Annotated in this window: 176 protein-coding genes, 3 pseudogenes and 1 riboswitch (2 of these 180 only partly in view); of the genes and pseudogenes, 35 read left to right on the forward strand and 144 right to left on the reverse strand. The window is 50.4% G+C overall.

Going from position 1 to position 230,686, the window contains the following annotated elements:
* The 6 genes from ACFOLF_RS07740 to ACFOLF_RS07765 all read right to left on the reverse strand — a co-directional run.
* A protein-coding gene (locus ACFOLF_RS07740; protein WP_210037870.1) for a beta-galactosidase crosses the window boundary here: on the reverse strand, positions 1–413 show its 5' portion. 1,564 nt of this gene lie to the left of the window's left edge; only the first 413 of its 1,977 coding nucleotides appear in the window; it begins with the start codon at positions 411–413; its stop codon lies beyond the left edge, outside the window.
* 114 nt (positions 414–527) lie between these two features.
* Positions 528–2,243 (reverse strand): extracellular solute-binding protein, encoded by a 1,716-nt coding sequence (locus ACFOLF_RS07745; RefSeq protein WP_210037871.1) that lies wholly within the window; start codon positions 2,241–2,243, stop codon positions 528–530.
* Between the two features lie 320 nt (positions 2,244–2,563).
* Complete coding sequence (locus ACFOLF_RS07750; protein ID WP_210037872.1) at positions 2,564–6,631, reverse strand: bifunctional 2',3'-cyclic-nucleotide 2'-phosphodiesterase/3'-nucleotidase; 4,068 nt, start codon at positions 6,629–6,631, stop codon at positions 2,564–2,566.
* A 282-nt stretch (positions 6,632–6,913) separates the two neighbouring features.
* Positions 6,914–8,608 carry a M3 family oligoendopeptidase gene (locus ACFOLF_RS07755; protein WP_210037873.1) on the reverse strand — a complete coding sequence of 565 codons (1,695 nt, stop codon included), beginning with the start codon at positions 8,606–8,608 and terminating at the stop codon, positions 6,914–6,916.
* 296 nt (positions 8,609–8,904) lie between these two features.
* Positions 8,905–10,125 carry a threonine synthase gene (locus tag ACFOLF_RS07760; protein WP_210037874.1) on the reverse strand — a complete coding sequence of 407 codons (1,221 nt, stop codon included), beginning with the start codon at positions 10,123–10,125 and terminating at the stop codon, positions 8,905–8,907.
* A 215-nt stretch (positions 10,126–10,340) separates the two neighbouring features.
* Entirely contained in the window at positions 10,341–11,939 is a 1,599-nt protein-coding gene (locus ACFOLF_RS07765) for an amidase family protein (RefSeq protein ID WP_210037875.1), read from the reverse strand.
* A 386-nt stretch (positions 11,940–12,325) separates the two neighbouring features.
* Here ACFOLF_RS07765 and ACFOLF_RS07770 point away from each other — a divergent pair, with 386 nt between their 5' ends.
* Together ACFOLF_RS07770 and ACFOLF_RS07775 are read left to right on the forward strand one after the other, a co-directional pair.
* A complete protein-coding gene (locus tag ACFOLF_RS07770) occupies positions 12,326–13,924 on the forward strand; it encodes an amidase family protein (RefSeq protein ID WP_210037876.1) in 1,599 nt (532 codons plus the stop codon).
* 71 nt (positions 13,925–13,995) lie between these two features.
* A complete protein-coding gene (locus tag ACFOLF_RS07775; protein ID WP_210037877.1) occupies positions 13,996–16,302 on the forward strand; it encodes a serine hydrolase in 2,307 nt (768 codons plus the stop codon).
* A gap of 228 nt (positions 16,303–16,530) precedes the next feature.
* Here the strand turns inward: ACFOLF_RS07775 and ACFOLF_RS07780 are convergent, their stop codons facing one another.
* The 7 genes and pseudogenes from ACFOLF_RS07780 to ACFOLF_RS07810 form a co-directional block, all read right to left on the reverse strand.
* Positions 16,531–19,971 carry a glycoside hydrolase family 2 TIM barrel-domain containing protein gene (locus tag ACFOLF_RS07780; RefSeq protein WP_210037878.1) on the reverse strand — a complete coding sequence of 1,147 codons (3,441 nt, stop codon included), beginning with the start codon at positions 19,969–19,971 and terminating at the stop codon, positions 16,531–16,533.
* Between the two features lie 31 nt (positions 19,972–20,002).
* Positions 20,003–20,869, reverse strand: coding sequence for a carbohydrate ABC transporter permease (locus tag ACFOLF_RS07785; RefSeq protein ID WP_379114028.1), 867 nt, complete (start codon positions 20,867–20,869; stop codon positions 20,003–20,005).
* Between the two features lie 66 nt (positions 20,870–20,935).
* A complete protein-coding gene (locus ACFOLF_RS07790; protein ID WP_210037879.1) occupies positions 20,936–21,805 on the reverse strand; it encodes a carbohydrate ABC transporter permease in 870 nt (289 codons plus the stop codon).
* Positions 21,806–21,893: 88 nt separating this feature from the next.
* On the reverse strand, positions 21,894–22,493 hold the full coding sequence (locus ACFOLF_RS07795; RefSeq protein ID WP_210037880.1) for an extracellular solute-binding protein: 600 nt from the start codon (positions 22,491–22,493) through the stop codon (positions 21,894–21,896).
* Positions 22,494–22,745: 252 nt separating this feature from the next.
* The gene (locus ACFOLF_RS07800; RefSeq protein WP_210037881.1) at positions 22,746–23,762 is read right to left on the reverse strand and encodes a response regulator transcription factor; all 1,017 of its coding nucleotides are present in this window, start codon (positions 23,760–23,762) and stop codon (positions 22,746–22,748) included.
* Positions 23,763–23,789: 27 nt separating this feature from the next.
* Positions 23,790–25,568: a sensor histidine kinase gene (locus ACFOLF_RS07805; RefSeq protein WP_210037882.1), complete on the reverse strand. Its 1,779-nt coding sequence runs from the start codon at positions 25,566–25,568 to the stop codon at positions 23,790–23,792.
* A gap of 537 nt (positions 25,569–26,105) precedes the next feature.
* Positions 26,106–28,022: pseudogene (locus tag ACFOLF_RS07810) on the reverse strand (rhamnogalacturonan lyase); the annotation flags it as partial.
* 235 nt (positions 28,023–28,257) lie between these two features.
* Between ACFOLF_RS07810 and ACFOLF_RS07815 the strand changes: the two are divergent.
* A complete protein-coding gene (locus ACFOLF_RS07815) occupies positions 28,258–28,680 on the forward strand; it encodes a DUF1801 domain-containing protein (RefSeq protein WP_210037884.1) in 423 nt (140 codons plus the stop codon).
* Between the two features lie 14 nt (positions 28,681–28,694).
* On the opposite strand, the gene ACFOLF_RS07820 is transcribed toward ACFOLF_RS07815, so the two are convergent.
* A complete protein-coding gene (locus tag ACFOLF_RS07820) occupies positions 28,695–28,994 on the reverse strand; it encodes a MazG-like family protein (RefSeq protein WP_210037885.1) in 300 nt (99 codons plus the stop codon).
* Positions 28,995–29,346: 352 nt separating this feature from the next.
* Here ACFOLF_RS07820 and ACFOLF_RS07825 point away from each other — a divergent pair, with 352 nt between their 5' ends.
* From ACFOLF_RS07825 to ACFOLF_RS07840, 4 genes are all read left to right on the forward strand, one after another.
* Positions 29,347–30,237 carry a helix-turn-helix domain-containing protein gene (locus ACFOLF_RS07825; protein ID WP_210037886.1) on the forward strand — a complete coding sequence of 297 codons (891 nt, stop codon included), beginning with the start codon at positions 29,347–29,349 and terminating at the stop codon, positions 30,235–30,237.
* 85 nt (positions 30,238–30,322) lie between these two features.
* Positions 30,323–31,246: an ABC transporter permease gene (locus tag ACFOLF_RS07830; protein WP_210037887.1), complete on the forward strand. Its 924-nt coding sequence runs from the start codon at positions 30,323–30,325 to the stop codon at positions 31,244–31,246.
* A gap of 21 nt (positions 31,247–31,267) precedes the next feature.
* A complete protein-coding gene (locus tag ACFOLF_RS07835) occupies positions 31,268–32,161 on the forward strand; it encodes a carbohydrate ABC transporter permease (protein ID WP_210037888.1) in 894 nt (297 codons plus the stop codon).
* A gap of 47 nt (positions 32,162–32,208) precedes the next feature.
* On the forward strand, positions 32,209–33,843 hold the full coding sequence (locus tag ACFOLF_RS07840) for an extracellular solute-binding protein (RefSeq protein ID WP_210037889.1): 1,635 nt from the start codon (positions 32,209–32,211) through the stop codon (positions 33,841–33,843).
* 115 nt (positions 33,844–33,958) lie between these two features.
* On the opposite strand, the gene ACFOLF_RS07845 is transcribed toward ACFOLF_RS07840, so the two are convergent.
* The 8 genes from ACFOLF_RS07845 to ACFOLF_RS07880 all read right to left on the reverse strand — a co-directional run bounded on the left by ACFOLF_RS07845 (position 33,959) and on the right by ACFOLF_RS07880 (position 45,189).
* Positions 33,959–34,825: a carbohydrate ABC transporter permease gene (locus ACFOLF_RS07845; RefSeq protein ID WP_210037890.1), complete on the reverse strand. Its 867-nt coding sequence runs from the start codon at positions 34,823–34,825 to the stop codon at positions 33,959–33,961.
* Positions 34,826–34,841: 16 nt separating this feature from the next.
* On the reverse strand, positions 34,842–35,726 hold the full coding sequence (locus ACFOLF_RS07850) for a carbohydrate ABC transporter permease (protein ID WP_210037891.1): 885 nt from the start codon (positions 35,724–35,726) through the stop codon (positions 34,842–34,844).
* Between the two features lie 23 nt (positions 35,727–35,749).
* Positions 35,750–37,072, reverse strand: a complete 1,323-nt coding sequence (locus ACFOLF_RS07855) for an ABC transporter substrate-binding protein (RefSeq protein ID WP_210037892.1) — start codon at positions 37,070–37,072, stop codon at positions 35,750–35,752.
* 158 nt (positions 37,073–37,230) lie between these two features.
* A complete protein-coding gene (locus ACFOLF_RS07860; RefSeq protein WP_210037893.1) occupies positions 37,231–38,433 on the reverse strand; it encodes a response regulator transcription factor in 1,203 nt (400 codons plus the stop codon).
* Entirely contained in the window at positions 38,391–40,100 is a 1,710-nt protein-coding gene (locus ACFOLF_RS07865) for a sensor histidine kinase (protein ID WP_210037894.1), read from the reverse strand. The genes ACFOLF_RS07860 and ACFOLF_RS07865 overlap by 43 nt, the downstream gene beginning before the upstream one ends.
* Before the next feature lie 133 nt (positions 40,101–40,233).
* A complete protein-coding gene (locus tag ACFOLF_RS07870; protein WP_210037895.1) occupies positions 40,234–43,248 on the reverse strand; it encodes a glycoside hydrolase family 2 TIM barrel-domain containing protein in 3,015 nt (1,004 codons plus the stop codon).
* A gap of 131 nt (positions 43,249–43,379) precedes the next feature.
* On the reverse strand, positions 43,380–44,531 hold the full coding sequence (dgoD, locus tag ACFOLF_RS07875; RefSeq protein WP_210037896.1) for a galactonate dehydratase: 1,152 nt from the start codon (positions 44,529–44,531) through the stop codon (positions 43,380–43,382).
* A gap of 13 nt (positions 44,532–44,544) precedes the next feature.
* The gene (locus tag ACFOLF_RS07880; RefSeq protein WP_210037897.1) at positions 44,545–45,189 is read right to left on the reverse strand and encodes a bifunctional 4-hydroxy-2-oxoglutarate aldolase/2-dehydro-3-deoxy-phosphogluconate aldolase; all 645 of its coding nucleotides are present in this window, start codon (positions 45,187–45,189) and stop codon (positions 44,545–44,547) included.
* A gap of 370 nt (positions 45,190–45,559) precedes the next feature.
* Between ACFOLF_RS07880 and ACFOLF_RS07885 the strand changes: the two genes are divergently transcribed.
* Positions 45,560–46,225, forward strand: coding sequence for a FadR/GntR family transcriptional regulator (locus ACFOLF_RS07885; protein WP_210037898.1), 666 nt, complete (start codon positions 45,560–45,562; stop codon positions 46,223–46,225).
* Between the two features lie 139 nt (positions 46,226–46,364).
* Here the strand turns inward: ACFOLF_RS07885 and ACFOLF_RS07890 are convergent, their stop codons facing one another.
* The 3 genes from ACFOLF_RS07890 to ACFOLF_RS07900 are packed head-to-tail and all read right to left on the reverse strand — an operon-like array spanning position 46,365 to position 52,770.
* Positions 46,365–50,228 (reverse strand): heparinase II/III domain-containing protein, encoded by a 3,864-nt coding sequence (locus ACFOLF_RS07890; protein WP_210037899.1) that lies wholly within the window; start codon positions 50,226–50,228, stop codon positions 46,365–46,367.
* 48 nt (positions 50,229–50,276) lie between these two features.
* The gene (locus tag ACFOLF_RS07895) at positions 50,277–51,572 is read right to left on the reverse strand and encodes a hypothetical protein (RefSeq protein WP_210037900.1); all 1,296 of its coding nucleotides are present in this window, start codon (positions 51,570–51,572) and stop codon (positions 50,277–50,279) included.
* On the reverse strand, positions 51,565–52,770 hold the full coding sequence (locus tag ACFOLF_RS07900) for a DegT/DnrJ/EryC1/StrS family aminotransferase (protein WP_210037901.1): 1,206 nt from the start codon (positions 52,768–52,770) through the stop codon (positions 51,565–51,567). Before ACFOLF_RS07900 ends, ACFOLF_RS07895 begins: the two co-directional genes overlap by 8 nt.
* Positions 52,771–52,995: 225 nt before the next feature.
* Between ACFOLF_RS07900 and ACFOLF_RS07905 the strand changes: the two genes are divergently transcribed.
* Positions 52,996–54,375, forward strand: coding sequence for an extracellular solute-binding protein (locus ACFOLF_RS07905; protein WP_210037902.1), 1,380 nt, complete (start codon positions 52,996–52,998; stop codon positions 54,373–54,375).
* A 59-nt stretch (positions 54,376–54,434) separates the two neighbouring features.
* Here the strand turns inward: ACFOLF_RS07905 and ACFOLF_RS07910 are convergent, their stop codons facing one another.
* The 22 genes from ACFOLF_RS07910 to ACFOLF_RS08015 form a co-directional block, all read right to left on the reverse strand.
* Positions 54,435–55,325: a carbohydrate ABC transporter permease gene (locus ACFOLF_RS07910; protein WP_210037903.1), complete on the reverse strand. Its 891-nt coding sequence runs from the start codon at positions 55,323–55,325 to the stop codon at positions 54,435–54,437.
* A gap of 12 nt (positions 55,326–55,337) precedes the next feature.
* Positions 55,338–56,294: an ABC transporter permease gene (locus ACFOLF_RS07915; RefSeq protein WP_210037904.1), complete on the reverse strand. Its 957-nt coding sequence runs from the start codon at positions 56,292–56,294 to the stop codon at positions 55,338–55,340.
* A gap of 30 nt (positions 56,295–56,324) precedes the next feature.
* Positions 56,325–57,944 carry a hypothetical protein gene (locus tag ACFOLF_RS07920; RefSeq protein ID WP_210037905.1) on the reverse strand — a complete coding sequence of 540 codons (1,620 nt, stop codon included), beginning with the start codon at positions 57,942–57,944 and terminating at the stop codon, positions 56,325–56,327.
* Between the two features lie 121 nt (positions 57,945–58,065).
* A complete protein-coding gene (locus ACFOLF_RS07925) occupies positions 58,066–59,301 on the reverse strand; it encodes a DegT/DnrJ/EryC1/StrS family aminotransferase (RefSeq protein ID WP_210037906.1) in 1,236 nt (411 codons plus the stop codon).
* Between the two features lie 12 nt (positions 59,302–59,313).
* Positions 59,314–61,026: a hypothetical protein gene (locus tag ACFOLF_RS07930; protein ID WP_210037907.1), complete on the reverse strand. Its 1,713-nt coding sequence runs from the start codon at positions 61,024–61,026 to the stop codon at positions 59,314–59,316.
* Positions 61,027–61,065: 39 nt separating this feature from the next.
* Entirely contained in the window at positions 61,066–61,980 is a 915-nt protein-coding gene (locus ACFOLF_RS07935) for a Gfo/Idh/MocA family oxidoreductase (RefSeq protein WP_379114026.1), read from the reverse strand.
* Positions 61,981–62,290: 310 nt separating this feature from the next.
* Positions 62,291–63,358: a tartrate dehydrogenase gene (locus ACFOLF_RS07940; protein ID WP_210037908.1), complete on the reverse strand. Its 1,068-nt coding sequence runs from the start codon at positions 63,356–63,358 to the stop codon at positions 62,291–62,293.
* 53 nt (positions 63,359–63,411) lie between these two features.
* Entirely contained in the window at positions 63,412–65,721 is a 2,310-nt protein-coding gene (locus ACFOLF_RS07945) for a helix-turn-helix domain-containing protein (RefSeq protein ID WP_210037909.1), read from the reverse strand.
* 198 nt (positions 65,722–65,919) lie between these two features.
* Positions 65,920–66,831, reverse strand: coding sequence for a hypothetical protein (locus ACFOLF_RS07950; protein ID WP_210037910.1), 912 nt, complete (start codon positions 66,829–66,831; stop codon positions 65,920–65,922).
* 91 nt (positions 66,832–66,922) lie between these two features.
* Entirely contained in the window at positions 66,923–68,119 is a 1,197-nt protein-coding gene (locus ACFOLF_RS07955; RefSeq protein WP_210037911.1) for a mandelate racemase/muconate lactonizing enzyme family protein, read from the reverse strand.
* Positions 68,120–68,179: 60 nt separating this feature from the next.
* Entirely contained in the window at positions 68,180–69,724 is a 1,545-nt protein-coding gene (locus ACFOLF_RS07960; protein WP_210037912.1) for an extracellular solute-binding protein, read from the reverse strand.
* A gap of 68 nt (positions 69,725–69,792) precedes the next feature.
* Positions 69,793–70,683 (reverse strand): hypothetical protein, encoded by an 891-nt coding sequence (locus ACFOLF_RS07965; RefSeq protein ID WP_210037913.1) that lies wholly within the window; start codon positions 70,681–70,683, stop codon positions 69,793–69,795.
* A 213-nt stretch (positions 70,684–70,896) separates the two neighbouring features.
* On the reverse strand, positions 70,897–71,775 hold the full coding sequence (locus ACFOLF_RS07970) for a carbohydrate ABC transporter permease (RefSeq protein WP_210037914.1): 879 nt from the start codon (positions 71,773–71,775) through the stop codon (positions 70,897–70,899).
* Between the two features lie 40 nt (positions 71,776–71,815).
* Positions 71,816–72,739 (reverse strand): ABC transporter permease, encoded by a 924-nt coding sequence (locus ACFOLF_RS07975; protein WP_210038082.1) that lies wholly within the window; start codon positions 72,737–72,739, stop codon positions 71,816–71,818.
* 222 nt (positions 72,740–72,961) lie between these two features.
* Positions 72,962–73,591: an SGNH/GDSL hydrolase family protein gene (locus tag ACFOLF_RS07980; protein WP_210037915.1), complete on the reverse strand. Its 630-nt coding sequence runs from the start codon at positions 73,589–73,591 to the stop codon at positions 72,962–72,964.
* Positions 73,592–73,612: 21 nt separating this feature from the next.
* Positions 73,613–74,167, reverse strand: a complete 555-nt coding sequence (locus ACFOLF_RS07985) for a FumA C-terminus/TtdB family hydratase beta subunit (protein WP_379114024.1) — start codon at positions 74,165–74,167, stop codon at positions 73,613–73,615.
* Positions 74,168–74,183: 16 nt separating this feature from the next.
* Complete coding sequence (locus ACFOLF_RS07990) at positions 74,184–75,029, reverse strand: fumarate hydratase (RefSeq protein WP_379114022.1); 846 nt, start codon at positions 75,027–75,029, stop codon at positions 74,184–74,186.
* Positions 75,030–75,687: 658 nt separating this feature from the next.
* Positions 75,688–76,014: a CdiA C-terminal domain-containing protein gene (locus ACFOLF_RS07995; RefSeq protein ID WP_210037917.1), complete on the reverse strand. Its 327-nt coding sequence runs from the start codon at positions 76,012–76,014 to the stop codon at positions 75,688–75,690.
* 392 nt (positions 76,015–76,406) lie between these two features.
* Positions 76,407–77,576, reverse strand: a complete 1,170-nt coding sequence (locus tag ACFOLF_RS08000; protein WP_210037918.1) for an RHS repeat-associated core domain-containing protein — start codon at positions 77,574–77,576, stop codon at positions 76,407–76,409.
* Positions 77,573–77,923, reverse strand: a complete 351-nt coding sequence (locus ACFOLF_RS08005; RefSeq protein WP_210037919.1) for a hypothetical protein — start codon at positions 77,921–77,923, stop codon at positions 77,573–77,575. Before ACFOLF_RS08005 ends, ACFOLF_RS08000 begins: the two co-directional genes overlap by 4 nt.
* A gap of 253 nt (positions 77,924–78,176) precedes the next feature.
* A complete protein-coding gene (locus ACFOLF_RS08010; RefSeq protein ID WP_210037920.1) occupies positions 78,177–78,458 on the reverse strand; it encodes a hypothetical protein in 282 nt (93 codons plus the stop codon).
* Positions 78,459–78,834: 376 nt separating this feature from the next.
* The gene (locus ACFOLF_RS08015) at positions 78,835–79,722 is read right to left on the reverse strand and encodes an AraC family transcriptional regulator (protein WP_210037921.1); all 888 of its coding nucleotides are present in this window, start codon (positions 79,720–79,722) and stop codon (positions 78,835–78,837) included.
* A gap of 217 nt (positions 79,723–79,939) precedes the next feature.
* On the opposite strand from ACFOLF_RS08015, the gene ACFOLF_RS08020 reads away from it, so the two are divergent.
* A complete protein-coding gene (locus tag ACFOLF_RS08020) occupies positions 79,940–80,695 on the forward strand; it encodes an SDR family NAD(P)-dependent oxidoreductase (protein ID WP_210037922.1) in 756 nt (251 codons plus the stop codon).
* A 479-nt stretch (positions 80,696–81,174) separates the two neighbouring features.
* Here ACFOLF_RS08020 and ACFOLF_RS08025 read toward each other — a convergent pair whose 3' ends face one another.
* Both ACFOLF_RS08025 and ACFOLF_RS08030 read right to left on the reverse strand, forming a co-directional pair.
* On the reverse strand, positions 81,175–81,309 hold the full coding sequence (locus ACFOLF_RS08025; protein ID WP_379114020.1) for a hypothetical protein: 135 nt from the start codon (positions 81,307–81,309) through the stop codon (positions 81,175–81,177).
* The gene (locus tag ACFOLF_RS08030) at positions 81,306–81,743 is read right to left on the reverse strand and encodes a reverse transcriptase domain-containing protein (protein ID WP_210037923.1); all 438 of its coding nucleotides are present in this window, start codon (positions 81,741–81,743) and stop codon (positions 81,306–81,308) included. Before ACFOLF_RS08030 ends, ACFOLF_RS08025 begins: the two co-directional genes overlap by 4 nt.
* 582 nt (positions 81,744–82,325) lie before the next feature.
* Between ACFOLF_RS08030 and ACFOLF_RS08035 the strand changes: the two are divergent.
* Positions 82,326–82,661, forward strand: a pseudogene (locus ACFOLF_RS08035) (transposase); the annotation flags it as partial.
* Positions 82,662–82,730: 69 nt separating this feature from the next.
* Here the strand turns inward: ACFOLF_RS08035 and ACFOLF_RS08040 are convergent.
* A complete protein-coding gene (locus ACFOLF_RS08040) occupies positions 82,731–83,087 on the reverse strand; it encodes a hypothetical protein (RefSeq protein WP_210037924.1) in 357 nt (118 codons plus the stop codon).
* A 607-nt stretch (positions 83,088–83,694) separates the two neighbouring features.
* Positions 83,695–85,182: an extracellular solute-binding protein gene (locus tag ACFOLF_RS08045; protein WP_379219434.1), complete on the reverse strand. Its 1,488-nt coding sequence runs from the start codon at positions 85,180–85,182 to the stop codon at positions 83,695–83,697.
* A 192-nt stretch (positions 85,183–85,374) separates the two neighbouring features.
* Between ACFOLF_RS08045 and ACFOLF_RS08050 the strand changes: the two genes are divergently transcribed.
* The gene (locus tag ACFOLF_RS08050) at positions 85,375–87,576 is read left to right on the forward strand and encodes a helix-turn-helix domain-containing protein (RefSeq protein ID WP_210037926.1); all 2,202 of its coding nucleotides are present in this window, start codon (positions 85,375–85,377) and stop codon (positions 87,574–87,576) included.
* 11 nt (positions 87,577–87,587) lie between these two features.
* Here ACFOLF_RS08050 and ACFOLF_RS08055 read toward each other — a convergent pair whose 3' ends face one another.
* The 8 genes from ACFOLF_RS08055 to ACFOLF_RS08090 form a co-directional block, all read right to left on the reverse strand.
* Positions 87,588–88,700, reverse strand: a complete 1,113-nt coding sequence (locus ACFOLF_RS08055) for a glycoside hydrolase family 88/105 protein (RefSeq protein WP_210037927.1) — start codon at positions 88,698–88,700, stop codon at positions 87,588–87,590.
* A 46-nt stretch (positions 88,701–88,746) separates the two neighbouring features.
* Positions 88,747–89,622: a carbohydrate ABC transporter permease gene (locus tag ACFOLF_RS08060; protein ID WP_210037928.1), complete on the reverse strand. Its 876-nt coding sequence runs from the start codon at positions 89,620–89,622 to the stop codon at positions 88,747–88,749.
* The gene (locus ACFOLF_RS08065; protein ID WP_210037929.1) at positions 89,622–90,578 is read right to left on the reverse strand and encodes an ABC transporter permease; all 957 of its coding nucleotides are present in this window, start codon (positions 90,576–90,578) and stop codon (positions 89,622–89,624) included. Before ACFOLF_RS08065 ends, ACFOLF_RS08060 begins: the two co-directional genes overlap by 1 nt.
* A 103-nt stretch (positions 90,579–90,681) precedes the next feature.
* A complete protein-coding gene (locus ACFOLF_RS08070) occupies positions 90,682–92,235 on the reverse strand; it encodes an extracellular solute-binding protein (protein ID WP_210037930.1) in 1,554 nt (517 codons plus the stop codon).
* Positions 92,236–92,535: 300 nt separating this feature from the next.
* The gene (locus ACFOLF_RS08075) at positions 92,536–96,471 is read right to left on the reverse strand and encodes a pectinesterase family protein (RefSeq protein ID WP_210037931.1); all 3,936 of its coding nucleotides are present in this window, start codon (positions 96,469–96,471) and stop codon (positions 92,536–92,538) included.
* Between the two features lie 409 nt (positions 96,472–96,880).
* A complete protein-coding gene (locus ACFOLF_RS08080) occupies positions 96,881–97,726 on the reverse strand; it encodes a polysaccharide deacetylase family protein (protein WP_210037932.1) in 846 nt (281 codons plus the stop codon).
* A 178-nt stretch (positions 97,727–97,904) separates the two neighbouring features.
* Complete coding sequence (locus tag ACFOLF_RS08085; protein WP_210037933.1) at positions 97,905–98,774, reverse strand: SDR family oxidoreductase; 870 nt, start codon at positions 98,772–98,774, stop codon at positions 97,905–97,907.
* 198 nt (positions 98,775–98,972) lie between these two features.
* Positions 98,973–99,389: an Rrf2 family transcriptional regulator gene (locus tag ACFOLF_RS08090; RefSeq protein WP_210038084.1), complete on the reverse strand. Its 417-nt coding sequence runs from the start codon at positions 99,387–99,389 to the stop codon at positions 98,973–98,975.
* Between the two features lie 130 nt (positions 99,390–99,519).
* Here ACFOLF_RS08090 and ACFOLF_RS08095 point away from each other — a divergent pair, with 130 nt between their 5' ends.
* Both ACFOLF_RS08095 and ACFOLF_RS08100 read left to right on the forward strand, forming a co-directional pair.
* Positions 99,520–100,098, forward strand: coding sequence for a TetR/AcrR family transcriptional regulator (locus ACFOLF_RS08095; protein ID WP_210037934.1), 579 nt, complete (start codon positions 99,520–99,522; stop codon positions 100,096–100,098).
* Positions 100,099–100,210: 112 nt separating this feature from the next.
* Positions 100,211–100,975, forward strand: coding sequence for an SDR family NAD(P)-dependent oxidoreductase (locus tag ACFOLF_RS08100; RefSeq protein WP_210037935.1), 765 nt, complete (start codon positions 100,211–100,213; stop codon positions 100,973–100,975).
* Positions 100,976–101,188: 213 nt separating this feature from the next.
* Here ACFOLF_RS08100 and ACFOLF_RS08105 read toward each other — a convergent pair whose 3' ends face one another.
* The 20 genes from ACFOLF_RS08105 to ACFOLF_RS08200 form a co-directional block, all read right to left on the reverse strand.
* Positions 101,189–102,214, reverse strand: a complete 1,026-nt coding sequence (locus tag ACFOLF_RS08105; RefSeq protein ID WP_210037936.1) for a hypothetical protein — start codon at positions 102,212–102,214, stop codon at positions 101,189–101,191.
* A 411-nt stretch (positions 102,215–102,625) separates the two neighbouring features.
* Complete coding sequence (locus ACFOLF_RS08110; protein ID WP_379219436.1) at positions 102,626–103,909, reverse strand: alpha-L-fucosidase; 1,284 nt, start codon at positions 103,907–103,909, stop codon at positions 102,626–102,628.
* Positions 103,910–103,978: 69 nt separating this feature from the next.
* Entirely contained in the window at positions 103,979–104,860 is an 882-nt protein-coding gene (locus ACFOLF_RS08115) for a phytanoyl-CoA dioxygenase family protein (protein WP_210037938.1), read from the reverse strand.
* A gap of 34 nt (positions 104,861–104,894) precedes the next feature.
* Positions 104,895–107,237 carry a helix-turn-helix domain-containing protein gene (locus tag ACFOLF_RS08120; protein ID WP_210037939.1) on the reverse strand — a complete coding sequence of 781 codons (2,343 nt, stop codon included), beginning with the start codon at positions 107,235–107,237 and terminating at the stop codon, positions 104,895–104,897.
* A gap of 116 nt (positions 107,238–107,353) precedes the next feature.
* Positions 107,354–109,024 carry an ABC transporter substrate-binding protein gene (locus tag ACFOLF_RS08125; protein WP_379114018.1) on the reverse strand — a complete coding sequence of 557 codons (1,671 nt, stop codon included), beginning with the start codon at positions 109,022–109,024 and terminating at the stop codon, positions 107,354–107,356.
* A 114-nt stretch (positions 109,025–109,138) separates the two neighbouring features.
* Positions 109,139–110,041, reverse strand: a complete 903-nt coding sequence (locus ACFOLF_RS08130) for a carbohydrate ABC transporter permease (RefSeq protein ID WP_210037940.1) — start codon at positions 110,039–110,041, stop codon at positions 109,139–109,141.
* Between the two features lie 38 nt (positions 110,042–110,079).
* Positions 110,080–111,009 (reverse strand): ABC transporter permease, encoded by a 930-nt coding sequence (locus ACFOLF_RS08135; protein WP_379114114.1) that lies wholly within the window; start codon positions 111,007–111,009, stop codon positions 110,080–110,082.
* Between the two features lie 346 nt (positions 111,010–111,355).
* On the reverse strand, positions 111,356–112,201 hold the full coding sequence (locus tag ACFOLF_RS08140) for a phosphogluconate dehydrogenase C-terminal domain-containing protein (RefSeq protein ID WP_379114016.1): 846 nt from the start codon (positions 112,199–112,201) through the stop codon (positions 111,356–111,358).
* Positions 112,202–112,275: 74 nt separating this feature from the next.
* Positions 112,276–113,679 (reverse strand): four-carbon acid sugar kinase family protein, encoded by a 1,404-nt coding sequence (locus tag ACFOLF_RS08145; RefSeq protein ID WP_210037941.1) that lies wholly within the window; start codon positions 113,677–113,679, stop codon positions 112,276–112,278.
* Between the two features lie 2 nt (positions 113,680–113,681).
* Positions 113,682–114,944 (reverse strand): ribulose-bisphosphate carboxylase large subunit family protein, encoded by a 1,263-nt coding sequence (locus tag ACFOLF_RS08150; protein ID WP_210037942.1) that lies wholly within the window; start codon positions 114,942–114,944, stop codon positions 113,682–113,684.
* On the reverse strand, positions 114,941–115,588 hold the full coding sequence (locus tag ACFOLF_RS08155; RefSeq protein ID WP_210037943.1) for an aspartate/glutamate racemase family protein: 648 nt from the start codon (positions 115,586–115,588) through the stop codon (positions 114,941–114,943). Before ACFOLF_RS08155 ends, ACFOLF_RS08150 begins: the two co-directional genes overlap by 4 nt.
* Before the next feature lie 207 nt (positions 115,589–115,795).
* Entirely contained in the window at positions 115,796–116,656 is an 861-nt protein-coding gene (locus ACFOLF_RS08160) for a phytanoyl-CoA dioxygenase family protein (RefSeq protein ID WP_210037944.1), read from the reverse strand.
* Between the two features lie 41 nt (positions 116,657–116,697).
* The gene (locus tag ACFOLF_RS08165; RefSeq protein ID WP_210037945.1) at positions 116,698–117,597 is read right to left on the reverse strand and encodes a phytanoyl-CoA dioxygenase family protein; all 900 of its coding nucleotides are present in this window, start codon (positions 117,595–117,597) and stop codon (positions 116,698–116,700) included.
* A 33-nt stretch (positions 117,598–117,630) separates the two neighbouring features.
* A complete protein-coding gene (locus ACFOLF_RS08170) occupies positions 117,631–118,488 on the reverse strand; it encodes a phytanoyl-CoA dioxygenase family protein (RefSeq protein WP_210037946.1) in 858 nt (285 codons plus the stop codon).
* Between the two features lie 93 nt (positions 118,489–118,581).
* Positions 118,582–120,165 carry an extracellular solute-binding protein gene (locus tag ACFOLF_RS08175; RefSeq protein ID WP_210037947.1) on the reverse strand — a complete coding sequence of 528 codons (1,584 nt, stop codon included), beginning with the start codon at positions 120,163–120,165 and terminating at the stop codon, positions 118,582–118,584.
* A gap of 64 nt (positions 120,166–120,229) precedes the next feature.
* Positions 120,230–121,117, reverse strand: a complete 888-nt coding sequence (locus ACFOLF_RS08180) for a carbohydrate ABC transporter permease (RefSeq protein WP_379114014.1) — start codon at positions 121,115–121,117, stop codon at positions 120,230–120,232.
* Between the two features lie 45 nt (positions 121,118–121,162).
* A complete protein-coding gene (locus tag ACFOLF_RS08185; RefSeq protein ID WP_210037948.1) occupies positions 121,163–122,143 on the reverse strand; it encodes an ABC transporter permease in 981 nt (326 codons plus the stop codon).
* 103 nt (positions 122,144–122,246) lie between these two features.
* Positions 122,247–123,017, reverse strand: a complete 771-nt coding sequence (locus ACFOLF_RS08190; protein WP_210037949.1) for a sugar phosphate isomerase/epimerase family protein — start codon at positions 123,015–123,017, stop codon at positions 122,247–122,249.
* A 31-nt stretch (positions 123,018–123,048) separates the two neighbouring features.
* Entirely contained in the window at positions 123,049–124,773 is a 1,725-nt protein-coding gene (locus ACFOLF_RS08195) for a hypothetical protein (protein WP_210037950.1), read from the reverse strand.
* 32 nt (positions 124,774–124,805) lie between these two features.
* Positions 124,806–125,834: a Gfo/Idh/MocA family protein gene (locus ACFOLF_RS08200; RefSeq protein WP_210037951.1), complete on the reverse strand. Its 1,029-nt coding sequence runs from the start codon at positions 125,832–125,834 to the stop codon at positions 124,806–124,808.
* A 266-nt stretch (positions 125,835–126,100) separates the two neighbouring features.
* On the opposite strand from ACFOLF_RS08200, the gene ACFOLF_RS08205 reads away from it, so the two are divergent.
* Positions 126,101–127,303 carry a benzoate/H(+) symporter BenE family transporter gene (locus tag ACFOLF_RS08205; protein ID WP_210037952.1) on the forward strand — a complete coding sequence of 401 codons (1,203 nt, stop codon included), beginning with the start codon at positions 126,101–126,103 and terminating at the stop codon, positions 127,301–127,303.
* Positions 127,304–127,388: 85 nt separating this feature from the next.
* A complete protein-coding gene (locus ACFOLF_RS08210; RefSeq protein ID WP_210037953.1) occupies positions 127,389–128,222 on the forward strand; it encodes an AraC family transcriptional regulator in 834 nt (277 codons plus the stop codon).
* A gap of 215 nt (positions 128,223–128,437) precedes the next feature.
* Here ACFOLF_RS08210 and fur read toward each other — a convergent pair whose 3' ends face one another.
* From fur to ACFOLF_RS08310, 20 genes and pseudogenes are all read right to left on the reverse strand, one after another.
* On the reverse strand, positions 128,438–128,914 hold the full coding sequence (gene fur / locus ACFOLF_RS08215) for a ferric iron uptake transcriptional regulator (RefSeq protein WP_210037954.1): 477 nt from the start codon (positions 128,912–128,914) through the stop codon (positions 128,438–128,440).
* Between the two features lie 502 nt (positions 128,915–129,416).
* Positions 129,417–131,882: a GH116 family glycosyl hydrolase gene (locus ACFOLF_RS08220; protein ID WP_210037955.1), complete on the reverse strand. Its 2,466-nt coding sequence runs from the start codon at positions 131,880–131,882 to the stop codon at positions 129,417–129,419.
* Positions 131,883–131,919: 37 nt separating this feature from the next.
* Positions 131,920–132,987, reverse strand: coding sequence for a response regulator (locus tag ACFOLF_RS08225; RefSeq protein ID WP_210037956.1), 1,068 nt, complete (start codon positions 132,985–132,987; stop codon positions 131,920–131,922).
* Positions 132,980–134,686, reverse strand: a complete 1,707-nt coding sequence (locus tag ACFOLF_RS08230; RefSeq protein ID WP_210037957.1) for a sensor histidine kinase — start codon at positions 134,684–134,686, stop codon at positions 132,980–132,982. The genes ACFOLF_RS08225 and ACFOLF_RS08230 overlap by 8 nt, the downstream gene beginning before the upstream one ends.
* 85 nt (positions 134,687–134,771) lie before the next feature.
* Positions 134,772–135,854, reverse strand: coding sequence for a Gfo/Idh/MocA family protein (locus tag ACFOLF_RS08235; protein ID WP_210037958.1), 1,083 nt, complete (start codon positions 135,852–135,854; stop codon positions 134,772–134,774).
* A 7-nt stretch (positions 135,855–135,861) separates the two neighbouring features.
* Positions 135,862–136,812, reverse strand: coding sequence for a nucleoside hydrolase (locus tag ACFOLF_RS08240; protein ID WP_379114012.1), 951 nt, complete (start codon positions 136,810–136,812; stop codon positions 135,862–135,864).
* A 42-nt stretch (positions 136,813–136,854) separates the two neighbouring features.
* Positions 136,855–137,691 carry a carbohydrate ABC transporter permease gene (locus ACFOLF_RS08245; RefSeq protein WP_210037959.1) on the reverse strand — a complete coding sequence of 279 codons (837 nt, stop codon included), beginning with the start codon at positions 137,689–137,691 and terminating at the stop codon, positions 136,855–136,857.
* Positions 137,688–138,581, reverse strand: a complete 894-nt coding sequence (locus tag ACFOLF_RS08250) for a carbohydrate ABC transporter permease (protein WP_210037960.1) — start codon at positions 138,579–138,581, stop codon at positions 137,688–137,690. The genes ACFOLF_RS08245 and ACFOLF_RS08250 overlap by 4 nt, the downstream gene beginning before the upstream one ends.
* A gap of 64 nt (positions 138,582–138,645) precedes the next feature.
* Positions 138,646–139,947: an ABC transporter substrate-binding protein gene (locus ACFOLF_RS08255; RefSeq protein WP_379114010.1), complete on the reverse strand. Its 1,302-nt coding sequence runs from the start codon at positions 139,945–139,947 to the stop codon at positions 138,646–138,648.
* 310 nt (positions 139,948–140,257) lie between these two features.
* Positions 140,258–141,199: an aldo/keto reductase gene (locus tag ACFOLF_RS08260; protein ID WP_210037961.1), complete on the reverse strand. Its 942-nt coding sequence runs from the start codon at positions 141,197–141,199 to the stop codon at positions 140,258–140,260.
* 401 nt (positions 141,200–141,600) lie between these two features.
* The gene (gene sigK / locus ACFOLF_RS08265; protein ID WP_210037962.1) at positions 141,601–142,302 is read right to left on the reverse strand and encodes an RNA polymerase sporulation sigma factor SigK; all 702 of its coding nucleotides are present in this window, start codon (positions 142,300–142,302) and stop codon (positions 141,601–141,603) included.
* A 420-nt stretch (positions 142,303–142,722) separates the two neighbouring features.
* The gene (locus ACFOLF_RS08270) at positions 142,723–143,724 is read right to left on the reverse strand and encodes an oxidoreductase (protein WP_210037963.1); all 1,002 of its coding nucleotides are present in this window, start codon (positions 143,722–143,724) and stop codon (positions 142,723–142,725) included.
* 30 nt (positions 143,725–143,754) lie between these two features.
* Positions 143,755–144,135 (reverse strand): MerR family transcriptional regulator, encoded by a 381-nt coding sequence (locus ACFOLF_RS08275; RefSeq protein ID WP_210037964.1) that lies wholly within the window; start codon positions 144,133–144,135, stop codon positions 143,755–143,757.
* A gap of 531 nt (positions 144,136–144,666) precedes the next feature.
* A complete protein-coding gene (locus ACFOLF_RS08280) occupies positions 144,667–145,497 on the reverse strand; it encodes a carbohydrate ABC transporter permease (protein WP_379114008.1) in 831 nt (276 codons plus the stop codon).
* 1 nt (position 145,498) lies between these two features.
* On the reverse strand, positions 145,499–146,392 hold the full coding sequence (locus tag ACFOLF_RS08285) for a carbohydrate ABC transporter permease (RefSeq protein ID WP_379114006.1): 894 nt from the start codon (positions 146,390–146,392) through the stop codon (positions 145,499–145,501).
* A 122-nt stretch (positions 146,393–146,514) separates the two neighbouring features.
* Positions 146,515–147,870, reverse strand: a complete 1,356-nt coding sequence (locus ACFOLF_RS08290; protein ID WP_210037965.1) for an ABC transporter substrate-binding protein — start codon at positions 147,868–147,870, stop codon at positions 146,515–146,517.
* A 323-nt stretch (positions 147,871–148,193) separates the two neighbouring features.
* Positions 148,194–149,762 carry a response regulator transcription factor gene (locus ACFOLF_RS08295; protein WP_210037966.1) on the reverse strand — a complete coding sequence of 523 codons (1,569 nt, stop codon included), beginning with the start codon at positions 149,760–149,762 and terminating at the stop codon, positions 148,194–148,196.
* Positions 149,740–151,542, reverse strand: coding sequence for a cache domain-containing sensor histidine kinase (locus ACFOLF_RS08300; protein ID WP_210037967.1), 1,803 nt, complete (start codon positions 151,540–151,542; stop codon positions 149,740–149,742). The genes ACFOLF_RS08295 and ACFOLF_RS08300 overlap by 23 nt, the downstream gene beginning before the upstream one ends.
* 325 nt (positions 151,543–151,867) lie before the next feature.
* Positions 151,868–152,542, reverse strand: a complete 675-nt coding sequence (locus ACFOLF_RS08305) for a vWA domain-containing protein (protein ID WP_379114112.1) — start codon at positions 152,540–152,542, stop codon at positions 151,868–151,870.
* 69 nt (positions 152,543–152,611) lie between these two features.
* A pseudogene (locus ACFOLF_RS08310) lies at positions 152,612–153,127 on the reverse strand (TerD family protein); the annotation flags it as partial.
* A gap of 230 nt (positions 153,128–153,357) precedes the next feature.
* On the opposite strand from ACFOLF_RS08310, the gene thrC reads away from it, so the two are divergent.
* Positions 153,358–154,755 carry a threonine synthase gene (gene thrC, locus ACFOLF_RS08315; RefSeq protein ID WP_210037969.1) on the forward strand — a complete coding sequence of 466 codons (1,398 nt, stop codon included), beginning with the start codon at positions 153,358–153,360 and terminating at the stop codon, positions 154,753–154,755.
* A gap of 138 nt (positions 154,756–154,893) precedes the next feature.
* On the opposite strand, the gene ACFOLF_RS08320 is transcribed toward thrC, so the two are convergent.
* Positions 154,894–155,781 carry a DMT family transporter gene (locus ACFOLF_RS08320; protein ID WP_210038093.1) on the reverse strand — a complete coding sequence of 296 codons (888 nt, stop codon included), beginning with the start codon at positions 155,779–155,781 and terminating at the stop codon, positions 154,894–154,896.
* 162 nt (positions 155,782–155,943) lie between these two features.
* On the reverse strand, positions 155,944–156,717 hold the full coding sequence (locus tag ACFOLF_RS08325) for a hypothetical protein (RefSeq protein ID WP_210037970.1): 774 nt from the start codon (positions 156,715–156,717) through the stop codon (positions 155,944–155,946).
* 195 nt (positions 156,718–156,912) lie between these two features.
* Here ACFOLF_RS08325 and ACFOLF_RS08330 point away from each other — a divergent pair, with 195 nt between their 5' ends.
* Genes ACFOLF_RS08330 through ACFOLF_RS08340 form a run of 3 tightly spaced genes read left to right on the forward strand, consistent with a single transcriptional unit; the run spans position 156,913 to position 158,798 of the window.
* Complete coding sequence (locus tag ACFOLF_RS08330; RefSeq protein ID WP_210037971.1) at positions 156,913–157,560, forward strand: bifunctional transcriptional activator/DNA repair enzyme AdaA; 648 nt, start codon at positions 156,913–156,915, stop codon at positions 157,558–157,560.
* Positions 157,544–158,092, forward strand: coding sequence for a methylated-DNA--[protein]-cysteine S-methyltransferase (locus tag ACFOLF_RS08335; RefSeq protein ID WP_210037972.1), 549 nt, complete (start codon positions 157,544–157,546; stop codon positions 158,090–158,092). Before ACFOLF_RS08330 ends, ACFOLF_RS08335 begins: the two co-directional genes overlap by 17 nt.
* On the forward strand, positions 158,085–158,798 hold the full coding sequence (locus tag ACFOLF_RS08340; RefSeq protein ID WP_210038094.1) for a 2OG-Fe(II) oxygenase: 714 nt from the start codon (positions 158,085–158,087) through the stop codon (positions 158,796–158,798). The genes ACFOLF_RS08335 and ACFOLF_RS08340 overlap by 8 nt, the downstream gene beginning before the upstream one ends.
* A gap of 195 nt (positions 158,799–158,993) precedes the next feature.
* Here ACFOLF_RS08340 and ACFOLF_RS08345 read toward each other — a convergent pair whose 3' ends face one another.
* The 8 genes from ACFOLF_RS08345 to ACFOLF_RS08380 all read right to left on the reverse strand — a co-directional run bounded on the left by ACFOLF_RS08345 (position 158,994) and on the right by ACFOLF_RS08380 (position 176,018).
* A complete protein-coding gene (locus ACFOLF_RS08345; protein ID WP_210037973.1) occupies positions 158,994–165,203 on the reverse strand; it encodes a DNRLRE domain-containing protein in 6,210 nt (2,069 codons plus the stop codon).
* Positions 165,204–165,231: 28 nt separating this feature from the next.
* Entirely contained in the window at positions 165,232–166,485 is a 1,254-nt protein-coding gene (locus ACFOLF_RS08350; RefSeq protein WP_210037974.1) for an extracellular solute-binding protein, read from the reverse strand.
* Between the two features lie 36 nt (positions 166,486–166,521).
* The gene (locus tag ACFOLF_RS08355; RefSeq protein WP_379114004.1) at positions 166,522–168,204 is read right to left on the reverse strand and encodes an ABC transporter permease; all 1,683 of its coding nucleotides are present in this window, start codon (positions 168,202–168,204) and stop codon (positions 166,522–166,524) included.
* Positions 168,197–169,288, reverse strand: coding sequence for an ABC transporter ATP-binding protein (locus tag ACFOLF_RS08360; protein WP_210037975.1), 1,092 nt, complete (start codon positions 169,286–169,288; stop codon positions 168,197–168,199). Before ACFOLF_RS08360 ends, ACFOLF_RS08355 begins: the two co-directional genes overlap by 8 nt.
* Positions 169,289–169,378: 90 nt before the next feature.
* Positions 169,379–170,539 carry an ABC transporter substrate-binding protein gene (locus ACFOLF_RS08365; protein ID WP_210037976.1) on the reverse strand — a complete coding sequence of 387 codons (1,161 nt, stop codon included), beginning with the start codon at positions 170,537–170,539 and terminating at the stop codon, positions 169,379–169,381.
* Between the two features lie 89 nt (positions 170,540–170,628).
* The gene (locus ACFOLF_RS08370; RefSeq protein ID WP_210037977.1) at positions 170,629–172,200 is read right to left on the reverse strand and encodes a response regulator transcription factor; all 1,572 of its coding nucleotides are present in this window, start codon (positions 172,198–172,200) and stop codon (positions 170,629–170,631) included.
* Positions 172,178–173,977: a cache domain-containing sensor histidine kinase gene (locus ACFOLF_RS08375; RefSeq protein WP_210037978.1), complete on the reverse strand. Its 1,800-nt coding sequence runs from the start codon at positions 173,975–173,977 to the stop codon at positions 172,178–172,180. Before ACFOLF_RS08375 ends, ACFOLF_RS08370 begins: the two co-directional genes overlap by 23 nt.
* A 442-nt stretch (positions 173,978–174,419) precedes the next feature.
* Entirely contained in the window at positions 174,420–176,018 is a 1,599-nt protein-coding gene (locus ACFOLF_RS08380; RefSeq protein WP_379114002.1) for an amidase, read from the reverse strand.
* Between the two features lie 709 nt (positions 176,019–176,727).
* On the opposite strand from ACFOLF_RS08380, the gene ACFOLF_RS08385 reads away from it, so the two are divergent.
* The 7 genes from ACFOLF_RS08385 (at position 176,728) to ACFOLF_RS08415 (ending at position 183,558) form a co-directional block, all read left to right on the forward strand.
* The gene (locus ACFOLF_RS08385; protein ID WP_210037979.1) at positions 176,728–178,665 is read left to right on the forward strand and encodes an asparagine synthase-related protein; all 1,938 of its coding nucleotides are present in this window, start codon (positions 176,728–176,730) and stop codon (positions 178,663–178,665) included.
* Between the two features lie 14 nt (positions 178,666–178,679).
* Positions 178,680–178,817, forward strand: a complete 138-nt coding sequence (locus tag ACFOLF_RS08390) for a paeninodin family lasso peptide (RefSeq protein WP_210037980.1) — start codon at positions 178,680–178,682, stop codon at positions 178,815–178,817.
* 121 nt (positions 178,818–178,938) lie between these two features.
* Positions 178,939–179,883, forward strand: coding sequence for an aldolase (locus ACFOLF_RS08395; RefSeq protein ID WP_210038097.1), 945 nt, complete (start codon positions 178,939–178,941; stop codon positions 179,881–179,883).
* Positions 179,880–180,194, forward strand: coding sequence for a lasso peptide biosynthesis PqqD family chaperone (locus ACFOLF_RS08400; RefSeq protein ID WP_210037981.1), 315 nt, complete (start codon positions 179,880–179,882; stop codon positions 180,192–180,194). Before ACFOLF_RS08395 ends, ACFOLF_RS08400 begins: the two co-directional genes overlap by 4 nt.
* 27 nt (positions 180,195–180,221) lie before the next feature.
* On the forward strand, positions 180,222–180,680 hold the full coding sequence (locus ACFOLF_RS08405) for a lasso peptide biosynthesis B2 protein (RefSeq protein ID WP_210037982.1): 459 nt from the start codon (positions 180,222–180,224) through the stop codon (positions 180,678–180,680).
* 452 nt (positions 180,681–181,132) lie between these two features.
* Complete coding sequence (locus tag ACFOLF_RS08410; protein WP_210037983.1) at positions 181,133–182,935, forward strand: ABC transporter ATP-binding protein; 1,803 nt, start codon at positions 181,133–181,135, stop codon at positions 182,933–182,935.
* A gap of 293 nt (positions 182,936–183,228) precedes the next feature.
* Positions 183,229–183,558: a helix-turn-helix domain-containing protein gene (locus ACFOLF_RS08415; RefSeq protein WP_210037984.1), complete on the forward strand. Its 330-nt coding sequence runs from the start codon at positions 183,229–183,231 to the stop codon at positions 183,556–183,558.
* A gap of 3 nt (positions 183,559–183,561) precedes the next feature.
* Here ACFOLF_RS08415 and ACFOLF_RS08420 read toward each other — a convergent pair whose 3' ends face one another.
* From ACFOLF_RS08420 to ACFOLF_RS08490, 15 genes are all read right to left on the reverse strand, one after another.
* Positions 183,562–183,768 (reverse strand): hypothetical protein, encoded by a 207-nt coding sequence (locus ACFOLF_RS08420; protein ID WP_210037985.1) that lies wholly within the window; start codon positions 183,766–183,768, stop codon positions 183,562–183,564.
* Positions 183,748–183,830: riboswitch (cyclic di-GMP riboswitch) on the reverse strand. Its footprint overlaps the gene before it by 21 nt.
* Before the next feature lie 102 nt (positions 183,831–183,932).
* Complete coding sequence (gene galE, locus ACFOLF_RS08425) at positions 183,933–184,982, reverse strand: UDP-glucose 4-epimerase GalE (RefSeq protein WP_210037986.1); 1,050 nt, start codon at positions 184,980–184,982, stop codon at positions 183,933–183,935.
* 5 nt (positions 184,983–184,987) lie between these two features.
* Positions 184,988–186,535: a lipopolysaccharide biosynthesis protein gene (locus ACFOLF_RS08430; RefSeq protein WP_210037987.1), complete on the reverse strand. Its 1,548-nt coding sequence runs from the start codon at positions 186,533–186,535 to the stop codon at positions 184,988–184,990.
* On the reverse strand, positions 186,532–187,719 hold the full coding sequence (locus ACFOLF_RS08435; protein WP_379114110.1) for a glycoside hydrolase family 88 protein: 1,188 nt from the start codon (positions 187,717–187,719) through the stop codon (positions 186,532–186,534). The genes ACFOLF_RS08430 and ACFOLF_RS08435 overlap by 4 nt, the downstream gene beginning before the upstream one ends.
* A 24-nt stretch (positions 187,720–187,743) precedes the next feature.
* Positions 187,744–188,925 (reverse strand): glycosyltransferase, encoded by a 1,182-nt coding sequence (locus ACFOLF_RS08440; RefSeq protein ID WP_210037989.1) that lies wholly within the window; start codon positions 188,923–188,925, stop codon positions 187,744–187,746.
* A 38-nt stretch (positions 188,926–188,963) separates the two neighbouring features.
* The gene (locus ACFOLF_RS08445; protein ID WP_210037990.1) at positions 188,964–190,121 is read right to left on the reverse strand and encodes a polysaccharide pyruvyl transferase family protein; all 1,158 of its coding nucleotides are present in this window, start codon (positions 190,119–190,121) and stop codon (positions 188,964–188,966) included.
* A gap of 23 nt (positions 190,122–190,144) precedes the next feature.
* Positions 190,145–191,188: a glycosyltransferase gene (locus ACFOLF_RS08450; RefSeq protein ID WP_379114000.1), complete on the reverse strand. Its 1,044-nt coding sequence runs from the start codon at positions 191,186–191,188 to the stop codon at positions 190,145–190,147.
* Entirely contained in the window at positions 191,185–192,390 is a 1,206-nt protein-coding gene (locus tag ACFOLF_RS08455; protein WP_210037991.1) for a glycosyltransferase, read from the reverse strand. Before ACFOLF_RS08455 ends, ACFOLF_RS08450 begins: the two co-directional genes overlap by 4 nt.
* Positions 192,391–192,398: 8 nt before the next feature.
* Entirely contained in the window at positions 192,399–193,610 is a 1,212-nt protein-coding gene (locus tag ACFOLF_RS08460; protein WP_210037992.1) for a glycosyltransferase, read from the reverse strand.
* Positions 193,582–194,787, reverse strand: a complete 1,206-nt coding sequence (locus ACFOLF_RS08465) for a nucleotidyltransferase domain-containing protein (RefSeq protein ID WP_210037993.1) — start codon at positions 194,785–194,787, stop codon at positions 193,582–193,584. The genes ACFOLF_RS08460 and ACFOLF_RS08465 overlap by 29 nt, the downstream gene beginning before the upstream one ends.
* Positions 194,788–195,252: 465 nt before the next feature.
* Positions 195,253–196,641, reverse strand: a complete 1,389-nt coding sequence (locus tag ACFOLF_RS08470; RefSeq protein ID WP_210037994.1) for an LLM class flavin-dependent oxidoreductase — start codon at positions 196,639–196,641, stop codon at positions 195,253–195,255.
* Between the two features lie 33 nt (positions 196,642–196,674).
* Entirely contained in the window at positions 196,675–197,340 is a 666-nt protein-coding gene (locus tag ACFOLF_RS08475; RefSeq protein WP_210037995.1) for a methionine ABC transporter permease, read from the reverse strand.
* Positions 197,333–198,103 carry a methionine ABC transporter ATP-binding protein gene (locus ACFOLF_RS08480; protein ID WP_210037996.1) on the reverse strand — a complete coding sequence of 257 codons (771 nt, stop codon included), beginning with the start codon at positions 198,101–198,103 and terminating at the stop codon, positions 197,333–197,335. Before ACFOLF_RS08480 ends, ACFOLF_RS08475 begins: the two co-directional genes overlap by 8 nt.
* A 32-nt stretch (positions 198,104–198,135) precedes the next feature.
* On the reverse strand, positions 198,136–199,023 hold the full coding sequence (locus ACFOLF_RS08485; protein ID WP_210037997.1) for a MetQ/NlpA family ABC transporter substrate-binding protein: 888 nt from the start codon (positions 199,021–199,023) through the stop codon (positions 198,136–198,138).
* Positions 199,024–199,116: 93 nt separating this feature from the next.
* Positions 199,117–200,424, reverse strand: coding sequence for a homocysteine synthase (locus ACFOLF_RS08490; protein WP_210037998.1), 1,308 nt, complete (start codon positions 200,422–200,424; stop codon positions 199,117–199,119).
* Between the two features lie 151 nt (positions 200,425–200,575).
* Between ACFOLF_RS08490 and ACFOLF_RS08495 the strand changes: the two genes are divergently transcribed.
* Entirely contained in the window at positions 200,576–201,064 is a 489-nt protein-coding gene (locus tag ACFOLF_RS08495) for a GAF domain-containing protein (RefSeq protein ID WP_210037999.1), read from the forward strand.
* On the opposite strand, the gene ACFOLF_RS08500 is transcribed toward ACFOLF_RS08495, so the two are convergent.
* The 3 genes from ACFOLF_RS08500 to ACFOLF_RS08510 form a co-directional block, all read right to left on the reverse strand.
* Positions 201,034–202,422 (reverse strand): LLM class flavin-dependent oxidoreductase, encoded by a 1,389-nt coding sequence (locus ACFOLF_RS08500; protein ID WP_379113998.1) that lies wholly within the window; start codon positions 202,420–202,422, stop codon positions 201,034–201,036. The genes ACFOLF_RS08495 and ACFOLF_RS08500 overlap by 31 nt on opposite strands.
* 93 nt (positions 202,423–202,515) lie before the next feature.
* Entirely contained in the window at positions 202,516–203,688 is a 1,173-nt protein-coding gene (gene ssuD / locus ACFOLF_RS08505; RefSeq protein ID WP_210038000.1) for an FMNH2-dependent alkanesulfonate monooxygenase, read from the reverse strand.
* A gap of 18 nt (positions 203,689–203,706) precedes the next feature.
* Positions 203,707–205,179 carry a 4-hydroxyphenylacetate 3-hydroxylase family protein gene (locus ACFOLF_RS08510; protein ID WP_210038001.1) on the reverse strand — a complete coding sequence of 491 codons (1,473 nt, stop codon included), beginning with the start codon at positions 205,177–205,179 and terminating at the stop codon, positions 203,707–203,709.
* A gap of 386 nt (positions 205,180–205,565) precedes the next feature.
* Between ACFOLF_RS08510 and ACFOLF_RS08515 the strand changes: the two genes are divergently transcribed.
* Complete coding sequence (locus ACFOLF_RS08515; protein ID WP_210038002.1) at positions 205,566–206,177, forward strand: TetR/AcrR family transcriptional regulator; 612 nt, start codon at positions 205,566–205,568, stop codon at positions 206,175–206,177.
* A 64-nt stretch (positions 206,178–206,241) separates the two neighbouring features.
* Positions 206,242–206,742 (forward strand): GNAT family N-acetyltransferase, encoded by a 501-nt coding sequence (locus tag ACFOLF_RS08520; RefSeq protein ID WP_210038003.1) that lies wholly within the window; start codon positions 206,242–206,244, stop codon positions 206,740–206,742.
* 179 nt (positions 206,743–206,921) lie between these two features.
* Here ACFOLF_RS08520 and ACFOLF_RS08525 read toward each other — a convergent pair whose 3' ends face one another.
* Positions 206,922–208,562: a response regulator transcription factor gene (locus ACFOLF_RS08525; RefSeq protein WP_210038004.1), complete on the reverse strand. Its 1,641-nt coding sequence runs from the start codon at positions 208,560–208,562 to the stop codon at positions 206,922–206,924.
* Complete coding sequence (locus ACFOLF_RS08530) at positions 208,537–210,318, reverse strand: sensor histidine kinase (RefSeq protein WP_210038005.1); 1,782 nt, start codon at positions 210,316–210,318, stop codon at positions 208,537–208,539. Before ACFOLF_RS08530 ends, ACFOLF_RS08525 begins: the two co-directional genes overlap by 26 nt.
* Positions 210,319–210,521: 203 nt before the next feature.
* Here ACFOLF_RS08530 and ACFOLF_RS08535 point away from each other — a divergent pair, with 203 nt between their 5' ends.
* From ACFOLF_RS08535 to ACFOLF_RS08550, 4 genes are all read left to right on the forward strand, one after another.
* Entirely contained in the window at positions 210,522–211,946 is a 1,425-nt protein-coding gene (locus ACFOLF_RS08535; protein ID WP_379114107.1) for an ABC transporter substrate-binding protein, read from the forward strand.
* A gap of 72 nt (positions 211,947–212,018) precedes the next feature.
* Entirely contained in the window at positions 212,019–212,963 is a 945-nt protein-coding gene (locus tag ACFOLF_RS08540; RefSeq protein ID WP_210038007.1) for a carbohydrate ABC transporter permease, read from the forward strand.
* A 12-nt stretch (positions 212,964–212,975) separates the two neighbouring features.
* The gene (locus ACFOLF_RS08545) at positions 212,976–213,818 is read left to right on the forward strand and encodes a carbohydrate ABC transporter permease (RefSeq protein ID WP_210038008.1); all 843 of its coding nucleotides are present in this window, start codon (positions 212,976–212,978) and stop codon (positions 213,816–213,818) included.
* Positions 213,819–213,878: 60 nt separating this feature from the next.
* Entirely contained in the window at positions 213,879–214,820 is a 942-nt protein-coding gene (locus ACFOLF_RS08550; protein WP_210038009.1) for a dihydrodipicolinate synthase family protein, read from the forward strand.
* 155 nt (positions 214,821–214,975) lie between these two features.
* Here the strand turns inward: ACFOLF_RS08550 and ACFOLF_RS08555 are convergent, their stop codons facing one another.
* The 14 genes from ACFOLF_RS08555 to ACFOLF_RS08620 all read right to left on the reverse strand — a co-directional run bounded on the left by ACFOLF_RS08555 (position 214,976) and on the right by ACFOLF_RS08620 (position 228,807).
* The gene (locus ACFOLF_RS08555) at positions 214,976–216,163 is read right to left on the reverse strand and encodes an aminotransferase class I/II-fold pyridoxal phosphate-dependent enzyme (RefSeq protein WP_210038010.1); all 1,188 of its coding nucleotides are present in this window, start codon (positions 216,161–216,163) and stop codon (positions 214,976–214,978) included.
* Positions 216,156–216,869, reverse strand: coding sequence for an HAD family hydrolase (locus ACFOLF_RS08560; RefSeq protein ID WP_210038011.1), 714 nt, complete (start codon positions 216,867–216,869; stop codon positions 216,156–216,158). The genes ACFOLF_RS08555 and ACFOLF_RS08560 overlap by 8 nt, the downstream gene beginning before the upstream one ends.
* The gene (locus ACFOLF_RS08565; protein WP_210038012.1) at positions 216,859–217,851 is read right to left on the reverse strand and encodes an ATP-grasp domain-containing protein; all 993 of its coding nucleotides are present in this window, start codon (positions 217,849–217,851) and stop codon (positions 216,859–216,861) included. Before ACFOLF_RS08565 ends, ACFOLF_RS08560 begins: the two co-directional genes overlap by 11 nt.
* Positions 217,841–218,446 carry a sugar transferase gene (locus tag ACFOLF_RS08570; protein ID WP_379113996.1) on the reverse strand — a complete coding sequence of 202 codons (606 nt, stop codon included), beginning with the start codon at positions 218,444–218,446 and terminating at the stop codon, positions 217,841–217,843. Before ACFOLF_RS08570 ends, ACFOLF_RS08565 begins: the two co-directional genes overlap by 11 nt.
* Positions 218,443–219,171, reverse strand: a complete 729-nt coding sequence (locus ACFOLF_RS08575) for a glycosyltransferase family 32 protein (protein ID WP_210038013.1) — start codon at positions 219,169–219,171, stop codon at positions 218,443–218,445. The genes ACFOLF_RS08570 and ACFOLF_RS08575 overlap by 4 nt, the downstream gene beginning before the upstream one ends.
* A 285-nt stretch (positions 219,172–219,456) precedes the next feature.
* Positions 219,457–220,530, reverse strand: a complete 1,074-nt coding sequence (locus ACFOLF_RS08580; RefSeq protein WP_210038014.1) for an EpsG family protein — start codon at positions 220,528–220,530, stop codon at positions 219,457–219,459.
* A gap of 49 nt (positions 220,531–220,579) precedes the next feature.
* A complete protein-coding gene (locus tag ACFOLF_RS08585) occupies positions 220,580–221,476 on the reverse strand; it encodes a glycosyltransferase family A protein (protein WP_210038101.1) in 897 nt (298 codons plus the stop codon).
* Positions 221,477–221,481: 5 nt separating this feature from the next.
* On the reverse strand, positions 221,482–222,582 hold the full coding sequence (locus ACFOLF_RS08590) for a glycosyltransferase family 1 protein (protein ID WP_379113994.1): 1,101 nt from the start codon (positions 222,580–222,582) through the stop codon (positions 221,482–221,484).
* A complete protein-coding gene (locus ACFOLF_RS08595) occupies positions 222,521–223,696 on the reverse strand; it encodes a glycosyltransferase (protein WP_210038015.1) in 1,176 nt (391 codons plus the stop codon). Before ACFOLF_RS08595 ends, ACFOLF_RS08590 begins: the two co-directional genes overlap by 62 nt.
* Positions 223,659–224,825, reverse strand: coding sequence for a glycosyltransferase family 4 protein (locus tag ACFOLF_RS08600; RefSeq protein ID WP_210038016.1), 1,167 nt, complete (start codon positions 224,823–224,825; stop codon positions 223,659–223,661). Before ACFOLF_RS08600 ends, ACFOLF_RS08595 begins: the two co-directional genes overlap by 38 nt.
* A 25-nt stretch (positions 224,826–224,850) precedes the next feature.
* Positions 224,851–226,677 (reverse strand): polysaccharide biosynthesis protein, encoded by a 1,827-nt coding sequence (locus tag ACFOLF_RS08605; RefSeq protein ID WP_210038017.1) that lies wholly within the window; start codon positions 226,675–226,677, stop codon positions 224,851–224,853.
* A gap of 227 nt (positions 226,678–226,904) precedes the next feature.
* Positions 226,905–227,564 (reverse strand): CpsD/CapB family tyrosine-protein kinase, encoded by a 660-nt coding sequence (locus ACFOLF_RS08610; protein WP_210038018.1) that lies wholly within the window; start codon positions 227,562–227,564, stop codon positions 226,905–226,907.
* Positions 227,554–228,297 carry a YveK family protein gene (locus tag ACFOLF_RS08615; protein ID WP_210038019.1) on the reverse strand — a complete coding sequence of 248 codons (744 nt, stop codon included), beginning with the start codon at positions 228,295–228,297 and terminating at the stop codon, positions 227,554–227,556. The genes ACFOLF_RS08610 and ACFOLF_RS08615 overlap by 11 nt, the downstream gene beginning before the upstream one ends.
* 96 nt (positions 228,298–228,393) lie before the next feature.
* Positions 228,394–228,807, reverse strand: coding sequence for a helix-turn-helix domain-containing protein (locus tag ACFOLF_RS08620; RefSeq protein ID WP_210038020.1), 414 nt, complete (start codon positions 228,805–228,807; stop codon positions 228,394–228,396).
* Between the two features lie 181 nt (positions 228,808–228,988).
* On the opposite strand from ACFOLF_RS08620, the gene ACFOLF_RS08625 reads away from it, so the two are divergent.
* Positions 228,989–229,870 carry a metallophosphoesterase gene (locus ACFOLF_RS08625; protein ID WP_210038021.1) on the forward strand — a complete coding sequence of 294 codons (882 nt, stop codon included), beginning with the start codon at positions 228,989–228,991 and terminating at the stop codon, positions 229,868–229,870.
* Positions 229,871–229,902: 32 nt separating this feature from the next.
* Here ACFOLF_RS08625 and ACFOLF_RS08630 read toward each other — a convergent pair whose 3' ends face one another.
* Positions 229,903–230,686, reverse strand: partial view of a right-handed parallel beta-helix repeat-containing protein gene (locus ACFOLF_RS08630; RefSeq protein WP_210038022.1) — the 3' end only. 1,343 nt of this gene lie beyond the right edge of the window; only the last 784 of its 2,127 coding nucleotides appear in the window; its start codon lies off the right edge, out of view; its stop codon occupies positions 229,903–229,905.

Consider the following 230,686-nt stretch of genomic DNA (forward strand, 5'->3'; position numbering starts at 1 on the left):
GACACGTTAAACGTCCAGCCCTTGACGGAAGCGAGCGTGCCGATTGCAAACGCTGCGACCTCAGAGCGCTTCAAGCCTTCACCCGAGACAAGCGTCTTCAGCTTGCCCGGCGTCCGCGGCAGGAACACGGCTTGAGAATCGAGCGCGTCCAGCGGGAATGCGATGCGCGTCAGCACACCCGGCAGCACGCCCGTGAAAGATTGCAGCGACGGCTCCCCGTCTATGCGTTTATAAAATTCAAGCCCGAGCCCAAGCACTTCATCCTGCTCGTGATACACATCCATAACAAGATAATGCGCCGTCTCCCAAAGCTTGCGGCCGCTGTGCGCGACGGAGAATAGTTTCCGCCCGCCTGCGGGGCCGATTGTAAATTTCTGGTCGCCTGCAAGCAGGCCATTTTCTCTGCTGCCCATTTCGCTTTCGCCTCCCGCGTTTATGAATTTCACATATACCGCAATTGCAGCCTTTGGTACCATAAAGACCCGGCCATTGGAATGACCGGGCTTGCTGTCCGCCGCATTTGCTGGTTACTTGCCGCCTACGGCTTTATACCACTCGTTGGCTTCGGTGTATATTTTGTCGCCGCCGTTCTTGTTGTAGTCCTCAACGAACTTATCGAACGCATCGATGCCAAGCTCCCCGTAGACGATCTTGCTGAAGATTTCCTTCTCAAGCTTCTCCAGGAATTCGCGTTTATCCTTCATCGTAGGCGTCGCGGAACCCGTAAACATATTCTTCATGGCGATATCCTTCTGGTCGACGACGATCTTGGCTGCCTCGAGGACAGCTTCCGGCGCCATTTCCTTCTGCAGCTTCTCGAACGTCGTTGAAGGCTCTTCGCCCGAGGCGATCTTCGCCAGCGCGTTCATGGAGAGCGAAGGAATCCGCGCTCCGTCGAACGTAAGCGTATATTTATTGGTTGCGAAGCCGTTTTCCCCTTCCTTCAGAACCACTTTCTTGCCGTCTTTCTCATCCCAGTCATAGCCCTTCGACAAGCCGTATTCGAACTCGCTGCCTTCTTTCGGATTAGCGTAGTTGTCGAACAGATAGTTCTGGTATGTGAAGAACACTTCCGGATTCTTCATATCCTTGTTGATCAACACCACGCCGTTGTTGTTTGGCGTACCGTGGCGTCCGGCTTTGCCATCCGGTCCGGCCGGGATCGCATACGCCTTATATTCCGCACCTTTTACATTCTTCTTCACATCTTCAAGCGGCCACGAAGGCATCCAGTGCGGACCTGCTACAATACCTGCTTTGCCGGCAGTGAACGCTTCGGTCGACTTCGTTTCGTCCCATAGTCCGGCTTCCTTCGGAATGTAGCCCTTCTTCATCCAGTCGCTTAATTTCGTCAGACCGTCCTTCATGGCAGGATTGATCGAGCCGTACGAGATACCGCCCTGACCGTCGGAGTTCCACTGGTTCGGCATTGTGCCGTAAGCGCCGAAAACCCAGCCCGCATCGCCCATCCATGTATTCAACCAATTCTTGAAGCCGATCGTCAGGCCGAAGGTATCCTTCTTGCCGTTGCCGTCCGGATCATTGTTCGTGAAAGCTTCCAGGATCTGTTCAAGGTCCTCAATCGTCTTCGGTGCCTGCAGATTCAGCTTTTTCATCCAGTCCTCACGGATCCAGAGCACCGGGTCGCCGTTGTATGCATAGTCCAGGATCGGAAGGCCCACCCGCTTGCCATCGCGCATATACGGGTACCATACAGTAGGATCCTCGTTCATAGCGTCCTTCCAGGTCTGGGAGGCATACTTGTCAAACAGCTCGCCCGCATCCTGGAAACGGCCGGAATCTATGAGGTCGTCGACCACGTCTGCCGTAGTGCGCAGCGGCAAAATATCCGGGAACTCCTGGTTGGCGGACAGCGCCAGACGGAGCTTTGTCTTGAACGCATCGTTCGTATCCACTACAGTCCACAGATACTTCAGCTCGATGCCGAGCTTCTCTTTCGCCCATTTAGTGTGAACGTTGTTCTCCATCGACTCGCCGTCTTTAAACTTCACCTCGGCACCGATGCCCCGCACCACCGTAATGGTGACCGGCGGATCGAACTTCCCGTCTTTTATCGGTGCACCGCTCTTGGCCGGATCCGTATCCGCGCTGCCCGTACTTCCCCCGCTGCCGGAAGAGCCGTTGTTGTTTGAAGAGTCGTTATTGCCGCCAGTGCAAGCGGCCAAAATGCCGATCAGCACGGTAACCAGTACAAGAGCAATAGATTTGCGCAGCTTTCTCATCGTGGTTCCTCCTATAACGAAATTAATGATAACAATCAAATTGTAAGCGATTTCGTAAAGGGCGGACAGAAAAAGGTATTAACATCCATACAACTTTGTTAACTTCTTGAAAGCACTTCCATTTAAAAAGCAGATCATTATATTATCTGTTAAAAACATGGATATTGGCGTCAAAGGCCGGCGCGTGGATAAGGGTGAACGGGCGAATAGATTCAATCTTCGCTCCTGTTACAAGACAAACCCCTCCAGAGAGCGCTCTTGCGAGTCACGGTCTGCTTGGAGGGGTTTGTTCATGTGTCAAAGCGCCCAGTTCAGATAAATCAATTCACTTTGGTAATGCGATTCTCGGTTTTGGCGGTAATCAGCCCGCCCGGGAATTTCGTTTTCACGTATGTGATCGTCGCATCTAGGTCGACAGGACCCGCCTCGCGGTTCGTTCCTTTGACGAGCAGCGTATAGCTGTCGCCCCCGGTTGCCATAAAGTCGTTCACGACGATTGTATAGAAAGCCGCGTCCTCCAGCGGGGTACCGTCCGCTTTTTTGATCTCGATAATCTTCTGGCCGTCCGGCTTGCTGTCATCATAAGAGTACGTGAACCCGGATACTTGGCCGATCTTTGTTCCGGTCTCACCCCACTGCTGATTCAGCAGTTCTTTCATCTGGCTTCCGGACAGCGTCATTTTCACAAGCACATTGCCGAAAGGCTGGATGCTGAACATACTGCCGTACGTGACGGAACCTTCCGGCATGTCGCTGCGGATACCGCCGGAGTTCATAAACGCGAAATCCGTCTTCATCGCCTCGCGCATGCCGTCCGCAATCAAGTTGCCGAGCGCGGATTCACCGGATGCTGCCGCGGTGCGGGTGATGGCTGCGTCCGTTTTGCCGACCGGCGCATTCATGACCGGCGCGTTCAATTCCTGGTAGTCCTTGATCATTTTCGCGATTTCGGCATCCGGTTCGATGCCCTCTTGTTTGACATCGACAACCTCGCCTTTGGCCAGCACGATATCATGCGTGGCGCGGTCGATCTCCAGATCGATGTCGGAGAAGGCTGTGCCGTACGAGTAAGCCTCGATGACCAGCTTGCCGTCGATCACTTTGTTCAACCCGCCATGGTTGTGGCCTGCGAAGATGACGTCCACTTCGTCGTCCACTTCGTTGGCCAAATCGACGACTTCACCGGTCGGCGCGTCGGCGCTGCCCTCAAAGGGATCATGGGCCAGAATGACAATCGCTTCAATGCCTTTAGCCTTTAATTCCGCAACGGCCTTATTGACCGCCGGGGCCTGTTCGATGAAGGTCAAGCCTTCGATGCTGGATGCTTTGACAATCGTAGGCGTGATGTTTGTTACGACGCCGATAAAACCGATTTCGACCCCGCCGACTTGTTTGATGACATAGGCGTCAAGGAGCGGTTTGCCATCCTTATCCATGACATTGGCCGCCACGTAAGGAAAGTCCGCTCCGGCAAAATCTTTGCCGGATACCGGATTCTTGCCCCCGTTGATCAAACGCAGCGCTTCCTCTGCGCCCCTGTCGAATTCGTGGTTGCCCACCGTACCGGCATCGAAACCCAGTCGATTCAGGAAATCGATGGTCGGTTCGTCCTGCAGCAAAGCGGAAACCGGAGCGCTTGCGCCTACCGCGTCGCCAGCATGCACGAGCAGGGTGTTCGGGTTAGCCGCTTCGCGCTGCTTCAGATAGGCGGCCAGGTAATCGGCTCCGCCGAGCGTGGCGGTAACGTTCCCGCCGGCATCCTTCACTGTCTTGCTATAATCCAACTGGCCATGGAAATCGTTTATGCCGAGCAGTTGGACGGAGACGTTGCTGGTCAGAAGGCTGATCACTTTGGCTGCTTCTGCACGCGTGGCCGCCGCTTTGGGGTTAAACTTGCCGCTGCTGCCGCTCATCACGCCGCGTTCGACGGTTATGTCGACGCTTGCGCTTGCCCCGGCACTGATGGCCGAACCGTCCGTGAATTTCGCTTCGCTTTCCGCTTTAAGGGTCTTCCCTGCCTTCAGATTCAATGCCCTGCTGATCATAATGGCCATTTGCTCGCGGGTAATGGTTTGATCCGGGGCGAACCGGTTTTTGGTAATGCCGCTGACAAGACCGTTCTCCGAGGCGGCCGCCACCGCGCCGGCATACCAGGCCGATGCAAGGACATCCTTGAATTTCGTTTTACTTTTGGCGGTCAATTTCAACGCTTTAACCAGCATGGATGCAAACTGCGCCCGGTTTACCTTGGCATTCGGATCGAATTCCGCGCTGCTTGAACCCGAGACGATTTGTTTGGAAGCAAGCTCGTTAATCGCGGAATACGCCCAGTGCGACGAGGGTACGTCCTTGAACGTATTGCTTACATCCAGGGAAAAGAGGCCGAAGCCTTTGTCATCCGTCTTGTTCAAATAACGGATGTTGGGCGACGATTTTACGTACTCGGCCGCTTTCGGAGAAGACGTAATCGTTACGTTCACTTCTCCGAAAATCGGCGCAATCGACCAGTTGTTATCGCTCGAGGGATCAATCGATTTCTGCGATGAAATATAATCCATCAAAATTTGACGGTTCTCATCGGGCGAGTCGATGACGTATCTGCTTCCTTTCACGCCCGGGAAGCTGCCCCCGCCTCCCGCACGGTAGTTGTTAGTTGCGACGAGGAAATCCTGATTCGGGTCGATTGGTTGGCCGTTATAGTTTAATTGGACGATCCGGCTGGAATTGGCGTCGTTGATCGTGCCGTCCGGTTTATATTTGGCCGGCTTCGTTACGTCGATCTGGTACGACACTCCGTCGATGACGTCGAAGTTATAGACCGGGAATGATGGGTTGAGCAGCGGCTGCTCTTCTTTCTTGTCCGGATCGATCTGATTGAATTTGCCCGCGGACATTTCGAGCCATTCCTTGACGGCTGAGCCTTTCACCAAAATCACTTTTAACGTGTTGTCATACAGGTAAAGGTCGCCTGCGCTCTTGATCGCGAGAGGGCCGGCTTTAATTTCCGTAAACTCGTCCGGACCGTTGCGTCCCGCTTTGAAAGGCGCGCCAACGGACAGGATCGGCGTGTTTTTATACTGGGGCAGGTTTTTCTGCACATAATTCTCGACGTACCACTTTTGCGCATTCGTTACGATTTGGATGGAAGGGTCGTCCTGCACCAGGGAGAAGAAGCTGTGGATCGGCGCGGTCGTCATCCCGATCGGGCTGTTCGCATATTGAATGGCCGCTTCATGGTCGGCCTTCACCGCTTCAACGACAGCAGGCTCTGCTTCAACCAGCGGCTTTTGGGCCGCAGTATCGTAAATCGCCTTTGTGGACGATTGGGAAGCGGCCACCTTCCACTTGCCGGCCTGCTTTTCCAGCGTCAAATCAATGATGCCAAGGTTGTTCCCGCCGTATCCCGCTTGCACCGCAGGCACTCCGTTGATCGTTCCTTTGGTGTTGTCAACGCCCGGAAACACGCTGCCATCCGCGTCCTTGAATAGCGGGTCTAGCGATTTATCGTCCACCGCAGGAAAAACCTTGTGGGTGTGGGAGAACGTAATGGCGTCGATACCCGCCACTTTGCTCAAGGGCAGCACGGCATCCTCTGCATCTGCATATGCTTTGGCGGATCCGTTGAAGCCCGTGTGCGCCAAGGCGATGATGAGATCGGCTCCTTCAGCGCGCATCTTCGGGATGAATTTCTCGGCCGTCGCAACAATGTCCCGGGCCGCAACATGGCCTTCGAGCCATGATTTGTCCCATTGGGTAATTTGCGGCGGAACGAAGCCGATCACGCCGATTTTCAGGGTTTGCTCCTGTCCGGACTCGTCTACCAACGTTTTGGTGACAATTTCATAGGGATCAAAACGATTGACGTCATTGTCCGGATTGCCGTCTTTGTCGTCCATATACACGTTCGCGTTAACATAAGGAAAGTTGGCGCCCTTCACGGCTTCATCCAAATAATCGAGTCCATAGTTGAATTCATGATTGCCCAGTGTGGCGGCATCATACCCCATGAGGTTCATTGCTTTGTAAACGGTATGGACTTCGCCTGCTTTCAGCGGAGCGACAAGCGCCTTGTAAGTACCGAGCGGGGTTCCTTGAATCAGATCGCCGTTATCGACCAAAAATGTATTTTTTGCTTCCTGGCGGGCGGTTTTGACCAATTGGGCCGTTTTGGCCAAGCCTACCGTGTCTGAGGGGGCATCCTTGTAATAATCGTAAGAGAGAATATTCGTATGAATGTCCGTCGTTTCCATGATTCTCAGCTTTAAAGCCGCGGTGCCCGGCTCAGCCGCTGCCATAATCCCATTAAATGGCAGGGCTATCAGGCTCACCGTCAAAGATGAAATAATGAATAATCTGCTTAATTTCCTCCTCTTGATCCGGTTTTTCATATGCTGCCTCATCCTCTCATGTTATGCATGCTAACATTTTTATCATAAGGGAAAAGGTGGATGGATTACTAGAATTAAGTTTTTAAAACTATTAAAAAATAAATATAAACGATATCAGTGTATGCTTGAAAAGTTGCAATCTGGCCAAGCATTCGCTGCAACGCAATACCAATACGAATTGCATACACTCCGAAACGCAGCACAAGCACAAAGACGGCCGGGAAACCCTCAGTCGAGGACTCGCGGCCGTCTTTATATTTTTAGTGAACAACTTGGCTGCAATTACAGCTTCTTGTCATCAACACCGCTCAGCCAATTATCGATGTCCCCCATGACTGATACGACACAGCCGTCTTCGAACGGGGATATGAGACCGGCCACCTTGACGAGCTCCAGGAACGACTTGCTTCCGCCCTGCTGGCACAATTTCAGGTAATCGGCCCAAGCGGCTTTGTAGTCTTCGTTCATCCGCTTCCAGAATTGGAACGCACAAATTTGCGCAAGGGTGTAATCGATGTAATAAAACGGCGAGCGGAAAATATGCTGCTGCTTCTGCCAAAAACCTCCGCGTTCCAGATAGTCGTTTTCATCGTATTTGCGGTGCGGCAGGTATTTCTTCTCAATTTTGCGCCATGCTGCTTTGCGCTCGTCCGGCGTCGCATCCGGATTTTCATAAACGAAATGCTGGAATTCATCCACCGAAACGCCGTACGGAATGAATTGCAGCGAGCTCGCCAGATGATCAAAACGGTATTTATCTGTATCCTCCTTGAAGAACAGCTCCATCCACGGCCAAGTGAAAAACTCCATGCTCATCGAATGAATTTCGCACGCCTCATAAGTTGGAAACCCGTATTCCGGCACCTCGTAGTGGCGGCTCTCAAACACCTGGAAGGCATGCCCTACTTCATGCGTCAACACGTCGATATCTCCTGAGGTACCATTGAAATTGGAGAAGATGAAAGGAGCTTTGTAATCCGGCAAATACGTGCAATATCCGCCGCTTTGCTTGCCTTTCTTGCTGACCAGATCCATCAGCCCGTTATCCAGCATGAAGGTGAAGAACTTGTCGGTTTCCGTAGACAGCTCACGGTACATCCTCCGGCCGTTCTCCACGATCCAGTCGGGATCGCCTTTAGGCTTAGCGTTACCCGTTTTGAAACTGAATCCTTCGTCGTAATATTGCAGTTTATCGACGCCGATCCGGCGGAGTTGACGCTCTTTGAGCTTAGTGGTCACCGGCACCATATATTGGGCCACTTGATCGCGGAAATTTTGAACCATCCCGGCATTATAATCCGTACGGTTCATCCGTGCATATCCGAGCTCGACAAAATTGCGGTAGCCCAGTTTCCTGGCGATTTTGGTACGCACTTTGACCAGATCGTCATAAATGCGGTCCAATACCTGTTCATGGTCCGCCATGAATTGATATTTGGCGTCCGATGCCCGGTGCCTCATATCCCTGTCCGTCGACAATTCAAACGGCGTCAACTGAGCCAGCGTCCGTTCTTCTCCTTCGAACGGGATTTTCGCGGATGCGATGAGCTGGCTGTACTCCGTGGATAATTTGTTCTCCTGCTGCAGGTCTTCAATAATTTCAGGGCTGAATGTCTTGAGCGACATTTCCGCCAGACGGAACAGCTGCCCGCCCCATTTGGCTTCGAGCTCCTGACGGAATTTCGACTGGGTTAACGCACGATAGTAATCCGTTATGTACTCTTGAATAACCGGATTAATTTCATCGAAATAATCTTGCTCGGCCTTATAAAATTCGTCTCTTGTATCTACGGAATGGCGAATGGAGACCAGCGTCTCCTGTGTGTTGTACTCGTTGCGCAATTGATTGATGGACTCCATCACCTGGTTTTGTTGTGCTGCGCCTTCAGCCTGGTTGAACGATGCGAGCAGTTCCTTAAAACGCTGTTCAATCTTTTTCACGTCTGGACGTTCATATTGATACTCATTGAATGTCATGAATCCGACCATCCTCTCTGTTCGTGCCTTTTATTGACTATTACTCATCATACCCCAACCGAAATACATTTTTCCATGTCGATATCGGCCTGGATTGCCCCACAGAACCGCTCCTTTATCGGGATCTTGAACGACTGTCCAGAAACGTTTGGTAGTTCAAATAATAGCAATCTATCCATTTCTGAAAAGTGCCAATATAACCGGTTTCGAAGTCCCAAGGATCCTTAATTCGACATTTAAGGAGGAATCGGGAACGAAATGAATCGGCCTGAGCTGCAGAAAGGACAGGCGAATGATTACCTTCTACCCTCCCTGATATATTCATCCCTTTGCAGCTCAGGAACTTCAACCTGGACCGTATCCGGATACTTCACTCCAGCTCCGGTGTTTAAAGCAACAACGGTCTCTTCTTCTCTGATCCATCCGTTCTTTCTCAAAATTCTTGCGGCTGCAAAAACAGCAGCGCCTTCCGGGCAAATAAAAGCGCCTTCCATTGAGGCTATTCGCCGCTGCTCTTGCAAGATACTTGGATCATCAACAGCAATAGCGCAACCATCCGTCTTATAGACCGCATCCAATACCAAAAAGTCACCAAGGGCTTTCGGCACATTGATTCCGAATGCAGCCGTTGTTGAATTTTCCCAAAATTCCGAGACGGCCTTTCTTTCTTCCCAGGCTCTGACAATAGGCGCACATCCGGCTGCCTGAACAGCGACCAGACGAGGGAGCGGACCCTCAATCCAGCCTAAGGCCAGCAATTCCATCAATGCTTTATATATGCCAATAATACCTACTCCGCCGCCGGTTGGATAAAGAATGACGTCAGGCATTTTCCATCCCATTTGTTCAGCTATTTCAAGTCCCATCGTTTTCTTGCCTTCAATACGGTAAGGTTCCTTTAAAGTCGATGCATCAAATAAATTAAAATCCTTAACCGCCTGTCCTACAATCCTGCCAGCGTCGCTAATTAACCCATTGACCAGATATAAATTTGCCCCTGAAACCGCGCACTCATTTCTTGTAATCTTAGGGGCATCGAGAGGCATCACAATGATAGATTTAATGCCCGCTCTCGCTGCATACAGCGCCCATGCGGCACCGGCATTTCCATTCGTCGGCATAGCCAGCTCTTTAATTCCCAGTTCCTTTGCTTTAGAAATACCAACAGCAGCCCCTCTTGCTTTGAAGGTTCCGGTTGGTATAATGCCCTCATCCTTCATAAACAGGTTGGGGATAGCAACCGATTTACCAAAATTCCGCATTGGAATTAATGGCGTCATTCCCTCTCCCAATGAAACAATGTTCTCTTCCTTTAGTACTGGGAGTAATTCGTGATACCTCCAAAGATCAGCTGGTCTTCCCAATAAATCCTTTGGTTTAAACTCCTTTTTCAATTCATCCAGATCATAGCTGACCAGTAAAGGCGAACCGCATGTACACAGTTGATGTTTCTCATGCAAATCGTAGATTTTATTGCACTTGGGACAGTTAAGGTGGGAAACATAGCTAAACTTCATTTATCTTGCCTCCATTTTTAAGTCATTCATCGTAGTAGAACCATTCTGTACGAATGGTTTATTAATTTAAGAGTACAGGATGAATTCCTTTTATGGAATTAAAATTAACTAATCGGACTGCCGCTATTGAATGCAGCGCAGCCTGAGCCCTTAGTACCTTTACGGTATCCGAGCTTAGGCTGCGGTTGAGTGGAACGATCAGCACAATTCCCTGATTATTTTAAAAACTTTGGAGGCTTCCGGTGATGGGTAGCTTGCTCATAGGAATACGCTAATTTAATAAGAATCGGCTCACTGAATGCTTCGGATAAGAATGAAATACTTATTGGCAGCCCATCCGATCCAAACCCCGTCGGTACCGAAATAGACGGATAGCCGGATAAACTGGCCAAATTGCTGCTGCCAGGCGCCTGTCCGCATTTATAGCTTGCGTCATTTACTCCCGGAAGGGGCTGAGCGGTACAACCGCTTGTCGGAAATACAACGGCATCCAGATCATTATCTTTCAATAGTTGATCAATGACTCTACGGAACGATTCCGGACCGTACTTCAATGTGGCCTGGTAATAAGGATCCTGAAGTCCCCCTGCAGCCTCTGCTGTCTCCAGCCGTCCAAGCACGTTAGCATTTAGAGGCAGATTATTTTTTTCTGCATCCGAAATGATGTCGGACAATGTTTTGAACGGCAAAGCATTGCCCCTGGTTTTAAAATAATCTTCAAGCTGCCATTTAAATTCCAAATCTGAAATGGTGCTGTAGATTTTACCGGATACGTCAATCAGGTCCTGCGGGATTTTCAAGGAATCCACAATTACGGCCCCTTGTTTTTGCATATCTTTGATGGCGGCATTCACCGATTGGTCCACCTCCGGATTGGCTCCGAAATAATTGCGTAAAACTCCGATTCGTGCTCCCTTTAGCCCGTTCTTTTTCAAGAATGGCGTGTAGTCTTTATATGATTTTCCAATACTTTGGTAAGTCGCCGGGTCGTCAGGGTCGGCTCCTGCCACAACGCCGAGGACGATAGCGGCATCCGCGACGGAGCGGGTCATAGGTCCGCCGACATCAAACGTCAGGGAAAAGGGAATAATTCCGGAACGGCTTGTAAGCCCCAAAGTCGGTTTTATGCCCACGAGTGCGTTGCTTGCAACCGGTCCACGTATGGAACCGAGCGTGTCCGTGCCCATGCCGACCGCAGCCAAATTTGCGGCCACAGCCGCACCGGGACCGGAGCTGGACCCGGAAGGACCGCGATTCAGTTTATAAGGATTCAATGTTTGCCCGCCAAGCGAACTATATCCCCCGCCCGCAGCTCCGCCATGCGCCCATTCATCCAGGTTCCCTTTGGCCAGAATAATCGCCCCGGCGTCACGAAGTTTTTTCACCATAAACGCATCCTTAACGGGGAGTGTGTCTTTAAGAGAAGCGGATCCGCCTGTTGTCGGTATATCCGCGGTATCATAGTTGTCTTTCAATATGACTGGAACCCCGTGCAGCGGTCCTCTGGGCCCCTTGGTTTTCCTCTCCTTGTCTAATGCAATAGCAGTTTCCAGCGCATGCGGGTTCACCGTAATAATGGAATTTAAATGAGGACCTGCTTTATCGATTTCACCGATTCTTTTCAGATACAAGTTTACAAGAGCTTCCGAGGTAAGTTGTCCCGAAGCTAATGCTTTCTGAATGTCTTCAATCGTGGTCTCCTCGATGACAAACGTTTTTTTGGCCGGGGAGCTCCCTTCGGCAATTATAGAAGCAGGAACAACCACAGCAAGCATAAGCAAGAATAAGAAGGCTATTCGCAAACTGTTCAACATTCTAATCATCTCCCTCATAGATAATCATTCTGACACTGCACCTTGAATACGTTGTCACTCCTCTCAATGTTAATTAAAGTAACATAAATTATAGTAATTTCCATACTAAATAATAACCTATTAATTTGCAATACTGTGAAGTCATTCCTCCAAACAATGCGCATCAGATAAAACGAAATCAAGATAAATCCCCAGCGCGAGCGGAATGAGCAGCAACTCTTCATCACTATGTGGTATGATTGGGTGTTCTTCTTTGTTCTCTTATGCTCCCAGATATATATATATTTATCAGGTTTAGCCATGTTAAATATTGCTTAATTACAAGAGTTGCGTCTATACTAATTGATGTAATGTTATATAACCTTACGTATATGGGAGGAAATCGAATGAAACCACTCATCAAAAAGAGTGCACTTCTTTTCTTGACCGCCTGTCTGTTCTTTGGAGTTATGCAGCTGCCCGTTTACGGCAAGAACTCAAATGTAAGCCTGCAGAAAGCCAAGCCTTTTATTCTCGAGGAAGCCACCGTAGAAAGCATCCATGCGGCATTTGCCAATAAAACGCTCACTTGCGCAACTCTGGTTAAAAGTTACCTTGATCGCATTAAAGCCTATGACCAGCAAGGGCCTGCCCTTCACTCGATCATTACGGTCAACCCCATTGCCCTGAGCATTGCGGCACAGCTGGATAAACAATACAAAAACAGCAAAGGCCGAGTCGGCTCGCTGCATTGTATCCCGATCATTCTAAAGGACAACTTCAACACGTATGATATGCCAACTACCGGCGGCAATGTAGCTATGAAAGATTCGGTACCGACATCCGACGCTTTCACCGTCGACAAAATGCGCAAAGCCGGCGCCATCATCCTTGCAAAATCCAACCTGCAAGAGTTCGCGCGTGGCGGCGTATCCATCAGCAGCCTCGGCGGTCAGGTTCTCAATCCATATGATCTGACCCGCACTCCCGGCGGTTCCAGCGGCGGAACCGGCGCTGCAATCGCGGCCAACTTCGGTGTGCTGGGGACGGGCAGTGATACCGGACAATCGATCCGTTCGCCGGCTTCCGCTAACAGTCTTGTGGGAGTACGACCGACGAGAGGGTTAATCAGCCGCGGCGGCGTCATTCCGAACAGCTTCACGCAGGACGAAATTGGTCCGATTGCCCGTACAGTGAAGGACGCGGCAAAACTGCTCGACGTCATGGTTGGCTACGATCCCAACGATCCAATAACCTCATTTGGTGTTGGCAAAACTCCCCCCGGCTATGCGGCAGGATTGAAGGCGAATGCTTTGAAAGGCGCGCGCATCGGCGTCATGACTAATCTGTATGGCAAAGAGGAGCGTCACGCAGAGGTTAATAAAATCATGGAGCAAGCGATCAAGACGATGGAAGCAAAAGGAGCGACCATTATCCGTTTCACACTGCCTGAATATGACACGTTGTCACCGATCGTCGGCACCTCCCAGTGGGAGGCCAACTCTGCAATGGAACATTACTTTTCCGAACTTGGCAATGACGCTCCTGTGAAAAGCTTCAAACAACTGGTAGATTCCAAAACAGCATCACCGGATATCCAGAAGACGCTGGAATCTGAGATTGCCGTACAAGACGGTCTGAACAATCAAACGTATAAGGATCGCACACTAAACCGTGACAAACTGCGCTTGGCCGTTTCTTCCAAAATGGCCTCGCTTAAGCTTGACGCAATCCTGTACCCGCTGCAGAAGGTGCTTGTCGCACCGGCAGGCCAACCGGATCAGCCGGAGCGAAACGGTACATTGTCTAATGGCACCGGCTTCCCGGCCGTTACGTTTCCTGGCGGCTTCAGCGCCAAGACGGCCAGCGCACCGCTCGGGATACCGGTCGGCGCAGAACTGCTCGGCCGCGATTACAGCGAGCCGCTGCTGCTCTCGCTCGCTTATTCTTTCGAGCAGGCAGCAAAGACGCGCAAAGCCCCACTCAGTACTCCAGCTCTCAAGTAAGCATAAACAGCCAACATTTGTGCTTACCAGACGGTTGTGCCGAAGGTTCATTTGATCAAGGAGGGTCAAGTATGCGCACTTTTAAATTCCCTGCGTTCAAAATTTGTTTGTCCGTTTTTTTGGCCGCAACTTTATTGCTTGCCCAAATATCGCCTCTGCAAGTTTCGGCAGAAGCTCAAACCCCGTTATGGCCAAGCCTGAAAACCGTTCTGCAACCCATTATCGATTCCGCTGCCAAACAGGGGATTCAAGTTTCGGTAGGCGTAAAAGATTTGAGCGGCACTTACGACAATCAGGAAATCCTGCTCGGCTCGCCGGATAAGTATTACGCCGCGAGCACGATCAAAATGGCAATTGTTGCTCTTCTGATGCAAGAGGTGGAAGCTGGCCGATTACGTCTGGAAGATAAGCTTACGGTCAATTCCGATGTCGTTGTCGGGGGATCCGGGACGCTGAAGAATGAGAAATTTCCTCAGGATATTACCATCGAGCGCTTGGCGCGTCTAATGATCGTCCAGTCGGACAATACGGCAACGAATGTACTCATCGATCTGCTTACTTTTGAAAAAATTAATGCCTTGATTGACAATTTGGGGTTTGATGTCATGCAGTTGGGACGAAAAATGCTGACTCCTGCGAAATCCCCTGCTGAAGATAACTATGTCAATGCGGCCGAACTGTTGGCGCTGCTGGATATGCTTTACAGCGGTAGTTTGGTTTCCGACAAGTCCCGCGAACAAATCATCACGTGGATGAAGGGCCAGGAGGTTAAAACCAAATTCGGCGCCGCCCTGCCTGGCAAGCCCATCGCTCATAAAACAGGCGAGTTGGGTGACGTTAGCCATGACATCGGGTATTTTCTGGAACCGGGCAAGGAAATCGCCATTGTCGTGCTTACGAAGATTACAAAACCGGAAGATGCCGGAAAGGCGCAAGAACTCGGCAATCCGATTGTACAGCGGGTTGCCAGGGCAGTTTATAACTATCTATTGGACAACCCGTCCCCTGCTCCGTCTCCGGACTCTTGGCCTGCCCTTATACTAACTGTAAGCCCGATCATTGAAGCGGCAGCGAAGAACGGGATCCGTGTATCCGTCGGGCTTAAGGATCTCAGCACATCACAGGGCAGCCGGGAGCTGCTGCTCGGCTCCCATCAATCCTACGCGCCGGCAAGCACAATCAAAATGGCACTTGTGTCCGCGTTAATGCAGGAAGTCGATGACGGCCAATTGTCGCTGGATCAGAAAGTAACCGTTGATCCCGAAGACGTCGTAGGTGGGACAGGCTCTCTCCAGAATGAGAAGTTTCCGCAGGACGTGACTATTGAACGTTTGGCCCGTTTGATGATCACGCAATCGGATAATACGGCTACCAATGTTCTGATCGATGCGGTCGGACTCGACAAGGTTGACGCTTTAATGAACCAATTGGGCCTGAAAGTGATGCATCTCGGGCGCAAAATGTTCGCAGCCGCACCAACGCCGGCTCAAGACAACTATATCGACGCATCCGATCTTGCCGCGCTGCTTGAGAAGATTTATAAAGGAGACTTCCTCTCCGGGAAGTCCCGCGATCAGATCATCACCTGGATGAAAGCCCAGGAGGTCAAAACCAAATTTGGCGCCGCTCTGTCAGGCTTGCCGATCGCCCACAAAACCGGAGAGAATGGGAACGTTACTCATGATTCCGGCTATTTCCTGATTCCTGGAAGGGAAGTTGCGATTGCCGTCATGACCGAAGTGACCACCACCAGCAGCTTCGACGAAGCACAAACCATAGGGAATCCGGTCGTTCAGGAGATTGCCAGAGCCGTCTATCATACGATAGCATTCGACTCCGTATATACGGACGTTAATGCGGGCCACTGGGCAAGAAGCTATATTGAAGCGGCTGCCGCAGCTTCCCTTGTCAAGGGGACATCGGAAAGCACATTCAGTCCTGAACGCCTGGTTACGCGTGCGGAATTCGTCTCCATGCTCGTCCGGGCATTTGGACTGAAGCCATCCATTGGCCTTCCAACATTTGTCGATGTCGCGGCTGACAGCTGGTTTGCTGCCGATGTTGCGGCAGCTCAGGAAACTGGAATCGCAAACGGCCAGACGGACCATGTTTTCAATCCTTCAGCCCCCATAAGCCGTACTGAAATGGTATCGATGATCATCCGTGCATATGAATATGAGAATGGGTCTGTTACGGGCTTTTTGGAGAATTTGCCGTACAAAGATATAAATCATATTCCGGCATGGTCAAAAAACGCCGTGCTAAAAACACAGTATCTGGGGCTCATTAATGGATATGAGGACGGCACTTTCCGGCCGAGCGGCAATGTTACCCGTGCCGAAGCCGTTAAATCCCTTGTTTATTCCCGGATTAAATAAGGCTGAAGCAACAGACAATGACCGCGCATCAGGAAATGCATGAGGATATACAAGCGGAGATGGCACCCCACTGGAAAAAGAACATGCAGTCTTTTTCCCGGGCGGAATGATGGCTCAGCAAATTTGTCATCCCGTGCACCAGCAAATGAAAAATGGCCGTGCCCGCATATTTGCGAACAAGGCCATTTTTCGTTTTAAGCAGATTATTTCGGATTGCCGTTCTCCGGCTTATCTCATAAATTGGAACCAGCCGAAATCGAAATGGCTTCCCGGCAAAAAGATGAAGGTTACTTTTTGGCTGCCCGTTATTTTCTCCAAGTCATATACCCGCTCTTCATATCCACCGGAATGCGTGAATTCGATGAGTTGATTGCTTTCGCCATCCTCGTTTGCGAACCGGATATGAATGGTATTTTTATCAATAGGCGATTGGCCATAGACGACAAGCTTCGCTGCGCCTTCGCTTGTAAAATCCATTTGTTCAAACTCCAGGGAAACATTATTCCCTATGCCTTCAACGCCATTATCCGTAATGGTGAAGGTATCACCATAGATACGGTCGCATTCCGCAGCGTTATTCCGCTCAAAGGCGCGATTCCATTTATCAAATGTGAAGCCCTTGATATGCACTTTCTTCTGAAGGACAAAACAAATCGAAGTGATACCCGTAAGTCTTTTGGACAAGCGGTATGTCGCCTCTTGATACACATTCCACCTGGATGCTTTTTGATATATGACATCGGCCAGTAATTCACTGCCCTCTGCCTCGGGATTTCCCTCCCAGATTTGCAGTTCATACGCGTCGCTGTTCAAGGCAAAAATTGGCATGGTGATCAGATCAGAGCCATAGGGGCCAAAGTCAATATTGCTGAAGCCTACCCGGGTTTCTCCGTCTCTGCTGGTCGCTACCCCTCTTTCATTCCCGTTTCCCACTTCGCCCTTACTGAAATCGTAAAGTCCCGCCGATATGAAGCCGTAAGGATCTTTGTATGCTGTGCCCAGACCGGAGGCCTTAAATTCCAGCTGGGAAATGAGCTTGGTCTTGTCGCTGCCGTTCCTGCTCATGCAGCGGACCCGAAACTCCCCGTCACCAAGCGCCGTGATCTTCGCTTCATGACCGTAAGCTTCTATGCGGGCAAGGTTGGATACGATCCCCGCCTCGTTCACTACGCTCCATTCCACCTCTTGATAAGAAGCATGTTCAGGATACAGATTTGCCCGCACAACCGCCTCTTGTCTTGATTCGTTAAACAGCTGTCCCGAATCGCTTACAATTTCAATTTTGCGCAGCGGGATTTCTTCCTTGCTTCCCATGACGCAGGGCAGATCCTGATTTCTCATGGCTGCGGAAATCCCCTCCAACGCTCCATCCATCGCCGGAAGCGACTTAAACTCTGCAGCACCGCTTTCCAGACCGGTCGAAGAAACCTCGATACGAATCCTGCCAGGCTCCAGCGAAGCCGCGATGATGGCCATCAGTTTTCCGCTGAACAGCCTTCTGCTTATCCCTTTATAGGGATCATAGTCCGTACTGTCTCCGTTATCCAGACCGATCAGGCGGCCTGCTCCCGTTACCTGTACATGCACCCGATTGTTCGCGTTCTCCACCGGATTGCCGTCCTCATCCTCCATGGTTATTTCCACAAATATCAAGTCGGTCCCATCCGCAATAAGAGTCTCCTTATCCGCATGCAAACCAATCCTCCTCGCATCGCGAGGGGATCTTCTGACATCCGTCGCAATGACATGGCCGGCTTCATCATAAGCGAGCGCTTTGATTTCCCCTTCTTCATAAGGGATCTTCCACCAGCCGGCAAGCTGCGTTCCATGCTCATGATCAATATCATAGGTTCCGATTGTAACGCCATTACACTGCAATTCGATCCTGGGCGCATTCGAGCATACGCGGACATCAATCATTTGACCGTTATTGAAATCCCAATAAGGAAAAAGATGAACCATTGGTCTTGTCTTGTAATCCGTCCAGGCCGCTTGATAGATGTAATAGGAATCCTTCTTGAAGGTAGCCGTATCGATCTGCCCGAAATAAGAGTTCTTGGTATGGTAAGGGGTCGGCTCGCCGATATAGTCAAATCCGGTCCATATAAACTGGCCAAGGGAAAAGGGGGTATCCCTTTCTGCAAGAATGCAGGCCTCTGCCGACTTTGCGCCCCAGCTTGTTGCGCTGTTTCCTAATGCGGAGCACTGCTCGTCGTCGTCGGCAAGAATCGATCTCTCGAACGGGAAGTGATAGATGCCTCTGCTTTGGACAACGGAGGCTGTCTCGCTGCCGTATATAATCCAATCCGGATGCTCCGCATGATGGCTTTGATAATACTTCTCCGCGTAATTGTATCCCGCAGCCTTCACGATATCCGCGCATTTTCGGGCATTCTCCCAGGGCATATAATTCGAGCCGATCGTAACGGCGGCGTTGCCTTTCGGATCATACCGAAGCACTTCATCCATAAGCATCCTCGTTACATCCTGCCCTTTTGGATCGGCATGGGTATCGTAAATTTCATTGCCGATGCTCCACATCAGCAGGCTCGGATGATTGCGGTCGCGCATGACCCAGCTTTTCACATCGATACGGGCCCAATCCTTGAAGAATCTCGCGTAATCATAAGTCGTTTTCGGTCTCTCCCACATATCGAAGGCCTCCGAGACGACCAGCAGTCCCATCTCGTCCGCCAGATCCATAAGCTCGACTGCAGGCATATTGTGGGCTGTGCGGATCGCGTTAACGCCCATATCCTTCAAGATGTTAAACCTTCTTCTGAGGGCGTTTAAATTAAAAGCCGCCCCTAAGGCTCCCAGATCATGATGCTCGCAAACCCCGTTTAATTTCATTCTTCTGCCGTTTAACTGAAGACCTTGATCGGGACTTAGTGCGATTTCCCGAAACCCGATATTCTGTGTGACGGTTTCGATCATTCCCGTCTGTTGATTCGCGTCCCCATCCGCTGCAGCCAGGTGCAATTCGGTTTTCAATTGGTATAAATGAGGCTCATCCGTGCTCCACAACAGCGGTTTATTTACCGGCAGCCTTACCCAATGATGTGCGGCAGGAACACTGCCTGCCGCGATTCTATCGGAGGCGGAAGCAATCACCTGGTCCTTGTACAGAATCGTATGCGCTAGCTGCGCATCCTGATCAAGATTCATTTCGGTTTCCACTTCCACCTGCCAGCTATCGCCATCCCGTTTGGTGGTTATATAAATCCCATCCGTAACAAGATGATTGCGGTCTCTTGTCTTCAGCCACACATTCCGGTAGATGCCGGCACCGGAGTACCATCTGCTGTTCGGGCTTTGGTGCACGACCTTCACCAGGATTTCGTTATCCCCGTCTGCGACCGCATCCGTGATTTCATGCTCGAATGACGAATATCCGTATTTCCATTCTCCTGCAAATTGACCATTCACATAGACGGTAGAGTCCATATACACGCCATCGAAGCATAACAGGATCCGGTCAGCGCGATTGGCAGAGGTAAATTTCTTGCGGTACCAGCCTATACTATTTTCATATAGATTTAACGTATCGTAGATCAGCCAATCGTGGGGGAGATCGACAGGCTCGAACTTCAAATCCGCGCTACCCGCAGCTTCCAGGCTGCTTTTGGCAAATTCCCATCCATCGTTAAACAATGTCTTCTTATTCACGGTTTCATGGCTTCCTTTCCGATTGCTGAATTTATCCCTTGGTCCCCGTAACCGCAATTCCTTCAATAAAATACCGCTGGGCGAACAAATAGATGATAATAATCGGTACCAGGGACATGGTGGTGGCAGCCAAAATAAGCGGATAGTCAGCACCGTTCACCTGTTGAAAATATCGAATCCCCATCTGGATCGTGTATAGATTTTCTTTGCTCAGGTAAATCAAGGGCTGAAGAAAATCATTCCATGACCCCAGCAAATTGAATATGCCTAACGTCACGAGCGCCGGCTTGGCCAAAGGCAGTACAATCCGAAAGAATATGCCGAATTCCGAACAACCGTCGATGCGGGCGGACTCGTTCAAATCATGCGGCAGTTGAATGAAAAATTGCCGGAGCAGGAAAACGCCGTACGGACTGAATAAATGGAGCAGAATTAACGCCCAATGGGTATTGACGAGTTCCAGATTCTTCATAATGGTAAATTGCGGTATCATAATCGCCTGGCCGGGAATCATCATCGTCGCCAAGTAGAGCAAAAACAATTTGCTGTTCCCTGGGAATTTCAGCTTGGCGAAGGCATAGGCGGCAAGCGATGCCGAGATCAGCGAACCGGCTGTCGATATTACCGAGACTTTAACGGTGTTCCAATAAAAAGTGCCGAATGGAATTTTACTCCATACGTCGCTGTAATTTGACCATAATGGCTGCGTGGGAATAAGCTGCATGGAATGCTGGAAAATCGTCGCCTGATTTTTAAGCGAGCCGGACAGCATCCATATGAACGGCAGGACGGTCACAATGCATACAACCAGAAGCAGGATATAGGTCGGAACGGTCCGTAGGACCTGTTTCTTGCCAAGACCCAATCTCTTTGGGCTTTCGCCCGCTGTCAGTTCCACAATCCGCGCTCCTTTCTATTCGATCAAGAATCTTTATGCAAAAGCGCCACTTTGTGGGGTTATCATTTAATAGGTGACCCAACGTTTTTGAACCCTTAACTGAATGAGCGTCAGGATCAGGATGATGACGAACAAGACGTAGGACATCGCCGAGGCGGCGCCGAAGCGATAGTTCAGGAAGGCCGAATTGTAAATGTAATACACGAGAACGTTCGTCGATCTTCCCGGACCGCCCTGCGTCATGGCCATCACGGTATCAAAGACCTGGAACGAGCCGATGACCCCTGTCACGGCGCTAAAGAAAATAACCGGCGACAAGCCTGGAAGCGTTACGTGCAAAAATTGCTTGAACCTGTTCGCTCCGTCCAGTTCGGCCGCTTCGTACAACTGACGGGGCACGCCCTGCAGGCCGGCAAATAAAATGACGGCGTTATAGCCGACGCTTTTCCAGATGCTGACCAGCATGACGGCCGGCAACGCCAGGGAAGTCGAAGCGAGCCAGCTTGGCGGATTGCTGACGCCGACAAACCGCAGAATCGTATTAATCGGCCCGTATTGCGTAAACATCGCAGCCCAGATAATGCCGACAGCGATGGAGGCCGTAATATTCGGGAAGAAGTAGAGAACACGGAACACTTTTATTCCCCGCACCTTCACATTCATTGCAAGCGCGAGCAGAATGGACAGCGCAATGGTGACCGGCACGGTAACGACCGTGTAATAGATATTATTCCGCAATGAAATGCCGAAGGTCTGGTCTGTCAACAAATCCCGATAGTTATCCAGTCCAATAAATTTGATTGGCGTTAATCCGTCCCATTTCGTAAAGCTCAAATAAAGCGAATCCAGAACCGGGTATAAAATAAACACGAGCAAGCCGATCAGACTTGGCGCCAGGAACAAGTACGCGATACTGTATTGTTTAAAGCGGAGCATGTCTTCCCCCTCTTTGCTGTAAAGTTACGGCTTTGGCAGCGCCCTCTGCCCGCGGACGGGCAGAAAACGGTTGCGGCAATTCAGTTTATCATTTGACTTCTTTTTTGATACGGTCCTGGATGTTCTTCATGGTTTGATCCAGCGACTGCGTCTTTAACAGATAGAGAGAAGATTCTTCTTTCACAATGTTGATTCCTTGATTGTACAGCGGATCCATCGGCACTTGACTCAGAACCTTGGTATCGTCCGAGAAGACGCTGACATGCTCCGGCGTTGTCACCTTGGTCAGATACGCCTGCTTCACGGCATCGGTGCTCCAGACCGTCAATAGTCCGTTGCCGGCCATGATTTTCGCCGCTTCCTCCGAAGCGATAAATTCAGAGAGCTTCTTCGCCTCATCCATATGGCTCGTCTGCTTGTTCACCATGACGGCGGCGAACGAGCCTGTCGTAGCCGGCTCCGAGTCTTTCCAATGCGGCAGCGGAGCGACATCGTAGTTCAGCTTCACGCCTTTCTGCTGAATGGCGTCGTTCAGCATCTGTACGGCCCAGTCGCCGTTCCACATCATGGCTGCGCTTCCCTGAAGGAAGCGTCCCGCAAAATCGGCGCCCGCATTGCCGACCAGGCTTAACAAACCGGTACTAACGACCATAAGGCCAACCAACAACGATAATGTAAGCCGTTTCATATTAAACCCCCATCTTTCGATCCCATAATCTTGATGTCGCGACCATCTGCGATTATTGTAACCGTTTTAATTTCCTATGGAAACGTGTTAACATTCGGAATAAGGAACAATTCTTCAGGTCTTTCCGCACCTGGCGAACAACCCGCCGATTCGCCGATAGAGCATTTCATGATCCAACTCCTTCAGAAAATTCAGGCATAAAAGAATAACCCTCCAATCACATTGGAAGGCCGGGAAGCCCCGTGCTGACTATCAACTTTGAATACTGCGGTATTCCGTCGGCGTCATTCCCAGAAAACTCTTGAACATTTTACTAAAGGATCTTGGATCCTTATAACCCAGATATTCGGATATGTCGTTAATCTTTATGGTCGGATCCATCAGCATGGTTTTGGCTTTTTCGATTTTTATGCGGGTTACGTATTGTATGAAGGTTTCCCCGCTTTTTTCCTTAAAGTATTCACTGAAATAAGTAGGGTTAAAATGAACATAATCCGCGACCTCGGCAAGCGTCAGCTGCTTCTGCAGATGAGTATTGATGAATTCCTTGACCAATTTAATGATCTTATGGTCGCCTTTCTCGTTTCCTTCGATCTGCTTGATATAGGAAAACCGGATTTGGATCGCATGCCGGATATGGGATAAATTGCTCAGATCATTCGATGTAATAGGTAAATCCTTATCGAAGCCCTGGATGCGGTACTTACTGAAAAAATGATTCGTAATCCGCAGGATTTCATCCACATACTCCGTGATGGTCATCCGATCGCTTAACAAAGCCTGTCCAACCTCTATTGCGCCAAAAACACGGTCGGCGTCAAACGAATCCAGTGCATTCAGAAGCTGGAACTCAAACTGCTGAAGATTGGCATGCTGTATATCGGAACGCATGTTGATGCTTAAAAAATCCTTCTTGAAGCTTGTGAAAACGGCCAGTATGTCCTTGTCATGAATGGGCTTTAATAAATAATCATACGCCCTTAAACGGAGCGCGCTCTGCATGAGGGCAAACTCGTCGTACCCGGTCAGAAAAACAACCGGAATCCGATAGCCCTTCCGGGTTAATTCATCCAACGTTTCAATGCCGTCCAATCCGGGCATCTTGATGTCGCAAAAGATCAAATCAAAGGAAGCTTGCTTGATCCGCTCGATCGCTTCTATACCGTTTGCCGCCTGTTCGACTAACCATTCGGGGCTCAGCCTCTCTACCATTCGAACGATTCCGGTACGAATCAGCCATTCATCATCGACCACCAATAAACGATGCATATCCGTTTTCTCCCTTCCCTTGGTCCATCAAATCCGTGTTCGGAGCTCGACTCTGGGGATTTTGATTTGAACGGTCATCCCCTCCCCATACTCGCTGATTATGGTTAAACCGAACAGCGGCCCGTACTCCAGCTGAATTCTTGAATGCAGGTTTTTAAGGCCGATTCCCGAGCTGCCAAACGTCAGCTCAGCTGCCTCATCGGCCAGATAGGCGTTCAATTCCATTTGATCGCTGGCCGTCATGCCCGTTCCGTTATCCTGCACCATGATGAATATACCGCTTTCATACGGCTGAACCGCAATCTTGATTTTTTTCGGTCCGTTCACTTGATCAAACCCGTGATGAATGCAATTTTCGACCACGGGCTGCAGCAGAATAGGAATCGTCATGCAGTTCAAAAGCTCTTGATCCAGGTCATAGTCGACGATCAGGGAATCTCCCGAACGAATCTGCTCTATTTTGAGATAATTCCGGATCTGATGAATCTCGTCGCGAAGCTCGACCTTCGAATCTTGTTTATTCAGACTGTAACGAAGCATGCCGCCGAGGGCTGAGGTAATCTCCACGATCCCCTCCCTGTCACCGATTTCCGCCAAGGCCCGGATCGCCTCAAGGTTATTAAACAAGAAATGAGGCCGGATTTGAAGCTTGAGATTATTGAGCTCCGCTTCCTTTTGCTTAAAACGAATTTCAAGCACCTGGTTGATCAGCTCATCAATTTTCTGATTCATTTTATTGAACGCTCTTCCGACCAGGCTGATTTCCAAATTACCGTTCAAGGAATGATAGGCCACGTTAAAATCACCCTTCTCCACCTTGCCCATCAGCATGCGGAGCGTCTTTAAAGGCTTCGTGATCGTATCGGACAACAAGACGGAAACAATGACGATGACCAGAACAATAAGGGCCATTACCGTGAGAATGGTTTTATATAATATGGCTTTCCCTTGATTCATCTCGGATTCGGACACCATTCCGACGATCTTCCACCCCGTATCCGCAGAATCGATATGATGAACAATCAGTTTATCGCTGGCCGTTTTAATATCCTGTATCCTGTCATTCGAGGCATCGATATTCGGCAGCGCTTCCATATAACGGTTATTTTTGCTGTAGATATTCTGATGGTGGTCATCCAGCACAATAATATTCGAATCCTTGCCCAGATCCACAGGCTTGAAAATACTTTCCAGACCGGTAAAGTTCACATCGATGATAATAACGCCCAGGATCGGGCCATTATAGATCTTGATCGCTCTGACGACTGAAAAAGCGGGCTCCGGACGGTTAATAATTCGTGAATCATTGACCTTTCCGGTGAAAACGACCTTTCCATTCGATGCAATCGCTTTCTTGTACCAGGGCGAGCTTTTGAAGTCATACTGATAATTAATGGCTACATCATAGAGGGAGCTCGTAAAAATCTGTCCGTCTCTCCTGTAAATGGACACGCTTTGCAGGTCCTCCCTGGGATTGCGGATCGCCTGCGATAGAAGCCCTTGAATTAGTTTGAAATCCGAATCGCCTATATTCCCGGTTTGCTGCATAATATTCAAAATTTGGCTGTTATAATAGGGGAGAACCGACAGCCTGGTAAGCTCATCAAGATAGGTGTCCAAATGTTCATTGACCAGATTTACAGTATTGACCACATTATTATCCATGCTCTTGGTAATCTGATTGCTATAGATCCAGCTTGACAGCACGGTCAGGAATATCATCGGAATAAGGACCAAAGGCATAAACGTAATAATCAACTTTTTTTTAAACGTACGGGTTTCCCAATAATTTTTTAGCGATGGCAAGCTGACACCTCCATGTTGTGCCAAACGGCTCTGTGTTGTCTCACTTAATAATGAACAATCTTCAATAGTCATTGTAATTCCAGCTTAGGGATATGTACAGGATGGAAAAGACAAAATCCCCTGCCGGCCATAAGCCGCAGGGGATTCGATCTAAGGAGAGCAATCGGAAGGCACAAGGGCGAGCCAACCGGTTGCGTGATATGATTAGTGTACCTTAATGCTGTCACTGCCGGTAAAATGGTTTCCATCCTCCAGCACTCCGTTAATCTTCACTTGTACCTCGCCGGTTTGCCCCGAAAGGAGGTTAATCAGCTGTTGCCGGTCAAATTTAACCGTAAATCCCTTGGAACTATCCCCTTTGGCATCTCCCCCTTGCAAAGTGCCGCCATTCACGCTCATGGAAACGGATGACAGCCTTATATTGGAGTCTCTATTATATTCCGGGATATTTATATGAACCGTCACAGAATGATCTCCTCCATGGCTCTTAAGATTCAGCGAGCCGGGATTTACGTTTACATCCGCGATATACGTTACATAAATGTCAGGCGCTGGAGGCTGTATCATACCTTCTCCCAAATAATAGCTGGTATGCGGAGGCTGGTTGTAAGCTACATTCTGCCAAGCCACGTCCAGACGGTATAGCGGGTCGTGCATGAGCGTAGGAAGGCGATGCTCCGTAATCGCTGTCGTCGTATAAATTCGCAGCGCGCTGCTGTCGGCTGTTCTCCAGATCGCTTCTTCCCGCCAGTCGCCCAGAATATCGGCCTGCAGGCTTGGAGTGCCTTTCGTAGAATTATTGGACAGCGTACCTTCCGCAGTCAATAAGTTGTTGGTCGCGACATTTATATAATCCCATTTGTCAATCTTGCCGGGACCTGCTCCTATGGCTGAATTGTAATTATGATCCAGAAGCTCACGAAGCAGATCACCATCCCACCAGATGCCGAAGTTAGTAGAAGATGGCGTAGAGCTGCTTATCTTTTGGCCTTTTACGGTGTTTAAGCCAACGCCGGAGCCAGCCCATTGTTCCTCGCCCAAATAGTTAGGATCGATATCGGCCGACATCCCCCTGCCCGTATCTGTACCTGTAAATATCCCCCAGATGGTTTGGCCTGTAGCGGCATCCCAAACCGCTGCGCCATACGGGGAATCCTTATGCTCCATGACTTTAAATACTTCCAGACCCGGCCTGTCGGGATCCAGATCCCCTACATGAAGCGCATCGCCATGACCCAATCCTGTGCCATACAGAACTTGACCGTCCTCGCTAAAGGTCATGGCACCGTAAACAATTTCATCCCTCCCGTCGCCATCCACATCGGCCGCAGTCAAATTATGATTCCCCTGGGCTTCATAGGCGGGATTGCCGTTGCTGTTAAAGGACCATTGCTTGGTGAGCTTGCCGTCTCTCCAATTGTAGGCTGCCAATGAGGTTTTAGCGTAGTAGCCGCGAGCCATGACCAGACTCGGTCTTTTGCCGTCGAGGTAGGCGATAGTTGCAAGAAAACGGTCGACACGATTGCCGTAGTCATCGCCCCAATCGTTGACATTTCCCCGCGCTGGTTCAAAAGGTACGGAAATCATCTCTTTCCCGGTTGCGCCTTCAAACAAGGTGAGATATTCCGGACCGGATAACACATAACCTTCAGCAGTCCGGAAATCCGCGTTGGGGTCGCCTATAACCTTTCCCGTGCCATCTACGGCACCGTCAGCCGTTCTCATGGCCACTTCCGATTTACCGTCACCATCCAAATCATAAACCATAAACTGCGTGTAATGGGCTCCGGCGCGAATGTTGCGGCCAAGTGATATTCTCCACAGAAGGGTACCGTCCAGCTTATAGCTGTCGATATATACTTCACCGGTTACACCACTTTGCGAATTGTCCTTGGAATTGGAAGGATCCCATTTCAGAATAAGCTCGTATTGCCCGTCCCCATCCACATCTCCGACACTTGCATCGTTAGCGTTATACGTGTACACAGAGCCATCCTGATTGGTCCCGTCAGCCGGCTTCCGCAGGGGAACATCGAGATATGATCCACCCCAAACGCTCACTTCCTCAGACGCTGGCTGCTGCTTGCCGTTCAAGACGGCTCGAACCGTGTATGCGGCACTTGTCGTTCCAGATGCATCCAGATAGTTGGTGCTGGTGAAGATCGGAGCGTTATTTACTTTTTTCCCGTCACGGTAAAGATTAAATGAAATATCAGACGCTTCTGTACCCAGCAGCCGCCAGCTGACGAAGACCCCCTCATCGGTTTTAACCGCCACCAGTCCGCGGTCCAGATATTCCATCTGTCTCTTCTCTTGCGCTTGCCCGGTTGCAGCATCCGCGGGATTTGCTGTAACCGTTTGCAAAGGTGAGCAAACAGCCGCAATTTGAATGGAGCCAAGCAGGCACAATCCGGTTTTCTTCATAGATCGCTTCCATTTCCGTACGTTTCCCATTAACTAGAGCCTCCTATAATTGGTCATTTATCACAATTATTGTGACTCCTTAAACCTAATTCATTGGCAGTTTTACAGCAATAGGATTTTTTTGCAAACAAGATAGTATTAATTCAATAGAATAGTTCAAGTTAAATTTTCGGCATCCGCATTTCCGATTTTGACAGCCTGTCTGCGTACATGATACTGTAACTTTAAGTCTTGCATTGTGTAAAGTAAGGGAGAGATCCTGCCTATGTATGAACAGAAAACAAAAGAAACCGACAACTCTGTTATCGAGTTTATTGAAAATGTCGAGAATCTTAAGAAACGTGAAGACGCCTATAAGCTGCTGGATATATTTACAGAAACGACTGGTTATCCTGCGCGAATGTGGGGACCCAGTATAATCGGGTTTGGTTCGTATCACTACAAATACGATTCTGGTCACGAGGGTGATGCCCCGCTCGTTGGCTTTTCACCCCGAAAAGCCAAGATCAGCCTGTATTTTGCGACAGGCGACACGGAGCGGGAGGCGCTATTGCAGAAGCTCGGAAAACATACATCGGGGAAAGCCTGCGTCTACATTACCAAAGCAGCCGACATTAATCATGAAGTTTTGAAGGCGCTGATTAACCAATCTGTAAAGTTTCTGAATGAGACCTACCAAAAACAATAAAGTGATCGATCACATTACCATGTCCTGGTCTTATTGATCTCTGTCTTTTTCTGAAAAGACTGTTCCAGATCGATATCCAGCTTATTGGCAAGGTCGCAGATATTCCACACTATATCGTACATTTCCAGACCAAGACGATCTTTGATTTCTTCCATCTTCTCATGGTCCGGATGATAGGAAATATGCAATAGCTCCCTGACCATCTCTCCTACTTCGGTAACCAGAAAAAGCGATCTTTGTTCAATGGTAGACTTGTCGAACCCCTTCTCGATACTGAATTCTTTGGTATGTTTTTGCATCTCGGATATTTGCATGATTGAACAACCTTCCTTGTCATCATTATTATTTATGCATGAAACACTGAAATTTAACCCGTTGATAAAGTGAGGCACTCCATTATAAGGAGCGGCCTCGCTTTTTTTCTGTCGGGCTGTCTCTTAAAGCTCTATCCCGTTTATTGTAGAAACACACGATACATTATACTATTAACGCCGTGTTAGTTGAATAGATCAACAGAATGGAAGCCATTATTAGCCCGCTTATTTACAGAAACCAAATATGGTTAACAATGGTATACTCTAAATATAAATAAGCTGTAAAGACTGCTCCATTATGGGAGAACCTTATTATTCAACAGACTTGAATAAATAGTAAGGAGCGATGGGCATGGCACAAGCGTATTCTGCGGAAATCCCGAAGGAAAAACTGATATTAGCAAAAAAATATCCCGTTCAGATTGTCGACACGATTGGCGTCAACGCCCACTACCAGAGGCTTCATTGGCATGATATATTGGAAATCAACTTCATTAAAGCCGGGACAGGCTATTACATCATTAACGGACAGACGTTTGAATTTCAGCAGGGAGATATTTTGCTCATTAATTCAAATGATCTTCACCGCGCTTACGAGACAAAAGATCTGGTCATGCAGGTCATATCGTTCGATGCTTCCTGGTTTATGAGCAGCCTCCGGTACGATCCCGTCATCCTGTCGCCATTTAAGGAGATGGGGGTTAGTTTTACGAATCTGCTCGACCGGAATAATCAGCAAATCGGGATGCTCCGCTCGCTTCTGCTGGAAATTCAGGATGAGCATAACCGCAAAGAAAGCTCCTATGAATCCATCGTTTACTCCATTATGCTCCGTTTCCTGGCTACCGTTAACAGACACTTCCGCAATACAAGCATGAACCGTGCCAAACAGGCCATCAACGCCCAGCAATTAGAGAAAATACGCAACGTCATTCATGCGATGGAGGAAAATTATACCCATGCATGGACACTGGAAGAGCTTGCCTCGCTCGTTTACCTCAGCCCCTCCCGCTTCAGTGATCTGTTCCGGTATGCGGTCGACACTCCGCCTCTGCTTTATTTGATTCATATCCGCCTGGAACGCGCTATTGAGCTGCTTGAAAGCAATTCTATGAAAATTATGGATGTTGCCCATGAATGCGGTTTCCGCAGTTTATCCAATTTCAATCGCCTGTTTAAGAAGCATATCGGGGCTTCTCCTAAAAAACTCAAGAACCACCATTGGAAACAAACAGTAAGATAGTGTTGCTTTATAAGCGATTTGATGGAGAATAACGGTATTTCTCCCTCTATAATAAGGAAATAAGGAATATTTAAGGGGGAATCAGATGCTGCAGACGAAAACCTCCAGACTGACACGTTTGTGGCGGCAATGGGATATTCAACTCATGGTAGTGCCTGCATTGCTTTTCATATTTGTGTTCAGTTACATCCCCATGTACGGAGTATTAATGGCCTTTCAGGACTACAGCATCTTCAAAGGTTTTCTGAACAGCCCCTGGGTAGGCTTTAAGCACTTTGAGATGTTTTTTCAGGCACCTGAGTTCTGGACCATCATGCGCAACACGTTAGTCATCAGCATACTGAAGCTTGGCATCGGTTTCCCGGCCCCCATTCTATTGGCGTTAATTCTGAACGAAGTCGGTCACCGCACCTTCAAGCGCATCGTGCAAACCATCAGCTATTTGCCCCACTTCCTGTCATGGGTAATCGTGTCCGGATTCGTCATTTCCATGCTGTCTACGGATAATGGGAGTATCAACATCCTGCTGCAGGCGCTTCACATTATTGATGAGCCGCTGAATTTCCTGTCGATTCCCGAATACTTCTGGGCCATTCTCGTGGCGACTGGGGTGTGGAAGGAAATCGGTTTTGCCTCTATCGTTTATTTAGCCGCGATTGCAGGCATAAACCCTCATTTATACGAGGCCGCCGCTATAGACGGAGCCAGCAGGATCAGGCAGATCTTTGCCATCACCCTCCCTTCAATTATGCCGGTCATTATCGTATTCTCGATTCTGGCAATCGGCAATCTGTTGAACGCCGGCTTTGAGGACATTCTCCTGTTAGCCGCAAACCCTGTGCTCCGCGACGTCAGCGATGTCATTGAAACTTACGTATACCGCGTCGGCATTAACAATTCCAGGTTTTCGTATGCAACGGCGGCCGGGCTCTTCAAAGCCGTTATCAGTGTCGGACTTCTGGCAGGCGCTAACTATCTGGCCCGGAAATCAGGCAACAGCTTATGGTAGCGGGAAAGAGAGGGTAAAGCTATGAAACTGTCATTAGGCGACAAAACATTCGTCGGAATCAATTATTTTTTGCTGACGCTGCTTGGCTTTTCCTCCTTTTATCCATTCTGGAACGCTGCCGTTATTTCATTCAACTCCGGTACAGATACCATGCTCGGCGGCATTACGTTCTGGCCCCGGGTGTTCTCCCTGCAAAATTACGAGGTCGTATTCAAGGACGAACGGCTGGTCAATGGCTTTATCATTTCCGTGCTCCGAACGGCGGTCGGAACGGCCTTGTCGATTTCCGCCACCGCCATATTCGCCTACGGCATGACCAAAAAGCAGCTGATAGGACGCAAATATTACATGATCATGTGTATTGTCACGATGTACTTCAGCGGTGGCCTGATTCCGAGCTATTTGCTCATCCGTGAGCTGGAATTAATGAACACCTTCTGGGTCATGGTCATCCCGGGCATTATCAGCGTCTGGAACATGATTATTTTCCGTACATTTTTTGCGGGCATTCCAAGCGGTCTGGAGGAATCGGCGCAAATTGACGGCTCCTCCAATTGGGGCATTCTGTTTCGCATCATCTTCCCCTTATCCGGCCCGGTCATTGCGACATTATCGCTGTTCACAGCCGTGTATCACTGGAATGACTGGTTTACGCCAGGCTTGTATATATCGAATGTGGATCTTCTCCCTATTCAAACGAAGCTTCAGCAAATTCTGAACTCCAATATTATGGCGGAGCAGATGGCCCAGATGGATTCAGCGGCGCAGGGCCGGTTAAACTCGATGAAGGCCGTAACGACCAAATCCTTGTCGATGGCTACAATGATGGTCGCGACCGTACCGATTCTATGCGTCTATCCTTTAGTGCAGAAATACTTTGTGAAGGGTGTTCTTATCGGCTCTTTGAAAGAATAAGCGAGGTTAACGATTATTGCCAGTAATCAAGGGGAGGGAGTTTGGAGATGCAAAAAATCAAAAGAACGTATCAAGCCGCCTTGTCAGCCGTACTCGCTGCCGCAATGGTTATAACGGGATGCTCCGGCAACAACGAGCTGTCCCCGGGGACAAACGAAGGGGATCCCCCTGCGGAAACTTCCTTTGTGTTAGGCGAGACGCCGCTCGATTTTTCCTTCTATGGGCATTATGACTGGTATACGATGCCGAATTGGGGCGAGGATTCCGCTACCAAGTGGATCCAGGACAATAAAAAAATCAACATTACCCCGATCAGCTCGGGCGGCAACGCCCAGCAAAAGTTCAATACGATGATCGTTTCGGGCGAGCTGCCCGACGTCATCTGGATGGAACGCGATGCCGATGTCGAGAAGCTTCGTTCCGAGGGTATGCTCGTGCCGTTCGATGAGTACCTGGAGAAATACCCCAATTTGAAAAAATGGGCCGGAGAAGATGCGATTGACATGCTGCGGTCCCCGGACGGCAAGCTTTATCAATTCCCGAACTGGTATACGACGCAACCTAACGGCAATGCAGGCTATTTGGTAAACAAGAAAATTTATGAGGAGCTTGGTTCCCCCAGCCTGGAAACGACCGATGAGCTGTTTGATTACCTGAAACAAGTTAAGGAAAAGTATCCGGATGTCGTACCGCTTGAAGTCGGGCAAAGCGCTTCGGGTATCGACATTCTGGTATCGGCCTTCGCGGAAAACCGCCCTCCCACATTCAACGCTATGATGGCGGTACCGTCCGGCGATAAGCTGACTTCCCTCTTCACCGATCCGGTCTACCGGGAATTCATCCAATTTGCCAGCAGGCTGTATCGGGAAGGGCTGATTTCACAGGACTCCTTCACGCAAAAGCTGGAGCAGGTCGAGCAAAAGGTGCTGACCGGCAAAATCGCAGTGTTCATCGCATCCAGTCCAACCGAATTCGGATCAATTGGCAACACGCTCCTGAAGGAGCAGGACCCTGACGCCGGTTACATTATGGTTTGGCCGGTGCATAAGGAGGGTCTTGACCGCAACAAAATTTTCCCTGGCGACTACACACAGCTGGGCTGGAACGTCAGCGTCATAACAAAAGCGGCCAAAGATCCGGAGGCCATCTTCGCATTCCTCGACTGGTTTACCGGCCCTGAAGGCCAGCGTATCATTATGTGGGGACCTGAAGGCTTATACTGGGAAGGCACGGATGAGAATGAATATCCTCTCTTCAATGATGCGTTTGTAACGAAAGCGGCTGACCGCGAGAAATTAATGTCTGCTATTGTGAACTTTCAATGGAACGGCAATACCGTATATGTCGATAAATCCAAAATGAAATTCGAGTCCACCCTTCCGCCTGAAAAGCGCAGCTGGGATACGTACTGGCAGTCAGAAATAACGTGGAAAACCCAGTTTAATACAACGGAATTTGTAAACCTGACTCCGGCGGGCGATACGGAAGAGGGCATTGCCCAGCAAAGCGTATTCGATATTTATGAAAAAGCAAGAGCGAGTGCCATCATGAATGCGAAAACCGATGAGGAAGTATCCTCCGTCCTGGATCAGGCCGAGGCCGATGCGCAGCAAGCGGGCTACGAGAAGCTTCTGCAGTATAAGACGGAAAAATGGCAGGAAAACAAGAGCAAGCTTGAATAAGTAATCTCCATGGCGCAAAAGTCGCACCTTTGTGCGACTTTTGCAAAGCGAATGGGGTCCAGCTCGTTCAACTTATATAGTCCAAAGTATTCTTGATATCCACGCTCCGCTTTAACTAGCCCTTTACCGCTCCCTCAATCATTCCTGCAATCAATTGCTTCTGAAAGATCAAGACAATGATCAACAGGGGAAGCACGCTTATGACCGAACCGGCCATGATGAGATGGTAGGGCGTATTATTGCTATCTTCCAGTGCTTTGAGCGCAACAGATAATGTCATATGCTCTTGAGATCTCAAGATAACGGAAGGCCACAGGAAGTTGTTCCACTGCTTGACGAACAGGATAATGCCTAATCCCGCAAAGCCCGATTTTAAATTCGGCAATACAATTCGACGGAAAAGCTTGAATTCACTGCAGCCGTCAATACGTGCCGCTTCCAGCATCTCATCCGGAAGCGATGTACAATATTGACGCATGAAAAATATACCAAAGGCGTTTGCCAGGTCGGGTAAAATTACTCCCCAGATGTTATCTATTAAATGTAAGCCTTTATATATTGAGAATAACGGTACCATAGTAGCCTCGTGCGGTATCATAAGAGAAGCAAGTACGAATATGAACAAAATCTTCTTACCCTTGAAATGATACTTCGCAAAGGCAAAACCACCCAAACCGCAGAACAGTAATGCAATCAGCGTCGAAGTCGAAGACAGCAAGAAGCTGTTCCATGTGATGATGCCGAATTTCCGATTTACAAATAGCTCCGTGAAATTCTCCCAGTGTAGTTTTAATGGAATCCAGATCGGCGGATTCACAAATATTTCACTGATGTCCTTAAGTGAAGAACTGAACAGCCAGAACAGCGGAAATAGTGTTGCCAGTGAAATTAAGGTCATCAGTATGAAGGCCAGCGTCGATGTCCAGCCCCGCTTCGTACTGGATGCGGCAGCTGCTCGACGCATTGTCACCGTTTTTTCCATGAATTTTCCCCCATTCCTAATCTTTATCATCGAATACGCGCATCTGAATTAATGAAATCGCCATCATCAGAATAAAAAAGCAGACGGCAATCGAAGATGCGTATCCGAAATTAAAGTTTTGGAAACTCTCATTATACAGCATTAGAATTGGGGTCAATGTCGAATTAAGCGGCCCGCCCTGAGTCAGGATAAACGGCTCTGTAAACAGCGAGAACGTTCCAATCGTAGAGAGCACGGTACAGAACAGGAGCATTTTTTTGACCAAAGGAATCGTGATAAGAAAAAAGCTCTTCAATTTGGTTGATCCATCCACATAAGCCGCTTCATACAAATCCTTAGATATGCTCTGCAGCCCCGTCATAAGCAGGAGCATATTGTAGCCAATCCAACGGTACAACACCATCACCGCTACGGAAATGCGAGCCCACCAGGGGGATTCCAGCCAAGGTATCGGACTATCGATCAGCCCCATATTGTCAAGTACAGTGTTGATCAAACCATCCTGGGTATTAAACAGCAAGACGAACACGAATGATACAGCCACTACCGATACAAAGTTGGGCACAAACAGAGCCATCCGAAAAAAGCCTTTTCCAACCATCCAATTGGAATTCAGAATGGAAGCAAAGATAAGTCCAAGAAACAGCATTATCGGCACGTACATCAAGAAGATAATCGAGCTGTTCCAGAGGGATAACCAAAAGTTCTTATCCCCGAACAGCTCAATATAATTATCAAATCCGATCATCGTCTTCTCGCCAGAACCATTCCAGTCCGTAAAGCTGATATAGAACGAATACAGAATGGGATACAAGGAGAAGACGAAAAACAATATGAAATAGGGTGATATGTATATATAGGGAGCAAACAATAGCTGCTTGTTCCATTTGGAAGTCTTCATATCGTCCCCTCCTGACATGTTAATTAATTTCTCTTCGTCTTGCTGCGAAGCTCATTCGCCATTTCCTTTAGCGCCTGCTCAGAGCTAACATTATTGAGAAATACTTTAGCCCATACATCAGTCATCAGCTTGTTTGCCATTGGAAAATCGGACGTATATGCGAGCGGATACGTATTTGCGAGAGATTGGGCGTACACTTTACGAATCGCTTGATTATTGAAATAGGCTGATGTTTCTTCCATCGATGCATCATCATTCACCATCAGAGCCGGAAACAGGCCTGCACCCGTCATCATTTTCACTTGCGATTCTTCATTGCCAAGCATGAATTCAATGAAATCCCAAGCCTCTTCGGGATGCTTGGAGTTTTTGTTGATTGCCAGATTCGCTCCACCCTGGTTAGCACCCGTATAGGTGTCATCCTTCGACCATTTCGGCATCATCGTTACGGACCATTTCCCCTTGTCTGACGGAGAATACTGATTCTCGATTATCGCATCATGCCATGAGCCCCCAACAACCGTAGCGATCTTCCCATCACGAATACCGTTACCCCATTGATCGGTGTTCGCACGAGCATCGAAAACAAGCCCATCTTTCTGCATCTTGATCAGGAAATCTGCCGATTCCTTCACTTCCGGAGAATCCACGGCTACCTTCCCCTGGTCATCGAAGTACCACAAGCCACGCTGCCACAGCATCGATTCAAACATCCGGCTGCTGGAATTTGTCTTGGAATCCCCGTACATGAAAGCTCCTGTTTTCTCTTTGACCAGCTTGGCAGCCTCATAATAGTCATCCCAGGTCTGAATCTTCTTGGCGACCTCTTCGGGATCGGTAGGAAGACCAGCTTGGGCAAACAGATCATTACGATAGAACATCACGACCGGACCGCTATCCCAGGGCATTGCGTATATTTTTCCATCCCGAGTGGCATCTTCCCATTTATAAGCACTCATCTTATCCTTGTAAGGCTCCACGCGCGAGGTAATGTCCAGCAAGGAATCGATTTGTACGATTTGAGATAGATTGGTGGACTCCACAGCTACAATATCCGGTACCTCATCTTCCGTACTTGAAGTAATTAAATATTTGGAGTACAAGTCGGTAGACTTCATGGTTTGAAACTCAATCTCGATATTCGGATACTTGGCTTTGAAAGCATCCATATTCAAATCCAATCCGTCTTTTGCCGTCTCCCAAATCCATACAACCAGCTTGACCTTCTCATCGCTTGTTCCCGGATCATTCGATGCAGCCTGCTTGGTGGAGCTGGAGCAAGCGCTGGCCAGTAAAGAAATCATGAGACAAGCAATGAGTACATACAGCGTACTTTTTCTTTTCATAAGTCGTAACCCCCTAGTCATTTCTTCATTCTTATCATAAATATTTTGTAAGGGATTTCATACCGACAGACGTTTGATATTAGTGTGATCTTTTCCGATAAATAAAAAAAAAGCCCGGAGAACCCGGGCCATTATCGTCTATTTGTTTGAATGAATCGTCATTTTGTTAGTGTCCGGTATTGCCCTGGCGTAAGCTCGGCACGCTTCTTAAACCATTTCGAGAAATATTTAACATCGTTAATACCTATCTTCTCCGCCACTTCCTCTGTTCGAATGGTGGTAGCCGTCAGCAGTTCCTTGGCTTTCTCCAGCTTGCGCTCTGAAATAAAGGATATAATACTGCACCCTGTAGCTTCCTTGAATATCGTGCTGAAATAACTCCGGCTAACTCCGATATATGTCGCCACATCCGCGGCTCGAAGGTCTGAATCCAGATGCTGGTCAATATAGTCGATAGCTTCAATAATATCTTCCTTATGCGCCGTACTTAACAGCTCGTTATGAGACTCCACTCCCCATAACCGATACAACTTGCTTATGGCAGCGAACCAGTCCTCCACGCTTGTAACGGGACCTGCCTGCCGCCACTCGATCGTATTGTCCTGAAATTTCATCTCTACCAGTTTGGATTGTACGATGCCCAGTAATTGTTGATCACACACAATGAGGTCCGAATAGGCGTCTATTTCTAACGTCTTCAATTGATCCTGGTGAGCCATAGACAGGTCCTTCCATTGTTTCTGATAGGATCGATTAACGGTTTCTTTCTCCTTGGGGATGTATAGGTGAAAGATATAAGCCCCGGACAGCATCCAATTCCACTGCAGCCGAAGATGCTGCATAAGATGCTCTTTTGCCGCATGACCGCGATGATGAAGCCATGTACCCAGAGCTTCTGCAGACTGATCCTGTTGATTCTTCACCACAGACAGAGAGGTCTGCTGCTTCGCGGTCATCTTCTCAATCTCTATGCGTACACGGTTCAGGGAGTTATCAATATGCTCATCGTCCATATCCGTCTTTACAATGTAATCGCTCACCCCAATTTGAATCCCATGCCTGGCATACGCAAAATCCCGGTGACAGCTCAGAAACAGAATGGCAGTCTCTGGCGCTTCTTCTTTTATCTTCTGGGCCAGCTCTATTCCATCCATCTCCGGCATGACAATATCCGTAATCACAAGCTGGGGACGATACTTCAAAAACTTCTGCCAGCCGAGGCTCCCATTTGGCGCATCGTCTACAACGGTCATCCGATGCTTCTCCCAATCTATGGTCATTCGCAGACCTTTACGCACGAGTTGTTCATCATCTACAATTAATACTTTGAGTGAGGATTGAGCTCTCTCGTTATTGGCCATGCCAACGTCACCTTCGTTCCTATATTTCTGTTTGATTCCAACGTTAGGCCGTATGCATTACCGAAATGAAGTTTAAACCGTTCATCCACATTTCTTAGACCCAACCCGCCCTGCTTACCCGGAATCTTCATCCCGGAACTTATGAACTCCATATGCTCCAGCTTGACCCCGACCCCATCATCCTCTAGCTCCATATATAATTCACAATTGACAGTGAAAATTCTCATGTTAATGTGACCAAGACCATCCCGAAATCCATGGAAAAATATATTTTCAAGTAATGGCTGAAACACCATCCGGGGAACCAGACAATCGTCAAGCCCCGGTTGTATGTCAAACACGCAGGTGAAAACATCTTCGTACCGAAACCGCTGAATCTCTATGAAATGGCGGGCGATCTCCAGTTCCTTGTGAAGAGGGACAAGCGTCTGTTTGAAGTTAAAGCTTCCGTCCAGAACCACGATTAAATGCTGCAGCATTTTAAGGATTTCCGGCTGATGGGCTAACTTTGCTTTCCACTGTATAGAATTCAATGTATTGAATAAGAGATGCGGATTGATCTGGTAATGCAGCGCCCTGAGCTCTGCGTCGCTCTTCAGCTTCTCCGTCCGGCTAATCTCGTGAACCAGGCCTTGTATCTGGCCGGTCATCCTGTTGAAGGTTTCACTTAGATAACCAAGCTCATCCGACGACATCACCGGTGTGCGTATCAACAGATCTCCATCGCCAAATCTACGCATCGATTGGGCCAGCTTCATAATCGGCCTTGTAAATCGGAACGAGAAGAAGCCTGCCATTATAACCCCCACGATGACAGCCAATACAGCAATAAATAGCGAGTATCGCAAAATAACTGTGGAGGATTCGTAGAAAGTGGCATAAGGAATTCTCGCTTCCACAATCCAGTCTTCCGTATCCAAGGAGCGGGACCAGACAATATCATCGTCCTGATTCACATAATCGGAGGACGTCTGCAGCAGAATCTCCCCCGACGCATCCATGATCAGCAAATGGGACTGCATATCCTTCTCAAAAGCTCTGATCAAGCTCAGTATCGTATCCGCTTTCATATCAATCAATATCCGGCTCCCGCTGGGAAATCCAAGACCATTCTTAAGCGGCACGATCAGGCTGATCGCATAATCATCATTAGGCGTCGAATAGTAATCCGGAATATGGATCACGACATGTCTATTATTGTAAGCGGATACATACGACCAAAAGGACGAGCTTGCCAGGTTATCCATACTCACTGAGCTATTTCCGATGACTCTACCCGAAGGAGTAATAACCGCCACTTTGAAAATGTTGGTACTTTCAATAGAGGACAGATAGTTTTGAAAATCTCTTTCTTCAACGTATTGTGCATAGGTTGTTGGAGGCTTGTCACCAATGAATATGGATGAGGCAATCATATAAGCTAAGATATTGCCTGTAATTTGATCCATCTGCTTGATATTGGAATCAAAATGCAGCTTTAGCTGCTCCACTGCATACATGCCATAGCTGCCAAACTGTGAATTAACGACTTTGGACGATTTATGATAAGAAAAATAGCCAAGCGTGCCCAACGGCAGTACGGCAACAATGAAAAAGATGAGCAGAAGCTTAGTTCGGACATTTCCAGCCATCCTGATCCAAGACAATCTTCCCTTAAAGCCGCTCATAATCAATACCCTCTTCTAGCTAGTCATTTTATATGCTGAATATTGAACCATCACAGTATATCAAAAAACACCTTTAATTTGAACAAATGGTGTCCCTAAAGTTTTCGCTTCGGGGACACCTTCTATCTCGTGCTTATTCATCTTCCTTAAATACAGGCATAATACTAATCTCAAATGTAAACTGCTTCTCGTCCAGCCGGTAGACTTCCAGAAGCTCCGGCCCGCAGGAGTTGGAGCCTGCACCGCTCATTTTATAGTCCAGGTGAACGATGGTCTCGTCACGGCGGACGAGTTCATAGGCATTCATCGCATGAGTCAGATCCTCCGGAGTATAGTGGGAAGCATTAAATGAGAATGGTTTAGCTCCCGAGAACTTCAACCCCATCCCCTGCTCATTGGATACGGTCACCCAGTCGGTGCCATTATGGGATCCGTTCTCTTGCGGCATAATGTATGGCGTAAACAAATCGTCAACTGACGTTAAATATTTCCCTTTTCGCGTGCTTTGCTGTTTATCGATATAGCTCTCATGAGGACCATTTCCGAAATACTCCACTTCCTCGGTTCCTGCCGGCATCGTCAGCTGCACTCCGAATCGGGGTACGAATAAGAGATCCTCCCGAACTTGAGCTTCAACCTTCATCTTGATCTCGCCATTGCCGGTCACACGCCAGTATGCTAATCCATTCAACACAGGCGGTTTAGTGTGACCGCCCAAAGAGAAGTTAACTTTAATATCTACAGATGACGCCCCCTGATCTGTCACACTTGCCTCGTATATATGCATATGTGCGCGATCATAGCCTTCTTCCAGCCACTTTGCCTTAATCTTACGGTCATTATCAATTGGGGCTCTCCAAATGTTGAAGCTCAGCGGCTTCTTGATCATATCTACGCCATGCCTGGACACGGAGATGAAGGTCCCGTTGTATAAATCAAACACATGACGGAAATCAAAGCCTTCGATGATCAATTGCTGATCGGCTTCCATCAGCTTGATTGGCGGATAATTAACCGCAGATGCTGGCAGCGCCAGCCTTTCAACAGGCAGCTCAAACTGTTCAAAAGTCACTTCATGACCCGCACTCGCCCAGACCGTATCCTGCTTCAACCGACAGGACAAGGTCAGCAGATAGGTTTCATTGGATGCCTCTGGCCATGAATAGTCCAGCTTCACTGCCTTCGAGGTATGCGGAGCGATCAGCTCCAGCTCCAGCTGGCCTTGCTCGGCGAATTCTCCATCTTTCTCCGTCTTCCAATACAGAGTCAAGTGAGAAAGATCAATAAAATCATATAAGTTCGTTACCTGGACGTAGCCTTCCTCCAGGTTCCCCGCTTCCAGTCGAATCGGGGCTATCACCTTCTTCAATTCGAGAAGACCGGTATGAGGGATTCGATCGGGTGAGACAAGCCCATCAATACAAAAATTGCCGTCATTGGGCTGATCTCCAAAATTACCGCCATAGGCGAAATAACGCGTTCCATCATTATTGGTTGTCAAAATACCGTGATCGGACCATTCCCATACACAACCGCCCATCAGCTTTGGATATTTATAGATGACATCCCAATAATCCTTTAAATCGCCGGGACCATTTCCCATAGCATGGCTGTATTCACACATGAACATCGGCTTCGTACTGTTCTCATCCTTGGCGTAGGCCTCAATATAAGCCGGGGAGGAATACATTCGGCTCTCCATATCCAGCACAGCCGTATCGGGACTTCCCAAATGTCTCGGGTCGGAGCCTTCATAATGAACAGGTCTGGAATTGTCTCTTGCCTTCGTCCATTTAGCCATCGACATATGATTGGCGCCGTACCCGGATTCATTACCCATGGACCAGATCACGACAGAAGGATGGTTTTTATCACGCTCTATCATACGCTCTGCCCGTTCGACAAATACATGTTCCCATTCCGGCAAACGCGTCAGCATATTGAAATTGCCTACTGCATGAAACACCCCGTGACACTCCAAATCCGCTTCATCTATCACATAGAAGCCATATTCATTGCAGAGCTGCAGAAAGCGTGAGTCATTCGGGTAATGTGACGCTCTTATCGTATTAATATTGTGGGATTTCATCAGCTTCAAGTCTCGAATCATATGATTGACCGGTATCGTTTGTCCCAGCTGCGGGTGAGAATCATGACGATTTACTCCCTTTAGCTTCACAGCCATGCCATTAATCTTGAATACCCCGTCAATAATCTCCACCCGTCTGAAGCCGACTGCAAAATGAAGCACTTCGTCTGCAGCATAAATATATAATTGATATAAATATGGGGTTTCGGCAGACCACAGCTTAGGCTTGTCTATCTGGAGTTCGATGCTCCCCTTGCCATCTACGGTAACCGCTCCCGATGCCTGGACATGGCCTTCTCTGTCAGTAAGCTTCACTTGAGCTTCCAGCGCACCGATCGTATCCAGCTCACAGATTATTGTTCCAACTTGATAATCGCTTGTCAATTCCATACGATTGAACAGGTCCCGAACATGGGTATGATTGCGTGCCAGCAAATAGACATCCCTAAAAATCCCTGAGAATCTCCACAAATCCTGATCCTCGATATAAGAGCCGTCACACCATTTCAAGACCATCACAGCAATCTTGTTATTTCCAGCTTGCACATAGGGTGAAATATCAAACTCCGCAGGCATGCGGCTGCCCTGACTATACCCCACCCATTTCCCGTTGATCCAGAGGTAAAAACAGGAATTCACACCTTCGAACACGATATACTTTTGTTTGCCATCCCAATCGCTTGATAGATTAAAATCCCTTACGTATAAACCTGCCGGGTTAGCATTCGGTACATACGGCGGATCACAAGGAAACGGATAGTTCACGTTCGTATAGTGAAGCTGGTCATACCCTTTGACCTGCCAGCATGAAGGGACAATCAGGTCATCCCAACTGCTGACATCTGCATCCATCTGATAGAATCCATTCTCTACATGTTGAACCGACTCATGATATTTAAATTTCCAGCTGCCATTAAGTGTACGGTAAAATGGAGACTTTCCCCGCTTTTGTCTCAAAGCGGATTCCGCATCCCCGTAAGGTATATAATAAGCTCTTGCCGCTTCTCTGCTCTTCTGCAGCACGCTCAAATCTTCCCAATACTTCGGTACATTAATCATGCCTTTTCTCCTCATAACATCGAATTAGGTTAGGTATACGCACCATCCATTGTAATCGATAGTAAAGGGCTCTCATACCGACACTTGTTTGATTGCAGTGTCATTTTGTTTGAAGTGATGGTCTTTTCATCCTACCACTCGGCGACCGACCCGTCCTTATGTCTCCATATCGGATTTCTCCACCTGTGCGGAGATTCCGACGCCATCTTACGGACATACTCCTCATTAACTGTAATACCGAGACCCGGACCCTGCGGAATCTTCACAAAACCATCCTCGTAGGAGAATACGCCGGGGTCCGTTACATAATCAAGCAGATCATTTCCTTGGTTGTAATGTATCCCTAGGCTTTGTTCCTGAATGATTGCATTATGAGCGGTTGCGTCAACCTGCAGACAGGCAGCCAGTGCAATCGGGCCCAGAGGACAATGAGGGGCTACTGCAACATCGTAAGCCTCCGCCATCGCAAAGATTTTCTTGCACTCTGTAATTCCGCCTGCATGCGATAAATCCGGTTGAATGATATCCACGTAACCGTCTTCCAGCAATGATTTGAAGTCCCAGCGCGAGAACATTCTCTCTCCCGTCGCAATCGGCGTACTTGTATGATTGGCAATATCCCGGAGTGCCTCGTTATTCTCCGGAAGCACAGGTTCTTCGATAAACATCAGCCTGTAAGGCTCGAGTGACTGGGCAAGCACCTTTGCCATGGGTTTATGAATACGGCCGTGAAAGTCTACGCCGATGCCAAAGTCCGGACCGGTGGCAGCGCGGATCGCTGCTACCCGTTCCACGACCTGATCCACCTTGTGATAGCTATCGATATACTGCATCTCTTCCGTAGCGTTCATCTTGATTGCTGTAAAGCCTGCATGCTGTTTGTCCAACGCCGCTTGTCCAACATCACTCGGTCGATCCCCGCCGATCCAGGAATAGACACGCATCGAATCCCGGCATGCCCCGCCAAGCAGCTGATATATTGGAGCATTGTAATATTTCCCCTTGATATCCCACAACGCCTGGTCAATTCCGGCGATCGCGCTCATCAGTATGGGGCCGCCGCGGTAGAAGCTGCCGCGGTACATGACTTGCCAATGATCCTCAATGCGAAGCGGATCTTTCCCGATCAGATGATCCATGAGTTCATCTACAGCCGCTTGCACCGTATGAGCCTTGCCTTCGATTACGGGCTCTCCCCATCCAACTACTCCTTCATCCGTTTCAATTTTCAAGAACAGCCACCGGGGCGGTACGATAAAAGTTTCAAACTTTGTAATTTTCAAATTTAACCTCTCCCTATTCTCTCGCTTTTTGGATTTCCAGTCTGAATTGCCGAGCTAAATCTGTAAGCTCATCGTACCGTTCCTCTTCAATCGCACTCTTGTTCGTTAAAGAACTCCCGATGCCGACGGCCACAGCGCCTGCACGAATAAATTGGCCCGCATTGTCCAAGGTAACTCCACCTGTTGGCATCATCGGTATATGTCCTAATGGAGCCGACAGCTCTTTTATATAATTGATGCCCAGTGAGGAGCCCGGAAAAATTTTGAGCATGTCCGCACCATATTGATATCCCTTCACGATCTCGGTCGGCGTCATAACTCCTGGAATCGAGATCCTGCCATATTGATTGGTTAGACGGATCGTAGCTTCATCCAGGATCGGAGAGAATATAAAATCAGCGCCTGCTTCGATCGCTGTCTTCGCTGTTTGTTCGTCTAATACGGTACCTGCGCCAACCAGGACCTTCCCTTCGTATCTCTCTTTCAAGCAGGCAATAATTTCATATGCCCGGTCTGTATCAACCGTAACCTCCAGCGCTTCTACGCCGCCTGCCACCAGTGCATCCGTAATCCGGATAACCTTGTTATACGGGGGTCTTCGAATAACTGCAACGATGCCGGAATCCTTTAACTGCTGCAGCTGTTCCGTTTTGTTCATGATAATTCCACCTCTTAACGTGTCGCATTTTTTGTTCATCCTGTATCAATCTATTCATAAATCCGGCGGCGAAGCCGTCTCCCGCATCCACCGGATCAACCTCCTATCCTCCTCCTCTGCCACAAAGGCAGGCAATATAGATCATATCTATATTTAATTGATCTATTAAATTTGTATAAAAACCCGATTTACAATAGCATTTCACAACTAAAATGACTAAAAAAACACAATACATTGTTCATAGATCGGATCTTTATGAAGGTATCATAGTATCTTTATTTCTAGATGTCAATACGTTTTATTATTAGGAGAAGCTTGTACGATTGTGTTAGTATAAACCTAATATAAAGGTACACAGGGGATTCTTACGATGAAAAAAACGACATTCGCAATGACAGTTGATGTGCTTGAGCAGAAAATTAGAAGTGGGGAATGGCCGCCTGGATCACGCATTCCAACCTTGCAAGAAATCTCCAAAGATCTGGCAGTTAGTGTATCTACTATAAGAGAAGCGCTGCGGACTCTGGAAAGCCAAGGAAACGTCAGTATCGAGCATGGACGGGGAATGTACGTACGCAACGATCCATTATTGTTGGAAGATCCTACAGCAGATCTTAAGGAATTGGGGGATATTTCTCTTGTCAAATTGCTGGAAGCCAGATTGCTCATTGAGCCCAAACTGGCTGCCCTAAGCGCAGAGCATGCCACGCGCTCCCAAGTCAAGCAGCTGCGTGCGCTGGCTGACTCTATGGTTAACCAGATGGAAGAAGGGGGTCCATTTCTGGATACCGATCTTTCCTTCCATCATCTCATTGCAGAGTCAGCACAACACCCTGTCCTATTTCGCATGATGGAGTCAATCTATCCACTTCTCTCCGAAGGCCGCAAGCAAACTAACACCCTACCTCATATGCGTACCAAGGCATCCAATTATCACATCTTAATTGCGATTGCCATTGAGGAACGACACAGTGAGCAGGCAAGGCAGCTTATGCATAGTCATATCTACGACATGCTCGAGGCATTAAAGAAATAACAATGGGGGTAACCGATATCCCGAAACGGTCAAGAATTTTGCAGACTGGCAAATAAAAAGGGAAGGCAACAAAGTCATGAAAGACCTTGTTGCCCTCCCTGAGATGTATCCCGTCGATCCATATACATCTTTCGCCTATTCAGTTCACTACAATTTGCAGCGTACCCGCAATGCGTATACCGCCTGACTCTACGGTCGTGCCAATGACAGCGGTGCCTTTGTTATGCGCCTTCAAGACATCCTGCCCGTTGACGCTAGCGACCTCATTGTGACTGCTTTTATACTTCGCATCATAACCGGACAAATCTACATTGGTGCCATCCGGATAAAACCCCTTGACCTCCAGCTTGACTGATTCGTTCCTGAATAATTGCGTCTTGTCGGCTATGATCTTTACCTCCGAGAGCCACCGCTTCTGTCTGGCCAGTGGAATGGTAAATGCGTTGCCTGCGGCCAAGTCGTAGAGGAAGCCCTGAGACATATCCGTCGAATCGGCGTAAGATCGGACGAGCGTTGTGTCGCCGATATCGAGCACGTACAGTCCTTCACTCAGCGCCTTAATCCCGCGGATCATGTAAGTCGCGCTGCGCGCTCCATCGTTCTGAACGTAAATCATGGTCCCGGGCAAGCTGTCTGGATTCAATCCCTGCAAATCGAGCTGCACCGTCATCCGGTTCTGCTGGGAAAGGTCTTTCGTGAAATCAACGACAGTGCCTTGAAGCCTGCTTATGCCTGCATTGGCAAAAGATGTACCCTGCATTCCAACCTTGCCTATATAAGCACCATCATTTACATAGGAATACAGAGGCTGACCGTCTTTTTCCGAATAAATCCCAAACGTGCCCTGGAATCGAATTGATCCGTCAATCGTATAAACGGCTTCCCGGTTCAAGGAACTGACGATATAATCGATCCGGCCATCCGTCAATTCGACTTTGACGGCACGAACATCCTTCAAGCCCTCAATCACGGAGTCCTCTTCCGATACTACCGCTGCCGGGGAAATGCTGCTGATGAAGCGCTGCTCCTTATAAGGCTCGATGACCGATGTGAACGTGCTTTGCAGGTTTGTTCCGCTGCGATGGGCGATCAGGTATTTGATGCTCTGCGGATTTCCCGGTTTGTTTTGAGGCGGAACTCCGTCGGCAAGCGCGACATCATCCACGTCCCCAACCATGGTCAGCCTCACATGCAGATCCTCCGGCTGAGGCAGCACCTTCCATGTGTCGGTCACATCATAATCGACGCTGAATGAATCTTCCGGATTGTCGTCGCGCTCCACATTTTTAAGCCAGTGGAAGCCCGCGCCCGTATATCCGGCGCCGGAGACGCTGTCGTCCGGAGGACGCTGGCCGAACGCAATATCCGGGCCTGCATACGTCCCGGCTGCCTGCGGCGTCAAGTTCAGCCCAACTGCAGTAACCGGACCTTCCGCTGCATGAAAGCTGAAGTGATGCTCGCTGCCGCCCTTGACCCGGAAGAAATCGACGAGGTAAGAATTGGTTTCATCTATACGGACCATCGCTGTCGTACGCTTATATAATTGTGTCTGAGGATAAGGCTCAGGTGCTTCGACATCCATCAGCTTCACCATGGAGCTGTCATCGTACAGCTTGGGCGTACCGTCCCATTGCGGTTGTTGTTTCTGCTTGTCGACAAGCACTGTATTATGGCTGATCGTGTTTTGAACCCATTCGAACCGGTTCACATCGGTTGCGTTCGCCTGCTCAGGATAGCCCAGATCCGGTGCAAGATCCAGCCCGAAGCCATATAACCCCAGGTTCAGCGTATCCCTGTGCCCGTGTCCGCCGCTGCGTCCGTAGTAGAGCCATGCGGCGCGGTCCGTATCCGGACCCGCTCCATCGCGCAAGCCCGTAAACCCATATCCGGTCAAATTGGTGCTCCCGAGCTTAAGCGGGCCATGTGTCTCTATCACCGACTTGATGCTGCTTGCCACCTTATCAGGTTCGGGAGTGTAAACATCCGAGTGAATCCCTACGGTGCTGCCGCCATTAAGCATGTAAGCCAGTTGGGCGTAAACAGGGTCGTTGAACTTCTCGAAGGCTCGTATGGATTGGGACTTGTCGACCAGGATGCCGGGTTGACCCGTCGTTCCGCTGTCGCCGATGGAAGGCGTATATTTGTCAAGCATCAGGAGCGGATACATCGCCTGGAACATCTTTTGAAACTTGACGTTCTCGTACAAGTCGGCCGCCGGATATTTGTCGTAACCATCGAGGGCATTAGCCGCTTCGAGGTAGGTGCTCAGCCATAAGCGGTTATAACCCGGGCCCGCTTCATTGCCATGCCCGTCCCGGTCAACATCGTTCACCAGGCTGTAAAGCACGTTCCCGCCCGTCACTCGGCGGGGGATTTCGTTAATAAAGCCGCCTGCCTGGAAAGTATAATCCAGCCACTGCTTGGTTTCGGGCAGCGTATCGTGAACGACGGCCGCCAAGGCGACAGCGCTTTGATGGAAACCGTTATTGCCCCGGAGCTGATCCCAATAAACGCCTGGCTGTACCTGGCGCAAAATATTATCCTCGATGCTGCGGCGGAGCCCGGTACCGTTTTCTTTAAAAGGCAGATCGAACTGCTCTCCCTTGGATTTCAGGAATTGGACAATTTCAGGATCGTCGTATAGAGGGAAAAAGGCGTCATAAGCCGTGATAAACGATTTGACAAGTCCGCTTTCCCAGATCGAGCCAACTGCTTTGCCGTCGCCCGTTCCGCCATGCGAATTCACATAGATGGCATTGCTGAATTGAGCGATATCCAATGAGGGGTAGACATCGGCGATCCGATTGAGCAGAATGGCTCCCGCACGCGCATATTTCATGTCCCCTGTATAGATGTAAGCATCCCGAAGCGCATTCAAACCGCCCTGAATATTTGCCGGACCTCCATACCAGGCGAACCAGTGGGCGTAATAGGCGATAAACGTATACCGTTTATTCGTTGCCGGATCGACCCAACCGTAACCGTCGTCAACTCCCCAATCCGGACCTTTCTCGGGATAAAGCGTGTTTACGAGCAGAGTGCGATCGGCCAGAGAAGGATCGAAATTGTTATGTTCATCCAAGCCGCTGCGATAATAGGCGCCGAAGTCATTGGTGGGAAATTTATACCCGCTAGCCGGGTCCGTGATTTTCCACGGCTCGTTAAGAGGGTCCGCCTTCCAGGGATAATTCCCGTAGGACTTCAGATCACCCGACATCGGGCTGAAATTCCCGGTCAGCTGATTCGTGTTATAGCTGCGCGGGACAGCCTGCGTCGGCACAAGGCTCCACAATTCCTCATAACCCAATGCCGCATAAGTGTCCGCTTTCATCTTCACGGTGTTCAGGAGCGATGCCGCCCAGTCGAACTGCCGGACATTATTTCTCGCGGCGTCGAGTTTAATCTGGTTGTAAAGGGTGCTGCGCGTCTTGCTGCTTGTGACAGCGTCCAGATCGGTCAAGACAAGCCGTGAGGGATACATGAATGTCCCTTCGCCGTTTCCCATCCCGCTGCCCTTTGATTTCACCGTGATCTGGAAGGTATGCTTGCCCTCTGCTAACTGCAGCTGGTCAATATACAGATCCGCTCTGGGATATTGACCCGTTACACTGTAGAAACTGTACTGGCCCTGACGGACCCCGTCTATGCTCAGATCAGCCGTGCCGCCGTCCGAAGCGGTCATTCCGCCCAGCTTCACGCTGTAACGGCCGGCTTGCGCCACCATGAACTCGAACGTCCGCGACGGCTCGGCCAAGGTCGAATGAATCTGCACTCCGCTGGCGGCAGCCGTTACCCGGGGCGCAGCATTTGGATCGCCGACAAGCGCAACGACAGGGCCGGAAGCAGGGTCTGTTCCGAAATGGTATACGGTTGTGTCCGGCATAATGAATTCCTCTGTCTCATCCGACGCATTGGAGATGCGCGGATCTTGGAATGGAAATAACGAAAGCATAATCAAACAGCACAGCACCGTTGATAGCCGCCTGCGAATCTGTACAATCATTCATATCCCTCCTCGGTTTTGGAAACGATTTAAGCAGCAAGGTTCCCCCTATAATCGTGATATTCCCCTTTGCAGCAGTAAAGCAGCCCCCCCCTTGACCAATTGCTCCACGGAATGCGCGAAAGGCGATGGCAATCCGAAGTAATAACCGGATTCCTCGGACTCGTATCCGCCTTCTCTGAGCTGACTCTCTGTAGGCAAATAGCCGATCATGCCGTTGCTGTACGGCAGCGGCAGAACTCCGCCGGCAAGCGATTTTGCGAATAATCCGTATTCGACGACGGTTTCGGCATTAACGGCGAGCAGAGACAATCCCTGGGCGAGATTCAGGCAACTGAGCTCTAATGGTATAGAAGGCAGAAGCCGTTCCGGATAAGACAGAAGCAGCCTGCTCCATTCTCCGGATATGCCTCCACGGGCTGCCTCGTTTTGCAAATCTTCGATACCGGGCACGCGCTGAAACGGCAGTGCAATTGTCAGGCGCTCCGAACGAATGGATGAGCATGGCAGCACTTCCATCGGGGATTGAAGAACATGTATCACCTCATCAGCCAGCGTGCGGCCCAGCTCCACTATGTCTGTCGTGTCTCCCCGGTAAAATTGGCCGTCACGAATGAGTGCCGGACGAATATCGCCGCAGCAGCCCTGCAGGAAAGAGGCGGCGGCTCCTTCTCCGATTGCGCGTTCCACTATCTCCATGGCAACACCGGGAAACTCGGAGGTGACGCTGTTGTCTCCCGTAGTGGTAGGATGGCATGCGTAATGGAACCATACCCCTGCCACCTTCCCTGAAGATGCACGAAACCGGATCACAACGACTTCCGGATCGGAAGGTCCTTCCGGGTTTGGCGCCATCGTCATCTTCATACCGTTCCGCCGCCGGCGATGGATACCGATGCGGCACTCCCCGCTCCCGCGCTCGATGGTCACGGGCTCCAACCGTCCGAAGGCTTCTGCAATGCCGTCCATCAGCTTCATTTCCAGCAAGCGTGTATACCGGACATCGGGAAGACCCAGCGATGGTGTGAAAAGGCAACTCGTTTGCGGACCGAAGTGGGTATGGCTTGCATGCAGAATGACGGACGATTCCGGCAAGCCCCAACGCTCCCGTATGGCCAGAGCGAGCTTGGTTACCCGTTCGGAGCCCCACCAGATCAAATCGGCTTGAACGACCAGTGCCCGCTCCTGCTCAAGACCGGCGGCACCCCCGTTTTCGAACAGCCAAACCTTGGCGAACAAGGGGCGGTCAATGGATTCGAATACGGAATGCCGGTGCGCGAACCCGGCCAGCGGCAGCGGTTCTTCCGGTGTAATATCAACCGTTACGACGCCCAGCCTAAGCATGGTCCCTCCCGGCCAGTATGGAATTCGTCACCTTCTTAATTGCCTTTGCAATATCGTACATATCCTGTTCCTCGGCCAGCAGAACATTCTGGTGCAGCCAGAGCACTTCCTTCTCGCTCGCTCTTTCGCTTACCGGACAAGGCTGGATGCGGTGCTCGCCGGTCCACTTCTCAATCTCGCGGATAACCGCCTCATTGCGGTTCAAGGAGATATAGCCGTAACCGACCGGTATCCCCTCAGAGTTGATATGCCTGATTATCTGGCTCTTATCCATCGTAATCGCAGGTTCCAGCTTGAACATGTATAAATGATTGGCGTGGCGGGTGATCCGCGGATCCCTTCGAATCGTGCGAATGCCCTCTATCTCGTCAAGCAATTCCGTCAACAGCTTTCCGTTGCGCTCCCGTTTTGCCATCTGTTCGTCGAGTCTCGTCATTTGTCCAAGCAGCACGGCAGCTTGAAACTCGGTCATTCTCAGGTTCCAGCCGATATGCTCATGCTGGTACCAGGCGCCCTCGCGAATCCGGCCGACATTGGTCAGCGACCATGCCTGATCGGCAAGCGCCTTGTTATTCGTCAGGATAATACCGCCCTCTCCGGCATTAATATTTTTGCTTGACTGGAAGCTGAACGTCCCCATGTCTCCGATGGTACCGACACCGTTGCCCTCCCACTGCGCACCGACGGCTTGCGCCGAATCCTCGATCAGACGTATCCCATGACGGTCCGCAATTTCCCGCAGCCGCGTCATGTCCGAGGGTGCCCCCGCGAGATGAACGGTCAGGATCGCTTTTGTTTTCGGCGTAATCGCCTCTTCTACCCTGTCCGGATCAAGCAGCAGCGAATCCGGCTCTACATCGGCAAAAACAGGGATAGCGCCGAACATCAAGGCAGAAGTCGCCGTCGCGATAAATGTGTATGGCGGCATAATCACTTCGTCGCCGGGCTGAACCCCGGCAGCCTGCAGGGCAATCGTAATGCCGATCGTACCGTTCACGACAGTGACTGCATGCGATGCCCCATGATAAGCGGCGAACTGTTCCTCAAATTCGGGCAGCTTGATGCGCCCGATACCGCCCCATTTTCCCGAGTGCAGCACTTCCAGGAGATGGCGCTCCTCCTGTTCTCCGTAGATGGGCCATTCCGGGAACGGCTTAGTTCGAACAGGGCTTCCACCATTGAACGCTAAGGTCTCCATTTCCAAGTCCCCTTTCTTTGTCATTTAAATATACGTATCATACCTGTATTGTATGTGCATGCACAAAACGGACCATTCTCCACTTTCAAGACCATCGATAATTGTAGGACTTATGATCGGTTTATTCACAACAATCTCACATCTGTATTTCACTTGTATTCTTTTTTCCGTTGCTTTACAATATTGAAGTAATAGGCAGTTTAGACAGGGATAGGAGTCATTACATTGAGAAGAGAGAATGAATTCCGATATTTAACATTAGCCAATATTCTTCGTGAGCAAATCCATTCCGGCTTCATCAAGCCAGGGGAATTTCTATTGTCCGAGAATGAGCTTTGCAAGCATTACGGCATGAGCAGAACCTCTGTGCGCAAATCTCTGGATCAGCTTCTGCTGGAGAAGCTGATCGTCAAGAAGGTCGGACAGGGCACCATCGTCTCCCCAGACCTCGTTGTGGAGGCATCGCCCAATAAAGTTCTGCGCATTTTCACCACCTCGCCCTCCAACTTCTATGATCTATGCATGCCCCTGCTCATTGAGGCGTTTCAGAAGAGCAATCCGAATGTGGAAGTCAAGTGCATGAGCTTCTCCGGCGGTGATTTCTGGGACTCTATCAATACGAGCATGGATCTTGGCTTAAAGCCTGATCTTATACTCGTGTCAGACCGCCAGTTCGGCGAAACGGAGAATTTGGAACAATTTACGGATCTGCAGGACAAGCTTGGCGGCAGCCGGGAGGCCATTTACCCGAGATTATGGCAATCTTTCAGCGATTCGGGCAGGTTAAAGGCGCTGCCCGTTACTTTTTCCACCGTGTATCTTGCCTATAATCCGGATTTATTTCAGCGGTATAACGTAACCGAACCGTCCCCATCCTGGACCCGTGATGATTTCCTGGAAGCCGCCGGGCAGTTGACTATGGACTTGAACGGCGATGGCATTAACGACGTATACGGTTTGTCCTTATCGTCGTCCCTTAGCCGCTGGCCCGTCATTGCACTGCAGAACGGCGTGAATTTTAAGGCGATTGACAGCACGGACCCGATCCTGAATACTCTGAAATTCCTTCATCACCTGTTATACAAGCATCGCTCTGCGGCACTCTCGCCCAGAAATGCGCTCAACTCCGAATCGTTCACGCGGGAGAAGGCGGCGATGGTCCTGACAACCTCGATAGAGCTTGCCGGCTGGAAGCATCAAACGATGCCTTTCACTCCTAAGATTGCCCCGCTGCCATTCGGGAAGCAAAAGCAGACCATGCTTATCGCCAATGTTCTCATGCTGCCCAAGAACAGCGAAGAACCGGAGCTGGCTCTGCAGTTTCTGCAAACAGCGGTAAGTCCGGAAGTGCAGGAGCAGTTGAGTGCGACAACGGGCTTTATTTCAGTCCGCAAACAGATTAATGAAGCGATATGGAGCCAACCTGGACTGGAGTCGCTCCATATCTATGACGATACGATCGAGAACAGCCTTTTTCTGTACGAAATCTTTGAAGATGCGCATCTTGTCGATGAGCTGGAAGCCGAAATGACCCTGTTCTGGGCCGGCATGGAGTCCGCTTCGGAATTGGCTGAGAGGATGAAGCTTATTTTAACGAAGCCATAATTCCATACGGATCCGACAGCTCCGGAGAAATTCTGCTGCACCTGATGACAGTCTTTTTCTTATCCCTTAATCGAACCCAGCAGCATCCCTTTAACGAAATACCGCTGCAGGAACGGATAAATCACCAATACCGGAATGATAGCGACCACGACCGTTGCCATCTTGATTGTCTCCGGGGGCAGCGTTTGCAGCAGCATGGGGTTGGATATCGCAAGCTCCTGACTCACGTTGGGCGTCTGGATCATATTCCGCAGGACAACCTGTATCGGATACAGCGCCTTGTCGTTCAGATACATAATCCCCTGGAAATATGCGTTCCAATGGCCAACTCCGTAGAATAACCCGATCGTCGCCATAATAGGGGCTGACAGAGGCAGTACGATACGAAATAAGGTTCCGACATCGCCGCAGCCGTCCACCTTGGCCGCTTCTTCCACCTCGGCGGGCAAATTCTCAAAATAGGTTTTCATGATCAGCATATTAAAGGTAGAGACCAGACCGGGGATGATGAGCGCCCAGACCGTATTCATAAGACCTGTTGCCCTTACGACCAGGTACAGCGGAATGAGGCCGCCGGAGAACAGCATCGTAAACACAATGACTATGAGGACGACATTCCGGCCGGGAATAAATTTCTTGGATAACGGATACGCCAGCAAAGTCGTTACGGCAAGATTGAGGAAGGTCCCGACTAACGTGATGAATATTGTAATTTTAAGTGCCTGCGGAACGGTCCGGCTTGAGAAAATCGCCTGAAAGGCCTCCAGCGTAAGCGAGGACGGCAGGATGATAAAGCCGCCGTTTCGCAGCACTTCCGAGTAAGGGGTAATCGATACGATAAACACATAGTACAGCGGAAAAAGGGTAAGGAAGCCGAAGATGCCAAGCAGCGCGTAGATCCCGGCATCTACGATCCGATCCGATTTCGATTTATACAGAGAATGGGACATACGTTCGACCTCCTACCAGATTCCCGATCCGCCAAGTTTTTTGGCCATCCTGTTGGCTCCGATAATAAGGATGAAGCCGATCACGGATTTGAACAGATTCGTTGCGATGGCAATGCTGAACTCAAGCTCCTCGAGCCCACGGCGGAATACCCATGTATCGATAATGTCACCAACCTCGTATACGCGCGCATTCAGAAAAATATAAATTTGTTCAAAGCCGGCATCCATGATATGGCCGATCCTCAGAATCAGCAGCAGCACGAATACGTCCCGGATTCCCGGCAGCGTGACATGCCACATCTGCCGCCATCTTCCTGCGCCGTCCACAACCGCGGCTTCATAAAGCTCCTGATTAATCGTGGCCAGCGCGGCAAGATAGATGATCGCTCCGAAGCCCGTATTTTTCCAGATGTCGGTAAGCAGAATGATTGGCCGGAAATATTCGTTGCTTGCCAGGTAATTGACCGCGTTACCGCCCAACTCGCGGGTATAGTAATTCACAATCCCGGAATCCTGGGCCAGGAAAGCAACAGCCAATCCGTATACGATTACCCAGGACAGAAAATAAGGGCCGTAAGTAACGGTTTGGATGAGCCGCTTAAACCAGAGGATGCGTACCTCGTTCAGCATGAGGGCCAGCAAGACGTCAGGCAGCATATTGAACAGGATCCTGTAGCAGCTGATCAGCAGTGTATTGCGAAGCAGTTCGTAGAAATCGGGTGTATGGAATATGATTCTGAAATTGTCCAGGCCCACCCACTCGCTGCCCAGGATCCCTTTACCCAGGCTGTAATCCTTGAACGCAATAATCATGCCTGCCATCGGGACGTAGTGATAAACCGCATAATAGAGCAAGCCTGGAACCATCATCAGATAAAACCAGCGGTATCGGTATAAGGCTCTTGCAATCCGATGGCGAATAGGTTCACTGCCCGCCGGGGAACGCCCGGGAGCCGCGTTTTGCTTCATCCGTGTATTCCCCCTCTGCGCTTGCGTGATTTACTTGATGACTCCGGCCTTTTTGATCTGTTCGGTGTAGGTATCGATCATTTGTTGACCGCCGTACTTTGTCATCAGCTCTTCCTCGTATTTCGGCCAGTTGGACGCATCCGGCTCATCGAACAGCACTTGTACCTGGTATTCCCTCATTTTTTTGCGGAAATCGGCAAGGTTGAAGCCAACTGGCGGAGCAACATTCGTTCCGATTGAAGGATACAGCTTATACGACTGAATCGTTTTGCTGATTTCACGGTCGCGGTCCGACAGTCTCTCATCGACGACTTCAAGTCCAAGCGGCTCATATTCCGGGTTATGCGAGTAGAAGAAACGGTATACCTCCTGGAAATTACCCTGTTCAATGACATCCTTGCTGTACGCATCCAGGTCAGACTGCGTAACGGTAATCGTATTGCCGGAACGCGTATAATGTTTGCCCTCTATTCCGTAATTGATCAGCAGGAAGCCTTCCTCACTTGCCATCCAGTCCAGAATTTGCACCATCCGGTCGATCTTCGCAGGGTCTTTCTCTGCTGTTTCGCGGGAGAACATAAACGGCTGGTCAGGCAGGTTCTCCGTCCATGTGCCGGTTTTGGCAAAAGGATGGAACGGCATCCAATTTGCCTTGGGGTTTAAGGCTAACGTTTTGTTCTGGATACTCGTCGGCTCGCTGTCATAAGCGAATGATTTGCTGCCTCCGACAATAATGCCTGCTTTGCCGCCGACAGCCTTATCCACATTTTCGGTACCTTTGAGCAGGAACCAGTCCGGATCCACCGTACCTTCCTTCATCATGTCCTTCACACCCTGCAGCACCTGCTCAACAGCCAGATCGCTTTGAACGTCAACATATTTGTTGTCCCGAACCATAAGCGCTCCGATCAGCCCGTTCTCGATCCACTGGGGGAAATCAAAGGAGAGAGAAGTGCCGTTCCCGACAGTCGTCAAACCATACGTATCGTTCTTGCCGTTCTGATCCGGATCATCGAATGTAAATGCGTGCATCACCTTCATCATTTCTTCATAGTTGGCCGGTATTTGCAGCTTCAGGTTATCCAGCCAATCCTGGCGGATATAATAGGATCGGTATACCTCACGTGGAAAAATAAGCGGTGCCCGTTCGAATTTCCCTTCGACTGCATAGCGTTCAAGCTCCGTCTCGCTGATCCATTTGAAATAGTTCGGCATTTTCTCAGGGGTTACAAACGGCGACATATCCGCGGTGACACCGTCCAGGATAAATTTCTGGGAAGCTACTCCCGTCGCCGTAAACAGGTCCGGGGTATCCCCCGAAGCGAGCAGAAGGCTGATCTTGCTGTCAAAGTCTGCGCCTGAAGGCATGTACTGGATATTGAGATCGACATTGAATTTTTCTTCGATTGCTTGTCCGATAAAATCCGCATCCCCTTCAGGAAGCACAGCATCTCCCGATGAAGTGACAAACCAATTCAGCTGGAGGCGTTCCTTCCCGGAATCCTCCCCGGCTGTTTTCTCTGTCCCGTTAGTAGCGGCTTCTTCACTCGTGGGATCGCCGCCGCTCTTGTTGTCGGAAGAACAAGCACCAAGTATCAGGATAAATGTCAGCATCATAGCAAGCAGTACATTCATCTTCAGCACTTTCATGAATCACGACCTCCTTCACGTCAATATAACTAACACATAAAATACGATATATGTATCGTACCTGTATTATATTCTGATGAAAAAACAAACGTCAACTATAATTTTGAGCGTGTAATCGCTGTCAATTCTTTTGGTAATGATTGGACACTTTATGGACTGCTTTTATAATGTCATTGATATCCGATTCCGTGTAATATTCATTCACATTGATGCGAACGGCCGTCCTCAATATCTCCTCCGCATTCGGACATAATCCCCGTTCATAGTTGATGCCGGTTATATCGAAAGGAAAAAGGCTGCCAGGATACGCACTCCGCTGTTGAAACATCGGCTGCATATAGACGACATCCGGTATATAGCCGGCGCTGCACGGAATTCCTTCCGCAGCAAGCGCCTCGCTGAACTCGTTTCGGCTGCAGCCCAGCTCTTCTTCCTTCACCCGCAGCATATAAAACCAGAATGTGCTTGTATTGCCCTCTACAACGCGATGAGGGGAGATACCGCGGATCCCTTCGATTCCGGCGCCGATCCGGCTGCCGTAATCGGTTCGCTGCCCGCAGATCCAGCTGAGCTTCTTCAGCTGGGCGATGCCGACCGCCCCTTGAAGTTCCGTCATCCGGTAATTGGGTGCAAGAGTCTGGAGATCCCGCATGACGCTGCTCCCAAAACGCCGATAGTTCTTGTCTGCGAATGCATGAACCGTGTGATAATCCTCCTCTTCTCCCGAATTGACCGTAACCATGCCTCCGTCACCGGTTGAGATATGCTTGAAATCATTGGTGCTGAAGCAGCCGTAGTCGCCGATTGTACCCGCAAGCCTTCCCTTATACCGGCTCAGGTAGCTTTGGGCGCAGTCTTCGATCACCTTAAGCTGATGCCGTGCGGCGATGTCCATGATCGCATCCATATCGCAAGGATTTCCGGCTAGGTGGACAACGACAATCGCCTTTGTCCTGCCTGTAATCCGGGCCTCCACGGACGCAGGGTCCATATTGTAGGTATGCGGCTCGAGATCGGCAAATACGGGAATCGCATTCTGATACAGAATTCCAACCAGTGTTCCCTGGTCCGTGATCGGACTTGTAATAACTTCATCCCCTAAGGTAACGCCGGCCGCCCCCAAAGCGATATGAATGGCTCCCGTCCCCGACGAAGCGGCAACGCTGTAGTTCACTCCATAGATATGGTTGAAGTCGCGGAGAAACTGCTTCACTTTGCCGCCGAAGTGATAGAATAGCGTATTCTGCTGCAAGGCTTCCATTAATTCCTTCGCTTCCTCGATTCCAAATCGCTGTCCGCTGCCGAACGGCCCGCTCTTCACTTTCGGACCGCCGTAAATAGCCAATTGGTCTTCCATTTTGAAAACCTCCTATAAGGACAGATTTCTTGCTGAACGGTTGAGCACCGTCTTCCTGCATGGCACACCGAAACGTTCTACCACATTAGGTCCTGCTTCCGTAATTGGCATCGGCAGATAGACGATAATCCCGTTGATCCCCTCTGTACCGCTTGCCATGATCTCTCCCTGCTCCCCAATTCCGTCGATCCTTATCCCCCGGCGTGAACGCTCCCAATTGTTGATTTGCTCCGACGTCCAGAACTGGAACCCCCTCTTGACGGCTTCGGCGACCACCTTCCGCAGCGCATCCGTCACTGCAGGCTGCTGATGGATATGGACCTGGTGGAAGAGAAAATGCGCTGCTCCCTCCACCTTCGCGGTTTGCTCCAGGAAAGGGATCACGACGCTGGAATCCGCCAAGTTGACATGATCCAGATCCTGAGTCAGGAAACTGATTTCCAGCACGTCATACAAACGGTTATGCCGATCGAACCAGGCGATGGGAAAATAGGGATGGCAGGTTCCGAACAGGAAACCGATGTTGCCTTTTTTACTTGGACCCCTCGTTTGATCCGCCTGTATGCCGTTCTTTTCGCACCATTCAAACAGCTCTCCCCAGCCTTCGTACCTGGTATAGTGATTTTTGTTCGAGGTGACAGCATGCAGGCCTGTTGCCTGCTTCAACCATTCGAACTGCCGGTCGAATTCGTCCTCGCTCCACTTCCCATTCTGGATATCGAGCGCATTATAATGAAAGGCGAGTTCATGTCCATCGCGTTTGACACGCTCATAGACAGCAGAATGATACCCTGGCTCAATCATGCACCAGGTCGAATGAATCCCGCATTCCTTCAGGACATCCAGTGTAGTGTCAGCAGTCTCGTCGATATTAAGGTCGCTGTCATGTGAAATGGTCGCTACGCATTGAACGCCGTCCGGCCAGTAGCCGATTACAGGAATCGTCAATCCTTTTCCGGTCACAATTTGCAGCAGATGCGCAATCAGATGCTCCCTCCAGATGTCTGCGTAAGGATAAGCAAAATAAGGGGCGCCCGTCTCCGTATAGAGACGGTCCAGCTCCCAATCCATTCCGCAGCGGTCATCCGCCTTCAAGATCCCTTCATCTACGCTGCCCGTTCCGTCTTTGGCCGGAATGCCGTCGTGAAGCACCGGGCTTGTTCCCTGCTGGAACATCACGACCGTCCTCGGAATGTTGACGGACCAGCGGTCTATCCTGCCCCTTCCGATGGTGAATTGCAGCAGTGCAGCGCCTGCCTCCGGTCCATCCGGTGTATCGATACGCAGCGTTCCGGATGCCTGGGCGCAATAGGCGACGGAAGTTTCGCCAATCTCCCACGGCTTGGCGCTTAAATACCGCAGAGGCACATCACCGAACGCTCCTTGCCGGTCCGGATCCGTATAGCCAACCGCCAATTCCCGCTGCTCGAAGCAGCCGAGCCTGACGGCAAGCCGGTTCAAGCCCCCGTATGAAATAACAGTACCGCCTTGTTCCGAATATGCCCAAATCGCTTCTTCCGTCTCCGGATCTTCCTCTGCTAATGCGATGATTAATACATCCAGATCGTACTGCTGAATATCCCCTACCCGATTTATCCATTGAAAAGGCAATCCTGCATGTGCCAACAGCTCACCGATATACGATTCGAATACGTTAATGCCGTAACGGTGGCGGCGCCGGACAGCCTGTTGATCCGACAGCACGCCTATTCTAGCCATTCTCATGCGCTTGCTCCGCATCCCTTCATGTTTAAATTGTTGTCTTCAAGCGGAAAGCCTGATGGTTCTGCCGCTGCTCCGGCTGATGTTGGCCGCTTCGATAAAGCGGATGATTTCAAGCGTTTCCTCCAGAACGATCGGCGATTTTCCGGAACGGAACATCGCCATGATATGTTCCAGCAAGCTGGCATAATAAGGTTTTTTCTGCGCATACACATCAATGAAGCTCGAGCTATCCATTCGATGGATAACGGCTCCGAATTGCGAATTGCCCTTTCGGTTGCCGCGTATGGTTCCTATACGTCCATCCTTCCAAACGCCAACGATAAGGTCATGATGTTCATTCGTCACCGCGCTTACTTGAACGCAGCCCGATCCCATGGCCGCAAACAGCATCTCCGCCGTATGGATGCCATACCAGAACAGGCCCGGCTGAGTCGGCTCCAACGCCATTGGACCATAGCAGTCCATGCCCATGATGGATTCCTTCCCGGAGTTCTCCAAATCAGCCGTCAACCCTTCCGCATACCGGAGCGCGGAGCAGCTCATAAGCGGAACCTGATATTGTTTCGCTGCTGCAGCGATGGTTTCCGCATCCGCCAAGGAAATCGCAAAAGGCTTATCGATAAATACCGGTTTACCGTAAGGCGCGACCTTCATGAACTGTTCCCGATGAACCCTGCCGTCGACGGACTCAAGCAGAATGGCGTCACTTACGGCGGCCACCTCTTCGATGGTGTCCTTCATTTCAACGCCGTATGTTCCGGATAGGTCTTCTGTAAATCCTTGAACTCTGGAACGGCTTAATTCAAAGTCAGGTGAACCTCCGGGAAAAGCGGTGACAATCCTGCCTCCAGGAACATGGTAAGGATGATCGATATTGTGAAGCATCTCGGTAAAGGCTGTTACATGCGAAGTATCCAATCCGATCATGCCGATCTTCAATGTTGAATCGCTCAAGCTTCCTCCTCCTGACCCTTTTTATAGATACTTGTTATATACCTGTATTATAAATTTACATTACTGGCATTTCATCTTCCTGTCAATTCTTTTTTCGGCAATTCCATCCTGAGAAAACACCAAAATCAGCTCCCAAGAATAATGGCCTCATTTACAATTGGCGATGACAAATACCTCTCTTTTATGTAGTGGACTTCAGCTCGCGTTAAGTAAAAAAAAAGCGTAACCGTCTAACTTCAACCTTTCGGTTGACGGTTAGATGATTACGCCTTTTTACGAATTCGGGTTTCTATCAACCCCAACTGCTATTCTATGATCCCTGCTTATTTAACAGGTGATCCAGAATGGATTGTGTAACCTCGCTGGTTGTCGCATTGCCGCCAAGATCCCGGGTCTTCACACCCGCCTCCAGCGTATCTTCAATGGCAGCCAGCACAAGCTCCCCGATTTCCTTGTATCCAAGAAAATCCAGCATCATTTTAGCGGTCCAAATTTGTCCTATCGGATTGGCCAGCCCTTTGCCGGCAATGTCCGGTGCTGATCCGTGGACAGGCTCGAACATCGAAGGGTATTCCCGCTCCAGATTCAAATTCGCGGCGGGAGCAATTCCAATACTCCCCATAATGGCTCCGCCCAGGTCCGTTAATATATCCCCGAATAAATTGGATGCAACGATAACATCAAAAATTTGAGGCTTCATCACGAAAAAGGCAGCTAATGCATCGATATGAATCGCTGAAGTCGAAATATCAGGATAGGCTGTACAAACTCCCTTGAACACATCGTCCCAAAACGGCATGCTGTAGGTGATTCCATTCGATTTGGTAGCGCTCGTCACATGGCCCTTACGGTCCTTGGCCAATTCGAATGCATGATTCATCACACGCTCCGTAGCCTTGCGTGTAAAAACAGCGTTTTGAATCGCCATTTCATCCGGACCGCGATGAATACGTCCTCCGATTTCCGAATATTCACCCTCGGAATTCTCCCGGACTACAACCAGATCGAAGTCCTTGGGTTCCCTGAGCGGGGAACGCAGCCCGCGCAGCAGCTTGGCCGGACGAACGTTAACGGCCTGCTTCATCTCCCGGCGGATATGGATGAGCAAGCCCCAGAGCGAAATATGGTCCTGTACCAAGTCGGGCATGCCGACGGCTCCGAGAAAAATCTGATCGAAGCTGCGTAAGGTCGATATGCCGTCTGACGGCATCATCCGACCATGCTCCAAATAGTATTCGCAGCTCCAAGGAAATTTCGTCCATTTAAAAGCCAGCCCGCCATCAATCTGCGCAGCTGCCTCCAGCACTTTCAAAGCAGCGGGTACAACCTCCTTGCCGATTCCATCCCCCGGAATGACGGCAATCTCATAACTGTTCATCCTCGATTCCTCCACGCAATCGTATCGTTCCGTTTGAGTGCGAAACGTTCTCCTCAAAGCTTCTGGCCATTACACAGCTTATCGATGTATTCATCACGATAGGTTCCGGGCGTCATCCCCACCAGCCTCCGGAAAGATCGAATAAAGTTCTGCGAATTGTTGTATCGCAGCTTTCCCGCGATTTCGGATATTTTCATATCCGTATCCTCCAGCATTTCCTTTGCTCTATTTAACCGGTATTGCATCAGATAGTCGCTGAAGCTGATTCCCATCTCCTGCCTGAGCACCTTGCCGATATAGCTGGGATGATAATTAAGCAGGTTGGAGCACGATTCAAGGCTGATGTCGGTATCATAATGATCATGAATCATCTGCACCACCTCTTGGGAGATGGTTTGATATTTCGTTTTCCGCTGCTGTTCATACACGCATACCATAGGCTCGATAATCTGGAATTTAAACCAGTTCCGCACATCTTCAACCGATGCAAGCGCATACAACTGTTCCATCAGCGGCGGATCGCCTCCGAGCAGCTCGAAATGGGAAATGCCGCTGTCCTGCAGAAGCCTGATCAGATTGACAAAAAACCGCGTAACCGCAATTTGATAGTCGTTATAATTTTGATATTGACCGGAAATTTCCTCGAAGAAGGGATCCAGCAGCAGGCGGGTTTTTTCGCGGTCCGCCATCTTGACGGCATCAAATATTTGCCGTTCCAGCTCCTTCGGATATTCCGTAGTCACATTCTGGACCGGCTGCACGTCATCAATGTGAAGAATGGTCCGCTGTCCAAACAGCACCCTGTACTTCTGTGCATCCATCGCTTCCTTATAAGCTCTGTTGGCATCCTTGAGTCCGCCGTAAGACCTGCTGATTCCGATACTGATCCGCAGCGACAAATAATTCTCAACCTCGTCCTGAACCTTTTTGGCAATTGAATACATATAGGTTCTGAATTCCTCTGTCGATTTCGGATCATCAAAAAGGAGCGTTACCTGAGAGGACTGCACGACAATCGGTACCAGCCGGTTATGCTGCGGTATAAGATCGCCTACCATATTGCTTATAGCAAAAAGCAGCAGCTCGCTGTCCCTTTCACTGTACCGCGTGCCCTTCAAGGTATCGATTTGGATCGTGAGCACAGCCATCCGTTTCCATTTGTTCAAGCCGATATTCAGATGCCCCAGCTTCTCATTGATTTCTGAAGATTTCATATCCCCCCTTACCAGCTTGAGCACATAATACTCCTCCAGCTGCCGGATGTGGTTCTTGATTTGATCGGCCATCTGCACTTGAACATTTCGCATGCGCGTGAAGCCCTCATTGATCGTATGAAATTCATCAATCCGCTTACGTTCCTTGTCCTGGTTGGCAATTAGGGATTGGTACAGCCGTTGAATCGGAGCGTACATACGCTGTGAGCCGGTAAGAGAAAGAATAACCGCTATAAACAGCATTATAATACAGGTGGCCAGTATGATCCATCCCGTTCTTCTTGACTCAAAGCGGATCTGCTCAATGGGAATGACGGATATGTACACCCATCCATTGAAAGAGGAGCGCTGGAACGCAACGCCAACCTGTTTATCGCCATATTGGGCTTCGTATAAACCGGATGGCTCTTCCGATTTGCGCAGCCTGGCTATCAGCGTATTAAGGCTCTCCCCTTCCATCTGCATCGTTTCGTTCTGGGTGGCAAGGACATGGTAGGACTCATCGAGAATAATAACTTCTCCCAGCGTATTGTTGTTAGACAAGTAGCTGCGCAGCTGCTTGCTGGGGATTTCGACAATAAACATGCCATCCGGATTCTCGGAAAAAGCGGGAATTTTTTTAACCAGATTAATGGTGAGGCTTGGTTCAGCTGCGCTGCTATCGTTATGGAGCAAACGCTCCTGACCGGCAATCCAAAACTTGTCATTGTTAATGTTCAGATAGCCCGATATTTGTGAAGACTCCGAATCCGACAGCTTATTAAGTCCGCCGCTGTTTAATATCCAGTTCTTCTTTAAGTTGATCAAGTGGATATCCTGTACGCCGACATCAAAGGTCTGGACCTGCGACATGGAGGTTAATATGTTTCGAACCAGAATAAATTGGGATGGAATAATGCCATTATCCAGCACTTCCATAACCAAGGTGCTGTCCGAGAGGCGCGCAATCTGAAGATCGAGCGTAACCAGCACCTGCTCCACACGCAGTCGTGTCTGCTCCAGAATAAGAATGTTCCCTTCATTAACCTTTTCCTGAATCGTTCCAGAGGTCCTCGTGTAAAAAAACAGGCCAAGCAAAATGATTGGGAGCGTACTGACTCCAATTGTGAACACAATCATCTTAGTCAGATATCTGTTGAATTTAAACATGAGCAGCCACCACCTATTTATACAGCAGTAAAACCAACCTGTAAGCAATATGGATGATTGTTCTGTGCAGTTGTAATGACAGGATCGTTCTCTTGATTAATAAACGATGCTTCCTTCCCACCGCTGCATGCCTTAACGTTACTTGCAAGAGCCGGTTCATTTGCATGAGGTTGGTTATCACTGCTGCGGGATAATAGGTCAAACCGACTGTCCGTCTCTGCCCTTCTTGCCTACATCCAATTGATCCTTCAATGTTTCCTGGTCAATGATTCCCATGAAAAAGGCGCTGGCACTCCGCAAATACCCGAAGCCCATTTTCACTGCCTGGGCATAATGGCTTGTCGGTTCTTCCACGAAGGCCTTTTCAATTTCTTCTGGGGAAGGCTTCGCTCCCTGACGAAGCGCCTGGGACAGCCGGATGATCGCATCCTCTTCGTTATAGAAGTTGGTGTCCTTCACAAACCGCTGCACTTTGCCCTGGACCGGTGTCACCACCGCTTCCGCATAGCGGTCCAGTTGGATCGTCTGCTCCTGGTGCCTGGCATGCAGCTTTTCGAAAAAGACCTCCACATTGTCCGTATCGGGCGTAAACGTCTGCAGTTCGATAAGCGTACGCTGCCAAATAAAGCGGAACGTATCTGCCGCATCATTCACGTTGATCGCCTGTGCCGCCTGCAGGCTTCCCATGCCGGTCTCGAAGTTTGCCGTTCTGTACGGAAACGGCGTGCGGCTGTTGTTTTCGTATAATTTGTGGAAAATAAAGGCGTCATGATAAATACTGCAGTCCGTCGGGAACTCCCTCGATTCCGGTTCCGCCTCACGAAATACAACCTTCATCTGACGGTCAGCCGCGCGGTGGCACAGCCAGCCAAGAACAAAGGCCAGCTTATAGCCTAACTGCTCCTCATCCTTGCGTTCCTCCCAGTTCGTCCGGTATTTCTCCAGCAGCGGAATGGTAAATTTATCTCCGGAGCGCGTTACGCTGCCGAATTGCGAGAACTGGATGTGGCTGCGGCCCGATTCTTTAAAGGCCTCACAGATCGTGTCCGATGCAAACATCAGATTAAAGCAGTCTTCTACTACCGCTGTGTGGGTGACATTCTCAGACATGTCTCATCCTCCGTCTATTCTTATTGTATAGCGGGCCTTCCATCTTGGACAGTAACAATCGTAACAAGGAACAATCCTTAGAAAATCATTTTCAAAATAAATACGCTCTGCGCAGTAAAGCATTAACCGTAGAATCGTCCATGCCCAAGCCAGGACCTGTCGGCGCTTTGATGATGCCGTCCCTGACCTCCATGTCCGGGAATAAGAAACCGGTCTGTTTAATGCCCGATTTATCCTCCTGGAACTTCCCGATATTCGGTATATACGAAGCATAATGAAGCACATATACATAACCGAAGCCGCCGGAGATATGCGGTGTGACCGGAATCCCTTTTAGAGCGGCCATTCTGGCTATCCGGGTGTTTCTTATGAAACCTCCATTATACTGCAGGTCCGGCTGAACAACCTGAGCGGCATCGTTGTCGATGATCCATCTGAAGCGCCTGATGCTGGTTTCCTGTTCACCGAATGCCATGGGGATATCCAGAGTATCTGCAACCTCCTTCGTATCTTCCAGATGCTCGAAGGGACACGGCTCTTCATAGAAAAACGCATCGATTTCCTCCAGCATTTTTCCGTATTTGATGGCTGCAGCAGGGTCATAAGAGCCGTTGCCGTCCGCGTGGATGGCGATACGGTCGCCAAAAACCTTCCGGGTCATATAGATGAGGCTTTCCGAGCGTCCTTTGATCGAATCCGCATTTTTGCTCATCCGGCCGCCCACCTTGAATTTCACGGCCTTGGCTCCTGTTTCCTCCATTCTCCCCTGGAGCACCTCAATTTCCTCTTCCGGCGTAGTTCCCCGGTTCCCGCTGGCAACGTAAATCGGAATCTCATTCCGTACGACCTCTCCCAGAAGAGCGCCAATGGGCTTGCCGCTTATCCTGCCGAGCATATCCAGCAGACTGGCTTCCACCCATGAGATGCAGCACCACAAAGCAAGACCCGAAAGCTTATAGTTGCTTTGGTGCACATAGACCCCTTCCAGCAGCTGCTCCAAATCCCGGGCATCCTTACCGATAAAATACGGCAGAATCAGCTGCTTGAGAAGGGGATGCAAATATACCGCTCGCTCGCTGGCCACAGCCACCCCCTCGGAGCCGTCCCTTGAGCGGGACCTCAGGAAATATAATCCGTTGTTGAAAAGCAGCTCCATCGATTCGATAATGACCGGTGAGCGCAGATCATCCACCTTCAAGACCGCAGAATTTGCCGCCTCCTCCAGCTCTTCCGTGCTTACATGACTTCTGGCTTTGGTCAGGGAACCGTCCAGGTGCAAATACGACAAATCGCTATATAGCTTATTCAGGCTCTACCCCTCCTTAAATTTCGCGGCCGTGCCTATGAGCTATTGCTTGTTCGGGTCGGCCTGATATTCCTTGTTCAGTTCCTCAAGCACTTTATCACCGCCGGATTGCATCCAGCTGTCAAGCGCTTGCTGCCAGCCCTTGCCGTCTATTTCACCCATGATATATTTAATCCGCGCGTCATTAATAATTTTATCAAGCTGTGTGCGTTTTTGATCATACGTGGCCGAGCTGTAAGCCGCGGCCGGATTGACTACGAATATATCCGGAATGGCTGCCGCTTCTTTTTTGGCCGCTTTAAATTTTGCCGTGTACTTATCCAATGTGCCCTCCATGGCAAGCGACCCGTCGGCAACCTGCATAGCCTGCTGCATCTGTATCACCTCTGCCGCATACTTGGTGGCCTGCTCCGGCGTACGGGTCGCTTTCCCGTCTGCTACGGAATAGTGGACGCCTTCAATGCCCCATTCGAAAATATTTTGACCCTCTTTGGTGGAAAGCTTATCGAAGTATTGCAGAATCCGCCGCAAATCCGCTTCCGTCTTGACGGTTTGCTTCGGGATGACAAAGGATCCCGACACGCCTGCATCCATCAGCAGCTTCTTCCCGTTTACGCCTTCAAGGATGCTTGAGGTGTCCATCTCGGCACTGGGATTAAGCTTGAACAGCTCGGTATGGCGGGCAACAAAGTCGTTGTCGCCTAATCGAAAGCCGAAGAGCCCTTTATTGCCGTTATCGATATTCTGCACCCGCTCCGTGATCGCGAAATCCTGATTGATCAGCTTTTCCTGATACAACCGTTTATACCAGTCCATGGCGTCAATATAAGCCTGGCTTTCATGGGCAGGCACGATTTTGTTGTCTTTGACTTCCCATACGTTTCCGCCGCCCATAGCCGCCAATATGAACTTGAAGCCGCGAAGGCCTTTTTCTTCGGCAAGACCGATGGTATCCGCCTTTCCGTTGCCGTCCGGATCCTGGGTTGCAAACGCCTTGATCACTTCATACATTTCATCCAGCGTGGCCGGAGGCTTCAAGCCAAGCTTGTTCAGCCAATCCGTACGGTAAATCATGCCATCGCCGACCAGCGAGCGGGCGCGGTTGATCGTATAGGCTTTACCTCCGACCATGGTGCTTTTCAAAACCTCCGGGTTCAGCGCTTTCTCCAGATCAGGATAATCCTTGAGATAAGCCCCGATTTCCCAAAACTGATCGGATTTCATCGCGGATTTAATATGGGATGGGGTCGGGGAACCAACGAGCAGGACCATCGGCAGTTGACCTGAAGCTATAGTGGCATTTACCTTTTCGTCATAAGTGCCGTTGGGAACCCATTGAATTTGCAAATCGGTGTTGGTCAGCTTTTCTACGGCGGTAATGATCGGGTCGTTTTCTTTGGGCGGCTCGGATAATACAGACAAATTCATCATGGTAATAACAAACGGCTTCTCCTCACTCGCAGGCGTGTTCCCCTGCGGCCTATCGGATGCCGAGGGACCTGGGCTGCTGCAGCCGGCTAACGCCGCAGTGACTAAGATACTTCCGGCAAGACTGAGCAAGTACTTTGATTTCCATTGAATGGACATGTAATGAACCCCCCATGGTTTTTTGGATTAAACCGCAAGCCCGTATCCACGCTGCATGGCCTTTTTCGCTAGACAGCCAAAAGCTTGTTCAATTTATTCGATTCAATCCCGCCTGAGAAGAACACGCTGGCATTGCGTAAGTTGCCGAAGCCCTCCTTCAAGGCCTTCGCATAGCTGCTCCCCGGCTCGGCTGCGAACGCCGCTTCGATCGTTTCCTGTGACGGCTTCCTCCCCTGCCGGATAGCTTGAGCCAATTGAATAATCGCATCCTCGTCGTCATAGAAGTTCATATCCGTCACAAGCTGCTGCACCTTCGCCGGGTCCGGGTTCATTACAGCTTCCGCATAGTTGTCCATATATGCGGCCCGCTCCTGATATTTGGCATGTAGTCTGTCGAGCCAGCCCTCAATATCTTCAACGTCCGGAACGAAGGTATGCATCTCGATGAGAAGGCGCTGCTGTATAACCTGGAACAATTCCTGTACATCCCCGCTGCTGATGGAAGCTGAGGCAGGCAGGCCTTTGGCCCTTTTATCGTATGCCTCTGTTCTGTAGGGTTCCGGCGTTTTGCTGTTATTCACGTACAAGCGGTGGAAAAGAAAAGCGTCACGGTACATTCCGGATTCTGCCGTTTCCGGCTTCAGGTGATGCTCGGCAGCCCTGTGGCATAACCAGCCAAGAACAAACGCCAGAATGGATTCCGGTTTGGTTTTGGGTACAAGCGGGGCAGACCTGAAGCCAATTTCCTCTTCGGGCTTCTTATGGGAGTCCCAGTTGTCACGGTATTTCTCCAATAGTTGGACCGGAAAGCCCGCGGAGATGTCTGTTACGCTGCCGAACTGGGCAAAATTCGCATGGTCTTGGGCCACCTCTTTAAAAGCTTCGCAGATTTGATCCGATACCAGCATTATGGCAAGACAATCCTCGATTAAGGCTGTTTGAGTTACGCTCTCTGACATGTCTCATCCTCCGTTTCAAAATTGGCTATTGGTCACTGCTTTATCGATCCGTTTCCGTTATCTCTGTTTTCCTCTCAAATTATCCTGTTTTGGTGCCCGATCGGCCTGGTTCTCGTTTCGTTGTCGGCCGTTTCCGCATCTTGGCTTCGGTGGTGAACGTTCCATTTGATGGGGGTTATTCATAGAACCTCCTTCTGTGGAAGACATGATTTCTTATCCTTTAACAGAACCGATCAAGGCTCCTTTGGCAAAATGCTTCTGCAGGAACGGATAGACGCACAGGATCGGCAGCGTGGATATGACGATCACGGACATCTTGATAATCTGACTCGGTGGAACGATATAATTGGAATCGAAGGTCGCTGAATCGCCCAGTCCGCCCGACGATAGAATAACGATTTGCCGCAGCCACACCTGAATCGGCCACTTGTAGCTGTCGTTGATGTACAGCACCGCATGGAAAAAGGAGTTCCAATGGTTAACCGCGTAAAATAGCGAGAAGGTGGCTATTGCCGGGAGCGAGAGCGGCAGTACAATTTGCCACAAGATACGCAGATCATTGCAGCCGTCGATTTTGGCCGCTTCCTCCAGCCCCTCCGGCATCTGCTGGAAAAAGTTCTTCAGCACGATCAGGTTAAATGCGCTGATCGCTCCGGGCAGGAGCAGCGACCAATAGGAATTGATCATCCCCAATGACTTGACGACCAGAAACGTCGGAATCATTCCTCCGCTGAACAGCATCGAGAATATGACCCCCAGCATGATGATCCGCCGTCCGTCCAGGTCCTTGCGGGCCAGCGGGTAGGCCATCAGGCAGGTAAACAGCAAATTGATCGCGGTTCCGGTGACCGTAATAAAGATCGTTACCCCAAGGCTTGTGAGGAGCACGCTTGTGGAGAAAATATAGATGTATCCCTCCAGGGAAAACTCATGCGGGAACAATACAATCTTCCTGGTGATAAATTCCTGAGGTGAGGTGAACGAGCCTGCGACGACATAAATAAACGGAAGCACCGTGGCCAGACCGAACAGACCCAGAAAGGTGTTGTTGCCGATATCGAACAATCTGCTGCCAAGCGATCCCTTACGCATGTTACTCACTCCTTATCTGCCAGCGATAGACGTTGTACTTCTAATAGATGCCTTCCTCGCCCATCTTCTTGGCGAAGTAATTAGAGCCGACCACCAAAATAATGCCGATGGCCGATTTGAACAAATTGACCGCCGTTGAATAGCTGAAATCCCCTTGCTGGATGCCGCGTTCATACACATACGTCTCGAATACCTCTCCGACCTCCCGATTCATTGGATTAAGCATCAGGAATATCTGCTCAAATCCGGTATCCAGAAAAGATCCCATGCGAAGAATGAGCAGCACCACAATCGTGCTTTGAATCGCGGGAAGCGTGACATGAACCATTTGCTTCCACCGGCCGGCTCCATCCATCCGGGCCGCTTCATACAGCTGGGGATCGACACCCGACAGCGCAGCCAGGAATAGAATCGTGCCCCATCCGGTCTCCTTCCAGATCGACTCGCTGACGATCATCACCCGGAACCAATCCGGATTAAGCAGAAAATTAATCTTTTCCCCGCCATATTGAAAGATAAGCTCATTCACAATGCCGCCTTCGGTGGTGAACAGAATATAGGCAAGCCCAACGACGACGACCCAGGAAATAAAATGGGGAATATAAATCAAGCTTTGAATAACCCGCTTGTATGCCTCCTTGCGCACCTCGTTCAACAAAAGCGCAATAATAATGGGAAGCGGAAAAAAGAACAAAATATTATAGACCGCCAGAATAAATGTATTTCTAAACAGCATCCAAAACTCGGGCTCGCTGAAGAAAATGCGGAAATGCTCAAAGCCGACCCAAGAGCTTTTCAAGAAACCGGTAAAGGGCGAATAATCCTGGAAAGCGATGAGCACGCCCCACATAGGCGCATATTTGAAGATAAGAAAATACAAAATACCCGGCGCCAGCATATAGTACATCCAGCGGTTTTTGATCAACCGTTTCTTGAGAAAGTCTCCAGCCGTGGGCGTAACCATGGGATTCGGTTTATTTGCCGATAGCGCTTTCAATGATTTGATCATCCTTTCTGCATACAAGGTTTGTATGACGGGTTCGTGTTAAGCCGAGCATACCATCACCTGTCGTAACCGGATACAATCACTAGAGAGTCAAAATGGATGCGCTTTCAAAAAGCGGTATTTCAGGCTTGATCCAGCCTGATAATCATAAGAGCGACTCCGCATAATCATTTAGAGGTGTTAACTGCCGGCTGCGCTATTGTCAAATCGCGATTCCAGGAAACCCGCTATAAATGCCGCTTGCAGCCGCCGCACCTCATCTACAAAGTGAACATGATCGCAATAAGCGGAGTTTCCGAATTTCCTGGTCAAGCTGTACAGGTCGATTCGGGGTATTCCCAGTTCTGCGAAGATGGAGTCAGCCGCTGCATTATAAAGCATGACGTCTTCATGAAACCGGTGGAACGTTTTGCCTGGTATATTATGAAGCTCCTCCACGACGTCTGTCGTCCGAATCCAAACCACCCCGTTTGCCATTTCCATGGCGAGTTTGGCTATTTCCTTCAGGTTATCCTCGTACGAGTCAAGCGGAACCTGCTTGGCACGGGTTCGCGGATCCGTCTTCATATCGTGCAGCCCGCAGTTCAGCAGCAAAATATCGTAACGCACGCCGCTCTTGCATTCTGACTTCAAATAGCTTAAAACCATCGAGCTGTCTCCGCCATTGGCGCCCATGGCTTTATCCAGATCGACCATCGCCTGATCGCCGCCGCGCTTTCGGTCATAGCAGAATCTGCCCGCAAGCAGCGTACTCAAAAACGGACCATATTGGATAGAGATGCTGTCCCCGATTACCATTACATTTCTCATATCTGCCGACCTCCGAATGGTTTATAGCTGTCTGTATTTTGCAATTTCCTGTTCGTACAGATCATTTCCATGAGCATCATAAGCGACCAGCAGCGGAAAATCCTCCACCAGAAGCCAGCGGATCGCTTCCGGACCCAGATCCTCATAAGCAACAATTTCAACGGCCCTGACCTTTTGGCTAAGTACCGCGGAGAGTCCGCCAATTGCCGCGAAAGAAACGGCATTGTACAGCATGCAGGCCTCCTTGACCGTATCCCCCCGCGGCCCTTTACCGATCGTCCCCTTCACCCCGTATTCGTACATGGCCGGGGCGTAAGGGTCCATCCGAAAAGCAGTCGTCGGGGCAATGGGACCAATGATTTGTCCCGGTTTGGGAGGACAAGGCCCTGCGTAAAAAATAATTTGCCCTTTCAGGTCGACGGGAAGCTGCTCCCCCAGCTCAAGCCTGGCAATCATTCGTTTATGTGCAGCGTCCCTGGCCAGGTAGATGGCGCCGGAGAGCAGCACCTCATCCCCAGCCTTGAGCTGGCGGATAAAATCTTCAGCAAGCGGCGTAGTTACACGGTATTGTGTCACCTTGTACGGCTCCTCCCTAAATGACTGTTGATTGTTTCCGCGCGGCGTGACATTGAATATTAACGGCGACCGGGAGCGCCGTAATGTGGCAGGCATAGGTTTCCACGGATACCCAGAGTGCGGTATTGGTTCCGCCGAGTCCTTGCGGTCCGATTCCGGTCTTGTTAACCAGCTCAAGCAGCTCCCTCTCAAGCCTCGCAATATGCGGTTCGTGATGATGCTGTCCGATTTCACGCAGCACAGATTCCTTGGCAATCGCCGTCACCTTGTCAAAGGAGCCGCCAATCCCGACGCCGACTACGATCGGCGGGCACGCTTTTCCTCCGGCAGCAATAATGGTATCGAGCACAAACTGCTTGACACCCTCTTCCCCTTCGCCGGGCAGCAGAAACTTCATGGCGCTCATATTTTCACTGCCGCCGCCTTTGGGCAGCAGTGTCAGCTTGATTTGATCCCCCGGCACGATTTCCGTATGAACGACAGCCGGCGTATTGTCGTTTGTATTTACGCGCAGCAGCGGATCGCCGACCACCGACTTGCGCAGGAAGCCCTCCTCGTAGCCTTTTCGAACACCCGCCTGGATTGCTTCCAGGAAAGGACCGCCCGTAATGTGAACATCCTGGCCCACATCGGCATATACGATAGCAAGTCCCGTATCATGACAATAAGGCATATGCTGCTCAGCTGCTAATTCTGCATTCTCGATGAGCTGACTGATGATCGATTTGCCCAAAGGCGATTGTTCTGTCCGCTCTGCTTTCCTGAAGCCTTCCACGATGTCTGCAGGCAAATAATAGCAGGCCTCCCAACATAAACGAGCCACGTTATCGACAATTTCGTCCACATGTATAGTACGCACCATGTAATCTCCACCTTTATGCTTTGTTAAATCGAGCATAACATCCTTTCATCATAACCGGATATAATCAGGAGAGCGCCAGATTTTTCGAAGGCTGGAGCACATTACGCGAAACCGGGCATTTTCCGGCGGACGCTTAAGCTCACGCTCTTGCTCCGTTTCGGCCCGATGTGGACCTCCACGCATATCTTCAAATGCCCCGGATCCCTCTTCACGAAGTTTTCTCATCCAAACTTCCACACGGTTGTGATCATGAATGTCCAAATGAGCAGTAATCTTGCTGTAGCTCCATCAATCCTCAACATACAAACGAGTGGCCTCCACCTTTACGGACTCCGGATAATGTTTGAATTTCTGACCTTTCTTAGCTGGCATAAGAAAATGCACCTCCTAGAATTTCATCGAATAACCCTAGGGGTTTTTCCAATGTCTATTCTAAGGGGTGCACTTCAGTATGCTCATCCCGCTGACCCCGAAATCCCGCTCATTTGTTGGATGAGCAACCGATACAACGGTTGGATCATACCAGATTTCCGCGGGAGATGAATCCGGGACAAGTGCGCCGCGAGGATGACGAGTATGAACGTCATTTGGAGCTTCAGAGTTAGAAAGTGTTTCTCCACACTCGCATAGAAATCTAGCCAAAGCACACTCCTCCTTTTTATTGGTTTATCCAGATTTCCACTTTTCCAGGTAGTGCCTTGTCTTTGTATGTTCCAGCTGCTCTATTCATAATTTCAGTTACTTGCTCAGATGTCGTTGTGGTTCCTCTAGCGTCAATTATTACAGTTTGTGCTCCTTGCTTAAAGCCATCTTTTATCTTTGTAATTGCAATATTTACATTTGCGTTGGATAGAGTTTTTAATTCCGTTTTAATACCATTAACAAGGAAATCCGGTGTCTTTGATGTAGCGCTTCTTGGAATAACACCCACATTCTTGCCTTGAGAAAGTAAGTTGTCGATTACAGTCTTTTCTGCCGCAGTCAAGCCATCTAGTGAACCGGTAAGTAATTCTGCTTTTACAGCACTCCACCTTAGAACACATAGAAAAGTAGGCCACCCCGACAGCCTTCACATTCCCATAACACACCATACCTTCACAGCCCTTTCCGGTCCAGGATTCGCTTGACCTGCACCTTCGTGAATCGCTTGCCTTGCTGAGTCGTAAACCTTCGACGTTCAGCCGCCGCGCCGTCTCCATCAACGTCATGCTTGGGTTTCTCTCGCGTAGTTCAAACAGCCGCTTCACAGCAGATGCTCGGAGCGGGTTCACTTCAGGTATTCTTCTCCCCATCGTCTGTCTGAACCTTCGTTCCCGCAGTAAAACAGTTACATCCTAATGCTGTTAATTTGATTAAAGAAGGAACACCTTTTGTCGTTTATTTTAACGCTTGCTTTTCAAAGGTACCGACACCTAGAGTAGCTGTATTAAATATGACATCTGCTTGAGCATACCAATACTCTTTGGAATTCATAGGAACAGAGGCCGATGTGAAAAACGGATCGCTAAACCCCAACGTCCAATAGCTCATTGCACTTTCCCATGACGAATTCCTTGCTTTCATTTCCACGACAAAGGCATTCCATTGATCGCCAATCCATGAGTTTCCGCTTGGGTCAAATCTAATTATTGGATTATTCTCCACATACGTATACAGATTCAAACTCAGCGGATTCTTAATCTGTCCCTCAACCGTATCCTCACCTGTAAACCGTCCAATACTGGGATCATACCATCTCGCCCGCAAGTATTGAAGTCCGGTTGCAGCATCCTGCATCTCACCGGAGTACTTGAAGGACTGCTCAATCGTTTCCGTCTGCGCGGAGATATTCCCAAAGATATCATAGTTGTAGTTGTTCAGCTTCGTTTTCCCGGTGCTGTCCATCAGATTGACGACATCCCCATGCCCATTCTGTACGTAATAGGCTTTGCCCATGTCGTCCTCGCGGGCGATCAGCCCTTGTCCGCGGATATAGCGGGCCTTGAGTGTCGCCACGCCGCCGGTCATCGTGGCTTCTGCTATGACTTGATCCCCGTCCACATAATAGCGGGTCGTCTGTCCGTTCTCCGTCCGTTCCCACAGCAGCCCGTCCCCGTTGTACGTATAGGTGACATTGCTGCTGGGGACAGGGCGGTCGAACGGTTGGCTGGTCGTCATCGACTTGCGGTTGCCGCGGCTATCGTACTGGTAGGTTTGGTTGAACTGCGACGAGGTGCTGATCCGGTCCAGTTCATCGTACGCAAAACTGCTTAGCGTGCCGTTTTCCGTCTTGGTCTTCTGATTGCCGTTCCCGTCGTACGTATAGCTGAACGTGTTCAGCGTCGTTCCGTCCGCTTTCTTTTCCATCAAGCTGTTGACCTGTTTGCCGTCATAGCCGAATGTGGCAGTCACGCCATTGCGCTGCGTTAGATTTTTCAGCAAATTATCCTGAAAATACTGGTACTTCGCCTCGTAACCGGATGCGAAATCCAGGGAGGCGGCCACGGTATCCAGCCGGTTCCGGGCATCGTAATGGTAATACGTGTTTTTGCCAAACGGATTGCTCATGACGGTCCGGCTGCCATTGGCGTCGTATCTTTCTTCGCATCGGGATACGTCATCGCTGTAAGCATCCCGGTGGACGGACTGTACGTATACCCCGTCGTTCCGGTTCCGTCCGTCATGCTCGTGCGCCGGCCGGCCCGATCATAGGTGTAGGCAATCGTCTCCTGCCCTGCGATGGGATTCCAGCTCGCATCTACGACTTCTTTCTTCTTTAACACGTTCCGGTTGTCCACCGTGTACTTGAATCGGGTTCCGTTTCGGTCGATGGACCGGATCTGGTTGTCGTTCGCATCATAATACATTTTCTCGATATTGTTTTTTCCGGCCACTTGCGTCTCGGTGGTTTTCACCAGTCGCCCGATTTCGTCATTTAAATGATCCGGTTAGTTAAAATTACATGGGTTTAAGCTCACATATGAAGTTGTTGCCGTACTATACTTATCTGGGTTGTGGCAATTTTCTTGAATTTTTCAAACCGTACTGACAAGCATTAAAAATATCATACGTAGCAACTTCTGTTGGGCTTACCCACAGATTCATTCGGCACTGGGCGGGTGTAAAAAAAAATGACCTTGAGGATTTGTCGCCCCAAGGTCATATACACTATTGTAGTTCCTGTTTTAATCTGTCTATTCTTTCTAACTCATAAGAATAATCACAATCAGAATCAAACGTATTAGTCATGCAGGTAAAAAACTGTTCTGCACCTTGAATTAATGCAATCAGAAAATCATTCTTAGGTAACACGAAACTGGAAATCTCACTACCTTCAATTGAGAATAGCAATAACTCTTTTGATGTTAGACGGAGAATTATTTTGACGGGTTGGTCAGGGAAATATACGCTTCCTTCGCCTTTTTGAAGTACATCATCAATTAGATTCATAATGTACGCCCATAATTGTCGTTCCGATTTATTGCCGATCCCACGTTTTTAAGTTTACCTCAAAAATTGAATACCAAATTATTATGCAAAGGCTTGTACGTCCAAGAGATCACTGTTAAAAGTGAAGTCTTGGATGTATTGCCATTCTCACTAAATAAGACCTAAAATTCGCTAGTCATATCTACCCATTTCAAATCCAAAACAACCGAAACTTTAATAGTATCTCGTAGCACCTTATTTTTATAGTCACTGTCATCCTGCGCAAAGGAGAAATACACCGCCGAATACTCATAACTATAGACTTCTAGGTATCGACTCGACATATCCCCACCACGCACTCCACATGCCTTGAGTGTACCAAAAAGATGCCAGCTATCTAATCCCTCGCGCTTTCGATTCGTCTTAGTTTCTCAGTATCCCGAGCTGGAGATGAACCGAAAAAGCGGGAGTACTCTCGATTAAACTGTGAGGGACTCTGATAGCCAACTTGATATGCGGCACTGGCTACTGCATAGCCCTCAAATGCAATGAGGTTTCTAGCCTCCAAAAGCCTTAATTGCTTTTGAAATTGAATAGGACTTAAACCCGTTGCACGTTTAAACTGACGGTGAAAGGTATTTATAGCCATACCAGATTTTGATGCCATCTCACCGATGTCTATTGGCCTCATAAAATTATCGCGAAACCATTTTACAATTTGAGAAATTTTAGAGAAATTACTTTCCCGCAGACCAAGTTGCCTCAGATACCATCCTTGTGGTCCCATCAGAACGCGATAAAGGATTTCGCGTTCATAAGCCGGTGCAAGAGCTGGAATATCTCTTGATGTATTCGTTAATCGCAATAAGCGCAGCCATGCCTCCATAAATTCAATGTCTATTTCACAAGCTGCGAAATGCTCAGAAGCAGTTGGTATTAGATTTTCAGGAAGATCTCTTAATAAACTCTGAAGAACATTCTGATTCAACTCAAGACCAAGGGACATGTAAGGACGGCCATCACGGTCTGGATGTACACTCGCTGTTGCGGGAACATGTACCGGTACCACGTAATACGAAGGCCCTTCCAGGGTAGTGCTACGCTCCCCGATTGAAAGAATCTTTGTTCCTTGAACCGTAAAACCAATCATCGGCTCGTAGAGCGCTGCGAGTTGATGTGCGGGAATGTCTCCCTTAATCATGCTTAGCCCCGGTACTCCGGTTTCAATTGGTCGAGTGCCTGCACTTTTCATTAGATCAATAATTTCATCTAAAACTTTATTCATACACTTATTTTATCATATGACTTCTTATTCCTCAACACAACTCTGAAATGCATCGGCATTTTTAGGCTCTTCTTATAATAAAAAAAGGGGATAATCCGGGTTTATCGAAATCTTACTTGGTGGTTTTAGGCAATTAAAAGGCATTATTAAATCTATATTATTTCAGCAGAAACGACTAAAATAAAATCCAGATCGAACGCAAGAAAGGGAGGATCTTATGAAAATTGCAATCGTAACAGGTGGAAGCAATGGTATTGGAAAAGCGACGGCTCTTGAGTTTGGCAAGCGTGGAATTAGCGTCATTCTCACATACAATTCCTATAAGGACCGGGCAGAAGCTGTCGTTAAGGAAATTGAGAAGTATAAAGGAGTTCGGGCTGTAGCACTGAAGTTGGATCTGACTCAAATATCAACATTCGAAGGTTTCGTTCTAGATGTAAAAAAGATTCTCAAAGATATTTGGGACAGAACGACTTTTGATTACTTAGTTAATAATGGCGGTGTTGGTGGGCCAATGATGTTCACTGAGATGAGCGAAGAGTACTTCGACAAAATTCTTAATACGAACTTTAAAGGACCGGTTTTTTTAACACAACACCTCGTCCAATTCATCGATGATGCTGGATCCATCGTAAATACCACGAGTTCATCCAAGAACCAATCATTCCCAGGATACTCCGCCTACGGCTCGTTAAAAGCAGCATTCTCAACTTGGACTCGCTATATCGCCAAAGAACTTGCACCTCGCAAAATTCGGGTCAACGCAGTTTCTCCCGGCCCTACGCACAGCAATTTTGGCGATGGAGCATTCGATAAACATCCTGAATTCATCAAGCCGCTGGCTGAGCAATCTGTATTTGGCAGAATCGGCCAACCCGAAGATCTTGCGAAGGTCATTGTGAACTTATTGTCCGATGATTTTGGTTGGGTTACAGCCCAGGACATTGAAGTGTCTGGCGGACATTTGCTTTAAGAATGTGAGGACGACATGAGAGTCGAATCTTGAAGAAACGACGGATGCTAAACATTGATAGATACCTAACCAGCTCCCACACATTTTTAAAAATCGGGAAGAAAGAAGATTATATTTCAATCTAAAATGACCAATCGAGTAGGAGGCTACCCATTAGTTGAGTAGCCGACCTCTCACACCACCGTACGTACCGTTCGGTATACGGGGTGGTTCAACCGCTTACGTGCAATGACGTAGACGCTCGTACTGGGCAGGGAAGTCATCATACCCTGCCTGTGCGAGCTTTTCATTTGTTACAGACCGATTCAACACCGCGCTTCCGGCGATTCGCCAGCTTTGCAGGATTCGCTTCATGTCCGCTACATAGAAATAGCCGATCCAACCGCGAGTATAGATCTTCACTCGCACGTATACGTCTTTGCCATTCTTTCCTAAAGCAAATCCGAGGAATTTAAAGTGCTTCAGTGCCACAACGCTGACTACCTTGCTCTTCTGTTCATTTGCAGCTTTAGCCGCTTTTCCAGATAGGTCTGTCTGGATTCCAGCAGCCGAATGGCTGCTCGCTTGCTCTTTGCAAGCACCACGATATCATTCGCATAGCGGATAACCGTCACACTTCGGCTTTCCATCTCCTGATCGCGATAAGGTAGATGTTTGCCAAAAGCGGGGACATCGGTCCGCCCTGAGGCGAGCCTTCTTCCGTTCCGCGGCGAACCCCGTTTTCCATGACTCCGCTTTTCAGGTACTTTTTGATTAGATCGATGACGCGTTTATCCTGGATTTGTTTACGCAAGAGGTTCAGTAGAAGCTCATGGTTCAACGTGTCAAAATATTTTGAAAGGTCGATTTCAACCGCATGACCGCACCCTTGCTCCGCATAAGCTTTTACTTTTCGAATCGCTTGCTGCGCACTTCGCTCCGGGCGGTAACCGTAGCTTCCGTCCGGGAAGAGCGGCTCGAACAAGGATTGAAAATTGCTGGGCGATGGCTTGCTGGATGATGCGGTCAACGACTGTGGGAATACCAAGCTTCCGCACGCTGCTTCCATCTGGCTTGGGGATCTCCTTACGCCTCACTGGGCTTGGCTTGTAACTTCCATCCCGGATGCTTTGCAGTAGCTTCTCTCTGTTTTCACGCAGCCATGGCAACGCCGCCTCGACGGTCATTCCATCGATTTCCGGCGCTCCGTGGTTGCGCTTGACCTGCTTGTACGCCCGGTTCAGATTATCTCTGTCCAGTATGCGTTCCATTTGGTCGGTTGCACCGTCTCTTTCTTTTCCTTCCCGAGCTTCGATACTCCGCGCTCCTGCATACTCTTCGCTTTCCACGCTATCCCTTTGCCGGCAGCCCTTTTGGTATTCTACTTTCATCGCATCGATTCTCCTTTCAGTTTGTACTCGAGACTCACGATTGTTCTGCCCTTCCGCTTACCGCTGACGCGGCAAGCGTACTATGGCGTCTGCTGACTTCTCACATCAAGCTTTACTTCGTCTTTCGGATTTTTTTTCCTTACTCCACGTCTGTGAGATCTCCCCGGGTAAGAGCGATAACTTTTCCCTCATCTATCTGCCACATCTACATGATTAGATTCGGGCAATATTGGACTTTGCTTTGTCTTGCAAGCTCGTCCGTCTCACGTTTCGAAGAAACCTGGGGAACCAAGTATCCGCTCATCGTCCGCTCCTGGCGGAACAACTGGGACGAGCTCGCGACCTTCTTCAAGTTCCTGCCGGAAATCCGCAAGTTGATCTACACGACAAACATGATCGAGAGTTACCATCGGCAGCTACGCAAAGTGACCAAGGGCAAGAGCATTTTCCCAACAGATGAGGCGCTGCTGAAGATGCTACACCTGGCGACGATGGATGTGATGCGAAAGTGGACGGGACGCGTTCAGAACTAGGGCCAAATCCTCCTCCAACTCTCCGTCTTCTACCCCGATCGCATCGGCCAGCATTTGCCGTGAAGGGTTGCCCTCCCCCTCGGGGGAGTTCCCATAAAAGAGTTTACACAGAATTCTTGACAGACCCTCGGGCTATACGTGTTTTAGCGTTTGTTTGACCTCTCTCGATTTTCCGGATGCGTCTTTAAGCCAGGTTGGCATCAGCTTCACGTTTTGACCTTCCAAGTCATTGTTTAATTGACCCATCACTTTATAACGAAAGGTTGTCGGCGCATCGCTGCTTTTTAAAATAATGTTCTCTTTAATTCCCTCCGCACTCGACTCCAATCGCACATCCGTGTGGTCCCAAATATTAGAGTATGCCACTTTCTTCTGTGTCTCTTGATCAAGCTTGCCCACCGAAGAATGGGCTTGAATGGGGATTAATTTTAATTCATTCGCTCCGGAATCGATAGCATAACCCTCTTGAATATCACTTGGTATAGACATCTGAAATGGAAGCTTATTAACTTTATAATCAATCCTATCATTAGCAGAGATATCTGTTGTTTTCTTCGATTTTGTTGCTGTGATAGTGGGATCAATATCTAGTAATCTCCAACTTTTCTGCTGCCGTTAATGTATCCGCATCAGAAAGGATTGCCGTGTCTTCTACCGAGTTACCAGCGTTTTTTTTGTAAAGAGGCTGCTAATGAGGTATGGTTCAAAAGAAATAGGGAAAGTATGCTAACTGTGCTGAAAATCCTTATTAACCGCTTCATTCTAACGAACATCTCCCTTTTTGTATTTGCAATTGTCGAGCTTATTTTATTGTGTACTGATTCCCTTATATCTGAACAATTTAATAATACAAGGTACGACTCCTCTCGAATTTTCATCAATGGTTTCAAAGTACCATAAATATGACATTTCATTCTTCAGGAGAAAATGTCGAAGATGGTCGAATTGGAATAAGTTTTCATTAACACGGCGAATAAACCTCTGGCATACTATTACCAGAATCTTCATTGGAATAATATATTGGCAATCAACTTAATTAAAGCTGGGACAGGCTATTACATATCCGAAATAAACAGCGATCGGAAGACGGGGACTTCTAATGGGCTGCATGGTATGCGTCATTATATTCGTCAATGACTTGATCTCCTCCTTGCTCGCTCCATACCGCAATGGCTTTCTGGAATCCTGCTTCATCAATGCTGCCCAGAATAAAATCATAGGTCGCATCCTCAATGATTTGGTTCAGTTCATTTCCCTTCTCATTGAAGGTGACCGATTCCAGAGCATCCACAGGATTCGCAACAATAAAATTGACATTGTCCGCGTTGAACAAAATATTCTTCTTCCTTATCGGATCATTATCCGGTTTTAGCAGCTCGGGAACGGTAACTTGAATCGAAGACAGTGGACGAACATCCTTCTCGATTGCTGCTGCGGCACCTGAAATATTTTCATATACCCGCTCGCCGATCACCTTATAATGAATCCCTTCTATGCCAAGCTGCGTCAGCCTGTATATATCCGGATCCCCCAACCTGTCGAAGAAAGCCAGAATCCGCTTCAATTCCTCTTCTGTTTTCACTTGTGATTTGGGAAAAACATAGACCCCGTTATGCCCGGCTTGTGACCATATATGAGGCTTGCCATCAGGCCCATTGATCCGGTTGATCAAATCAAGCTGCGCATCGGGATTCACTTTCAGCAAGGCACTATTCAGATTCTTGGAATCATCCATATTCCCGATATACACACCGGCATGTTCATTCGTAAAATAATCCCATTGCTGCTGCTTGCTCGTCACGGCGAAGTCCGGATTGATCAGCTTCTCCACATAAAGCTTCTTCATGAATTTCATCGTATCCATATATTCCTTGAACATGAAATCAGGAACCAGCTTTCCATCCTTCAACCCCCAGCTATTCGGAGCTCCTTCGTAGGAAGCCAGCGTCTTAAATATACCGAATACCAAATCATTGCGGTCAGGTATTCCAAATGTATCATGAATCAGATTGCCATCCGGGTCCCGCTCCTTGAAGGCGACAAAGATATCATACAAATCATTGAGGGTTTCAGGCTCCGGCAAACCAAGCTTCTCCAGCCAGTCCTTACGAATAATAATCCCTTGTCTGGACAAATCACGTTCCCGGTAGATGCCATAGTTCTTGCCGTCAATGGCCGTATCCTGCAGAATCGACGGATTCATTTTGCTTAGATTAGGAAAATCCTTGAGATATGGACCTATTTCCCAGAACACTCCGCCGCGGGCAGCATTCAGGTAGGCAGTGCTCTTAATGTCTTGAATCGTGACAACCTTGGTAAGGGTGTGCGAAGCAAGCGCGATTGTAATTTTATCTTCACTTACCGCGTCCGGTACCCAGGTAAAGCTCAATTCTGTGTTTGTAGCTTCCTCAATTTTGCTGATTACAACATCAGAGGGTGGTGCAGGCGCATAAAGAATTGCCGTCCAGGTGATTTCCAATGGGTCCTCTTTTTGCTTTGTCTTTCCATTATCTGCAGTGTTATTATAGAAGCATGCGCTAAGGAGCATCATGAATATGCCGGTCAAGACAAACAGTCTTATCATCCCTATACTCCTCATCTGCTTGACCTCCTCCTCCGTTCATTCACCATTGCCCTGGTTAGGATGATAGAGCACAAATATGTATTGAATTCCCGAATGTAAGCGCTATACTTATTGTAACGAATCCATCGTATTATATCAAAGCTTTATAGTCTCGCCCGCTGACGCAATCATCAGTTTCTTCCAGGAGGATCAATGAGCAAACAACCGAATATGTATTTTCTAAAAATCCTGTTATTTGGTGTAATCATTGGTTCACTGCCCGTCATCACGATTGGGATATTCTCATACTTCAAGGCATCGCATACGATTCAGATCAATGCCAATCATTCAAAGCAGCAGAACCTGTTTGGTATTCAAAACAGCGTTGAACAAGTATTGAAGACAACGGACCATTCTCTTACCTACTTCGTCAACTCAGCCTTGTTAATTGATACCCTTACCGAGCCCCTCACTGTAACTCAATTTAAACAGTACAATCAGATCAGAAAGGAACTGACTCATCTCCAAACCTTCGATACAGGCATTTCGGATATCATTTTGCTTAGTCAGGATAAGGGATGGTTTATTGATAATGTCGGGTTATATCGCCTGGATCAGATCAAAGACGCGGATCGTTTTACCCGGTACCTCGATCTTCCGTTCGATTCTGTATGGATGGTCGACTCTCCCATTAATAATTCAGCAGCCTCTGACAACTGCCAATCCAATATCCAATTAATTAAAAAACTGCCCATCAATTCAATGAATAAAAAGGGCTTGGCTATTACGCAAATCCCCGTCTGTTATCTTGGTAAAATGTTTTCCTATGATGTGGCCAATGAATCCGTAATGATCGTAGACCAGAATCAACAGATCTTCCTGGAAGCCAATCCGACTTTGCTTAAAGATGTGGATGTTAAATTATCCGTGCTTGATCCGATATCAGATCTGGTGCCCTCTTCCGGCCAATTCCAGATTAATAATCATAGTACTGAATTTACCGTTACCTACCAAAAATCCGATTACAACGGATGGATCTATCTATCCTTCATATCCATTAAAGAACTGACAAAGGAATCACGTGCAATTGGCTGGTTTACGGCCGTGATCTGCATCGTGCTGCTGCTTGCTGCGCTCATAACCGCCTGGATCGTAACGAAGAGAATCTATAATCCCATCAAGAAATTGTTTCATTTTTCTTCCGAGCTGGAGGGTCAGCTGCAAACACAAACAGGGCAGCTCAAAATCCTGTTCATGTTCAAGCTGTTCCAGGGCGGACTGGGCTCCAAGGAAATCAGCGAAAAGCTCCAATCGCTGGGCTTCACCGATTCATATGAACAATTGTCCGTCATTACGATCCAGATTGACACATTGGAAGGAACGCGGTATGACGACAATGATTTGGACCTGTTGCTGTTTGCTATTAACAATATTATAGAAGAATTGATTGCCGAGCATCGCCGATTAACGCCGGTCGTCATCGACCAATCTCAAACAACCATTTTGCTGAACAACGCAGCAGACCCGGACAAATTGAAAGAAGATATTTATTTACTGGCCCAAGACATTCAACTTACGATATTCAAATATCTCCATGTGGATGTCAGCATAGGGATCAGCCTGCCGTTTCTTGATCTGTCCACGACCCAGCAGGCCTATCAAGAAAGCATAGAGGCTTTGAAAAACCGGATACGTCTGGGAGATAAAGCGATTATTTATTACCAGGAGCTGCCGCAAGGGGGATATCCCATCCACACGTTCTTCCCCTCCAAAGTGCAGAACGAATTGTCGGATGCCATTAAACTTGCGGATCGCGAGGAGGTAGACAAGCTATTGGCTTTGTTCTACCTGAATTTATCAAATAATCATATGGGGCCAAAGGAATACGAAATTTGGACAACCCGATTACTTATCGACTTTATCCAGCTCACACACTCCCTTGGCATCCAGTACTTGCCATTTACCGATAATCAGTCGGTTTTCGAGCGCATGTTCAAATTGCGGACAACAAAGGAAATCAAGGTTTGGTTGCGGCAATCCGTAATTGAACCCATTATCGTGGCTATTGAAGAACGGACATTATCGCAATACAAGAATATCTCCGAACAAATCATCATGATTATTCAAGAAGACTTTGATAAGGAGATTTCGCTGGATTCCATTGCCGCCAGAATGCATTACAATCCCAACTATTTAAGCAGTGTATTCCGTAAGGAGGTAGGTATCCCCTTCAGCGAGTATTTAGCCGTGCATCGCCACAGCAAAGCGATCAGATATTTGGTCGAGACCACGATGTCCATAAAAGAAATATCTGAAAAACTGCAGTACAATAATTCACAAAATTTCATTCGTTCGTTCCGTAAAATAGAAGGCATAACGCCGGGCAAATACCGTCAGGACCGACAAACTGGTTGAAAGTTTGATTATTAAGCCTGGACAAGACCATCCATTTCACAGCACGCCATGATGAGCGCACCGACTCCGTGCAGATCATTCCCGCTGGTTTCCCTTGTCACATAATGGGTATAGTCGCCCGCAGAGGTACCCACACAAATGCCCGGCATGACAAGACCTTGCTCATCCTCATAGAGGGAATGAATTAACCCTTCATACCCTGCGATAGCAGCAGACCGGCAATCGTCATCCACATAACCATGTTTGATTGCCTTGGCAATCGCATAGACAAACAGACTTGTGCAGGATGACTCCAACCAGTTGTCGGGGCGGCTGCCCTTGTCTATTACCTGATACCACATACCGCTGGCTTTATCCTGATAACGGATCAAGCTATACAGTAGATTGCGAATATGTCCGGTTAACCCGGCGGTTGCGGGATGCCCAGCGGGCAAATCATCCATCAAGTCAACAATGGCAATGGCATACCAGCCGACCGATCTCCCCCAGAATTCCGGTGAACAGCCGGTTTCCGGGTCAGCCCACGGCATGAGACGGCGCTCATCCCAGGCATGATAGTACAATCCCGTCCGCGGATCCTGCATATGCGTTCTCATCAGCTTTTCCTGTTTCAACGTTTGATCCACTAATTCGGAAGCGTTATAGTGTCTCGCATACTTCACGGCGAAAACTCCGCCCATATATAAACCGTCCAGCCACATTTGGTATGGATACTTATCTTTATGCCAAAATCCGCCCTCGGAAGTCAGATTGAAGGTATGGAAAAGCTGCCGTAATTTAGCTGCCGCCAACCGGTAACGCGCTTCTCCGAATTGTTCATCCAGCGTGAACAGAATAAGCCCAGCCTGTATCGCATCCAGTTCGTCGCGTTGAAAGTAGAAATTGCCATATTCATCAATCAGCAGGTCCGCATACGTTTTCACATACAGCAAATAACGCTGGTCATGATTTTTCTGCCATAATTGCAGCATCCCGCACAGGAACACACCCTGATGATAATGCCAGCGGTTAGCCGGCGGCAACTGCATCGGTGAATATCGGTTCATTAAAGAATTGCAGGCAGCCTCTGCCCATTCCAGAGGGGTTCGTTGAATCCTCCTGCCGTGCTCTGCTTGATTAATCATTCCACTATCTCTCCTTCATGCTTTATTTTCGTAACATAGGCATTGACTATCCTTTAACCGAACCGAGCAGTGCGCCTTTGGCAAAATGCTTTTGCAGGAATGGATAGACAAGCAGGATCGGGAGGGTGGCTACAACAATAACCGCCATCTTAATGGCTTGATCCGGTGGCGGGACTTCACTATCCATGGATGAATCGCTATTCATACCGCTGGCGAGAATAACAATCTGCCGCAGCAGGATCTGTATGGGCCATTTGGCATTATCATTCAAATACAGAATGGCTGAAAGATAAGTGTTCCAATAGGTTACCGCGTAGAAAAGTGAAATCGTCGCTATCGCAGGCAAGGATAGCGGCAGCACAATTCGAAAAAATATGCCAAAGTCGTTGCAGCCATCAATTTTCGCCGACTCTTCAAGACCTTCAGGTATGTTTTGGAAAAAGTTCTTGAGTATAACCATATTGAAGGCATTTACCGTAACCGGAATAATGAGTGCCCAATAAGAATCGATTAATCCCAGTTCTTTCACGACCAGGAAGGTTGGAATCAATCCCCCATTAAACAACATCGTGAAGACAACAAGGAACATGATAATATTCCTGCCATCCACATCTTTACGTGCCAGTCCGTAAGCCATTAACGAAGTAATGAACATGCTGAATACCGTTCCGGCAGCGGTAACACCGGCAGAAACTCCCAATGCCTTAACGATGGTGCTCGTGGAGAAGATAAAGCGGTAAGCATCGAGACTCCACTGCGTTGGGATAAGTACAAACCTCCTGACCGATAGCTCTGCAGAGGTTGTGAACGAGCCTGCGATGATGTGGATGAACGGCAGGATCATAATCAAGGCAATCAGGATCAGGATGGCAAGATTAACGGAAGAGAACAATCGTCCCCGGAAAGAAGTATCTTCGACCATTAGTAGATACCCTCTTCCCCCATTTTTTTGGCCAATCTGTTTGCGGCTGCAATCAAAATGAGCCCGACAATCGATTTGAAAGCGCCAATTGCGGCACTATAGCTGAACTGCTGCTGTCTTAATCCAGCCGTAAATACGTAGGTATCTATTATTTCTGCAACACCGCGGTTCATCGTATTTAACAATAAATAGACATGCTCAAAGCCGAGTTCAAGAACGTCGCCTATTTTCAGAATCAATAACAAGACAACCACGCTCCGGATAGCCGGCAATGTAATATGCCAAATTTGCCGAAACCGGCCGGCGCCGTCAATGCGGGCCGCTTCATACAACTGCAAATCTACTGCTGCAATGGCTGCTAAATATATGATTGTCCCCCACCCCGCCTCCCGCCAGATTACTTGTAGAATGTACACGGGTCTAAACCATTCCAGGCTTAGCAGGAAGTTCACCTCATTAAAGCCAAAATAGACGAGAAGCTCATTGATCAGTCCGCCGTCCATCGTGAGCATGACGAAGCTGATCGATACAATAATGACCCAGGACATAAAATGAGGAATGTAAATGATCGTTTGGATCGTTCGTTTAAGATAAGATATTCGGACCTCATTCAGCATTAAAGCCAGAATAATCGGAATGGGGAAGAAGAAGATCAGATTCATCCCAAACAAAATAAGCGTATTCAATAGAATGTTGATGAAATCCGGCTCGGTGAACAATCTTTCGAAATGCTTAAAGCCCACCCATTCACTTCCGGTTATCCCCTTGAAGGGCTTATAGTCCTGAAACGAGATAATCAACCCGTACATCGGTAAATATTTAAATAAAACAAAATAAATCAGACCGGGGGCGATCATGATATACAGCAGCTTGTTTTTCCAGATCCGTTTCTTTAGCTCGCTGCTGCTGGGTTTTGGCACATAGGCTTGCGCAGTTTGAACTGCTGAGTCTTGCATGATCGTTCTTCCTTTCTTCATACAGAATTAACGATTCGGAAGAGATTGTTCAATCCACAATCTCTTCCGCTTGACTGACTTCATTACTGGTTTTGCCCTGCTCTCATTTCTTATAAGCTGCGTTATATTCTTCAATGATTTTATCGCCGCCGCGTTCTCTCCAATCCTTGATAGCCGCTTGAAATCCGGCTGCATCAATGCTCCTGTAAATATATTTATAAGTAGCATCTGTAATAATTTGTTGAAGCTGTACACCTTGCTCCGTATAAGTTGCAGAATCCAGAGTTGTTGTCGGATCATTGATCATGAAACCTTCATTTTCCTTCGATAATTGTACGGCTTTATTAGCGGCGTCAAGCGTGTAATAAGGCTCGTATCGGCCATTTGTTTCAGGCTCACCGATCACGCTGTCCTTATAGCCTTTCACTTCTCTAATGTTCTTGTCCGGGTCGTCTCCATCTTTCGCACGACCGTCAACGATGGTATAATGTTCATTCTCAATGCCCCAGTACATTATATTTGCAACTTCAGGTGTCATCATTTTATCGAAGAACGCTAATATTTTCTTTAATTCGGCTTCATCCTTGATGGCCGATTTCGGGAACAAAACAACATTGTTGTAGCCGGGAATGGTCCAGCTGCCAAATGTGCCTTTAGGTCCGTTAATGTGGCTTTGAACGTCAACTTCAGCTGTAGGAACGTTCTTGACCAGATTATTGAACAAACCGTTCACATCTGCCATCGAACCGATATAAGTACCTGCTGTTCCTGCCTGGAACATATTAACCTGGTCGGTTTTACTCGTTGCAGCAAAGTCCTTATTCATGTATCCCGCATCCCGAATCTTGGCGAAGTAGTCCATCGTTTCGATATATTCCGGGAACATGAACTCAGGCAGCAGTTTACCTTCCTGCTCGCCCCAATTATTCGGTGTACCGAACCATGCAGCAGCTGTTTTGAAAGCGCCGTAGATCAGATCATTACGATCCGTCAAGCCGACGGTATCGTCCTTGTTATTGCCATCGGGATCATCTTCGGTAAACGCCCTCAGCATCTCAAAGTATTCATCCACATTGGCGGGAGCCTTCAAGCCTAATTTGTCTGCCCAATCCTTACGATAGATCATACCTTGACGCGCTAATTCTCTTCCCAGATACAAGGAGTACATTTTTCCGTCTACCTTCGTATTGTTTAGAATGATTTCCTTTAATTTGCCCAGGTTTGGAAACTCTTGGAGATACGGGCCAATTTCCCAGAACTGTCCATCACGAATGGCATCTTTAAATAAAATAAAGCTGGCTTGATTCTTTAAATATGTGACCTGCGGCAGCGATCCGGTAGCAAATGCAGTATTCAATTTTTCCTCATACGCATCTGCCGGAAAGAATTGATAAGTAAGCTTCGTATTGGTCAGTTTCTCTACTTCATTCTTAATCCTGTCCGGCGGCGTCTCTGGTGTATTCAATGGAAGCATAATTGTGATTTCCGTTGGCGCTTCCGGTTCAACCACATCCGTTGCAGCTGCATCACTCCCGGCTGGTGACTCTCCTACAGCTGGTGCACTCGTGTTCTCCGCACCTTTGCCGGAGCACGCGGACAGAACGATGCTGCAGACCATAATCATGCTAAGCAATAACGCTAACCCTTTTCTCTTCATTTTGCTTGACCTCCGTATTATTAGTTTTGTGCAACTTCACTGTACATTCATCTGCAGCGTTTCAGATACAATCATTAGTTCATTTGAAGACGGTTTAATGCACGATCTGTACCCATGATTATGATCTGTGCTAATGACACCTCCATATATCAAGACCTTACGGCGGCTTTTCTTTCAGGATAATTGTTTCTCCTGCATGGTTAAGAATGCTCTTTCTATCGCCTTTTTCCCGATGGCTTGAAAAAAGGTTACCCCGCAAGCAGTTTATTGCTTGAAGGATAACCTTTTGTCCTCGCAGGTTTATATCAGGTTCGATTTCTGAAGAAGCCTCTGAACAAGGATGGCAGCCTCTGCTCTGGTGATGTAAGCTGCCGGAGCAAGCTCCCCGCTGCTTCTGCCCATAACGATTCCTGCCTGCAAGCTGCCATAAATACCGTCCATCGCCCATTCGGAGGCCTTATTGGCATCTGCAAACAGAAGAAGCAATTCTTCTGCTGCTCTGGATGGAAGCGTTGCTTTCAGGCCGGTAATGTTCATTGCATTAGCGATGATAGCCATCGCTTGTTCCCGGGTGATTCTATCCATCGGGCGGAAAGTACCATCTCCATACCCACTGATCAGGTTAAAAGCGTCTGCCGCTTGAACCGCGTCGCTGAACCAATCCGATGTTTTTACATCCGAGAACGTACCGGCTCCGCTTTCCAGCTTCAAGCCCAATCCTCGAACAAGAATCGCTGTGAATTCTGCCCGTGTAATCTCCTGATTCGGATTAAACAGATCGTCGCCGCCCCCCTGGATCACCATTCGCGACCCCAGATCATTAACGGCATTTTTTGCCCAATGACTCGTGACATCTTTAAACTCAACCGGGTGCCAGACTGCAGTGTAGGTGCTGTTTGTCAGGCTGTTTATTTTTATAAAATTCTTGCCGTCAATCACAACAACCTTGGTAGGTACATGCCGAACCGTTCCGTCAGGCTCAATAACAACACCCGTTGTGATTTTTCCTGGATCAGTACCCTCCGGTACAGCAATTGTACGTTCCACATAAGCATTGAACCTGGCCACTTCAATTGCAGTATCCCCGTAAGAAGCTCTTACCGTGAAATCCAGCGGGGAAACGATGATGCTGAATTCTCCTTTAGCCGCTGAATTCTCAACGATTTCCATCGCTGCTGCCGTCGGTGCCGCTATCTTGATTTGTACTTTTATATCTTCGAGCCTTACGCCTGCACCAAATTGTTCTGATAGCTTGTCAATGTTAATCTGCTGTGCAGGCAGCGTATAAGTCGCATTCGGAGTCTTTATTTTCACAGCTGCCTGTTTCTGCTCCATGATTTGGACCATTTGGCCGGTAAATTCTCCACTAACAGAATCAGAGCTCAAATTCGTTGATATCTCAATGATTGCATGCTGGCCTGCTCTTTCAAGGACAGCTTGTAACTCCTCAGAGTTAATCACTATCGCTGCCGTTGTACGATTGTTCTCGGATGTCGTCGTTACTGTTCCTATATGTTCAGCTTTCCCATTGACCATAACATCCGCTACGCTACTCTGATTTACAGGATTCACCGGAGTGTCAGGGTTTATTGGCGTGCCTGGATCTGTCGGCGTGCCCGGATCTGTTGGCGTGCCCGGATCTGTTGGCGTGCCCGGATCTGTTGGCGTGCCCGGATCTGTTGGCGTGCCCGGATCTGTTGGCGTGCCCGGATCTGTCGGCGTGCCCGGATCTGTCGGCGTGCCCGGATCTGCCGGCGTGCCCGGATCTGCCGGCGTGCCCGGATCTGTCGGCGTGCCCGGATCTGTCGGCGTGCCCGGATCTGTCGGCGTGCCTGGATCTGGCCCAGGGTAGGATATATCAAAGCGGCTGTACACATTGCTGTTTCCGTTCGAAACGGTTCCAGACCATTGCACGCCCGCCCCGCCAAAATCATTCGGAGCAATCATTTCCGCGAGGGATAATACCTCGTCGTCCACATCGTTATAGGCGCTTACCGTAAAGCTATTCCCTGTTATTGCGAGATTTATATACGTGTTTGGCTTGAGAACACCCGTTAATACTTGTGTGTCGCTAATAGGTCGGCCTACGCCATTGTCAATCTTATAAAGCTGGAACATGACCTTCTGTCCGGATTGCGTTGTTCTCCAGAACCTCAACGAGTATCCGGTCTTTGTACGCGGATCGTATTTAATAAAGATATCCGATTTTTGTACGAGTGGTTCGTCGCTGCCAGAGCCAGGGCTTCCAAAGCCTTGACCTTCAATCTTCTCAGGCGACAGCACCGCATTGATTTGCATATCTCCAAACTTGGCATCCTGCTGATAGTACAGCGCCGCTCCCTGCGAAGCCGCTCTAACCCCATAGCCATTTACCAGATTCGCCCCCGCTGCCGACGTCCAGTTGCCGACAACGGTCCACAAACCGCTTGTGTATGCCATGTTTGTTGTTGTGACGAAATTTCGGAAGTTAGGAGAAACGTTCATCGACGGAATGTCCGACTCCCGGATCGGTGCGGCAGCCATGGCGTATTCCACTGGGCCAGGATTACTGATCGAGTGCTTGGGCTCAACGCCTGCACGAATATATTTTCCAGCATCACCCGGAGTAAGCGTGTACTCCTTCAAGGGCAAATTTCCTCTGCTCATGGCAATTGCTCTTGAATTTGTTCCTTCAGCATCATCGCTAATGTACCATGTAATGACCGATTGATCCTCCTTCTTGCCCAGATCCATCGAATAATTGAGACTTACTTTGCCGTTTGCCGGTGCATTTAAAGTCGGCTTTTCAACAAATGCCGGCGGATCAATATATTCCGGCTCAACATAAATATGCGCCGTAACATAAAAACCGTTAGCCGCAGTTGCTCTGACCGTGACATACTCGGCTTGTTCTGTCGTATTCCGGCCGGTTACAACGATTTCCTCTCCTGTGCTGCTGCTTAAAGAGATCAGGTCTGAATCCGTAGACCATGTAATTGTCTTGTCAGGCGCTCTTGCGGGTGAGACGGAGGCTTTAAGGACAGCGCCTTCTCCACCCGTTCGAATCGACTGCGTTCCGTTAGTGATCGCCATTCTGTAGATCAAGTCGCCCTGGTCTGCGTATTGCTCTTTAAGGTCCGCTGGATCCCAATCGTCTGCGACACCCGTTGGCGTTGCGCGGAGCAGGTTCCAGGGGTTGAAGGCTAACGCTTCCTCATCCGATAATTCTCTTGATGTATGATTGGCAGGCTCGCCATTAAGGCTATCTACAAATTCCGCTCTCTTACCGGCGGTGTCCTTCGTGTTAAACGTAAGAGAATATAAATTATTTCTAATGATCGGGGTCGTAGTTCCCCATACGTTAGGCGTTGTTGGGGTGAATACTGGAAGCGTGCTGTTGATCAGCGCAACCGGATTCGAGAATCCTTTATAGAAGCCCACGCCTCGATCTGATGTGAATTTCGTATTAATGAAGACAATGCCTGATGCCGCCATTACAGGTCCATAACCATCCGGAAAAGCAATCTCAGAGTCTTCCCAGACACTGATTGTTCCGCCTCCAAGAAAATCCGCAGTACCCTCCAGATAACAATTCTTGCAATAGGAACGCGTAGTCTGCAAGAAGAGTGTGTCTAATCTGCTGAGGAAAGCAACATTCATATAGGTGTGCTTGTCACCAGACGCTTGCAGCGCCACTGCCTGTGTTTCTACATTCGACCGCTTCGTCAGGTTTTTGCCCGGATCGCCCGGATATTCATAATCTATGTTCGTATAGTTAAGGAATGTAAGGTTCTTGGCTGTGAAACCGGTTGCTCTTACAATGACGACATAACCGTTATTGGAAGTCGTCTCCGTACCGGCTCCTTGCTTATTACCGCGATTGTCGGCGAGCACGACTTTACCTCTATCGTCGGTAAGTCCAAGCAAGGTTATATAGTCTTTAGTAATGGTTAGTCCCGGCTCGGTCGCCGTTCCCGTAATTTGGTAGACATCCGGCTTCAGGCCAATCACTGTCGGTTTGTTTGCCGTCCCTGCCGGCGCGGCTGCATAAGCCGCCTGCAGCGTTCTAAATTTTTTCTCTTCGGGAACATCTGCCGGAAGAGAGCTATCTACAAGATAATCATAGATAAGCCCGGAATCGATGCTGTCTTCAGGCGGGTCATTCTCCTCGGCGGACGTACGCAATCCTGTAAGGAACATGACTGATACCAACATAACTGTAAGCGCTAACATAATCATTGTTGGTTTTTTATACATCTTCATTTTCATCTCCTTATATAAGCTTACTTCAAATCCTGATCGGTTTGTCTCATCGATGCCGCAGTCAGTCAATGATCTTGCTCAGCCTTATCCAAAAGCTTCTCTCTTCATTCTCTGTTGACCTCCATATTATTATTTCTGTGCCTTTACTCCACTTTCACTGTACATTTCCCGCATGGTTACGGATACAATCATTAGCTCATGTAGAGGCTCTATTGATATACGATCTGTAATGATGATTACGATCTGGACTAATGACACCGCTTAAATACCCGGATTTTTGAGTCAAGACTGCTTAAAGAGCCCACTCCTCAAATTTGAACGAATCTTCTCAGCCATTCACCGTGAATGGCTGAACTTACCGGGCCATGATCGCCCAGACATTCGGTATCCTCTGTAACCCTGTTTATTTGGCGGGGATATTCAGTAATTCGGTAATCGTAACCAGCTTGACCCCATCGTTTTTAAGCTTGCTAATAATGTTTGGCAGGGCCTTTACCGTTCCCGATAGATCCTCACCCGTTCCACCGGCAGCATGCTGCAAAATAATGGATCCCGGGTACACATGGGCAAGAATATTCCCCTCTACCTGTTCGGCCTTTAAACCTTTCCAATCCAGAGAATCTACGTTCCAATTCACAATTTTTTTGTGCTGACTCGCTAACCACTGGATTTGTCTCTCACTTATATTTCCATAAGGCGGCCTGACAATTTTCGGGGTAAATCCGGTGAATTGACGAATAAGCTGATCCGTTTTATTAATTTGATACCGAAACTCGGCGTCGGACAATTTCGGGAGATTCGCGTGATTGTAGGAATGATTACCAATTAAATGGCCATCCTGAACAATGCGTTTCATGATATCGGGGTGTGATTCAGCCCGGTTTCCAATCACAAAAAATGTTGCTTTGACTCCCGCTTTTTTCAAAACGTCAAGTATTTGCGGGGTGAAATCAGCATCAGGCGCATCGTCGAATGTCAAAGCGACTTCACGTTTTTTTGCAGAACCATTTAGCAGAAATGTACTTTGGTATTTATTTCGCAAATCCGATAGAGAGAGGGAATGGGGTTGACGGACTTTTTGCTCCGACCCATCCAATAGATCAGGTGTTGCAGACTGTGATTGTATTTTGGATTGCTCAGTCAGGCTGCGCGGTTCAGGCTGCGGCGCTTTTTGATCTATACTTCTTTGTGTACAACCAGAACCTATAGATAGAACGACAAGAAATGGAATGAGCCAATTTAGTTTCATGTAGTTGTGCAGCCCCCGTTTTTAAATTTTTTCATGTCATTTAGGTTGTTGTTATTGCCCATAAATTATACAGAATGAAGAATGAATGATGCGTTAATTTCAAGTTTTCCGCCGAAATCCCATAGAAAAAAACCGCCCTCACTTAGCGAAAGGACGGTTTTCTAATGGAATTCATTTATTAAACTTGAGAGATTCCGTTAATGATTTGGGTCAGTGCCTCCCTGATTGGCGTTGCTGGACGACCGAGCAGCTTTTCCAAATCACTGCTTTCGATCTCAAGTGTGCCTTCCCGGATGCCCTGCTGGATACCCACGAGAATAGGGATGACGAAGTCTGGCACGCCCGCGCCTTTCATGATTTCGGCATACTGGGCATCATCGACTTGCTGCACAGATACTTCTTTACCTAATACGGCTCCAATAACAGACACCAGTTCTTCTTGAGTCAACAGTTTGCCAGAAAGCTCATAGATCGTATTCTCGTGCCCCTCTTGCGCCAATACTGCTGCCGCTGCCTCTGCGTAATCCTGACGTGAAGCCCAGCCAGTCTTGCCTTTACCAGCAGATGTCACCCACGGCGCTCCTGCCAACACTCCTTGAATGCTCCCGATCTCATTCTCCAAGTACCAGTTGTTTCTCAGGAAGGAGTACGGAATTCCCGTTTTAATAATGGCTTCTTCCGTGACACGGTGTACGAGAGCAAGGAACAGCTTGCTTTCACTCGCATTTACTGCACTGGTATAGGCAATGAATCCAACTTGCGCCCGCTGCGCCGCTGCTACCGCATTAGTATGTTGGCGAATTCTTGTCTCGTTGTCCCCATCTGCTGATATGATTAAGAGCCGGTCGATACCCGCAAAGGCGGAATCCAATGTTTCCGGGCGGTCAAAATCCCCATGCCGAATTTCTACTCCCCGGGCTTGCAGTCCTGCTGCTTTTTCCGGGTCGCGAACGCTGACCGCTAATTGATTAGCGGGTATTGATTTCAGCAGCGTTTCAACTACTTTCGTTCCCAATTTCCCTGTTGCGCCTGTCACCAAGATTTTCATCTTCGCATTCCTCCTAATGTGATTAATTGTAATCAATTTCGTTATAACCGTATAGATTACAACATGTTTATATAAGAAGAAACGGCTTCGCCGTCTTTTGGCGGCAAAGTTAGTTTCTTCCCCAAAAATATAAGCATCGTATAGGTCAAATTTTATACTTTCTTATATTTAAATAAAAGCTCTTATGGGAGCTCTCATTTAAGTGAATCTTGAAGTGAGTTGACTCAATGTCGTTTGTGCCAACCTCTGTTCCATAGCGGATTGAGCCTCATACAATTCGGCTCGGAGAACTGTCTCGATATTCCGGCCGACTTGGCATCTTATATTCGGTTCTTCATGAACACGGAATAATTGGTTATCTTCAATCACATTAACAGCGCGATATATATCAAGAAGCGTAATTTCCTCAGGCGCCTTAAGAAGAGAAGCGCCACCTACCCCAGGACGTATTTCCACTAGCCCCGCTTTTTTTAACATCCCCATAATTCTTCGGATTACCACAGGATTTGTATTCACACTGCCTGCAATGTAGTCCCCGGTCAATTCGTTCACATTGACAGCAATCAGGGAAAGGATATGAACAGCCATCGAAAAACGCGTGCTAATTTGTTTCAAGGTAATCACCACCGTTGTAACCATTATAGTTACTACCAATTGTTATGTCAAGATTCATACCAGTCATTTTAAAATCATTCTTTACTAATCGTTCCCGTAATGATAAGATGACTTCGGGAGGTGAACTTGAATGGCAAGAAGCAAAGAATATGACGAGAATGCAGTTCTTCATAAGGCCATGCAGCTCTTCTGGGAACAGGGCTACGAAAAAACATCCATGGCTGATCTTGTTGAACATATGGGAATTCATAGAAGAAGCCTGTATGATACCTTCAGCGACAAACACGCATTGTTTCTCAAGGCTATGGACCGTTACGGAGAAATTATGGACAGAAATCTTGAGACAGGAATTAAAAAAGCTGAAACGGCTGATCAAGCTATACGTTTCATTTTCAAGTACACCATCGATAAAACCGACAATACCCCTACGGGTTGTCTGTTTGTAAATGCAGCAGTTGAGCTGGGCGCACGTGATGCTGTTACTGATGCCAAGGCCATTACGGGCTTTGCAAAGGAAGAACAGCTGCTCGCATCTATTATTCAGTGGGGACAGCAGAACGATGAATTCTCAACGGATTATGATGCCCAAGATCTGGCGGCGTCCATGCAAAATACGCTATTGGGACTAAGAGTACTGGCACGGACATCGATCAGCAAAGAAAAGCTTTACGATAGAGCCGCCATATTTATGAAGATTTTAAAAAAGTAAACCGTTTTTTTTTAAGCATAAGAGAATGATCGTTCCCGTAAAAATTGCACTTCTCGTCAAGAAATTTCACCCCCACCCACATACTATTAAAATTAAAGGAGACGATTTAGATATGACAACAACACAGGATTTAAACGGTAAAGTGGCATTGGTAACGGGCGGAGCCCGGGGAATTGGATTGGAAACGGTTCGCGGTCTGGCTCAATTAGGAGCTACGGTAGTAATCGGTGCGCGTGATGCTCAAAAAGGGATGGAAGCCGCTCAACAATTTAAAGAAGAAGGGTTCAAAGTCGAAAGTATTAAACTCGATGTCACTGTGCATGAAGATAATGTGGCAGCTTATCAATACTTGAATGAGAACTATGGAAAGCTGGATATCCTGATTAACAATGCAGGGGTTTTGCTGGATCAGGAAAGTGTGTCCATCGAGGTTATCAACCGGACAAGTACCCTGTCATCGAAGGTTTTGCGGGATACATTTGATGCCAACTTCTTTGCTCAAATTGATCTGACACAGCTTCTTTTGCCGCTGATTCGCAAATCTGATGCCGGACGCATCGTCAACCTTTCCAGCATATTGGGCTCACTCTCCCTGCAGGCAAATCCTGACTCACCCCTTTATTCCGTGAAGACCTTTGCGTATAACGCATCCAAAGCAGCGCTCAACGCCTTCACCATACATTTGGCAGCGGAACTCAGGGGCACACCGATTAAAGTTAATTCCATTCATCCGGGTTGGGTTAGCACCAGAATCGGTGGCGGTGCAGCGGATATTGATGAGGTGGAAGGCAGCCGTACGAGCATTATGGCGGCAACATTGCCTGAGGATGGTCCAACCGGCTCCTTCTTCTTCCTGGAAAACACGCTTCCTTGGTAATCCATACATGCCAATTCCATCTGAAATGCGGGAGGCATAAGAAAAGGACGATTACCTGTATTCGGTTGGCTGCTATTGTAGATCGATAAGGGCGGCACAAAAGTGCCGCCCTTATCATTGTGTGGAAGTAAGTATACATGGAAGGTACTGCAGGATAGTGAAAAGATAGATGGTACGCTCTTATTCCATGACTGCAGGGGAACCTGTTGCAGGCTAAAGAAGCTTGTCTTCCACCGGTTCGGAGACGGCGACGCTGATCGAACGAAACTCGCTGCCCCAATTGATGGTCGGGTCACCCTCCCTATGAGGCCGGCAGGCGCAGTAGAAGTGATACAGAATCCCATTATGCCGGACGACCGAAGGCTTGTGCGCATGTATCGAATCGATGCCGCCTTCCTGCCCGCTGGTCAGAATCGGCTCCCGATATTTGCTCCATTCGGTCAAGTTATCCGAAAGAGCGATACCCTCCTGGGCATGCTTGCCGTCGTAGCCGAAGAAATACATGACCCAGCGGTCTCCGTCGCGCAGAACGCATGGATCGCTCACGAACCGCGAATCCCAACGGTCCGGAGATACCTGAAGCACGGGATTGCCGGCATGCCGCTCCCAGTCCGTCAGATTTGACGACACGGCCAGCCCTGTCTGCTCGATCCATGGACGTCCGCCATCCGGGATATTTTTGGCGTTGTAGAATAAATAGAATTTCCCTTCATGCTCCAGCAGACATTCCTTGTACAGGCCGCCCCGTTCCCACTCGGCACCTTCCTCCGGGGTAAGAATCGGTTTCGGCAGACGATTCCATGTCAGCAGGCTTTCATCCTCTGTCCAGGCAAGGCCGAACCGCCCCGCTCCCTCCTCGTAGCCATCCTCCGGATAGGTATGATAGATCAGCCAATAGCGGTTTTTCCATTTTTTCAGCTTCGGCAGCCCATTCAGATCATTTTCGCGGAGAATCCAGCAGCCGGCCGTATTTTTGCTGTCCCAGCCGTTGCCATCCCCGCGCTTCAGAATAGTTCCGAGATGCAACCAGTCCAGCAGATTTTCGCTCGTCGCCAGCGCCGTTTGATAGCCGATGCCGTTAAATCCGACGTACATCATGTAATAGGTGCCGCCATGCCAAAATACAAACGGACAATCGACCGCTTTCTCATCGAATGCGCCCGGCTCGCCCGAACCGGTCAACACCGGCCTGCCAAGCTTACAGGGGGTCAAATAACGGGCAATATCCTGCTTTTCCATCGGAACCGCATCCTCTCGCTTGGTTCATCATTTTGCCGGAGTCCAGCGATTTTCCCGCGGAGACAGCCGCGCTAATGGATCTTGCCGGCCGCCTTGAACTCCCTTCTCCGCCTCGTCCATCCTCCAATTCCACTCGTTCCTCTTGATAACCGCAGGATTTCTAAAGGAGATAATACCAACTTCATGCTTGGAATCCAAACTTTTTTCCGTTGTTTCTTGCGCCGCTAACGAAATTCAATTCTCAGGACATTGGCGTGTGGGGACGGCATTCCTCCTCCTAGTTGCACCGTCAAAGCGGTGCTGTTACGGCTCCATTCCAGGTTTTCATTCCCGCCGATCAAATCAATGCGGATGATGGACTTCGATGAAAGTCCAGCTCCATCGGCGAGACTGTTTATGCGCAGCTGTTTCTTATTCGAGCCCCCCCATTATAATGGCATAAAGGATGTTGTCTTTTGTTGTAAAACGGATATCATTGGTCGAAAATCCATCTTCCGCCGCCACGTTGAAAGTGCCGGATTGAGTTTGCTCTTCAATTTGATCGACATCAAAATTGGAGTCCTTAACTTCCGTAGCTCCCTCCCCGAATACCGTAAACGGTCGGCTCCCAAAGATGGCTTCACCATACTGTGACAGCCAGTCACCGATTTCATAAAGGACGGATTTCGCCTCGTCCGCGAATGTTCCATCCGCTTTCGGTCCGACGTTAAGCAGCAAATTTCCGTTTTTGCTGACCACGTCACACAGTTGCCGTATGATATCTCCAGCTGACCGGTAGGTCGCACCCTCTATATAACACCATGTCCGCTTGGCCTCCAGGCGATCGTCAATCTGCCATTCGAAGCTTTGTACGTCTGAAAATCTTCCCCGCTCCAAATCCACGATACCTGAGCCTGGGGGAAAATCCGTCTGCTTATAGCTGATTACCGTATCGCTTCGCGAACCTGGTCTACTGTAATAATGCTCCAGGAGCCGATGCTTGTAACGCTCGGCTATAATGTTCGCACGGCTGTCGAAGTAAACAAGATCGGGGTTGTAGGTATCGATAACTTCGACAACTTTTTCCATCCATACCTGGTTAAATTCGTCATCCGGTAATCGCCATGGAATATACCGGTTTGTCTCCAGTGGAAGCGCCTTGCCGTAAAATCTCTCATTGTCAGGATGATATACATCTGCGCTGGGATCAGTAGACATGAACCATCCCCATAGCCACTGATGATGAAAGGTCGCGATGAAATGCAATCCTCTTGTCCTGATTGCCTCTCCGAACTCCCCCACGACATCCCTTCGGGGTCCATAGTTCATGGAGTTTACCGGGTTAATTTTGCTGTTCCATAGAGAAAAATTGTCGGCGTGCTCCGTAACAGGGCCGGCATATTTGGCTCCTGAACGAACGACTAGCTCGGCCCAGACGCTGGCATCGAATTTTTCTGCTGTGAAGTCCTTATAGAAATCCTTATATCCGAATTCGTTCAGCATGCCATACTTATTGACATGATGCTCGTTCTGCGGGAGCCCTTTGGCATACATGTTTCTGGAGTACCATTCATTCTCGCATGCTGGCACACTATAAGGTCCCCAATGGAAGAAGAGACCAAACTTTGCGTCGCGAAACCAATCCGGAGTTTGGCGCATCAACGGGCTCCAATTCATGTCAAATGACGTTTTCGGTGTTTGCGGAGTATCCTGCATATCAATTCATTCTCCTTTTCCTTTTTTATTCGTCCTGCCTCTGAAGCGCTTCTTTCCACCAATGAAGATTTAATTTTGCTCTTTCTTGTCTGGGCTGCGACCACCGGGCGGGTACGGATACGTATTGTCGTCGAAGGTCCGCCCTTCCCAAGCGAAGAAATTCTCGAACAGCGGTTTGGATATCGGCCCCAGCTTCTGGCCGAGATTCAATTGATCGTACCATTCCTTGAATTGCCGGAGCCTTCTCGTGCCAACCGCGAAGTCCGTTCGCGCCACGATGTAATGGAATGCCCGGCGTTTCGAAGTGGACAGCGCCTTACCCCGGTGCAGCACGGCCTGGTGCATGAACAGAGCTTCACCCGGCTCCAGCACGAGCACTTCCTGGTTTGCCACCGGCTTCGTCGTGCCGTATATGGTGCTTTCCTCTTCGCTCAGAGGCCTTCTGTGCGAGCCCTTGACCACATGAAAGCTCTCTTCCCGGTAGAGCGCCGTATTCCACTGCAGCCATCCCGGAGGGATGCCTCCGTCCGTGGAATAAGAGTCCTGCTTGCCGTCGCGGTGCCAATACAAGTCATACGTGATATTGACCGGCGACCATAAAGCCTTGAGTCCATACAGCTCTAGATCCGGGCCAAGTAAGCATTGCAGGGCAGAAATCAGCTTCTCGTTCTCCAGGTAGTCGGTAAACTCCGGTTCGTACAGGTCGGGATGGAGAAGCCAGTCAGCCCCCCATATTTCCTTCTGCTCCTCCTCGGTCGGCGATTCCGTATTCGTCTTGCCCCCGATCAGTCTGGCATTGTATTCCTCCTTGGCATTCGGATGCGCCCTGACTTTTTCCACCATACGTTCGTATGCGTCCCTGTAATTTAGCAGCTTCTCCGATGGAATCATGTCCTTTATCACCAGCACGCCATCCTCGTAATACGTTCGTTTCTGATCTTCCGTCAGCATATTTTTCCTCTCCCTTTTGTGCTTTCTCCTTCTATCATTTTTCAAGGAATGTCCGACCCTGCTGGACGCTCTCCGAGTCTGAGCGATAGCTCATCATTTTCCGGTAATGATTTGGGGTTACATCGAATAACCGTTTGAACGCCCGCCTGAAGGAATACGGACTATGGTAGCCAACGTGACTGGAAATATCCTCGATGGTCCGATCCGAATGGAGCAGCAGCCCGGCAGCTTTATGCAAACGAATATTCTCCAGAAATTCCGATACATATTCGCCGATCTGCTCCTTGAACAGCTGCGAGATGAACTTCTCCGGCCGGCCTTCCCGTTCGGCGATCAGATGCAAATTCAACTCGGGGTTACCATAGTTATCTTCCAGGTAATGCTTGATTCTTTTCACAGTGCCATGATCCGAATCTTTCTTCCGCTGAAGGACCAGCGTGCCATACTCGGCGATCACTTGCTCCGCCGCTCCCCGGACCTGTGTCAGTCCATCCTGCAGTTGAATCCGTTTCAGCAGCCCTTTTAGCCGTTCCATCTCTTTCGCATCTCCAAATACTTTCGGATCAAACGATTTGAGAAGCGTCGCCTTAATCTCATCAACAAAGTCGTGCGCCATTTCCGCCGATAAATCCCGCTCTCTGAAATTCTGGTCGAAAATTTGCCTCAAAATTCGGATGGCCTCGGAAATTTCGCCGGTTTTCATGACGTTCATCAGGCGGAGTTCCAAATCTATCGGATAATAATAGAGAGCGCTTTCTTTGGTCGTTTCATGATACCAGAACAAACTGCCGCCCTTCATGAGGGCGCAATACTCCATCGTTTGCTTGGCTTCGTCCAAAGAACGGTAAATATCGCTATAGCCCGTAAATAACCCCCCCATTGAAACCGTAAGGGAAATATGATGGTTCTTTGACAGAGTCCGGATGAGAACGGTCACGACTTTCTCGATATCGCCGACCGCCTTAAGCCGCTCATCCCGGCACACGGGAAACAGGATGGCAATCTTGTCCAGATGGAGATCCGTTGTGTACGGAATTGAATCCGCCTGATGCAGCGTCTGCTTGACAAGGAGGCGAGCGGCATTCAGCTCGTCATAAATCTCGGGGCTTTCCATCCCGCCGTAGCCGTTAATTTGTATAATTCCAACATATCCGAAGTCCCCCTGAAATTCGATGCCCGCCTGGACAAGAGCGGCTTCAATGCCGCTCGATGTACTGAATTCCCCGTGAAGCAGGCGTTTCATGACGGCATCCCTGAGAAGGGGAATCTGCTGCTTCAGCTCGGCCTCCAGGAATTTATTGCTGGTTATCAATCGGGAGATGTTGCCCCTCAGGAAATCATATTCGTTGACTGGCCTGGACGTTTCCGGATGTATCTGCTCACGGATGATTTCCGTCAAGGAGTGGATCGGAGAACTGTTCCGGTAGGCCATTAACAGGCAAACCGCAAGTCCGATCAGGAAAGTGCTCCCTGTCACGATCCAGGTGATCCGTTTAATAATGGAAGCATTCTCCATTAACGTCTTCCTGGGTATTCCTGCAATATAGTACCAGCCATTATAATCAGACCTGTCGGAAATCAACAGCGTCTCGCCGCCCTGAATGACGGACGCATTCGGATTCTCCAGTATCGAGGCGGTATTCATGGCTTCGATACCAACCCTGTCGATCCCGGAGGAGGCCATAATATTGCCTTCCGGGTCGGCGATATATGCCCATCCCCCGAACCGCTGGGGGATGCTTTGGAGCATGTCGCTGATTTTCTTCTGATCGATCAAAACCACTACCGTACCCTGCGGCTGCGTAAAGCCCGACTGCAGGGATTGCACATAAGTAACGACCGGATAAGTTTGTTCGCCTCTGATAAAAGCCTGGCTCGGAAGAATTTCCCGCTGGTGGCTTTGGTTAAGCGTCTGCTTCCATTGCTCATAGGGAAGATCCGCATAATGATGAAGATTGTAATAGTGCTCAGGTCTGTTGAACACAGACCCTGGCGTTATCACGACGTCGTGAAGATTGAGATAAATATAGAAATCATTTAGGAAATCGTTCGTCTGGGCATAAGCCGATATATCGCGCGATACCTCCCAGAGCCGGTAAACCCGACTGTCTTCGTCATCAAGTGTTCTCGCCATGATTCGGTTCAAATCATGATTGACCGATAGTTGCCTGGCAAAACCGTCGACTTCATCCATTCTGCGTTCCAAGATCATTTTGCTTTGGCTCAATAACGACATGCTGCTCTCGATCGAACTGGATTTGGCGATGTCTATCGATACCCGGGCGGAGATAAAACCGGCCAGAAGAGGAATCAAGAGTATGACGATGTACGAAATCAAAAATCGTTTAAATACTTTAGTGAAGTTCGATTTGTACATGGCTGTTACCCCCTGAAATTCATGATCATCTTCCATTTATAATGGAAACGCTCACGCGTTTACCGGCAGCACGTAAAAGAGCAGCGAAAACACTGAAGATACACATGGTTCACTCTCTATTGTTTCGCAAGATATTGGTCATACGCCTGCTGCTGAATCTCCAGATAGCGTTTCAGATTCAGCTGCTCAAGCCCTTTTACGTAGGTATCCCATTCTTTATCGATATCTTTCGAGCCGGTCACGAATTGCAGCAAATTCTGTTGAACGTAATTTTTGATGTTGGTTTCCAGCATCGCGAACTCGTCCACAACCGCGGGGTCGTACCACATCGCCCAATATGGAAAAATCTCTTCCGGATACAGATTCTCGTACAGATATGTCGCCTCCTGCAGCCTTCGCTCGAAGCCGCCTGCCGAATAGATGTCCGTCGACGATACCCATCTGTCGCGAAATTCCCTCGGTTGGAAATACTGGGCGATGGCCGCCCAATCGGTGTTGGGATACGCTGTCCCCGGCTCTGTGGGAATCCGGAAAAACAAAGGCTCCACCTCCTTGTTCAAAGCAATGTCCCCTTCCTGCGGCTTCCGCCAGCCGACTCCTTCTTTGCCGAGATATCCGAGCATCTGTCCTTCTTCCGTGAATAAATAATCCAGGAGCTGGATCGCCTTGATCTTCGCTTCCTCGCTAGCCTTGTTCGTCAGCGCGAAGGTCCCGCCAACCGTGCTCGTCGAGCCGAGGGTAGTGAACCGCTTGCCGCTTGGACCTGTCAGCGGAGGGATGACATCGTATTGTTTCTGGTAGTCCAGATTAGTCGGCAATCCGGTAGCGGCGCCCATCAGAATTCCATCCGCATTATTGGCCAGCTGGCCGAATGCCTCCATATTCTGCGTGAATGCGCTGGGGTCAATTAACCCTTCTTTATAAATGGATGCAAGATAGGCCGTCCCTTCCCTCCATTCCGGCTGAATCGGCGCATAGCTCACTTTGCCGCCATTCACCAGCATACGGCTGTTATTGTCATCATAGATGAATGCGTTCATCAGAAACGGTATGATCGACGCGGTCGTGTGACCGGTCTGTCCGATTTCGTCCTCTTTACCGTTGCCATTCGGGTCCTGAGTTTTGAACGCCTTCATTACGGCTCTGAATTCTTCTGTAGTAGTCGGCATTTCCAGCCCCAGTTTTTTCAGCCACTCGTTGTTGATCCAATCCTTTGCCCCGTGCTGGCAGTGAAAGCATTCAATCAGCTGCGGCACCGCATAAATATTGCCGTCAGGGGACGTTGCGATAGCCCGGAAGTTCTGGTCGCTGTCAAGCACAGCCTGAAGATTCGGCGCATGCTCCTTGATCAGATTGTTCAACGGAAGCAGTATTCCTTGTTTTCCATATTGAATCATTTCCGAAGCCGAAAATTTGTCCACCCATGGAATCATCAGGAAGAGCTCGGGATAGTCGCCGCTTGCCAGTGCGATCTTTCTCTCCTCCACGGCCGCACCGGCATCCCAGGTCGTGACCTGAAAATCAAAATCGATACCGAATTTCTGCTCCACATGCTGCGTAAACCAGTTCGTGTCGAGGTTGTAATTCGTTCCTTGCGCGGTGAACGTTTTTATGGTGACCCGCGAGGACGCCTCCCCTTCCGTCGCATTATCTCCGGTTTCTTCTGCGCCCTCTGCAGGCGGAGTTGCCGCTCCTTCACCGTTGTTCCCATTGCCGTTGGAGCAACCCGATAATACAAGCATAACGGTCATCAGCAGCATGAAAGTAATAACTGACGTCTTCTTCAAATGATACCATCTCCTTTTTATTGGATATTGCGGCCCTTCCCGTTATCAAGCCTGTTTGTATCTATACCGGACTGTTTCACAGACCATCCCGCAGTATAATAGGATGTGCAGCAATCAACCCTTGATCGAACCGATCAGCATGCCCTTCACAAAATATTTCTGCACGAACGGATAGATGATAAGCACCGGCAGACTTGCGATTACGATCAACGAATACTTCATCAGGTCGGCAAGCATCTGCCGATCCAGGACATCACTCGCCTCCATGCCCATGGTTCCCGTATTCAGGATAAGAATATTGCGAAGAGCCAGCTGCAGCGGAATCAGTTCTTCCGACCGCAGGTAGATCAAGGCGTCAAAATAAGCGTTCCATTGCGAAATTGCGTACATAAGCACCAGGATTGCAAGGATCGGTTTGGCTAGCGGAAGGACGACCGACCACATAAAACGAAGATCTCCGCAGCCGTCCATCTCGCTTGCTTCGACCAGTTCGTCCGGAATGGCGGATTGGAAAAAAGTACGGGCAATTATGACCTGCCATACGGCTATCGCCTTTGGAATAATCATCGCCCAGCGGGTATCGAGCATCCCCAATTCTTTCACGACCATGTACTCCGGTATAAGTCCGCCGCTGAACATCATGGTAAAGATGATCAGGAACATGAAGAGGGTGCGGCCATAGAAGGTTCTCCGGGATAGCGGATAGGCAAGCACAACGGTTAAGAAAACGCTTACGAGAGTGCCGAAAAAAGTGTAGAAGGCGGAGTTGCCGTACCCCACCATTACCTGATGATTGTTAAACACCACCTTATACCCGATAAGGGAAAAATCGACGGGCCACAGCCATACCTTGCCCGAAGAGACGGCTTCCGGAGCGCTGAACGATGAGCTTACGATAAATGTAAGCGGATACAAAATCACTGCGAGGACCACGATGAGAAATATGTAAACCCCCGCCAGAAACAACCTGTCTCCGAAGGAATCCCTGATTCCCGTATTGGATTTGCCGACAAACATATGCCTTTCCCCTCTCCTTCCTTCCTCTCCTGTCGTCCCTACCAAAGTCCGCTGCCCGACACGCGTCTGGCCACTGTGTTAACTGCAATAAGCATAGTCAGGTTGACGACCGAATTGAACAGGCCGACAGCCGTGGCGAAGCTGAAGTTGTTGTTTAATAAACCCAGCTTGTACACATAAGTAGCCATTACTTCGGAGTGGCTCAGATTAAGCGGATTTTGCAGCAGAAATACTTTCTCAAAACCGACAGCCATAAGTGATCCTACCGTGAGGATCAGGATGATCACCGCTGCAGGCAAAATACCGGGAAGATCAATGTTCCACATCTTCTGGATTCTCGATGCTCCATCCACTTTGGCCGCTTCATACAAAGACGGATCGACGCCGGCCAGTGCAGCCAGATAGATAATGGCAGAATACCCGGTTGTCTGCCAGGCGTCCGACCATACGAATATTGACCGAAAGAATGTTGGAATCCCAAGGAAATTAATCGGCTCCAAGCCCAGCGCAGCCAGCATGTTGTTGACGATTCCAAGCCTTGGATTCAGCGCCAGAATGATCATGGAAACGATTACAACCGTCGATATGAAATACGGCGCATAAGTCACCATCTGTACGGTTCGTTTAAACCAGCCGTTGCGGATCTCATTCAGAGCCAGAGCCAGGATGACCGGCAGCGGGAAGCATACCGCCAACTGATACAGATTAAGAAGCAGCGTATTTTTGATCAGGGTCCATGCCGCCGGATTTTCAAAAAACATCCTGAAATGTTTAAAGCCAACATTCGGACTATTCAGGATTCCGCTAACCACGTTGTAATCTTTGAAAGCGATCACGACGCCGAACATCGGAATGTATTTGAATAGAATGAAATACAGGACCGGAGTGATGATAAGCAAGTAATACTGCCAGTGCCTCCGAAGGCTTCGTTTTGCTTTCTCCCATTCGGTGGTATGGATAACCGGTATATGGGCAACCTGTTTTACCGCTTGCGTTTTCAAAAAGATCCCTCCTTAGGTCCAATAATAGATCATTTCCTTCCCTTGTGAAAGAAACACTTCCGCCAGAGGGAACACTTGCTTCCGCCAAGAGGGAAAGCGCGCTGTTGCTGGTGAAAACGCTATAGAAAAACCGAAAAAGCGGCAAAAGATACATTTGGCGACAATGGAAACCATTGAGGATTTCCTTGTCCGTCGCCGCGATTGGCTTCAGCGCTACGACAAAATCATGCGGCCGGAAGCTTTATCAAAGCTTCCGCGGATTCATCATTTCCCTCCTTATCGAATCACCTGTTCTCATCTGACCTCAACATGCTTACGGGTGAAGCATTAAATTGATCTGCTTCCGGACATCCTCAGGTTCGAACAGACGCTGCCACCCCTCTTGAAAAAGCCGCTTTTCACCATATTCCGCAGCGATCAGGCAAGCATCGGACATGGGATTACCCGCTATTCCGAAAGCGACAGCCAGCAGGATGTTAAGATGGCCGAGCATAAAATCTTTGGCAGCCTCCTCCGGAACTCCACTGCGTATGGCTTCATCCATGGCAGCGCGCAGCATTAATGCGGCTGCCGCACCGATGGTTTCTGCCATGGCGGGCTCCAGCATGGCCATTTGCTCCAGCGTAACGCGGTGAGACCGCATAACCGGAGCATACATCCGCTTCGCAAGCTCTTCGGCTCTTCCGTAATCTTCCTCCGAGCCCTGGACCAGCGTACAGACTACAGCCTGCTTCGCCGCAACGCCGCCAAAAAAATCACGCTTCGCTTCGGGTTCTGTCTCATCGTTGAAAATCGGAGGATGGCAGGGATGCGCGACAAAATAACCTATATCCCCGCGCTCGGGAAGCTGGCCGATATAGGCCGCCGCAGGATCCAGTAAGATCAGCATGGCACCGGAATTCATGAGCGGCACGATTTCTTGCGAGACCTGCTTTATCGCGACATCCGGTACGGCCAGAATGACCATATCCGCACCCTTGACGGCATCATTCTGCGGGACTGCCCTTAAACTTCGGGCTGCCAGCTGCTCCAGACCAATCAATCCTGTCTCAACAAATCTCATTTCGTATTCACTGCTTCGGAGATTGTCCGTGATTCTGCAGCCCATCTTTCCTCCGGCTCCCACCAACACGACGGTCATTTTCCGATAATCTCCCATCTTACTCATCTCCCGTTCCAGGTTTGGCCGACTTTAATAAGCTTTTCTGGAAGTATTTTGCAAATCAGCTATCCTTATGGTTGCCGGTTGCCCTGAAGCACCCTGCCGAAAAAATCTTCTTCTCCGACCTGTCCGCCTTTGAGCACCAGCTCCAGTCCGTCCAAAACTTCCTCATGCGAGAACATCCGGCACAGCGGGCATCCAGGCACCAGCACGTCGATACATTCCAGCGCGTAGCCGCCAAGCTCCCGCGTTACATAGCCTGAAGTATCGCCTCCCGCAATCAGTACGCGCGTCAGCTCGAAATCCACAACCAGCATTTTTACCATCCGGCCCATTTCCCTGCCCAGAACAAAGCTGCTGTCTTGAATCCCCTGTCCGTTCGTGAGGAGTGCCGTCTGAACCTCCTGGATACTGCCGTCTCCAGGTCCAATAGCGGAATAGAGAATCAGGCTCCGCCCGGCTCCGATGACCGCGCGCGCTTCGCTCAGCAGCTTTGCCCGCGCCTGATTAGCGGTCTCTCCGCCCTCTATCCATTCATGAATGGGAACGCGGATTCCTTCGAATCCGTGGTCCATCGCCCAGCGGATTTGAGACTCTGTCACCGGTGAACAGCTGCCGGATACAGCCAGCAGCCGCTCCACGCTTCCCGGCTTCTCTCCAGCAGGCATGCCGGCAGCTGGACCAGGCAGACAGGCCGCCAATGCATATTCCACCCCTGACGAACCGATGACGAAGAGACCGTCCGTACGCCCGGCTTCTTCCCAGATCAGACGTCCCGCCGTTTCCAGCCGTCTATCGTCCAGTACGTCGAACAGCACCAGGTCCGGCTGTTCATTCCGAATCAATTCCTCCAGTCGGCTCCTGGCCTCATCCAGATCTCCATCCAAAGACACCACATCCATCAGCGCTGTCGGCATATCCGTTTGTTTTTGCAGATGCAGAAGCAGATCCGACTCCTCCATGGGCGTTGCCGGATGGCGGGACATCGTCGGATGGCGGTCCAGCCGGTAAATATCCATGCCTCCAGCCGCAAAGTGGTGGCCAAAGACCGTGAATCGGCGTAAATACGGCACGCCCGCAATCAAGGGAATATATCGTCCGCCAAATACGCTGCGGCCCACTTCCGCCACACGGCCGATGCTTCCGATCCCCGGCGAGGAATCAAAGGTTGAGCAGATTTTATAATGCACGACCACTGCTCCGGCTGAGCGCAATACCTCGAAGATAGGCCGCAGCTCCCGCTCCATCGCTTCAGGCGGCAGTGAGCGGCCGATGCCTGCGATTCCAAAACAGTCCACCTCCGCGAAGCGCTCCTCCAATTCTTCAGGGGACGGCGTATCAAGGAACAGCACTGCGCGAAGACCTGCTCTGAAAAGCGCTTCCAATACATCGGTGGAGCCGGTGAAGTCATCGCCGTAGTAGCAGAGCGGCCTGGGCTGCCTGAATGCTTTCGCAGGCTTCGCATTGTCATTCACGGCTATTCCCTCCCCCCGTACTTTTCAATTGCCCGTTTCAAGGCGGAGTGGCGTTCAGCATACTGTTCAAGCGGAATGCCCTGAACAGCCGCTTCCCAGCCGAGCTTCATACTCTCGAAGCCGGCCGCCGGACCGTCCGGATGCGCCAGTATGCCGCCGCCAGCCAGATGCATGACATCAAGAGTGCCGGCGGCTTCATAAGTTGCAGGGGCTGTTCCCGCCCACTGCATGGAGGAGATAACGGGCATCGTCTCATAACCGCCGAGCAGCGGGGCCATGCAGGCGCGGATTGAACGTGTCACCGACTCATTACTTTCATAAAACTTACTATTAAGACCATTGACATGAAGATGATCAGCCCCGGCCAGTCTGCACAGCTTCTGCCAGGCCGTGAATTCGATGCCAAGCATCGGGCTGCGGGTCAGCATGCCCCATTGATTGCGGTGTCCGTGAATGGGCACCTCGCTGTACCGGTTAAGTTCGGCAAGCCCCGTCAGTCCGATGCTCAGAATACTGACCATGACAGCGGTGCCGCCGGCTGCAACCACCAGATCATGGTTGCGGCGCATTTCGCCGATATCGCCCGTAATATTGAAGGCATACATCAGTTTCCGCCCTGTAGCGTCCGCAGCCTTGTCGACCGCCGCCATAACCGCCTTGACCTTCTGCGTGAGCGGCGCGAAGGGGGGGTTGGCATTCAATTCGTCATCCTTGATAAAGTCAAGGCCGGCACGTGCCAGCTTTTCCACAAGTACGGACAATTCATCCGGCCTGAGGCCGATGCTCGGCTTGACGATCGTGCCCAGAACCGGACGGTCATAAGCGCCTGTCAGCCTGCGCGTTCCCTCGATTCCGAATTTCGGCCCGGGATACCGGGCGGCAAAGGCTTCGGGCAGCTCGAGATCGATCAGCCTCAGCCCTGACATCTCGCGCATTTCATACAGATTTCCGGCGACTGCGCTTAAGAGATTCGGTATCGATGGACCAAAATTATGCATCGGAAAGGATACTGCAATGCGGCCGCGCCGATACTTCCCGTCATGCTGCGCTGATACTCTGGCGCCGGGCAGTGATGGAGCGTCCACTTCCTCAAGAGGCTCGATAAATTCGACGACTGCCGCGTGTTTTTCTTTGAGTTCAGCGGTTTCGCCCGGAACCGCCGTAAACGTGCCTGTCGACTGTTCGCCAGCTATCGCGTCTGCAGCCTGTTCCAGCGAAAGGGGCGTTTCTGCCAGATAAACTGCGATTACGCGTTCACCGTTCATTGTATCCCCTCCAGCTCAATACCGAATCGAGGGGACGAAAATACCGGTTTGCCGGTTGCTTCCCTAAGTGTCTTCTCCATGCGAGCCATCGAGCCTTGTGCCAGCACGATAACGTCCGCCTGGTCTGCAATGCGCCTCGCCGTTTCCTCTAAAATTCGGTCATGTCCCTCGTGCTTTCCTTCCACAAGCGCATCAAATGCTCCTTCCGCCAGTCCGCTGACCAGTGTGATTTGCCGGCCAAGGAGCTCTGCCTGCTTGCGGAGCAGCAGCATCGTTGGGTCCAGCGTCGACGGCAGCGTGGCCAATACGGCGATCCGGTCATATTCGGCGGCGGCCTTCGCTGCCATCGCTTCGTCAATCTTAACGATCGGTATCCCAATCATCCGGCGTGCGGCATCCGCGACCTCGCCGACAGACGAGCAGGTATTCAGGATCACATCGGCTCCCATTTCTTCGCCATTGTGGTAATACTGCACCAGCCGGCGCGCGACCGAAGGCGGAATGCTCCCGGCGCGCACAACATCGCCGATCAGACTGTCATCGATAATATTAACGAGCCGGACACCAGGCAGCATTTCCTGGAACAGTGCCTTTAGCGGCTCGGCCAGCCCTTGCCCGGTATATACGGCAGCTACGGTTTTCATTAAAGGACCTCCCTGGATTCAATTTCAACCGGATCGCGAATTGAATAATTTCTGGAAATCGCGTTTTGGCAAATTCCTTATCCGGGTACCTTCCGGCATCAGCATATCTCTTGGACAGACGGGAATCGGACCCGCTCCCGGATCCGATTCCTGTCATTCGCCTGCCGGGCAAAGCGCCATTCTGCGGGATAAGCTTAAATGAGCTTACTATTTCTCTTCATATTTTGAATCATATTCGATATCATCAAAGGCTTTGTCTTTCCATGAGAAGAAGTTTTCGAACAGCAGTTTGGACGATGGACCCAGCTTCTCCTCTAATCCCAGGTTTTCATACCAGCCTTTAAATTGCTCAAGCCGTCTTCTGCCCACGCTGAAATCCGTCCGGGCCAGAATATAATGAAGCGCCCTCCGCCTGGAGGATGCATCCGCCCGTCCCCGGTGAAGGACCGCCTGGTGCATGAACATAACATCTCCCGCCTCTAGCGCGCAAACCTCCTCGCCTGCGACCTCTTCAACTGTTCCGTACCTGGCATTCTCTTCATCGGTCAAGGGTCTCCTGTGGGAGCCTCTGACCACCCGGAAACTTTCTTCCCGGTACAGCGCCGTATTGAATTGGAGCCAGCCCGGCGGAATACCGCCGTCCGTAGAGTAAACGTCCTGCCTCCCGTCCCGATGCCATCGCAAATCATAAGTCACGCTGGCTGGCGACCATATCGCTTTGAGGCCATAGAGGCCAATATCAGGACCAAGCAAGCTTTTTACGGAATTTATCAATCTCTCATTCTCCAAATAGTCGGTAAAGACAGGCTCATACAGTTCCGGATGCAGCAGAAAATCGGCTCCCCAGCATTCAGCTTTGCTCGCTTCATCGAGTTCATGCGAATGGTTGTTCGTTTTTCCGATAAAGCGTGCGCCGTACTTTTTCCGCCTGTCGGGGTCGGCTTGAACCTTCTCTACCATTCGCTCGTAGGCGTTTCGGTATTCCGGCAGCTTCTCCGGCGGGACCATTCCCTTTAGGACAAGGATCCCATCTTCTTTATACCTCTCAATCTCTTCTTCCGTTAACATGACCATCAGTCTCCCTTCAAGATCATCAACAGGCCTGCCGTTCAATAATCCTCTTTTTTAAATTCCGGATAAGGATACGAAGCGTCGTCGAAGGCTCTGCCTTCCCAGGCAAAGAAATTTTCGAACAGCGGTTTTGCCGTAGGGCCCAGCTTGCCCGCAAGCCCCAGCTCCTCGTACCAGCCTTTGAACTGTTCAAGCCGCCGCCTGCCTACGGCGAAGTCCGTCCGGGCCAGAATATAATGAAACGCCCGCCGCTTGGATCCGCCATTCATCTCGGCCTGGGCCTTGCCGCGATGCAGCACCGCCTGATGCATGAACAGGACTTCCCCCGCTTCCAGTACGCAAACCTCTTCGCCAGCAACCTCTTCAACCGTGCCGTATTTGGCGTTCTCTTCATCGGTCAACGGCCTCCTGTGGGAGCCCTTGACGACCCGGAAGCTCTCTTCCCGGTAAAGCGCCGTATTAAATTGGAGCCAGCCCGGCGGTATGCCGCCGTCCGTGGAATAAACCTCCTGCTTCCCGTCCCGATGCCAGGCCAGATCGTAATTCACATTAACCGGAGACCACAGAGCTTTCAGTCCATATATGCCGATATCGGAACCAAGCAGGCTTTTCAACGAGCTTATCAGCTCTTCGTTCTCCAAATAATCGGTAAAGGCAGGCTCATACAGATCGGGATGCAGGAGCCAATCGGCGCCCCAATACTCCTGTTCGGTATTGCCTTGAGCAACCGTAGCCGCTGATTTCGTTTCTATCTTGTTCTTCGATTTGGCCCCGATAATCCGTGCGTTATATTTCTCCCTGCCGGGGTAAGCGCGGACCTTTTCCACCATACGCTCATAGGCATCGCGGTATTCCTGCAGCTTTTCCGGCGCAATCAGGCCCTTCAGGACAAGGACACCGTCTTCATAGTACCTCTGTTTTTGTTCTTCAGTAAGCATGGCTATCTCCTTTTTAGATCGTATTTTTTCAACCTAATCTTCATATTTGGTGCCATACTCCGCATCGTCAAAAGCTCTTCCTTCCCAGGAAAAAAAGCGGTCAAAAAGCGGCTTAGCCGTAGAATCCAGCTTCTCTTCCAGCTTCAATTCTTCATACCAGCCTTTAAACTGTTCAAGCCTCCTCCGTCCTACCGGAAAATCTGCCCTGGCCAGGATATACTGGAACGCCCGCCGCCTGGTGGAAGCATCCGCCCGCCCCCGGTGAAATACGGCCTGGTGCATGAATAAAGCGTCTCCTGGCTCCAAAGCGCAGATTTCCTCATTGCTGACATTTTCCACCGTTCCGCACTTGCGGTCTTCTTCTTCGGTCAACGGCCGCAAATGCGAGCCTCTCACGACGCGAAAGCTTTCTTCCGGATAAAGCGCGGTCATAAACTGAAGCCAGCCTGGCGGAATACCGTCTTTCGAATACACTTCCTTCTTTCCGTCACGATGCCAGGTAAGATCATAGGTTGCATTCACAGGGGACCATATGGCTTTCAGTCCGTAGATGCCAATATCAGGGCCAAGCAGGTCTCTGAGCAAGGATATTAGTCTCTTGTTTTGTAAGTAATCGGTAAATTCAGGCTCATAGAGAGCAGGATGCAGAAGAAAATCGGCCCCCCAGCACTCGATTTTACGATCATCCTCGGGCGTATGAGTTGGAATTCCCGTTTTATCACCGATTATGCGCGCTCCATACACCCTCTTCTTGTCAGGATGTGCCAGCACTTTCTCCCGCATCCGCTCGTAGGCTTCCCGATAGGCCTGTATTTTCTGCCGAGGGACTACACCCTTCAAGATGAGAATGCCTTCTTCTTTATATTTCTTAATTTCCTGCTCTGTTAACATGGCCCGCTCCCTTCAAAAATTATTGTTCCGGCAGCCCCCGAACCGTTCTTGTCGAGAAGGGGAACGGGGCATCCTAACGCCCCTGGACAAATCTTACTTTTGTTTCAAGGTATCCAAATATTCAGAAAACTGTGATTTTACGGCTTCACTTATCTTTTCGAGGCCGGCCTTTTTAAGCTCCGCTCTAAATTCTGCCAGCCATGAATCGACATCTTTGACCAAACCAAGCTCCAGAAGAGGAGCATATTTAATTTTCACGTTGCTGACTGTCGCCATTTCATTGGTAATATCCGAGTCATCGAGTCTCAAATTCAAGAAAACGGGACGAGCAGCTCTTGTTTTTCTTTCATCGGAAATCACTTTTACAATAGGCGGTTGAGTGACCGCAGTACGCTCATGCGCCCCTTTCAAGCCCCAGGTGCCGCTGCTGCCGAAACGGTATTTCTCCTGATCCGGGCCTGGCTCCCATTGATCGTCTCCTACGGGATTCCAGTGTTTACCTTTAATACCCAGACGGAACAGATTGTTATATTCCTCATCATATTTAAATTTATCCAGTGCCATAAAAGCTCTTTCCTGATGCTTGGATTGCGCCGGGACCGCCATTCCGTCAGAGGTGTATTTTGCCAGCATCAATGTTTTGCCCGTCGTAATGTCGTAAATCTCCGGTTTCCATTCCGGATTCTTCTTTTCTACCGTTTGCTGTGTTACGGCAAGTGTTCCAATGTTCCAGACAAGCGAAGCGGACGTGCCGTTTTCAAACGCATCCCGTGGCGAGGTCGAGTTGGAGACAGCGGTTTTGGACCAGAAGCCCTTATCCGCCCACACTTTCATTTTTTTTACATAGTCTTCATAATACGTGGAATCGTATTTTAACTGCAGATCGTCAGCGCTGACATCATCGGGACCCGCGCCTTTGTAAACATGGAAGAACTCGGTATTTGCCGAAGAAACAAGTTCATTCATCGTATCCAGCAGCAGGCCTTTGATCTGATCGTTATTTTGCGAAGCTGCATACGCAAAAATGCCATCTTCATTCTCAGCCACAGCATTGTAATAGGCTTCCAGATCATCGACTGTTTTGATTTCCGGAAGATTGTACTTCTCTCTCAGATCTCCGCGGATCAGCACCCCCTGCGCGCTCGGGAACGGCGTTAAGCTAATAGGCACAAAGTAAGCTTTACCGTCGATTTTTGCCTGGTCGAAGGATGCCGGGTCCTGTGCTTCCCAAGTCATCGGCATGTAGGTTTTCAGGATGTCTTCCGTCACTTCCGCAAAGGCGCCTTTCGAAGCCTCCTGATCATACAAAGCCCAATCTCCGGTATAGATGAGATCAACCGGTTCCCCCGTAGCGAAAATCAATGGATACCGCTGCTGGTAATCGCTCAGAGAGATGATTTCCACTTCAATCGACGCGTTCAAATCCCGTTCGAGCAGCTTGTTAATTTCGTCATCCACAAGCTGCATATCCGGATCTGCATCACCGAGCATGACCATTTTTAATGTCACATGCTCTGAAAGATCGGCTTTCCCTTCACTGGCGGTGTTGTTTGCCTGGGAGCTGGCTGAAATTGCCGTGTTGGCTGGCGTCTCCGCATTGCCGCTGCATCCGGCCAATACGAGTGCAAGCATTAAAAATGCGGGAATGAGACTGGATTTCCCCTTGAAGCTTTTCATTGTTTTATCCCTCCCCTAATCTGATTGAGAAACGATATTTGAACCGGCGCAGCCTGATCCGGCTTTACCCCTTGACCGAACCGATGGTAAGACCTTTCACGAAATATTTCTGAACAAAAGGATAAAGAAAAATAATAGGGCCCGTGACGACAATCGTTAACGCCATTTTCATTGATTCTACCGGGAAAGACGGAATATAAATCCCTGACTCCTCCATGACCTTTCGCATTTCCTGGATGTTGCCCAGAAGCCTGTATAGAAAGTACTGCAGCGGGAAGAGCTGCTTATCGGTAATGAACAGCATGGCATGGAACCAATCGTTCCAATACATCAGAGCGGTGAACAGTCCAATGGTGGCGACAACCGGTTTGGACAAGGGGAAGATCAGGGAGATGAAAATTTTAAAATCCCCTGCGCCGTCAATTTTCGCCGATTCTGTAATCGCATACGGAATACTGCGAATAAAGCCTTTGGCGAGCAGGATGTTCCAGACAGAAATGCAGCTTGGAACGATGAGCGCCCATATGGTGTCTCTCATGTGTAAATACTGGGTGATCAGGATGTACCACGGAACCAGTCCTCCGTTGAACAGGGTGGTGAAAAACAGCAGGAACGAGAAGCGGTTGCGCCATGAGAAATCCGGCCGCTGCAGCACATATCCTGTCATGGTGCTGATGAATACGCCCAGAGCGGTGCCGACAACCGTAACGCAAATGGTGACCATATAGGAACGGACTATAGTTCCGGGACTCATGAAGATCAGCCGGTATCCTTCAACGTTGAATTCTTTGGGGATCAAGCTGTATCCGTTTCTGAGGATATACTCCTCGCTCGTAAAAGAGGAGGAAATAATCATCACGAAAGGGATCAGGCATATTACAGCGAAAAACACAATAACGGGATAACTAAGGAACAGGAAAATCTTCTCGTCAATCGTTCGTTTACTGATCACGCTGACATCTCCTTTCCCATGCAAACCGGCCGCCACTTTCTTGTTTTAAAACAACGCATAGTCTTTGTTCATTCTCTTCACGAGATAGTTGATTAACAATATGGTGAAAAAACACATGATCGATTGATAAAAGCCGGCTGCGGCGGCCATGCCGATATCCGAGGAATTCAGCAGCGCCCTGAATACGAAAGTATCGATAATATCCGTTTGCTGGTACAGGTTCCCGTTGTTTCCAATGAGTTGATAGAACAAACCGAAATCTCCTCTGAAGATTTGCCCGACCGACAGGAGGAACAGCAGCACAATCACCGGAAAGATGCTCGGCAGGGTGATATAGCTGATTCTTTGAAAGATATTGGCGCCATCGATTTTCGCAGCATCGTACATCTCACTGTCAATACTGATGATCGCCGCCAAATAGATTACCATACCGTAACCCAATTCTTTCCATAATTTAAAGGCGAACAGAATATATTTCCACGCCCCTGTGTGGGAATACACATTAAGGGGATCAAATCCGAGCGCGGTCAATGCATGGTTAAACAGACCATATTCGTAATTGAACAGATTATAGGCAATGGATCCGACAATAACCCAAGAGATGAAAAAGGGTAAAAACATCGTCGATTGTGCAATCTTTTTAAAAAATAACTTGCCGGCTTCGCTCAACATAATCGCAAGCAGGATCTGGATCATGGGAATGAAGATAATAAAAGCCAGATTGTAAAGCAAGGTGTTCCTGGTTACTATAAATGCGTCGCCCGAAGCGAAAAAGAATCGAAAGTTATCCAATCCGACCCAAGGACTGCCAAGTATGCCCGACTGGTACTGAAAGCGCTTAAAGGCAAGAATCACTCCGAACATGGGCAGATAAGCAAAGATGAGTACGTGAAGAACGGCCGGCGCCAGCATCAAGAGAAGCACTTTGTTCTTAATCAGCTTCTGAAAGAAAGTCCCCCCAGCTGCCCTTGCTTTATTTTTCACTTTCAACTTTTCATAGATGAATTCATTATTTTGCAAACTCATTCCAGTTATCTCCCCCTTCAATATTGCATATCTAGGGTGATTGGCAACGCTTTCAATCGAGGTTTATACGACCACATCGGTAAATTCTCTGACTATGTGCCGATTATTCCCCTAATACTTGCCTAAGCCACGAATAACTGTCCGACACACTTTGAAGCGGCGCATTCTGGCAGCGGTCCTGCTCGACGATCAGCCACTGCACATCCGCTGCGGAAGCAGCCTGAATAATGGCATGCAAATCCTGCTCTCCTTTTCCCAGCTCCACTGTATCCTTCCCGCCCGCCTCAACCGGGCCGTAATCCTTCAAATGAATGAGTGGAATCCGGCCCCCATATTGATGAAGATAAGCGATGGGATCCTGTCCCCCGACATGCACCCAGCAGGCATCCATTTCCGCGACTACATGCTCGGGAGATGTCGTCCCAAGCAACGCATCGAAGACGAAGCGGCCTTCTACCTCGAACTCGAACTCGAAGGCATGGTTATGGTAACCGAAAGTCAGACCGGCTTCCCGGACAAGCCGGCCGGCTTCCTCCAACTCGCTGAACAGGTTTTTCCATGGCGCGGCGCTGTGCCTCATTTCCATAGGAATGGAGGGACAAATCATGTACTGGCCGCCAATCGCTTTAACAAAGGCAACTTCCTCTGCCAGGCGGCTTCGAATCGACGGCAGACTGACATGACTGCCAATTGCCTTCAGTTTCAGTTCATCGAGCAAACTCTTTAATTCACCCGCCTCCAATTGACCGTAACCCGCAAATTCCACTCCTTCATACCCGATTTCCGCCACCTTCCGCAGCGTTCCCCGGAAATCCCGGTTCAGCTCTTCCCTCAACGTGTACATCTGCAGGCCGATTCCAATCTGATTATTCATGCACTTACATCCTTTCCTTCATCCGCCATCGCTACCATACCCATTCGTTCTCCAGCCTGCGGTATTCGCCTTTCCGCATCGGCGCCTCGTCATACACCTTCCGGTTGCTGTATAAAGGTTTAATTCTGCCCTTTGGCGTAATGCCTACGACATCGTCCCCCCGCCAATCCGTCTCGAACGTCTGTCCGACTGCATTCTCTAACGTCTTACGGAAGCTGAGCGGAAATGTCACTGTGATTTTCTCCCCCGCGGCAGCTTCGCCGAGCACGAGGAAATGCTTGTTGACCCATCGGCTCTCCTCGCTGCCCTTTCCTTCCGCGACTGCTCCGTTGGATTCACGAACGAAGCGGATTTTGGTAAATCCCGCCCACTCCGGAATCCTGATCAACAGACGGGGAATATCCATGCGGATATGAAGCACGACCTTGCCTTCATGGGGCAAATAGCTGCTGACATCCAGCCATTTGGACCCCCGGTTCAAGAGGAAGTTTATGCTGACTGTGCCGTTCATCTCGGTGACGGTGCTGCTCCAGCCCATGAACAGACCGCGTGTTCCCGACCCGAGACAACAGAGCTGCAGGTCGCTCGTATGGCCTCTTCCCTCATTAACATCGCATATGAAATCGTTCGGAGCTGAATAACCCGCGAATGATCCGCGCGTGCGTTCGGCCACTTTATAGAACGTTTTTTTGGCGTGGACATCCATTGAGGTGTCTGTCGTCTCCTCCACCCAATCGAGATCGAGCAGCTGCGATTCCGCCAGATGATTCCGCAAAAAGCGTTCTACGGGTCCCCAGTATTCGACATATCCGCTCTTGGCAAGGGTTATGCCTGTAGAGATCAGATCTACCAGTGAGCAGGTTTCATGCTCGTAAGCCTGCTCATGAAGGTCGCCCGGCGTCCACCCGAAGTTCGTACATTTCGTCAGCGCCCAATCATAGCTTTTCTTTACCCAGCCGATCATGGCCGCATTGCCCGTAGAGACACCGAATCGCGCGATAGCATCAAGCGTTCCGATACGGGTATGAAAATGTCCGCTGCGATAGGCAAGCGAATCGTTGAAGCTGCCATCCTGCTGGAAGACACCGCTTCTCTCCATGATCAGGGCGGTAAAAAATTGACATAATTCGAATGCATCCCGGCTGCCAGTCAGCTCGTAATATTTCAGCAGCGGCATAACCAGCCTGCCGCAGAACGCCGCCGGATCCGGTGCCAGCCGGAGCTTTATGGCATTGGCAGACGGCCAGCCTGTTTCTTTATATTCGGATGCCGGATAATACCAAACGTCGCGTTCTTTAACCGCAAGCCGTTTCAGTGCCGCAACATGGCGGTCCGCCGCCGCTTTCACTTTCGGATCGCCGCTTTCCATGTACCAGGTCGTAAGAGAAAGAATCACCGCACGCTGGTCGATCAAATTCGCATTCGGCTCACTATCCAGATGGGGATTCTCCTGCCGGTAGCTCATGCCGTCTTCCTTGAAGAAGGAAAGCAGATTAGCCCGATAATGTTCTTCCACATCCGCTCCGTATGTCTCTCCGGACATATGTCTGGCAAGGATGAGTCCATCGATCATTCTGCCGTGAGAGGAACCGTAATCCCAAGTCCCATGGGTCATAAAAGCCGGCTTGTGCAGCAAATCAGCATTAAAGAACGGAATGTAGCCGTATTCCTTATCGGCCATTCCCACCATCGCATTAATCGCATGGGCCGCCCTGTCTTCAAGCATTAGGGTATCGGGTATCAAAAAGTCAGTCATTCCGTTATCCCTCCGTATTCCGGTTTCATCGTTCATTTCCCCACTAATAATTCCTCTTCGTAAGGAACCGTCAATTCTTTGCCGGTCAGAGCCGCTTTTTCCGTTGTCTCAATAATTGCGATGAGCCGCCGCGCTTCCTCCGGTTTTACGATTAGCTCGGCGCCGTTCATAAGATGGTCGGCGATATTGTGATAATAATATTCCTGTCTGTTCTCCTGACATTTCACCTTGGTTTCCACTTTAATCCCCTTCAGCTCGGTATAGAGCATAAGCTCCCCGTCTCTGATATTCTCATCGACAATAGCCCCCTTCGTCCCGAGGAAACGAAACTGAGGTTTGCCTGCGTGGGCGATGCTCGAAACTTGAATATGCGCCATCGTCCCGTTATCGAAGGAAATAATGCTGTCCATATGATCCTCATTACTGAACTCGTGCCATAGACGGTTTTGGATAAATCCTTTGACGGTTTTCACTCTTCCGGGTATAACGCCGAGCAGGTAATCGAGATAATGAGCGCCCCAATCATAGAAGGCCCCGCCGGAGATGTCTTTGTCCGAACGCCACCAATCCTGCGGCTTTCTAAAGCCGCCGATAAACATTTCAACATGGAAGAGTTCCCCCAGTATGTCTTTCTCCAGCAGTTCCTTCAACGTTAAATACCAGCCGTCCCAACGCCGATTATGATAGACGGACAGCATGAGGTTTCTGCTCTGCGCCAGTTTGACCAGCCGGTCCGCATCCACGGCATGGATGCACATCGGTTTCTCAAGAATGCAGTGCTTGCCGCTGCCCAGAACCTGTTCTGCCAGGGGTGCATGCGTGTTGTGGGGAGTAATGACCGTAACCAGATCGATATCCTGCTGCTCCAGCAGTTCCTCCACCCGCGTGTATGTACGGATATGCGGAAAATCCAACTTCGCCTGTTCCATCCGGGCAGGGTCCAGGTCGCAGGCTGCTGTAAACTCGATGCCGAACCGCGTCATCTGTTCTGCATGCACCTTGCCCATATTGAAAGCGCCTCCATATCCAATTACAGCGCCCCTGAATTTCTTGGTCATCATGCTCCACGCTCCTACATGCTTATTTGAGTATTGCAAAAATCAAGCTCTCGATAACAAGCCCAATCGATGTCCGGATCAATGATTGCGCTTCCGTTTCAGTACCTATTTAACCACGTCATTTATGGATAGTACATGAAGAATATGACTGCGCGATGCACTATATAGCTATAAGTGCAAATATGAATATTAAATTGAAATTGCGTATACGTTGTGTTAAAAAGTAAAATGTGTGTAGATCGATTGGCCAATCTAAGGAGTGATCCGGCATGCAAATGCAAAGCGCCGATAACAGCAGCAAGCCGATATCCGCCGTCAGCAGCATTAAACCCGCACTTGTAAGCGGAACGATCTCTGCTTCTTTGGCATGCACCGGAGCGGCTGTGTTGATTCTGACTACTGCAAGCGGAGCCGGCTTCTCCAGGGGAGAACTGATTGCATGGTTCTTTGCCGCCTATGTGTTCGGCGGTTTGCTTAACCTGCTTCTATCCGTCTTTTACCGTCTTCCGTTCGGAGGCGTGCATTCCATTGCCGTGGTTACGTATATGAGCACAGTCATTAACCGGTTTACACTCAGCGAATTGACAGGTGGATATTTAATGGCTGGCTTGATTATCTTCCTGCTCGGCTGGAGCGGATGGTTCGGCAAATTATTGACCCACCTGCCCAAGCCTCTTCTCGATGCCATGCTGGCCGGCTTGATGCTGCATTATGTCATCAACATGTTCTCGGCTGTGCGCGATTCACCTCTCGTCAGTATGATGAGCATGATCGGATTCTTGCTGGCCTACCGGTTTCGCACTCATGTTCCTCCTCTGCTCGGTGCGATCGTTTTTGGCGGCCTTGCCCTTGGATTTGGAACCCCTCTTCCAGCGCTTTCGCTGCCGGATTTTATTGCGCCGTCATTGTTTCTTCCGTCTTTCACCTTGCAGGGCGTAATCTCGATCTCGATTCCTGTCGCCATTCTGATTCTGAGCAATGATGTTGCTGTGGGTCTGGCCGCACTTCAGAAGCAAGGCTATCGGCCGCCTATGGACCGTACCCTCCTTATGACCGGCATTGCCACAACCGCAGCCAGTTTTTTTGGCGCCCACAGCGCTAACATCGGCGGGATGATGACGGTCATTTGCAGCAGCGATGAGGCCGGACCACACGATAGACGTTATCTGGCAGGCGTCGTATCCGCGGTATGGGTGATCCTGTTTGGCCTTGCGGCTTGGCTTGTGGTGCCTTTTATCAAAATTCTCCCTGCCCCGTTCATAACTCTGATTACCGGATTTTCCCTGATCGGCATACTGACCGGCTGCCTCCGGTCGGCGTCGCGCGCTTCCGGTTATCGGTTCTCGGTGATCGTCTGCTTCCTGATCGCAGCTTTTCCATTCACTATACTGGATATTGCCTCGCCGGTATGGGCGCTTCTGATAGGAGTATTAACGGCAAAATTGCTGGGGGAGGGTGACAAAGGGACCTGAGTCATAATCAGCGATGGAGTAGCAACATGAAAGAACTGCTGCTATAATTTAGGAAAATGCTATTGATGAGAAACGGTGATGTTGGTTGGATAACAAGATCATAGGAGAAGTAAACGCCGTTGGCTATTCTGTCCATTTTAAGCCCTTTAACGCAGATGTGAGGTCTGGTTTGCAAAACTATCTGATTCGGCTGCAGGTGCAGGGTGAAAGCAAAATGCTTATCGATGGAGAGTTGGAGAAGGTTTATACAGGCGATCTGTTATTATACAAGCCCGGAGATCCTTATTTTATCAGCATTGGCAATCAAGAAGACATAAATGATCAGAATTGTATCTGCGCGGATTTTTTCCTGATTTGCACTGGAGCGGGGATTGACGAATGGTGGCGAAGCAGGTCATACGCTCAGCGAAACTGTGTGCCTATTGATGATGCCCTGTTGAACATTTGGAAACAGATCCTCTATGAGAAACGTCGGGTAAAAGAAGAAGATCCGGATGTACTGGATTATCTGCTGCGCATATTTCTTCGATATATTGACAGAGTTTTATTGGATAATAAAGGAAATAACGAAAAAAAATTATTCGTCACTCACCGTATCAAACAATATATAGAACGTAATGCTACGAGATCCATAACTCTGCGGGATATAGCCGATTACACAAGTCTGAGCGTATCCAGAACGACTCACTTGTTCAAAGAAGCATTCGGAAAAACGATTATAGATTATGTTAATGAAGTAAGGATTCATATCGCTTGTGAACGGATTCGCTTCAGTTCCATGACATTGGAGCAGGCGGCCGAATCCGCTGGATTCAACAGTTACTCGTACTTCTACCGGATATTCCTCAAACGCATGGGTGTGTCGCCCAAGCAATATCAGGATAAAATGGACATGATACAAACAACACGAATCCGTTAAAGATGTAAGGATGGAAAAACCAAAAAAATCTAAAAGGGTTGCCAGCCCCTTACATGCGCAACCCGATCGTCTCTTTAAGCGGGTAATAGGGTAAAAGAGACAACTACATCACTCTTGAGTCACGAAAAACAAAAATAGTTTAACGGCCACATCGACAAAGAAACAAGAAAAAAGAAGCCTGACCGTCTTGCTTCAAGCTTCTTTAGCTTCAATCATTAGGTTACCGCCTCGCATTCCCGCTTGCAGCCGTTTTTTTCGCAAGTCTTGTACGTGCCCGTAAATTCCAGGCGATGGTCCTTCACTGAGAAGCCGTACTCACGTTCCAGACGCATCTCCATTTCCAAGAGCCAGTCTTCTTTGATTTCCTCCATTTCCCCGCAAACGGTACAAATCAAATGATGGTGCATATGCTCATGATCTTCGCCACGGAGGTCGAAACGGGCCACACCATCGCCAAAGTTCATCTTTTCAACGATATGCAGCTCGGTCAGGAGCTCCAGCGTCCGATAAACCGTGGCCAGTCCAATTTCAGGGTGCTTGTTCTTTACACGCATAAATACTTCCTCAGCGCTCATGTGATCCTCTTCATTCTCCAATAAAACCCTTACGGTCGTTTCTCTCTGTATCGTCAATTTGTAGTTCTTGCTCGTCAATTGTTGATTGATCCTGTTCAACTGTTCCGGCACGTTCATTAAACGGCTCCTCCTTTGCCACCCTTCCTTTATTTCCATTTACAACATTTTAATTGATAATAATTCTCATTGTCAATAAGAAAGAAATACATAACATAATTATTATGGTTCATTAAATTTATCCTTCGTTTCTGGCCGCAATATATTGTTCCTAGCTGCACCGATTGATGATTCAGCAAAACAACCGCTGCTTCAGCGGATAATGGTCCGTCAAGCAGCGGTTGTTGGAGACGACTATATTATTGCTTCCCGGTATCTGCAGCCACTGCTTCGCCGAGTTATTTATGCAGCCAAGGTCTGGCGAAGTATGTCCTGTTCCGTGCCTTGTTGCCTTTCTCCCAAAATGAGCGGTACAAGCCTTGAGCTGCAAAAAGTTCTTCAATTATGAATTTCATGAGCATCATACCATATCGTTGGTCACATAAATGGCAAAGTGAAAACCACCCACAGTTATAACGTTGTAGAGTCGTTTCCCTCCGGCAGCAGCTAGGCTGCCCGTATATTAAATTTCTTTCAACCGGAAATGTTCGATATCGATATTACCCGATTTAACGTCTGCGAAGGGTTCTCCCCCGCGTATGCCGACTATGCCGTAACCGCTGGATGTGCAGAGGAAGCTGCTGAAGTCACCAGACGCCTTCTTGGTGAAGTACATTGTCCGGTCGCATGCGTCATAGCGGATCCCGCTCCAGCCTTGGAGCAGACCGTAGGAAGCCATAGCGCGCGCGTACCAATGGCCGCATTCATACTCATTAAACGGATTGCGCGTCCGGCCGTCGAAACGGTCACGACAAATCCGTACGATATCCAGGCCTTCCTCTATGCAGCCGAGCGAGAGCAAATGGGAGGCCACCTGATATTCAATCCCCGTCCATACTTCATTGCTGTATACAAAGGGCAGCGTAAGCTTTCCGCCTTTCGGCCAAGTGCACAGGAGCAGTCCGCCCTCGCTGCCAAGCGCGAAACCGGGTCTTTGCGGATTCACATGCTCCGACAAGTCCCTTTTCAGATTGTATTTGTAGATGCTGAGCAGGTGACTGCGGACGTTATCCCGGTCCAATACGTCCTCAAGCCCGCACATTTCTCCCAACCAGGCTCCAATGACGCCATCTGACAGGCATCCCTGTCCGTACTGGTACTTCGGACCTTCTTCCTTCATCAGCTCGAGTGCTTCAGCCGAATAGTTTACATTCCAAGCCTGTTCCCCGCTTGTCGGAGATGGTGTTCTCAACCCCTGCCAAACGATCTTCTGCTCATAATATTCACCGTTGAACAGTTCTTTGTCCATATAGTCTCTGCCTTTGCGGTACAAGGACTTGTAGATTTCGGCCTGATCCCCGGCTGCTTCCGCCAAGAGCGAGGCTGACTTGAGCGCGCCTAGATAGATCGATGTGCACATGCCGTCGGGACCCCAAAATTCAATATCATAGGTGTTATGATGAGGCTCCGAGAGTACGCCCAGCCCATCCGGATCCCAGGTTTCCATGCAGTAATGAAGGCTCTTTTTCACCTTGGGCCAAATTGCGAGCAGCCACTCCGTATCTCCGCTGACTCGCCATTCCCGGTATACCTTCATGATGCCGCCGAGCTGCCCGTCGCTTGCGGCATGGAAATCGTGATCTGCCGGAACGATCGGCAGCGGGATGCGGAAGTTCTGATGACCATGCTCATCCTGACCTTCCGCGAATTCGGTATCGCGGATTCCACGCTCCAGCTCCGGGAACAGATGAGGCAGAGCTTGCGCATAATTCCAGACATGGGTACAGGTTCCGTGACAGCTGCCCTTCGTATCCTCGCAGCCCTCCCATCCCCAAAACCTGCCATCGGTTTGCCGGAGCACGGTCGGTGACTTCAGGATGGACAGATTCGCCGCCGCCGCCTCCACCAGCTCGGCAGGCATCGACGTGCCGTAGAAGCTGTCGTTGAACCGGACGCTCTCTTCACGTAATCGCATATAGCTGCGCAGCCAATAATCGGCAACCTCCTCTACATCCTTAAACCTTCCGGCATACCATGGTTTATGAAATGCCGGTTTGTCCGCAGCTTCGTTACCGCTCTGCTGCCGAACTGCGGCGGGAACACCTACAGTCAAATTCGTTTCGGGTACGAACCAGGACAGCAGCAGGCGGATCGTCTGCCGCTCATTCGGTTGGAGTTCCATCGGTACGAAGATGCTCGCCCCCGGACTTGGCTTACCCGTGTCCACCGGAGGTTTGTCCTGGCAGCGTCCGGACTCGATATCCTCCCAGATCATCGTCAACGGATCAAACCAGCCTCCCCTGAACCAGGCACAGTCCACGGCCGCATGGGGATGATCGACAACAGCGCTGAACGCCCCCTGCGCCCATGGCTTATGTTCAATGGGCGGCTGATCCAGGACGAAGCCGTTTCCCGATTCCGCACGGATCACGCGATGATTGCCGGCGCCCTCCTCCATGAAATGAGCCGCATGAAAAGAATAGACGAGCTCTACGCTCCGATCCGTATGGTTAGTGAATGTAAATTCCAGTCCGGCTGCCGGCAAGCTCGAATCATCGGCATTCAAGGGGATAAATGGGCTCCAACCGGTTATCGTCACATCAACAGGTACTTTCGGATCGCGAAGCTCCACTGTTCCGAACGGAAACTTCGAGTCAAATACGCTTTCTTTAAAGCGCGGCAGTCCATAATGCTTGCCAAAGAGCCCGTTTCCAGGACCGACAAACCGATCCGACCGGTGGCTGAACACCTTCCAATCCGGCACAGGCCCTTCCAGAACCCGTGCCAGGCTGCCCTCGCTGTCCTTCACGCAAACTGCAGAAAACATCAGCGGCTCATGGGTAATGTCCGGTGCGTTGCGAAGGGAGAAATGAGACATGGCGCCCGTTCCCTCCAGACAAAACATGCCGGCGCCGATTCCTCCCAGCGGAAATGCAACATGCGAATTGCGGCTCTCTGAATACGTACCTTGAGCGGATTTCCGATTCACTATTTATCTCTCCATTCCGATGCGGCGCGCGCCATATTTACTTTCTCATCTCCGAGGGGGACACACCATAATATTTTTTGAATACTTTATCAAAATAGGAAGCATCCTCGTAGCCTACCCTCTTCGCGATGTGTTTGATTTGGATGTCATCCTTCATCACCCAGGATTTAGCGGATTGCATGCGCAGGCGAATGATTTGTTCCATGATGTTTTCCCTGAACTGGAGCTTATAGCTTTTGCTGAGATACTCCCTGCTCACGTAGAACCGCTGTGCCAGCGACCCCAGGGAAATGTCATCCGCGTAATGTTGTTGAACATAATCGAAGATCTGCTGTAAGTCTACTTTTTTGCGGTCCCTTCTTATGACAAGAATGAAGTCCATCGCTTCTCTATAAATTCTTTTGATCGCTTCAAGTACATCCGATGCATTGAGCTTTGACGGCATATGCCCAAGAAGATCCTTCTCTTTAAGCACACCGTTCAGCTCCAGTCCTTCCATCGCCGTGAATTGTTCGAGAGTAATCAGAAACTCATGGTAGATCCGGAGCCACTGCGCCGATCCGCAATCGAACTGAGAATCCAGATGGCTGATGCATGCCGTCAACACGTCTTCTACAGACTTGATGGCTAACTCGTTCAAATGCGCGGCGGCATTTTTCTTGTAATCGTTCAATATAGCCAGTATCCCGGGAGGAAGGGTCACCAGCACCTCGGATAATTGGTGGCGATAATGCTGCAATTCCTTGAGACATAATTGCAAGGCCTGGGTCAATTGTCCGGGATCCACCGGCTTCAGCAGGTATTCAACCGCACCCGAGCGTAACGCTTGATGCATGTACTTATAGTCATCATACCCGCTCAGGACAATCACCTTCATATTCGGCTGATTCGAATCCAGGATCCGCAGCAGCTCGATTCCGTCAAGGAGAGGCATCTTCATATCCGTAATGACGATATCCGGATTCAGTTCCTGAATCATGCGGAGGCCATCTTCCCCGTTATCCGCTTCGCCGATGATCTCCATATCCGGAATAGCCTGCGCCACGAATTTCTTAATGAGATCGCGAACCAACGATTCGTCTTCCACGATAAGCAGCTTAGCCATTTGAACCGCCTCCCTGTACGGACGTATTTGGGATCACAATGGTCACTTGAGTTCCGCCATGAAGCGTGCTTTCGATTTCCAATCCGTATTCTGATCCGAATTGGGTCTTGATGCGTGCCTGGATGTTGCTGAGAGCCATGCTTTCTTTAATTTCGATTATCTCTTCAATATTGCGCATTAAGCTTTGTTTGAGCTCAAGCTCCCTTTGCGGGGATAAACCGGTACCGTTATCGGTAATTTCAATGTACAGCTTTTCCCAGTCGCATCGCGTCCTGATTCCGATGATCCACCTTCCTCTTTTATGCTGGAATCCATGCTCGAATGCGTTTTCAACAATGGGCTGCAGCGTGAGCGGCGGTATGAGGCAGTCGGCTGCAAAGGGATCAATTTCCCATTCTACGGTAATTTTATCCTTGATTCTGAATTTCTGTATGACCAGATAATTGCTGACATGATCGAATTCCTGCTGCAAAGTGACAAGGTCATTTCCCATTCCCATCGTATATCGCAGATTGCTGCTGATCGCCTGGATGATGTGGTAAATTTCCGGGACATCCTTAATTACAGCCATCGCTCCGATCGATTGCAGGGTATTATGCAGGAAATGGGGATTAATCTGCGCCTGCAGCGCTTTCAATTGGGCTGTTCTTTTCTCAATGTAAATCTGATATCGCGATCGGATAATCTGGGCATATTTCTGCTCCAGCCAGCCGATTTCATCTTTGCGGTTATGTCCGACATAGATGTCGCTGTTCGTCTCCTCGGTCCACGTGATAGCCCTTACAAGCTTTAATATAGGAGAAACCGCTCTGTCCGCGATAAATTTGGAAGCGGTAACAGAAACGATAATCAGAATCGTCACGATCCCAATCCCGAACCTTAACGTATTGTTGCTGCTCGCGGATACGACGCTGGTTGGAATCATTTTCACGATCGTCATTTTGCCATCCGCAAAAGACTGGTAAAAAATATAATGGGCGTCGTCTTTGAGAAAATGTTCCCCGGAATGCTGTTCGATCCGTTTCACCACAGAGGTCGTTAGTACTGCTTCAGAGCTGCCCTCAAAGGGGATGTTCACGACATTTCCCGACTCGTCCAGAACCAGGATTGTACTTTTATCATCGCTGCCCAGCGACTTGAAGATGGGATCGAACATGCTCCAGTTCACTTGAAGAGCGACTCCGCCCACCAGCTTGCGGTCAATAAACCGGTATAAGTTGCGGTACATGGTAAATTGGTCTGAGTCCGGGACGAAAACATATACCGGTTTTCTGCCTCCGGGCGAGTTCCAGGGGGCTGTCGTCCCTGGATTGGGAAGAACCCGTTCTTCGCCGTTTCGGACGGAATAACTTCGCTCATTCTCTTTCTTGAACACCGTGATCTCGCTTATTCTGTTCAGGTTCGCCAAATTTTGCGACGACAATATGGCGAACAGATTTTTCTGCAGAGTGAAATCAAGCGCCTCATCCTGGTTTTGCGCGTTCTCCATGAATTGCGTAACGCTCTGATCGTTCATCACGGAGAACAGAATCTGGTCCAGGATTTGAATCTGATCGTCGAGAAAAGTTCCGGACCACTCGATTTTGGATAAGTTCGACCCCATAATCTCAGTCTCCAGCTGATCTTGGGCATTATGGATGGCGACAACGGTTAACATGATGAGCGGAATGCAGGTCAGCAGCACCAGTACCAGAAACATCTTTTTTTTAATGCTGCCGGAGAAGGACTCCATGAATGATCGGCAGGTGATAAGCAGTTTTATACGCAGTCGATTCGGCATACCTCTATTTTAACTTATTTATGATCATTTCGAATAGGAGCAGATCTTCCCTGAAATCCTCCGGTGTCGTTTTCACCGCTCCATTCTCTGTTATTGCTTGGTGCAAAGCCTTCAATTCGAGTGTATAAGGATCTGTGAGCGTCGGTCTGATTACAGATTCCTTATAGGTCTCTCCTTCCGTTTCGCTGACGAATAATTTGACAGGAAGATGGCGAATATACGGCGTATCATATTGTACTTTAACAGATTTATGACTGGAGTAAACCTCAATATGGGCATCGAACCTGCCCTGCTGATCCATACCCGTTTCATAGACGACGGAGAAATGGCCATAGTCGAATATAGCGGTAAGGAATATACTTCCCTGCTGCTGCGAAACTTTGGCTCCAATGACTCCCTGCGGCATTCCCAAAGCCTCCCGCATCGCCGACAAATCATGGCTGCCCAAGCCGGTCAAGAAACGGTAAACACCGAATATTGGCGATTCAGGCTTCAACCCTGTCGCTGCGATGCCCATTTGTTCCGCCCTGGCCTTCCGGTCGGCCTTGGCCGACTCCGGAATATCATCGAAGGAAACCGTTCGGCTGGTAGGTTGAATGAAATAGTGATTCGGCCCGATGATATCCCTGACCCTGGCGTACGTGATGTTCTTAAGTCCCCCGATTTCCTGTACCGCCTCGACAAAGGAGGCCGCGTAGCGGCGCATATAGCCGACCATCACGACGACTTGATGCCGGTCGCGCAGGGCAATAATGGCATCCGTTTCCGCATTTGTTAGGCACATCGGCTTTTCGATGAATACATGCTTATTGCGGCTGATCGCCTCAATCGCGCAATCGGCATGATATTCATCGCTGTTGAGGACAAAAACAACATCCAAATCTTCTTGTTTGACCAGATCGGACATATCCGTATACAGATTCTCAACCCCGTACCGATGCCCCAGATGCTCCAGCAAACGGGGGGATATATCGCATAATGCCGTGATCCGGAAATAATCGGGAAGCGATTCCAATACAGGTAGATGAATGACCTGGGCAACTTCGCCAAGACCGATCAAGCCAACGTTTAATATTTTTCTATGCATGACCTGGTCACTCCTTTATTTGGGTTTGTTCTCCGGCTGCGGCAGCCAATTTACGAAAGAAATCTTTAAATACCGCATCTCGATGCACGAAGCTTGCGCAGCGGATCAAATGCCTGGTCGAATCCTTGCTCCAAGTGACCCGGTCGGTAAGCAAAGGGCTCGGGACGAGCTCTGTTGAAACAGCAGCGGGATTCAGCAAATAGGCGATCGTTGAAATATCCCAGATCACTCTTGAGTATCCGAAGTGGTCATCGGAGCAGTTCTTGAAGCGTTCGGCCAGAAAATCGCCAATCCGCCCCTTCCCTCTGACATGCGCATCAATCTCCGGCAGCGTGGTTAACAAGCTCGTGGTGACGCCGAGGACAGGAATCAGCACAAGCGGCACGCCGCAGTCAAGCAGTACCTGAGCGCCCGGAACGTCCTGCTTCAAATTGAATTCCGTCGTGTCGTTCCACCAGAGCGCATGTCCGCCAAGCCACACCACGACGATCTTCTCGATGATGCACGGCTCTAACAAAATAGCAGACGCTATGTTCGTGATCGCTGCGATTGCCACGACATAAAGAGGTTCGTCATCGGGGGCGGCCATCGCCTTCGCGATCAGGTCGCGGGCCGCTTCGCTGTCTACCGGCTCTTGCGGTCCCGGCAAGTAGCCTTCCGATCCGCGGAACACGAACCCTCCGGCGGGCTCGTTCATTTGCTCCAGGATGCGGATAATCTCATCATAGCTTTTTTCCATGCCGTCCTTCGGCCCATCGGAAAGCTCATTGTGGAAGGGTGCGGCATAAATGGCTTGCAGATTGATCTTGTCTTTCGAGAGCAGGGCGTAGACGATCGCAAACTGGTCGTCGATTTCATTATAGGTATCGGTATCCAATACCATGTTGATTTTACCGGCAGGCGGCTGTAGGCGACGAACCCGCAGGTCCTCGGACAATTTCGGATAAGATTTGGTCAAATCGGGTTACTCCCTTCTTATGATGGCGCTCTCCTTCTCTTGTCAGCCCTTGATCGCTCCATCGGCGATGCCCTGAACGATATACTTTTGGAAGAAGAGATACACCATGATCACGGGCAGCGAGGTGAGAACAAGAATGCTTAGGATGTAGGACCATTCATTCGAATACTGACTGAAAAATGTGCTCGCCAGCAATACAAGCGTGTAACTCTTATAGTTGGTCAGCATAATCAGCGGCAGCATAAAATCATTCCACACCCATAAAATATCGAGAATCGTGATCGTCAAGGTAATGGGTATGAGCAGCGGAAAAATAATTCTTATAAACGTCTGCAGCTGTCCGCACCCGTCAATCTGAGCGGATTCTTCCAGCTCTCTTGGAATGGATTTAACGAATCCGTGGTACAAAAAGATCGCGAAGTTAACGCCAAGTCCAATATAGATCAAGGGAAGACGATAGATCGAGCCTTGAATGTTCAGAGCAGTCGCCATCTGGATAAGTGAAAACATAATAGAGTAAAAAGGTATAAGCATGGAAGACAGGAACAGAAAAAAGATAAAAGCGCTGAACTTTCCGGGCGTACGCGATAATTTGTATCCGGCAGGTGCGCTGCAGACAATAATTCCGATGATGGACAAGGATGTAATGACGAATGTATTATACAGATTACTTAAAATATGAACTTCGGTCAGCACGTACCGGTAATTTTCCCAGTGCAGCACCTTCGGCCATTGAATAACCGACTTGAACATCTCGCCTTGCGATTTCAATGAGTTCATTATGGCCAGCAATATGGGAAACAGGAAAAATACAGTCGCACAAGCCAGCAGCACAACAATCAACAACGAGAAGAGAAAGGATGATTTCGATTTCCTCATGCTTCGACCTCTCTCTTTTTCAAGACGGCAACCTGGGTCACCGTAATGACCAAAATAATCAGAAATAAAATCATTGCTTTGGCAGTCGCGTATCCATAACGCAAATCCCTGGCAAACCCCTCCTGATAAATATTAAAGGCAATGACCTCCGTGCTGTAGCCGGGACCTCCTCCTGTGAGGGCGTACACAACTTCGAAGATCTTGAAAGATCCGTTCAGGGTCAGGAAGACGCATATCGTAATGGCCGGCATAATCATCGGCAGGGTAATATGAAGGAATTTACGAAAAGGCGTCGCTCCGTCAATGGTTGCAGCTTCCTGCAAATCCCGCGGAACACCCTGCAGAGCTGCGATATATATGACCATCAAGTAGCCTGCCCCCTGCCAGATGGATACCAGAAGGATCGATACAAAAGCCATATTCGCGGAGCCCAGCCAGGGCTGGTCCAGAAAGCTCAGAATAGTCTTGTCGGCCAGCTGGGGGAATACCGTCGAGAAAATGAAGGTCCACATCAACGTACTGATGTATACGCTAAACATATTGGGCATAAAAAACAGGGTACGGAACACGGATTTGGTGCGGGTGCGTATCCGGCTTTCCACCAATACCGCCAGAGATATTCCGACTATATTCTGTAATAGGACAATCGCAACCACATATTTTAATGTATAAAACAACGAATATATGAATCTGGAATCTTCCGTGAACGCTTCGATATAGTTGCTGAAGCCGACAAAATTATACTGCCGGAATAAACCGTTCCAATCCGTAAAGCTGTAATAGATGCCGCCGATCGTCGGAATCAATAAAAAAATCACATAAAAGAACAACGCCGGCGCCGCGAAAGCCAGCAGGGGAATCCAAGGTTTGGATCTCAGAGTCCGGTACATCCCAATCACCGCCTATTGGAAGGAAAAGCAGCAGCGTTAACGGCTGCCGCCCTTCTCCATAGATTTATTTTTGAACTTTGAGCGAATTTTTCCAGGTTTTATCCAATTCTGCAATCAACTGATCCTGCGTAATTTGTTTTGCGAAATAGGATTGAGACATCTTGCCTATCGCTTCATTGGCAGCTTGCGGTATGGATTGATCCAGATACGAGTGGCCGCTCTCCACGTATCGGTTTCCCTGCTCGGTCCAAGGGAACGTGCTGATTTGTTGGTTTGAGGCTACTTTGTTAAACTTCAGCTGATCAAAGAAAGCAGAAGAATCTTTGTCATCCAAAATGTAGTTCAGAAAGTCGACGGCAACCGCTTTGTTCGGACTTTCCGGATAAACGGTCAGCGTAGTGGAAACCGCCAGATTTACCATCGTGGACGCCGGATCATCATTGACAGGCAAAGCGCCGAGCCCCAGCTTGAAATCCGGATTCGCTTTCAGAATGCTGTCCGCATACCAAGTGCCGGTAATCAACATCGCGGCTTCGCCGTTCGCGAATTTCGCCAGCCCGTCATCCGCGCCGGTCTCCAGCGGGCGTTTTGTCCCGTTTGCATTGACCAGATCGATAATATCGAACATCCCTTTATCCTTTAATTCGCTGAAGGACGCTTCCCCCTTGTTCATCCGGTCCCACCAGTCCGGAACCTGCTTGGCGGCAACCGATTCGAAGCTCAATTGCGTAAGCCATCCCGGAAAGCTCTCTTCTTTATAAGCAAGCATAAATGGAGTCACATTGTTGCTTTTCAGGGTTTCGACCACTTGTTTCATTTCCGATAACGTCGTCGGCACCTTCAAACCGTATTTTTCAAAAATCTCCTTGTTGTACAAGTAGCTCCAGGAGAAGCTTTCCATCGGAACACCGATAACCTTGCCGTTAATCGTCACGACATTGCGAATGCTTTCTATTAATTTGCCGGCAAACGGCTCGTTCGAGAGATCCGGCAGATAGCCTCCTTTTTCGAAGACCGGACCGTCAAAAGCGGCATGCAGGGAATATATATCCGGTGCGTCTCCGCTCGCCAAACGCGTTTTCAGCAAATTGGCGTCCGATGGCATTTCCATATTGTAAGTGACGTCAATCCCCTTCTCCGCTTTCTCCTTAACCGCAAACTGTTTCAAATACTGGTCGAACTGCTCCTTGAAACGCCCAAGCCCCGTCAGCATCAGGTTCAGTTCCACCTTTTGCGGTTGTTCGACGTCGGCTGTGCCGGATGCGTCCGGACTGTTGTTCTGACTCGATGAATTGTTCCCGCCGCAAGCCGATACCGTCACAGCCAACAGTAATATTCCGAGCCAAACCGTCATTTGTTTTTTCAAAATCTGATCCCCCTTCATATTCATTAATATCTTTGCAAGCGTTCTCAATTAGTAGTATAGGGTTAATTTGCTCTTTTGTAGTTGGAAAATGTTAACCCGTTAAATTGGAATAAATTAAGATGGATAACATGAAGCGCGTGTCTGCTTGCCGCCACGCCACGCCAGCCCTGCCCTATCCTTCAATAAAACCGAAAGAGGAGCTGCCCGAAGCAAGCTCCTCCACAATGGTATATATGTTCAACGAGCAGCTCTTCGGCTGCGGTACAGTTCATCCTAATCTGACTTAAGAATCATAAACTGGATATTAACTCTAATTTCCTGTAATACTGTCGATCCCCGCAAAAATGTCTTTCAATCTTTGGATATCCTGCTCAGGCAATGGCCCCCTGCTCACCGATTCGATGTTATTGGCCAGGTGCTGCAAATTTCCCGTCCCCATTAACACGGAATGGACTCCCGGCTCATACCTGCAAAACCTGTAAGCCGCATCCACAATGCTATGTGCCCCGTCCGGATGCACCAAAAAGCCCAATGGATTATTGCGGTCCACTTTACGTGCATCCAGCAGTCCTTTTTCAAACAACTCATTCAGTAATTCGATCAGGACCTCCGGTCGAGACAAGGCTCTTCTTACGGCAAACATATCGAGAACTCCGATATTTTTGGCAACGGCAGCTTTAAAGATTTTTTCGCGCGCACTCTGATTCAACAGATTGAAGCCGACCATCATGACATCCCAGCAATTATCCTGTACCGCTCGTTCCAGTGTTTTATGCGTCGAGTCGGAAGCGAACGCTTCGGTAATTCCCAAAAAGCGAATTTTACCCTTTTCTTTCATTTTAATCATTTCGGGCACAAGCTGCTGGACTGCATAATCATAATCGGTATGATCCACACCATGCAGATGGTAAATATCGAGATAGTCAGTGTTTAAGTTGGCCAGGCTTTGATCTACACTTTTTTCGAAATCCTCCGCTTTTTTTAATCCCTTGTTCTCGCGAAGAGAATATTTGGTTGAAATAATGACATCTTCTCTTTTAACATGCTTCAATCCGGCTCCAACCACGGATTCGGTACCGTAAGCCTCCGCCGTATCGATCAGATTGATTCCCCGTTCGATCGCATTCTGCACGATCTCCGCGGCATGTTGTCCGCTCCGCTCCGTTTGTATGCCCAGCCTGCTGCTTCCTCCGGCACCCAGACTGATAACGCTTACATTTAAACCTGTCCTGCCCAAAGTTACATAATCCATCCCAATCACTCCTTGTCGTTAGAATCACACCTTTGCAAGACCTTATTGATGCTATTGTCCGGCTTTTACCTGTAACGTGCTTCGCCCTGCATTCCCATCATCCGGGAGGACGCTTTACTATGAAGTTTAAATCGCAAGACAAACAAAATCAACTCATTGAAAAAATTACCCCCGGCATCCGGCGTCGGGATTAGCATCGCCCAGCCGCAGACACGATATTGAGCTGCCGTCTTCCTATAGCGAGCAGCTTCGGAAACTTTGGTTACTGGACAGGTCAAGGAATGAGAACTGAACCGTTTCTCATGTTCCACCAACCTTGCGAAACCTCCAAAAACCAAAAAAATCTAAAAGGGTTACGAACCCCTTTAGATTTCCCGATGTAACGATCCATCCACGATCCCTTATCGCTTCGCCTTATAAAACTCATGATACAGCTTCATCAGCGCCCGCTTCTCGATCCGTGACACATAACTGCGCGAGATGCCAAGCTCCTTGGCGATTTCACGCTGTGTCCGCTCTTCCCCGCCGGCGAGCAGACCGAAGCGGCCAACCACTACTTCCTTCTCCCGGTCATCGAGGATATCGAGATTTTTATAGATCTTGCTCTTCTCAATTTTTAACTGCACCCGGTCTGCGACATCATCGGCTTCCGTGCCAAGAATGTCGATCAGTGTAATTTCATTGCCCTCTTTGTCCGTCCCGATGGGATCATGCAGGGACACATCCTTGCGGGTCTTCTTCAGGGAACGCAGATGCATAAGTATTTCATTCTCAATACAACGGGCGGCGAACGTCGCAAGCTTCGTGCCCTTGCCGGTCTGGAAGCTCTCGATCGCTTTGATCAGACCAATCGTGCCGATGGAAATCAGATCTTCCAGATCCTCGCCGGTGTTGTCGAATTTCTTGACGATATGCGCCACCAGCCGCAGGTTATGCTCAATGAGCAGGTTTCGGGAATGCTGATTGCCCTCTGCAAAAAGCCGCAGATGCTTGATCTCCTCTTCTTCTTGAAGCGGTTGCGGAAAAGCGTTGTTTTTCACATAGGAAACGAGCAGCGTTAATTGTTTAATGAACAGTGCGATAGCAGCAAACAAACCAGGCATTGAGCGGGCCACCCCCAAGGTTGAATTGCCGGCTGCGGACTGTCGTCCCCCCACATCCGGTGAACACTGAAGTCTGTTCTACAGTGTATGTAGGCGGCGGCCCATCCGTGCCTGTACGGGGCTTCAGGGACTAAATTCTGTTAAATCGTTCAAAAAAATCATGCCGCATTTCAACCTGCCCGGCTCGTTTTTAGCACCGCAGCCATTCAATCGCCAGCACTTCACGCTTCATATCCGTTTTTCACTTCCTCCAAGCCAAATGATGGGATGGCGGAACTCTCAGACGATGGTCACCGACACGATTTGACCCTATTGTACAGAAAAAAAGCTGCTGCCAGCCACATAAGCCGCTCTGCCGGCATGCAAAAAAAGGCTGCCGGAACTATTTCCGGCAGCCAGTCTCTCAAGCAGCAGCTATATTTAAATGGTGAATTTCACTCCGGTCAGATCCTCGCTCAAATTCCACAATTTCTCGGCCGATTCCGAATCCATAGCCCAAGGGTATACACCCGGCTTCCCGAAGAGACTGCCGTCTGCCGGGATAGCCTCGGCGATCTCGACATTCTCGCAATAAACGCCGCCCTTGTTGTCCAATTGCTTGTTGGCAGCACACCAGACGATGGTGGCCGCCCCTTCCGGAATGGTCTTTAATTCATCGTTGGTTTCCTTGAAGCCCCGCTCGCCCTGCTCGTCAATCGCGCCCATGGCGCGCAGTTCATCATCGGTTAGATGGCGAGCGAGATCAGTCATGATGCTTCCCGGATGGACGGAGAAGGCACGGACGCCATAAGCCTTGCCCTTTTTATCCAGTTCAACAGCAAATAAAGCGTTAGCCGTCTTGGATTGACCATAGGCCATCCATTTATCATATTCCCGATGCTCATAATTCGGATCGTTGAAATCAACCTCGGCGAATTGATGCCCCCTCGAGGAGACAGACACGACCCTTGCGCCTTCTGCTTGTTTCAAGGCCGGCCAGAGGCGCGCCGCAAGCTGAAAATGGCCCAGGTGATTCGTTGCAAATTGGGATTCATAGCCGCGTCCGTCACGCGCTAACGGAGTCGCCATAATACCGGCGGAATGAACAAGGATGTGCAGCGGGCGGCCCGATTCAAGAAAACGCTGGGCGAAAGCGTCGATAGAGGCCGGATTCATCAGATCCAATATCCCAATCTCCACCCCTGGAATACCCGCTACGGAAGCTTCAGCCTTGTCCAGTGTGCGTGCCGGCACAATAACAGTTGCTCCCGCTTCGGCAAGAACACGCGTTGTTTCAAGTCCAAGACCTGAATATCCGCCGGTCACAATTGCAATTTTCCCGCTTAGTTTCTGTCCGCCCAGAGCCTCCTGGGCAGTCGTCCTTGGGCCGAATCCGGAATTAATGGGGGTTTGTTTGGTTCTTTCATTATTATGAGTCTGCATCGTTAATCTCCCTTATAAAGCCGTTATTATTTATAAATCTTCAGTTCGCTTGCCTGTCTTTAACGCCTGAAAGTTATCCAGCTTATATTTCAAAATATCCAAAGTAGTCTGCATGTCCGCGAGCTGAGATTCAATATGCTGCTTATGTTCGTCAAGAATGCTGTAGCATTCCTCATAATCTTTTTCTTTTGACCGTGTCACATACTCCAGAATCTTCTTCAGCGACATGTCTGTTCTTTTGAGATGAGTTATGAAAAGTACGCGGTCCAAGTCGATTTTGACATATTCTCTTTGTCCATTTGCCCTTCGCATGGGTGCTGGCAGCAGCCCGATTTTCTCGTAATACCGGATTGTGTCCTGGCTCAATCCCGTCCTCTTAGAAAACTCTGCAATGGCGAAGGTTTCCTCCACTTTCCAATCCTCCTTTCTGCTGTTCGTGATCTGATATAAGGCATAGCTCCTTCATGATACAATCTGGAGTTCACTCCAAGTCAAGTGGATAATTCAACCATATGCTTGAACCGTTCCAGCATCAGGAATAGGACAGACCTGCTGGTTAGTTTCCCCGCAAGGTTCTGGTTTATTCATCCAGCCCCTTCGCCAAACTGTCGGATGCAGCCTGGCATCCCAAATCTATTGGTGACATCGGAAGGATGGAACGCATTCTCTGCTGCACTCTCCACAATATGCTTCGCCGCCAATACCTTCAGCGTCCGGTAAGCCCAATGGCATCTTCTTTTTCGCCTTCTTTGGGCATAATTGAACTTATAATTGCTAGACTGTACGCCGCAAAATTGACCGTTTTAGACAGAATTGCTGCTTCCTTCATTTTGAAAGGATAAAAAAACAGGAGCGCGGAATCTGCTGTCAGATTCCGTACTCCCGCTTCATTGGCCGGCTGGCGGAGATGGCTTATGAATATTCCCTTTTACCTTTTACCTTTTACCCCTTTGTCGCCCCCGACGAGATCCCCTTCACAAAATACTGCTGCAGGAAGACAAAAACGACGATGAGCGGTAAAATCGCGCAGACTGTTCCGGCGAACACGATATCCCAGCGCGACGCGAACTGGTCGACGAAGGAGAAAATCTCCACATTGATCGTCTTGGCGCCGTTACCCGGAAGCATCAGCAGCGGAAGCAGGAAATCATTCCATATGCCAATGCCGTTGAGTACGATCAATGTGGCTGTACAGGGCGCGAGCAGAGGGAAAACGATGCGCCAGAAAATCCCCATCCGGCTTGCTCCGTCGATTTGCGCCGCTTCCTCGATTTCCCGCGGCACCCCTTTCAGAAAACTCGTATAAAGCAGAATGCCGAAGCTGATGGAACCGGCGACATAGATGATGATCGGGCTTGATAAGTAACCGTAAAGCCCCAGCCAGTTGATCTCCCGGAACAGCGGCACCATGTAGATCTGGAACGGGATCATGAGGCCCATCAGGAAATATAAATAAAGCAGATTGCTCAGCCTGGATTCCTTGCGCTCCAGTGCGTAAGCTGCCATCGGGATCACGAGAATCATGCCGATGATCGAGGTGATGGTCAGATAAGTGGTGTTGAAGATCGCCTGTACGAATTTCGTTTCCTGGAACAAGAAACGAAAGTTGTCCAGATAGAGACTGGTCGGCAGCTTCATGGAATCGTTCAGAATTTGCCCGTTCGTTTTGAAGGCGGAGATAAAGCTGAAATAGAGCGGAAACAGGAAGATCACCGACAGGACGACAAGAATGAGCATTTGCAGGGCTTCCCCTGCCCGTTTGCGGTTCGCCAACTTAGAGCTGCACCTCCCGTTTGCGCAGAATGAAGGTTTGGATGGCGGTGGTGATCAGAATCAGCGCGAACAAACCAATGGCGAGCGCCGTTCCAAATCCCTGCCGTCCTTCGGCGAATGCGACCTTGTATATAATGTAAGTCATCGTTTCCGATGTAAAGCCGGGTCCTCCGTCCGTCATGACCGCGATTTGGTCAAATACTTTGAGACCGTTAATGAGCGCAAGCGTCATGCAGACGGTGACGGCACCCGCGAGCAGCGGAAAGGTGACATGGCGGAACTGCTGCCATCTGTTTGCTCCGTCAATACGCGACGCTTCTCCCAAATCCTGCGGCACGCCCTGCAGAGCGGCCAGATAAATGATCATATAATAACCGGCACCCTTCCAAACGGTGGCGACAATAATCGAAATCATCGTGTAGCGCTGATCGCCGAGCCAATCGATTGCCCATGATTCAAGCCCGAGCTTCGTCAGAATCTGGTTGATGGCACCGAAGTTGAAATTATAAAGGATGGTCCAAATAAAGCCCATCACGATCCCGCTGATCAGCACAGGCAAATAAAATACGCTGCGAAAGAAATTTTTGAACCACCGCACCTGATCGACCAGAACAGCCAGGACAAGCGCGACGATATTCTCCAGAATCATCAGGCTTACAGTCAGAATTATCGTATTTTTAAATGCATTATGAACCCTGTCGCTATCGATCATTTCCTTATAATTCGCAGCGCCGATAAAATTCATCGTTGCCGGATTGACACCGTCAAAATTCGTAAAGCTGTAATAGATGCTGCTGATGGCCGGTGCGACGATAAATCCGGTGAACAGCAGGAAGGCCGGCAGCAGGAACAGGTAATAATGAAGGTCGAAGCGGGCTTTCCTATTGCTCTTCACGGCTGGTTGCCCCCTCGGTAATCGCTTTGTTTGCAGTTTGGTTTCCCATCGCACTATTCTCCCCTGGATCAAGCCCCTCCTCTTTCAAATAAAGAAGGGGCCTTATGAATCCGGTTCTTTTTTTAGGTTTGATTTTTCGCTTTCACTTCTTTATCCCACTCTTCGTCCGCCATTTTCATCGCGTCCTCGACGGATGGCTTGCCGGTCGATACCCACTGCTGCGCGAGCTTGTAGAACCAGTCGCGGAACTGCGGCGGGATTTGGTTCTCTCCCCAGAAGCCGTTAATCGTCGCCGATTTCTTGACATTGGGGTCAGCCATAAGATCGATGACCTTTTGCAGCTGCGGAGAGGCCTCGTAGGTTACTTTTTCTTTTGTGGATGGAATGGCGTTGGCGCTTTTCAGGTAATTGCCGTATTGCTCAGGCGAGAAGAAGAATTTTACAAATTCCGAGAAAGCAGCCGCTTTATCCGGGTCCTTCGCCGCTTCCGCCGACAGCGACAAGCCTTGCGGGGACAACAAGCCGTTCACAATAAGGTTTCCTTCGCGGTCAGGCAGCGGGAAGAAGTCGAATTCGAAGCTCGGATCCGCTTCTGCAATGGTGGGGAACATCCAGGGTCCGGAGTACAGCATGGCCGCTTTACCGGATGTGAGCAGAGAAGCCGTCTGGTTGTCGGCTGTGCTGAGCCAGCCTTTATCCACAAAGCCTTTATCGAACAGCTCCGTGAAATCCTTCATGGCGCTGACAACATTGGCGTCCGTGAAGGACACTTTGCCGGCAGAACGCTGTGCGTTCCAGTCCGGGTTCTGGATAAACACTTGATCCATCAGGTATTTATTGACCCAGAATCCCATATGCCAGACATCCTTGCCGCCGATGACGATTGGCGATACGCCCAGATCCTTGATTTTCTGAGTGTCGGCCAGGAATTCATCATACGTCTTCGGTTCTGCCGTAATGCCTGCCTTCTCGAACAAGGCTTTGCTGTAGATGATGCCGTTCGGCGCTACGCTGGTGAATGGAAGCACGTAATATTTGTCATTCACCTTCGGGGCATTATCAATCAGCTCCACCAGGTCGCTTGGCAGCTCTGCCAGCTTGCCGGCGTCCGCATAGATTTGCGTGTCGCGCATCTCCAGAAAATCCGGAAATTCGCCGACGGCGTCCTTGGTCTTCAGAAAGTCGGCATAGGGGCCAGAGCCGGAGGGCTCCTGGTTGATGGTGATGTTTGGATGCGTTTTTGTAAATGCGTTAACCGCATCGGAAATCGCCTGTTTCGTAGCGGGATCGCCTCCGGCGTATACGAAATTCATCGTCACTTTCTTATCGGCCTGCTCATTTCCCGCAGCGGGCTGATTCGCGTTTGACGCCTCATTGCCAGAAGTGCCGCCATTGTTCCCGCTGCTTCCGCAAGCGCTCAGGATCAGCGAACAGCTGGCCACAACGGCCAGAAGCAAGCAGGTGAATTTTTTTCTCATTTCTTTAAAAGCCTCCCTTTTATCACATATGCAAGAATTCATGCGGTTTGCCGATGCGCGCTGTCGGCAAGGACATCCTTGTTGCTTCTTAAAAGTACCATACACGGCAAAGCGCTTAAATGCGGTTTTTCGAGAGCGGTATGCAGTTTCTTTTGGAACATTTATTGGCAGACTGAAACGAACATGCCAAAAACCCCCTCGGGCGAGGGGGCCGCAGCTGATTGCCTGCTGTCCTGCAGTTTCATAACGCCCGCCTCTTCCGGGCGTTCGTCTCTGGCGGGCATGACGGGGGCCGCTTAAGCATGCACAGCAGTCGAATGGCGTTACCGGTACTCGTTCGGCAGCTTGCCGTAATGCTTTTTGAACATATCGCTGAACTGCCTGGCATTGTTGTAGCCGACGCGCTCCGCAACCTCATAAACCATACTGTCGGTTTGCAGAAGCATGCGAAGCGCATGCTGCATCCGGATTTCCGTCACATACTGCTTGAAATTCTGGCCGGTATGCTTCTTGAAAAAGCTGCTGAAATAGGATGCGTTCATATATACGAGCGCCGCCATCCTCTCCAGGTTAATCTCCTCGGCGTAATGCGAGGCAATATATTCCCTCACCTGCTTCAGCTGCGCCGCCTCCTTCCCGACGGACTTGCCGGAATGGGTTCCCTGAAGACGTTCGAGCTCCAGCCGCACGAAGTTGCCGAGCTCATCCAGCGTCTCGAAGCCCCGCAGCTTTGGGGCAAGCACGCTCTCATCTCTTGCCTCGGAGATTTTGCCCAGACGGAACGCTTCCCGGTAGCATGAAATCAGAGTCGTCAATCCAAGCTGCACCGCATATTCCCGGTTGCCCCAGGAGAAGGAGCGGACCGCCTGCAGCCAGCCTGCGAGCAGCAGCTCCCTGTCCTCCGCCCGGTCGGCTCCCATCGCCTTGACGAGCTCGGACTCGAGCTCCTCCGGAGTGCGCATCGCCCGCGGAGGCGCCGCAGGCAGCGCGGCATCGGCAAACACCCGGTTGCCGCCGACGAAAAATTGGAATGCGGCCGCATCTTCCGCCCGCTTATAGGTTTCTCCGAGCCGGTCCAGAGAATCCGGCCCCGCAGTGCCTACGGCAGCATGGACTTTCAGGAAGCGGTTCAATCTCTCCAGCATACGCCGTGCCGCTGTCTCAGCCTCCTGAGGGCTGAACGCGACAATCGCATAGACGCATTCCCGTTTCGGCACTACCCAGCCCACGCCGATTTCCCGGACCGTATCCTCCATAACATTCTGCGCTGCGAACTGCAGCAGCTTCCATTCTCCTTCGGCCCAGCGGCCCGATGTCTCGGGGCTTTCATCCGGCTTTACGAGGATAACCGAGATGCACTTCCCGGGATGCTTCCCGGCGAGTTCCCGGGCTGTTTCAGCCAGATCGCCGAGCCGCTCCCGGTCGGTCAGCCGTTCGAACAATTCACCGATACGCTGCTGCTGCTGCTGCTGCTCGAACACCTGCAGCCGGCTTTGCGCCGTCACCTGTACGGTTGACTCGCGAATAAGCGCCGCCGTCCGCATAACAACCTCCTCGAGCTTGGCTCTGTCGACCGGTTTAACCAGATAATCAACGGCGCCGTACGATACAGCATCCTTGGCATACGAGAATTCCTGATAAGCGCTGACGAAGATAACCTTGGTCGGCAGTCCGCGGGACTGGATTTCCTTCAGTACGTCAATGCCGGTCATGCCCGGCATCGATATATCGGCAATAACAAGACTGGGCAGGCTCCGTTCGATCGAGCTCAGCAGCTCCTTGCCGTTATAAGCCTCCCCGATGATTGTAAAGCCGAGCGATTCCCAGTCAATCAGCTTGGCCAGCCCGCGGATAATGTACGGCTCGTCATCAGCCAGCAGAACGTTTAGCATGGTCGGTCTCCTCCTTCACAAGCGGTATGCTGAAGCGGACGGATGTGCCTACATAGGGAATGCTGTTGATCGCAAGGCCGTAAGCGTGGCCAAACAGGGAAGAGAGACGGTCATGGACGTTTTTGAGTCCTACATGAAGCCGTTCGCTGTCCATGGGCAAGCCCTTCAGATAGCTCGACAACTGATGCAGCTTGCTCTCCTCCATTCCAATACCGTCGTCAATGACGGTTACCGTGAGACGATTCTGGTCCGTTCGCACAATATTCACGCGGATCTTCCCCCATCCGCCATTTGGCAGGATGCCATGCTGCACCGCGTTTTCGATCAGAGGCTGAATGGACAGCTTCAGCATCGGCGAGCTTAAAGGAATATCTTCATCCATGTTAATTTCGAGCTGAATCGTGTCATCGAAGCGGATCCGGATAAGACGGAAATAATTCTGGACATGATCCATCTCCTGCGCAAGCGTCACCAGATCCTCTCCGTAATCGAGGACATACTTGAGCTGATTGGAGAGGGAATGGATCATATCGGCCACTCTCATATTGTCGCTCGTCACTGCGCACATCCGGATCACTTCCAGCGTGTTGTACAAATAATGGGGCCGGATCTGGCTTTTCAGCGCATTCAGCTCCGACTGCCTGTTGCGGATTTCCGCCAGATACGCCTCTTTGATAAACTGTTCGAGCTGTTTGGCCATCCGGTTGAAGCCATGGGCGAGCTGGCCGATTTCATCCTCCGACTTGACCGGCACCTGAATATTCAAATTTCCCGACTCCATCTTGGTCATCTGACGGATGACGTTGAGAATCGGCTTGGTGAACCGCCGCGAGAAAACGATTGCAAGAGCCACAAGCAGAACAATGCAGCCGCCCAAGGCGAAGACGAGTGCATCCTGGAATTGAGACAACCGGTTGTTCATTTCCTGCTTGGAGAAGCGCCCCTTAAGCATGAGGCCGATGCTGGAGATGGGCTGATCGTAGGCGATCGTCATAGCGGGATCACCTTCCTCCGCCCGCGGATCGGCGGGCCTGCCGATATCCTGGCCGTGATTTTCGTATACGACGGTGCCGCTCGACGTCTCGATCCGGATGATATCCTCGTCATTCAAATTGATGTCCGCAAGCAGATTGACGAACACATTCAAATCCACATCGAAATACAGCGTGCCGAGCACATGCGGATGGCCTTCCAGCGTTGTGCTCTTGTCGATCAGATTACGCGCGAACGTGACAACCTGCCGTTTGGAGCCGAAATAGTACTGCTCCGGATGAGTCGAGAAGAAGCTCAGCCCTTTCAAATTGGTTTTGGCTTCTTCCCCCCAATTGAGACTGCGGAATTCAGATTCCTCAAACAGCTTGGACTGCCTGCTTTGTGTATAGATCAAGTCCCTGCCTCCATCGATAAACAGGGCGTTCTGAATATACCGGTCGGAGCTGATGATTGTTTTCAGAAAATCGTCCATAACGGTGTTTCGCTGCGCATCCGCTGTTACACCTGTCGCATTCAGCACATCGTACAGCTGATTGTACCGGTCCGGGTTCGTATACATCAGCTTGGACAGGTTATCGTATTCATCGATCACCTGGTTTGAATTTTTGGACAAGTAAAGCATCATCTGCTCCAGATTGCTTGTGTTGTAACGCTCCGCCTGGGTGGAGAATGAATCCAGCAACCAATAGCCAAGCGATGCGATCGGGATGGGCCCGACCAGAATAAAAGCGAGACTGAATTTGATAAAAATGCTGCGCCGTATCGAAAGACGCCAACCTGCATGCATCTATAGCTGCCTCCTTCCCCCCGGTAATCAATAAGAAAACGATATCATTCTCAAAATTTTTCTATAGTGTACCAGAGTTGCCGGGGTTTCGGCTATATGTCCGGAAACAGTTGCTGAACAGGCAGTGGAAAGAGTGGCTGTATCCGGCCCATGCATATGCTCAAGAAGAAACCGGTATTTTCGTCCTTTGGAGGTACAGCAAACCCCTTTTCGATTACATATAATATAATTATTGTTAAATATTAACTTGTTTTGCATTTTAAAATAAAATCCCACCAATCAGCGCGATCGGCGGGACAGGAATTGCGAATAAGGTCTTTCCATTTCATCTGGAGCGGATAATCCGTTTCTCCCTGGCAGCCGCAAGCCAGCTTGGAAATTCATTCAAAAGCTGCTCATACAGCATCTCGTCAGATATCGCAGCGATATCGTCCAAATGGAAGAAGCTCGCGTTGTCCACGACTCTCCCTTCCATTGTATCGAGCTGCTTCAGCACCTCAAAGTCCGATTGGCCGATGCCGACGAACTGCCAGAAAATCGGCTGCACCGAAGCTGCGTTAATGACTTTCCTGGTGGGCTTCACAACACCGCCATCGTTAATGAATATGATGAATACAGGGGTCCCGTCATCCTCTTCCACCGTATATTTGCGTATGACATCCTCCATAACCGGCGGCTCATTATTGCGGCCAAACTTATGGATGGCCGTATTATCCAGAATCTGTTTTTGCACATAATCGCCAAAATCACTTTCTGTCACCGAAGGCAAGCGGCTAAAATGCGTATCATATACCCAAACATCAAGCGCTGCATTATCATCAAATTTGCAGGCAACCGCCAAGATGCGCTCAACCACTTCCTGCACGGTCCCATTTTTATATAAAGCCTGCATGGAGCCCGTGATGTCGAGCACAATTCCCACTCTGGCCACGACATGAACCAGCTTCTTCTTCTCCAGAATGATCTGAACCTGCTTTTTGCGGAGATCAATCGGCTTCATTACCGCCTCTTCTGCCGCAGCCGCAGCCTCGGAGACCGCAGGCTCGATCTCAAGGCCGAAATTCGTACATAACGCTGCAAGTCCCCCGTAGAATCCGCTGCCAATGGCATTAAACTTCCATTCCCCATTATTCCGGTACAATTCCCCGACGACAACAGCCGTTTCCCTGGTATACTCAGCGCCGTAATCAAACCGCAGCAGCTCTTCTCCCGTGCTTTCATCCACGAGCCGGACATACAAGCCCGATACCTCCTGCATAAAATGACCCTGCCGCTCACCCTCATGAATCGTGACGGTAAACGCAATTTTCGCTGTTTGCGCCGTGATGCGGGCCAGAGATAGGGTAATGGATTCCTTGTCTGCCGCATCCATCGCTGCATGCGAAACAGCTCCGTTCCCGGCAGCCGGATTGCCATAAAAGATGAAATCCTCATCCCTCTCACAGCGGCTGCGGTCCGAAAGCAGAAAAGCGGCAGCATCTATGCTCATTGATGCTTGGCTTGTTGACCAGCCGAAACGCAGGCTGATTGCGGCAAGCTCCCGTCCCTTTGTAACGTCTGCCTTTTGTCCCTTCGATAACAGCATGCTGACAGCCCCTTCCTGAATACGATAATTGCACTTTGAGAAACGCTGTCCAATCCTGTATGATTAAGGAAAATCTGCTCTTATTATAGCTGATTTTGGCGCGCGAATATATGCGATGCTGTCGCCCGGCGGCTGGCTTTGTTTCGGATACAGCCTTTTTTATTTGGGCAAACGATGATATGATTTTAACTAACTATTGACTACTTGTTCGAATGCAGGAGGAGACACGGATGGAGTTTATCAGTACAAGAGGAAATGTGGGCAAAATAGGGTTTATCGATGCGTTTATGATGGGGCTCGGCGATGACGGCGGCCTTCTGGTGCCGCATGAAATACCGGTCGTATCGGCGGAAACATTGAAGAAATGGCAGGAGCTCAGCTATCAGGAGCTGGTGCTGGAAATATTCGCGCTTTACACGAACGGGGAAATTCCCGGGCAGGACTTGAAGGAGCTTGTCCATGCCAGCTATGAGACATTCCGTGATCCGGAAGTAACGCCGGTACGCAAGCTCAAGGATGATTTGTACCTGCTGGAGCTGTTCCACGGTCCGACCTTTGCTTTCAAGGATATCGCCCTGCAGTTCATGGGCCAACTATACACGTATGTTGCAGCGAAGCAGAACAAGAAGATTCACATTCTTGGCGCGACCTCGGGCGATACCGGAGCGTCAGCTATCGAAGGCGTGAAGGGCAAGGAAGGAATCAAAATTTGCATTCTCCATCCGCACGGCAAAGTCAGCAAGGTGCAGGAATTGCAAATGACGACGGTATTGGATGACAATGTGCTGAATTTGTCGGTCGACGGCAATTTCGACGACTGCCAGCGGATGATCAAGGAGTTGTTCGCCGATCTGGACTTCAAGGCCGCCCATCACCTTGCCGCGATCAATTCGATTAATTTCGTGCGGATCATGGCACAGACCGTCTACTACTTCTACGCTTACTTCCAGGTAGCGAAGCAAACGGGCGCGAAGCAGGTCAGCTTCAGCGTTCCAACCGGCAACTTCGGCGATATCTTTGCGGGATATTTGGCGAAACGGATGGGCCTGCCGGTAGGCAAGCTGATTCTGGCGACGAACGAAAATAATATCCTGGAGCGGTTTGTGCTGGAGGGCGTGTACAAACCGGGAGATTTCCGGGCGACATACAGCCCGTCGATGGATATCCAGGTCGCAAGCAACTTTGAACGCTACCTGTATTATGTGCTTGACCAAGATGCGGCGCAAATCCGCCGGCTGATGGATCAGTTCAAGACTGATGGCGAAATCGTCATCACCGGCGAAGCGCTAGCCAAGGTACAGGCGGAATTCGGCGCGCATGGCGTACAGGGGCAGGAATGCCTGAATACGATCAAGCAGTATAAAGAGGCTGCCGGTTATCTGCTCGATCCTCATTCCGCCTGCGGCGTTGCGGCAGCGGACAAATATAACGGGGAACCGGACCAAATCATCATTTCGCTGGCAACCGCACATCCGGCGAAGTTTAATGAAGCGATTGAACTGACCGGGATCGAGCAGCAGTTCCCGGAGCAGATCGCGGCGCTCTTCGAGAAGCCGCAGCGTCAGACCCGCGTAGACGGCTCGCTGCAAGCGGTTGTCCGCGAGCTGGAAGCTTTCTATACAGGCTGAAAAAGAAGCGGCTGAAGCCGTCCTCTGGCGGCAGAGCATAATGACATTTTAATGGACCTGAAAGGGGCTGCGGCAGAAGGGAATTCCTTCTGCCGCAGCCCCTTTATTCTGGATAAACCGGATCTTGTAATAGATTAGTCAGGGTTTTGGTTCCTTGCCGTAACGGATGAATACATAGACGCCAACCAGAATGAACAGCCCGGCAATCACCTGGAGAGGCGTCAGAAATTCATCAAGCAGCAGCCAGGCCAGAATGGAGGCTCCAACCGGCTCCCCCAGAACCGCCATCGATACGGCAGCCGCGTTCATATACTTCAGCAGCCAGTTGAACAAATAATGGCCGAACAGCGTCGGAACCAGGGCCATCAGCAGAAAAAGTCCCCACTCCTTTTGCGGGTACCCCCAGAATGGAAAATGATGAAATCCGTTATAGACGGCAAGCGAGCTGGCCGCGAATGCAAACACCCAAAAATTGTAAACATAAGCGCTGATATGTTCCCGCAGGACCTTGCCCAAGAGCATATGAATGGAGACTGCAAGGACGCTGAGAAAAGAAAGAAGATCTCCATACAAGGCTGATCCGGATAAACGAAAATCGCCGACACTTATGGCGAATGAGCCGACAAGAGCGATCCCCATGCCAATCAGCATCACCCGGTTCGCACGTACCCGAAAAAAATAAAAGGCCCCCAGCATGACCACAATGGGCTCGAGTGTCAGGAAAATCGTGGAACTGGCAACGGTCGTATATTGGAGAGATCCCATCCACCATAAAAAGTGCAGCCCCAGCGCAGCCCCCGATACCAGAAGCAGCCCCCACTGCCGGAGAGTAAGCCGGGCAATTTCCCCTCGATATTTCCAAATTAATGGGAGAAGAATCAGATTCGTCAGAAACAGCCGGTACATCGCTATGACAGAAGCCTCTGCCTGCGACCATTTAATAAAAATAGCGGAGAAAGAAATGGCAACAATACCTAGTACATAAAGAAAATCAACTGCGTATGCGTTTTTCCTCAAGGGGTTCAATTTCAAATTCCTTTCTCTAAAACCTGTAAATAGACTGGCACAGCAAGGCACAAACCTATTAATTCGCTAAAAGAGATGTGAAACCCTTGTTTTAAAAATAACTTAAACAGCGTTAAAGCGGCTGGCCGGCGCCAGTCGCTTTAACGCTGTTTCTGTCATGAACTACTTGATTGTAATCGCCGTAATGCTTCCGTTGGTTTTAAAGTCTTCCGTATAGGATATCGTGGCTGTCGCCGTGACTATACCGCCCGCTCCCTTGACAGTAATGACAGGATTTGAAGAGTAGCCCGCTCCCGCATTCGTGATCTTCACGCCTGTCACAACTCCATTGGTAATGATTGCGGTGGCTGCCGCCTGCGTTCTTGTCCAGACTTCGCCTTTGCTGCCGTTATAGCGATAGTAGTTGGACACCTCGTCCAGACGCTCATTGGTGATTCCATAGGAGCCAAGAACCTTAAGGAGAGCCGCTTTGTTTTGCTGGGCTTCTTCAGCAGTTGGTCCGCCGCTGCCCGCCCCTGCCGGCGTCACTCCACTGAAGGCTTCCCGAAAAACTTCAGTAGGGACCCCAAGCGCCGCCGCTATGAGCACAACCGGTCTGCCATGATCCACAGGGTCGGTGTCAAAACCGCCTGAGATAACTACGGATGTATCTCCATTTTCAGCCGTGGTGCCATTGGCTGTGCCCGCTGATGTTTCGGTGTCGGTGTCAGCAGCGTGTGGTGCTTTTACCCCTCCGGCAGGCGGCACAGATGCTTTTACGCCTTTGGCAGGTCTAGAGGGCGGACCGCCTTTTGCATCGCATACCCTTTTATCTGCTTCGTTCCCGGTGTTGACGTTCCCTGCGGGAGCCGCCTTGGCTGCAGAAACAATTATGGCAGTGCTTGAGCTGACAACCAGAAGAATACCCAGTGCAACGATCATCTGTTTTGTCTTCATTGTATAATCTCCTCTCGAATGTTGGTTCACTATCAATTTAATACAGGCATGTGTCAGCAATAAGTCCTGATTGCGAGAAGAAACGGCTGTCGCCGTCCTGCCAGCCGATAATTTCGTTATCTTGCTGTTCTATTCCAAAAGACGTACAAACGCCCGTTCCCGGGGTTATACTATTCGTAGAGGTGGTGAGTCATAATGACCAATAATAATAGACAGGCGACTGAGAAGCTGTCCCGCCGTCCGGATGATGACGCCAGCCTGTCATCCCCGGAAACAATTACCGATGAGAAATGGCAGGCGATCATCAACAATGACGCTTCTTACGACGGCCAATTTTTTTATGCGGTCAAGACCACGGGTATATTTTGCCGGCCCTCCTGCAAATCCAGACCGCCAAACAAAGAAAATATCGGTTTATTCCAAACCGCCGAGCAGGCGTTATCCGGGAAATTCCGGCCCTGCAAAAGATGCAGGCCTACCGGACAGCGATTGCCGGATGATGAATGGATATCGGTTGTGACCGATTATATCGACCGGAATTACATGGAAAATTTGACACTGGACGTTCTCGCAGCGATCAGTCACGGCACTCCTTATCATCTTCACCGGACGTTCAGGAAAGTCACGGGCATGACACCGGTGGATTACATCCAGCATAAACGGATCGAGCAGGCCAAGGAACAGCTCTGTACGACGACAAAGGCCATTGCCGATATCGGTCTTGGCGTCGGCTTGAGCAATACGTCTTATTTTATAACCCTGTTCAAAAAGAAAACCGGCTTCACGCCGGCAGGCTATCGTCAAACCATGAAGGAGGCTATTGGAAATGGAAAACAAAACTAAAACCGCGGTTTATTGGACACTCTTAATTCATGAGGATTGGAGCCTGCATATCGCAGCAACTTCGGAAGGGCTTTGTTTTGTGGGCTCGCAAAACCATCCCCTCGAGGAATTGTCCGATTGGGCAAAAGCCCGCATACCGGGCAGCGAGCTCATTCGCGATGATGAAAGGCTGCTGCCCTATGCGGCTGAGCTGATCGAATATCTGCAGGGGACGCGCACAAGCTTCACAGCTCCCTTTGATTTTCCGGGAACGCCATTTCAATTAGCGGTTTGGAACGCCCTTCGCAGCATTCCTTACGGACAAACCAGATCCTATTCGGATATCGCCGATCAAATCGAAAGACCCGCAGCCGTGCGTGCGGTCGGAGCCGCCATTGGCGCGAATCCCGTTCTGATTACAGTGCCCTGCCATCGAGTAATCGGCAAGGGGGGAGCTTTGACCGGCTACCGCGGAGGGCTGGACATGAAAACAAGGCTGCTGCAATTGGAGCAGGATGGCGCGCTCGCTGATGGAGAAGCACGGCATGCATGACCGCCTCAGGGAACGGATAACCGGTCTGGATTGGGTCTCTCTTCACCGGTCGTTGGATGAACACGGGTACGCGAAGCTTCCTTCCATGCTGACTAAAGCGGCATGCACAGAAATCATCGGCACTTATGGGGAAGACAATCTCTTCCGCAGCACCATTGATATGGCCAGATACCGGTTCGGAATGGGGGAGTACAAATATTATGCCGCTCCCCTTCCGGACTTGCTGCAGCAGCTGCGCGAAGCCCTTTACCCGGAGCTGGCAGCAGCAGCCAACCGCTGGCTTGAACAGCTGGGACATGCTGCCGCATACCCCGGTGAGCTGGCGGAATTTCTCGATCAATGCCATCGGGAGGAGCAGATGCGCTCTACACCATTGATTCTCCGGTACGAGGCCGGGGGCTACAACTGCCTGCATCAGGATTTATACGGAAAGGTGTTCTTTCCCTTTCAGGTCGTATTCGCTCTCAACCAGCGGGAAACGGATTACACGGGCGGAGAGTTTCTGCTGGTGGAGCAGCGGCCGCGGGCGCAGAGCAGAGGACATGTCATCACGCTGGAGCAAGGAGAGGGTCTTATTTTCCCGACTAATCACCGGCCGGTTTCGGGAACGCGCGGTTATTATAAAACCACGCTGCGGCATGGCGTCAGCACGGTGGCCACGGGAACCCGATACAGTCTGGGGATTATTTTTCACGATGCGAAATAGGAATTGTCCAGGATGCGCTGCCCCATATGGAAAAATGCAAGAAGAAATGGCTGTCGCCGTCCTTTAGCGCAGCAAGTTTCTTCCCTTAGACCTTATAGGCATGTACAGGAGTGAAACTTATACTTGCTATAAGGTAAAAAAAACAACCCTCCTGCTGGCCAAAGCCGCTCAGGAGGGTTGTTTCTATTATCTTGGCTATTTCTTGTCAATCATGCGCATCAGCACGCTGACGGCTTCGGCTCTTGTCGCCGTGTCGCCAGGATTGAAGCTGCCGTTATATCCGGTAATGACGCCAAGCTCGACGGCCTTCCCGATATAGGGCTTGGACCACTGGGGAATATCCGATTCGTCCGTGAACGAAGCAGCTCCCGTGCTGTCTCCGCTCTCCTGATAGGCCCTCATAAGCATGACCGTCATCTCGGTACGGTTGATGATCTGGTTCGGGCGAATGGTGCCGTCTGTGTATCCGGTCAGAATACCCGCCGTCACTGCCGCATTCAGACTCGCTTTCGCCCATGCGGGAACATCGTCATTATCCGTAAAGCCAGGACTTCCGGAAGCATCGCCCAGACCAAGCGCGCGTACGAGCATGGCGGCAAACTGCGCCCTGGTTACCTGTTCATCCGGTCTCATGCTTCCATCGCCGTAGCCTGTCAATATACCTTTGTCTACAGCAGCCTTCATCGCCTGCTCCGCCCAATGATTACGCAGATCCGGCCATACTGTGCCCGTACCGGCCGGTTTCTCCGGCACGGAAGGCCCATCTGCCGGAGCTTCGGCTTTCACCAGATGCACCGCGAATTTGCCCAATTCGGCTGCGGCTACCGAGATAACCCCGTCATGCGCTTCACCGCCGAGCTCGATCCACTTTTTCTTCGCCTCGTCATAACGGAATACCGAGGCCCTGCCTTCATCCGCTTGAGTGACGTCATAAGCGAAGGTAAGTGTCAGCGGCTTGAGCAATTTTTGCGCGGTATCCTTCTTGATCAGGTAAACCGGACTCAGCGCAAGGAATGGAGCACGGTTCGTTTCGCTTGCCAGCTTCTCCAGCGTCACCTTCGTCCCCGCATTTTCCGCCGGAATGTCTACTGACAGCTCTTCCGCCAGTTTTACTGTAGTCGAGCCCGGTTGAGCAGCGGGCTGGTACGGAAAATAACCTGAACCCGGATTCGTATCCGGATCTGTATCCGGATCCGTATCTGGATCGGTACCCGGGTTTGTACCAGGATTGCCGGCAGCGTTCCGGTTCACCGCGATCGTGTAGGTTCTGCTTTCCTGAACGTTCGCAGCTTCCACCCGTATTCCGATAATATTGGCTCCCTGACTTAATTCGACCGGTTCGCTCGGTTGACCGCTTGGGACAACCTTGGCAGGAGCGCTGCCGGAACTGATCGAGATCACCGCACCCGGATCGAACGCATAAGGAGTGAAGCTTACCGCTCCCGTCTCGTTCTCAACGTTGACGGCATATTGAAATCCGTCCGCCGAGAATACAGGTGACAAGCTTCCGCCGGAAATTTCCAATGCGCTCAGACCGAATTTCTTGACGATATGAATCGTATAGGTCGTAGATGCCAGCCCATCCTCGGAAACAGTGCGGACGATCAGATCCATTCCGCTCTGGACCGCGAACAATCGGCTTGGCATTCCGCTTGCCACGGCGACGGCTTCTCCGTCACCCGCCTGGACGGTAATCTTCGTGTGGAGATCAGGCGATACCGGCGTAACGCTTATTTGACCGGCTTCATTCGGAATTAACGCCGTATAATCGATCTGCTCTGCCGAGAAAGCCGGGTAAAGCTGCCCGGAGGACAAGGTCAGTCCCGAAAGCTGCGAGCTCGTGCCTTGAGCCCGTACTGTCACAACGGCAGAAGCCGCATTTCCATTGACATTGACCGCCTTAATGCTGGCCGTTCCCGCGCTTACGGCGGTTACTTGTCCTGTCTGGTCCACCGTCGCCACCGCTTCATTGTCCGACGACCAGATCACGGTCTTGTCGATGGCATTGGTCGGCTTCACGATGGCTGAGAGCATGCCGGGAGCTCCGCCAACTACGAGATCAAGCGCGGGCTGATCCAGCTCGATACCGTCAGCCGGCATTTTGTACACAATGCGCAGATAAGGTCTCAGCTCCGCATCGCTGTACTCTGAGGAACGGAACTGCATGGCTCCAACCATGCTGCCTTCGGGAGCCGTATAGTCCTTAGACTTGAGCAGGATGCCGTTGTTGCCGGCCGGATTCGCGATCCAGTCGTTCACCAGTGCCGTAATCGGCAGGGAATACCATTGATTGAGCGTGGATACAACGGTTTGCGCAGCGGCAGAGCCGTTGTCGTACGTATTCGTGCCCTGTGTAATAAAATTGTTCCATGTCACTTCATTGCCGCTTGCCGGTGAGCCGTCGTTCGTGCCGGGCGCTCCTCCTGCTCCCTCAACCCATGGAGCGGTTGCCGGATGCACATAAAGGGTTTTTGGATCTGTGACCGAGGATCCCGTACGCGTGCCGTAATAGTACAGATTCAAGGTTGCTTCCGTGACGATCGCGCCCGCTGGAACGGGCAAATTATCAAAACGGACAAGTCCGTATTTGCGGTCGGCCACGTTCTGATTATAGTAGCCTATCTCATATTTGTCCTGCGCGCCGAGGTTGTAATTAAAGTATTGGTTCCCTTGGCCTCCGACCCCTTCGGACAGCTGGGTATCGGCCGTTCCCGCATAGCCGGCATAGCCTTCCTGAACGATAATAGCGGGCTTGGCGATAGTGATTTCATAAGTTTGCTTCAACAAGCCGTCTTTCGATGTTACGGTAATTTCAATCCGGTTGTCTCCTGCAGCCAATGGAAGCGGCGCGCTCGGCGTCCCGCTGGTCACCTCTGCGGGTTCGCTTCCGTTGATCGCCACTGTAATCTTCGCCAGCTCATCCTCAGCGGACGGCGTGATGGTTATTTCATTGACTTTGTCCGGAACAGCCGCGGCGTAGCGAAGCACGGAAGGCTGGAATGACTCCGTCAGTTCACCTTGACTGAAGGACAAGCCGCCGAGATTCGCACTGTTGACTGAACTTTCCACCGTAATGTCGGCCGTTGCGGTATGTCCGCCATCCGCCGTCGTCACGGTAATATGCGCGATGCCCTTGCTGATGGCCGTTACGGTTCCGTCTGACGCGACACGTGCCACCGCTTCGTTATCCGAGGACCAGATCACATTGCGGTTGAATGCCGTCTCCGGCAGGACATGAGCCGCGAGCGTCTGCTGCTCTCCCGCCAGCATGGTGAGCGACGCAGATGAAAGCTCAACCGACAGTGCGGGAATAACGTAGGTAATCGTCAGCTTCGGATGCCAGCTCTGCCACGCATTTTCCGAGGAGGCAAAATATTTTACCGGCTGCTCCGGAGCCGTGTCGCTGCCTTTGAGCAGCAGGCCGTAATTGCTGGTCCTGTCGCTCAGCCAGCCGGCGGCCAGCTTGCTCACATCGAATGAATACCATTCCAGATCGGTCATTCCTACAACCTTGGAAGCGACAGCTGACGAATCAAACGCAGGCTTGTTGTTCCAATTGACGCCCGGCGCGTTTGCAGTGCCGTTTTCTCCCGTTCCGCTTCCTTCCTCCCATGGCGCGTTCACCTTATGAACGGAGATCGTTTTGTCCTTCGGAGCGTCTCCATTGCGCAAAAGAAACATATCCAGGCTCGCTCCGGTCACGACGGCATGCTCGGGAATCGGGGACAAATCGAACTTCAGCAGCGCTTCTTTCCCGTCATCCGCGCTGGCCGAATTGTAGCCGACGACAAGCTCGCCGTGGCTGCCCGTATTGGAACCGGCCGCAGACGGCCGTTTAATGATATGCGCATCCGTTGTGCCGCTGTAGCCGTCCAGTCCCTGCTGCAGGGTAATGGTGTTCGTAGTAACAGGCGGCTGCGTTCCTCCGCCAAGCTTGCCGTCCAAATATTTCAGCAGCAGCGCGGTCGTGTCCGTCTGAATCATGTCGACTCCGCGTCCGATCAGCCAAGGGAAGCCGGCGTTCGGATCGCTTAGAAAGGCATAGTCGCCATGACGGCCGACCATACCGGGAACCGAGAAGATCGTATTGACCCAGATTCGGGCGCCCTTGTCGTGCGCGCTCTTCAGAAAATCCGGATCCATGATCGGATGATTATCATTGTCGAAGCTGACCTCGAATGCATGGGTCCTGAAAGGTGTCGTTTCGGGATTTAAAAAATCGTTTACTGTGCTTTGCTCGGAAGTAAGCTGCATAAACAGCGGCTCGGTTGCGGAGCCTTCGAACTGTTTCATAAAGGCAGCCGTCGAAGATTTCGAACCGCTTGTTTTGTAAAGCGCATGGTCCGTCGTATCCGTTCGCTCCAGAATATCCCACATGATGTCCCAGTTGGCATTTTTAATATCCAGATTGACCATGATGTTGCCCTTGGCGAGCGTCATCGCTTCCTCCAGCGTCGGCACTTGCTCGCAGGGACTGGCTACGACGCCCTTGCTGTCCTTCAGGCAAAGCTGTTTGATCTGTGCCAGCGACAAATTACTCACGCTGCCGGTCCCGTTTGTCGTACGATTGACGCTGTCGTCGTGCATCAGCACCGGAACGCCGTCGCTCGTCGTCCGGACGTCCAATTCCACCATGTCCACGCCTTCGTTGATGGATTCCAGGAATGAATTCAGCCCGTTCTCCGGCTTGCCGTTCAGCCAGTTGCCCCGGTGGGCGACAACGAGCACGCGGCCATACGGATTGAGAAATTGGCGGATGACCTCGTCTGCGCGGCCTCCTGTCAGGCGCGGTCTTACCGCAATATGATATTCATGCATCGTTTCGGCAGGCTCGCCGGCCTGAACGGACTGCACCCGCACCGTAATGTCGGCGCTGGCATCAGTCAGCACGACCGGCTTGCTGGCTGTGCCGCTGGCTACAACCTGAGAGCTCCCGCCGCCGGACTCAATCGTAATAACAGCATCCGCTTCCGCCGCTACCGGCGTAATCGTAATATGACGCGCATTGAGCGGAACCTCCGCTTCATAGTCGAAAACCTTCGGCAGGAAGCCCGGATCAAGGTTCGCCCCTTTCAACGTCAATCCCGACAATATGCCGCGCGTATCAATAGCCTCCACGGATACATTCACCTCGGCCGAATACATATGGACACCGTCGGAAACTTCCGCCCGTATGACCGTGTCTCCGTCTCCGACCGGCGTGACCAGCCCGTCAGAATCAACTGTTGCGACGCTCTCGTCATCGGACAGCCATTGCAGCCCGGTTGTCTCCGCATTCAGCGGCCGGATAAAGGAAACCACTTTCACCGGTACCTGACCGACTGTAAGCGCAAGCGCAGCGTCATCGAGCTTGATCCCCTGCAGCGGCAGCGTATAGTTTACTGCCAGCTTTGGTCTGATCGTTGCATTGCTGTTTTGTGCGGAAGCAAAGTCTTTTGTCGACGGAATGGTCGTCGCGTCGCTCGTGCTGTCCTCCGCCTTCAGCAGCATTCCATAATTTGTTTTGCCGCCGTCCTTCCATTCTTTCAACAAATCGGTTATTTCCCATTCATACCACGTATTGTTCACAGACGCGACAAGCTGGGAATCCAGAGCTTCCGTGGCGTAAGCCGGCATGGTATCCCATATGACGCCGGCCGATCCGTCTGTGCCGTCGAAGCCTATTCCCGTGCCTTCGTCCCAATTGCCCAAAGCCTCATAAAGGAACAGCGTCTTGTCAAATCTGGCGTCGGTCCGTCCGCGGGTGCCCGCTAGATTCAATTCCAGCTTCGCCTCCGTGATGTCGGCATCCGCCGGCAGTGAAGAAATATCGAACTGGAACAGGCCAAACTTCCGGTCGGCCATTAACGGGTCGTAATTCCCGACTTCCACCATATTGTGCTGGCCTGTATTCTTGGCCTTATGCTTTCCTTCGCTGAGGTGGACATCCTTCTGACCGCTGTAGCCGCCCACGCCTTGCTGAAGGACAACGGCGGATTTATTAACGGTAATCTTATAAGTCCGGCTTGATTCGCCGTCTGCCGACGTGACCTTGACGGCAATCCCGTTCGCGCCGATTTCCAGATTCAGCGGTGCGCTTGCCGAGCCGCTCGCTACAGGAGCGAAAGCCTCGCCGTTCATCGATACCGCTATTGCCGCCCCGGCATCCGCCGCAGTCGGAGTGACTGCAACCTGACCGTTCGCATCCGGCACATTTGCGGTGTAGTCGGCGGTCTCCGAATCAAATACCGGCGACAGCGTGCCGTCGCTGAGCGACAGTCCCGTCAGCAGGGCATCGGCGCTCCCTTCATCGAACGCGGCGCTGACAGACTGTGGTATGGCTGTAATAAGTAAAGACCCTAACAACAAGGCAGAGAGACTGCCGCTGAATAAACGGTTCAATACCCTGCGTAAGCTTGTTCTCATTATCGATTGCCTCCCGTGTAATGCTTGTTTAATGAACACTGCCGGACATATAAGCCTGACTCAGGCAGGAGAAGCAGATCTCCTCCGTACTCTCGAGCTCTTCCTGAATCGCTGTCAGGGAGTCCCGCCTTGATTGGCTTAAAGCTGTATAATCATCCACAATCAGATTCCCTTCGGAGATGCCGAGTATCGCTTGTTCGCGCCCGGACAATCCGGCCTTCTGCTTCAGCAGCCCGGCGACTGTGCCCCGCAGCACCGGAATTTTTGCCGTTTCGTTCAGGAGCCGCTTCTGAATATCAGGCTCCAGCAGATAACTGACAATCTGCCGTACAATATGTTCCGTATCCGGATTTGACTTCAGCATGACGAATCCGCTCACCTGCGCCGGTGTGGGGCTGCTTCCCTGGATTTGCGGAAAAGGAAGCACGCCGAAGCCAAATGTGCCGCCGATGTACTGCTCAAGCATCGTCCTGCTGTCGGAGGGGGCGAGCAGCATGCCGGCCGTTCCGTCGATGAAGTCGCTTAACGCCATATGATGCTTAAGCGGCGGCATCAGCCTGTAGCTGTATACCAGATCATGCCATAAACGAAAGGCATGGCCCGCCGCATCTGCGGACCCGCTTCCGCCGGAATCAACGGCGCTGCGCAAATACCAGGGAGAATCCTGGTCCGCTACAAGTCCCCAAATATCCGTCACACCGTCGTCATCCACATCCCGTGTCATCTTGAGGCCCATTTTGACCATCTCGTCCCACGTCAGGGATTTGACTCCGGAGGAGATGCCCGAGAATCCGAGCAGATTCTCGTTATAGTACAGCAGAGGGACCACCGCCCCGTAAGGCATGGCCCACAGCTGCCCGCCCACCTCGAAGGTTCCCGTGAAGCCGGGATCAATCGCCCCCTTCTCGTCCTTGGACAGTTGATCGTCAAAGGCAGCCAGCTCTCCCGTTGCGGCAAGCCCCGCAATGCCCGAAGAGCTGCTGATCTCCGCCATATGGGGGGGCATATGCGCGGAGATCGCGGCGAGCAGCTCCTCGTGCAGCTGTTCCTCCGAGCGAAATACGCGCACTTCGATATTGATCCCGGGATGACGGCTTTGAAACTCAGTCAGCAGCGCTCCGACGGGCCTGCTGTAAATCCAGGCGGTCAGCGATACGCTCGTCTGCATTTCATATTGAAGCGGACGGCTGCGGTTCTGGACCTGCAGCCCCCACAGGACGGAGGCACATATGACAAGGCAGACGATGATGACTATCATATTCCGCTGCTTTCCAAGCCTCATGTTCAACCGTCCCCTTCTTGGCAAACCTCTGTCTGGCTATAATGTAAATTTGCTCCCCTTCGACAGCCGGTTGAAAATAATCAGCGAAATGACCGTGCATCCCGAAAGAATAGCAGCCAAAGCCGCGCCTGTGCCGAAGTTGGAGCTGATGACCTCGCTGTAAATGCTGACCGATATCGTTGCCGTTCCTCCGTGATAAAGCACGATCGTCGTACTCAGCTCATTAATGACGGCGACCCAGCTGATAATCGCCCCTGACAGCACCCCGGGCATCATCAGCCGCGCTGTCGTGCGGAAGAAGGTCTTCATCGGAGGAACGCCGAGGCTGATCGACGCCTCCTCCACGCTTTTGTCCAGCTGCTGCAGAATCCCGACGCTGGAACGGATGGTATAGGAGATTTTCCGCGCCACATAAGCGATGACGAGAATGATCCAGGTACCCGTCAATATAAGCGGCGGCTTGTTGAAGACGATAATGAGGCTGATGCCAAGCACCGTCCCCGGGATGATGTAGGGAATCATGATCAGCCCGTCCAGAAACGCCGTGATGCGCGATGGTCTTCTGACCAGCACATAAGAAACGAGAACGCCGAACACGACAATAACCAGCATGGCCGCAAGCGAGAAAGTGAACGTATTGCGGACCGCCTGCTGCACTTTATAGCCGATATCGATATAGCTGTCCAGACTGAAGCCCCTGTGAAACACCGGACCCCGCCTCTCCAGGAATGAAGTGAAGAGGACGGTTGCCTGCGGCAGAATGGAGATGCAGACCGGAATAAAAGCGACTGCCGTCCACAGATTGCGCTGCGCCGGCCTGAGGGGCTTGACCTGCGGCGTTCTCATTCCGGATGTGGCGTAATTTTTGCGCGATGCCAGATGCCGCTGAATGAACAGCGCAGCTGTCGAGCAGCCGATCATAATGGCGCTGATGGTGCTGGCCATGGACAGATTGCCGCCCATCTCGTTGACGAACTGCTCGTACGCCATGATCGGCAGTACTTTGAAGCCCTGTCCAAGCAGCATTGGCGTACCGAAATCGGCGAACGATTCCATGAACACCAGCAGCGTTCCGGCAGAGAGGGTGGGCAGCAGCAGCGGCAGAGTGACGGTCCATATTCTTCTTGCCGCCGGCATCCCCAGACTGTCGGCCGCTTCCTCCACAGACGAATCCGCCGTCCGCAGCGCTCCGGATACGTACAAGTAAATTTGCGGGTAAAACTGCAACGCGAACACGAACACAATGCCCTTCCAGCCATAAATCGATTCGAATGGAATTCCGATGCTGTGCAGCATTCTGGTAATGACGCCATTGCTCCCCAGCAGGATAATCCAGGAATAAGCTCCGATAAACGGCGGCGACATAAAGGAAAGAATGATGAGTATATTCAATAGACCCTTGAAGCGTATCTGGAACCGCGCCGCCAGATAGGCCAGCGGAGCTCCGATCAGAACGGCAGCCAGCGTCGCCAGCAGCGATACCTTGAAGCTGTTGAATAATGCCGAATAGTAATATTTCAGCCTCACAAAATCCCAGTAGTTCGCGAGGGTAAGGCGTCCTTCCTGGTCATAAAAGCTGCTGAGCAGCAGCGAAATCAACGGGTAAACGATGAAAAAAAGCAGAAAGGCAAATGCCGCGACCGTCACGACCGTCCACACATCCCACTTCCATCTCCGCCGCCATGGCCGCTTCGATCGGCCGGCTGTTCCATCATGCAAAATATAGAACCTCCTCGCCCTTGCCGTCGAACATGACCGCGCGGTCAAGCTGCAGATCGACAAATACGCGCTGCTGCCGCTCGAGAAGCATGCCCTGCTCGGTCAGCTGCTGCTCGACCTCGAAGCGCTCGCCATAATCGGATCTGACCACATAGTGGCTTTTGCCGCCCAGGAAGGTCGCCTGCTCTACCACGGCCGGCAGCTGCATGCTGTGCCTCATGGTCTGCTCGATGCGGATTTTCTCCGGCCGGATGGAGAACAGCACCTTGCCCTGGTAAGCCCGCTTCAGCTTCAGGCTCATAGAACCGTTGTTCAACGAAATAACAGCCTGCCCGGTTTCCTTGTTGAATCCCTGCACATCCGCTTCCATGAAATTGGAAGTCCCGATAAAATGGGCCACATTCCGGTTGGCGGGCGTCTCATAAATTTCCGCAGGGCTGCCGATCTGCTGAATGACGCCGCCATGCATGACGGCTATCCGGTCCGATACGGCCAGCGCCTCTTCCTGATCGTGGGTTACATACACCGTTGTAATGTTCAGCTTCTTTTGCAGCTCGCGGATATCCGCCCTCATCTTGATTCGGAGCTTGGCGTCCAGATTGGACAGCGGCTCATCCATCAGGAGAAGCTGCGGCTCAATGACAACCGCACGCGCCAGGGCGACCCGCTGCTGCTGTCCGCCGCTCATGGCCGAAGGAGAACGGTCGCGCAAATGTTGAAGCTCGACCATCCTCAGCGCCTCCATGACCCTGCTTTCGATTTCGGCCTTCTTCACTTTGCGAGCCTTCAGCCCGTAGGCGACATTGTCGAATACGGACATATGGGGGAAAATCGCGTAATTTTGAAACACCATGCCGATATTCCGCAGATGCGTCGGCACCTCGTTCATGAGGCGCGTCCCGAAATAGACATTGCCCTGATCCTGCCGGTGAAAGCCGGCAATAATGCGGAGCAGCGTTGTTTTCCCGCAGCCGCTGGGACCAAGAAGCGTAAAAAACTCCCCGTCCTTGATGGTAAAATCGGCCTTGTCTACAGCCGCCGCCTGTCCAAAAGCTTTGGTAACCTGTTGAAACTTTACTTCCATCTTGCGCCTCCTCGCGTTCTTCCGGGCCAGAAGCGGCAAGCAGGCAAACTGCAAATCCTGCCTGCCTTGCCGCCTGTCTGCCGGCAGCTTCTACTCCTGCCCCGTAACAACGCGAGTGAATCGTTCACCGATTGCGGTCTTGTTGGCGGTTACCCAATCATAATCGTAATCGACAGTCTTGATGCTGCCGATTTCCGGAAGGCCGGATTTTGGCGCGACATCGTTCCGGACCGAACGGCGCAGGAATTCATCCTGCAGCAGATTCTGAACATCAATGCCGGAAGCAAAATCGATGAAAGCCTGCGCATTTGCCTGGTTTTTGGCGCCTTTGATCACAGCCATGCCGTCAGGCGTTACAACTGTTCCTTCGGACGGATAGACGATGCCCACCGGTGCGCCGCCTTCCACGTAACGCAGAGCCGCTTCCTCCAGCGTAATGCCAACCGCAAATTCCTTGCTGGCTACACCCTCATAAACAAGTCCCGAGCCCGAAAGCAGCTTTCCATCCAGATTGGCAACGAATTTCTTCACGAAATCCCAGCCCTTCTCGTCGTCTTTGCCATAGGCCGTAAGCATGGTGGCCAATTGTGTAAACGAGGAGCTTGATTTGCCCGGATCGGCGAACGCGATTTTGCCTTTCCACTTCTCATTCAGCAGATCATTCCAGCTTTTGGGAGCGTCCGTCTCGGAGACCAGATCCTTGTTGTACATAATGACCATCGGGAGCAGCGTGAATGGCGTATAGAGACTGCCGGTATCCAGATACCCGGGATTCAGATTCGTTTTTTCCTTGGTCTCGTAAGGCTCCAGATAATCACCGTACGCTCGGAGCGAAGCAATGTCGCCTCCGAACATAACGTCGCCCAGCGGATTGTCTTTCTCTGCTTCAACCCGCTTGAGCAGCTCTCCGGTTCCGCCGGCGATCAGCTCGACCTGCACGCCCGTACGCTCTTGAAATTCCTTGACGATCGGATTATTGATATCCGCATTGTTAGGTGAATAAATAACGACCTTGCCGCTGAGCTTGGTTGCAGTGCCCGCATCTCCGGCTCCATCAGCCGAAGTCGTTTCTGCCGTCGAAGCGGTGCTTGCCGCATTGCCCGCATCCGCTGCCGTATTGTTCGCATTCGCCGTTCCTGCGTTATTCGCATTCGCTGTGCCTGCGTTGTCCGTTCCCGAATTTTCGCCGCATGCCGTCAGTATGACAACAAGGACCACCATCAATAAACTGAGTACTTTTAAACGTTTCATTTTCTGCCTCCTGCGTTTTTGTAGGTACTTTCCCACTATAGAGCCGCAGGGTCCTTTCCAACAACGCGGTAGAATTTCATTTATGTTCGTTATTTTTCCTTGTTGTTTTTAAGCTTTTCGAGCTTCCTGCGGAAGCTTTTTTGCGTCATCCCCGTCGTTTTCTTGAAGAGCTGGCTGAAATAGCGCGTCTCCTGATAACCGACCATTAAGGCAATTTCGCCGATTCTCACCTCCGGATCCAGCAGCAATTCCTTCGCTTTGTTAATGCGCAGCTCGGTTATATAGTCCATGAAGCTTTTGCCGGCCTGCTTTTTGAACAGCTTGCTGAATTTGCTCTCGCTCATATGCAGGCTTGCGGCCAAATCATACATCATCAGCTCTTCTGTAAAATGGTCGTGAATATAATCCAGCACAGCGTCAATCTCATTTCTGGAAGGCGATTTGCTTTCCAGATACCGGGTCCGCACCTCTCTTGCCATGCTCTCCAGCCAATCGAGCATGAGCTCGCTGGAACGCAGCTCGTTTATCTTTTCCAGTACGCCCTTCAGCTCCGGCAGCCCGCCTGTCTCGTGGAAATGCAAGGTCAACAGATTGTAAACGCCAAATACAAGCTGCACGCGAAACTGCTTGGGATCGGCTTCTTTTCCGCCGGAGCGCCACAGCAGAGCTTTGTACAGCGCCTGCAGCGCTTCCTTCAGCTTGTCCTCCGATCCCCACTTGATCGCTTCGACGACCTCCGATTCATCCCATACTTCCGAGGATACGGCATCATTCGATAAGTTCTCGTAGCTGATAACGGTCGGCGATTTCAAAAATACATGATGGAGCCTGGCGATGCAGGCCTCGTCATAGGCTTTGCCAAGTGCAAGCAGACCATGGTGGACGCGGCTGAGGCTGATGGTGGGTCCGCCATGCCAGCCGGATTCCCGCTGCGGAATCCCCTCCCGCCACCTTGAGCCTCCCACCTCGCTCAAGAGAACCGCGTAAACGCCGCTGTTCATGGGGATGGGGTCGGTCAGCGCACAGCTCCTGAAGTACGCGGCGGCGCCGGACTCCCAGCCCGGCTCCTTGAGCGCATCCGCATCGCCGCCTCCAAAATCGACGACGGCGACTCTGAAGGCTTCGAACGGCTCCAGAAAACCTTCCAACGCTTCGTACAGCAGCTGCATATCCTGCATGCTTGCCGTATCCGTAAGGAGATGCTGGAGCACCTTTTCCAGCACGAAAGGCTGGCTTGTCCGCTGATGCTTCTCCAGAATTTTCGTATAATCCATCTGCTGCCTGCGGAGCGTGATCATGCGGGTCGCTTCTCCGAAGGTTTTACGGAGCTCATGGGGATCGGACGGCTTCAGCAGAATATCGAAAGCGCCCAGCTTCACCGCCTGCTGCGCATAGGAGAAATCGTCGAAGCCTGTCAAAAAAATCGTCGTAATCTCTGAATCCCTGCGGGAGATGGTCTGAACAAGCTCCAGCCCGTCCATCCCCGGCATGCGGATGTCGGACAGCAGTATATCCGGCGACAGCTCATCGATAAGCTTCAATGCATCGATGCCGTTATCCGCCTCGCCCACGATCTCGCACTGCATTTCATGCCAGGCAATCGTTGTTTTCAGCCCTTCCCTTACCAGCCATTCATCGTCAATAATCATGACCTTGAACATAGTCTTCACCCGCTTGTTTAATTTGAGGAAACTCGATCGTTACCGTCGTTCCGATACCTGGCTTACTGACGATATGAAGCGAAGCGCTGTCGCCGAATTGCAGCTCCATTCTTCTGCGCAGATTTTCCAGCCCGATGCCCGTGCCCGCCTTCGCCGTGCCCATCTCATGCTTGTCCGGCACGAAGCCGGCCCCGTCGTCGCTAACGGTGAACCGGACCTTGTCGCCAGCGGCCTGCCCGGTAAAGCGCAGCGTTCCTTTGCCGTTCTTCCGTTCAAGGCCATGCACAATCGCATTCTCCACAACCGGCTGAATGAGCAGCTTCAATGTATAAAAGGAGAGGATTTCGTCTTCCATCTCGATTTCCATCGTGATTTTTTCCCTGAACCGCATCTTCTGGATCGCCAAATAATGCTGGATCTGCTTCATGTCCTCGCTGATCAGAATGATTTGATTGCCCTTGGAAATGCTGTAGCGCAGCAGCTCGCCCAGGGAAATGACCGTCCGTGATATTTCATCGACATGGTGAATGCGGGCCATCCAATTAATGGAGTCCAGCGTATTGTACAGAAAATGGGGATTGATCTGCGCCTGAATCGCCTTCAGCTCCGCCTCGCGCAGCTTCAGCAGCTTCTCGTAATTTTCATTGATCAAATATTGAATCTCCTGCAGCATGCGGTTGAAGCTCTGGCCCAGCTGGCCGACCTCGTCCTTGTATTTGGAGGAAAAGGATACGCCAAGATCGCCCTTCTCCGCCTGCTTCATCAGCGAGCGCAGCTTGCGCAAGGGGGTGGTGATGCTGCTGGAGACGATATACGCAAAGCCGAACGCTGCGATAATTCCGACAAGCATGACGCCGATCGTCAGCTTCCGGATGCTCTGGCTTTCCTTGATCATTTCCTTGACGGGCATGACGCTGACCAGCTTGAATCCGGTCGCGTCGGAAGTGTCGTAAATGATCATTTCCCTGTTCCCGGCATCGTCCCGGGACTCAAAATAGCCCTTCGTCCCGACCAGCACATTCGGCAGAAAATCGGCCTGCAGCTTCGTTCCGATCTGATGCTTGGGCAGACTGGACATGACATTGCCGAAACGGTCCAGCAGAAAAATCTGGCCGTCCGGCACAAGATGCGCTCTCGCATATTTGTCCACCAGCGCCGATTCCATAATATCGATGACGAGATAGCCCAAATCCTCGTTTGTTTCTATATTTTTGAGGACGCGCCCGGTTGCCACCGCCGTGCCGAAATCATAGAGCTTCTTCAGCGTATAGTGGGTATCCCATACGGCATTGCCGCCCGCAAGCCGGGCTTTGCGGAACAATCCCCAATTGGAATCGATGTTGTCGTATTGCTTGGGCAGCACATCGCCGGTAAAAAACCGCTCCCCATTGTTGCCCAATATATAAATTTCGATATCCCATTTCTTAAAGCCGACGAACGACTCCAGAATGGCCGAAATCTTCTGTTCATCCGCATAGCGCTCGCTGATCGTACGGTCCGCGCTGCCTGAAGAAAGAACCTCCTGAACGTCCTCGTTGCTGTAGATGTACATCGACAGCTGCTCAATATCGCTGATGAAATAATTCATGCTGTATGTAATCTGGGAAAGACTTTCCAGCACCGTTTGGTATACCTTCTCCTGAACCGTGTAGGAAGAATGATTATACGACAGAATGCCCAGCACGCTGAGCGGCGCGATCGCAATGATCATAAACAAAATGATCAGCTTGTTTCTGAAATCCATACTCCCGATCAAGGCCATGAATTGATTTTTCATGATGCGGTTCCCTCCTCGCTGCGGCCGAGAGTAATGCTGCTTTCAGCAAGCTATCTTCTATTCCCCCATCCCCCTTCGCATGTTCAATGTACCTGTATACAATGTTCATATGGTTATGGCAATGTAAAAAAAATTGTTAAAAAAATATAAAGGGCAAAAAAAGCCTGATGAAGCGCTCTTACTGGGCCGGGCTGGCCTAAGCCAGGCGCTGCTGGACCCGCACAAAACAAAAAACCTTGCGCCGCGCGCAAGGTTCTTGAAGTTTATTGCAAGATTTGAAGACTGGTATGAAAGATTTCTCTTCTATAATATCGCCTGAACCTGATCCATCCGATCATCTACGATCTGACTTCATTAATAATAAGGAGCCGCAGCCCCACTCTATCCATCCATTCTTGACTGCGCCCGTCATTCACAGCAATGAGCGCTGCCTGTCTCTTTTTTATTTCCCAAGCAGCACCGGCGCTACACGGTATTTGGTAGACTGCTCATAGTCATAGGCCATGCCCAGCAGGCTGGCTTCGCTCCACATTTTGCCGATGAAGGCGACAGCAAACGGGGAACCGCTCTTGTAATAGCCGCCTGGCACCGTCACGAGAGGAATCCCGGCTATATTAATTTCGGAAACAGTGGTTGCGCCAATATTATCCTTGCTGTCAAGAAGAGGCGTCTCTTTAAACATTTGAGGATAAACCAGAGCGTCGAGATCGTAGAAATCCATTACATCATTAATGATTTGAAGGTATTTGGTACGGATTTTCACGAAATTGGACAAATCGGCCACGGAATTCGGATCGGGCATATCCTCCTTGTACCGGTCGAAGATGGACGGTTTCTGACCGGTTTTATCCATCAGCTCCTGGACCGAATTGATTTCGGCGCTTGGCCCGAGCCGCTCCAGATAATCTTCCATATCGTAGATAACGGATTCAATGCCCACCGACCCGGAAGCTTTGACGAATTCGGCAAATTCCGTCCCTGCGAATGGATCCGGAATTACCGTAGCGCCCTGCTTCTCAAGCTCTGATACGGCACGGTCATACAGCTCCTGGGTTTCCGGCGTCAGCTCCTGATCCCGCCAGCCTTTCCCGTACAGGCCGATCCGTTTGCCCTTCAGCGCCAGCTGATTAAGCTGCGAGGTGTAGCCGTTGCGCGGCATATTGCCGATCGAAGCAACGGTCTTCGGATCTTCATGGCTGTAGCCTGCAATAACGTCAAGCATCGCCGCCGCATCATGAACGGTTCTGGCATGCGTGCCGATGACGTCCCGCGTGCTTCCTCCAAGCGGTACCACACCCGCATTCGGCACCAGTCCAAAGGTCGGCTTGATTCCCACCAACGCCTGGGCAGCCGCAGGATTCTGAATGGAGCCTCCCGTTTCCTCCGCGATACCGAGCACGGCAAAGTTCCCCGAGACCGCCATTGCCGTTCCGCTGCTGCTCGCACCGGGAACCAGCTTGCGGTCTACCGCATTATAGGTATCTCCGTCCCAGCTCGACGTAGCGCGTGTGCCGGAATTGCTGAACGTCGGGATATTGGTTCTTCCCAGAATGATCGCTCCCGCTTCCTTCAGCCTCGCCACCACCGGGGCATCCGTCTCGGGAATAAGCTGAATGCCGCCTTTCTCCTTGCTTAGCGGCGCCCATCCCATCGTGGAGGGGAATCCGGCCATATCCACCGCTTCCTTGATTACAATCGGAACGCCGGCCAGGCTTCCCAGCGTTTCTCCTGCAGCCCGGCGGCGGTCGACTTCCCGGGCCTCCTCCAAGGCCTTTGTATTCATTGTCGTAAAAGCATTATAATTCGGCTCGTACGTTTGAATGCGGTCCAGATACGCCTGCACGACCTTCTCAGCCGTATAGTCGCCATTGGCATAACCTGCCTGAAGCTCCTGCAGGGTTATTTCCTCAAATTGAAATTCGTCGGCAGCCGAAGCTGCAGGGGTATAGGGAAGTAAAGCTGCTACCAATAAAAATAAGAGAGCGACGGATACGGATCGTTTTAACGCAAAAAAACGATAAGGGGTTCTCATTGCTGTCATACACCTCTCCCAATCTGCAAATTTTGATTTTCACAGCGAAATAAGACCGTTTTCAAGACGATTTCATCCAGTCTTCCTGAGATAGCCACCTCCGTCCTACAACCCATTACGCAGTTCTTATGTATACGTTTTGTATCTATCATTCTAGTATTCCATAATTTTCGTGTCAATATATATAACTCAATAAGTCAATAATATTTAATTTTCTCTTGAAATTGAATGAATTCTTCGAAATAAAGCTTTAAAATTTCTTTGATTCAATCTTTTAAGTCATATTATTGTTAGCACTATGATATATATAATATCGCAAATTCCGGTTGCTCCTTATCGTACCCCTTTCAACTATATGTTCCAGCTGCCGAAAAATCCCACTTTATTTGTTCATTCCTATAAAGAACAATACTCTTGTTTGCTCCGGCAGCCTTCCGGCCGCTTGATGTTCAAGCATGACTGGACCACAGAGGCGCTCAAGTTTGAAAATGCCGGTTGACAAGATTTTATATTAAATGCTAATCTAGGACTAAGTTCTTTATAACGAACATGAAAACAGCCTCTTCTTCCTTAATAAGCCTTAAATATTACTAAAAATATTATTTCAACCTACCATCGGGGATCAGGCTTCCCTATTGCTGCTCCAACGTTCTATAAAAAGAACAGCAACTAACATCCCCATCACCCTGGAATCGTCAATGAAAGGCTGGAAAATACCATGAGCGCGATTGCCGGAATTTATCATATGAATCATGAAGAAATCCATCCCGGGCGGGGCGATGCGCTGATGGCCCAGTTTGAGCCCTATCCTGCCGACCGGGTACATACCTGGCAAGCGCAAGGCGCGTTTCTCGGCTGCCATGCACAATGGATCACGCCGGAATCCGTGGGAGAAATCCTTCCCTTCCATGACCGGGAGCGGGGCCTTGCCATTACGGCGGATGCCATCATCGATAATCGCACCGAGTTATTCGACCAGCTGACCGTCCCCCGCGAGGACCGAGGCGACATGCCTGACAGCCTGCTCATCCTGCTGGCTTATGACCAATGGGGGGAAGATACCCCCCGCTATCTCGTCGGCGACTTCGCCTTTGTCATCTGGGATGAACGCAGACGGTCGCTCTTCGGCGCAAGAGATTTTTCGGGCAACCGCACCTTGTATCTGGCCCGTTCGTCTGAGCTTTTCGCCTTCAGCACCATCATAGAGCCTTTATTCACGCTTCCCGGCCTGAATAAAAGCATGAATGAACAGTGGATCTCGGAATTTTTGGCCATTCCCGTGACCACCGATGCTGTCGATTGCTTCTCTACCGTCTATTCGCATATTCAGCAGCTCCCGCCATCCCACAGCCTGACTGTCTCGGGCGGCAGGATCACGTTCTCCAGATACTGCACGCTGGAGCCGAAAGAACGGCTGAATTATAAATCCGATATGGAGTACGAGGAAGCGTTCCGCGAGGTGTTCAACGCCGCAGTCACCTCCCGTATCCGGACGCACCGTCAGGTCGGCGCCCATCTCAGCGGAGGACTGGATTCGGGTTCGGTCGCAAGCTTCGCCGCCAGAGCGCTGCGCAAGGCTAATAAGCCCTTGCATTCCTTCAGTTATTATCCGCTTGAGGATTTCGTTGATTTCACGCCCAAGAGCAGGATTGCCGACGAGCGTCCCCTGATCATGTCTACCGTCAGCCATGTGGGCAACATCAAGGACAACTATTTGAATTTCCCCGGGCTGAGCCCGTTCTCCGAGATTGATGACTGGCTGGAGACGATGGAGATGCCCTATAAGTTTTTTGAAAATTCGTTCTGGCTGAAGGGGATTTACGAGCGGGCTTACCACGAGAACATCGGCGTCATGCTGAACGGCCAGCGGGGCAATTGGACGATCTCATGGGGACCGGCGCTGGATTATCAGGTCAACCTGATCAGACAGTTCCGCTGGATCCGCTTCTACCGGGAGCTGCAGCAGTACAGCCACAGCCTGGGCGTGAAGAAATCGCGGGTCATGTCCGTCGTCGGCAAAAAAGCTTTCCCGTTCTATGGAAGGTTTACGACGCAAATAAGCGATTATCAGCTGCCGATGCTGATCAATCCGCAGTTCGCGAAGCGGACGCAGGTATTCGAGAAGCTGCAAACCTATGGGCTTAACACATGGGGTTCTCCCCTGAACAGCGCCTACGCCATCCGAGAGGACCAGTTCAAGCAGCTCTATTTCTGGAACATTAACGGTACGATCGGCACCAAGCTGTCGCTCAAATATCTGATGTGGGACCGCGACCCGACGAATGATCTGCGCGTCATCCGCTTCTGCCTCTCCGTCCCTGACGATCAATTCGTCCAAAACGGCGTAGACCGCGCCTTGATCCGCCGGGCCACCGAAGGTTATTTGCCCGACAACGTCCGGCTGAACCATCGCACCCGCGGCGTTCAGGGTGCCGACGGCGTGCACCGGATGGCCGAATCATGGGATGCTTTTATAAGCGAGCTGCATCAGCTTATAGCAGACCCTGCGGCTGCGGAATTTTTGAATACGGAGCAGCTGGCTGATTCATTGGGCAGGATCGGCACCGAGCCCCGGCCGGAGCTTGCGTTTGATTTCAACTACCGGATCTTGATGAGAGGCCTGATCTTCTACCGTTTTATCAAAAAACAAACTTGAGAGGAGGTGATACTATGCAAAACGAAGCCAAAAAACAATGGCAAGCGCCATCATTGGAAGTTCTTGACTACAAAATGACAATGGCAGGACCAGGCGTTCATCTGCCTGATGCTGTTCAACCGGATCCCACAGAAACCATTCACTACAGCTAATCTTTATTGATGGCCGCTTATGTACCAGGGTGTATATAGGCGGCTGTCAACCGTTTGCGGGCGCTCACGCATCTGCATGCAATGGATTGAATTATGAATCGGATCAACTGGAGTGAAAATGATGATCGAAACGACCGCTCTTGCATACTATCACGCTTTTGGCTGCGTCATTCAAAGCGCCATTCCGCTTCCGGAGCTGACCGAAGCCTGCGGGTCAACCGGGGAAAATCTGCAGCAGCAGGCTCCCGCTACCATTAGCGTCGCGGATTTACTGCCGCTCTGGAACGCAGAAGCAGCGCCGGATGAAATCTGGGTTGTTCGTGGAAGCGCAGTCATGTTCCATGTGCCGGATGTGGCCATTTTCCGTATCGAGGATGGATGTTCTATTGCCGTTTCCCCTTTCCCTGAATCGGATCCGGACAAAATCAGGCTTTACGTATTGGGCACCTGTATGGGTGTGCTGCTCCTGCAAAGAGGAATTCTTCCCCTGCACGGCAGCGCTGTCGCTATCGACGGGAAAGCCTATGCCATTGTGGGACATTCCGGTGCCGGAAAATCCACTCTCGCTTCCGTTTTGCTGGACCGCGGCTGCCGGCTGCTGAGCGATGACGTCATTCCCGTTATTCTCAATGAAGATCATATGCCAATCGTGCTTTCCTCCTACCCGCAGCAGAAGCTGTGGCAGAACAGTATCGACGAACTCGGCATTCATCATACAGATTGCAAGCCGCTATTTGACCGTGAGCTTAAATTTGCGGTGCCGGTCCGCTCCGGTTTTCACCCTTCTCCCCTGCCGCTTGGCGGCGTATTCGAGCTGGTGCCGGGTGAAATGGATACCGGGATTCAACCGGTTGAAGGGCTTGAACGGTTCCATACCCTGCTGCGCCATACCTTCCGCCGTTCGTTAATGGAGAAGATGGGCCTCATGGAATGGCATTTCGGCATGCTTGTCCGGTTCATCAACCGGCTTCCGGTATACCGGATCGGCCGTTCCGCCTCCGGATTTACCGCACCCTTGCTCAGTTCGCTTCTGCTCGAAACCATTCAAAAGGAGGAAGCTTCATGAACCCAAGCGTTGTACAGCCGACCGGAACTGTCTCGCAATACCCCGGCAATATCGTGAGCGACATGGATGGCGAGAAAGTCATGCTGAGCGTCCGCAATGGCAAATATTATAATTTGGGAGAGACCGGGGGGAGGATGTGGGAGTTGATCGGCGCAGGCAGTCCCGTTGTCCGGATCGTTGAAACGTTGACGGCTGAATACGAGGTTGACAGCAGCGAATGCGAACGCGATGTTTTGCTGTTTCTGAACCATCTGCTCGAGCATGAACTGATCCTGTACGCCCAAGCGGATGAACATCTGTCTGCATCCTAATTTTCATTTAAAAAGTAGGGACCTCATATGAAAATCTTCAAAATTCTCCGCAAGCTGCTTCATACGGACAGAAGAACGCTGCTCATGTTCGTCGAGGCATGTCTGCTGCTGGGCTGGGCACGATGTCAGCTGTTCCGGCCATTCGCCGCCATCGCCCCGAAGCTGGGAGAGCGGACCCGGGAAACCTCCCTGGACTATGACCCGCCCTGTATGCCTGCAATCAGGCAGGTGGCGCATGCAATCAATACCGTTAGCCGGCATACGCCCTGGGAGAGCAAATGTCTGGTGCGCGCCATCGCGGGCATGAAAATGCTGGAGCGCCGCAGAATCGACAGCACCCTTTACATGGGAACTGCCAAAGACAAGACCGGGCAGCTCATTGCCCATGCCTGGCTGCGCAGCGGCCCCGTCTATATTACCGGCGCGGAAGTTATGAACCGGTTTATCGTTGTGCAGAAATTTGCGAAGGCAGGAAGAAACTGCTGATGCCGTCCTCTGGCGGCTAGGTTAGTTTCTTCGCATAGACCTTATAGACATTTATCAGCGTGAAACTGATACAGGCTATAAGGCGGGAAGAAACGGCTGATGCCGTCCTCTGGCGGCTAGGTTAGTTTCTTCGCACAGACCTTATAGACATTTATCTACGTGAAACTGATACAGGCTATAAGGCAGGAAGAAACGGCTGATGCCGTCCTCTGGCGGCTAGGTTAGTTTCTTCGCATAGACCTTATAGACATTTATCTACGTGAAACTGATACAGGCTATAAGGCCGGGAAGAAACGGCTGAAGCCGTCCTCTGGCGGCCAGGTTAGTTTCTTCGCATAGACCTTATAGACATTTATCTACGTGAAACTGATACAGGCTATAAGGCCGGGAAGAAACGGCTGCCGCCGTTCATAGGAATGGCGGCGAGAGGTCTCACTTTAGGAGCGAGTTTGATGAATCCCATCCTGCATTACATGAAGCGTCTATACGCTTATTCCGGAGCTGCCCTCACAATCAATCTGCTTGGTATGGTATTCAGCAGTCTTCTTGAAAGTCTCGGCATTCTGCTGCTGATCCCCATGATCAGCATGAGTGGGATTTTGAGCGTACAGCAGGCAAGCGGCTACGATTTCAAAATTCTCGAAGAGCTGCGGGCAATGCCACAGACGTTGGCGCTGACCCTGATTTTGTCTCTTTATGTATTGATCGTGTTCGGTCAAAATCTCATTCAGCGTAAAATTACGATCCGCAATGTGGAGATCCAGCAGATCTTCAGCCGCAAGCTTCGCTTTGAAACTTACAGCATGCTGCTCGCGTCCAGATGGTCCTTTTTCCTCCAGAAGAGGAAATCGGATCTCATAAATCTGTTAACGATCGAGCTTGCGCGCGTCATTAGCGGAATCAACCTGTTTCTCCAGCTCGTGACCTCCTTCCTGTTTACGCTTATCCAGATTGTGTTCGCCTTCTGGCTCTCGCCGGCCATGACTTTATTCGTACTGGGCTGCGGAACGGTTCTTGCGCTGTTCTCGCGCCAATATATTCATCAGGCGAAGGTGCTCGGCAGTCAAACCTCGGAGCTCTCGCAAAGCTACCTTGCCGGCATTACCGATCAGTTGAACGGTATCAAGGATATCAAGAGCAACAACCTGGAGGAATCCCGCCTGGGCTGGCTTCATTCACTTACCCAGGGGATGATGCATGAGCAGATGGAGTACATCCGGCTCAGAATGAATTCACAGCTGGTTTACAAAATATCCTCTGCGCTATTGATCGCGGGCTTCGTGTTTATCTCATTCCAGTTCTTTCATACGCAGGGTCCCCAGCTTCTGCTGGTTATCCTGATCTTCGCCAGGCTGTGGCCGAGATTCACAGGGATTCAATCCAATCTGGAGCAGCTGGCGGCAACGGTCCCCGCCTTCAAAGCGCTCATCGGCCTGCAGAAGGAATGTGCGGAAGCGGTGGAGCAGCACGAGGCGGGTCCTGCCGGCTTAAGTCCGGCTCCGCTTCGTCTCGAGCATGGGCTTACCTGTGACAATGTGTATTTCCGCTACCACCGGCAGGAGGCTGCGCATACGCTTCAGGCGATTAATCTGTTCATTCCCGCTAACCGGATGACAGCCTTTGTCGGACGTTCCGGCGCGGGAAAAAGCACGTTGATCGATCTGCTGATGGGCCTGATGCAGCCTGAATCGGGCCGGATTCTCATCGACGGAGAACCCATTACCAACGCGAATCTGTTTGCCTACCGGCGGTCCATCGGCTATGTGGCGCAGGACCCCTTTTTGTACAATGCCAGCATCAGGGAAAACCTGCTGATGATCAGGCCCGATGCCAGCGAGGATCAGCTGTGGGAAGCGCTGGACTTCGCCTCGTCCGCTGAATTTGTCCGTGCGCTGCCTCTGGGGCTGGAAACGCTCATTGGCGACAGAGGCATCCGGCTGTCCGGAGGCGAAAGGCAGCGGCTTGTGCTGGCGCGGGCCATCATCAGCAAACCGGCCGTGCTCGTGCTGGACGAGGCGACAAGCGCGCTGGATACCGAGAACGAGAAGAAAATCCAGGAGGCGCTGGAGCGGCTGAAAGGGACCATGACCATTATTGTGGTCGCCCATCGTTTATCCACAATCCGTCACGCGGATCAGGTCATTGTCATCGATCAGGGGAAAGTGGTGCAGCGCGGAGGCTTCATGCAGCTTGCATCTGAACGGGACGGAGTATTCGGCCATCTGCTTGATAATCAGAAGGAAGCCATTGTATAGCTTCCGTAGAGGATGAGGAAACAGGCAGCTTCATGCGGCCATGCATGAAAAGAAACGGCTATCGCGTCCTCTGGCGGCAAAGCCCTGGTTTCTTCCCTCAGAAATATAAGCAAAGTATAATCGGGATTTATACTTTCATATATTTCAAAAAAAAAGCGGAAAAGTCTTCAGCGCCATGAAAACCGCTGTTCACTTTTCCGCAACTGTTCGTTATAAGCAACAGATTCTTTCTTAATGAAGAAGAATCCGATATAATAAGGTTCAGCAAGCTATAACATTGGAGGATACGTATAATGATTGGAGAACGCATACAACTGCTGCGCAAAAGAAAGGCGCTCTCTTTAACCGAGCTCTCTGAGCGGGCGGGCGTGGCCAAGTCCTACTTAAGTTCCATTGAACGGGGGATTCAGCAGAATCCCTCCATTCAATTTCTCGAGAAAGTCGGAACCGTACTGGGTATTTCCGTGGAAGAACTGCTTCACGTCCAGAAGTCCGATGACGAAGCAAGGCAGCTTGACCAGGAATGGGAAGACCTCGTACGCGAAGCCATGGCATCAGGCGTGAGCAAGGAACAGTTTAAAGAGTTTCTGGAATTCAACAAGTGGAGGCTCCACAAGGATTAGGCACTATGTAGATGTATTTTCTTCTTTGGGAAATGTGCCGTTTTCCAATTTCGGGAGGGCGCTCAGAACGCCCCGGATAACTTCCCGGTCAAGCCCCATTGCCCGTGCGATCATAATCAATTCAACCCACTCTTTGTCCAAATTATCCTTGCGAATCCGTTCTGCAAGCGCCATAACCATTTCCTCCGCTCCGAATTCGGCCGGTTGCACCACTGACTCCATGCGTTTAAGGTGCCCAGGTAAAAACGCACTTCTTCGTCTCCTATTTAAATGTAATCGTTTTCTATATTCACCATTATAATCAAGCCTTTCCGCTGATGCTGTCGCTTCGTGCGATCGAATTTTGATTTTTTCAACTAATTTTGTCGAATAATTCACATTTTTAGTAAAGCAGTCATGAACCGATTCTCATGGATATCGTAGCCTTCGGGATTATTCGCCTGCCATCGCCAAGTATCCTCGCACATCTCCTCGATACAACGGTCTGCAGTCCATCCAAGCTCTTGTCTGGCCTTCCGGATGTCCGCACAGCTGACCGCAATATCCCCCGGCCTGCGGGCAGCGAAGCGGTACGGCACATGAGTCCCCGTCGCTTTCTCGAAGGCCGCTATCATCTCCAGGACGCTTGAACCGCGCCCGGTTCCCAGGTTGTAAATATTCAGACCCGATGAATCCAGAATGCGTCCAAGGGCTCTGATATGCCCAAGCGCCAGATCTACAACATGGATGTAATCCCTGATTCCCGTGCCGTCAGGGGTTGGATAATCACTTCCATATATGCTCAGCTCTTCCAGTCTCCCGGCAGCCACCTGCGACAAATAAGGCATCAGATTGTTAGGCGTGCCCGAGGGATTCTCACCGATCCTCCCGCTCTTATGGGCGCCGGCAGGATTGAAATAGCGGAGAATGCTGATTCCCCATTCGGGATTGGATGCCGCCAGATCCTGCAATATCTGCTCAATCATTTGTTTGGTGCGGCCATAAGGGCTGGATGCGCCAATGGGCGAATTCTCGGACACCGGCATATCCCCGGATGCCCCGTACACGGTGGCAGAAGAGCTGAACACAAGCTTGTGCACGCCATATTTGCTCATGACCTCGCACAACGCCAGCGTGCTGATCATATTCATCTCATAATACCAGAGCGGTGAACGAACCGACTCGCCGACCGCCTTGAGACCGGCAAAGTGGATAGCGGCATCGATTTGATTTCTTGCAAAAACGGCCTCAAGAGCACTGCGGTCTCTTACGTCCAATTGATAGAACCGAAAGGATTTCCCTGTGATTTCCTTTACCCGATTGAGCGCCTCCGGGCTGCTGTTGGCGAAATTATCCACCACAATGATGTCATACCCGGCCTCCAGCAGCTCGACACAGGTATGGGTTCCAATATATCCGGCCCCGCCGGTAACCAATATCGCCATAAGGATTATCCCTCCATATTGTGATTGACCTTGCGGCTCATCGCCAGCCTGCGGATGATGGTCCGGCTGATTCCGAGCAGGTAGCCAAACTCTTCCGTTCGGTGAAACAGTGCGATATAAAGAACATTAACGGTGAAAAAGCCCGCAATACCTTTCCCTATGAGCTCTGCAAAGCCGTTCGAGGGAATGAAATGGCATACTGCGCTGGCAAGGGCATAAGCACCCGCGCCTGCCAACGTATAGATGAAATAGGTCTTGAAATAATCCGTCAAGGGCCGCTGGAATACATTCCGGTAGACAAAATAAGGAGTTGTCCAGAAGGGAACGGCCAAGCTGCTGATGAGCGACCCGATAAACACGCCGGCTATCCCGATCGTCTGGACGAGCGTAATGGACACGCCAAGACATACGGCCGCCTGAATGAGCGGGGCATAACGGTCCTGATGGAAGATGCCTGCCGTTGTTTTCACCGTTGTAATGGAATTTCTCATGCCTCTTTCATAAAACAGAGCCAGCAGCAGAACGAGCACGCTGCCGCTCATCAGGAAATCCGGACCGATCCACAGGGTGATGAACGGTTCGATTAATAGGGACAAGAGAATGACAAACAGTGAATACAACCAGAAATTAAGCAGCAGCGTCACTTTATATACCGCAAAAATCTTATCCTTGCTCTCCTTGGATACCAGATTGCCGATGCTGTGATACATATTGCTGAAAATCTGATTGATAAAGGTCCGCCCGATTTCGATCAGCATCTTGTAGTTGGAGTACAAGCCGACAGCCGCAACGCTTACGAAGCTTGAGATGAGAATATTCTCCGTCCCAAGCACGAAGTAGCTGCCTGTATTCTGCAGGACAATGGCTTTCACATTCTTGATGATCCCCTTCTTCGTCACGCTGTCCAGCCCTCCGCTGACCTTGTCGCGCAGGAACGGATACTTCCGGTTGACGGTTACCGTCAGGATAACCGCGGTGCTAAGCGTGATCACACTGTCTATCATCAGAAAAAGAATATAGTTTTTCGTGTAAGTAAGAATTCCGATTTTCAGGCAGGTCGACAGAATCGAAGACAAGGTGAATACAAGCGTTACGATATACCCCTTCTGGCTGACGTTCAGAAATGAATTTTTGTAAGAGAAGAGGTATGGGGTGACGGTATTGAGCAAAAAGATCAGATAAATGGCCGTCAGATGCTCCACGCTGGAATTTTTGACAAAATGGTCCAGGAACGGCAGCACGGATAAGCCAAGGAGCGCCACGACGAGAGCAATGACCAGATAGGCATTCCGGTACAGCTTCATCAGCTTGTTGATAGTGTCCCTGTCATTGTCCGCGACGGGCTTATAGAGGCTGTAAATAATGCTGGAGCCGATACCCGCCTCCGCCAGCGTGAGCATTGTCAGCAGATTGGTGAACAATCCGTTAATACCCAGATACTCGATGCCAAGGCTGTTAATGAATACTGTCCTGGAAATAAAACTGAGAGCCGTAATCACGATCTGGTTGCCGAGTCCTGCCGCAATATTAATTAATGAGCTGCGGACTCTCATGCCGGCACCTGATCCCGGCCCTTGTCATTCATCATCCGGATACAGAACCCCTGCGTGAAGGGCAGAATATTGAACAGCATGGAATATACGCCGATATCCTTCGTATCCCCTTGGGAGAAATCGACTGCACCGCTGCGCCTGGTTACCTTCATCAAATAAGAGGCTGCCCGCTGCGATCCCTTGGAGCAAGCCTCCGCGAGATGCTCCAGATGTGAAGCTTCGCCGAGAAACCAGCCAAGCACCGCCGTGGCCGACGAATCCGCTCTGGACTCCTGGCGGGTAATCGTCCAGTTCCAGTTCCCCTCCGCGCCCTGGAAGGCGAGGGAGGCTGCCGCAAATCTCGTAATCATCCCCTCGAGCAGCGGCTTGTCGGGATGAGCCGCCGGCAGCTCGCGCCAGGCGTCCATGAGCCCTATAGCGAACCATCCCAAGCCCCGCCCCCAGCCGTACAAGCCAAGCGGAGTTTTATGATCCACATGGTAAGCATGGCTTGGCAGATAATGATGATCAAGCATGCCGTGCCTCTCGTATTCGACCAGTTGCCTGACGGCCAGCTCCACGCATTCCCGCTTGTCATAACGGAGACCGTACGCGACAAGAAAAGGACAGACAAAGCCGATCGTATCGACATAGCGGTAGTTCTTCATCGATTTGCGGTACATGACCGTGCCGTCATCCCCGATATGCTCCTGAATGAACTCCCAAATGTAGTCGAACGCCGGCTTGAATCCATCCGGATCGATGCACTGCTGCTTCATCACAGCATAAGCCACGATGGCGCCATCGATATGCCTGGGCTTCACCACCCAGTTCCCGCCGCTGTCAAATTTGGCTTTCACGTATTTTCTGATTTCGTTCTCGATATCCCGGTCCTGGTTCTTGTCCGCATATTCCGACAAGCCGATAAGCAGGGCCGCCTCCTGCCAGTGCTGGATCGCATTCTTGGTATAGTTTCCCTGCAGCATATCAATCACGACCAGTCTGGTATTATCGGTCACCTTCATCTTCGGGGTACGATTCAGCCACTGGGCGCCCCTCTGGGTGACGGATTCGTTCCACTCCTTGAGATCGCGGTATCGTCCGATACGAATGCGGCTGAGCCAGTCCGCGAATATCGGAATAGCATCAATTAAAATAATGAGGACTACTGCGGCAAGCAGCAGCAGACAACATAGTAACGGAATATACAATAGCCTCGCCCCTTCTTGCTAGCTGATCCATTGATAGAGCTTATGGATCTCATGCTCGGTTCCCAATGTTTCCTGCCTCAGGTTATCTGTCAGATGCCGGCGGAGCGTCTCGCTGTTGATCAGTTTCTTGACGCCCTGATAGACCGAAGCCGCATTCTGCTCCACGATCAAACCGTTATGCCCGTCGGTTAACTGGTCGTATATCACTTTAAAGTTGGTGGACACAATCGGCTTATGCAGGATTTTCGCCTCTGTAACCGTCAGGCAGCGGCCTTCGAAAAAAGAGGTTTGTACATAAATATCGCAGGTTTTGATATAGGGATAGGGATTCTCCAGAAGACCGGTAAGGATGACTGAGTCCTGAAGCTGTCTCTCCTTTATGGACTGCTCCAGCCTCCCCCTCTCCTCGCCTTCTCCCACGATGTACCACCGGATATCGAATCCATCCTTGACGAGCAGCTCGCAGGCTTCCACGGCAAGCTCGAAGCCCTTCTGATAATTCAGGCGCCCGACTGAGACGATGGTGACGCCTTTACCCGGGGTGGGAGCATTATCCTGCGCCATGCTCAGAACGGCAGCCGGCGAGACGATGTTGTGCATCAGGACGATTTTGTCCCGGTACATAGGGAAACGGTCCGCCAGAATATTTACGCATTCCTCCGAAACAGTAGCAATATAGTCAAGCGCCTTGAAATAGCCCAGGTCGATTCCGGGGTCCATTCCCAGCTTGTCGTAATCGTTATGAATAAATCCGATTTTCGTCCGCGCCTTTACCTTATCGATGACATAATAAACCGGCGATTTCTCAAGATAACCGATAGCCGCGTCGTATTCCTTGCTTAGTCCGGTCATCGATCTGCCGATATACTTCCAGACCCGCTGCTCGCATCTGGACCGGTTGCTCTCCCTGCGGAAGACGAGACCGGCGCGCAGACGCGACCATGCAATATCGATTCTGCCTTTTCTGATCGTTCCCGCCAGCGCCTTGCCAACCGGCATATCAAAGTAGGTATAGCCGGAGGGCTCCGCAAGCACACGGACCTGCTCCGGAACTTTATCCATGAACATTCCTTCCCGCTTGAAAAGCAGCAGATCCACCTCACACCGGGAGTAATCAATGGCCTGCAGGAGGGAAATAAGCGACTTCTCGGCGCCGCCGCAGTTCAGGTTGTTCATGACGAACAATAGCTTCTTCTTCACGCCGACCACCCGCCTAATAAGTTTATCCTGACTTGCTCCTAGCCCAGCTGCTTCAAATAATCCACCGCTTTGTACGACATCCGCTTGATATTCGGGATCGACTTCCGGAGCGTCTGCACCAGCTCCGCTTCATCCATGAGCATCTCGTCGAATCTGCCGATCAGCTTGCTGCTGTCGGAAATATCGGCAATTCCAAGCACCAGACGCTCTCTTCCGAAAATATCAATCGCGATTCCCTTGGATTTGACGCTGTAGCCCAGCACCATCGTGGGCACACAGCTGGAATAGGCCGCAATCGTGGCATGGGTTCTGGCTCCGATGAAAAACCTCATTCTGGCGATATATCCCTTGTACTGCACGGCAGTCAGGTTATCGGGGAGCAGAATGACTCTGCCCGTTTGCTTGAATTCCTCGTAATACTGGCGGAGAATCTCATGATCGTTGTTGTCGTTCTCCATGACATGGGGCGTAAGGGCAATAGTCATATCCGATGTATGCAGAATATGCCAGATAAGCTCGCGCACCGCCGCCCGGGACTTGGTGTTGCGCTTCCAGACAAGCGGACTGAAGTTAAGCCCGACCGTCTTGCCCTCCTGCCAGCCATCCGGAAGCGGCAGCTCTTCCTTCTCCATCGTGAACGCCGGATCTGCGCATAATTTGACATTGGGCAGCCCTTTACTCAGGAGCATGTTATAGGTAAGGGACTCGCGGGCCAGGATCAGATCAAATAATTTCAAGTCCTGCAGCTTCTGCTCGGACATATCCTCTTCGCCGATGGAGCAGCCCCAAAGCACCAGCTTCTTGCCGCTCCGCTTCACATTGCGGTCGATCTCATACCATTGAGGCTGCTCGCCATAGCAGTAATTATCGCCGCCGATCGACATGCAGACATCAACCTCCTTGATCCGCCCGATCACTTTTTGCTCGATCTTCCGCAGCGCGTAAGATTCGTCCTTCAGCAGTCTGAAGTGGAGAAAAGACACCGCCCAATCCAGCGAATATTTCCTGATCTCGGTTCTTGTGCCGTCGTATACCCCGTCCAGTCTGGGTATGATTCCGTCTGTATGAGGCTTCTGCGACGATAGATAGACCTTCGCGCCGTTGATTTTCTCTTTGATAATAAATGCGGATGACCGGACGATCGCCTCGCATCCTCTGTTCAAGCTGCCTCCGTGAGCAAACATCATAATCTTCACTGAAATTCCCCCATTAATTTTGTTTAAGCGCTCCTGATTCTGCTGTAGGCCGCCGCGCATAACAAGCCAAAGGTGAATTTGGCCCGGATCATGGCAAGCAGCCATCTTTCATACCGGCCTATGGATCCTGTCCGCTTCTCATAGTAGACAGGCAGCGACTCTCTTACATAAGGGTCCGTTATCATCCGCTTTACATAGACGTATCTTTGCCGGAAGCTCATGTCGCTGCCGGGCTTGAAATAGATATAAATGAGGGAAACCGTATTGTGGATCAGTCTGACGGATTTGAGCTGCTTGATCCGGCCAGGCGGCATCATCTCCTTGTAGAAGGCGGGAGGCTCCATCCGGTACACCTCCAATGCCCGGTGAAAATAATCCTTGCCGGCTATGTTCCGGGTAGCGCTTCCTGCCACTTCCCGGTAATGATAGCCCGTATAGTCGATATATTTCATCGTGGACGCACAGCTGAAAAACGACATATTAAACATCCCGTCTTCACCGAGCGGGACCCGTTCCGGGAAGGCGACCCTGCCTGCTGCGGCCACACTTCTTTTGTAAAGCTTGTTTACAGCCGTATTCAGATGATCCGCCATGAGCAGATAAGGCAATATTTCGTTGCGTATGTAGTCCCTGCCGAGCAGCTCATTCACCTTGAACGGATATCTGGTGACGACCGTCCGGCCTTCGATTTCACTCTCCATATTGGACACGACTACATCGCAATCATCCATCACGGCACAATCGTACAGCCTCTCGTACATATCCGGCTCGATATAATCGTCCGCGTCAACGAAACCGATATAATCGCCGGTTGCCGCAGCAAGCCCCGCATTGCGGGCCAGGCTGACACCCCGATTCTCCTGTCCGATCAGCTTGATCCGCGCATCCAGGCCTTGATAAGAGGCGATGATCGGCCCGCTGTCATCCGTCGAGCCGTCATTGACGAAGATGAACTCGCATTCCCGCAGGGTCTGGCCAAGCAGCGAATCGATACAGGCCGGCAGATGCCGCTGCGCATTATAGACAGGAATAATAACGCTAACCTTATACGACAGCTCTGTTCTCATGAAACTTCCCCCTGCAGCAGGCTGTACAGCTGATAAATTTCATCTTCCGTCCCGAGCCTGGCCTGTGCCAGCTGGTCGGCCATTTTTCGCTGCAGTCCCCTGTCGCGGAACAGCTTCTCGATCCCTTGGGCAACAGAGGATGCCTGCATGTCTACAATCAGCCCCTCCAGCCCTTCGCGGATCTGATCGGCAGCCGTGCTGAATCTTGTAATGACGATCGGCTTCTTCAGGATTTTGGCCTCGTCAATGGCAATCGATTTCCCTTCGAATCTGGAGGTCTGCACATAAAGATCCGCCTGCTTGATGTAGGGATAAGGATTGGATTTCAGCCCCAGCAGAATGAAGTGATTCTCCAGACGGTTAACCTTGATCAGCTCGGTCAGCCTGGCTCTTTCCGCTCCCTCGCCAATGACATGCCACCGGACATTATAGCCTTGTCCGACGAGGATTTTACATGCTTCAATAGCCAGCTCATAGCCTTTCTGCGGATGGAGCCTCCCGACCGTCAGGATGATCAGCTCATCCTCTTTCCGGTTGTAGACGTCGGAGCGATTCTCCTCAGCCATATGATGAATCACGGCCGGCGATACGATATTGTGGATCACATTCACCTTATGCTGCTGGCTCGGGAACCGCTTCTTCAATATAGCCGCACATTCCTCGGATACCGTGACGATATGGTCGAGCTGCTCAAAATATACAATATCGAAGTCCGGGTCCATCCCGAGCTCGTCATAATCAATATGAACCCAGCCGATCTTCCGCCCGGCCTGCACCTTCTCCACGCAGAAATAGGTGGATGTCTTCTCCAGAAAGCCGATAGCGGTGTCATATTTCTTCTGCAGAAGATCGATGGAGGATGAAATATACCGCCAGTTGTACTGCTCCCTTGTGGACAGATTCCGGCTGTAGCGGTTTTTGAGGCTGAACATAAGGCGGCTGTAAGCCAGCGGAAGCCTGCCCTGCATCAGGAACGACCAGACCGATGGCCCAAGCGGCTGGGCGAAGAGCTGATAGCTTTCCGGTATGGGCAGAATGGTGACCTCTTTGGGCACATACTCCATAAACAGCCCTTCATGATTGAACAGGAACAGGTCCACCTCATACTGGCTGTAATCCATTTGGGAGAGCAGGTTGACCAGGCTTCGCTCCCCGCCGCCGGATGCCAGACTTGGCATGACAAACAGCAGACTTTTCTTCATACGCTCCTCTATGCCCCTTCCTTCCGTACACCGATCAGGCTGTACAGCTTCTCAAGCTCGGAGCCGTTGCTGTAATCGGTATGTATGCATGTACCGGCCAGATGAGCCCGAAGAGCCTCATCCCGGTAAAGCCGCTGAATGCCGTCTGCGATTCCCTCGATTGACATGTCGGCAATGCATCCATCATATCCGTCGACAACCTGGCTGTGAGCGGTTGAATAATTGGTAATCAGAATCGGCTTGCCGATAATTTTCGCTTCCGTGACCGTCACCGCCTTGCCCTCATACCGGGACGGCTGGACATACAGATCGCAGGAGCGGATATACGGATAAGGATTGGTCTGCTTGCCCAGCAGAATGAAGCTGTCCTCAAGGCCGTTCCCGCGAATCAAATCCCGGATCAGCGCTTCGTCGCCGCCGTATCCGACCACGTACCAGGCGATATCGGGGAAGCCTCTGTCTCTCAATAGCTTCAAAGCCTGTACCGCCTGATCAATTCCCTTGGCATGGGACAGCCGGGCGACGGTCAGCAGCTTGAACCGGCTGTCCCGATCCATCGGATTGGCGGCAGGCCCGCCGGCCATAGACCGGACGAACGCAGGGGAAGTGATGTTCTCAATAACGAACAACTTGCTGCTGAGCGATTCATAGCGGGACAAAAATGACTGTCTGCACGCTTCCGATACCGCCACAATATAATGAAACTTGTCCCACATCGCCAGGTCCAGCTCCGGATTTGCCTCCACCATGGAATAATCGGTGTGAATCCAGGCGATCTTCGTTGCGGCATTGACCTTGTCGGCTACAAAGTAATGCGGCCATAAATAGCTGATCGCCGCGTCGTAGGACTGCTCCACCCTCGGCAAAAAAGGCAGGGCATACTTCCACATGAGCTGCATCTGGAGGTACCCGGGCTCGGAGAGGCCCTTCCTTCTTCCCGTCCAATCCGCCTGGAGCTTGGACAATGCCCTGGACAAGCCAAGGAACCACTGACCTTCGGTAAAGATTTCGCGGATCGGCTTGCGAAAGGTTGAGTAAGCCCGGATTTCCCCCATCAGCCTGATCCGGTCAGGCAGCAAATCCATGAAATCGCCCTGATGGCGGCAGAGCATCACATCGATGGCATGACGGTCGTAGTCGAAGGCTTCCAGCATGCTTGCCAGGCTTCGCTCCACACCGCCGACCTCCATATCATAAGAGGCGATCAATACGTTTTTCATGCTGTCCCCCCTGCAGTTTTCTCCAGGCCCACAGAAACGGGCGTAAAGGAATATAGAGAAGATGTAGTCTTTTGGGCAGCGGCAGCGTCCTGGCATCCTCGGGATAGGGAAAGAGGAAGCTGAGCATGAACAGGGACCGCTGCTGGATCGTCATGAGCGAGAACAGATGTCGCTTATGGTAGCGGCTGACATCCTCTGGCAGGGGATCGCTATGCAGCTGGACCATTTGTCTGATATAGAACATCGCTCCCTTGGCCAGCCGTCCCGGCCTGGCTCCAGCCATTAGCGGCCTGAGTGCCGGCTGCGTCTCCATCCCCAGCAGCTGCGAGGTCAGAACAAGCGCCTGCCCTCCGATATGGGCGGCCTGGTTGGCCCGCAGCAGCTCCTTAAGCAAATCGGCATCCGGGTTCTGCTGCGAAATTTGCCTGATATCCAGCAGCCAGCGCAGCCGGGACCATCCGTGGCGCGCCCCATGGGTAACCAGGAACAAAAACAAATCCTCCCTCCCCAGATAGAACAGCGGATAGGACGACAGCGGGCTCCTTCTTCTGCGGCTCCATAATTCCTCGAATGCCGGTTCCTTCGACGGCGCCGGATTCAGTCTCCAATGAAGCTCGACCTTAATGCCGGTCCGCGGATGCTTGAAGGTCGTATGATGATGCCGCCATTTCCAGTCATTCAATACGGTATCAATATAATCGTCTTTGATATAACCAAGCTCCAACAGCCCGGCCTCCGCATGCAGCAGATCTCTGATCGGGATCAGTATATCCAGATCGCAGGAGGTCCGCTGCGAGATGTCGCCATATAGATCAGCTGCCAGCACCGGGCCTTTCAAAAGAAGCGGACGAATATGAGCCTCGTCAAAGTGCTTGCAGATGCGCTCCATTTCGCCGCATAAACCGAGCATAATAAATGTATTATTGCAGTATTCCTGGTAGAAGCCCCGAAGGACCGGCAGCGGCACCAGGTCGTGACCGATATCCTTCAGCCTGGTATATAAATAGGGATAAACCCGGTGATGCCTGGCAAGCTTGATGAAAGCCTCCCAATCCATACCGGCGAACAGCTCCGCATGATCATTCCATCTGACCCGCCTGTCATCGGCTAAAATCTTGAGCATCAGCTGCAAAGGAGCGGTCAGCTGACGCTTATCAATCACAACTGTATTGACCATAGGGTTCTCCTTCAAGAATCCATCATAACGAACAAATGACAATTTAATGTTCTATAAAACGAACACACTATCAGAGTAACACCCTCTAAGAATGTTGTCAATCAGGAGCATGCGAAATTGTCCGAGTATGCCATTTTCCGACCGGGACCGCTAATTATCCCGTCCGCATGCTCCGGATGACGACATAAAACGACAAATAAGAAGAAACGGCTGCCGCCTCCCTGATGGCGGCGCAGTAAGTTTCTTCACTCAAAAATAGAAGCATAGTATAAGCCATATTTTATACTTTCTTATATTTTAAGAAGAAACGGCTGCCGCCGTCCTTAAGGCGGCGCAGTAAGTTTCTTCACTCAAAAATAGAAGCAAAGTATGGGTCAAATTTTATGCTTTCTTATATTTTAAGAAGAAACGGCTGCCGCCGTGCGGCAGAGTTCGTTTCTTCCCTTAGGCTGTGTATAGCATTCGTCAACGTACTATCGTATTCTGAAATGCCTGCCGGCGGATCGATGCCGAGGGATGGCCTTCCGGGGTCAGGTTAAATCCCTTCCCGAACAGCCGCTCGCGGAAGGTTCCCTCTTCATACTCCGTCCGGTATAACCCTCTTTCCTGGAGCTCGGGAATGACCAGCTCGATAAAATCGCGAAAGGAACCCGGCGAGAGAAACTGCGTAAGGTTAAAACCGTCGATTCCCGTTTCCTCGACCCAGTACTGGATTTTATCCGCTACCTGCTCCGGTGTTCCCGCGATAAACAACGGCGATTGTCCACCCAGCGTCTTGAAGGTTTCGATGATCTGGCCTACCGTTTTGCGATTGTGCCTGGTGAACCGCGATGCCGCCGTCTGACCGTGATCGGTCTCCACATACTCCAGATAATCGTCAGGTCCGTAACGTGACAAATCATAGCCGCTGGAGCCGCCATAATGGGCGAGGACGCCCTCGACGCTGCGAAGCCTGCCGAATTCCTCCACCTTGCGGTTCACCTCTTCTTCTGTCCGGCCGACAATCACCGACAAGCCCGTAAACATCTTGATGTGCCCGGGCTGGCGTCCGTATGCCTGCGCCTGCGCGCGGATATCCGCGATATGCTGCTTCAATGCCGCAAGCGTCGGCGCCCCCAGAAATACGCATTCCGCGTGCTTGGCTGCGAACGCCCTGCCCTTGGCCGAGCTGCCCGCCTGATAGACAACCGGCGTTCTCTGCAGGGAAGGCTCGCATAGATGGGGGCCGGGGAGCTTGAAGTACCGGCCTTCATGATTGATCTTATGCACCTTGGCAGGATCGGTATACGTGCCGGTTTCCACATCGCGGACAACCGCATCGTCCTCCCAGCTGCTCTCCCACAGCTTATAGCAAACCTCCAGATACTCATCGGCGATTTCATAGCGCTCGTCATGCGGAATCATCCTGTCCAGGCCGTAATTGAGCGCCGCGCCGGGCAGGTAGGAGGTCACCACATTCCAGCCCACCCTCCCCTTTGTCAAATGATCGAGCGTGCTCATGCGCCGCGCATGGCCATAGGGATGCTCATAGGATGTGGAGAAGGTCACAGCAAAGCCCAAATGCTTGGTAACCAGGGCCATTGGCGGCACAATGAGGAGGGGATCGTTGCACGGAACCTGAACCGCTTCCCGCAGCGAGGTTTCCATCCCTCCTTTGTACGTATCGTAAACGCCGACCACATCGGCCAGAAACAAGGCGTCGAATTTCCCCCGCTCCAGCAGCTGCGCAAGCTCCGTCCAGTACGAGAGCTCCGTATAGCGGTGACGGTTATTGTCCGGATGCACCCACATGCCGTGGGAGAGATGCCCCACACAGTTCATTTCGAAAGCATTCAAGTGTATTTTCTTCGGCATGGCTCGCCCGCCTTTCTCTTTCGTATTGATAGCTTAAAGTCTTTTATCCAGCCTGCGGACGATGAAATTGCCTGTAAACTGAAAGGCCTGAACGAAAATAACCATCAAGATGACGGTGAAGAACATGACATCCGTCTGGTAGCGGTAATAGCCGTAACGGATGGCAAAATCCCCGATGCCCCCGCCTCCAACCAGTCCCGCTACCGTTGAATAAGAGAGGAAGCTGACCGTAATAATCGTAATGTTATTGGCGATGCCTGAACGGGCCTCCGTGTACAGCACCTTCCAGATAATTTGAAAACGGTTCGCTCCCATCGACTCGGCCGCTTCCACAACGCCGCGGTTTACTTCCAGCAGCGTCTGCTCCACGAAACGGGCAAAATAAGGCACGGCATTAATGACCATCGGCACAGTCGCCGCTGTCGTTCCAAGCGCCGTCCCTACCAATAGACGGGTGATCGGAATGATCGCGATCATCAGAATCAGAAACGGGAAGGACCGTACGAGATTGACCAGGCCATTGAGCATAAAATAAAACTTCGGTGCTTTGACAAAAGAGCCCGGGCGCGTCAAATACAGCAGCGTACCGAGCGGCGTGCCAAGCAGCACAGCCAGCGGGATCGTAATTACGAGCATATAGAAGGTTTCGCCCAGAGCCTCTATAATCTCAGGGCCGGCGTAGATGATATTGTCAAACATAGGCCACCTCTCTTTTATCCAGCACGATCTCATTCTTGAACAGGAATTGGGCGATATTGGACTTCGGCTCGAACTTGGCATCGTTCATCTCGAACTTCTCGACGACGACGCCCTGCTCCATTACGGCAACCTTATTGCAGATGGACTTGATGACATTCATCTCATGGGTAACGATCACGATCGTAATTCCGAGGCGTTCATTGATCTCCTTCAGGAAAGCCAGGATGCTTCCCGTTGTCGAGGGGTCCACGGAGGAAGTCGGCTCATCGCACAGCAGCACTTTCGGGCCGTTGGCGAGCGCGCGGGCAATCGCCACGCGCTGCTTCTGCCCGCCGCTCAGCTTGGCGGGATAGGCTTTGGTTTTGTCCTCCAGTCCCACGATCCGCAAGCATTCCTCAATCCGCTGTTTTCGTTCATTTTTGGGCATCTTCGCAATTTCCAGAGGAAAAGAGACGTTCTCGAAAACAGTCCGGTTATTGAGCAGATTGAAATGCTGGAAAATCATGCCGATCGACATGCGCGCCTTGCGCAGCTCGCTTTCGCTTAACGCCAGCATATCCTGTCCGTCCACGATGATTTTGCCGCTGTCAGGCCGTTCCAACAAATTAATCGTCCGCAGAAGCGTCGATTTGCCGGCGCCGCTGAACCCGATGATGCCGTATATATCGCCTTCGTCTATCTGCAGAGAAGCCGAGGAGACCGCCGTCAGCGGCTCTCCATCGGGAATCCTGAATACTTTGTTCACATCCTGAATCGTTATCACAACGCATCGCTCCTGTCGTTTGTAAGCAGCGCTTACTTATGATTTAAATCATCTATGAATTCAATGGCATCCCCGTACTTGCTCTTATAGAAATCCTTAATCGGCTGGCTTTCATAGGCGGCTTGCAGTACCTTCATTTTTTCCGAGCCTACCAGATCTTTGCGGATCGCGACGATACTCTTGTACGGCAGACCCTCCCCCTCCTCCAGGGCAAGCGCATCCGTCCTCGGCTTCAGGCCGATTTGAACAGCGGTTCCGGCAAACAGGAAGCCCACATCAACATCTTCCAGCGTACGCTGCAGCATCAGCTGATCCACTTCCTTGAACTTGTATTTATGCGGGTTGTCCGTAATATCTCTCAGGGTTGCATGGGTTACCGTTACGCCGTCCTTCAGCTTCAGGCGTCCAAGATCGCGGAGCATGAACAAGGCGCGTCCGTTATTGGCCGGGTCGACGGGAATGCCGAAGGTGGCTCCGTCCGGAACATCCTCAATCTTTTTGTATTTCTTGGAGTATAACCCCGATGGCGAGAAGATCGTGTAGAAGCCGCGGACGATATTTTTCAAACCCTGATCCTCGACAAACTGGTCAAAATAAGCCTCATGCTGAAAGGAGTTCGAATCCGCCTCGCCGTCATTGACGATTTTGTTCGGCTGAATGATGTCGTTTACGATCACCACATCCAGGGTATAGCCCTGCTTGGCAACCTCATCCTTCAGGATTTTGGCGATATCGCCGTTAAACCCGCTGTCGCTCATAATATGCTTGATGACCTTATCCTCTTTCTTGACTTCTTCCGTTCCGCCGCCAGCGGCCGCCGTAGAGACATCGCCTGATTTCGCTGTATTGGATGTCTGCTCTGTACCGCAAGCGGTCAGCAGGAAAATAATAATGAATAATAGCCCCAACGATTTTTTCATAGCTTTACGTTTCGCTCCCTCAATAGTTGATTTATCAGATGGATTTGCTTGGTATTAAATCATGGCTTATCAGCACGGCCATGCCGCCGCTTATTATTGGCCCGGCTCACTCCGCTTGCTGGCTGCAATTGCCTGCTCCAGATCGAATATAATATCGTCAATCCCTTCCGTGCCGATCGAAAGCCGGATGAGTCCGGGCGTAACGCCTGCGGCCGCTTGCTCCTGCTCGTTCAACTGCTGATGAGTTGTGCTTGCAGGATGAATGATCAACGACTTGGAATCTCCGACATTCGCCAGATGCGAGAACAGCTGAACGGAATGGATCAATCTCTTCCCGGCTTCTATGCCGCCCTTGATGCCAAAGGTCAGAATCGCGCCCTGCCCCTTGGGCAAATACTTCTGCGCCAGCCCGTAAGAAGGATGGCTCGCAAGTCCGGGATAGCTTACCCACTCGATATCCTCATGCTTGTCGAGATATTGGGCCACCTGCAGAGCGTTCGAGCTGTGCCGCTCCATGCGCAGATGCAGGGTTTCCAGTCCCTGCAACAACAAGAAGGAATTAAAGGGCGACAAGGCGCCTCCGAGATCCCTTAACAGCTGGACTCTGGCCTTGATGATATAAGCAAGCGGACCGACCGCTTCGGTATATACGACGCCGTTATAGCTGGGGTCCGGCTCCGTAATTCCCGGGAATTTGCCGCTTGCTGTCCAGTCGAATTTGCCTCCGTCTACAATGACGCCGCCAATGGATGTCCCGTGGCCGCCGATGAACTTGGTAGCCGAGTGCACCACGATATCGGCGCCATGCTCGATCGGGCGCAGCAGATATGGACTGGGAAATGTGTTGTCCACAATAAGCGGAATCCCGTTCTCATGGGCGATGGCCGCCACCGCTTCAATATCCAGAACATCCCCTTTTGGATTGCCGATCGTTTCGGCATACAGGGCTTTGGTTTTATCCGTAATGGCCTTGCGGAAATTTTCCGGATCGCCCGGGTCCACGAATGTAACGTTGATGCCCAATTTCCTCAGCGTGTTGGAGAACAGATTGTAGGTGCCCCCATACAAGCTGGCCGCCGAAACAATCTCGTCGCCCGCACCGGCAATATTCAAGATGGAGTAGGTAATCGCCGCCTGTCCCGAGGCAACGCCCAATGCCCCGACCCCGCCTTCCAGCGCCGCCACCCGCTGCTCGAATACGTCCGTAGTCGGATTCATAACGCGCGTGTAGATGTTGCCGAATTCCTTCAGCGCGAACAGATTAGCCGCATGCTCGGTATCGCGGAAGCCGTAAGATGTGGTCTGATAGATCGGCACGGCCCGCGAGAGCGTAGTCGGATCGATCTGCTGTCCCGCGTGCACCGCTAACGTTTCCAGTGATAATTGTCTCTCATCCGCCATTTGAACAACCTCTTTTCTATGGATTCTGATTTTAAATTTCGCCTGCCGCCGGCTCCCCGGCTGCCTTGTTGACATCGCAGCGGGATTCCAATAGGATGAACATGAATTATGAATCATTCCAATCCATCGCATATTCAGGAGGTAAGTTCCCATGTTTCAAACCCGGAATTACGAGGGCAGCCCGGAGGACCGGTACACGCTGCTGATACAGCAATTAGACAGCCTGATTGAAGACGAGCCGGATTTTATCGCCAATCTTGCCAATGCATCCGCTCTTCTCGGACAGTTCCTCGAAACCATCAACTGGGTAGGCTTCTACCTGCTGAAGGACGGGAATACGCTAGTTCTCGGCCCGTTTCAAGGCTTGCCTGCCTGCACCCGCATTGCCTATGGCAAAGGGGTCTGCGGAACCTCCGTCGCCGAGAGACGCACGATGCGCGTGGACGATGTCCATCTGTTTCCCGGCCATATCGCCTGCGATGCCGCTTCCCGGTCAGAGCTGGTCATTCCCTTGTTCCGTCAGGATACCCTGATCGGCGTGCTTGATATCGACAGCCCCGTTGAAGCGCGCTTCAGCGAGACCGACCAGCAGTATCTGGAGCAGTTCTGTCAGCGCCTGACTGCCTCTCCCGCCAGGTGACGGTAGGAAACAGCCGGATGAGCAGCGGGGATATGGGACGTATCATGGCCAAATAGCTTCTGGCGGTATGTCCCTTCCTCGTACTCCTCCTTCACCAGACCCCGGTTCTGCAGCTCCGGCACCACCAGTTCAATAAAGTCCTTGACCGTCCCGGGCGTAACCACCTGCGCAAAGTTCAAGCCGTCTATGCCCGCTTCTTCAACCCACCGTTCAATTTCATCGGCAATTTCGACCGGCGTGCCGACCTGCATCCAGCCTCCCCCGAATTTCCCGATCGATTCCTTCACTTCTCCAACCGTACGCTGCTTCGTAAACTGGGTATACTGCGCCGCCCTCGTTTGATTGCCTTCCGTAGACGTATACTCGAAGATTTGATTGTCATCCAGCTTCGACAGGTCATATCCGCTGGACCCGCAGTATTGGGCCAATGCCGCCTCGCTGCTGCGGTACTGTTCAAAATCATGGAACTTATCCCTGGCCTCCGCCGCAGTTTCCGCGACAATCGCCGAGAATCCCTTGAACATCAGAATCTCCTCGGGATTCCGCCCGAAGGCTTTCGCCTGCGAACGTATGTCATCCACATAAAAGCGGAGCGCCTCCGGCGTCTGTCCGCCAACAAACACGCATTCCGCATGCTTGGCTGCGAACGCCCTGCCTCTGCCTGAGCTGCCCGCCTGATATAGGACCGGCGTACGCTGCGGAGAAGGCTCGCATAAATGCGGACCGGCTACCTGAAAATGCTTACCCTTATGAGCGATTTCATGCACTTTGGCCGGGTCGGCATAAATATCGCCCGCCGTATCGAATACGACAGCGTCATCCTCCCAGCTTCCCTCCCACAGCTTGTAGCAGACCTCCAGGAATTCCTCGGCAATTTCATACCGGTCGTCATGCTTGATCATCTCGTCGAGGCCGAAATTTCTTGCCGCATTCGGCAAATACGAGGTCACAATATTCCAGGCCACGCGCCCTCTCGTGAGATGGTCCAAGGTGGACAAGCGCCGGGACAGGGCAAAAGGATGCTCGTAAGAGGTTGTGACCGTAACCGCAAATCCCAGATGCTTGGTCGCATGAGCCATAACGGGAACAATCAGCGACGGATCGTTGGCCGGAACCTGGACCGCATTTTGTATGGAAATATCGCGTGTGCCCTTGTATACGTCATAGACGCCGATCACATCAGCCAGGAACAATGCGTCGAATTTCCCTTTCTCCAGAAGCTGCGCAAGTTCGGTCCAGTAACCAAGATCGTTATACCGTCTGCGTTCATTGTCGGGATGCTTCCACAAGCCGTGGGAGTTGTGCCCGACACAGTTCATATCAAATAAATTCAACCGCAGCTGTTTCTTTTTTGCCACCCTCGTCACTTCCCTTCCATAAAATAAAAACGGAGACGCTTAACAGCTCTTTGTCCCAAGCTGAAGGTCTCCGGTGTTCCGGTAGATGCCGTATTATGATTTCAGGCTGCTTACAGGCGATTTGCCCGCAGGCCTGGTTGTTCCCGGAAGCTCGTTATTGGCAATCATTTCTCCGAAGGGACTGATGAAGGACGGATCCCCGGCGTTCCCGGCGGAGCCCAGATTCAGTTTGGGGAACAGAAGCTCCGCGGTCCGGTAGGCTTCTTCCAAATGGGGGTAGCCGGAGAGAATAAACGTCTCGATCCCCAAATCCGTGTATTCTTTCATTCTGGCGGCGATGCTGTCCGGGCTGCCGACCAGCGCCGTGCCCGCTCCTCCGCGCACGAGGCCGATGCCCGCCCACAGGTTTGGACTGATCTCGAGCTTCGACCGGTCGCCATGATGCAGCTCCGACATCCTCTTCTGGCCTTCGGAGTCCATTCTGGCGAAAATTTGCTGAGCCGCCGCGATCGTATCCTCGTCCAGATGGGCGATCAACTCGTCCGCCGCCTGCCAGGCTTCTTCTTCCGTGGGGCGGACAATGATATGCAGCCGGATGCCGAAGCGGAGCGTTCTTCCTTTGGCCTCGGCCAGCTTGCGCATGCGGTTAATCTTCTGCTCCACCTGCGCCGGCGGTTCTCCCCAGGTCAGATATACATCGACATGCTCAGCCGCGACATCCGCGCCGGCATCCGAGGAGCCTCCGAAGTAAAGCGGAGGGTAAGGCTTTTGAACAGGCGGGTAGAGCACTTTTCCACCCTTCACCTGCAGATGATCGCCTTCATAATCCACTTCTTCGCCTTCCAGCTCCTTGCGCCAGATATGCAGGAAATCATCCGTCACTTCATAGCGCTCATCGTGATTCATAAACACCCCGTCACCGGCCAGTTCAACAGGGTCGCCGCCTGTCACCACATTGATCAGCAGTCTTCCTCTGGAGAAACGGTCCAGCGTAGCCGTCATACGGGCCGCCAGGGTCGGAGACATTAAGCCGGGACGGACGGCTACCAGAAATTTCAGCCTTTCCGTGACCGGGACCAGGGTCGAAGCCACGATCCAGGCATCCTCGCAGGACTTGCCGGTCGGCAGCAGAACTCCGCTGTAGCCCAATTCGTCAACAGCCTGCGCAATTTGCTTGCAATACGCGTAGCTGACGGCCCTTGCCCCTTCCTTTGTCCCCAGATACCGTCCGTCTCCGTGAGTCGGAATAAACCAGAATACTTCCATTTCTCATGCATCCTCTCTTTATATATAGGTGTAGTTCCTCTTGGTTCCGTGCTTGCCCGCTTCTTTCAGAAGATTCCATACGGGTTCTGTGAAGCTGTCTTTATCGGACTTCACATACTGGCTGGCATAAGCCCGGACCGGATCACCGGCGTAAAAGCGTTCATAGAGCTCATGCCTTGCGCCCAGCGGACTGCCGATCAGGTCCCAGGCGAGCTTGAACAGATGGATCTTCTTCTCCGCGCTGATTGAAGCTCCTTCGAAGTACAGATGCATCAGCTTGGAAATCGGTCCATAGAAATCCTCCATGCCCGACGGCGTCTGGACGAATCCCCCGCCTCCCACCTGCTGCAGAATTTCAATGGCCCGCGGATAAAATTTGGTGCCGATATTCCGGGCCGTATCAATATAGGAAATCTCCGGCACCAGAACTCCCGACTCATCGTGCCTCGCCTTCGTCTCGCTGGCGATCACCAGCGCCTTCATCGTGTCCACCTGGGTCATCAGCTCGCCCAGCTTCTCCTGGATGTGCAAATATCCGTTGACCCCTATCGCTTCGGCAATGGCAAAAGCAACACCTGTGACGAACTCCAGCTTCGATACATAGCGGACCACAGTCTGATGAAAGGCGAGCGAGTTGGCCGTCTTGTTGGCTCTCAGCTTCAGGACCGCCTCCGAATTCCCGTACAGCAGCACTCTCTCCCACGGTATAAACACGTCATCGAAGAACAGCACCGCATCCATTTCCTCATACCGGGAGCTTAATATGTGATTTTGCTCCCTGCTGTCCGCGAAGGATTCCCGGCATACAATATGCAGTCCCTCGGAATTGGCCGGAACGATAAGAATATGGGCATGCTCACGGTTCTTTTGGTCAAATTGCAGGAAGGAAAATATGATGAAGTCATGCGTATACGGAGCCCCGGTGGCAATCATCTTGGCACCACGGACCGTAATGCCCTCCTTCGTCTCCTTGACGACATGCAGGAAACGTTCGGCAATACGGCTGTCGTCCAGGCTGACAGACCGGTCAATCTGCGGGTCCAGAATAGCCGTTGTCAGAAACAGGTCCCGGTCGCGGGCGTCCGTATAATAAGCGGTGATCTTCGCTTCGAAGTCGGGATCAAGCTGGCTTAACTGCTTCCTGGCCGCATACCAGCCTGTAATCATGGAACGGCCGTAGTCGGACAAGCGGCTCATCATGCCGTGGGTTTCATCAGCCCAATAGCTGAAAGCCCGGCTCCGGCGGCTAAGATCCTCGGCGGTATAGGGCACCAGGAACGAGCTGTGCGCGTAGGCTTCCCGTCCCGGCGGAGCAAAACCTACGTTATCACGGAGCGCCGGATCGTCAAGCTGGTTAAATAAACGTTTTATCGTGCCGAGCGTACCTTGAAATGCGGCATGTTCGGACAAATCCTTGACTTTGGCCCCGTCCAGCCATACATTCCGTCCATCAGCCAAACTAGAAATAAAACGGTCTCCCCTTGTCGGCATATCGGGTCTCCTTCATTTTGTTATTAATCATACATTCCCCATTGCTAAAGTCGGTTTAATATGTTTTTATTATACTTATCCTGCAGTAATGCACAACCGACATTATCTTCTTAACTGTCTGTTAAACAGCAATTACCTTGGACTTTGTTGGTTTTATCCTTTTTATTCAACATTTGAATGAAAATTGTCCTTGTGGGCAGCGAATGGACAAAAGCGCAGGCATAAAGGTACAACTTACAGATTTTCATTCTACGCTGTCCGCGTCGCACCGGCTCTGCGCCACTTTCAACAAAACAACATTATTGCATCTTATGTTGGTTAACCTACATATTTGAGTTATATGTCATCCGTCTTTTTGATCCCGATCCCAGGCTTGGAGGTGTCTTATGATGCAGGATTCCCGTCATCCGGACCGTCGGATCCATAAAACGCGCACTACGATCGTTGACGCGTTTGTTTCTTTAATTTTTGAAAAAGGCTTTTCCGCCATCTCGGTCAAGGATATTACCACCTGCGCCGATGTAAACAGGTCTACCTTTTATGCCCATTATCAGGATAAATTCGACCTGCGGGAGAAGCTGACCCGGGAGAAGCTGGGGGAATTGTCCCGGCTTATTCATCCCGAGCATGCCGGTGCCCTTGCGTATAACGGCAATTTTGACGATCCTGACCCCTTCTTCATTGAACTCTTCACGCATCTGACGGAGAACAAACGATTCTATCAGGCCATGCTGACCCGGCTTGAACCGGAAATATTCACCATTAAATTATATGAGGTGATTCGGGAGAGCTTTTACGCTAGAATTGCTAATAGGAAGATGGAGCAGAAGCTGTCTGTTCCGCTGGATATTTTACTGAATTATTCGAGCTCGTCCGTCATGGGGGTAATCCTGAACTGGGTTAATGATCCGACCATGTATACGCCCCAATATATGGCGCTGCAGCTCACGCGGCTGACGATGCTGGGCATTTACAGAACGATGGGGCTGTTCGAGTAATATCGGAAATACGGCAATCTTCATCGCAATATGGAAGTCAAACTACTTATCGGAGGATGCAGCTATGCAAAATAATTACAGCATCGTGGATGCCAAGCTTGAGGATTTGCCGAAAATCGTGGATATCTACAACTCTACCATTGCCAGCCGCACCGTAACCGCCGACCTGGAGCCGGTATCGGTTGCAAGCAGGCTGAAGTGGTTTGAGGAGCATTCCGCCGATTTCAGGCCCCTATGGGTGGTCAGGCATGGGGATGAAATCGTCGCATGGCTGAGCTATCAGTCGTTCTACGGCCGGCCGGCCTACAACGCTACGGCGGAGATCAGCATCTATATTGCCGAGTCCTACAGGTCGAAGGGACTGGGAAGCCTGCTGATCGGGAAAGCCATCGAGGAGAGCCCAAGGCTCAATATCAATACGCTGGTCGGTTTTGTGTTCGGCCACAACGAAGGCAGCCTCGCGCTGCTGAAGAAATACCGCTTCGAGGAGTGGGGTCATTTGCCCCGGATCGCCAATCTGGACGGTGTCGAGAGGGATTTGATTATTTTGGGAAGACGGTTGTAAGGAAAAGGGTGAGGGAACGGATGCCGCTGCTGTCATTCGTTCTTCTGTTATCTTCTTAATAGACTTGTCTTCCGCGCACGACCAGCAACACCAGGAGAAACTCCTGGTGGTTTTTCAATTTAAGCCAAAAGGCTGCGAGTGCATAATAGTTCAGCGGCTTCTCTAAATGGAAAATTATGTCACAAAATTTGAGAGGTGCTTCTGCTTCTATATTGCTGTGGAGTCTCTCCGGTATACTTTTTAAAAGAATAACTAAAATATTGTGAATTCTCATAACCTAATTGCTCTGCAATTTCAAGCACCTTCATTTTTGTACCTGTCAGCATTTTTTTTGCTGAACTCATCTTTTTCTCAATAATGTACTCATTTATCGTACTCCCCGTCTCCCGCTTAAATACAGCACAGATATAGCTGGGCGACATATATATTTCATTCGCTATATCAGCGAGCGAGATATTATCCATATAACTCTGATTCACATAATTTTTAATGCGTTCAATCAAAGCAGAGTGCCTATTATTATACTTGGTGCCGTAATATTCAGCGATACATAACAGCACTCCGCTGGAATGTGTCTGTATTTCTCTGATGGTCTCTACGCTAATAACGGATTGCATGGAAGCTGTGTAGCTGGAAATCACCTCCGTTACCTCTCCTTCGGTTTCGCAAAATTCGCGGTACGTATCAATGATCAATTCCAGAAAAAGTCCGCGTATATAGTGCTTGGACAACTGCTTGGCTTGAGTCAGCCGTACACAGTATTCCTCCAGCAGATGGTGGACCCGATTCCTGTTCCCCAGCTTGATTTCGGTTAATAATGTCTTTTTCAGACTATTGAGCTCGGTATTTCCTTTCATCTCGCTAATTTTATCCATGGAGCTCGTGCTGACAATATCGTTGATATGGATAATAGAGTTATTGCCTGTATAGAACTTATAGCTCATGGCGCTGCATGCACAGCTGTAAGAGAGATTGGCGGACTTTAGACTTACGCAATGGCCAACTCCCATAGAAAGCGTAATTCCATCAAAATCATGCAGAAGCTGTTCAATGCTCTCGAAGATCTGGGTCATTTTGTCTTCTTTGCAATACTCCCCGCAGAACACAATAACAAACTCGTTATCCCTTGTTGTAAAACAGATCCCCGCTTGATAATTGTTCAATATTTGTTCAATTAAATTTTTGATTGAGAAATTATAAAATTGTATCCGATCGATCCCTTTGCTTTTTACCCGGCTTTCATAATCGTCAATTTCCGCCACTACCACGATAATATCTTGAATGGCCTTCAGCGGCAGCTTAAAATAATCCAGTCTTTCTTGAAGTTCACCGTTATTGAGCGCCCCCTCGGAGACAAGATAATTCAGAAATTTATCCCGCACTGTAGACATATTTTCCGCCAGCTGCTGCTCGAGCCGTTTAACCACCTGCTCACGCTGGAACTCCATTTCTATTGCATCTCTTACCTTTTTAAGAACAGCAATAACCTCTTTTAGTTGAATCGGCTTAAGAATATACCCGGCGGCCTGCACATTCAGGGCGATCCTGGCGTAATTAAAATCCTGTACACCACTAATCAAAATAGTTTTCGTTTGGATATGATTCTCCATTAGCTGAATAGCAACCTCTAGTCCGTTATAAAAAGGCATTTTAATGTCAGTCACCAGAATATCGGGTTTTAGATCCATGCATAGATCAAGAGCCTCTTTGCCATTCTCTGCAAGGCCAATAACCTCCATGCCAAGTTCATTCCAAGGAATGTTCTCGCACAAAATTTCCTTGACCAGGTAATCATCATCGGCTAAGACTACTGTTAACATTATTCTCCCCCATGTAGTTCGCAGGAATTGTAATTCGCGCTATAATACCATCGGACTGATTGCGGATATAGCGAAGTCCAAAGTCATCACCGAACGTGCTTTGAAGCCGTCGATGAACGTTCATAATTGCAAAAGACTTCTCTTGATTATCGCTTGATATCAGCAATTGATTCAGATCATTCACATCTGCGCCGGTACCATTGTCTATGATTGACAAAACGATTTTATCCGCTTCTTGCTTTGCAGTAATCCGTATTTCCAGTTCTCCTTCTTTTTGGGCAAAACCATGAATAATTGAATTTTCTACAAGGGGTTGAATGACCAGCTTTACAATTCTTGTTTTTCGCAGTTCACGGGAAATATGGATGGAATACCGCAATCTTGGCCCAAAACGTATGGATTGAATTTCCAGATAACTATGGGTATGAGTGATCTCGTCATCAAGAGAAATCATGTTTCGGCCTTTGCTGAGCGAATACCGGTAAAAATTGGCAAGCGAATTAATCATCTCGCTAATCTCAGGCGTATTATGCTTAATCGCGGACAGGTTAATGGAATCTAACGTGTTGTATAGAAAGTGCGGATTAATTTGGGCTTGTAAAGTCCGAAGCTGCGCGTCCTTGGCAAGCAGTTCCGCTTTTTGTTTATTTAAATCGCTTATATAAAGCCTATCAATTAAATCCTTAATTTGACGGATCATCCGTTTGTACTGCTGTATTAAATATCCGAACTCGTCTTTCTTATCATAGCTGATGTCGATATCAAAGTTATTTTCTCTGACGGTGCGCATAGAAGCAACAAGCTTCGTAATAGGGCTGGAGATATTGCGCGAAAGTAAAAAAGCAGCCAGCAGAGCCGCAGACATGCAGCTCATAAGAACAAAACTGACGATTCGAGTCAACCGGTTCTGATCCGAATTGATCTCATTCAAGTGCGTCATATTTACGATTTTCCATTCGACTTTATCCAGCTTTTCAGACGAAATAATAACCGGCTCACCATCCAGGTCTACTTGCTGGAATTTACCGGCACTTGTATGAAGAGATTGGATTAGCTCCTCTTCCTGGCCAGTCATGGAATCGCTGCTCATGATCACCTGATTGTCTTGATCCAGTATACAAATGCGGCTCCCTTTTGAAGGCTTGAAAGTAGAGAGCATGCTGTTAATACCTGACTTCTCCAATTCAACCGTGAGCAGAGCAGCATAGTCATATTTATCCGCACTCCTCAAACTATATAGACGTTTTGCGATAATAACCGGTCCATTGCCGGACTGAGCATCTATATTCATATTTTTGCTGCCCATAGTCCGGTACCATGGCGCATTCTCAATCGCAGAAATTTCTTGAACCTTATTGGAAATGTCATATTTCTTGTATTCGGGCCTGTTGATTAAATAAATTGTCGGTACGATGGATGAATTGGGAGATGCGTAGTAGTTGGATAAATAATAGCTGTCGAGCGCCCGATCAAGCTTAATAATTTGCGTAACGTTGTCAACCATATTATTCGTAGGACTCTCGCTTAAAACCTCCTGAACCATGGGGTTCAATGAAATCAAGGTTGTTAATTCATCAATAAATTCAAGCCTCTCCTGTACAATCAGGCGGGCTGAGTTCAAATTCTTCTCAACTAACTCATTCATCTTCTTATTAATAATTTTGGTAGACCCCATGTAAACGACAACAGTAATAATGACAGATGGAATCAGTATGGAAGCGAGAAAATAAATCACCAGTCTGCTTCGAATATTCATACGATTTGTATAAGGCTCCTTTCCTACGGATTTCCAGCACTTCAGTATATCAACGAAAAATAACCGATTACAAGACCATTCGCCAACTGCGTAATATATCGTACTTTTTTGCTCATTTTTTTGTATTTTCGCGTGAAATATAAATTGCTATCATAAGTTGTAAGCGCTTCTAAAATAGAAAGGGAGGAATAATTTTGAAAAGCATGCTTGCCAAAGCACATATCCGGGTCGGCCCAGCTTGTCTTATTTTTGCGCTCTTGATGGGGATCTTGTCTGGCTGTACGGGTAATTCTGACAGTAACACCGCGGCAAAGGAATCGGCTGACGATTCGAATGGATCTGCTAACACCACAATGGAAACTGTACGTGTATGGACGAACGATGGTTCATATAAACCGATAATGGATCCAATTATCGAAGAGTATAACAAAGGCGAAGGAATAAAGGATGGAATCCACATCGAATACAAAGTATTTGGCAGCGACTACAATGATGTATTAAAAATTGCACTAGCGGCAGGTCAGGCTCCGGAACTCTATAAATTTGTAGGTACGGTCAAGGAACCATTCATTAGCTCCGGCTGGATGCTTCCCATTGATGAACTGCCCGGCGGACCTGAATTTCTTAGCACCTACAAGGACATTCTGATCAATGGTTATACGACCTTTGGCGGAAAATCCTACAGCGTTCCTTACAAGGTATTGTCTACAAAATTTATGTATAACAAGGATTTGCTCAAAAAATCGGGATTTGATGCTCCTCCCGCGACATGGGACGATGTTGCAGCTTACGCCAAGAAAATTACAAATGACAACAAAGGAAATGCTTATGGCTATGGCGTTCATTTAAAAGATTCAGCATCTTCAGGAAAATGGTATTTCGCCGCACAGTTTGCCAGTTCTGTCGGTCATATGGGTTACGATTTCACTAAAGGCAAATTTGCCTTTTCAGATTTCACGCAGAATATCCAAAAAATACTCCAAATGAAGGCAGATGGCAGCATCTTCCCCGGCGGAGAAGGCATGGACAATGATGCGCTCATGGCGCAGTTCGCTGCGGGTAGAATCGCTATGCTTCCCGGGGTAAACTGGGATGTTTCCACCCTCGATAAGTTTTGGAAAGAGATTGGGAGCCGCTTTGATCTTGGCGTGATCGATACCCCCGTCATGGATCCAGCCAATAAATATAAGAACTATGCACAAATTGCTGACGCATTATGCATAGGACCCAGCGCGCAGGAAATGCCGGAAAAAGCTATGAAAGTGTATGCGCTTTTCCATAGTAATAAAGTGCTGGAAGACATTCAAAACAATGAAGTCGATTTCATTGCAAGACAGGATATCCAAGCGAAAGCTCCTGCCAGCTTTAAAAAAGCAGGAACCGCCGAATTCGGAAATACTTCCAATTCCTACCTGGCGCTAACGCCGCCAGATGGAGGGATTACCGTAGAAGGACAGCCTTATCAAAATACAATAGTCAATTTGATCGCAGGACCTGCCAATGCTGACGTCGCTGCAGCTCTTGGCGATCTGGATAAACGTTATAACAGCGCATTGGATAAAGCCGTTAGTGGCGGTATGGATATGAGCCTGTATGTGAACGAAAACTGGGATACGCGATCTAAATAACATGGGCGTTTTAGGCATGGAGATCATGACCCATACCTAAAACGTCTCCATAGTAAGGAGGCAAACGCCATTATGCGTATTTTAAAACTTGTTAAACAAAAAAACGCCACAGTTAAACAATCATACCGACAAGATACAGTGCAATCCTATCTCATGCTTGCTCCGATGCTCATTGGATTTGCCTTGTTCACCATTTACCCCATGGTATGGCTAATCAGGTGGTCATGGTTTAATTATGATGGCATTTCACCTCCCAGCTTTGTTGGAATCGACAACTATGTCCGGGCCTTTACACGGGATAGTCTTTACTGGGATTCATTGGTAAACACATTCATTATTGTTGCAGCTAAATTTGTTCTTGAGATTCCTCTTGCGCTTTTTTTAGCGGTCGTCCTGAACAGCGGGAAAAAAATAAACTCCTTATTCCGAACCCTTTTTTTCTCTCCAACCATTGTGAGTACAGCGATCGTAGGCATTGTATTCTTCTTGATGTTTGAACCGTTCCTGGGCTCGGTCAATCAATTGCTCAAAGCTTCTCATATCATCGAAACAAACATTAATTGGTTCGGGAACAAGTGGCTGGCCGATAGTGTCATTGTCATTGCCAGTGTATGGAAAGGATTTGGGATGAACATGATCTTTTTCATTATGGGGCTGCAAAATATAAATCAGGAAATATACGAATGCGCTGATATAGATGGCGTTAGCAAATGGACGAGATTCACAAAAATAACTCTCCCTTTACTGGCTCCGACAGGGAAAGTCATTATGATGCTCTTCATTGTGAACAGCATTAAGATGTCCGACTTGGTTCTGGTATTGACCAATGGTCAGCCAGGCGGTTCAACCGAGGTCGTGATGTCCTACACGTTTAAATATTTCTTCTCCTACGGGGCCGCAGATGCTATTAGCCAATATGGATATTCTTCCGCGCTCGCTGTTATAACAGCTATTATTTTAACCATTGTAGTAAGTTTGTATATGAGACTGACTCGAAATGTTGGCGCTTATTACTAAGGGGCGATATGAATGAAAAATAAAAAATTGCTGGAAGCCATTCCGTTATACATCGTTCTCACGCTTATCGCCGCGTTTGTTATTTTCCCGATATTTTATGTGGTGATCAGCTCTTTAAAAAACACAGCAAGTATACTGACTTCTACTTCGTTTTTCCCGCAGCAGGCTACATTTAAAAATTACGTACGGGCATGGAACCTGTCAAATTTTAAAGTTTATACATGGAACAGCATTTACATGTGCACGGTCATTGTAATCGGAACCATCATCACTTCAATAACTTCCGGCTACGTATTTTCTCGAGGCAGATTTAAAGGCAGAAAACCGCTTCTGGCTCTGATTACCTTCTCCATGTTCATATCTGCCGGCAGCTTGTATCTGTATCCCCAGCTTAATATGGCAAAAGCCCTTCACTTAAACCAATCGTTATGGGGCGTTATCATTATTTATATCTTTGGTATCAATGTCACCAATTTATATTTGGCCAAAGGCTTTATCGATGGGATTCCTAAAGAAATTGATGAAGCGGCCAGAGTTGACGGCTGCAGCTTCTTCCGAATCTTCTACAACATCATCTTCCCGCTTACGAAGCCTTTGATTGCAACCGTTGGCCTGCTTGCCTTCATGAATTCATGGAACGATTACCTGCTTCCAATGGTCTTCACCTTAGGAAATCCGGATAAGCAGCCCCTCGTCGTAGGCATCGTCTCTATGAAAAGTTCAGGCGAATCTGTAACTTCATGGGATCTGATGATGGCCGGTACCGTTATGGCAGTCATTCCGATGCTTGTTGTGTTCATTACCTTGAACAAATATTTTGTCGCTGGCCTTACTAGTGGTGCAGTTAAAGGATAACCCAAATTGTTATGTGAAAACATTACAATAATCATTCACTTAAGATGGGAGAGAGTTACAATGCAAGAAAAACTTATTACAGGCGTACTTCCGGCACTCGTCACACCTATGGACAAAGAGGGCAATATTAAGACTGAATTGGCTCAGCCTTTGGTAGACATGTACTGCAAGCAGCAGGCAGATGGATTGTATATGCTGGGTTGGACTGGCGAAGGCGCGCATCTAAGCGTGGACAAGAGAAAGCAATGGGCGGAAGCTGTATTAGCTGCTGCCAAAGGAAAATTACCGATTTTTGTACATGTGGGTTACAATCAAAATCTGCAGGATTCTGTTGAACTGGCTGCACATGCATCTAAGCATGGCGCGTATGCAGTAGCCTCCGTCGGTATTTCCGAGCAAGCTTCATTACAAGAGAATGTCGAGTACTTCAAGCGCATTTCTGCTGCCGCACCGAATATCCCATTCTATATTTATTGGGTGTCCATGGGCAGAACATTGACCGGGGGGCAAGCAGTTGATCCTGCGGCGCTGCTCGAAGCCATGAAAGAGGTTCCTACCTTCCGTGGCATAAAATTCACCGACAATAACTTTTACATTTTGGAAAGATTCAAGAAAATACGTCCTGACCTGAATATTCTAACAGGTGCTGATGAATTAGCGATCTGCTCGCAGCTTATGGGCGCGGACGGAAATATCGGAGCTTTGCAGGCGATAACCTGCTATCACCATAAAGTCATGATGGAAAAAATGAATAATGGCAAGTATGATGAGGCACGGGAACTTCAGCGGCGAGCGAACGACGTAACAGAGGCTTATTCTCACGCTGAGATCGGAAACCTTCCTGGGATCAAGCTGATTCTGGAGCAAATCTTTGAAATTCCGGTAGGGTACTGTTCTCCAGAAGGCCCTTTTGCCGGTATCTCGCATACAGCAGGTACTGCGACAGAACTTATTGAAGTCTTTAAAAGAAATATATTAGTCAGAGAAAGTCAATTGAGCTAAGAGTAAGATACTACTAACAAAGACCAGCATACAACAAAGGCACCGGCATCGGTGCCTTTGTTGCATGTTGGTGAGATATGCGACGGCTCGGCTCAGTTTTGACCAAGCCGGGCGGCGGGTGTTTACTTTATGGTGCTTATCATCTTTCCATAACCTTAAGAGAGCGCAATGCGGCTTTGTCCCGCCCGCGTCGCCGCCTGCTCGAATGCCGCCGTTATGCAGCTGATAACGCGCTGCTGCTCATCCTCCTGCATCCCCGACCCCGATGGCAAACAGAGCCCCGCCGCGAACAGCCGTTCAGACACGTTCATTCCCTCATGCGAATAATAACGCTTGCCTGCAAACAGCGGCTGCAGATGCAGCGGCTTCCATACCGGACGAGCCTCGATATTCTCCCCGGCCAAAACGTGAAGCGCCTCCGAAGCCGTCAGCCCCGCTTCCTGTTCATCGATCGTCAATGCCGTGAGCCAGCGGTTGGATCTGGTCCCCGCAAGCTCCGGCATAAAGGCAATGCCCGGCAGAGCGGCCAGCTGACTGCTGTACCTGTCGAAGATGGCCCTTCGCGATTCGACGCGCTCCTCCAGCACCTGCAGCTGTGCCCGGCCCACCCCTGCCAGCAGATTGCTCAGCCGGTAATTGTAGCCCATTTGGCTGTGTTCATAATGCGCGGCCTGGTCTCTCGCCTGAGTCGCCAGGAACCGGGCCTGTTCCAATGCTCCGGCATCCTCCGCTACCAGCATGCCGCCGCCTGATGTAGTAATGATTTTATTGCCATTGAAGGAATAAACACCGAATTCGCCGAGCGTTCCACTTGCCCTTCCCTTATAGGTGGAGCCCAGCGACTCTGCGGCATCCTCGATGACCGGGACCCCGTAACGGGCGCAAAGGGCCGTTATCTCGTCCATTTTGGCGCATTGTCCGTACAGGTGGACGACAATGACCGCTTTAGGCAGCGCCCCTTCCCGGTCCGCCTCCGCAAGCGCCGCCTCCAGAGCCTGTGGCGACATGTTCCAGGTCGCAGGCTCCGAATCGATAAATACCGGCTCCGCGCACATATACAGGATCGGATTGGCGCTGGCGACAAACGTCAGCGTGGAGCAGAACACGCGGTCCCCCCTGTCAACCTGAAGCAGCTGCAGGGCCAGATGGATCGCTGCCGTTCCGGAGCTGACCGCCGCACATCCGCCTGCCCCCACGTGAATCGCCATCTCCTGCTCGAACGCATCGACATGGGGACCCACAGGAGCAATCCAGTTGTCGGCAAAAGCCTGACCGATATAATGCTGCTCCCTGCCGCTCATATGCGGCGCCGACAAATAGATCCGTTTATGCTTGTTATCCATGGACTGCTTTCACTTCCTTCTTGAACAAATGCGCAAGCGCCGGCAAACCGGCAAGCTCCTTCAGGTCGCCGATTTGATAATGAGCCTGATGCGAGGTCTCAGCCTGAACAGCCGCGTATATCCCCTGCTCCCTGCTGATCTGCACGGTGGTCCATCCCAGCCGTTTGGCCGTTACAAAGTCCTTGGCTGCATTATCCCCGATATATAGACATTGAAAGTGCGGAATTCCGGTCTGTTTGCTGAATGTTTCATACGGGAGCGGACTTGGCTTCCAATGATCCCTGCCCAGCGCGTCCGTCAATACAATCGCATGGAAAGCATCCGCCAGATTAAGCGCCAGAACCTTTTGCTGCTGGGCAACGAGGTACCCGTCGGAGATGATCCCCAGCTTCACGTCCTTGTCCAGGTTCGCCAGCACCCACCCGGCATCCTCGAGCAGAGCGATATCCGGCCGGTGGGAACGGTAAAACTCCACCAGCTCCGCGATCAGCCGCTCGTCATAGCTGATATCAAGCTGCTCCAGAGTCCGGTTGAATATAAGCGTTTTGACCCCCGAATGCAGCAGCGAGGCCGCCGTTTCATAGAAACCGCCGGCTCCATGGCGGTCCCTGACCCATTGATCCACTGCCTTGAAGCCGCTCAAGGCATAAGTCTTCTCCAGGTACAATGTATCGTCCAGATCGAACACGACGGCTTTAATGCCCATAAGCAAACTCCTTCGTGAAGAAAGCATCGTCATAACGAAGCATGGTCAGATCATCATCCCAGCTGTCATCAGGCTCCCCCGTAAACTGCTCGCCTCTTCCAAGCATGATGGTCCACAGCGGAAAGTCCGCGCCCGCTTCAATGGCTAGCGGGATTCCGCCTCCAAAACGGGGATTGATCTCGATAAACGTAATCTCGCCGTTCTCCTGCTTAAAGCACTGCAGCGTAATGCAGCCCACTGCTCCGGGAAGCACGCTTACCGCCTGCCGGACAGCGCGGATGACCGCAGCATCTCTTCGTGTAACCCCTTTGCTGACTTCACCCGCCCTCGTCTCCATCCGCAGCCGGGGCACAATGGCCTTGATCGTCCCCTGAAAATCCAGCATCACATCGACCGTATATTCTTCGCCGGTCACATATTCCTGAATCATCGCTTCCGGAATATAATCCTTGAAGAAGTCCAGCTCGCGCCTGCTGTGAATTTTCGTTACGCCTTGGCTGGAGCTGCCTCGCCTGGGCTTGATAAGCAGCGGAAATGCCAACGGTTCAACCTGCACTTCCGCTTCGCTGTATACCCTCGGGGTGCGGATGCCATGCTCCGTGAAGAAGGCAAAGGTCTTCATTTTATCCGAGGCGAGTTCATTAAGCTCGACGCTTGAGACCAGCAGACGGACATGCTGCTGCTCAAACAACGCCCGGTTTTCCGCCAGCAGGACCAGTTCGGTATCAATCAGGGGAATGAGCAGATCAATGCGTTCCTCCTTGCATATCGCAAGCAATGTCTCCACATACCGCGGGTCGGCGACTCTGGGAACGAGAACATGCTTGTCCCCGGCAAAGGCCGCCGGTGCGGTTGGTTTATTGTCGGCCGTCACGACCTTGCCCTGAATCCCGCGGCTTGCATAAGCTTCCTTGAACTTGCGGATCAGCGACACTCTTCGTCCCGAGCTTGTAAATAAAATATTCATTTCCCTAGCGTTCAAGTCCCTTCACACTCCCTTTAAATACCGGCATCGTGGCATGATTGCCATTCTGGATACCTTCGGACCGGAATACTTTCCTGACCGACAGCAGCAGGATCCCGACATCCAGCCTCAGGCTGCGGTGCTGCACATACCACAGATCAAGCGCGAACTTCTCTTCCCAGGAAATCGCATTGCGTCCGTTAATCTGGGCCCAGCCGGTGATGCCCGGCTTGACCTCGTGGCGCCGCGCCTGCTCTTCCGTATACAGGGGCAGATAATCCATCAGCAGCGGCCTGGGACCTACGAGACTCAGATCGCCTCTGATCACATTCCACAGCTGCGGCAGCTCGTCCAGACTGACCTTCCTGAGCCATTTCCCGAAGGGAGTCAACCGCACAGAGTCGGGCAGAAGCTGGCCGCTGCAGTCCCTGGCATCGGTCATCGTTCTGAATTTCATCATCTGAAACGGCTTCCCGTGCTGGCCGGGACGGTGCTGTTTAAACAGCACCGGCGAACCCAGCCTGGTCCGCACCAGAACCGCAACCACCGCCATGGCAGGCAGCAGGCAAACAAACAGGGGGACTGCCAGCAGAAGATCCATTAATCGTTTCACAGCATGTCCCTCATCTTTGCGATTAATTTGGGGCCGACAAGGCGGCTCGCCATTCTCTTGAGCGTGCTTCTCATCCGGACATGCGCCGGTAGCCAGGACTGTGCGAAGTGGTGAATCGTATAGCTGTCCGACGTGATGAAGCTTGCCCCGTTAATATAATCATAGGGACTGAAATAGGTTCGCGGATAAAAGGTTACGCCGTTTGCGAGCACCTGATACTCGCCGTTCAGCAGCAGCCCGTGCTTCTCGCAGGTGCGGCTGATCACCGCAGTATTGGTCGTCGTATCGTAGCTTCCGTCCTTGCGGAGAAATCTTCTTTTGTCATAATCCAGCAGCAGCTCGCCGATCCAGGGATGCCCCTTGGCGGCTCCCATCGTCCCGGATTGAAGAAAATGCCCGTCCTCAAACCCGGAGAACGCCTCGTGATCGAGGAAGCGGTCGAGCGGCTTCACGACCTCAACATCGGTGTCCATATAAATCCCGCCATGATGGTAAAGAGCGTGAAGCCGCACATAATCGCTGACGAACGCATATTTGCGGGCCGCATAAGCCTCTTTTACGTACGGATTGGATTGAATATCAAATGAATCCTCGTTCCACTCTATGAGCTGGTAGCCGTTCAGATGCTTTTGCCAGCTCCGCATGCATTTGATAAACAGCTGGGGCTTCGCTCCCCGGCCGAACCAGCAGTAGTGGATGATGCGCGGGATATGAGTTGATGACATTTTCCTTCCTCCTTCAGAGGTCCGGTGAAAAATCCAGGCTGCACATGCGGAAACGTCTTCCGATACCCGCAAGTGCTACAAGCATGTCTATCGTTTGTCACTTGTCGAGATCGCTGTTGTACCCCTGAATTTTTTGAATTAAAATACCTCTGGTGCAAAGCTATCCACGTTAAGGATTGTGATCAGAGCTTTGTCACCTCTATATGTTAAATTCGGGATACAATGGCGAACGCTTACGCTTCTACAGACTATTTCCGCCTGCTCCGCCGGTTGATCACCAGCCCTTCAGAACGGCCAGTTCAAATAATTGCTTTGGTAGTCGAGGCCCAGCGTAATGACACTTTCATAGAAGAAGAAAATCAGGTACAGGACAACGATAGCGTAATAAATCAGCTTCTGGTCCTTCTCCCGGAAGCCCTTGACGACCAATGTCATCAGAATGATTTGGTAGAGGGTGAAATAGATGGCCATCCTGGCAAAAATCCAGTTCTGCGTGGAAATGACCATCAGAATGAAGCCCAAAAGAGATAAATTAACGACAATGTCGGCATGAGCAAAGGTCTCCCGCAGCTTCTCCCTGCCCAGATAAGCGATCACGAGCGGCACCGCGTTAATCAGAACTCTGAGCACATTGGCTCCGCCCTCGGAGAATGTGCTGTACTCCCCGTACTGCGTATCCTTGAGCGCCGAGAACAGCAGTTCCGAGAACTCATTGTATCCAAACACAATCGCAATGGCGACCAGAAGCATTCCGAAGGTCGTGCCCGTCCATGCCTTGCGGCGGACGATAAAGTAGAGCGGAACCATAATAAGCGCGCTTTGATGAAAGAAGGATGCCGCCAGCACCACCATCATATATTTGTACATGCTGCCCTCGAACAAATATTTCGACGCCGCAAACACGATCGCAGCCGCCAGATACTGCCTGATCCCGTTCATGGAAACAAGAAAGGCGCCAGATGTGATGTACAGGTACAAGCCGAGCTCGAACAGCCGCGTATAACGGTACAGGACGACTACAATAAGGGCATTCGTAATCAGCGCGGTTGCAAATATGAGCGTCTGGGGGTCGGCGGAGAAGTTCTTCAGCACCATCTGAAACAGATTAAAGCCGATATCCTTCTGCTGCACGACATAGTCCCACCGGAAATCGGTTTCCCTGTAGCTGTGCATATAGAAGAATGTGTCGCCGATATTAATCCGCAGCCCCGCAACCAGAATAAGCGTGAACGCAGCCAGGGCTGCCATCAGCTTGTTTGGGCTGACCATAGCGGGCCCGGACGGAGAAGGTACGGCAAAATATCTGGCCATCCAGCCAAAAGCAAACACAAGCAGCAGATTCATCCATAATATCGACATTTGCCATTCCTCCTTTCGTCCGGGATCCCGATTCATAAATGCCTCCGGCTTAACTGCCCAATTGATTCATCGCCGCCCTGTTCGTCCGGCGAATGTACAGATAGAGCAGACAGCCCGGCGGTAGAGCGAGCAAAGTGGTCCATTTGCATGGAGATTCGCGCAAAAAACGGCGGTTGTTGGCTATCAGGCTGCTGGAGACATAATGCGTGCATTCCCGCAGCCGCTCCTTGAACGATGGCGCATACCGCATGGCGATTTTACGGAAAAAGCTGAAGCCCCGCGGGTTTCGTTTGTACTGGTGGATCATGTTCATGCTTGAGCCGTCCGGTCTGTATTCGACCACACATAACGGCTCATTCATCACCAGCAGCGGAAACTGCTGATCGATCAATATATATTTGCAGGAGAGGGGGCAATATTTCTCCCCCTGGAAGATCGGATAAGGCGGGAAGGTCCGGGTAAGCTCGGAGCGGTACACCAGCTTCTTGTCCCCTTTGACGCCATGCTTCGCGTAAAGATCGGTAAGCGTGGAAGACTTAAGCCCTTCCGGCATTGCCGTTCCGATCCATTTGCCGTCCGGCGCCATATCCAATCCCACGATTCCCGCATACTGCCCGCTGCCATGCGCTTTCCAGAATGAAGTGATCCGCTCCACGGCATCATCCGGCATATAATCGTCGGAATCAATGCAGACGTTAAGCTCGGTATCGATCTTCTCATAAGCGGTGTTATGCGCTCCGTGCATGCCCTGGTTATCCTGATAATAATAGCGGATCGGCACCATGCCTTCCCTGACCCAGCCTTCGACAAGCGTCCGCGTATCATCGTCGGAGCCGTCATCGATAATAAGCCACACAAAGTCCCGGCAGCGCTGGCGCTTCAGGCTCTCATAGCACAGATGCAGGGTGTAGGCTCTGTTATAGGTGGGTGTAAATACAGTCAGCATCGGGTTCAATGCGCTTGCCTCCCCTGGCTGGCGGCGGCGGCCAATTGATTCATGTAATAATCGCTGAGCCACTTGGCCATGGACCCCGTGTCATATCCGTGCCTGCGCAGCGCCTCGGATGTGTCCTCGTGCTCATAGGTCGTCTCCAGAATACGCTTGGCCCAGACTTCCGGCGCTTCCTGCAAGCTCACGAATTGGAGCCTGCCCGTCACATCGGCCTCGGTCGTAACCGCATCCGATACGATGCAGCGGAGACCGGCGGCCTGCGCTTCAATAAGCACGACGGGAAGCCCCTCGAAACGGGAAGGGAACAGAAACAGATCCATGCCCTGCAGCAGTCTGGAAATATCCGAACGGACACCCAGAAATCTGACATGCCCGGTCAAACCCAGCTTCTCCACCTTGCGTTCTATGCCCGGCTTCAGCTCGCCTTCACCTGCAAGCACCAGCAGCGCTTTCGGATTCTGCCGGTGTACCGCCTGGAACACATCAATGAGATACTCATGATTCTTCTGGTGCGTGAACCGGCCGATATGGCCAATCACCAGGCGCCCCTCCGCATCAAGCTCATCCCGCACCGAGCGTCTGACCTCAGGCTGAAAAGCAAATTCCTGAACGGGCACAGCATTGTGCAGCACAATTAAGGGGCGCTGTCCCTGTATCCGTCTTCCGAACAGCCACTCCCCGGCTTTGCGGGAGCAGGCAAAATAGCCATTGGGATGGTCCTTCATAAAATGCCTGGCGTACAGACGAAACGGCAGTTTCCTGTCAATCCCGAGGTCGCTCAGATGACTGTGGGCGATGCGGCAGGGAACGCCTGCCTTTCTGGCTGCCCGGAGCACGAAGCTGCTGTTCTCATTAATATGGGCATGCACCAGAGCGTACTCCGGATGCTCCGCAAAAAAAGCGTCCAGCCGCTTGAAATACAGCCGGTAAGAGCCGGGTCTGATCTGCGGCATATGATGGATTCTGCCGCCGAGCGCTATAATTTCATCATCGTAATGGCCTTTCCCGGAGCGATGGACCATGAAATCAAACTGGATGCTATTGCGATCCATTTGCCTGTAGTAATTCATGATCATCGTTTCCAGTCCGCCCCGATTCATCACGGTCACCACCTGCAGAATTCGAACCGGTTTCAGAGCTCATCCCCCCTTTGGATCTGGTTCTCATTGCATTCATTGCCTTAAGCATGATATAGAGACTCAGCGGAAGCTTCAGCCTGGCGCAGGTAAAAAATATCCGCCATGGCGCCGCGCAGTAGGCAAGCTCAAGCCCCTTAAGAGCTTCGCGGAATCGCGGACGGGCCACCAGCCTGCGCAGGGACCTGATTTTTCCGGGCAAGGAAGCGGGATTGCCGGCGCTGATGATATGCAGACCCAACCCCACAATGTTCATGCATATCCGATTGGATAGAGCCGCGCGGAATTCAGATGGCAGCCGATGCTCGTCAATGAAGGTTTCCATAAGCCGGTACTGCTGCTCGAACTTCTCAACCAGCAGCGGATTGTAAAGCGATGTAATGGAGGCTGAATTTACGCGCCAATAGTGATAGAGCGGGCGGTTTATAAAGACAAAAGCTTCCGCATGGGAAAATGCATGAATATTAAACAGCGTATCTTCATTTCTGCCGACAATATGGAGATCGATGAATTTCAGCGCTTTATCCTTCAGCATTGCGGAGCGGTACAGCTTGTTCCACACGGTTCCCCAGGCGTCCAGATAATCCGGCTGCGCCAATTCCTCCCGCAGCGGACCGACAAGGCGCCGCATCCATCTGGATTGGATCTCTTCCCCCCTGCTGACGGCTGCATGCGGCAGATCGAACTTTTTGACCCGCGAATGAGTGCCGAACTCACGGATGTAGCCGCACATGACAATGTCGGCCCGCTCCCGGACAGCCGCTCCAACCAGCTCCTCAAACATGGTCCGCTCCAACCAGTCATCCGGATCGACAAACCCGATAAACTGGCCCTCCGCCGCCAGAAGCCCGGCATTGCGTGCCGCTGAAACGCCGCTGTTCGGCTGATTGATGACAACGACTCTGCCGTCCTTCCTGGCATATCGCTCCAATATGGCAAGACTCATGTCCTGCGACCCGTCATTTACGGCGATAACCTCCAGGTTCACATAAGACTGGTGCAGCAGGCTGTCCATACATCTGCTCAAATATTTCTCCATATTATAGATAGGCACGATTATGCTGACTTTGGGCTTCATTTCCATCCTCCATCATGTACGTTGAATAGACCTTATCCAGCTCCTTCACCACCTGGGAGATGGAATATGCAGCCACGTCGTGAAGGCTCATCGCACCCATCCGCCTGCGCAGCTCCTCCGATTGATAAAGCTCAAGCAAGCGGTTTGCGAACTGCGGGGCATCATCAGGCGGGACAATGAATCCGTTTCTCCCGTCCTTGACCAGCTCCGAATGTCCCCTGTTCGCGGTTGCCACAACCGGCAGGGCGCAGGACATCGCCTCCATAATGTTGACCGGCAGTCCCTCCCGCAGACTGGAGGCAACGGCCGCATCGCACATGGGCAGCAGGCGGTCGATATCGTCGCGGTAGCCGATAAAGTCAATCATGCTCCGGACGCCAAGGGCTGCAGCAAGGCTCTGGCACTCCGCAAGCAGCGGTCCATCGCCGGCAAGCAGCAGCTTCAGCGTCGGAGCCTGATCCTTGATCCGGGCGACTGCGCGGATCAGCAGCTGATGATTCTTGTTGCCGTTGAATTCAGCGGCGTAGAAGAGCAGAAATTCATGCTTGCCGTAGCGGAAGCCTTGGCGCAGCCGGTTCCTCTCCTGCGAGCCGACAGGCGCGAAGCGCTGGGTGTTGACACCGACGCCATGCACGCGGACCAGCCGCTTCACTTTGAACCTTCTTGCAGCCGCGAGGGCGTAATCCTCTTCGTTGATGGTAATAAGACAGTCCGTCCGGCGGGCAAGAGTCTTCTCGATCGGGTAGTACAGCAGCCAGTTCAGAAGCGGAGCGCCCTTGCAAAAGTGAAAGCCGTGTGCAGTATACAGAACACTCGTGCCGCTTCTTCTCGCGCTTCTTGCAGCGAGCCGGGTCAGGACGCCCCCCATTGGCGTATGGCAGTGAACAATCCGGTAGTCATTCCTCTCCATGAGGAGCTTCAATTGCCTGCAGCCCTTAATATTAGAAAGACGCAGCGGTGATCGCTCGATGGAAATATTAAATTTCTGATCTGTAAACGGGAGCTCGCTGTCGCCCTTGGCCGCGACATGCACTTCCCAGCCCTGCTCCTTGAAGCGCCGCATGACCGGCAGATGAAACGCTCTGAAATGCGTATCCAGCGTCGCGACAAATAGTATTTTCGGAGGCATGCGGGTGCACCTACCAATCTTCAGGTTAACCGGATACGGACAGCAGCTCCGGAACGGCGATTTTATGATTCGCGAAATCCAGCAGCATTTGCCTCAGCTCCGCTTTGGTATGGGTATGGTAAATCGCCAGCAGATTCTCAATGTCGCCGAAGTCTACTTCGGAGGATTTTCCCACATATATTTTGGGATAGACCTGCTTCTCATGAACCTCTCCGGCGGACAGCAGCTCCTCGAACAGCTTCTCTCCCGGCCTGACTCCCGTGTAACGGATGCCGATCTCCTCCACCGTGTAGCCCGACATGCGGATGACGTTTTTGGCAAGCTCCATAATTTTCACAGGCTCGCCCATATCCAGCACAAATATTTCTCCGCCTTTGGCAAGCGCTCCGGCCTGAATGACCAGCCTGGAAGCTTCGGGAATGGTCATGAAATAACGCACCATATCCGGGTGGGTAACCGTTACCGGCCCTCCCTGCTCAATCTGCTTCTTGAACAGCGGGATTACGCTGCCCCGGCTGCCCAGCACATTCCCGAAGCGGACGGCCACAAAACGGGTGGTGCTGTACCGGGCCATATGCTGAATGACCATCTCCGCAATCCGCTTGGTCGCGCCCATGACGCTGGTCGGGTTAACCGCTTTGTCCGAAGAAATCATGACGAATGTGCCGACACGATAATGATTTGCCGCCTTGGCGACATTCAAGGTGCCGATGATATTATTCTTAAGGGCTTCCTCCGGATTGCGTTCCATCAAGGGAACGTGCTTATGCGCAGCGGCATGGTATACCACATGAGGATGATGGGCATTCATGACCGACATCATTTTGTCCGCATCCTGCAGATCTGCAATTTCCGTGATGAATTCAATATCTGTCTGCCCGAACATTTCCTTCAGTTCCATTTCAATCGTGTAAATACTGTTCTCCCCATGACCGAGGAGAATCAGCTTGTCCGGGTGGAAGCGGGAGATTTGCCTGCAAACTTCCGAACCGATGGAGCCTCCGGCACCGGTCACCAGCACCACCCGGTTCGTGACATATTCCGAGATGCTGTCTATGTCAAGCTCCACCGGCTCCCTTCCGAGCAGATCCTCCACCTGCACGTCCCGGAATTGACTGACGGAAACCTTGCCGGTCGCCAGATCCTCCAGCATGGGGATGATTTGCGTCTTGGCCGTCGTCTTGGCGCATTCGCGGATAATCCGTTTGAGCTGATTTTTATTCAATGAAGGTATCGCGATGACAATATGGTCAATGGCAAGCTCCCGGGTCTTCTCTTCAATAGCCGCAATGCCGCCAATGACGGGAAGGCCGAGGATATCCAGATAATGCTTCTTCGCGTTGTCGTCGATAAACGCCACAGGCATCAGCTCCTTGTCCATGCTGCCGAGCAGCTGCCTGGCCACCATCGTCCCAGCGGACCCCGCTCCTATGATAAGCGTGCGTTTGCGGTCCCCCTGCTGTCCGATATAGGTATCCCGCAGCAGCCGCCAGCACAGGCGAGAGCTGCCGATCAGCAGAATATGCAGCATCCAGGTCACCCCGAGCAGCCGGAAATAGACATCATAGTAGAGGAGCTGCTGGATGCAGGCTGCGGTCACAATCGACAAGGTAATCGCTTTGGCAATATTGAGCAGCTCCCCGAAGCTGGCATACTCCCAGGCCTTCTTATACAGCTTGTAGAGAAAGGCGAATCCATGATGGCTCAGAAGCAGCACAATGGAGCTGCTGATGATTGGAACCGTAAATACGTTTAATGTGGCGCTAACCAGAAAGCGGCTGAAGAAAATGGCTGTCAGTACAATAAAGGAATCCATGAAAATCAAGAAAAATAGCCGTTGTCGATAGGTCAAAGTCAGGCTCACCCTTTCCATGCGATTAGTACAGCCGACAAGTCTCAGCCGCTGATTGTTATTCCCATTGTTTAGAGGGCTTACCTATCGGGTCTTCCCATTAAATGAAAACCCTATAGGTAAATCTCTAACAGCCAAGAGATTTAACCTTGTTTATACTGCCGCTTGTTGTTCTTTATAACGAACGTAAATTCACACTGACAGAAGGATAAGAAGCAGATCCTCCTTCAGCTTCTGTTCAGCACGGCGCCGATGATCGTCGCTCCGGCAAACTCCAGCGAACGTTTGGCTTCCAGCGCTCTGTCCTGTCTGGTTTTGCCGCTTGTGAACAAGAGAATGACTCCGTCGCATCTGGCAGCCAGCGCATTTGTATCATGGTGGCCAAGAACCGGAGCGCTGTCGAAAATCACCTTGTCGTAATGGCCCTTCGCATACTCCAGAACCAAAGCCATCCGTTTGGAGTCCAGCTGCTCGATTGACTGATACATCAGGGGACCGCTTGGAAGCAGATCCAGCTTGTCGATCTCCGTATGGTGGATTGCCTGTTCCGGATCCACCTGCCCGGCCAGCACATTTGTGAGTCCGGCTGCCGTCTCAAGATTAAAGACATGCTGCAGGACAGGCTTCCGGATATTCGTATCCACCAGCAGCACGCGTTCTCCCTGCTGTGCCATGCATACCGCCAAGTTGACGGCAGCGGTTGTTTTGCCCTCTCCTGACGAAGGCGATGTGACAACAACGGAATTGACCGTTTTTCCTCTGGAGGCATAACGGATATTATTGCGTATTGCCTTATACTGCTCCGCAGAAGCGGAATGAGGATGAAGATAGCTGATCAGGCAGGCGCTCACGGCATGTTTTCCCGGTTTATTTCGTTTATGATCCAATCGTTTCACCCCGCAGCGCTAAACTTTTCTTCTGCTTTTGCTTGCCAGGCAGCTTCCGCACCTTCATTCTCGAGACCTGTCCAAGTACCTGCAGGCCCAGCACTTCTTCGATTTCCTGTCCGGATTTCAAGGAGTCGTCCAATGAATCCCGCAGGAAGATCAGGCCGATTCCAATTGCCAGACCAGCCAGGAAGGCGGCATACAGAATCCGGTTGCTCTTGGGATTGATCGGCACAGGATTGGCAAGAGACTGTGCATCCGTCAGTACTTTTATCGAAGTAAAATTCAGCGTTTCACCAGCAAGCCGCGTGAATTCACGAACGACAGAATTGGCAAGAGCGGCTGCAAGCGCAGGATCCGCATCTGCGACGGAAATGATTGTAATTGAAGATCCCTCCACCGCGGTGACGCCAATCTGCTGCCTTAACGCCCCGGGAGAGCGGTTAATGCCAAGATCCTTGATGACTGCATCCAATACGATCGGTTCTCTTATCATAACCTTCAGGGTGCTCATCGTTTCCGGGCTGTCTGCCCCGATAATAATCCTCGATGCGGCGCTGTATAGAGGCGTTTCAGGAATGGAATGGTAGGCATAACCCAGTATCGAAAATAATACCGTCGATGCGGCAGCAATCCACAGGCGCTTTCGAATGACGACAAACAAAGCCTTCAGATTAATCTCTCTTCCCGGTGTTCTTCTAACGCTCCCGTTTCCGAGCCGTTCCGCTTCCATCAGGTCACCCGCTCTTTGCTTTTGTTTTTTATAAAGAACAATATGACTCCATATTAGTTCTTTATATAGAACATGTCAATACAGCAATGCGACTAATTAACCATAATTAATATGCAGCACAATAAAAGTGGATGTTTTGTTATACCTGTTAATATGGAGACAGGCATCCACATTATGTTCTTTCCATTTCTTAAGCACGATAAGATCCTTGGTTTCGTTCATATCCGTCCTGCTCATGCCCTCGTTGACAGCCTTGCGGATGATCGTTTTCCATTCTTCATCCAGAATATCATCCATTTGAAGCCCCGGCTGGTCGCGGTCCTCCAGCAGGAATTCAATGCTGGTATCCAGAGGAGCGGCAATTTTGGCCAGCATCTGAAGCGAAGGATTATTATGCACATTTCGTTCGATATAACTCAAATAAGATTTGGAAACACCCGCAAGGTCGGCAAGCTCTGTTATAGAGTAGCCTTTTTTTACCCGCAGACTTTTTATCCGGTCTCCAATCATAGGAATCTCCCTCATCTTTGTTAATGTCGAGGCGGCTGGACCGCAAGCACGCGCCTGCTTGTTATTTGCATCACCTCGCCGTTTGCAATACAATCATTGTAGTTCTTTATAACGAACATATCAAGCTTCTCAGGCTATATTTGCTATAATGTTAGTAAATCAGATACTAGTAGGAGTTCATATGAAAACAGAACGATATATAACACGGCGTACCTTCCTCAAAAAAAGCGGATTATTATTCGGCGCCTTGCTCGCAGCCCCGATTGCGGGTTTTAGCTATACGCGGTATATGGAGCCGCGGCTGATCCGGATTGTAAACAAAAAACTGGCCTTTCGCAATCTGCCTCGCTCATACGAAGGCTTGCGGATTGTGCATTTCAGCGACGTCCATCTGGATTTTCATTACGGTCTGGACCGGATGGAGGGTCTCGTTGCAAAGCTTCGGGAGCTTCAGCCTGATCTGCTCTGCTTCACAGGCGATCTCTACGATAATTCGGTGGGATCAAGCAAAGAGGGATGCTCCCGTCTGCTGGGCCAGCTGAAGGCGCCTCTTGGCAAATGGGCCGTGCTTGGAAACCATGATTATACGGCAGGCGCGGAGGCTGTCACCTCGATTCTGGAGGACGGCGGTTTTCGGGTGATGAACAACAGCTGGGAGCCGATCGGGCACGAAGGGCAGCCTTTGCGGATTGCGGGAATTGACGATGTCCTGCGGGGCAGCCACGATTTTGATGCGGCTCTCCCGCCAAACGGAAAAGAGCCGTTCACCATTTTGCTTGCCCATGAACCGGATATGGCGGATGAGGCGTTAAACTACAATGTCGATCTTCAGCTGTCAGGACACAGCCACGGCGGACAAGTGCGTCTACCCCACTTCGGCGCCATTTTTACACCTGAGCTTGCACGCAAATATCCGGATGGGTTGTATGTACTCGGGGATGAGAAAAAATTAACGCTTTACACCAATCGGGGGATAGGCGTCTCCACCTATCCCGTCCGCTTCTGGTGCCGGCCGGAAATCACCGTATTGACATTGACTGGCGCTCCTCGAACCTGGTCCTGATCCGCTTACTCAGCAGCAGCCGATGCCTGCGGTCATGACTTGGTGTTGCCGGATGCCTTATCGTTGCTCTTGAGCGACAGGATGGCGGCGTGCAGACTGTTGTTCTTGATCGTATAGGCCGGAGCGCCAACGCCTGCATTGACGGTGGAAATGCCTACTGCCGCAATATTCGAAACAACCCGATTGCCAACAACGGAGGCTTTCAAAATATCGAACGGATCGCCGCGCTTCCAGTAATCGTTCAGCTTGATCAATTCCATACTTGTACTCGTTAGCTTGTCGGCCGTAATCGAATTGTTCTCAAGCGTGACATTCGCCGCGGATTGAACATTAATCGCCTGTGAGTTGCCGCGAACCTTGAATACGGAGTTTTTGATTGTCAGATCCAGCTGCGGATGCTCGCCCAGAAAATTCGTATTGACTGTGGAATTGGAGATAAACGTGCATTTGTCAAAAACATACTTGCCGCCGGCCACGGCTTGAATTGATCCGAATTTGCCGCCTTCCGCCCCTTCAAGCATACAACCGTTGTAGGTCCCCGGCGGTAGCGAGAGCCCGTATTCGGAATTGAAGCCAAGCACCTTCAAATTGTCGAAAATACTGCCAACCGCGCCCCCTACTACAGCCCGCAGCGTCGGTTCGCCATGAATCGTCATATTCGTGATGCGGATTGGCTGACCCCAGACCGCTAACCCCGAATCGCTTTTCTTATTGTTGTACATCGTAATATTCGAAACGCTGACCCCGAACGGAACCTTCGACGTTACCGCAAATCGGGAATCCTTCAGCACCATCCCGTCGATCGTTATATTTGGA

The organism is Paenibacillus sepulcri, assembly GCF_042647105.1.
GTDB lineage: Bacteria > Bacillota > Bacilli > Paenibacillales > Paenibacillaceae > Paenibacillus_Z > Paenibacillus_Z sepulcri.

Bases quoted from the DNA above. Each gene is read 5' to 3' on its own strand.
- ACFOLF_RS07745 (WP_210037871.1), bottom strand. From the start codon at position 2,243: ATGAGAAAGCTGCGCAAATCTATTGCTCTTGTACTGGTTACCGTGCTG.
- ACFOLF_RS07750 (WP_210037872.1), bottom strand. From the start codon at position 6,631: ATGAAAAACCGGATCAAGAGGAGGAAATTAAGCAGATTATTCATTATT.
- ACFOLF_RS07755 (WP_210037873.1), bottom strand. From the start codon at position 8,608: ATGACATTCAATGAGTATCAATATGAACGTCCAGACGTGAAAAAGATT.
- ACFOLF_RS07760 (WP_210037874.1), bottom strand. From the start codon at position 10,125: ATGAAGTTTAGCTATGTTTCCCACCTTAACTGTCCCAAGTGCAATAAA.
- ACFOLF_RS07765 (WP_210037875.1), bottom strand. From the start codon at position 11,939: ATGTTGAACAGTTTGCGAATAGCCTTCTTATTCTTGCTTATGCTTGCT.
- ACFOLF_RS07770 (WP_210037876.1), top strand. From the start codon at position 12,326: ATGAAACCACTCATCAAAAAGAGTGCACTTCTTTTCTTGACCGCCTGT.
- ACFOLF_RS07775 (WP_210037877.1), top strand. From the start codon at position 13,996: ATGCGCACTTTTAAATTCCCTGCGTTCAAAATTTGTTTGTCCGTTTTT.
- ACFOLF_RS07790 (WP_210037879.1), bottom strand. From the start codon at position 21,805: ATGCTCCGCTTTAAACAATACAGTATCGCGTACTTGTTCCTGGCGCCA.
- ACFOLF_RS07795 (WP_210037880.1), bottom strand. From the start codon at position 22,493: ATGAAACGGCTTACATTATCGTTGTTGGTTGGCCTTATGGTCGTTAGT.
- ACFOLF_RS07800 (WP_210037881.1), bottom strand. From the start codon at position 23,762: ATGCATCGTTTATTGGTGGTCGATGATGAATGGCTGATTCGTACCGGA.
- ACFOLF_RS07815 (WP_210037884.1), top strand. From the start codon at position 28,258: ATGTATGAACAGAAAACAAAAGAAACCGACAACTCTGTTATCGAGTTT.
- ACFOLF_RS07820 (WP_210037885.1), bottom strand. From the start codon at position 28,994: ATGCAAATATCCGAGATGCAAAAACATACCAAAGAATTCAGTATCGAG.
- ACFOLF_RS07825 (WP_210037886.1), top strand. From the start codon at position 29,347: ATGGCACAAGCGTATTCTGCGGAAATCCCGAAGGAAAAACTGATATTA.
- ACFOLF_RS07830 (WP_210037887.1), top strand. From the start codon at position 30,323: ATGCTGCAGACGAAAACCTCCAGACTGACACGTTTGTGGCGGCAATGG.
- ACFOLF_RS07835 (WP_210037888.1), top strand. From the start codon at position 31,268: ATGAAACTGTCATTAGGCGACAAAACATTCGTCGGAATCAATTATTTT.
- ACFOLF_RS07840 (WP_210037889.1), top strand. From the start codon at position 32,209: ATGCAAAAAATCAAAAGAACGTATCAAGCCGCCTTGTCAGCCGTACTC.
- ACFOLF_RS07845 (WP_210037890.1), bottom strand. From the start codon at position 34,825: ATGGAAAAAACGGTGACAATGCGTCGAGCAGCTGCCGCATCCAGTACG.
- ACFOLF_RS07850 (WP_210037891.1), bottom strand. From the start codon at position 35,726: ATGAAGACTTCCAAATGGAACAAGCAGCTATTGTTTGCTCCCTATATA.
- ACFOLF_RS07855 (WP_210037892.1), bottom strand. From the start codon at position 37,072: ATGAAAAGAAAAAGTACGCTGTATGTACTCATTGCTTGTCTCATGATT.
- ACFOLF_RS07860 (WP_210037893.1), bottom strand. From the start codon at position 38,433: ATGGCCAATAACGAGAGAGCTCAATCCTCACTCAAAGTATTAATTGTA.
- ACFOLF_RS07865 (WP_210037894.1), bottom strand. From the start codon at position 40,100: ATGAGCGGCTTTAAGGGAAGATTGTCTTGGATCAGGATGGCTGGAAAT.
- ACFOLF_RS07870 (WP_210037895.1), bottom strand. From the start codon at position 43,248: ATGATTAATGTACCGAAGTATTGGGAAGATTTGAGCGTGCTGCAGAAG.
- ACFOLF_RS07880 (WP_210037897.1), bottom strand. From the start codon at position 45,189: ATGAACAAAACGGAACAGCTGCAGCAGTTAAAGGATTCCGGCATCGTT.
- ACFOLF_RS07885 (WP_210037898.1), top strand. From the start codon at position 45,560: ATGAAAAAAACGACATTCGCAATGACAGTTGATGTGCTTGAGCAGAAA.
- ACFOLF_RS07890 (WP_210037899.1), bottom strand. From the start codon at position 50,228: ATGATTGTACAGATTCGCAGGCGGCTATCAACGGTGCTGTGCTGTTTG.
- ACFOLF_RS07895 (WP_210037900.1), bottom strand. From the start codon at position 51,572: ATGCTTAGGCTGGGCGTCGTAACGGTTGATATTACACCGGAAGAACCG.
- ACFOLF_RS07900 (WP_210037901.1), bottom strand. From the start codon at position 52,770: ATGGAGACCTTAGCGTTCAATGGTGGAAGCCCTGTTCGAACTAAGCCG.
- ACFOLF_RS07910 (WP_210037903.1), bottom strand. From the start codon at position 55,325: ATGTCCCATTCTCTGTATAAATCGAAATCGGATCGGATCGTAGATGCC.
- ACFOLF_RS07915 (WP_210037904.1), bottom strand. From the start codon at position 56,294: ATGAAGCAAAACGCGGCTCCCGGGCGTTCCCCGGCGGGCAGTGAACCT.
- ACFOLF_RS07920 (WP_210037905.1), bottom strand. From the start codon at position 57,944: ATGAAAGTGCTGAAGATGAATGTACTGCTTGCTATGATGCTGACATTT.
- ACFOLF_RS07925 (WP_210037906.1), bottom strand. From the start codon at position 59,301: ATGGAAGACCAATTGGCTATTTACGGCGGTCCGAAAGTGAAGAGCGGG.
- ACFOLF_RS07930 (WP_210037907.1), bottom strand. From the start codon at position 61,026: ATGAGAATGGCTAGAATAGGCGTGCTGTCGGATCAACAGGCTGTCCGG.
- ACFOLF_RS07940 (WP_210037908.1), bottom strand. From the start codon at position 63,358: ATGAACAGTTATGAGATTGCCGTCATTCCGGGGGATGGAATCGGCAAG.
- ACFOLF_RS07945 (WP_210037909.1), bottom strand. From the start codon at position 65,721: ATGTTTAAATTCAACAGATATCTGACTAAGATGATTGTGTTCACAATT.
- ACFOLF_RS07950 (WP_210037910.1), bottom strand. From the start codon at position 66,831: ATGTCTGAGAATGTCACCCACACAGCGGTAGTAGAAGACTGCTTTAAT.
- ACFOLF_RS07960 (WP_210037912.1), bottom strand. From the start codon at position 69,724: ATGTCCATTCAATGGAAATCAAAGTACTTGCTCAGTCTTGCCGGAAGT.
- ACFOLF_RS07965 (WP_210037913.1), bottom strand. From the start codon at position 70,683: ATGTCAGAGAGCGTAACTCAAACAGCCTTAATCGAGGATTGTCTTGCC.
- ACFOLF_RS07970 (WP_210037914.1), bottom strand. From the start codon at position 71,775: ATGCGTAAGGGATCGCTTGGCAGCAGATTGTTCGATATCGGCAACAAC.
- ACFOLF_RS07975 (WP_210038082.1), bottom strand. From the start codon at position 72,739: ATGGTTACGCCCACGGCTGGAGACTTTCTCAAGAAACGGTTGATCAAA.
- ACFOLF_RS07980 (WP_210037915.1), bottom strand. From the start codon at position 73,591: ATGAGAAATGTAATGGTAATCGGGGACAGCATCTCTATCCAATATGGT.
- ACFOLF_RS07990 (WP_379114022.1), bottom strand. From the start codon at position 75,029: ATGGTGCGTACTATACATGTGGACGAAATTGTCGATAACGTGGCTCGT.
- ACFOLF_RS08000 (WP_210037918.1), bottom strand. From the start codon at position 77,576: ATGAGCAATCCGTTTGGCAAAAACACGTATTACCATTACGATGCCCGG.
- ACFOLF_RS08010 (WP_210037920.1), bottom strand. From the start codon at position 78,458: ATGAATCTAATTGATGATGTACTTCAAAAAGGCGAAGGAAGCGTATAT.
- ACFOLF_RS08015 (WP_210037921.1), bottom strand. From the start codon at position 79,722: ATGAATAAAGTTTTAGATGAAATTATTGATCTAATGAAAAGTGCAGGC.
- ACFOLF_RS08020 (WP_210037922.1), top strand. From the start codon at position 79,940: ATGAAAATTGCAATCGTAACAGGTGGAAGCAATGGTATTGGAAAAGCG.
- ACFOLF_RS08030 (WP_210037923.1), bottom strand. From the start codon at position 81,743: ATGGAAGCAGCGTGCGGAAGCTTGGTATTCCCACAGTCGTTGACCGCA.
- ACFOLF_RS08040 (WP_210037924.1), bottom strand. From the start codon at position 83,087: ATGTCTATACCAAGTGATATTCAAGAGGGTTATGCTATCGATTCCGGA.
- ACFOLF_RS08045 (WP_379219434.1), bottom strand. From the start codon at position 85,182: ATGATAAGACTGTTTGTCTTGACCGGCATATTCATGATGCTCCTTAGC.
- ACFOLF_RS08050 (WP_210037926.1), top strand. From the start codon at position 85,375: ATGAGCAAACAACCGAATATGTATTTTCTAAAAATCCTGTTATTTGGT.
- ACFOLF_RS08055 (WP_210037927.1), bottom strand. From the start codon at position 88,700: ATGATTAATCAAGCAGAGCACGGCAGGAGGATTCAACGAACCCCTCTG.
- ACFOLF_RS08060 (WP_210037928.1), bottom strand. From the start codon at position 89,622: ATGGTCGAAGATACTTCTTTCCGGGGACGATTGTTCTCTTCCGTTAAT.
- ACFOLF_RS08065 (WP_210037929.1), bottom strand. From the start codon at position 90,578: ATGCAAGACTCAGCAGTTCAAACTGCGCAAGCCTATGTGCCAAAACCC.
- ACFOLF_RS08070 (WP_210037930.1), bottom strand. From the start codon at position 92,235: ATGAAGAGAAAAGGGTTAGCGTTATTGCTTAGCATGATTATGGTCTGC.
- ACFOLF_RS08075 (WP_210037931.1), bottom strand. From the start codon at position 96,471: ATGTATAAAAAACCAACAATGATTATGTTAGCGCTTACAGTTATGTTG.
- ACFOLF_RS08080 (WP_210037932.1), bottom strand. From the start codon at position 97,726: ATGAAACTAAATTGGCTCATTCCATTTCTTGTCGTTCTATCTATAGGT.
- ACFOLF_RS08085 (WP_210037933.1), bottom strand. From the start codon at position 98,774: ATGAAAATCTTGGTGACAGGCGCAACAGGGAAATTGGGAACGAAAGTA.
- ACFOLF_RS08095 (WP_210037934.1), top strand. From the start codon at position 99,520: ATGGCAAGAAGCAAAGAATATGACGAGAATGCAGTTCTTCATAAGGCC.
- ACFOLF_RS08100 (WP_210037935.1), top strand. From the start codon at position 100,211: ATGACAACAACACAGGATTTAAACGGTAAAGTGGCATTGGTAACGGGC.
- ACFOLF_RS08105 (WP_210037936.1), bottom strand. From the start codon at position 102,214: ATGGAAAAGCAGGATATTGCCCGTTATTTGACCCCCTGTAAGCTTGGC.
- ACFOLF_RS08110 (WP_379219436.1), bottom strand. From the start codon at position 103,909: ATGCAGGATACTCCGCAAACACCGAAAACGTCATTTGACATGAATTGG.
- ACFOLF_RS08115 (WP_210037938.1), bottom strand. From the start codon at position 104,860: ATGCTGACGGAAGATCAGAAACGAACGTATTACGAGGATGGCGTGCTG.
- ACFOLF_RS08120 (WP_210037939.1), bottom strand. From the start codon at position 107,237: ATGTACAAATCGAACTTCACTAAAGTATTTAAACGATTTTTGATTTCG.
- ACFOLF_RS08130 (WP_210037940.1), bottom strand. From the start codon at position 110,041: ATGTTTGTCGGCAAATCCAATACGGGAATCAGGGATTCCTTCGGAGAC.
- ACFOLF_RS08140 (WP_379114016.1), bottom strand. From the start codon at position 112,201: ATGGGAGATTATCGGAAAATGACCGTCGTGTTGGTGGGAGCCGGAGGA.
- ACFOLF_RS08150 (WP_210037942.1), bottom strand. From the start codon at position 114,944: ATGAACGGTGAACGCGTAATCGCAGTTTATCTGGCAGAAACGCCCCTT.
- ACFOLF_RS08155 (WP_210037943.1), bottom strand. From the start codon at position 115,588: ATGAAAACCGTAGCTGCCGTATATACCGGGCAAGGGCTGGCCGAGCCG.
- ACFOLF_RS08160 (WP_210037944.1), bottom strand. From the start codon at position 116,656: ATGTTAACGGAAGAAGAGATTGAGAGGTATAAAGAAGATGGGATCCTT.
- ACFOLF_RS08165 (WP_210037945.1), bottom strand. From the start codon at position 117,597: ATGCTTACTGAAGAACAAAAACAGAGGTACTATGAAGACGGTGTCCTT.
- ACFOLF_RS08170 (WP_210037946.1), bottom strand. From the start codon at position 118,488: ATGTTAACAGAGCAGGAAATTAAGAAATATAAAGAAGAAGGCATTCTC.
- ACFOLF_RS08175 (WP_210037947.1), bottom strand. From the start codon at position 120,165: ATGAAAAGCTTCAAGGGGAAATCCAGTCTCATTCCCGCATTTTTAATG.
- ACFOLF_RS08185 (WP_210037948.1), bottom strand. From the start codon at position 122,143: ATGAGTTTGCAAAATAATGAATTCATCTATGAAAAGTTGAAAGTGAAA.
- ACFOLF_RS08190 (WP_210037949.1), bottom strand. From the start codon at position 123,017: ATGAATAATCAGATTGGAATCGGCCTGCAGATGTACACGTTGAGGGAA.
- ACFOLF_RS08195 (WP_210037950.1), bottom strand. From the start codon at position 124,773: ATGACTGACTTTTTGATACCCGATACCCTAATGCTTGAAGACAGGGCG.
- ACFOLF_RS08200 (WP_210037951.1), bottom strand. From the start codon at position 125,834: ATGATGACCAAGAAATTCAGGGGCGCTGTAATTGGATATGGAGGCGCT.
- ACFOLF_RS08205 (WP_210037952.1), top strand. From the start codon at position 126,101: ATGCAAATGCAAAGCGCCGATAACAGCAGCAAGCCGATATCCGCCGTC.
- fur (WP_210037954.1), bottom strand. From the start codon at position 128,914: ATGAACGTGCCGGAACAGTTGAACAGGATCAATCAACAATTGACGAGC.
- ACFOLF_RS08225 (WP_210037956.1), bottom strand. From the start codon at position 132,987: ATGGCTAAGCTGCTTATCGTGGAAGACGAATCGTTGGTTCGCGATCTC.
- ACFOLF_RS08230 (WP_210037957.1), bottom strand. From the start codon at position 134,686: ATGTTTCTGGTACTGGTGCTGCTGACCTGCATTCCGCTCATCATGTTA.
- ACFOLF_RS08235 (WP_210037958.1), bottom strand. From the start codon at position 135,854: ATGCATAGAAAAATATTAAACGTTGGCTTGATCGGTCTTGGCGAAGTT.
- ACFOLF_RS08245 (WP_210037959.1), bottom strand. From the start codon at position 137,691: ATGAGGAAATCGAAATCATCCTTTCTCTTCTCGTTGTTGATTGTTGTG.
- ACFOLF_RS08250 (WP_210037960.1), bottom strand. From the start codon at position 138,581: ATGTACCGGACTCTGAGATCCAAACCTTGGATTCCCCTGCTGGCTTTC.
- ACFOLF_RS08260 (WP_210037961.1), bottom strand. From the start codon at position 141,199: ATGGATTATGTAACTTTGGGCAGGACAGGTTTAAATGTAAGCGTTATC.
- sigK (WP_210037962.1), bottom strand. From the start codon at position 142,302: ATGCCTGGTTTGTTTGCTGCTATCGCACTGTTCATTAAACAATTAACG.
- ACFOLF_RS08270 (WP_210037963.1), bottom strand. From the start codon at position 143,724: ATGCAGACTCATAATAATGAAAGAACCAAACAAACCCCCATTAATTCC.
- ACFOLF_RS08290 (WP_210037965.1), bottom strand. From the start codon at position 147,870: ATGAGAAAAAAATTCACCTGCTTGCTTCTGGCCGTTGTGGCCAGCTGT.
- ACFOLF_RS08295 (WP_210037966.1), bottom strand. From the start codon at position 149,762: ATGCTAAACGTTCTGCTGGCTGATGACGAGCCGTACATTATCCGCGGG.
- ACFOLF_RS08300 (WP_210037967.1), bottom strand. From the start codon at position 151,542: ATGCATGCAGGTTGGCGTCTTTCGATACGGCGCAGCATTTTTATCAAA.
- ACFOLF_RS08305 (WP_379114112.1), bottom strand. From the start codon at position 152,542: ATGAAGCCGATTGATCTCCGCAAAAAGCAGGTTCAGATCATTCTGGAG.
- thrC (WP_210037969.1), top strand. From the start codon at position 153,358: ATGGAGTTTATCAGTACAAGAGGAAATGTGGGCAAAATAGGGTTTATC.
- ACFOLF_RS08325 (WP_210037970.1), bottom strand. From the start codon at position 156,717: ATGAAGACAAAACAGATGATCGTTGCACTGGGTATTCTTCTGGTTGTC.
- ACFOLF_RS08330 (WP_210037971.1), top strand. From the start codon at position 156,913: ATGACCAATAATAATAGACAGGCGACTGAGAAGCTGTCCCGCCGTCCG.
- ACFOLF_RS08335 (WP_210037972.1), top strand. From the start codon at position 157,544: ATGGAAAACAAAACTAAAACCGCGGTTTATTGGACACTCTTAATTCAT.
- ACFOLF_RS08340 (WP_210038094.1), top strand. From the start codon at position 158,085: ATGCATGACCGCCTCAGGGAACGGATAACCGGTCTGGATTGGGTCTCT.
- ACFOLF_RS08345 (WP_210037973.1), bottom strand. From the start codon at position 165,203: ATGAGAACAAGCTTACGCAGGGTATTGAACCGTTTATTCAGCGGCAGT.
- ACFOLF_RS08350 (WP_210037974.1), bottom strand. From the start codon at position 166,485: ATGAGGCTTGGAAAGCAGCGGAATATGATAGTCATCATCGTCTGCCTT.
- ACFOLF_RS08360 (WP_210037975.1), bottom strand. From the start codon at position 169,288: ATGGAAGTAAAGTTTCAACAGGTTACCAAAGCTTTTGGACAGGCGGCG.
- ACFOLF_RS08365 (WP_210037976.1), bottom strand. From the start codon at position 170,539: ATGAAACGTTTAAAAGTACTCAGTTTATTGATGGTGGTCCTTGTTGTC.
- ACFOLF_RS08370 (WP_210037977.1), bottom strand. From the start codon at position 172,200: ATGTTCAAGGTCATGATTATTGACGATGAATGGCTGGTAAGGGAAGGG.
- ACFOLF_RS08375 (WP_210037978.1), bottom strand. From the start codon at position 173,977: ATGAAAAATCAATTCATGGCCTTGATCGGGAGTATGGATTTCAGAAAC.
- ACFOLF_RS08380 (WP_379114002.1), bottom strand. From the start codon at position 176,018: ATGACAGCAATGAGAACCCCTTATCGTTTTTTTGCGTTAAAACGATCC.
- ACFOLF_RS08385 (WP_210037979.1), top strand. From the start codon at position 176,728: ATGAGCGCGATTGCCGGAATTTATCATATGAATCATGAAGAAATCCAT.
- ACFOLF_RS08390 (WP_210037980.1), top strand. From the start codon at position 178,680: ATGCAAAACGAAGCCAAAAAACAATGGCAAGCGCCATCATTGGAAGTT.
- ACFOLF_RS08395 (WP_210038097.1), top strand. From the start codon at position 178,939: ATGATCGAAACGACCGCTCTTGCATACTATCACGCTTTTGGCTGCGTC.
- ACFOLF_RS08400 (WP_210037981.1), top strand. From the start codon at position 179,880: ATGAACCCAAGCGTTGTACAGCCGACCGGAACTGTCTCGCAATACCCC.
- ACFOLF_RS08405 (WP_210037982.1), top strand. From the start codon at position 180,222: ATGAAAATCTTCAAAATTCTCCGCAAGCTGCTTCATACGGACAGAAGA.
- ACFOLF_RS08410 (WP_210037983.1), top strand. From the start codon at position 181,133: ATGAATCCCATCCTGCATTACATGAAGCGTCTATACGCTTATTCCGGA.
- ACFOLF_RS08415 (WP_210037984.1), top strand. From the start codon at position 183,229: ATGATTGGAGAACGCATACAACTGCTGCGCAAAAGAAAGGCGCTCTCT.
- galE (WP_210037986.1), bottom strand. From the start codon at position 184,982: ATGGCGATATTGGTTACCGGCGGGGCCGGATATATTGGAACCCATACC.
- ACFOLF_RS08430 (WP_210037987.1), bottom strand. From the start codon at position 186,535: ATGAGAGTCCGCAGCTCATTAATTAATATTGCGGCAGGACTCGGCAAC.
- ACFOLF_RS08450 (WP_379114000.1), bottom strand. From the start codon at position 191,188: ATGAGAACAGAGCTGTCGTATAAGGTTAGCGTTATTATTCCTGTCTAT.
- ACFOLF_RS08455 (WP_210037991.1), bottom strand. From the start codon at position 192,390: ATGAAGAAAAGTCTGCTGTTTGTCATGCCAAGTCTGGCATCCGGCGGC.
- ACFOLF_RS08460 (WP_210037992.1), bottom strand. From the start codon at position 193,610: ATGAAAAACGTATTGATCGCCTCTTATGATATGGAGGTCGGCGGTGTG.
- ACFOLF_RS08465 (WP_210037993.1), bottom strand. From the start codon at position 194,787: ATGGTCAATACAGTTGTGATTGATAAGCGTCAGCTGACCGCTCCTTTG.
- ACFOLF_RS08470 (WP_210037994.1), bottom strand. From the start codon at position 196,641: ATGCCGAAGAAAATACACTTGAATGCTTTCGAAATGAACTGTGTGGGG.
- ACFOLF_RS08475 (WP_210037995.1), bottom strand. From the start codon at position 197,340: ATGTTTGACAATATCATCTACGCCGGCCCTGAGATTATAGAGGCTCTG.
- ACFOLF_RS08485 (WP_210037997.1), bottom strand. From the start codon at position 199,023: ATGAAAAAATCGTTGGGGCTATTATTCATTATTATTTTCCTGCTGACC.
- ACFOLF_RS08490 (WP_210037998.1), bottom strand. From the start codon at position 200,424: ATGGCGGATGAGAGACAATTATCACTGGAAACGTTAGCGGTGCACGCG.
- ACFOLF_RS08495 (WP_210037999.1), top strand. From the start codon at position 200,576: ATGTTTCAAACCCGGAATTACGAGGGCAGCCCGGAGGACCGGTACACG.
- ssuD (WP_210038000.1), bottom strand. From the start codon at position 203,688: ATGGAAGTATTCTGGTTTATTCCGACTCACGGAGACGGACGGTATCTG.
- ACFOLF_RS08510 (WP_210038001.1), bottom strand. From the start codon at position 205,179: ATGCCGACAAGGGGAGACCGTTTTATTTCTAGTTTGGCTGATGGACGG.
- ACFOLF_RS08515 (WP_210038002.1), top strand. From the start codon at position 205,566: ATGATGCAGGATTCCCGTCATCCGGACCGTCGGATCCATAAAACGCGC.
- ACFOLF_RS08520 (WP_210038003.1), top strand. From the start codon at position 206,242: ATGCAAAATAATTACAGCATCGTGGATGCCAAGCTTGAGGATTTGCCG.
- ACFOLF_RS08525 (WP_210038004.1), bottom strand. From the start codon at position 208,562: ATGTTAACAGTAGTCTTAGCCGATGATGATTACCTGGTCAAGGAAATT.
- ACFOLF_RS08530 (WP_210038005.1), bottom strand. From the start codon at position 210,318: ATGAATATTCGAAGCAGACTGGTGATTTATTTTCTCGCTTCCATACTG.
- ACFOLF_RS08535 (WP_379114107.1), top strand. From the start codon at position 210,522: ATGCTTGCCAAAGCACATATCCGGGTCGGCCCAGCTTGTCTTATTTTT.
- ACFOLF_RS08540 (WP_210038007.1), top strand. From the start codon at position 212,019: ATGCGTATTTTAAAACTTGTTAAACAAAAAAACGCCACAGTTAAACAA.
- ACFOLF_RS08545 (WP_210038008.1), top strand. From the start codon at position 212,976: ATGAAAAATAAAAAATTGCTGGAAGCCATTCCGTTATACATCGTTCTC.
- ACFOLF_RS08550 (WP_210038009.1), top strand. From the start codon at position 213,879: ATGCAAGAAAAACTTATTACAGGCGTACTTCCGGCACTCGTCACACCT.
- ACFOLF_RS08555 (WP_210038010.1), bottom strand. From the start codon at position 216,163: ATGGATAACAAGCATAAACGGATCTATTTGTCGGCGCCGCATATGAGC.
- ACFOLF_RS08560 (WP_210038011.1), bottom strand. From the start codon at position 216,869: ATGGGCATTAAAGCCGTCGTGTTCGATCTGGACGATACATTGTACCTG.
- ACFOLF_RS08575 (WP_210038013.1), bottom strand. From the start codon at position 219,171: ATGTCATCAACTCATATCCCGCGCATCATCCACTACTGCTGGTTCGGC.
- ACFOLF_RS08580 (WP_210038014.1), bottom strand. From the start codon at position 220,530: ATGTCGATATTATGGATGAATCTGCTGCTTGTGTTTGCTTTTGGCTGG.
- ACFOLF_RS08585 (WP_210038101.1), bottom strand. From the start codon at position 221,476: ATGCTGACTGTATTTACACCCACCTATAACAGAGCCTACACCCTGCAT.
- ACFOLF_RS08590 (WP_379113994.1), bottom strand. From the start codon at position 222,582: ATGAATCGGGGCGGACTGGAAACGATGATCATGAATTACTACAGGCAA.
- ACFOLF_RS08595 (WP_210038015.1), bottom strand. From the start codon at position 223,696: ATGAAGCCCAAAGTCAGCATAATCGTGCCTATCTATAATATGGAGAAA.
- ACFOLF_RS08600 (WP_210038016.1), bottom strand. From the start codon at position 224,825: ATGCCTCCGAAAATACTATTTGTCGCGACGCTGGATACGCATTTCAGA.
- ACFOLF_RS08615 (WP_210038019.1), bottom strand. From the start codon at position 228,297: ATGGAAGCGGAACGGCTCGGAAACGGGAGCGTTAGAAGAACACCGGGA.
- ACFOLF_RS08620 (WP_210038020.1), bottom strand. From the start codon at position 228,807: ATGATTGGAGACCGGATAAAAAGTCTGCGGGTAAAAAAAGGCTACTCT.
- ACFOLF_RS08625 (WP_210038021.1), top strand. From the start codon at position 228,989: ATGAAAACAGAACGATATATAACACGGCGTACCTTCCTCAAAAAAAGC.